The organism is Streptomyces sp. CA-142005, assembly GCF_050942335.1.
Classification (GTDB): Bacteria; Actinomycetota; Actinomycetes; order Streptomycetales; family Streptomycetaceae; genus Streptomyces.
The window spans coordinates 1,683,103-1,913,788 of the sequence record NZ_CP192078.1; the positions used below are offsets into that span (position 1 = coordinate 1,683,103).

General features: G+C 71.5%; 186 protein-coding genes and 18 pseudogenes. 93 read left to right on the forward strand and 111 right to left on the reverse strand.

The genetic code is table 11. The features are described from left to right. Positions 1–49: 49 nt before the first annotated feature. From ACQPXS_RS08240 to ACQPXS_RS08250, 3 genes are all read right to left on the reverse strand, one after another. A complete protein-coding gene (locus ACQPXS_RS08240) occupies positions 50–1,639 on the reverse strand; it encodes an oleate hydratase (RefSeq protein ID WP_433448401.1) in 1,590 nt (529 codons plus the stop codon). 485 nt (positions 1,640–2,124) lie between these two features. Beyond that, positions 2,125–4,809 (reverse strand): pyruvate, phosphate dikinase, encoded by a 2,685-nt coding sequence (ppdK, locus tag ACQPXS_RS08245; protein WP_433448403.1) that lies wholly within the window; start codon positions 4,807–4,809, stop codon positions 2,125–2,127. 16 nt (positions 4,810–4,825) lie between these two features. Continuing rightward, a complete protein-coding gene (locus ACQPXS_RS08250; RefSeq protein WP_433448405.1) occupies positions 4,826–5,728 on the reverse strand; it encodes a universal stress protein in 903 nt (300 codons plus the stop codon). A gap of 199 nt (positions 5,729–5,927) precedes the next feature. Here ACQPXS_RS08250 and ACQPXS_RS08255 point away from each other — a divergent pair, with 199 nt between their 5' ends. After that, positions 5,928–6,293 carry a universal stress protein gene (locus tag ACQPXS_RS08255; RefSeq protein ID WP_433448407.1) on the forward strand — a complete coding sequence of 122 codons (366 nt, stop codon included), beginning with the start codon at positions 5,928–5,930 and terminating at the stop codon, positions 6,291–6,293. Between the two features lie 26 nt (positions 6,294–6,319). On the opposite strand, the gene ACQPXS_RS08260 is transcribed toward ACQPXS_RS08255, so the two are convergent. From ACQPXS_RS08260 to ACQPXS_RS08270, 3 genes and pseudogenes are all read right to left on the reverse strand, one after another. Further along, entirely contained in the window at positions 6,320–6,817 is a 498-nt protein-coding gene (locus ACQPXS_RS08260) for a flavodoxin domain-containing protein (protein ID WP_433448409.1), read from the reverse strand. 15 nt (positions 6,818–6,832) lie between these two features. Next, positions 6,833–7,565, reverse strand: a pseudogene (locus ACQPXS_RS08265) (CBS domain-containing protein). Positions 7,566–7,578: 13 nt separating this feature from the next. Continuing rightward, positions 7,579–10,272 (reverse strand): GNAT family N-acetyltransferase, encoded by a 2,694-nt coding sequence (locus ACQPXS_RS08270; RefSeq protein WP_433448411.1) that lies wholly within the window; start codon positions 10,270–10,272, stop codon positions 7,579–7,581. Between the two features lie 320 nt (positions 10,273–10,592). On the opposite strand from ACQPXS_RS08270, the gene ACQPXS_RS08275 reads away from it, so the two are divergent. Then, positions 10,593–10,868, forward strand: a complete 276-nt coding sequence (locus tag ACQPXS_RS08275) for a DUF5808 domain-containing protein (protein ID WP_433448413.1) — start codon at positions 10,593–10,595, stop codon at positions 10,866–10,868. Positions 10,869–11,004: 136 nt separating this feature from the next. On the opposite strand, the pseudogene gap reads toward ACQPXS_RS08275, so the two are convergent. Then, a pseudogene (gap, locus tag ACQPXS_RS08280) lies at positions 11,005–12,018 on the reverse strand (type I glyceraldehyde-3-phosphate dehydrogenase). Positions 12,019–12,095: 77 nt separating this feature from the next. Between gap and ACQPXS_RS08285 the strand changes: the two are divergent. Beyond that, positions 12,096–12,692: pseudogene (locus tag ACQPXS_RS08285) on the forward strand (polyphosphate kinase 2). A 17-nt stretch (positions 12,693–12,709) separates the two neighbouring features. Here the strand turns inward: ACQPXS_RS08285 and ACQPXS_RS08290 are convergent. The 4 genes and pseudogenes from ACQPXS_RS08290 to ACQPXS_RS08305 form a co-directional block, all read right to left on the reverse strand. Next, positions 12,710–13,578 (reverse strand): annotated as a pseudogene (locus ACQPXS_RS08290) (universal stress protein). A gap of 5 nt (positions 13,579–13,583) precedes the next feature. Then, entirely contained in the window at positions 13,584–14,606 is a 1,023-nt protein-coding gene (locus ACQPXS_RS08295; RefSeq protein WP_433448415.1) for a zinc-dependent alcohol dehydrogenase, read from the reverse strand. Positions 14,607–14,645: 39 nt separating this feature from the next. Next, positions 14,646–15,551, reverse strand: coding sequence for a universal stress protein (locus ACQPXS_RS08300; RefSeq protein WP_433448417.1), 906 nt, complete (start codon positions 15,549–15,551; stop codon positions 14,646–14,648). 159 nt (positions 15,552–15,710) lie between these two features. After that, complete coding sequence (locus tag ACQPXS_RS08305) at positions 15,711–16,337, reverse strand: hypothetical protein (protein ID WP_433448419.1); 627 nt, start codon at positions 16,335–16,337, stop codon at positions 15,711–15,713. A gap of 232 nt (positions 16,338–16,569) precedes the next feature. On the opposite strand from ACQPXS_RS08305, the gene ACQPXS_RS08310 reads away from it, so the two are divergent. After that, complete coding sequence (locus ACQPXS_RS08310) at positions 16,570–18,282, forward strand: SulP family inorganic anion transporter (protein ID WP_433448421.1); 1,713 nt, start codon at positions 16,570–16,572, stop codon at positions 18,280–18,282. A 49-nt stretch (positions 18,283–18,331) separates the two neighbouring features. Here the strand turns inward: ACQPXS_RS08310 and ACQPXS_RS08315 are convergent, their stop codons facing one another. Further along, positions 18,332–19,255 carry a carbamate kinase gene (locus ACQPXS_RS08315; protein ID WP_433448423.1) on the reverse strand — a complete coding sequence of 308 codons (924 nt, stop codon included), beginning with the start codon at positions 19,253–19,255 and terminating at the stop codon, positions 18,332–18,334. Between the two features lie 3 nt (positions 19,256–19,258). Next, on the reverse strand, positions 19,259–20,260 hold the full coding sequence (gene argF, locus ACQPXS_RS08320; protein WP_433448425.1) for an ornithine carbamoyltransferase: 1,002 nt from the start codon (positions 20,258–20,260) through the stop codon (positions 19,259–19,261). Between the two features lie 211 nt (positions 20,261–20,471). On the opposite strand from argF, the gene ACQPXS_RS08325 reads away from it, so the two are divergent. Continuing rightward, positions 20,472–21,677, forward strand: a complete 1,206-nt coding sequence (locus tag ACQPXS_RS08325) for an IS110 family transposase (RefSeq protein WP_433445832.1) — start codon at positions 20,472–20,474, stop codon at positions 21,675–21,677. Positions 21,678–21,703: 26 nt separating this feature from the next. Here ACQPXS_RS08325 and ACQPXS_RS08330 read toward each other — a convergent pair whose 3' ends face one another. Then, on the reverse strand, positions 21,704–22,918 hold the full coding sequence (locus ACQPXS_RS08330; protein ID WP_433448427.1) for an arginine deiminase: 1,215 nt from the start codon (positions 22,916–22,918) through the stop codon (positions 21,704–21,706). Between the two features lie 28 nt (positions 22,919–22,946). Then, positions 22,947–24,437 carry an APC family permease gene (locus ACQPXS_RS08335; RefSeq protein WP_433448429.1) on the reverse strand — a complete coding sequence of 497 codons (1,491 nt, stop codon included), beginning with the start codon at positions 24,435–24,437 and terminating at the stop codon, positions 22,947–22,949. 552 nt (positions 24,438–24,989) lie between these two features. Between ACQPXS_RS08335 and ACQPXS_RS08340 the strand changes: the two genes are divergently transcribed. Both ACQPXS_RS08340 and ACQPXS_RS08345 read left to right on the forward strand, forming a co-directional pair. Beyond that, the gene (locus tag ACQPXS_RS08340) at positions 24,990–25,445 is read left to right on the forward strand and encodes a cyclic nucleotide-binding domain-containing protein (protein WP_433448431.1); all 456 of its coding nucleotides are present in this window, start codon (positions 24,990–24,992) and stop codon (positions 25,443–25,445) included. Positions 25,446–25,472: 27 nt separating this feature from the next. Beyond that, the gene (locus ACQPXS_RS08345; protein WP_433448433.1) at positions 25,473–26,177 is read left to right on the forward strand and encodes a CBS domain-containing protein; all 705 of its coding nucleotides are present in this window, start codon (positions 25,473–25,475) and stop codon (positions 26,175–26,177) included. Between the two features lie 81 nt (positions 26,178–26,258). Here ACQPXS_RS08345 and ACQPXS_RS08350 read toward each other — a convergent pair whose 3' ends face one another. Next, positions 26,259–27,053, reverse strand: a complete 795-nt coding sequence (locus tag ACQPXS_RS08350; protein ID WP_433448435.1) for a response regulator — start codon at positions 27,051–27,053, stop codon at positions 26,259–26,261. 400 nt (positions 27,054–27,453) lie between these two features. Between ACQPXS_RS08350 and ACQPXS_RS08355 the strand changes: the two genes are divergently transcribed. The 3 genes and pseudogenes from ACQPXS_RS08355 (at position 27,454) to ACQPXS_RS08365 (ending at position 31,480) form a co-directional block, all read left to right on the forward strand. Beyond that, positions 27,454–27,852 (forward strand): hypothetical protein, encoded by a 399-nt coding sequence (locus ACQPXS_RS08355; RefSeq protein ID WP_356314710.1) that lies wholly within the window; start codon positions 27,454–27,456, stop codon positions 27,850–27,852. A 268-nt stretch (positions 27,853–28,120) separates the two neighbouring features. Next, positions 28,121–30,808 (forward strand): bifunctional acetaldehyde-CoA/alcohol dehydrogenase, encoded by a 2,688-nt coding sequence (gene adhE, locus ACQPXS_RS08360; RefSeq protein ID WP_433448437.1) that lies wholly within the window; start codon positions 28,121–28,123, stop codon positions 30,806–30,808. 208 nt (positions 30,809–31,016) lie between these two features. Further along, positions 31,017–31,480: pseudogene (locus ACQPXS_RS08365) on the forward strand (pyridoxamine 5'-phosphate oxidase family protein). Positions 31,481–31,503: 23 nt separating this feature from the next. Here ACQPXS_RS08365 and ACQPXS_RS08370 read toward each other — a convergent pair. The 4 genes from ACQPXS_RS08370 to ACQPXS_RS08385 form a co-directional block, all read right to left on the reverse strand. Then, a complete protein-coding gene (locus ACQPXS_RS08370) occupies positions 31,504–32,415 on the reverse strand; it encodes a universal stress protein (protein WP_433448439.1) in 912 nt (303 codons plus the stop codon). A 127-nt stretch (positions 32,416–32,542) separates the two neighbouring features. Then, positions 32,543–33,322 carry a pyruvate formate-lyase-activating protein gene (pflA, locus tag ACQPXS_RS08375; protein ID WP_433448441.1) on the reverse strand — a complete coding sequence of 260 codons (780 nt, stop codon included), beginning with the start codon at positions 33,320–33,322 and terminating at the stop codon, positions 32,543–32,545. Beyond that, complete coding sequence (gene pflB, locus ACQPXS_RS08380) at positions 33,319–35,580, reverse strand: formate C-acetyltransferase (RefSeq protein WP_433448443.1); 2,262 nt, start codon at positions 35,578–35,580, stop codon at positions 33,319–33,321. Before pflB ends, pflA begins: the two co-directional genes overlap by 4 nt. Positions 35,581–35,755: 175 nt before the next feature. Further along, a complete protein-coding gene (locus tag ACQPXS_RS08385; RefSeq protein ID WP_433448445.1) occupies positions 35,756–36,196 on the reverse strand; it encodes a pyridoxamine 5'-phosphate oxidase family protein in 441 nt (146 codons plus the stop codon). Positions 36,197–36,372: 176 nt separating this feature from the next. Between ACQPXS_RS08385 and ACQPXS_RS08390 the strand changes: the two genes are divergently transcribed. Beyond that, positions 36,373–36,762 carry an STAS domain-containing protein gene (locus ACQPXS_RS08390; RefSeq protein WP_433448447.1) on the forward strand — a complete coding sequence of 130 codons (390 nt, stop codon included), beginning with the start codon at positions 36,373–36,375 and terminating at the stop codon, positions 36,760–36,762. Between the two features lie 318 nt (positions 36,763–37,080). Further along, complete coding sequence (locus ACQPXS_RS08395; protein WP_433448449.1) at positions 37,081–37,680, forward strand: Rv1733c family protein; 600 nt, start codon at positions 37,081–37,083, stop codon at positions 37,678–37,680. Positions 37,681–38,865: 1,185 nt separating this feature from the next. On the opposite strand, the gene ACQPXS_RS08400 is transcribed toward ACQPXS_RS08395, so the two are convergent. From ACQPXS_RS08400 to ACQPXS_RS08410, 3 genes are all read right to left on the reverse strand, one after another. Beyond that, positions 38,866–41,304: a SpoIIE family protein phosphatase gene (locus ACQPXS_RS08400; protein ID WP_433448451.1), complete on the reverse strand. Its 2,439-nt coding sequence runs from the start codon at positions 41,302–41,304 to the stop codon at positions 38,866–38,868. Positions 41,305–41,371: 67 nt separating this feature from the next. Beyond that, positions 41,372–43,834 carry a SpoIIE family protein phosphatase gene (locus ACQPXS_RS08405; protein WP_433448453.1) on the reverse strand — a complete coding sequence of 821 codons (2,463 nt, stop codon included), beginning with the start codon at positions 43,832–43,834 and terminating at the stop codon, positions 41,372–41,374. A gap of 298 nt (positions 43,835–44,132) precedes the next feature. Beyond that, positions 44,133–45,086 carry a diacylglycerol/lipid kinase family protein gene (locus ACQPXS_RS08410; protein WP_433448455.1) on the reverse strand — a complete coding sequence of 318 codons (954 nt, stop codon included), beginning with the start codon at positions 45,084–45,086 and terminating at the stop codon, positions 44,133–44,135. 535 nt (positions 45,087–45,621) lie between these two features. Between ACQPXS_RS08410 and ACQPXS_RS08415 the strand changes: the two genes are divergently transcribed. After that, positions 45,622–46,725, forward strand: a complete 1,104-nt coding sequence (locus ACQPXS_RS08415) for an AI-2E family transporter (RefSeq protein ID WP_433448457.1) — start codon at positions 45,622–45,624, stop codon at positions 46,723–46,725. A 360-nt stretch (positions 46,726–47,085) separates the two neighbouring features. Here the strand turns inward: ACQPXS_RS08415 and ACQPXS_RS08420 are convergent. The 5 genes and pseudogenes from ACQPXS_RS08420 to ACQPXS_RS08440 all read right to left on the reverse strand — a co-directional run bounded on the left by ACQPXS_RS08420 (position 47,086) and on the right by ACQPXS_RS08440 (position 51,935). Beyond that, positions 47,086–47,762: pseudogene (locus ACQPXS_RS08420) on the reverse strand (HdeD family acid-resistance protein). 149 nt (positions 47,763–47,911) lie between these two features. Continuing rightward, a complete protein-coding gene (locus ACQPXS_RS08425) occupies positions 47,912–48,955 on the reverse strand; it encodes an NAD(P)-dependent alcohol dehydrogenase (RefSeq protein WP_433448459.1) in 1,044 nt (347 codons plus the stop codon). A 24-nt stretch (positions 48,956–48,979) separates the two neighbouring features. Next, positions 48,980–50,254, reverse strand: a complete 1,275-nt coding sequence (locus ACQPXS_RS08430) for a cytochrome P450 (RefSeq protein ID WP_433448461.1) — start codon at positions 50,252–50,254, stop codon at positions 48,980–48,982. 62 nt (positions 50,255–50,316) lie between these two features. Next, positions 50,317–51,720 (reverse strand): NAD(P)/FAD-dependent oxidoreductase, encoded by a 1,404-nt coding sequence (locus ACQPXS_RS08435; protein ID WP_433448463.1) that lies wholly within the window; start codon positions 51,718–51,720, stop codon positions 50,317–50,319. Beyond that, positions 51,717–51,935, reverse strand: coding sequence for a ferredoxin (locus ACQPXS_RS08440; protein WP_433448465.1), 219 nt, complete (start codon positions 51,933–51,935; stop codon positions 51,717–51,719). Before ACQPXS_RS08440 ends, ACQPXS_RS08435 begins: the two co-directional genes overlap by 4 nt. A gap of 690 nt (positions 51,936–52,625) precedes the next feature. On the opposite strand from ACQPXS_RS08440, the gene ACQPXS_RS08445 reads away from it, so the two are divergent. The 4 genes from ACQPXS_RS08445 to ACQPXS_RS08460 all read left to right on the forward strand — a co-directional run bounded on the left by ACQPXS_RS08445 (position 52,626) and on the right by ACQPXS_RS08460 (position 55,050). Then, positions 52,626–53,030: a hypothetical protein gene (locus ACQPXS_RS08445; RefSeq protein WP_433448467.1), complete on the forward strand. Its 405-nt coding sequence runs from the start codon at positions 52,626–52,628 to the stop codon at positions 53,028–53,030. 244 nt (positions 53,031–53,274) lie between these two features. After that, complete coding sequence (locus ACQPXS_RS08450) at positions 53,275–53,697, forward strand: SsgA family sporulation/cell division regulator (protein ID WP_433448469.1); 423 nt, start codon at positions 53,275–53,277, stop codon at positions 53,695–53,697. 40 nt (positions 53,698–53,737) lie between these two features. After that, on the forward strand, positions 53,738–54,067 hold the full coding sequence (locus tag ACQPXS_RS08455) for an NIPSNAP family protein (RefSeq protein ID WP_399184396.1): 330 nt from the start codon (positions 53,738–53,740) through the stop codon (positions 54,065–54,067). 593 nt (positions 54,068–54,660) lie between these two features. Continuing rightward, the gene (locus tag ACQPXS_RS08460; RefSeq protein ID WP_433448471.1) at positions 54,661–55,050 is read left to right on the forward strand and encodes an SsgA family sporulation/cell division regulator; all 390 of its coding nucleotides are present in this window, start codon (positions 54,661–54,663) and stop codon (positions 55,048–55,050) included. Between the two features lie 557 nt (positions 55,051–55,607). On the opposite strand, the gene ACQPXS_RS08465 is transcribed toward ACQPXS_RS08460, so the two are convergent. The 5 genes from ACQPXS_RS08465 to ACQPXS_RS08485 form a co-directional block, all read right to left on the reverse strand. Further along, positions 55,608–55,898, reverse strand: a complete 291-nt coding sequence (locus ACQPXS_RS08465) for a hypothetical protein (RefSeq protein WP_351811467.1) — start codon at positions 55,896–55,898, stop codon at positions 55,608–55,610. A gap of 47 nt (positions 55,899–55,945) precedes the next feature. Then, on the reverse strand, positions 55,946–56,260 hold the full coding sequence (locus ACQPXS_RS08470) for a hypothetical protein (protein ID WP_351811470.1): 315 nt from the start codon (positions 56,258–56,260) through the stop codon (positions 55,946–55,948). Positions 56,261–56,316: 56 nt separating this feature from the next. Continuing rightward, positions 56,317–57,096 (reverse strand): D-Ala-D-Ala carboxypeptidase family metallohydrolase, encoded by a 780-nt coding sequence (locus ACQPXS_RS08475; protein ID WP_433448474.1) that lies wholly within the window; start codon positions 57,094–57,096, stop codon positions 56,317–56,319. A gap of 161 nt (positions 57,097–57,257) precedes the next feature. Then, on the reverse strand, positions 57,258–57,386 hold the full coding sequence (locus ACQPXS_RS08480) for a hypothetical protein (RefSeq protein WP_433448476.1): 129 nt from the start codon (positions 57,384–57,386) through the stop codon (positions 57,258–57,260). Positions 57,387–57,420: 34 nt separating this feature from the next. Further along, positions 57,421–58,488, reverse strand: coding sequence for a S1 family peptidase (locus ACQPXS_RS08485; RefSeq protein ID WP_433448478.1), 1,068 nt, complete (start codon positions 58,486–58,488; stop codon positions 57,421–57,423). Between the two features lie 396 nt (positions 58,489–58,884). Here ACQPXS_RS08485 and ACQPXS_RS08490 point away from each other — a divergent pair. Then, positions 58,885–59,690 (forward strand): annotated as a pseudogene (locus tag ACQPXS_RS08490) (SpoIIE family protein phosphatase); the annotation flags it as partial. Positions 59,691–59,762: 72 nt separating this feature from the next. Here ACQPXS_RS08490 and ACQPXS_RS08495 read toward each other — a convergent pair. Both ACQPXS_RS08495 and ACQPXS_RS08500 read right to left on the reverse strand, forming a co-directional pair. Continuing rightward, complete coding sequence (locus ACQPXS_RS08495; protein WP_433448480.1) at positions 59,763–59,900, reverse strand: hypothetical protein; 138 nt, start codon at positions 59,898–59,900, stop codon at positions 59,763–59,765. 31 nt (positions 59,901–59,931) lie between these two features. Beyond that, positions 59,932–60,891: an amidohydrolase family protein gene (locus ACQPXS_RS08500; protein ID WP_433448482.1), complete on the reverse strand. Its 960-nt coding sequence runs from the start codon at positions 60,889–60,891 to the stop codon at positions 59,932–59,934. A 152-nt stretch (positions 60,892–61,043) separates the two neighbouring features. Here ACQPXS_RS08500 and ACQPXS_RS08505 point away from each other — a divergent pair, with 152 nt between their 5' ends. Continuing rightward, on the forward strand, positions 61,044–61,808 hold the full coding sequence (locus tag ACQPXS_RS08505; RefSeq protein ID WP_433448484.1) for an IclR family transcriptional regulator: 765 nt from the start codon (positions 61,044–61,046) through the stop codon (positions 61,806–61,808). A 488-nt stretch (positions 61,809–62,296) separates the two neighbouring features. On the opposite strand, the gene ACQPXS_RS08510 is transcribed toward ACQPXS_RS08505, so the two are convergent. Next, positions 62,297–63,805, reverse strand: coding sequence for an MFS transporter (locus ACQPXS_RS08510; protein ID WP_433448486.1), 1,509 nt, complete (start codon positions 63,803–63,805; stop codon positions 62,297–62,299). Between the two features lie 395 nt (positions 63,806–64,200). Beyond that, positions 64,201–64,854, reverse strand: coding sequence for a TetR/AcrR family transcriptional regulator (locus ACQPXS_RS08515; protein ID WP_433448488.1), 654 nt, complete (start codon positions 64,852–64,854; stop codon positions 64,201–64,203). Positions 64,855–65,095: 241 nt separating this feature from the next. On the opposite strand from ACQPXS_RS08515, the gene ACQPXS_RS08520 reads away from it, so the two are divergent. The 3 genes from ACQPXS_RS08520 (at position 65,096) to ACQPXS_RS08530 (ending at position 70,283) form a co-directional block, all read left to right on the forward strand. After that, the gene (locus ACQPXS_RS08520; protein WP_433448490.1) at positions 65,096–68,317 is read left to right on the forward strand and encodes a bifunctional cytochrome P450/NADPH--P450 reductase; all 3,222 of its coding nucleotides are present in this window, start codon (positions 65,096–65,098) and stop codon (positions 68,315–68,317) included. 160 nt (positions 68,318–68,477) lie between these two features. Beyond that, entirely contained in the window at positions 68,478–69,524 is a 1,047-nt protein-coding gene (locus ACQPXS_RS08525) for a zinc-binding dehydrogenase (protein WP_433448492.1), read from the forward strand. Between the two features lie 108 nt (positions 69,525–69,632). Continuing rightward, positions 69,633–70,283 carry a TetR/AcrR family transcriptional regulator gene (locus tag ACQPXS_RS08530; RefSeq protein ID WP_433448494.1) on the forward strand — a complete coding sequence of 217 codons (651 nt, stop codon included), beginning with the start codon at positions 69,633–69,635 and terminating at the stop codon, positions 70,281–70,283. Here ACQPXS_RS08530 and ACQPXS_RS08535 read toward each other — a convergent pair. Beyond that, on the reverse strand, positions 70,249–70,887 hold the full coding sequence (locus tag ACQPXS_RS08535; protein ID WP_433448496.1) for a TetR/AcrR family transcriptional regulator: 639 nt from the start codon (positions 70,885–70,887) through the stop codon (positions 70,249–70,251). The genes ACQPXS_RS08530 and ACQPXS_RS08535 overlap by 35 nt on opposite strands. Before the next feature lie 137 nt (positions 70,888–71,024). Between ACQPXS_RS08535 and ACQPXS_RS08540 the strand changes: the two genes are divergently transcribed. The 6 genes from ACQPXS_RS08540 to ACQPXS_RS08565 all read left to right on the forward strand — a co-directional run bounded on the left by ACQPXS_RS08540 (position 71,025) and on the right by ACQPXS_RS08565 (position 77,874). Beyond that, positions 71,025–72,170, forward strand: coding sequence for a VOC family protein (locus tag ACQPXS_RS08540; RefSeq protein ID WP_433448498.1), 1,146 nt, complete (start codon positions 71,025–71,027; stop codon positions 72,168–72,170). Further along, positions 72,167–73,105, forward strand: a complete 939-nt coding sequence (locus ACQPXS_RS08545) for a fumarylacetoacetate hydrolase family protein (protein ID WP_433448500.1) — start codon at positions 72,167–72,169, stop codon at positions 73,103–73,105. The genes ACQPXS_RS08540 and ACQPXS_RS08545 overlap by 4 nt, the downstream gene beginning before the upstream one ends. Then, positions 73,102–74,703, forward strand: coding sequence for a bifunctional 3-(3-hydroxy-phenyl)propionate/3-hydroxycinnamic acid hydroxylase (locus tag ACQPXS_RS08550; protein WP_433448502.1), 1,602 nt, complete (start codon positions 73,102–73,104; stop codon positions 74,701–74,703). The genes ACQPXS_RS08545 and ACQPXS_RS08550 overlap by 4 nt, the downstream gene beginning before the upstream one ends. 16 nt (positions 74,704–74,719) lie before the next feature. Beyond that, positions 74,720–76,753 carry an acetoacetate--CoA ligase gene (locus tag ACQPXS_RS08555; protein ID WP_433448504.1) on the forward strand — a complete coding sequence of 678 codons (2,034 nt, stop codon included), beginning with the start codon at positions 74,720–74,722 and terminating at the stop codon, positions 76,751–76,753. After that, on the forward strand, positions 76,750–77,097 hold the full coding sequence (locus ACQPXS_RS08560) for a DoxX family protein (protein ID WP_433448506.1): 348 nt from the start codon (positions 76,750–76,752) through the stop codon (positions 77,095–77,097). The genes ACQPXS_RS08555 and ACQPXS_RS08560 overlap by 4 nt, the downstream gene beginning before the upstream one ends. Positions 77,098–77,169: 72 nt before the next feature. Next, positions 77,170–77,874 (forward strand): hypothetical protein, encoded by a 705-nt coding sequence (locus tag ACQPXS_RS08565; protein WP_433448508.1) that lies wholly within the window; start codon positions 77,170–77,172, stop codon positions 77,872–77,874. 356 nt (positions 77,875–78,230) lie between these two features. Here ACQPXS_RS08565 and ACQPXS_RS08570 read toward each other — a convergent pair whose 3' ends face one another. After that, positions 78,231–79,382 (reverse strand): VOC family protein, encoded by a 1,152-nt coding sequence (locus tag ACQPXS_RS08570; RefSeq protein WP_433448510.1) that lies wholly within the window; start codon positions 79,380–79,382, stop codon positions 78,231–78,233. A gap of 209 nt (positions 79,383–79,591) precedes the next feature. Between ACQPXS_RS08570 and ACQPXS_RS08575 the strand changes: the two genes are divergently transcribed. Next, positions 79,592–80,797, forward strand: coding sequence for an IS110 family transposase (locus ACQPXS_RS08575; RefSeq protein ID WP_433445832.1), 1,206 nt, complete (start codon positions 79,592–79,594; stop codon positions 80,795–80,797). A gap of 122 nt (positions 80,798–80,919) precedes the next feature. Here ACQPXS_RS08575 and ACQPXS_RS08580 read toward each other — a convergent pair whose 3' ends face one another. The 4 genes from ACQPXS_RS08580 to ACQPXS_RS08595 form a co-directional block, all read right to left on the reverse strand. Next, positions 80,920–82,686 carry an FAD-dependent monooxygenase gene (locus tag ACQPXS_RS08580; RefSeq protein ID WP_433448512.1) on the reverse strand — a complete coding sequence of 589 codons (1,767 nt, stop codon included), beginning with the start codon at positions 82,684–82,686 and terminating at the stop codon, positions 80,920–80,922. 443 nt (positions 82,687–83,129) lie between these two features. Continuing rightward, positions 83,130–83,480 (reverse strand): DoxX family protein, encoded by a 351-nt coding sequence (locus tag ACQPXS_RS08585; RefSeq protein ID WP_433448514.1) that lies wholly within the window; start codon positions 83,478–83,480, stop codon positions 83,130–83,132. Then, the gene (locus tag ACQPXS_RS08590) at positions 83,477–85,414 is read right to left on the reverse strand and encodes an acyl-CoA synthetase (protein ID WP_433448516.1); all 1,938 of its coding nucleotides are present in this window, start codon (positions 85,412–85,414) and stop codon (positions 83,477–83,479) included. Before ACQPXS_RS08590 ends, ACQPXS_RS08585 begins: the two co-directional genes overlap by 4 nt. A gap of 95 nt (positions 85,415–85,509) precedes the next feature. Further along, complete coding sequence (locus tag ACQPXS_RS08595; RefSeq protein WP_433448518.1) at positions 85,510–86,463, reverse strand: fumarylacetoacetate hydrolase family protein; 954 nt, start codon at positions 86,461–86,463, stop codon at positions 85,510–85,512. A gap of 153 nt (positions 86,464–86,616) precedes the next feature. Here ACQPXS_RS08595 and ACQPXS_RS08600 point away from each other — a divergent pair, with 153 nt between their 5' ends. The 3 genes from ACQPXS_RS08600 (at position 86,617) to ACQPXS_RS08610 (ending at position 90,076) form a co-directional block, all read left to right on the forward strand. After that, positions 86,617–87,282, forward strand: a complete 666-nt coding sequence (locus ACQPXS_RS08600; protein ID WP_433448520.1) for a TetR/AcrR family transcriptional regulator — start codon at positions 86,617–86,619, stop codon at positions 87,280–87,282. A 231-nt stretch (positions 87,283–87,513) separates the two neighbouring features. Continuing rightward, positions 87,514–88,455: an IS481 family transposase gene (locus ACQPXS_RS08605; protein ID WP_433448522.1), complete on the forward strand. Its 942-nt coding sequence runs from the start codon at positions 87,514–87,516 to the stop codon at positions 88,453–88,455. Between the two features lie 463 nt (positions 88,456–88,918). Then, positions 88,919–90,076 (forward strand): PP2C family protein-serine/threonine phosphatase, encoded by a 1,158-nt coding sequence (locus tag ACQPXS_RS08610; protein WP_433448524.1) that lies wholly within the window; start codon positions 88,919–88,921, stop codon positions 90,074–90,076. A 602-nt stretch (positions 90,077–90,678) separates the two neighbouring features. On the opposite strand, the gene ACQPXS_RS08615 is transcribed toward ACQPXS_RS08610, so the two are convergent. The 7 genes and pseudogenes from ACQPXS_RS08615 to ACQPXS_RS08645 form a co-directional block, all read right to left on the reverse strand. Further along, entirely contained in the window at positions 90,679–92,766 is a 2,088-nt protein-coding gene (locus tag ACQPXS_RS08615) for a SpoIIE family protein phosphatase (RefSeq protein WP_433448526.1), read from the reverse strand. 1,839 nt (positions 92,767–94,605) lie between these two features. Further along, positions 94,606–95,016, reverse strand: coding sequence for a hypothetical protein (locus tag ACQPXS_RS08620; protein ID WP_433448528.1), 411 nt, complete (start codon positions 95,014–95,016; stop codon positions 94,606–94,608). Beyond that, positions 95,013–96,172 (reverse strand): annotated as a pseudogene (locus tag ACQPXS_RS08625) (LLM class flavin-dependent oxidoreductase). The gene ACQPXS_RS08620 and the pseudogene ACQPXS_RS08625 overlap by 4 nt, the downstream one beginning before the upstream one ends. Positions 96,173–96,205: 33 nt before the next feature. Further along, the gene (locus ACQPXS_RS08630) at positions 96,206–97,402 is read right to left on the reverse strand and encodes an SfnB family sulfur acquisition oxidoreductase (protein WP_433448530.1); all 1,197 of its coding nucleotides are present in this window, start codon (positions 97,400–97,402) and stop codon (positions 96,206–96,208) included. Further along, positions 97,399–97,956, reverse strand: coding sequence for an NADPH-dependent FMN reductase (gene ssuE / locus ACQPXS_RS08635; protein ID WP_433448532.1), 558 nt, complete (start codon positions 97,954–97,956; stop codon positions 97,399–97,401). Before ssuE ends, ACQPXS_RS08630 begins: the two co-directional genes overlap by 4 nt. A 42-nt stretch (positions 97,957–97,998) precedes the next feature. Beyond that, the gene (gene sfnG, locus ACQPXS_RS08640) at positions 97,999–99,135 is read right to left on the reverse strand and encodes a dimethylsulfone monooxygenase SfnG (RefSeq protein ID WP_433448534.1); all 1,137 of its coding nucleotides are present in this window, start codon (positions 99,133–99,135) and stop codon (positions 97,999–98,001) included. Positions 99,136–99,310: 175 nt separating this feature from the next. Further along, positions 99,311–99,391, reverse strand: a complete 81-nt coding sequence (locus ACQPXS_RS08645) for a putative leader peptide (protein ID WP_351611030.1) — start codon at positions 99,389–99,391, stop codon at positions 99,311–99,313. 137 nt (positions 99,392–99,528) lie between these two features. Between ACQPXS_RS08645 and ACQPXS_RS08650 the strand changes: the two genes are divergently transcribed. Together ACQPXS_RS08650 and ACQPXS_RS08655 are read left to right on the forward strand one after the other, a co-directional pair. Next, positions 99,529–100,455: a LysR family transcriptional regulator gene (locus ACQPXS_RS08650; protein WP_433448536.1), complete on the forward strand. Its 927-nt coding sequence runs from the start codon at positions 99,529–99,531 to the stop codon at positions 100,453–100,455. A gap of 4 nt (positions 100,456–100,459) precedes the next feature. Next, positions 100,460–100,877, forward strand: a pseudogene (locus ACQPXS_RS08655) (AAA family ATPase). 273 nt (positions 100,878–101,150) lie between these two features. On the opposite strand, the pseudogene ACQPXS_RS08660 reads toward ACQPXS_RS08655, so the two are convergent. The 9 genes and pseudogenes from ACQPXS_RS08660 to ACQPXS_RS08700 form a co-directional block, all read right to left on the reverse strand. Further along, positions 101,151–101,765: pseudogene (locus tag ACQPXS_RS08660) on the reverse strand (LLM class flavin-dependent oxidoreductase); the annotation flags it as partial. A gap of 91 nt (positions 101,766–101,856) precedes the next feature. After that, positions 101,857–102,345: pseudogene (locus tag ACQPXS_RS08665) on the reverse strand (ATP-binding cassette domain-containing protein); the annotation flags it as partial. Next, complete coding sequence (locus tag ACQPXS_RS08670) at positions 102,236–103,564, reverse strand: LLM class flavin-dependent oxidoreductase (RefSeq protein WP_433448538.1); 1,329 nt, start codon at positions 103,562–103,564, stop codon at positions 102,236–102,238. The pseudogene ACQPXS_RS08665 and the gene ACQPXS_RS08670, both read right to left, overlap by 110 nt. Continuing rightward, on the reverse strand, positions 103,561–104,619 hold the full coding sequence (locus ACQPXS_RS08675; protein ID WP_433448540.1) for an aliphatic sulfonate ABC transporter substrate-binding protein: 1,059 nt from the start codon (positions 104,617–104,619) through the stop codon (positions 103,561–103,563). The genes ACQPXS_RS08670 and ACQPXS_RS08675 overlap by 4 nt, the downstream gene beginning before the upstream one ends. 43 nt (positions 104,620–104,662) lie before the next feature. Continuing rightward, positions 104,663–105,394, reverse strand: coding sequence for an ABC transporter ATP-binding protein (locus ACQPXS_RS08680; RefSeq protein WP_433448542.1), 732 nt, complete (start codon positions 105,392–105,394; stop codon positions 104,663–104,665). Beyond that, positions 105,391–106,284, reverse strand: coding sequence for an ABC transporter permease (locus ACQPXS_RS08685; RefSeq protein WP_433448544.1), 894 nt, complete (start codon positions 106,282–106,284; stop codon positions 105,391–105,393). Before ACQPXS_RS08685 ends, ACQPXS_RS08680 begins: the two co-directional genes overlap by 4 nt. Next, positions 106,281–107,177, reverse strand: a complete 897-nt coding sequence (locus tag ACQPXS_RS08690) for a TauD/TfdA dioxygenase family protein (RefSeq protein ID WP_433448546.1) — start codon at positions 107,175–107,177, stop codon at positions 106,281–106,283. The genes ACQPXS_RS08685 and ACQPXS_RS08690 overlap by 4 nt, the downstream gene beginning before the upstream one ends. A 581-nt stretch (positions 107,178–107,758) precedes the next feature. After that, positions 107,759–108,136 carry a hypothetical protein gene (locus ACQPXS_RS08695; protein ID WP_433448548.1) on the reverse strand — a complete coding sequence of 126 codons (378 nt, stop codon included), beginning with the start codon at positions 108,134–108,136 and terminating at the stop codon, positions 107,759–107,761. 733 nt (positions 108,137–108,869) lie between these two features. Continuing rightward, positions 108,870–111,653, reverse strand: a complete 2,784-nt coding sequence (locus tag ACQPXS_RS08700; protein WP_433448550.1) for an AAA family ATPase — start codon at positions 111,651–111,653, stop codon at positions 108,870–108,872. Positions 111,654–112,150: 497 nt separating this feature from the next. Here ACQPXS_RS08700 and ACQPXS_RS08705 point away from each other — a divergent pair, with 497 nt between their 5' ends. From ACQPXS_RS08705 to ACQPXS_RS08740, 8 genes and pseudogenes are all read left to right on the forward strand, one after another. Beyond that, positions 112,151–112,411, forward strand: coding sequence for a hypothetical protein (locus tag ACQPXS_RS08705; RefSeq protein ID WP_433448552.1), 261 nt, complete (start codon positions 112,151–112,153; stop codon positions 112,409–112,411). Between the two features lie 279 nt (positions 112,412–112,690). Next, on the forward strand, positions 112,691–114,949 hold the full coding sequence (locus ACQPXS_RS08710; protein WP_433448554.1) for an FUSC family protein: 2,259 nt from the start codon (positions 112,691–112,693) through the stop codon (positions 114,947–114,949). Positions 114,950–115,299: 350 nt separating this feature from the next. Continuing rightward, positions 115,300–116,214 (forward strand): MBL fold metallo-hydrolase, encoded by a 915-nt coding sequence (locus tag ACQPXS_RS08715; protein ID WP_433448556.1) that lies wholly within the window; start codon positions 115,300–115,302, stop codon positions 116,212–116,214. Between the two features lie 22 nt (positions 116,215–116,236). Next, complete coding sequence (locus tag ACQPXS_RS08720; protein WP_433448558.1) at positions 116,237–117,730, forward strand: carboxylesterase/lipase family protein; 1,494 nt, start codon at positions 116,237–116,239, stop codon at positions 117,728–117,730. Positions 117,731–117,793: 63 nt separating this feature from the next. Further along, complete coding sequence (locus tag ACQPXS_RS08725) at positions 117,794–118,177, forward strand: RidA family protein (protein ID WP_361233870.1); 384 nt, start codon at positions 117,794–117,796, stop codon at positions 118,175–118,177. Positions 118,178–118,333: 156 nt separating this feature from the next. Next, on the forward strand, positions 118,334–118,855 hold the full coding sequence (locus ACQPXS_RS08730; protein ID WP_433448561.1) for a hypothetical protein: 522 nt from the start codon (positions 118,334–118,336) through the stop codon (positions 118,853–118,855). A 120-nt stretch (positions 118,856–118,975) separates the two neighbouring features. Continuing rightward, positions 118,976–119,104, forward strand: a pseudogene (locus tag ACQPXS_RS08735) (zinc-binding dehydrogenase); the annotation flags it as partial. Between the two features lie 480 nt (positions 119,105–119,584). Beyond that, positions 119,585–120,964 carry an MFS transporter gene (locus ACQPXS_RS08740; protein WP_351804771.1) on the forward strand — a complete coding sequence of 460 codons (1,380 nt, stop codon included), beginning with the start codon at positions 119,585–119,587 and terminating at the stop codon, positions 120,962–120,964. A 395-nt stretch (positions 120,965–121,359) separates the two neighbouring features. On the opposite strand, the gene ACQPXS_RS08745 is transcribed toward ACQPXS_RS08740, so the two are convergent. The 4 genes from ACQPXS_RS08745 to lnt form a co-directional block, all read right to left on the reverse strand. Continuing rightward, on the reverse strand, positions 121,360–123,279 hold the full coding sequence (locus ACQPXS_RS08745) for a helix-turn-helix domain-containing protein (RefSeq protein WP_433448563.1): 1,920 nt from the start codon (positions 123,277–123,279) through the stop codon (positions 121,360–121,362). A 76-nt stretch (positions 123,280–123,355) separates the two neighbouring features. Further along, on the reverse strand, positions 123,356–124,171 hold the full coding sequence (locus tag ACQPXS_RS08750; RefSeq protein ID WP_433448565.1) for a 3-hydroxybutyrate dehydrogenase: 816 nt from the start codon (positions 124,169–124,171) through the stop codon (positions 123,356–123,358). 54 nt (positions 124,172–124,225) lie between these two features. Beyond that, entirely contained in the window at positions 124,226–124,705 is a 480-nt protein-coding gene (locus ACQPXS_RS08755) for an NUDIX hydrolase (protein ID WP_356314745.1), read from the reverse strand. Positions 124,706–124,794: 89 nt separating this feature from the next. After that, positions 124,795–126,405, reverse strand: a complete 1,611-nt coding sequence (gene lnt / locus ACQPXS_RS08760; RefSeq protein WP_433448567.1) for an apolipoprotein N-acyltransferase — start codon at positions 126,403–126,405, stop codon at positions 124,795–124,797. Positions 126,406–126,822: 417 nt separating this feature from the next. Here lnt and ACQPXS_RS08765 point away from each other — a divergent pair, with 417 nt between their 5' ends. Next, a complete protein-coding gene (locus tag ACQPXS_RS08765) occupies positions 126,823–127,794 on the forward strand; it encodes an O-antigen ligase family protein (protein ID WP_433448569.1) in 972 nt (323 codons plus the stop codon). 39 nt (positions 127,795–127,833) lie between these two features. Here the strand turns inward: ACQPXS_RS08765 and ACQPXS_RS08770 are convergent, their stop codons facing one another. Both ACQPXS_RS08770 and ACQPXS_RS08775 read right to left on the reverse strand, forming a co-directional pair. Further along, positions 127,834–128,379: a hypothetical protein gene (locus ACQPXS_RS08770; RefSeq protein ID WP_351804758.1), complete on the reverse strand. Its 546-nt coding sequence runs from the start codon at positions 128,377–128,379 to the stop codon at positions 127,834–127,836. Positions 128,380–128,484: 105 nt separating this feature from the next. Continuing rightward, positions 128,485–129,270, reverse strand: a complete 786-nt coding sequence (locus ACQPXS_RS08775) for a glutamate racemase (RefSeq protein ID WP_390681343.1) — start codon at positions 129,268–129,270, stop codon at positions 128,485–128,487. A 39-nt stretch (positions 129,271–129,309) separates the two neighbouring features. On the opposite strand from ACQPXS_RS08775, the gene ACQPXS_RS08780 reads away from it, so the two are divergent. Then, the gene (locus ACQPXS_RS08780; protein WP_433455764.1) at positions 129,310–130,503 is read left to right on the forward strand and encodes a glycosyltransferase; all 1,194 of its coding nucleotides are present in this window, start codon (positions 129,310–129,312) and stop codon (positions 130,501–130,503) included. Between the two features lie 6 nt (positions 130,504–130,509). Here the strand turns inward: ACQPXS_RS08780 and ACQPXS_RS08785 are convergent, their stop codons facing one another. Next, entirely contained in the window at positions 130,510–131,838 is a 1,329-nt protein-coding gene (locus ACQPXS_RS08785; protein WP_433455766.1) for a TerD family protein, read from the reverse strand. Between the two features lie 293 nt (positions 131,839–132,131). On the opposite strand from ACQPXS_RS08785, the gene ACQPXS_RS08790 reads away from it, so the two are divergent. The 4 genes from ACQPXS_RS08790 (at position 132,132) to ACQPXS_RS08805 (ending at position 136,897) form a co-directional block, all read left to right on the forward strand. Beyond that, a complete protein-coding gene (locus ACQPXS_RS08790; RefSeq protein ID WP_351804752.1) occupies positions 132,132–132,569 on the forward strand; it encodes a DUF6643 family protein in 438 nt (145 codons plus the stop codon). A 43-nt stretch (positions 132,570–132,612) separates the two neighbouring features. Further along, the gene (locus tag ACQPXS_RS08795; protein WP_433448572.1) at positions 132,613–133,437 is read left to right on the forward strand and encodes an MOSC domain-containing protein; all 825 of its coding nucleotides are present in this window, start codon (positions 132,613–132,615) and stop codon (positions 133,435–133,437) included. A 185-nt stretch (positions 133,438–133,622) separates the two neighbouring features. Next, positions 133,623–134,228, forward strand: coding sequence for an Rv1733c family protein (locus tag ACQPXS_RS08800; protein ID WP_433448574.1), 606 nt, complete (start codon positions 133,623–133,625; stop codon positions 134,226–134,228). Between the two features lie 233 nt (positions 134,229–134,461). Next, positions 134,462–136,897 (forward strand): right-handed parallel beta-helix repeat-containing protein, encoded by a 2,436-nt coding sequence (locus ACQPXS_RS08805; protein ID WP_433448576.1) that lies wholly within the window; start codon positions 134,462–134,464, stop codon positions 136,895–136,897. A 15-nt stretch (positions 136,898–136,912) separates the two neighbouring features. On the opposite strand, the pseudogene ACQPXS_RS08810 reads toward ACQPXS_RS08805, so the two are convergent. Continuing rightward, positions 136,913–138,602, reverse strand: a pseudogene (locus tag ACQPXS_RS08810) (hypothetical protein); the annotation flags it as partial. 81 nt (positions 138,603–138,683) lie between these two features. On the opposite strand from ACQPXS_RS08810, the pseudogene ACQPXS_RS08815 reads away from it, so the two are divergent. Continuing rightward, positions 138,684–139,687 (forward strand): annotated as a pseudogene (locus tag ACQPXS_RS08815) (IS5 family transposase). Positions 139,688–139,709: 22 nt separating this feature from the next. Here ACQPXS_RS08815 and ACQPXS_RS08820 read toward each other — a convergent pair. After that, positions 139,710–140,194 (reverse strand): annotated as a pseudogene (locus tag ACQPXS_RS08820) (hypothetical protein); the annotation flags it as partial. Positions 140,195–140,511: 317 nt separating this feature from the next. On the opposite strand from ACQPXS_RS08820, the gene ACQPXS_RS08825 reads away from it, so the two are divergent. Together ACQPXS_RS08825 and ACQPXS_RS08830 are read left to right on the forward strand one after the other, a co-directional pair. Next, complete coding sequence (locus ACQPXS_RS08825) at positions 140,512–141,345, forward strand: DeoR/GlpR family DNA-binding transcription regulator (RefSeq protein ID WP_351804745.1); 834 nt, start codon at positions 140,512–140,514, stop codon at positions 141,343–141,345. Positions 141,346–141,412: 67 nt separating this feature from the next. Continuing rightward, a complete protein-coding gene (locus tag ACQPXS_RS08830) occupies positions 141,413–141,886 on the forward strand; it encodes an SRPBCC family protein (protein WP_433448579.1) in 474 nt (157 codons plus the stop codon). On the opposite strand, the pseudogene ACQPXS_RS08835 reads toward ACQPXS_RS08830, so the two are convergent. Further along, positions 141,887–142,524, reverse strand: a pseudogene (locus ACQPXS_RS08835) (enoyl-CoA hydratase/isomerase family protein). It abuts the gene before it with no gap. Between the two features lie 59 nt (positions 142,525–142,583). Further along, positions 142,584–143,708: a PLP-dependent cysteine synthase family protein gene (locus ACQPXS_RS08840; protein WP_433448581.1), complete on the reverse strand. Its 1,125-nt coding sequence runs from the start codon at positions 143,706–143,708 to the stop codon at positions 142,584–142,586. Between the two features lie 350 nt (positions 143,709–144,058). On the opposite strand from ACQPXS_RS08840, the gene ACQPXS_RS08845 reads away from it, so the two are divergent. Together ACQPXS_RS08845 and ACQPXS_RS08850 are read left to right on the forward strand one after the other, a co-directional pair. Further along, positions 144,059–144,382: a hypothetical protein gene (locus tag ACQPXS_RS08845; RefSeq protein WP_433448583.1), complete on the forward strand. Its 324-nt coding sequence runs from the start codon at positions 144,059–144,061 to the stop codon at positions 144,380–144,382. A gap of 254 nt (positions 144,383–144,636) precedes the next feature. Then, on the forward strand, positions 144,637–145,239 hold the full coding sequence (locus tag ACQPXS_RS08850) for an ATP-binding protein (protein ID WP_433448585.1): 603 nt from the start codon (positions 144,637–144,639) through the stop codon (positions 145,237–145,239). A gap of 850 nt (positions 145,240–146,089) precedes the next feature. On the opposite strand, the gene ACQPXS_RS08855 is transcribed toward ACQPXS_RS08850, so the two are convergent. Genes ACQPXS_RS08855 through ACQPXS_RS08865 form a run of 3 tightly spaced genes read right to left on the reverse strand, consistent with a single transcriptional unit; the run spans position 146,090 to position 149,684 of the window. Beyond that, positions 146,090–148,651 carry an ABC transporter permease gene (locus ACQPXS_RS08855; protein WP_433448587.1) on the reverse strand — a complete coding sequence of 854 codons (2,562 nt, stop codon included), beginning with the start codon at positions 148,649–148,651 and terminating at the stop codon, positions 146,090–146,092. After that, positions 148,648–149,394 (reverse strand): ABC transporter ATP-binding protein, encoded by a 747-nt coding sequence (locus ACQPXS_RS08860; RefSeq protein WP_433448589.1) that lies wholly within the window; start codon positions 149,392–149,394, stop codon positions 148,648–148,650. Before ACQPXS_RS08860 ends, ACQPXS_RS08855 begins: the two co-directional genes overlap by 4 nt. Then, entirely contained in the window at positions 149,391–149,684 is a 294-nt protein-coding gene (locus ACQPXS_RS08865; protein WP_433448591.1) for an SHOCT domain-containing protein, read from the reverse strand. The genes ACQPXS_RS08860 and ACQPXS_RS08865 overlap by 4 nt, the downstream gene beginning before the upstream one ends. Before the next feature lie 229 nt (positions 149,685–149,913). Here ACQPXS_RS08865 and ACQPXS_RS08870 point away from each other — a divergent pair, with 229 nt between their 5' ends. From ACQPXS_RS08870 to ACQPXS_RS08890, 5 genes are all read left to right on the forward strand, one after another. Then, complete coding sequence (locus ACQPXS_RS08870; RefSeq protein ID WP_433448593.1) at positions 149,914–150,504, forward strand: TetR/AcrR family transcriptional regulator; 591 nt, start codon at positions 149,914–149,916, stop codon at positions 150,502–150,504. A gap of 4 nt (positions 150,505–150,508) precedes the next feature. Next, positions 150,509–150,898 (forward strand): (R)-mandelonitrile lyase, encoded by a 390-nt coding sequence (locus tag ACQPXS_RS08875; RefSeq protein WP_433448595.1) that lies wholly within the window; start codon positions 150,509–150,511, stop codon positions 150,896–150,898. Between the two features lie 16 nt (positions 150,899–150,914). Next, positions 150,915–151,499 (forward strand): DUF4865 family protein, encoded by a 585-nt coding sequence (locus ACQPXS_RS08880; protein WP_433448597.1) that lies wholly within the window; start codon positions 150,915–150,917, stop codon positions 151,497–151,499. After that, on the forward strand, positions 151,496–152,407 hold the full coding sequence (locus ACQPXS_RS08885; RefSeq protein ID WP_433448599.1) for a phosphotriesterase family protein: 912 nt from the start codon (positions 151,496–151,498) through the stop codon (positions 152,405–152,407). The genes ACQPXS_RS08880 and ACQPXS_RS08885 overlap by 4 nt, the downstream gene beginning before the upstream one ends. A gap of 122 nt (positions 152,408–152,529) precedes the next feature. Then, positions 152,530–152,718, forward strand: a complete 189-nt coding sequence (locus ACQPXS_RS08890; protein ID WP_365325757.1) for a DUF1272 domain-containing protein — start codon at positions 152,530–152,532, stop codon at positions 152,716–152,718. Positions 152,719–153,133: 415 nt separating this feature from the next. On the opposite strand, the gene ACQPXS_RS08895 is transcribed toward ACQPXS_RS08890, so the two are convergent. Both ACQPXS_RS08895 and ACQPXS_RS08900 read right to left on the reverse strand, forming a co-directional pair. Next, the gene (locus tag ACQPXS_RS08895; RefSeq protein ID WP_433448601.1) at positions 153,134–154,372 is read right to left on the reverse strand and encodes an ROK family protein; all 1,239 of its coding nucleotides are present in this window, start codon (positions 154,370–154,372) and stop codon (positions 153,134–153,136) included. A 36-nt stretch (positions 154,373–154,408) separates the two neighbouring features. Next, complete coding sequence (locus tag ACQPXS_RS08900) at positions 154,409–155,053, reverse strand: alpha-ketoglutarate-dependent dioxygenase AlkB family protein (RefSeq protein ID WP_433448603.1); 645 nt, start codon at positions 155,051–155,053, stop codon at positions 154,409–154,411. A gap of 80 nt (positions 155,054–155,133) precedes the next feature. Between ACQPXS_RS08900 and ACQPXS_RS08905 the strand changes: the two genes are divergently transcribed. Continuing rightward, positions 155,134–156,267, forward strand: coding sequence for a methyltransferase (locus tag ACQPXS_RS08905; RefSeq protein ID WP_433455768.1), 1,134 nt, complete (start codon positions 155,134–155,136; stop codon positions 156,265–156,267). Positions 156,268–156,457: 190 nt separating this feature from the next. Here ACQPXS_RS08905 and ACQPXS_RS08910 read toward each other — a convergent pair whose 3' ends face one another. Both ACQPXS_RS08910 and ACQPXS_RS08915 read right to left on the reverse strand, forming a co-directional pair. After that, positions 156,458–157,318, reverse strand: coding sequence for a ketose-bisphosphate aldolase (locus tag ACQPXS_RS08910; RefSeq protein WP_399179689.1), 861 nt, complete (start codon positions 157,316–157,318; stop codon positions 156,458–156,460). A gap of 31 nt (positions 157,319–157,349) precedes the next feature. Then, complete coding sequence (locus tag ACQPXS_RS08915) at positions 157,350–158,231, reverse strand: SIS domain-containing protein (RefSeq protein ID WP_433448605.1); 882 nt, start codon at positions 158,229–158,231, stop codon at positions 157,350–157,352. Positions 158,232–158,355: 124 nt separating this feature from the next. Between ACQPXS_RS08915 and ACQPXS_RS08920 the strand changes: the two genes are divergently transcribed. Next, positions 158,356–159,135: a DeoR/GlpR family DNA-binding transcription regulator gene (locus ACQPXS_RS08920; RefSeq protein WP_433448607.1), complete on the forward strand. Its 780-nt coding sequence runs from the start codon at positions 158,356–158,358 to the stop codon at positions 159,133–159,135. A gap of 172 nt (positions 159,136–159,307) precedes the next feature. On the opposite strand, the gene ACQPXS_RS08925 is transcribed toward ACQPXS_RS08920, so the two are convergent. Both ACQPXS_RS08925 and ACQPXS_RS08930 read right to left on the reverse strand, forming a co-directional pair. Continuing rightward, positions 159,308–159,703, reverse strand: a complete 396-nt coding sequence (locus tag ACQPXS_RS08925; RefSeq protein ID WP_433448609.1) for a luciferase family protein — start codon at positions 159,701–159,703, stop codon at positions 159,308–159,310. Between the two features lie 208 nt (positions 159,704–159,911). Then, positions 159,912–160,925 carry a sigma-70 family RNA polymerase sigma factor gene (locus ACQPXS_RS08930; protein ID WP_433448611.1) on the reverse strand — a complete coding sequence of 338 codons (1,014 nt, stop codon included), beginning with the start codon at positions 160,923–160,925 and terminating at the stop codon, positions 159,912–159,914. Positions 160,926–161,065: 140 nt separating this feature from the next. On the opposite strand from ACQPXS_RS08930, the gene ACQPXS_RS08935 reads away from it, so the two are divergent. The 4 genes from ACQPXS_RS08935 to ACQPXS_RS08950 all read left to right on the forward strand — a co-directional run bounded on the left by ACQPXS_RS08935 (position 161,066) and on the right by ACQPXS_RS08950 (position 165,270). After that, positions 161,066–161,794, forward strand: a complete 729-nt coding sequence (locus ACQPXS_RS08935) for an SDR family NAD(P)-dependent oxidoreductase (RefSeq protein ID WP_433448613.1) — start codon at positions 161,066–161,068, stop codon at positions 161,792–161,794. A 91-nt stretch (positions 161,795–161,885) separates the two neighbouring features. After that, positions 161,886–162,572, forward strand: coding sequence for an SDR family oxidoreductase (locus tag ACQPXS_RS08940; RefSeq protein ID WP_433448615.1), 687 nt, complete (start codon positions 161,886–161,888; stop codon positions 162,570–162,572). A gap of 294 nt (positions 162,573–162,866) precedes the next feature. Then, positions 162,867–164,057 carry an MFS transporter gene (locus tag ACQPXS_RS08945; RefSeq protein WP_433448617.1) on the forward strand — a complete coding sequence of 397 codons (1,191 nt, stop codon included), beginning with the start codon at positions 162,867–162,869 and terminating at the stop codon, positions 164,055–164,057. 472 nt (positions 164,058–164,529) lie between these two features. Next, entirely contained in the window at positions 164,530–165,270 is a 741-nt protein-coding gene (locus ACQPXS_RS08950; RefSeq protein ID WP_433448619.1) for a maleylpyruvate isomerase family mycothiol-dependent enzyme, read from the forward strand. Positions 165,271–165,277: 7 nt separating this feature from the next. On the opposite strand, the gene ACQPXS_RS08955 is transcribed toward ACQPXS_RS08950, so the two are convergent. Beyond that, entirely contained in the window at positions 165,278–165,676 is a 399-nt protein-coding gene (locus ACQPXS_RS08955; RefSeq protein WP_399179706.1) for a MarR family winged helix-turn-helix transcriptional regulator, read from the reverse strand. Positions 165,677–165,761: 85 nt separating this feature from the next. On the opposite strand from ACQPXS_RS08955, the gene ACQPXS_RS08960 reads away from it, so the two are divergent. Next, positions 165,762–167,252: an MFS transporter gene (locus ACQPXS_RS08960; RefSeq protein WP_390684722.1), complete on the forward strand. Its 1,491-nt coding sequence runs from the start codon at positions 165,762–165,764 to the stop codon at positions 167,250–167,252. A gap of 122 nt (positions 167,253–167,374) precedes the next feature. After that, positions 167,375–167,497, forward strand: a pseudogene (locus tag ACQPXS_RS08965) (DUF6332 family protein); the annotation flags it as partial. Here ACQPXS_RS08965 and ACQPXS_RS08970 read toward each other — a convergent pair. The 3 genes from ACQPXS_RS08970 to ACQPXS_RS08980 all read right to left on the reverse strand — a co-directional run bounded on the left by ACQPXS_RS08970 (position 167,458) and on the right by ACQPXS_RS08980 (position 170,138). Continuing rightward, positions 167,458–168,123 carry a response regulator gene (locus tag ACQPXS_RS08970; RefSeq protein ID WP_433448622.1) on the reverse strand — a complete coding sequence of 222 codons (666 nt, stop codon included), beginning with the start codon at positions 168,121–168,123 and terminating at the stop codon, positions 167,458–167,460. The pseudogene ACQPXS_RS08965 and the gene ACQPXS_RS08970 sit on opposite strands and share 40 nt — an antisense overlap. Continuing rightward, positions 168,120–169,334 carry a sensor histidine kinase gene (locus ACQPXS_RS08975; protein ID WP_433448623.1) on the reverse strand — a complete coding sequence of 405 codons (1,215 nt, stop codon included), beginning with the start codon at positions 169,332–169,334 and terminating at the stop codon, positions 168,120–168,122. The genes ACQPXS_RS08970 and ACQPXS_RS08975 overlap by 4 nt, the downstream gene beginning before the upstream one ends. A 117-nt stretch (positions 169,335–169,451) precedes the next feature. Beyond that, on the reverse strand, positions 169,452–170,138 hold the full coding sequence (locus tag ACQPXS_RS08980) for a TetR/AcrR family transcriptional regulator (RefSeq protein WP_433448624.1): 687 nt from the start codon (positions 170,136–170,138) through the stop codon (positions 169,452–169,454). 145 nt (positions 170,139–170,283) lie between these two features. On the opposite strand from ACQPXS_RS08980, the gene ACQPXS_RS08985 reads away from it, so the two are divergent. Then, positions 170,284–170,733 carry a nitroreductase family deazaflavin-dependent oxidoreductase gene (locus ACQPXS_RS08985; protein WP_356314357.1) on the forward strand — a complete coding sequence of 150 codons (450 nt, stop codon included), beginning with the start codon at positions 170,284–170,286 and terminating at the stop codon, positions 170,731–170,733. Between the two features lie 876 nt (positions 170,734–171,609). On the opposite strand, the gene ACQPXS_RS08990 is transcribed toward ACQPXS_RS08985, so the two are convergent. Beyond that, a complete protein-coding gene (locus ACQPXS_RS08990; RefSeq protein WP_433448626.1) occupies positions 171,610–172,851 on the reverse strand; it encodes a geranylgeranyl reductase family protein in 1,242 nt (413 codons plus the stop codon). A gap of 141 nt (positions 172,852–172,992) precedes the next feature. On the opposite strand from ACQPXS_RS08990, the gene ACQPXS_RS08995 reads away from it, so the two are divergent. Then, positions 172,993–174,348: a dipeptidase gene (locus ACQPXS_RS08995; RefSeq protein ID WP_433448628.1), complete on the forward strand. Its 1,356-nt coding sequence runs from the start codon at positions 172,993–172,995 to the stop codon at positions 174,346–174,348. Between the two features lie 62 nt (positions 174,349–174,410). After that, the gene (locus tag ACQPXS_RS09000) at positions 174,411–175,115 is read left to right on the forward strand and encodes an MBL fold metallo-hydrolase (protein WP_433448630.1); all 705 of its coding nucleotides are present in this window, start codon (positions 174,411–174,413) and stop codon (positions 175,113–175,115) included. Positions 175,116–175,238: 123 nt separating this feature from the next. Here the strand turns inward: ACQPXS_RS09000 and ACQPXS_RS09005 are convergent, their stop codons facing one another. Further along, a complete protein-coding gene (locus ACQPXS_RS09005; protein WP_433448632.1) occupies positions 175,239–176,282 on the reverse strand; it encodes an NUDIX hydrolase in 1,044 nt (347 codons plus the stop codon). Positions 176,283–176,432: 150 nt separating this feature from the next. Continuing rightward, positions 176,433–176,627 (reverse strand): hypothetical protein, encoded by a 195-nt coding sequence (locus ACQPXS_RS09010; protein WP_351804677.1) that lies wholly within the window; start codon positions 176,625–176,627, stop codon positions 176,433–176,435. Between the two features lie 110 nt (positions 176,628–176,737). Here ACQPXS_RS09010 and ACQPXS_RS09015 point away from each other — a divergent pair, with 110 nt between their 5' ends. From ACQPXS_RS09015 to ACQPXS_RS09030, 4 genes are all read left to right on the forward strand, one after another. Further along, positions 176,738–177,061: a hypothetical protein gene (locus ACQPXS_RS09015; protein ID WP_351804675.1), complete on the forward strand. Its 324-nt coding sequence runs from the start codon at positions 176,738–176,740 to the stop codon at positions 177,059–177,061. Between the two features lie 111 nt (positions 177,062–177,172). Next, a complete protein-coding gene (locus tag ACQPXS_RS09020; protein ID WP_433448634.1) occupies positions 177,173–177,526 on the forward strand; it encodes a hypothetical protein in 354 nt (117 codons plus the stop codon). After that, entirely contained in the window at positions 177,523–177,702 is a 180-nt protein-coding gene (locus tag ACQPXS_RS09025; protein ID WP_433448636.1) for a maleylpyruvate isomerase N-terminal domain-containing protein, read from the forward strand. The genes ACQPXS_RS09020 and ACQPXS_RS09025 overlap by 4 nt, the downstream gene beginning before the upstream one ends. 665 nt (positions 177,703–178,367) lie before the next feature. Continuing rightward, positions 178,368–180,389: an NPCBM/NEW2 domain-containing protein gene (locus tag ACQPXS_RS09030; protein ID WP_433448638.1), complete on the forward strand. Its 2,022-nt coding sequence runs from the start codon at positions 178,368–178,370 to the stop codon at positions 180,387–180,389. 74 nt (positions 180,390–180,463) lie between these two features. Here ACQPXS_RS09030 and ACQPXS_RS09035 read toward each other — a convergent pair whose 3' ends face one another. Next, positions 180,464–181,414, reverse strand: a complete 951-nt coding sequence (locus ACQPXS_RS09035) for an ROK family protein (RefSeq protein ID WP_433448640.1) — start codon at positions 181,412–181,414, stop codon at positions 180,464–180,466. Positions 181,415–181,674: 260 nt separating this feature from the next. On the opposite strand from ACQPXS_RS09035, the gene ACQPXS_RS09040 reads away from it, so the two are divergent. Beyond that, complete coding sequence (locus tag ACQPXS_RS09040; protein WP_433448642.1) at positions 181,675–182,724, forward strand: LacI family DNA-binding transcriptional regulator; 1,050 nt, start codon at positions 181,675–181,677, stop codon at positions 182,722–182,724. Positions 182,725–182,788: 64 nt separating this feature from the next. After that, a pseudogene (locus ACQPXS_RS09045) lies at positions 182,789–183,510 on the forward strand (hypothetical protein). On the opposite strand, the gene ACQPXS_RS09050 reads toward ACQPXS_RS09045, so the two are convergent. From ACQPXS_RS09050 to ACQPXS_RS09075, 6 genes are all read right to left on the reverse strand, one after another. Continuing rightward, complete coding sequence (locus tag ACQPXS_RS09050) at positions 183,456–185,222, reverse strand: protein kinase domain-containing protein (protein ID WP_433448644.1); 1,767 nt, start codon at positions 185,220–185,222, stop codon at positions 183,456–183,458. The pseudogene ACQPXS_RS09045 and the gene ACQPXS_RS09050 overlap by 55 nt on opposite strands. A gap of 122 nt (positions 185,223–185,344) precedes the next feature. Continuing rightward, positions 185,345–186,643, reverse strand: a complete 1,299-nt coding sequence (locus ACQPXS_RS09055; protein ID WP_433448646.1) for a DUF6986 family protein — start codon at positions 186,641–186,643, stop codon at positions 185,345–185,347. A gap of 184 nt (positions 186,644–186,827) precedes the next feature. Then, the gene (locus tag ACQPXS_RS09060) at positions 186,828–187,790 is read right to left on the reverse strand and encodes an electron transfer flavoprotein subunit alpha/FixB family protein (RefSeq protein WP_433448648.1); all 963 of its coding nucleotides are present in this window, start codon (positions 187,788–187,790) and stop codon (positions 186,828–186,830) included. Positions 187,791–187,843: 53 nt separating this feature from the next. Continuing rightward, positions 187,844–188,629 carry an electron transfer flavoprotein subunit beta/FixA family protein gene (locus tag ACQPXS_RS09065; protein ID WP_356314320.1) on the reverse strand — a complete coding sequence of 262 codons (786 nt, stop codon included), beginning with the start codon at positions 188,627–188,629 and terminating at the stop codon, positions 187,844–187,846. Between the two features lie 217 nt (positions 188,630–188,846). After that, positions 188,847–189,356: a flavin reductase family protein gene (locus ACQPXS_RS09070; protein ID WP_356314318.1), complete on the reverse strand. Its 510-nt coding sequence runs from the start codon at positions 189,354–189,356 to the stop codon at positions 188,847–188,849. Positions 189,357–189,561: 205 nt separating this feature from the next. Then, positions 189,562–189,975, reverse strand: a complete 414-nt coding sequence (locus ACQPXS_RS09075) for a thioredoxin family protein (RefSeq protein WP_356314430.1) — start codon at positions 189,973–189,975, stop codon at positions 189,562–189,564. A 75-nt stretch (positions 189,976–190,050) separates the two neighbouring features. Here ACQPXS_RS09075 and ACQPXS_RS09080 point away from each other — a divergent pair, with 75 nt between their 5' ends. Beyond that, positions 190,051–190,467: a DUF4395 domain-containing protein gene (locus tag ACQPXS_RS09080; protein WP_433448651.1), complete on the forward strand. Its 417-nt coding sequence runs from the start codon at positions 190,051–190,053 to the stop codon at positions 190,465–190,467. Between the two features lie 189 nt (positions 190,468–190,656). After that, complete coding sequence (locus ACQPXS_RS09085) at positions 190,657–191,385, forward strand: lysophospholipid acyltransferase family protein (protein WP_351804649.1); 729 nt, start codon at positions 190,657–190,659, stop codon at positions 191,383–191,385. Between the two features lie 37 nt (positions 191,386–191,422). Here ACQPXS_RS09085 and ACQPXS_RS09090 read toward each other — a convergent pair whose 3' ends face one another. The 5 genes from ACQPXS_RS09090 to ACQPXS_RS09110 form a co-directional block, all read right to left on the reverse strand. Next, entirely contained in the window at positions 191,423–191,785 is a 363-nt protein-coding gene (locus ACQPXS_RS09090; protein ID WP_433448653.1) for a hypothetical protein, read from the reverse strand. A gap of 110 nt (positions 191,786–191,895) precedes the next feature. Further along, complete coding sequence (locus ACQPXS_RS09095; RefSeq protein ID WP_356314308.1) at positions 191,896–192,486, reverse strand: transglutaminase family protein; 591 nt, start codon at positions 192,484–192,486, stop codon at positions 191,896–191,898. Between the two features lie 78 nt (positions 192,487–192,564). Then, a complete protein-coding gene (locus tag ACQPXS_RS09100; protein ID WP_433448655.1) occupies positions 192,565–193,635 on the reverse strand; it encodes a threonine aldolase family protein in 1,071 nt (356 codons plus the stop codon). Then, the gene (locus ACQPXS_RS09105; protein WP_433448657.1) at positions 193,632–194,423 is read right to left on the reverse strand and encodes an SDR family NAD(P)-dependent oxidoreductase; all 792 of its coding nucleotides are present in this window, start codon (positions 194,421–194,423) and stop codon (positions 193,632–193,634) included. The genes ACQPXS_RS09100 and ACQPXS_RS09105 overlap by 4 nt, the downstream gene beginning before the upstream one ends. After that, entirely contained in the window at positions 194,420–195,817 is a 1,398-nt protein-coding gene (locus ACQPXS_RS09110) for a DUF6421 family protein (protein ID WP_351804643.1), read from the reverse strand. Before ACQPXS_RS09110 ends, ACQPXS_RS09105 begins: the two co-directional genes overlap by 4 nt. Before the next feature lie 392 nt (positions 195,818–196,209). Here ACQPXS_RS09110 and ACQPXS_RS09115 point away from each other — a divergent pair, with 392 nt between their 5' ends. Then, positions 196,210–196,893: a glycerophosphodiester phosphodiesterase gene (locus ACQPXS_RS09115; RefSeq protein WP_433448662.1), complete on the forward strand. Its 684-nt coding sequence runs from the start codon at positions 196,210–196,212 to the stop codon at positions 196,891–196,893. A 3-nt stretch (positions 196,894–196,896) separates the two neighbouring features. On the opposite strand, the gene ACQPXS_RS09120 is transcribed toward ACQPXS_RS09115, so the two are convergent. Continuing rightward, positions 196,897–197,436 carry a GNAT family N-acetyltransferase gene (locus tag ACQPXS_RS09120; protein ID WP_433448664.1) on the reverse strand — a complete coding sequence of 180 codons (540 nt, stop codon included), beginning with the start codon at positions 197,434–197,436 and terminating at the stop codon, positions 196,897–196,899. Between the two features lie 71 nt (positions 197,437–197,507). Between ACQPXS_RS09120 and ACQPXS_RS09125 the strand changes: the two genes are divergently transcribed. Further along, the gene (locus ACQPXS_RS09125; protein WP_433448666.1) at positions 197,508–197,900 is read left to right on the forward strand and encodes a VOC family protein; all 393 of its coding nucleotides are present in this window, start codon (positions 197,508–197,510) and stop codon (positions 197,898–197,900) included. A 1,013-nt stretch (positions 197,901–198,913) separates the two neighbouring features. On the opposite strand, the gene ACQPXS_RS09130 is transcribed toward ACQPXS_RS09125, so the two are convergent. Further along, complete coding sequence (locus ACQPXS_RS09130) at positions 198,914–200,119, reverse strand: IS110 family transposase (protein ID WP_433445832.1); 1,206 nt, start codon at positions 200,117–200,119, stop codon at positions 198,914–198,916. 210 nt (positions 200,120–200,329) lie between these two features. Between ACQPXS_RS09130 and ACQPXS_RS09135 the strand changes: the two genes are divergently transcribed. Beyond that, positions 200,330–201,094 carry a VOC family protein gene (locus ACQPXS_RS09135; protein ID WP_433448668.1) on the forward strand — a complete coding sequence of 255 codons (765 nt, stop codon included), beginning with the start codon at positions 200,330–200,332 and terminating at the stop codon, positions 201,092–201,094. Positions 201,095–201,148: 54 nt separating this feature from the next. On the opposite strand, the gene ACQPXS_RS09140 is transcribed toward ACQPXS_RS09135, so the two are convergent. Then, the gene (locus ACQPXS_RS09140) at positions 201,149–201,697 is read right to left on the reverse strand and encodes a MarR family winged helix-turn-helix transcriptional regulator (RefSeq protein ID WP_433455770.1); all 549 of its coding nucleotides are present in this window, start codon (positions 201,695–201,697) and stop codon (positions 201,149–201,151) included. A 152-nt stretch (positions 201,698–201,849) separates the two neighbouring features. Then, positions 201,850–203,532, reverse strand: coding sequence for an FUSC family protein (locus ACQPXS_RS09145; protein ID WP_433448670.1), 1,683 nt, complete (start codon positions 203,530–203,532; stop codon positions 201,850–201,852). Positions 203,533–203,705: 173 nt separating this feature from the next. On the opposite strand from ACQPXS_RS09145, the gene ACQPXS_RS09150 reads away from it, so the two are divergent. The 3 genes from ACQPXS_RS09150 to ACQPXS_RS09160 all read left to right on the forward strand — a co-directional run bounded on the left by ACQPXS_RS09150 (position 203,706) and on the right by ACQPXS_RS09160 (position 206,000). Continuing rightward, the gene (locus ACQPXS_RS09150) at positions 203,706–204,263 is read left to right on the forward strand and encodes a DUF5134 domain-containing protein (protein ID WP_433448672.1); all 558 of its coding nucleotides are present in this window, start codon (positions 203,706–203,708) and stop codon (positions 204,261–204,263) included. 145 nt (positions 204,264–204,408) lie between these two features. Beyond that, entirely contained in the window at positions 204,409–205,131 is a 723-nt protein-coding gene (locus ACQPXS_RS09155; RefSeq protein ID WP_433448674.1) for a phosphatase PAP2 family protein, read from the forward strand. 179 nt (positions 205,132–205,310) lie between these two features. Beyond that, positions 205,311–206,000, forward strand: a complete 690-nt coding sequence (locus ACQPXS_RS09160; RefSeq protein WP_356314281.1) for an HAD family hydrolase — start codon at positions 205,311–205,313, stop codon at positions 205,998–206,000. Between the two features lie 48 nt (positions 206,001–206,048). On the opposite strand, the gene ACQPXS_RS09165 is transcribed toward ACQPXS_RS09160, so the two are convergent. Beyond that, positions 206,049–206,297 (reverse strand): DUF2630 family protein, encoded by a 249-nt coding sequence (locus ACQPXS_RS09165; RefSeq protein WP_390684035.1) that lies wholly within the window; start codon positions 206,295–206,297, stop codon positions 206,049–206,051. A gap of 251 nt (positions 206,298–206,548) precedes the next feature. Here ACQPXS_RS09165 and ACQPXS_RS09170 point away from each other — a divergent pair, with 251 nt between their 5' ends. Then, the gene (locus ACQPXS_RS09170; protein WP_356314275.1) at positions 206,549–207,217 is read left to right on the forward strand and encodes a TetR/AcrR family transcriptional regulator; all 669 of its coding nucleotides are present in this window, start codon (positions 206,549–206,551) and stop codon (positions 207,215–207,217) included. A 32-nt stretch (positions 207,218–207,249) separates the two neighbouring features. Here the strand turns inward: ACQPXS_RS09170 and ACQPXS_RS09175 are convergent, their stop codons facing one another. Continuing rightward, on the reverse strand, positions 207,250–207,960 hold the full coding sequence (locus ACQPXS_RS09175) for a DUF6214 family protein (protein ID WP_433448677.1): 711 nt from the start codon (positions 207,958–207,960) through the stop codon (positions 207,250–207,252). Between the two features lie 140 nt (positions 207,961–208,100). On the opposite strand from ACQPXS_RS09175, the gene ACQPXS_RS09180 reads away from it, so the two are divergent. Both ACQPXS_RS09180 and ACQPXS_RS09185 read left to right on the forward strand, forming a co-directional pair. After that, positions 208,101–209,435 (forward strand): FAD-dependent oxidoreductase, encoded by a 1,335-nt coding sequence (locus ACQPXS_RS09180; protein ID WP_433448679.1) that lies wholly within the window; start codon positions 208,101–208,103, stop codon positions 209,433–209,435. A 163-nt stretch (positions 209,436–209,598) separates the two neighbouring features. Beyond that, positions 209,599–210,966, forward strand: coding sequence for a nucleobase:cation symporter-2 family protein (locus tag ACQPXS_RS09185; RefSeq protein WP_433448681.1), 1,368 nt, complete (start codon positions 209,599–209,601; stop codon positions 210,964–210,966). Here ACQPXS_RS09185 and ACQPXS_RS09190 read toward each other — a convergent pair. Beyond that, a complete protein-coding gene (locus ACQPXS_RS09190) occupies positions 210,907–211,260 on the reverse strand; it encodes an ArsR/SmtB family transcription factor (RefSeq protein ID WP_433448683.1) in 354 nt (117 codons plus the stop codon). The two genes, ACQPXS_RS09185 and ACQPXS_RS09190, sit on opposite strands and share 60 nt — an antisense overlap. Positions 211,261–211,395: 135 nt before the next feature. Between ACQPXS_RS09190 and ACQPXS_RS09195 the strand changes: the two genes are divergently transcribed. Next, positions 211,396–212,475: an NADH:flavin oxidoreductase/NADH oxidase gene (locus ACQPXS_RS09195; protein ID WP_433448685.1), complete on the forward strand. Its 1,080-nt coding sequence runs from the start codon at positions 211,396–211,398 to the stop codon at positions 212,473–212,475. Between the two features lie 474 nt (positions 212,476–212,949). On the opposite strand, the gene ACQPXS_RS09200 is transcribed toward ACQPXS_RS09195, so the two are convergent. From ACQPXS_RS09200 to ACQPXS_RS09210, 3 genes are all read right to left on the reverse strand, one after another. Continuing rightward, positions 212,950–217,284 carry an HAD-IC family P-type ATPase gene (locus ACQPXS_RS09200; RefSeq protein ID WP_433448687.1) on the reverse strand — a complete coding sequence of 1,445 codons (4,335 nt, stop codon included), beginning with the start codon at positions 217,282–217,284 and terminating at the stop codon, positions 212,950–212,952. Between the two features lie 8 nt (positions 217,285–217,292). Next, positions 217,293–217,955, reverse strand: a complete 663-nt coding sequence (locus tag ACQPXS_RS09205) for a hypothetical protein (protein WP_433448689.1) — start codon at positions 217,953–217,955, stop codon at positions 217,293–217,295. 268 nt (positions 217,956–218,223) lie between these two features. Next, the gene (locus ACQPXS_RS09210) at positions 218,224–218,982 is read right to left on the reverse strand and encodes a PaaX family transcriptional regulator C-terminal domain-containing protein (protein ID WP_433448691.1); all 759 of its coding nucleotides are present in this window, start codon (positions 218,980–218,982) and stop codon (positions 218,224–218,226) included. 71 nt (positions 218,983–219,053) lie between these two features. On the opposite strand from ACQPXS_RS09210, the gene ACQPXS_RS09215 reads away from it, so the two are divergent. Together ACQPXS_RS09215 and ACQPXS_RS09220 are read left to right on the forward strand one after the other, a co-directional pair. After that, a complete protein-coding gene (locus ACQPXS_RS09215; protein WP_433448693.1) occupies positions 219,054–220,733 on the forward strand; it encodes a DNA alkylation response protein in 1,680 nt (559 codons plus the stop codon). A 167-nt stretch (positions 220,734–220,900) separates the two neighbouring features. Beyond that, positions 220,901–222,886, forward strand: coding sequence for a HEAT repeat domain-containing protein (locus ACQPXS_RS09220; RefSeq protein WP_433448695.1), 1,986 nt, complete (start codon positions 220,901–220,903; stop codon positions 222,884–222,886). Between the two features lie 69 nt (positions 222,887–222,955). Here the strand turns inward: ACQPXS_RS09220 and ACQPXS_RS09225 are convergent, their stop codons facing one another. Next, the gene (locus ACQPXS_RS09225; protein ID WP_433448697.1) at positions 222,956–223,546 is read right to left on the reverse strand and encodes an Rv1733c family protein; all 591 of its coding nucleotides are present in this window, start codon (positions 223,544–223,546) and stop codon (positions 222,956–222,958) included. Between the two features lie 289 nt (positions 223,547–223,835). Between ACQPXS_RS09225 and ACQPXS_RS09230 the strand changes: the two genes are divergently transcribed. The 4 genes from ACQPXS_RS09230 (at position 223,836) to ACQPXS_RS09245 (ending at position 227,777) form a co-directional block, all read left to right on the forward strand. Further along, positions 223,836–224,921, forward strand: a complete 1,086-nt coding sequence (locus tag ACQPXS_RS09230; protein WP_433448699.1) for a WD40/YVTN/BNR-like repeat-containing protein — start codon at positions 223,836–223,838, stop codon at positions 224,919–224,921. Positions 224,922–225,012: 91 nt separating this feature from the next. After that, a complete protein-coding gene (locus tag ACQPXS_RS09235; RefSeq protein ID WP_351804601.1) occupies positions 225,013–225,690 on the forward strand; it encodes a uracil-DNA glycosylase in 678 nt (225 codons plus the stop codon). Next, complete coding sequence (locus ACQPXS_RS09240; protein ID WP_433448702.1) at positions 225,687–226,661, forward strand: N-acetylglucosamine kinase; 975 nt, start codon at positions 225,687–225,689, stop codon at positions 226,659–226,661. Before ACQPXS_RS09235 ends, ACQPXS_RS09240 begins: the two co-directional genes overlap by 4 nt. 189 nt (positions 226,662–226,850) lie before the next feature. Next, complete coding sequence (locus ACQPXS_RS09245; RefSeq protein WP_433448704.1) at positions 226,851–227,777, forward strand: sirohydrochlorin chelatase; 927 nt, start codon at positions 226,851–226,853, stop codon at positions 227,775–227,777. Between the two features lie 100 nt (positions 227,778–227,877). On the opposite strand, the gene ACQPXS_RS09250 is transcribed toward ACQPXS_RS09245, so the two are convergent. Beyond that, entirely contained in the window at positions 227,878–228,915 is a 1,038-nt protein-coding gene (locus ACQPXS_RS09250; protein ID WP_433448706.1) for a lactonase family protein, read from the reverse strand. A 204-nt stretch (positions 228,916–229,119) separates the two neighbouring features. Next, on the reverse strand, positions 229,120–230,610 hold the full coding sequence (locus ACQPXS_RS09255) for an FUSC family protein (protein ID WP_433448708.1): 1,491 nt from the start codon (positions 230,608–230,610) through the stop codon (positions 229,120–229,122). Positions 230,611–230,686: the final 76 nt, after the last annotated feature.

Genomic DNA, 230,686 nt, shown 5'->3' on the forward strand with positions numbered 1-230,686 from the left:
AAACCTGGGCCCTCCACGTGTCCTCAACTGCGGTCGGACCGACTACAGCTCAGGCCAGGGCGGCTTTGAGTACGCCGACGGCCGTCTTCGGGTCGGCGAGGGCGTGGAAGATGCCAGGGATCTCGCCGTCGAGGCCGAGCAGGCCGTAGACGGCGTGCATGGCGCCACGGACGGAGTACTCGACGGTGAACACGACGTCCTCCGGAATCTCCGTGAACTGGCCGAGGAAAGCGAAGTTCGCGGCGCCACGCGGAATGACCAGCGGTCGGTCATGTGTGGTGCGCGGGGCGAACTGGGCGGTGATGTAGGGCAGCATCACCGGGATCACGGTCGCCGTCGCCGCGACCTGCTCCTCGATGTCCCACAGGCCGAGGTGGTTGAGCAGTTCGGTGAGGATCTCCCGGCCGGTGGCCTCGGCCATCGTCCGGCCGACGAAGTCGCCCTCGTTGTCGACGAAGAGGCCGTAGCCCCACAGGGTGTAGACGTCCTCGGGCTGTCCCTCGAAGTGCGGGGCGTGCGGTACGACAATGGACATCAGCCAGTTGGAGTCCTTGAACGTCATCAGCGCGCCGGTGCCGGGAAGGTTGCCGGACAGCTCCTCGATGCGGTGCAGGAGCAGAGGGCTGCGCATGGTCAAGGTGAACGACTCCCACTTCGCCTCGTCCACGTTGCCGTAGAAGGCAGCCGGGCGCCCGAAGTCGTCCGCCTTGGCCGCTATCGTCTCCCACAGCCGCCATCCGCCGTCGCGCTTGTCGCGGATCAGCTCGGGAGCGGTGTCGTCACTGCCGTACGCGGCGTCGGCGGTCATCGAGCCAAGGGTGAGGAACGCGTAATCGGTGTCCGCGAGGTCGTACGCGTCCGGCAGTCCGGCGCGGTCGAGGTGGAGGCGTCGCACCCGCCGGATGCCGTCCTCCTCGGTGACGAAGTCGACATCGGTGACCCGCACGCCGTGCTCGAAACGTACGCCGCGCTCCTCCAGCCAGGTCTGCAGCGGGCGGATGATCGAGTCGTACTGGTTGAGCCGGGTGCGGCGCACGCCCGCCAGGGTGTGCATGCGCGGGATCTCCTGCATGAAACGCAGGAAGTAGCGCCTGAGCTCAATGGCGCTGTGCCAGTTCTGGAAGGCGAACGTTGTGCGCCACATCGCCCAGAAGTTGGTCTCGAAGAAGTGCGGGGAGAAGAAGTCCTCGATCCGCCGCGCCCCGATCACCGCCTCCGGGAGCACGAGCAGCCGGGTCAGCTCCAGACGGTCCCGGGTGTCGAGGCCGTAGTCGGAGGCGTCAAGGATCTCTGGCCCCTTGCCGATCAGGCGGGCCTTGGCATCGGTGGGCCACTTGGCGCTGAACTCACGGATCTCCTCGCGCACCGACATGGTTTCGTCGGTGAGGGTGGGGATGGTCTCCAGGAGGTTCCACAGGCACGTGTAGGCCTCGTCCTCCAGCATGCGGCCGCCCCGGCTGACGTATCCGGTGGGCTCACCGCGGCCGTCCATCGAGCCGCCCGCGAGCGGGAGTTCCTCGAGGATGTGGATGTTCCCGCCGGGGAAGCCGCCGTCGCGGATCAGGAATGCGGCAGCCGCCAGAGAGGCGATTCCGCCGCCGACGAGGTAGGCCCGGGACTGCTGCGGAGCGTCGGTCATGACGTCCCTCCGTTCCGTCGCCCGCTGTCACGGGCGGCCGAATGTGGTCAAGAGCCGTGCAGCGGTCCCGCCCCTGCGGCGGCAGCGGTGCACGCACGGCGCAGCGCCGACGGGATGCCGACGCCTGTAAGCGTCAGTGAACTCCTGAGGAGGCGGCGCAGGCAGGGCCGGATGTCCCTGTTCACACGCCGACCGACCCCGGGGCTCGGCGACCGCGCCCATGGCGAAGCACTGCGGGTACGGCCGGCGAGCATCGGAGCAGAGTGCTCGTGCACCCGCTGACCAGCGCGCCGACCACCATCGCCGCGAGGCCCGCGATCAACTTCCGGCGCTTGCCGTACTGGTCGCCGAGTCGGCCCACGACCGGTGTGGGGTGCGGGCCCACGTCCCCGGTGGATGCGGTTCCGGTCACACGCCCCGCACGCGCAGCACCCGGGCTGCGCCGGGATACCTGGGGACCCCGATCGCCAAGCCGGACGTGACCGTCACCGGCTGTCGCTGGTTTCGGTTTCCGTGAGGGCTGCTCGTCCCGCCTCCAGCCGGGCGGCCGGGATGCGGAAGGGGGAGCAGGAGACGTAGTCGAGGCCCGCCCGGTGGAAGAAGTGGATGGACTCCGGGTCGCCGCCGTGTTCGCCGCACACCCCGGTCTCCAGCCCGGGGTTGACGGCACGGCCCGCCTCCACGGCCAGCTCTACGAGCTTGCCTACGCCCTCCTGGTCGATCGTCTCGAAGGGTGACACGCTGAAGATCCCCTTCCCCAGGTACAGCGGGAAGAAGGAGGCCTCGGCGTCGTCGCGGGACAATCCCCAGGTGGTCTGGGTAAGGTCGTTGGTACCGAAGGAGAAGAAGTCGGCGGCGTCGGCGATGCGTCCGGCGGTGAGGGCCGCACGCGGCAGTTCGATCATTGTGCCGATCGGGAGATGCAGGGACTCCCCTGTCTCCGCCGTGACTTCGGCTAGCACGCGCTCCGATTCCGTCCGGGCCAGGCGCAGTTCCTCGACTGTATCGACGAGCGGGATCATGATCTCGGCGTGCGGCCGGCCGCCCACGCGCAGCCGGTGGACGACGGCCTCGGCGATCGCGCGGACCTGCATGGCCATGAGGCCGGGGACGGCCAGTCCGAGCCGGACGCCGCGCAGGCCCAGCATCGGGTTCTGCTCATGCAGGCGCTCGACGGCATCGAGCAGTTGGCGGTCGTGGACGTCCGGGTGGGTGGCGCTCGCCACGCGGACGGCCAGCGCGGTGCGGTCGGGCAGGAACTCGTGCAGCGGCGGGTCGATGAGGCGAATGGTCACCGGCAGCCCGTCCATGGCTGTGAGGATGCCCATGAAGTCCTCGCGCTGCAGCGGCAGCAGCGTCGCGAGAGCCTCCTCGCGGGCCGTGTCGTCGCGGGCCAGGATCATCGCCTCGACCAGCGTCCTGCGGTCGCCCAGGAACATGTGCTCGGTGCGGCACAGGCCGATGCCCTGGGCGCCGAGCCGGCGGGCGCGTGCGGCGTCCTCGGGCGTGTCGGCGTTCGCCCGTACCTGAAGGCGGCGAACGCGGTCCGCGTGCGCGAGTGCCGTCAGGACCGGCTCGGTCAGCGAGCCCGTGCTCTCACCGGTCTCCAGCGCGCGCCCGACGTCAGAGGCGGTGAGCGGCAGGGCGCCGAGGTGCACGGTGCCGGCGGTTCCGTCGACGGAGAGGATGTCGCCCTCGCGTACGACGACTCCTGAGTCCGTGGTGAGCCGGCGGGCGATCGGGTCGACGGTCAGCGACTCGGCCCCGCACACGCACACCTTGCCCATGCCGCGCGCGACGACGGCGGCGTGGCTGGTCTTGCCGCCCCGGCTGGTGAGGACGGCCTGAGCGGCGATCATTCCGGGCAGGTCGTCGGGGGTCGTCTCACGTCGCACGAGGATCGTCTTCTCTCCGTCAGCGGCTCGGCGCTGGGCCTCGGCGGAGTCGAAGACGACGACCCCGACTGCTGCGCCCGGTGAGGCCGGTACGCCGTGTGCGAGAGGCACGTCGGCGGGGGTGGTGTCGAAGCGGGGGAACATCAACCGGGTCAGCTCGGCTCCGTCCACGCGGGCCAGTGCCTCGTCGGCCGTGATCGTCTTCTCCTCGCGCAGGTCGTGGGCGATACGGAAAGACGCCTCGGCGGTGCGCTTGCCGACCCGCGTCTGGAGAATCCACAGTCGGCCGCGCTCGACAGTGAACTCGACGTCGCACAGGTCCCGGTAGCGGTTCTCCAGCGTGCGCAGGTGGTCTCCGAGCTCGACGTACGAGCGGGGATCGAGGATCTTCAGCTCGCTCAGGGGTACGGCGTCGCGGACTCCCGAGACGACGTCCTCGCCCTGGGCGTCGGGCAGGTAGTCGCCGTACATGCCGCGGGCTCCGGTGGCCGGATCGCGGGTGAAGGCGACGCCGGTGCCGGAGTCGGGGCCGAGGTTGCCGAACACCATCGCCTGGACGTTGACGGCGGTACCCAGATCGTCGGGGATGTGCTCGCGGCGGCGGTAGAGGCGGGCGCGCTCGCCGTTCCAGGAGTCGAAGACCGCCCGAATGGCGCGCTGGAGCTGCTCGACGGGATTCTGCGGGAAGTCCTCACCCGTCTCCCGCCGGATGATCGCCTTGAACTCCTCGGTGATCAGGGCGAGTTCCCCGGCATCGAGGTCATGGTCGTCGCGTGTCCCGCGCTGCGCCTTGTGTGCGGCGATGGCCTGTTCGAACAGGTCACCGTCCACGCCCATCACGATGCGGCCGAACATCTGCACGAGCCGACGGTAGGAGTCACAGGCGAACCGCTCCCGTCCGGACGCCTTGGCGAGGCCGGTGACGGACTGGTCGTTGAGGCCGATGTCGAGAATCGTCTCCATCATGCCGGGCATCGAGAAGCGGGCGCCGGAGCGTACGGACACCAACAGCGGGTCGTCGGCCGCACCGAGGGTGCGTCCCATGGCCCCTTCCAGGGCGGCCAGGGCACGGGCCTCCTCGACGCCGAGTTCGGGCGGCTCCTCTCCCGTGGCGAGATAGACCTTGCAGGCCTCGGTGGTGACGGTGAAGCCCGGCGGCACGGGCAGTCCGAGCCGGGTCATCTCGGCCAGGCCGGCTCCCTTGCCGCCGAGCAGGCCGGCCATCTCCCGGCTGCCTTCGGCGAAGGCGTACACGTAGGTTGTCGGTGTGCTCATCGCGCTCTCCGGTCTCTCACTCGTGGGGCACGACGGCCAGCGGGCAGCCGACGTGGTGGACGGCGGCGTGGGTGACGGGGCCGATGCGCGGAACCGTCGGCCGCTCGGACAGGCGGCGGCCGACGACGAGAAGGCTCGCCGCGGAGGCGGCCCGGACCAGCGCGGTGGAGGCCTTGCCCTCCACAACGGTCTCCAGGATCTCGGTCTCGGGATACTTGTCACGCCACACCTTCAGGACAGCGGACAGGAATGCCTGCCACTCCTCGGCCCGCGCGGGATCGTTGACCAGAGCGATGTCTCCGGGGCCGAGGCTGATGGCAGAAGGCGGCTGCCAGGCGTACACGACCCGCAGCCGGGCCTGCCGCAACCTGGCTTCCTCGAACGCGAACTCGATCACCTCGTCGCAGGCGTCAGCGAGGTCGATGCCGAGCACCACATCGAGGTATCCGGTCCGGATGGACGGGCTGCCGTCGTTCGCCGGGACGTGCTCGTCCTCGGCCTCCTCCCCTGTCCGTACGAGGACCACGGGACGGGTGGCCTTCGCGACCACCCCTTGGGCGACGGAGCCGACGAGAAGTCCGGTGAAGCCGCTCAGGCCGCGCGAGCCCAGGACCAGCAGTTCGGCCTGTCCAGCGGCCTCCAGCAAGGCCGCGGTCGCCGGGCCCTCGACCTGCTCGTCGGTGAGGCGCACGCCGGGTACGGCGATGCGGATGCGCTCCTCCGCCTGGCGCAGGACGCGGCGCGCCAGATGCCGCTGCGCGGCGTTCGCCGGCTCCCCTTCCGTCTGGCGGGGATGCCAGTTCCAGGCGTGCACCAGTCGCAGCGGTCGGTCACGACGCACGGCCTCACGGGCGGCCCACTCGGCGGCTGCGAGGCTCTCGGTCGATCCGTCTACTCCGGCGATGACGGGCGACAGCATGGTGCGCACCTCCTGCGCTTGTTCTGCTTGGTACTGCCAGCGTCTTCCTGAGGGGACCCGGTCGGATATGGGCCGCAAGGGCTCTCGCAGGTCCATCCGGCCCCTGCGCCCGTCAAGTCATCATTGCCTGCGCCAACCGGACAGGCCGTAGTCATACGGCCGTGGACTGGGCGGCGCACGAGGCGTCTCCATGTGCCCCGTGGTACTCATACCGGACGCCATCGACCCCGTCGCAGGTCCGGCACGCCGGGTCACACAGGTCACCCTCGGGATCGACGCCCGTCATCCAGCGGAGCGGGCCATCGACTTCGCCTTCGACGCCGCCCAGGTCCGGGGTGTACGGCTGTACGCCGTACACGCCTGGGAACTCCCCTCCTGCGCCGCCGGGTCGCCCTTCGGTGTTCCCGAGGAGGACCGTGCCACTTGGGAAGACCATGCGTTGATCCACCATGCCGAGGGCGCCGCACTCCTGGTCGTGGGACGCGGCTCCGGCGGGGACGCGGGCTTCGTGCAAACCTTGCTGCGCGAAGCCCGGTGTCCGGTGTCCATCATGCCGGAAGCGTAGGCGGGTTAAGGCAGGTCAGTGATGGCCTAAGCAGCCGTCAGTTCCTCTGCTACCCGCTGCGCCCAGGCCTCGATCGCGGGGAAGTCGCGGAAGTCACCGCCCTTGCCGTTGCGGAGGATCATCCGTGCGACTCTGCCCCGCGCCCCCTGCTCCAGGCAGCCGCCGAAGGTGACGTGCTCCCTCACGCCGAGCCGGTCCATGGCGCGCCTCACGCCGGACACGGGCGGGATGTTCCGCTCCGAGGCTGAAGCGTCCAGCGGCCCGCTGCTGAAGAACCACAGCGGACGTTCGGCCAGTGCGCGGCGGTGGCGGCGAACGAAGCCGCGCGCGTCCTTGTGCCAGCGGCCGGCGTACAGCGCGCCCCCGACCACCACAGCGTCGTACATCTCGATGCTCGCCACCGATCGTGCAGGCTGTGCCTCGGCCGTCAGCCCCTCCCTGCACAGGACCTGGGCGACGGCTTCGGCGATCTGCGCGGTCGATCCGTTCGTCGTCGCGTACGCGATCAGGACCTCGCCGGTCATGGCGGTCCGCCCCCCTCACAGTTTGCGCAGCCAGTCATCGGCCACGCCGTGCAGGGCCTGTCCGGCAGGCTGGACGTGGCTGTCGTCCAGGCGGTAGGTGAGGTCGTCGACCACCGCGACCACGCCGTCGATCTGCTTGGTCATGGAGACGGCGATCTCCGTCTCACTCTTGCGCTCCATCTGACCGGCGAGCGTGACCACACCCTCCACCACGGAGACGTCGACGCTCTGCGGCGGCAGCCACAGCGCGCGGACAAGGACTTCCTCGACCACCTCGTCGCGGATCTCCGTGTCCGGCCGAAGGAAGACCTGAAGCAGGTCCCGACGGGTGACGATGCCGACGAGCCGGTCCTCCTCGTCCACGACCGGCAGCCGCTCCACCCCGCCGCTGGGCCATGGTCCGCGCGGCCTCGACGATGGTGTCCTCGGCGCGCACGGTGACGGGCGGTTCGGTCATCAGCTGGCCGGCGGTGCGGGCCGCCGCCTTCGCGGCCCTCCGCCTTCCGCCGCGTGTCAACGCCACGGCCCGGAAGCGGCGCTTCGGCTCGTACGGGTCGGGTGTCTCGGCCTGGCGGGCCATCAAGTCGGTCTCGGAGATGACGCCGATGACCTTCTCGTCCTCGTCCACGACCGGCAGTCCCCTGATCCTGTGGTGAGCGAGCAGCCGGGCGAGTTCCTTGAAGGGGGTGCCGTACGAGGCGCGAACGACGTCCGTGGCCATCACGGAGCCGACCTTGTCGTGCTTCATCTCTGGTTCCTCCTCAGCGGAGTCGGCGCAGATAGGGGTCCTGGGGCGTGCGCGGCACCAGCCGCACCCGCGCGTCGAGCACGGAGACGTCGGCCGTGGTCGCGAGCACGGGGTTGAAGTCGACCTCGGCGAGTTGCGGCAGGTCGGCCGCCATGCGGGACAGGCGCAGGAGCAGCTGCTCCAGGCCTTCGAGATCGACTGGCCCGTTGCCGCGGGCTCCGAACAGCAGCGGCGCGCAGCGCGGCGCGGTGATCAGGTCGTGCACGTCGTGGTCGGTGATCGGGGCAAGTCGTGCGGCGTGGTCGCCGAGGACCTCGGTCGCGGTGCCGCCGAGCCCGAACAGCACGAGCGGGCCGAAGACCTCGTCCTGGACGACGCCCGCGAACAGTTCGGTGCCGCGCGCGGCAAGCGGCTGGATGACCACACCGGTGAGCAGCCCCGCGAACCGGGTCTCGAAGTCCCGGAAGCCGGACCGGACTTGAGCATCGCCCTGGAGGTCGAGATGCACGGCATGTTGCTCACTCTTGTGCACCAGTCCCGGCCAGTGGGCCTTCATCACCACTCGCCCGTCCGGGCCGCGCAGCCGCTGGGCCGCGCGGACGGCATCGTCCTCGGTCTCCGCCCACGCCCACGGAATCTGCGGGATGCCGTAGCAGGTCAGCAGGTCGGCGCAGGTGCGCGGGTCGAGCCAGCCTCCGTCCGGATGCGCGGCCAGAAAGGTGTCAGTGATCTCGTGGGCATGGGCGGTGTCGATGCCGTCGAGTTCCGGGACCGTCCCTACGGGCCGGGCGAGCCAGGCCGCGCGGCGTGCGGCGTGGGCCAGCGCCCGTGCCGCCGCCTGGGGTTCGGCGTACGAGGGGATGGTACCCGCGTCGGCGGCGGGCAGCAGCTTGACCGGCAGGTCCTGTTCGAGGCGTACGGCGGCAACCGGCTTGGCCCGGTGCGCGGGGGCGTCGGTGAGTGCCCGGATGAGGTCGTCACCGGTCGCCGCGGCGACCGCCGTGGGTACGAGGGCCACCAGGACGGCGTCGAAGCCCGGGTGGCGCGTCAACCGGTCCAGGCAGTCCGCGAGCTGGTCCTCCGTGACGGCCGCGGTGGCGTCGACGGGGTTGCCGACCGCCGCACCCTGCGGGAGCACAGCGAGCAGGTCGTCGACGACGTCAGCAGGCAGCGGCGGCAGAGCCAGTCCCGCCTCTGTGCAGGCGTCCGCGGCGAGGACGCCCGCACCGCCCGCATTGGTGACGATCACGACGCGGGTGCCCGCGGGAAGCGGCTGGGAGTGCATCAGGGCGGCGGTTTCGAGGAGTTCGCCGACCGAGCGGGTGGCGGTGATGCCGGCCTGGCTGAACAGCGCCTGCCGGGTCATGGTGCGGGTGGCGGCGGCCGCGGTGTGGGAGGCGGCGGCCTGTCGACCCGCCTCGGTACGACCCGCGTCGACGGTCAGCACCGGCATGCGGCGGGTGACGCGGCGGGCCGTGCGGGAGAACGCGCGGGGGCTACCGAAGGACTCCAGGTGCAGCAGCGCCAGTCCGGTGCGGCCGTCGCTCTCCCACCACTGGAGCATGTCGTTGCCGCTGACGTCGTATTTGTCGCCGAGGGAGGCGAAGGACGAGACGCCGATGCCGAGCCGGGACAGCCCGTCGAGCAGGGCGATGCCGACCCCGCCGGACTGTACGGCGACGCCCGCGGTACCGGGTCGGGGGTGGTCGGCGGCGAAGGTGGCGTCCAGGCGCAGGTCTGGTTCGGTGTTGGAGATGCCGAGGCAGTTGGGTCCCACCAGGCGCATGCCGTGGGTGCGGCAGGTGGCCAGCAGCGCCTGCGCCTGGCCGGCGTCGAGGCCGGAGGTGACGACGAGCAGCGCCCGGACGCCGGCCTTGCCGCACTCCTCGGCCGCGACCGGCACCGCTGCGGCCGGGACGGCCACGACCACCAGGTCGGGGGTCTTCGGCAGCGCGCTCACGGACGGGTACGACGGCACGCCGAGAATGTGGTTGACACTCGGGTTCACGGCGAACAGACGGCGGGTGTAACCGCCCGCCTTCAGATGGTGCAGGATCGCCCGGCCGACCGAGCCGGGTTTGCGTCCGGCACCGACGACTGCGACCACGCTCGGGCACAGCAGCGGCTTGAGGCTGGCCACGTCGGCGGCCCGGCCCCGGGCCTCCACGGCCGACAGATAGGCGTCGTCCGTGTCGAGCCGGATGGTGCAGCGGACCTCGGGGCCCTCGAAGTGGCGGGCGGTGCGCAGGCCGAGGTCGGCGAAGAGCCGGAGTATCTCGCGGTTCTCGCTGAGCGCGTCGGCGGTGAAGGTGGTGATGCCGTCGGCCCGGGCGGCGGAGACCAGGTGCTCGACGAGCAGGGTGCCTGCTCCTCGGTGGTGCAGCCCATCGCAGACGGCGATGGATATCTCGGCCTCGTCCTTCTCCCCCGCGCTGTCATACTCGGCTAGACCGATCACCTGACCGTGCATCTCGGCCAGCAGGGCCCGGTAGCCGGAGCGCGCCGGGGCGCAGGCCCGGTCGGCGGCCAGGGCGGCGGACCGCGAGCTCGGCGAGAAGAACCGCAGGCGGAGAGTCTCCGGCGACATCTCCTCATAGAGTCCCTGCACCTGGTCGTGGTCGGCGGGGGTCGCAGGACGGATGCACACGGTGGTGCCGTCAGCGAGCAGGGCGTGAACCGGGGGTCGGTTGAGCACGGCGTCCGACATCAGGGATCTCCTCCAAGCTTCTCGATGGTTCGAGCATCCAGCGGACGGCAGGGCAGTCCCAGGGGCTGTCGGGGCTGGGCGCTGGGCCGGTCGGCCCTGAGTTCTCACGTTTCGCGACCGCGCGTCTGCGAGAGGTGACAGCGGTGGGGTAACAAGATCGAGGCGGCCCGCCTCGGCGCCGAGGTGCACGTCTTGTCCAGTGGCGACGTCCTGTAAGTCTGCTGCCGGCACAAACGACCAGGAACACCTGCTACGCGGCAGCCCGGTTGCGCTGCGCCATGGCCTTGGCCTCGTGCCTGGACGCCGCGTAGCGTCCGACCATGAACAGGCAACTGCGAAAGAGCGTGGTGCTCGTTGCCGTCGGCGCGGTCGTCGCTGCAGCCGTGGCGAAGGAACTGCGCAAACCCTCAATGGCGCGCACCTGGACAGGGCGCGTCTTCGGCCTCCCGTACGACTTCCGGCGGCCCACACTGGAGAGGATGTCCCGCGAGTTCTGGGATCCCGACAGCGACGCCCTCTTCACGCCGCACGCCTTCGGCGTCGGATACGGGCTGAACCTGGCCCGTGTGACCCGTGTCCTTCGCCGGTCTCGTTGACGGGGCTCCAGCGACCACCTACAGCTGCTGGCCGTTGCTCAGCGGTGCCAAGTCCCCATCTCGGTGCGCCTGCAGCGGGCCGGCGTCCCTGTGCCCCACGCTTGAGGCACAGGGGCATCGCTCGCTCCCGTGTCCATCAGCCGTCGGCGACCAGCGCAGTGAGGTCCAGCAGCCGGTTGGTGTAGCCCCATTCGTTGTCGTACCAGCCGAAGACCTTGGCGAGGGTGCCGTTGGCCTGGGTGAGCGGGGCGTCGAAGATGCAAGAGGCCGGGTCGCCGATGACGTCGCGGGAGACGATGGGCGCCGTCGAGACGCGCAGGATGCCGTTCATCGGGCCGTCGGCGGCCTCGGCGAAGGCGGCGTTGATCTCGTCGGCCGTGGCCTCTCGGTTCAGCACCACCGTGAGGTCGGTGAGCGAACCGTCTTCCACGGGTACCCGGACGGCGATCCCGTCCAGCGCGCCGGCCAGCTCCGGCAGTACGAGGCCGACAGCGCGGGCGGCGCCCGTGCTGGTGGGGATGATGCTCAATGCCGCCGAGCGGGCGCGGCGCAGGTCCTTGTGAGGGCCGTCGAGCAGGGACTGGTCGTTGGTGTAGCCGTGGACGGTGGTCAGCAGGCCGCGGTCGATGCCGAAGTTCTCGTCGAGCACCTTGACCATCGGCGCGAGGCAGTTGGTGGTGCAGGAGGCGGCCGAGATGATTCGGTCACGGTTCGGTCATAGGTGTCGTCGTTGACGCCCCATCACCAGGGTGGCGTCCACGTCCTTGCCGGGCGCCGAGAGCAGCACTGTGTGGGCGCCGGCCTTCAGGTGCAAGGCCGCGGTGTCGCGGTCGCGGAAGCGGCCGGTGGACTCGATGACGATGCCGGCTCCGTAGTCGGACCAGTGCAGGGCGGCCGGGTCGCGCTCGGCGGTGACGGCGATACGCCGGCCGTCGACGGTGATCGAGCTGTCGTCGTGCACGACCTCGCGTCCGATGTGCCCGAACGTCGAGTCGTACTCAAGGAGGTGGGCGAGGGTGGCGGGCGGGGCGATGTCGTTGATCGCGACGACGTGGACGTCCTGGGTGCCCGCCTCCGCCCGGTCGAGGGCCGCGCGGAGATAGGTGCGGCCGATGCGGCCGAAGCCGTTGATGCCGACGCGTACGGTCATGGTGAGGAACTCCTTTGCAGTCGGGGGCCTACCGTGGGTCGTGAGCGACTCGGTGAGTCGTCGGTGGTGGAGGCGGCATGGCCGGTAAGAAGGCGGCGAAGCTGCCGCGCGAGGTGTATGAGACGGAACTGCCGTGTCCGCAGACCGAGTTGGTGAAGCCGCGGGAGTGGGTGCGGGCGGAGGGCGTCCATCTGGTCGTTGATCTTCCAGGGGCGGGACGCGGCGGGCAAGGGCGGCACGATCAAGCGGGTCGCCGAGCACCTGAACCCGCGGGTGGCACGGATCGCGGCGCTGCCCAGGCCGACCGAGCGTGAGCGCACGCAGTGGTACTTCAGCAGCAGGAGCGGTTCCGGCGTCGTCTGGAGGATCCGCTGCGCCGTTGGAAGCTGTCGCCGATGGACCTGGAGTCGATCAACCGTTGAGAGGCCTGCTCGCGGGCCAAGGACGAGATGCTGGTCCACACGGACATCAGCGAGGCGCCCTGGTATGTCGTGGAGAGCGACGACAAGCGCCGGGCTCCGCTGAACAGGATGGCCCACGTGCTGAGCTCGGTCCCGTATCACGAGATGTCGCCGCCGGTGCTGTAGCTTCCGCATCGGCCGCCGTCGACCGGCTACGAGTGCCCGCCGCGTGATCTGCAGACCTACGTGCCCGATCACGCGGCGAGCCTCTGAGCAGCCGGTCGCCTCGCTCACGCCCGCTGAGGGACGACGGCGACGGGGCAGACGGCGTGGTGCAGCACCGCGTGGGCGACACGGCCGAGTTGGAGGCCATGGTGGCCCTCGCGGCGCCGGGCCCCGACCACGAGCAGGTCGGCGTCGGCCGAGGCACCGAGCAGCACCTGGCGGGCGTGCCCCTCCACGGTACGCCGATGCACCTCCACATCAGCCGGAACGTTCCGCAGCGCCACTTCCAGCACCTCCGCGGCCCGCTCCTCGTGCAGTCGGGCCGGTTCACCCGCCAGCAGAGGGTGGTCGGTCGTCTCGTGCGCGGGGCAGCGCCAGGCTCGTACGGCTTCCAGCGGCACGCCTCGGCGCCGTGCCTCCTCGACGGCGAAGCGCATCGCATCCGCGTCCGCCAGCTTCTCGCTGACGCCCACGACGATGCGGCCGTGCCTGCCGGGTACGGCCGGTCGCGGCTGCCGCGCAGCACGATCACGGGGCAGCGGGCGTGGCCGGCCACCGTCACGCTGACGGAGCCGAGGAGCGCCTCGGCCAGGCTGCTCCGGCCCCGAGAGCCCAGAACCATGGCAGCGGCGGTGTCGCTCTCCCGTACCAGCGCGTACTCGGGTTCCTCGGGCAGCACGTCGGCGGTGACCTTCACGTCTGGTCGGCGGGTGCGGACCCGGCGTGCGGCGGTCTCGACGATGTCCTCGGCCATCACTTGGTCCGAGGGCTTGCCGAGGTCGTCCGCGAGTGAGATGCCTTCGTACCGTTCCCAGAGCGAGGCGTACACCAGCCGCAACGGCAGCCCGCGCAGGGCGGCTTCGCCGGCCGCCCAGTCGACGGCGCGCAGGCTCGGCTCCGAGCCATCGACGCCGACGACCAGGGGAAGTTCCATCGTGCTCACCTTCCCGCGTCCAGGTCGAAGACGATCCGGGCCCTGATGTCACCGCGCAGCACGGCGTCGATGGACTCGTTCACGGAGGCGAGCGGGCGGGTCTCGTAGATGACCTTGGTCCGGTCGGCGGCGTGGAGCTGGAAGACCTCGGCGAGGTCCTGCCGGGTGCCGACGATGGAACCGATCACCGAGGTGCCGTTCAGCACGGTGTCGAAGATCGGGACCTGGAGCGTGCCGTGCGCGGGCAGGGCCACCATGACCAGCTTGCCGCCGCGTCGCAGACCGGAGTTGACCGCCTCGAACGCGGCCGGGTTCACCGCGAGGGCGATCGCGGCGTGGGCGCCGCCGTGCTTCTTCAGCTCCTTGCCGACGTCCTGCTTGCGGGCGTCGATGACGAGGTCGGCGCCGAGTTGCGCGGCGAGTTCGAGCTTGTCGTCGGTGACGTCGATGGCCGCGACGGTTGCCCCGGCGATCTTGGCGTACTGCAGGGCGAGGTGGCCGAGGCCGCCGACGCCGGAGATCGCGACGAGCTGGGTGGGCCGGACGTCGGCGACCTTGAGGGCCTTGTACGTGGTGACGCCGGCGCAGGTCAGTGGGGCCGCGTCGAACGGGGTGACGCCGTCGGGCACAGGCTGGGCGAAGTCGGCCGAGGCGAGCATCTTCTCGGCGTATCCGCCGTCGCCGCCGTAGCCGGTGTTGATCTGCTGCTCGCACAGGGTCTCCCAGCCGGACAGGCAGTGCTCGCAGCGCCCGCACGCCATGCCGAGCCACGGCACCGCGACGCGCTGCCCGACGGACAGGTGGGTGACGCCCTCGCCGAGCTTGTCAACGACGCCGACACCTTCGTGGCCGGGGACGAAGGGTGGGGTGGGCTTGACGGGCCAGTCGCCGTGGGCGGCATGGATGTCGGTGTGGCACAGCCCGGAGGCCTCGACGCGGATGCGGACCTGGCCGGGGCCGGGTTCGGGGTCGGGGCGCTCCTCGATGACCAGGGGCTCGCCGAAGGCTCGTACGACCGCTGCCTTCATGATCTGTTCTCTCCTCTGGAGGGGTGCGTCGGTGGTCTCTCAGTCGTGGGCGACGACGGCGACGGGGGCGGTGGAGTGGTGCAGGACGGCGTGGGTGACGGTGCCGATGTGGGCGCCGACGGAGGAGCGGCGGATGCGGCGGCCGACGACGACCAGGGAGGCTTCGTGGGAGGCGTCGATCAGGAGGAGCGAGGGGCTGCCGTAGTGCGGCTGCTCGACGACCTCGAGGTCGGGGTACTTCTGTCGCCAGGGGCGCAGCGCCTCGCTCAGGACTACGGCGTCGCCCTTCGCCATCTCCCGCTCGACCGCGGGCTCCAGGGCCATGCCATAGGCGTAGTAGGGCGGCGGGTTCCAGGCGTGCACGACCCGCAGCGGCACCGAGCGTCGCGCCGCGGCCTCGAAGGCGAACCCGATCAGCGCCTCGTCGGGGTCGGCGACGTCGAGCCCGAGGACGACGGGACGGAACCCCGTGGCCGCGGACGGGATGCCCGCGGGGTCCATCTCGTGCTCGTCCGCGGCCTGCTCGCCGGCGTGGACCAGGACCACGGGCCGCTCGGTGTGCGCCACGACCGCGAGGCCGACCGAGCCGACCAGGAAGCCGCCGATGCCGCCCGGGCGGCGTGAGCCGAGGACGAGCAGTTCGGCGTCCTGCGCCGCCCGGACCAGGGCCTCGGAAGGGAGTCCGGTGAGCTGCTCCGTGGTCACCTCGACGCCAGGGTGGCGCAGCCGCAGTCCCTCGGCGGCCTCGCGGGGAATCCGCTCGGTCCAGTGCTGGAGAGTCTCGGCGCGGCCATGTGTGGCTTCGGCCAGGTGCTCGGGGATCGGCTCCCAGGCGTGGACGAGCTTCACCGGCAGTCCGCGCAGCTGCGCCTCGCGGGCCGCCCATTCCGCGGCGGCGCGGCTCTCGGGCGAGCCGTCGAGACCCACCATGATGGTGCGGGGCATGTTCTCCACCTCCTGTATCGGGTCCCGAGGGGCCCGATTCAGCGTCGCGTTGGGGGGAATGGCGGGGCAGGGGCCGCTGGTCCTTCAGCGGGGACCATGGGCCCAGCACCGGGGTCGGCGGGACGGGCCAGTGGCGAGGTCCGTCCCGCCGCTCGCGGGTCAGCGCAGCCAGGTGTGGTCGCGGATCATCGGCAGGCGAGCCCACAGCCGACCCAGGCCCCAGGTGGCGCCCGCGCCCGCTGCCGCCACGGCGATCAGCGCGACAGCGTAGATCACGTGGTAGTCGGCGAACGGATTCGTCGACATGCTCGGCGAGCCGTCCGACAGGTGCCTGGCCGGCGGCCACTCGGCCATCCACATCAGCGCCATCATCGCCGTGCCCGCCACCGCGGCCGGCCACAGCGCCACACCGGCCATGACGGCCACACCGATGCCGAGCAGGCCTAGCATGAACAGCCAGTCCGCCCACGTGTCGCCGGCCCAGGAGTGGAACGTCGACTCCATCGGCCCGGCGGCGACGGAGCTGAGGAAGCCCTTCGTCGGCGACCCGCCGTCGATCCAGCCCTTGCCGGACGCGGTCGCGTATCCCAGGCCGAAGGCCTTGTCCAGGAACGCCCAGAGGAAGGCGAACCCCGTCAGGATGCGCAGCGACGCGAGGGCGTAAGCCTGCGCGGTGCGCGTGCCGAGACGTGCCGACACAGCGGACTTGGAGCCGGTCCGGTGCCAACGGAAGGCTGCCGACAGGTGAAAGCCCGGGCTCCGGTGAGGGTGCTCGTGCACGGCCATGATGGTGATCCCTTCGGGAACGTATGCATCGTCTACTCCTTGACGTGTCTCACTCTCGTCCGATGCCTGACGCCACGCCGGATGCCGAAGGTCTCCAGCGCTTGGGCTGAACGTCCCTGCACGCGAGGCCCGTTGGGCTGGAGGTGGCGGACCGGGCAGGTTGGACACCGGGCGAGTGTCGCGGTTGATCGCGCGGCCATGGATGCTGAGCACAGGCGGAGAGGGGCGGCATATGACTCGGTACGCGGGCAGACGGGCTTCGTGGTGGCGTCGGCTGCTACCCGGCCTCGACGCCCTGCTCTGCTACCGGCGCGCGTGGCTGAGAGGCGACCTGCTGACCGGCTTGACGGTGGCGGCGTATCTCGTACCGCAGGTGATGGCGTACGCGGGTGTGGCCGGGCTGCCACCGGTCGCCGGGCTGTGGGCGATCCTGCCCGCCCTCGCGTTGTATGCGTTGTTCGGGTCCTCCCGGCTGTTGTCGGTGGGGCCCGAGTCGACGACCGCTCTGATGACGGCCACCGTGGTGGGCCCGCTCGCCGACGGGGACGCGGGGCGCTACGCATCCCTGGCCGCGGCCCTCGCGGTGACGGTCGGTCTGCTGTGCCTGGTCGCGCGGGCGGTACGGCTGGGCTTCCTTGCGGACATGCTGTCCCGCCCGGTGTTGCTCGGCTATCTGGCCGGGGTGGCCTTGATCATGATGGTGGACCAACTACCCAGGATCACCGGCGTGCGGACAGCCGAGCCACAGTTCTTCTCCCAACTGTGGTCCTTCGTCCGTCACCTGCCGGACGTCGATGCGGCTACGGTCGTCTTCTCCGCCGTCGCGCTGGTGTTCCTGTTCGCGGTGAAGCGGTACGTGCCGGCGCTGCCGGGACCGCTGCTCGCGGTGATCCTCGGCACGGTGGCCGTCACCGTCTTCGACCTCGATCACCGGTACGGCATCCAGGTGATCGGCGGGGTGCCGTCGGGGCTGCCCTCGCTCGCGCTGCCGGACTTGGGCGAGCTGCCGCACCTCGTACTGCCCGCACTGGGCGTACTGATCGTCGCATACACCGACTTCATCCTCACCGCGCGCGCCTTCACCGGGCGCGGCGACGACGAGCCGGGCCTCGACGCCAACCAGGAGTTCCTGTCTCTGGGCGCGGCCAACCTCGGTGCGGGAGCCCTGCACGGCTTTCCGGTGAGCAGCAGCGCCAGCCGTACCGCGCTCGCCGCCTCGACGGGCGCCCGCAGCCAGGGCTATTCGCTGGTGGCCGGAGCGGTGGTCCTCACCGTCCTGCTGTTCTTGAGCCCCTTGCTGAGCCGGACGCCTTCGGCGGTGCTGGGGGCGCTCGTCGTGTACGCGGCCGTCCGCATGATCGACCTGGCCGGGTTCCGCCGACTGGCCTCCTTCCGCCGCCGCGAACTCGTGCTCGCCCTCGGCTGCCTGGCCGGCGTGCTCGCTCTGGACATCCTGTACGGGGTGATCGTGGCGGTCGGCCTGTCGGTGGCGGAACTGCTGACGCGGGTGGCGCGACCGCACGACGCGGTCGAAGGGCTGGTGCCCGGGTTGGCGGGCATGCACGACATCGATGACTATCCGCAGGCCCGCACGATCCCGGGCCTGCTGGTCTACCGCTACGACTCGCCCCTGTTCTTCGCCAACGCGGAGGACTTCCGGCGCCGGGCCCTGGCCGCCGCCGGCGAACAGACCGTGCCCGTCCGCTGGTTCGTGCTGAACACCGAGGCGAACGTCGAGGTCGACATCACGGCGCTCGACGCGGTCGACGAGCTGCGCCGCGAACTCGCCCACCGCGGCATTGTGTTCGCCCTGGCCCGGGTCAAGCAGGACCTGCTGGACGACCTGAAGGCGTACGGCCTGGCGGACTCCGTGGGCACGGACCTCATCTTCCCCACGCTGCCCACCGCGGTGGCCGCCTACCGCGAGTGGAGCGGCGAGCGATAGGAACCGGTGCCGGACGCGCGACACGGAGCGGGACCGGTCGCCCCCTCTGTCACCCGACCGTGAGGTCCGGACGGATCAGCGTGCCCGACCTGCCGTGGACGATCTCGTAGGCCGCGTCCAGTGCGCCGATCGCGGCCAGACCGCCCGTGTGCTCGACGAAGCGGGCAGCCGCCTCGGTCTTGGGGCCCATGGAGCCTGCAGGGAAACCACCGTGCCGCAGCTCCCGGGGGGTGGCGTCGGGCAACGGGTGCTGGTCGGGCGTCCCGTAGGCCTCGTAGACGCAGGGGACGTCGGTGAGGATGAGCAGGAAGTCCGCCTTGAGATCCTCGGCAAGCAGGGCTGCGGTGAGGTCCTTGTCGATGACGGCCTCCACACCGGTCAGTGCGCCGGTGTCGCGGTCGGCGGTGACGGGGACCCCGCCTCCGCCGGCGCAGATCACCAGGGTCCCGCTGTTCAGGAGCTCGTGGATGGTGTCGGTCTCCAGGATGCGTTCGGGTGCGGGTGACGCGACGACGCGCCGCCAGCCGGTGGTGTCCCGGGCGATGTGCCAGCCCCGCTTGCGGGCCAGTGCTTTGGCCGCCGGCGCGGAGTAGACCTGGCCGACGAACTTCGTGGGCCGTTCGAAGGCGGGATCGTCGGTCCGCACGAGGGTGTGGGTGACGAGGGCGGCGATCCGGTGCCCTGGCAGAGCGTCGTGCATGGCGCGGGTGAGCAGGGACCCGATCATGCCCTCGGTCTGGGCACCGAGCAGGTCCAACGGGTAGGGGGCGCTGAGCGCGGGGTCGGCCTCGCTCTCCATGGCGAGGAGGCCGATCTGCGGGCCGTTGCCGTGGGTGATGACCAGCTCGTGCTCGTGGGCGAGGGCGGCCAGTGCGGTGGCGACCCGGTCGATGTTGGCCTGCTGGACGGCGGCGTCGGGGCGTTCGCCGCGGTGCAGCAGGGCGTTGCCGCCGAGGGCGACGACGATGCGCATGGTTCAGTCCTCCAGGGTGGCGACGAGCACGGCCTTGATGGTGTGCAGCCGGTTCTCCGCCTGGTCGAAGACGATCGAGGCGCGCGAGGAGAAGACCTCGTCGGTGACTTCGAGGCCGTTCAGGCCGTAGGCCTCGAAGAGCTCCTGGCCGAGCCGGGTGCGGTGGTCGTGGAGGGACGGCAGGCAGTGCATGAACTTCACGTCCGGGTTGCCGGTGAGGGCGAGCGTCTTGTCGTTGACCTGGTACGGCAGCAGCAACTCGATCCGCTCGCGCCAGGAGTCGGCCGGTTCACCCATGGAGACCCAGACGTCCGTGTGCAGGAAGTCGGCGCCGTGTACGGCGGTCTCGACGTCCTCGGTGATGGTGATACGCGCCCCGCTCCGGTCGGCGACTTCACGGCATGCGGCGACCAGTGCGGGGTCCGGCCACAGTGCCTCGGGCGCGGCGATGCGCACGTCCATGCCGAGCAGCGCGCCCATCGACAGCAGCGAGTTGCCCATGTTGTTGCGGGCGTCGCCGAGGTAGCAGTAGCTGACGTCCGCGAGCGGCTTGGTGCTGTGCTCGCGCATGGTGAGCATGTCGCACAGGCTCTGGGTGGGATGTGCGGTGTCGGTCAGACCGTTGTATACGGGGACGCCGGCGTGGTCGGCGAGTTCGGTGGCGATCGACTGGGCGGAGCCCCGGTACTCGATGCCGTCGAACATGCGGCCGAGGACGCGGGCGGTGTCGGCGATGGACTCCTTGTGCCCGGCGTGGGTGTCGCCGGGACCGAGGTAGGTGGTGCGGGCGCCCTGGTCGGCGGCGGCCACCTCGAAGGCGCAGCGGGTGCGGGTGGAGGTCTTCTCGAAGATCAGGGCGATGTGCTTGCCGGTCAGCTGTGGCTGTTCGGTACCGGCGCGCTTGGCCGCCTTGAGGTCATGGGCGAGATCGAGGAGATGATGGATCTCGCGGGCGGTGAAGTCGAGTTCGCTCAGGTAGGAGCGGCCTCGCAGGTCGACGGTCATGGTGGGTTTCCCTAAGAATGTTGGCGGTCCGGGAGGACCGGGTGTGGCTGATGATGGGTTGCCGTTGATGGCTCGGAAGGAATGGCCGCCCGGTCCTCCGGGACGCTCCGACCACTGATTGAGAACTGCGGTCATCGCTGGTTAGGGACCTGTCGGCGGGGTGTTCCTCGGGCCACGAAGGTGCTGGTCACGGTGGAACGGAGCGACGGGCTTGAGCACGCCTCACGCGCGGATATGGGTCGGCATCGACGCCGGCAAGGGACATCACTGGGCAGTCGCGGTCGACGCCGACGGCGAGACGCTCTTCTCGACGAAGGTGATCAACGACGAGGCCCAGATCCTCACGCTCATCGAGACCGCCCGCGAACGGGCTGAAGAGGTGCGGTGGGCGGTGGACATCTCCGGCCGGGCCGCCACCCTGCTGCTGGCCCTGCTGATCGCGAACGGCCAGCAGGTCGTCTACGTGCCCGGCCGGACGGTCAACCGCATGTCCGGCGCCTACAAAGGCGAGGGCAAGACCGACGCCAAGGACGCCCGCGTCATCGCCGACCAGGCCCGCATGCGTCCCCGGGACTTCACCCCGCTGAGCACGCCTGCGGAGCTGGTCACCACGCTCCAGGTCCTCACCAACTACCGGGCCGACCTGATCGCCGACCGGGTCCGGCTGATCAATAGGCTCCGCGACCTGCTGGTGGGAATCTGCCCCGCACTGGAACGGGCCTTCGACTACTCCGCGGCCAAGGGACCGGTGGTGATGCTGACTGAGTATCAGACCCCGGCCAGCCTGCGCCGGATCGGCGTCAAGCGGCTGACGACCTGGCTCGAGCGCCGCAAGGTCCGCGGCGCCGACACCGTCGCCGCCAAAGCGGTGGAGGCGGCCCAGTCCCAGATGACTGCGCTGCCGGGCGAGAAGCGGGCCGCCAAGCTGGTCTGCGACCTCGCCCACCAGCTTCTGGCCCTGGACGAGCGGATCAAGGACAATGACCGGGAGATCCGCGAGACGTTCCGTGCCGACGACCGCGCCGAGATCATCGAGTCGATGCCCGGTATGGGTCCCATCCTGGGCGCCGAGTTCGTCGCCATCGTCGGCGACCTGTCCGGCTACCGCGACGCGGGCCGACTCGCCTCGCACGCCGGCCTGGCCCCAGTCGCCCGCGATTCCGGCCGCCGCACCGGCAACTACCACCGGCCCAAGCGTTACAACCGGCGCCTGCGGCACATCTTCTACCTGGCCGCCCAGACTGCCATGATGCGGCCCGGCCCGTCCCGGGACTACTACCTCAGAAAGCGTGCCGAGGGACTGATCCACACCCAGGCCCTGCTTGCGCTCGCCCGACGCCGCGTCGACGTGCTCTGGGCGATGCTGCGTGACAAGAGACTGTTCACCCCCACCCCACCGGACACGCAGACGGCTTGACCTCATCATTGAGATTCCTTACGGGGTCAGGCAATCGGGCCGCGTTCGACGGGGCAGCTCATGCAGCGCGGGCCGCCCCGGCCGCGGCCGAGTTCGGCACCGGCGATCGTGACGATCTCGATGCCCTGCTTACGCAGGTATGTGTTGGTGGTGACGTTGCGCTCGTAGCCGACGACCACACCGGGTGCGACGGCGAGGAAGTTGCTGCCGTCGTCCCACTGCTCGCGCTCGGCGTTGCGGATGTCCTGGGGAGCCGAGAGCATCCGGACCTTGTCCAGGTCGAGGGCCTCGGCGAGCGCCGTCGCGAGATCGGAGTTCACGGTGACGTCGAACCCGGTCTCACGCTCGGAGCTGGGCCGCAGCGTCCAGGAGCGCAGGGAGTCGGCGAGGCCGGGGTAGATGACGAAGGCGTCGCGGTCGATCATGGTCAGCACGGTGTCCAGGTGCATGTACGCGCGGGCTGCGGGCAGTTGGACGGCGATCAGCTCGCTCGCTGTGCCGGTCGCGAAGAGCCGGGCGGCCAGGTTCTCCACGGCCTGGGCCGTGGTGCGCTCGCCCATGCCGACCATGACGGTGCCGTTGCCGAGAACGTGGACGTCCCCGCCTTCGAGGGTGCCGACGGGGCCGCCGAGGAGGGGTGTGGGCGCGACGCCGGCGAACATCGGGTGGAACCGGTAGACGGCCTGCGCGTGCAGGCTCTCGCGTCGCCGGGCGGGCTTGGCCATCGGGTTGACCGACACCTGGTCGTAAACCCAGCAGGAGTTGTCGCGTGGGAAGAGGTGGTTGGGCAGTGGGGTGAGGGCGAAGTCGTCGGGGCCGAGCGTGTTCCACACCAGGCTGTGCGGGGTGGCGAGCGGCAGGTCGCTCTTGAGGAGGCCGCCGATCAGATAGCCGGCGAGGGTCTCCCCGTCGAGTTCGGCACACAGTTCGCGCACCGGGTCGATGAGGGCCGGGCCCACAGTGCCGGGAGTGATGACCCGGTCCAGGAGCCAGTCGCGGGCCTCCGCGACGTCGAGGGTCTGCGCCAGCAGGTCGGCGAAGTAGTGGACGCGGGCGCCGTGGTCGCGCAGGACCTGGGCGAAGGCGTCGTGCTCCTCGCGGGCTCGCTTGGCCCACAGGATGTCGTCGAAGAGCAGGGCGTCGACGTTGCGCGGGGTGAGGCGGGAGAGTTCGAGGCCGGGGCGGTGCAGGATCACCTGGCGCAGCGGGCCGGCCTCGGAGTCGACGTGGAAGGTGTTCATCGCGGAGGTTCCTCTGTGCTGTGGGCGGTCAGTCGTGGTGGCGGAAGTCGTTGCGCTTCCGGGCTCCGCCGATGCGGCTGGTACGGAGCCCTCGGGAGAGCCGCCGGGCCGGCGGGGGCGTCTCGGGTGCGCGCTCCGACCGGTCCACCGTCGCCGCGGTCCTCGGCGCCCTGGCCTCGCCGAAGGTGTCCTGTCCCCGCTTCAGCCAGACGTAGACGGGGACGCCGAGCAGCAGGACGAACAAGCCGTAGTAAACGGTCTGGTAGCCGCTTCCCTGGATCGACCAGTACGAGAAGACGAGGGCGAGCGCGGCGACGGTGATGTCACGGGCGAGTCTGCGGGGGCTGAGGTTCTCCCGGCCGCGCACCAGGAGCCAGTAAAGCTGCGCGGCGGCGGAGAAGAGGTACGGGATCACGGCGGTCAGCACGCTCAGCAGCACGATCTTGGTGAAGACATCGTCGAAGCGCGTATAGCTGAACACGGTGATCAGCGAGGCCAGCACCGTCGAGGCGACGATGCCGAAGGCCGGGACGCCACCCTCGCCGCGCAGCCGGGCGAAGGCCTGCGGGAACAGCCCGTCGCGAGCGGCCGCGTACGGCATCTCCGCGCACAGCATGGTCCACCCGTTGAGGGCGCCGATGCCCGAGATGATCGCGGCGACGGCCACGATGTCTCCGGCCCAGCTGCCGCCGAAGATGCTGTTCGCCGCGTCGGTGAAGGGAGCGGTGGATCCGCCGAGCCTGCCGTGCGCGACGGTGCCGAAGACGGCGAGGGTGCCCAGGATGTAGATGACGGCGCAGATGAGAGTCCCGTAGACGGTGGCGCGGGGGACGTTGCGCTCCGGCTCGCGGACCCGGCCGGCGACGACAGAGGCCGCTTCGAGGCCCAGGTAGCTGAACAGGGCGATGGCACCGGCGGCCGAGATCGCGCCCAGCGCCGACTGGCCGCCGGCGTTGAACGGGCCGAAGTTGCGGGAGTCCATGAACAGCAGGCCGACGGTGGCCATGAAGATCAGCGGAACGAACTTCAGCACGGTCGTGATCAGCTGGAACGCGCCCATGTTCCGGATGCCACTGAGGTTGATCGCGGCGGGAATCCACAGCCCGACCAGCGCGAGAAGCACCGAGACCCACTTGTCGTGCCCGGTGTTCACGAACACCTCGACGTAGCCGACCCACGCCACGACGATGGCCGCGTTGCCGGCCCAGGCCGTGATCCAGTACGACCACGCGTTGAGGAACCCGGCGAACTCCCCGAAGGCCTCGCGAGCGTAGACGTACGGCCCACCACTCGCCGGAACCCGCTTGGACAGCGCCCCGAAGGTCAGAGCCAGCGTGAGCGCGCCGAAGGTGACGGCGATGAAAGCGACGAGGGAGATGGGCCCGTACGGGGCAAGGGCGGAGGGCAGCGCGAAGACTCCGGTACCGATGATGCTGCCGATGACGAGCGCGGAGGCGGCGGGAAGGCCGAGCGCCGCCGTGGGCGCTTTCCCCTTTCCGCCTCCTGTGGTTCTGGTCATGGCTGAGGCTCCTCACGGACCAGTGTGGGTGAGTGGATCCGCGACTGATCTTTCTGCCCCTCAGCCGCGCACGGTCAGCGGCCACACGGCCCATGCGCGACCCCGATGGTCCCGCTGCCGTAGTCCTGGACAGCCCAACTCACCCGCTTCCCGGTGCTCCTGGTCACAGGACATGGGCCGTTCGGTCCACGACATGGTCCGGCCAGCCCCATCGTCGGCACCATTCCGAGCTCGACAATCGAGGTCAGGAACTACGGCCGGGCTCGTGGCGCGATGCCAACCGGCCGACGCCGCCATGTCCTTACGGCTCGTTCGAGACGGGGCCCGCACACCCCATGAGCCGCGAGGGCTTCCGCGCGAGACTCGTGTTGGGGAGGCACGATCCTCGCGTCACGGCCGCCGCCCTGCCGACATGGGGGCGGCGGCCGTCTTCACCGCCATCTGCCTCGGGGCCGGACGGTCCTGCTCCGGACCCCATGGCCCCTCCCCCGACAGGAGTCGGCGCCACACGCTGGAGGTGCCAGTTCGCACCCCCTGACCGGGAGGCCGGCCATGAACACCCCGAGCATGCTGCGCGCGCTGCCCACCCAGCACCGGCAACGGCTCATGCGTCTCGCCCGGGAGGTGACCATCCCGCAGGGGGCGCGCATCTTCAACGAAGGTGGACGTGCGGACCGGTTCTGGATCATCCGCACCGGCTCCATCGACCTCGACACCCATGTACCCGGCCGGCGCCGGGCCATCATCGAGACCCTCGGCCACAACGAACTCGTCGGACTCTCCTGGCTGTTCGCGCCGCACGTGTGGCATCTGAGCGCCACAGCGGCGACACCGGTACGGTCCTACGAGTTCGACGCCACGGCCGTCCGCTGCCTCTGCCAGGACGACCCTGCACTCGGCCATGCCGTCACCCAGTGGGTAGGCGACGTACTGGCCCACCGCCTCCGCACCACCAGGACCCGGCTGCTGGACCTCTACGCCCCCTACGGCGCCGGAAGCACCGTGTGAGCGGGCCGACCCGACGAAGGAGTCACCATGCCCAGCACCCCACACATCGTCAGCGACGTCATGTCCCACACGGTCGCCGCCGTCGGCCGACGGGCCGCCTTCAAGGAGATCGTGCAGCTCATGCAGGACTGGAAGGTCAGCGCCCTGCCCGTCCTGGAGGGAGAGGGCCGCATGGTCGGCGTCGTCTCCGAGGCCGACCTGCTGCTCAAGGAAGAGTTCCGCGACAGCGACCCCGACCGGGCCACACAGCTGCGCCGTCTCGACGATCTGGCCAAGGCCGGCGGTCTCACCGCCGAGGACCTGATGACCTCCCCCGCCCTCACCATCCGCGCGGACGCGACCCTGGCCCAGGCCGCACGGACCATGGCGCACGCCAAGGTCAAGCGCCTGCCCGTCGTGGACGGCGTGGGCATGCTGCAGGGCATCGTCAGCCGCGCGGACCTGCTGAAGGTCTTCCTGCGGACGGATGAGGAGATCGCCGAGGAGGTCCGGCGAGAGGTTGTGGCGTATCTCTTCCCTGCGCCGGTGTCAGCCGTGCGGGTGGAGGTGCGGAACGGCGTCGTGAAGCTCATCGGCCACACCCGGGACACATCCCTGGTCCCGGTGGCCGCGCGCCTGGTCCGGGCCGTCGAGGGCGTCGTCGACGTGGAGTTCGAGCTGACGCGCGCCGAAGGCCCTACGGAGTCGACCGCCGCTCCCGCGAACGGCGGCGAAACCCTGTCTCCGGCCTGACCGGCAACTCCCTGCGGAACACCAGCGGGATCCTGGCCGGGCCGGGATAACCCTCCACCACCGGCGCCCATCAGGTCGGTCTCACCGGCCAGGCGCGGAGTGCCACCTGGTGGAGGAGGCGACAACCCGGGCGTTCAGCACGTTGCCCGGCGATTCGTTCTCGTCCGCGCCGGTTCCGGGGTTTCCGTTCCCTTCCTGCCGCTGTCGGTCCTGGACTTGGGTGGCGATGACGGCGGCCTGGATACGGCGCTCGACGCCGAGCTTGGTCAGCAGACGGGAGATGTGGTTCTTGACCGTCTTCTCGGCCAGGTACAGCCGCTGGCCGATCTGGCGGTTGGTCAGGCCCTCACCGATCAGAGCCAGGATCTCCCGCTCCCGCTCGGTCAGGCCTTGCAGTCCGTCGGGCTGCTGCTCCTCCTGCTGGCCGCCGCGCAGCCGGGCCATCAGCTTGGTGGTGGCACTGGCATCGAGCAGGGACTGGCCGCCGGCCACGGTGCGCACGGCGGACACCAGGTCGGAGCCCTGGATCTGCTTCAGGACGTATCCGGAGGCACCCGCCATGATCGAGTCGAGCAGCGCTTCCTCGTCGTCGAAGGAGGTCAGCATGAGGCAGGCCAGCTCGGGCATGCGTGACCGGAGCTCCCTGCACACGGTCACGCCGTCGCCGTCGGGCAGCCGGACGTCCAGCACCGCCACCTGCGGGCGCAACGCGGGGACGCGCACCAGCGCCTGTTCCACCGTGCCGGCCTCGCCGATCACCTCGATGTCCGGCTCGTCGTTCAGCAGGTCGCGCACTCCGCGCCGTACCACCTCGTGGTCGTCCAGCAGGAAGACCCGGATCGGGTTGCCGGCGCCGGGCTGCTTGCTGTCCGCCATCAAACTGCTCCCTGGTTCCGCGTTCCGTACCGATGTCCGCTCGACGGGATCGGCCGTCCGTACCGAGACCCTTTCCCGTACGGCACCGAGATCCTTTCTCGCGTCCGGGCCGAAGAGCCAGGGCCGGTCGGCCCTGTTGTCCACCCATGGTGTCCCGCGGCCGTGAGATGCCGCTGCCGCCAGGGTACGAATCGGCCCGTCGATCCCCTCATCAGTCGGCAGTCATGGCCCTGACACTCTGATACGCCGAGCGGGGTGCCGCACCGCCCAAACCCGAATCACGCCACCCCACAGAGTGAAGGTCCAATGGCCCCGCTGCCGGGGCCCGACAGCCCTGGGCCAGGACCAGTGCTCGCAGAAGTCTGGAGCCGCTGCGAAACGATCAGAAGGAGCGGAGCACATGACTGCCAAGGACACCAGCACCCAGGTCATCAGCACCGCCACCGTGGAGGTGCGCGTGGAAGGCGATGTGGACGAGGAAGCCGTCGCATACCTCCGGGAGAAGGTCGACGCGGTCCTCGGCCGGCCCGGCATTCCAGCCGTGAGCGGCGCGGTGCGGATCGCCAGGGCGGTGGCGCACCACGCCGAGCGACCCTGGTCCGCCGGGGCCGAGCTCGTCGTGGGGAACACGCTCGTGGTCGTGCATGCCCAGGAAGCCACGGGGCACGAACTGGCGGACCGGCTGCAGGACCGGCTGCGCAGCCAGATGAACCGTGTCCTGCATCGCAAGGAGGAGGCCCGCAGGTCGGCCACCCCTCCTCCGTGGCGCGGCGGCCGTGCCGACAGCGGCCGAGAGTAGAGCCCTTCACGGTCCTCGGTTGCGAGGCGGTCACCCGCCTTCGTGCGCATGTGGTTCCTGCGCCTCGGCGAGGGACCAGCTCGCCCGAGTCGACCGGTCGAGCCGGACCGGTGCCAGTCAGCCCCCGGAAGGGACCATCGGCACCTGGGAGTCGGGATCAGGCACGACGAGAGTGGAGGCGTGAGCGGCACCGATCCCCCGCGGTGCCGCTCCCGTCCGCACACCGTCGGCCACCGCCGACGGCTCTCGTCAACGGAGGCGCTCCCCAATGACCCGTCATGAGGCCGGAATCCAGGCACCAGCAGCCGCCGACGCGCCGTCCGACATCACCATCGCCGTGGACCAGCTGGTCGCGAACGGACTCAAGGCGCTCGCCGACTACGACGCCCTCACCCAGGAGGAGGTCGACCACATCGTCAAGAAGGCGTCGGTCGCCGCGCTGGACCAGCACACCGCGCTGGCCCGCCTGGCCGTGGATGAGACCGGGCGTGGGGTCTTCGAGGACAAGGCGGCCAAGAACATGTTCGCGTGCGAGCACGTCACGCACAGCATGGGGCCGATGAAGACCGTCGGCGTCGTCGCCCGCGACGACATCGAGGACATGATCGAGGTGGCCGAGCCGGTCGGCGTGGTCTGCGCGATCACGCCGGTCACCAACCCGACCTCCACCACCGTCTTCAAGGCCCTGATGGCGCTGAAGACGCGCAACCCGATCGTGTTCGCCTTCCACCCCTCGGCCCAGCGGTGCAGTACGGCGGCGGCCCGGATCGTGCGGGACGCGGCCGTCACCGCCGGCGCGCCGGAGCACTGCGTGCAGTGGATCGAGACCCCGTCGGTCGAGGCGACCGGCATACTGATGCGCCACCCCGGCGTCTCGCTGATCCTCGCCACCGGCGGCAACGCCATGGTCAGGGCCGCCTACTCGGCGGGCAAGCCCGCCCTGGGAGTCGGTGCGGGCAACGTCCCGGCATACGTGCACAAGAGCGCGAAGCTGCGCCGGGCCGTGAACGACCTGGTGCTGTCCAAGTCGTTCGACAACGGCATGATCTGCGCCTCGGAACAGGCCGTCATCCTGGACGACGAGATCTACGACGCGGCACTGGCCGAACTCCACACCCTGCACGCTCACCTGGCGACCGCCGAGGAGAAGGCGAAGCTGGAAGCCTTCCTGTTCCCGACCGGCCGTGCCAACGCGGGCTGTGAGCCCAAGGTCAACGCTGGAGCCGTCGGTCAGAGTCCGGCATGGATCGCCGAGCAGGCAGGCTTCACCGTCCCAGGCGACACCTCACTGATCCTGGTCGAGGCCGAACGGGTGGGCCCGGACGAGCCGCTGACCCGCGAGAAGCTCTGCCCGGTGCTCGCCGTGCTGCGCGCCGGCTCCGAGCAACAGGGCTTCGACCTCGCCGCGGACATGGTCGCCTTCCACGGCCAGGGTCACACCGCGGTCATCCACACCGCGGACCAGGCGCTGGCGGAGGCGTACGGCCGGCGCGTGAAGACCGTACGGATCATCGTCAACGCCCCCTCCTCGCAAGGCGCCATCGGCGGCGTCTACAACAGCCTGCTGCCGTCGCTCACCCTGGGCTGCGGCTCGTGGGGCCACACCTCGGTGTCCAACAACGTCTCCGCGGTCCAGCTGCTGAACATCAAGCGGGTCAGCGCGCGCCGCAACAACCTGCAGTGGTTCAAGGTGCCGCCGAAGATCTACTTCGAGCCGCAGTCCCTGCGGTACCTGTCCTGTATGCCGGACGTCCACCGCGTCACGGTCGTCACCGACGCCACCATGACCCGCCTCGGCTTCGTCGACCGCGTCAGCCGCGTCCTGCAACGCCGTCACGAACCGGTCACCCTCCAGATCATCGACAACGTCGAGCCCGAGCCGAGCATCGACTCCGTGCAGCGCGGCGCCCAGCTCATGCGCGACTTCGGCCCCGACACCATCATCGCGCTCGGTGGCGGCTCCCCTATGGACGCCGCCAAGGTGATGTGGCTGCTGTACGAGCACCCGGACGTCGACTTCGCCGACATGCGGCAGAAGTTCTCCGACATCCGCAAGCGAGCCTTCCGCTTCCCGGTCCTCGGCACCCGGGCCCGCCTGGTGTGCGTACCCACCACGTCCGGCACCGGCGCGGAGGTCACCCCCTTCGCGGTGATCTCCGACCCCGCGAGCGGCAAGAAGTACCCGCTCGCCGACTACGCACTCACCCCGAGCGTGGCCATCGTCGACCCGCTGCTCACCGCGCACCTGCCCCCGGCGCTGGCGGCCGACAGCGGCTTCGACGCCCTCACCCACGCCATAGAGGCGTACGTGTCCGTCTACGCCAACGACTTCACCGACGGCCTGGCCCTGCACGCGATCCGCCTGATCTTCGACAACATCGAAGCGGCGGTGAACGACCGCAGGGGCCGACCCGACACACGGGAGAGGATGCACAACGCCGGCACGATCGCCGGCATGGCCTTCGGCAACGCCTTCCTCGGCATCGTCCACGCCATGTCGCACACCCTCGGCGCCACCTTCCACATCGCACACGGCCGCACCAACGCGGTTCTGCTGCCCCACGTCATCCGCTACAACGGGGCTGTTCCGGCGAAGCTCACGGGCTGGCCCAAGTACGAGCACTACCGCGCCCCCGAACGCTTCCAGGACATCGCCCGCACCCTCGGTCTGCCCGCCTCCACCGCGCAGGAGGGCGTGGAGTCGCTGGCCCGCGCGGTGGAGCGGCTACGCGATGCCGTGGGCATCGAGCCGTCCTTCCGGGCCCTCGGCGTCGACGAGCGCGCCTTCCTCGCCGCCCTGCCCCGACAGGCCTTGAACGCGTACGAGGACCAGTGCGCGCCCGCCAACCCACGCATGCCGATGCTCGACGACATGCAGGAGATCATGTGCATGGCCTATTACGGCGACGAAGCGGGGCGGCCGGACACGGACAAGGTCCGAACGGCCCTGGCGTGAAGAGCACCGAGGCCGTTCCAATGACCTGCCTGCCCGCGACGCCCGACCTGGTGCGCCGCGGACAGGCAGCCGCGCAGGCCTCGAAGGGTCGTCGCGCATGCCCTACCGGCGCACCGCCCGTCGCCACGGTGACAGATCACGCATCCGCCTGGCCGCGCCAGCCGGAGACACACAGCAGTGAGCAACGAAACCGCACGGAAGCCACTCCATGACCACTGACACCACGCAGACTGTCCCGACCGGGCCGCGCCCGAGCACAGAGCTGGGCAGCGACGAAGCCCTGCGGCTGCTGGGCAGCGTCTCCTTCGGCAGGACCGTCCTCACCCGCCAGGCACTGCCGACCGTCCGCCCGGTCAACCACGTTCTTGACAAGGGTGACATCGTCATCCGCACCCACGAGGGCGCGGCACTGACCGCACGCGCCGGGCAGGCCGACGGCCACGGCGTCGTGGTGGCATATGAAGCCGACTCCATAGACCCCGACACTCACCTCGGCTGGAGCGTCGTGGTCACCGGCTACGCCCAACTGGTGACCGACTCGCATGAGCTGGCCCGCTACCAGGAACTGCTCACCCCTGGGTGGACCAGACCATGGACCATGCCGTACGCATCCGACCCGACCTGATCACCGGGGTCCGGCTCCCCGCGCACGAGGAGGGCGATCCCGCCTGATCGCGGTCTCGCCAGGCAACCCGTCAATCGTGGGGGACCACCGCGACCGGTGCGGTGGCATGGTGCAGCACCGCGTGGGCGACGGGGCCGATCACCGTGCTGATCGGTGTCCGGCGCAGGCGGCGGCCGATCACGACGAGGGACGCGTCGCGCGAGGCCTCCACGAGGTGCGAGCCGGCCTTGCCGATCACGGCCTGCTCTGTCACCTCGACGCCGGGAAACTTGTCCCGCCAGGGCTCCAGCGCCTCGGACAGCGCACGGTGCATCACACCGGTGAGTTCGTCGTGCAGTTCGGCGTCGAGGTCGCCGCCATCGTCGTAGTAGGGCAGTTCCGGGCTCCGGCCATGGACGACGCGCAGTCTCGCGGCACGCTGAGAGGCGGCTTCGAAGGCGAATTCGATCACGCCGTCGTTCGGAGCCGCAGAGTTGAGGCCCAGGACGACGTCCCGGAACGCTGTGCCCCCGGACCCGACAGCGCCGGACTGGTGTTCGCCCTCGGAGCGCAGGCCACCTCGCACGAGGACGACAGGCCGCCGACTGCCCGCCATGACCGCCTGGGCGACGGACCCGACCAGGAATCCGGCCATACCGCCCAGGCCTCGAGAGCCCAGCACCAGTAGGTCGGCTGTCCGACCCGCGCCAAGCAAGGCGGTGACGGGTTCTTCGGTAAGACGGTCGGTGGTGATCCGCAGGCCCGGGTGGCGCCGCGCGATCGTCGCTCCGGCCTCGCGAAGCATGTGGTCCGCCCAGCGAATCCGCGCGTCCGGGCCCAGGGACGGCTGGGATACCCCGCCCAGGGGCGCGGAGAGCTGCCGTCCAAGGGCGTGGACCAAGTGCAGCGGGAGGTCTCGGAGCAGGGCTTCCCTGGCCGCCCATTCGGCGGTGGTCAGGCTCTCCGAGGATCCGTCCAGGCCTGCGGTGATGGTGCGGGGCATCCCGGCCTCCTTCGAAGTCTCGAATTCAGTGTCGAGGCCGTGTACTTGGGACAGGAGAGGCCTCAGGTCCCTGTGCGGAGGCCGTGTGGCCCACGCGTGGGTGAACGCGCGCAGGAGATGGGCCTACTCACAACGCCCCCAGCCCGTGCTCCCGGAACTGCTCGCGCACGCGTTCCGTCAGCTCCGGATCGGGCACGGGCGTGTCGCGTAGCGGGAAGTCGATACCCAGAGCGTCGTACTTGTGGGCGCCGAGTTTGTGGAAGGGCAGGACGTCCACCCGGTCGACGTTGCTCAGCCCGGCCAGGAAGGCGCCGAGAGCGTCCACGGCGGACGGGTCGTCCGTCCAGCCTGGGACGAGGACGTAACGGATGTACACGGGGACGGCCAGCCGGTCCAGGCGGGTGGCGAAGTTGAGCGTGGGGGCCAGCTGGCCGCCGGTGAGCTCGCGGTAAGTGGCGGCGTCGAACGACTTGATGTCCAGTAGCACCAGGTCTGTGTCGGCGAGGAGTTCGTCGGAGGCACGCGTGCCGAGGAAGCCGGAGGTGTCCAGGGCCGTGTGAAGTCCGGCCTCCTTGCAGCGGTGCAGGAGGGAGCCGGCGAATGCCGGCTGGAGCAGCGGCTCCCCCCCGGTGATGGTCACCCCTCCCCCGGCAGTGGTCAGGAAACCCCGGTACTTTTCGATCTCCCCCATGACCTTGTCGACCGAGGTCTCCCGGCCGTCGCGCATGTGCCAGGTGTCCGGATTGGCGCAGTACAGGCAGCGCAACGGGCAGCCGCTGACGAACAGGACGAACCGGGTCCCGGGACCGTCCACGCCGGTGGACAGGTCCCAGGAGTGCACCCGGCCCGTGAGCGGTCCCGTCGCCGGGGCCGCCTGCCGTGCCGCTGAGGTCGCCGCGGTGTTCACAGCGACCCGTGGAAGGTGCGGCTGATCACGTCGAGCTGCTGCTCACGCGTGAGCCGGACGAAATTGACCGCGTATCCGGAGACCCGGATCGTCAGCTCGGGGTACTTCTCGGGGTGTTCCACGGCGTCCTCGAGCGTCGCCCGGTTCAGCACGTTGACGTTCATGTGGAAACCACCGAAGGTCATGTACCCGTCGAGGATGCCGACCAGGTTTCCGGCCCGCTCCGTGGGATTGTGGCCCAGTCCCTCGGGTGTGATGGTCGTGGTCAGCGAGATGCCGTCCCGGGCCTCCTCGTACGGCAGCTTCGCCACGGACAGGGCCGAGGCGACGACACCGTGCCGGTCGCGGCCGTTCATCGGGTTGGCTCCGGGGGCGAAGGGCTGTCCGGCACGCCGCCCGTCGGGGGTGTTGCCCGTGTGCTTGCCGTAGACCACGTTCGAGGTGATCGTCAGTACCGACTGGGTGTGCTCGGCGTCCCGGTAGGTGGGGTGCCTGCGTACCTTGGCCATGAAGGATTCCACCAGGTCGACGGCGAGGCGGTCGGCGCGGTCGTCGTTGTTGCCGTACGCCGGGTAGTCGCCCTCGACCTTGTAGTCCACGGCCAGCCCGGTGTCGTCCCGGACCACCTTCACGCGGGCGTACTTGACGGCTGACAGGCTGTCGGCGGCCACGGAGAGCCCGGCGATGCCGCATGCCATGTAGCGGTGGACGGGGTGGTTGTGCAGGGCCATCTCGATGCGCTCGTAGGCGTACTTGTCGTGCATGTAGTGGATGACGTTGAGCGTGTTGACGTACGTCTTCGCCAGCCAGTCCAGCATCCGGTCGTACGCCGCCGACAGCTCCTCGTAGTCCAGGTACTCCCCTGCCAGGGCGGGCATCTCGGGTGCGACCTGCTCTCCGGTCATCTCGTCCCGGCCGCCGTTGATCGCGTACAGGAGCGCCTTGGCGAGGTTGACCCGGGCACCGAAGAACTGCATCTGCCTGCCCACCGCCATCGCCGACACGCAGCAGGCGATGGCGGTGTCGTCGCCGGTGCGCGGGCGCATCAGGTCGTCGGACTCGTACTGGATGGAGCTCGTGTCGATCGAGACCTGGGCGCAGAACCGCTTGAAGTCCTCGGGCAGCTGCGGCGACCACAGCACCGTGAGGTTCGGCTCCGGCGCGGGCCCGAGGTTGTAGAGGGTCCGCAGGAAGCGGAAGGAGCTGCGGGTGACGAGTGTGCGGCCGTCGGTGCCGATGCCGCCGATGGACTCCGTCACCCAGGTGGGGTCGCCGGAGAACAGTTGGTCGTACTCGGGTGTGCGCAGGAAGCGCACGATCCGCAGCTTGATCACGAAGTCGTCGATCAGCTCCTGGGCCCGGGTCTCGTCGATACGCCCCTCATCGAGGTCGCGCTGGAGGTAGATGTCCAGGAAGGTCGAGGTGCGGCCGAGCGACATCGCGGCGCCGTTCTGCTCCTTCACCGCGGCCAGGAAGCCGAGGTAGAGCCACTGCACGGCCTCGTGGGCGGTGGACGCGGGGCGGGTGACGTCACAGCCGTAGGAGGCTGCCATCCGCGCCAGCTCTCCCAACGCTCTTATCTGCTCCGCGAGTTCCTCGCGGTCACGGATGATGTGCGGGGCGGAGGGCCGGCCGTCCAGCAGGGCGCGCTCGGCCCGCTTGGCCTCGATCAGCCGGTCGGTGCCGTACAGAGCGACGCGCCGGTAGTCGCCGATGATCCGGCCCCGGCCGTAGGCGTCCGGGAGCCCGGTGATGATGCCGGCCTTGCGGGCGGCTCGCATCTCGGGGGTGTAGGCGTCGAAGACGCCGTCGTTGTGGGTCTTGCGGTGGGTACCGAAGACCTTGGTCACGAACGGGTCGGGCTCGTAGCCGTACGCCTTCAGGCCGTTCTCGACCATCCGGAGCCCGCCGTTCGGCATGATCGCGCGCTTCAACGGGGCTTCGGTCTGGAGTCCGACGATCAGTTCGCGTTCCCGGTCGATGTAGCCAGGGGCGTGCGAGGTGATCGTGGAAGGGGTGGCGGTGTCCACGTCGAGGATGCCCTTGCGGCGCTCCTCGGGGAACAGGGCGCTGACCTTGTGCCAGACGGCGAGCGTGCGCTCGGTCGGGCCGGTCAGGAACTCCGGACCGCCTTCGTACGGCGTGTAGTTGGCCTGGATGAAGTCGCGTACGTCGATCCGTTCGCGCCAGCGCCGGCCGGCGAATCCACGCCAGGCCTCGGCGGGTGCGTCCACGTCCGGACGGGTTGCCACGGTCATCACTGCCTCCGCATCGTTCGCGACACCGCACACGGACGGTTCCGTGAGCGGCTCCACTGACGATGCTCCTCGCGTGCCACGGCACCGGGCAGGGCCGGCGGGAGCCCGTCGCCGCGCCGTCCGGCCCCGCACCGTTGGGCCCTTCGGGCCAGGTCACGACGCGCATGACCAGCAGTCAGGCAGAGAGGTTGAGGCCGTACATCGTGCGGCCTCCGACGAGTTCGCGCCCGGTGACCAGTTCAGGCTCGATGCGCACGAAGACCTCCTCGGGCGAGGGAGCCCAGGAGCGCGGGCCGATCCGCTCCAGGCGGGCCGCCTCGGCCGCATCCGTCACGGTCTCGGCCCGGCCGGTGACGACGACGCTCCAGCCGGAGTGCGTCTCCACATCGGCCGCGTCCGCCCCGAACGCGACGACCGCGCCGTCGACTGCGCGGGCCAGCTCGGAGGCCATCGAGGTGCGCAGCAGCACCGCTCCGTCGGCGTCGAGGCCGAAGTTGACCGGCACGACCGTGGGCAGCGCCTTGCGCGTGTAGACGATGCGGCCTATGGGCGCCGTCGCGAGCAGGCGCAGGCACTCGTGACGACCGAGTTCGCGGAAACCATCGTTCGGGTACATGAGTCAGGCCGTCCTTCGCCCGGTGAGGGGATCACACTCCATGCTGAGCCCGCCGGCAGCCGCGGGTGAGGGCCACGGGTCCCGCCTTGGCCGGAGAGCGGCCCGAGGAAGCGTGGCGGCGAAGGGGGGCCGGACGGCCCTTCCGACACGCACATCGGACCGGATTTCCTCTGACCATGGTCGAAACCCTCATCTCGTTCGCACCCCGCCACACCGAGCGTGCCGTCGGCGGGACGACCGTCCTGGAGCTGCGCGGTGAGATCGACATCCTCACAGCAGCGCCTCTTGGAGCCCGCTTGGACGATCTGACGGCCGTCGTTCTCCCCGACCTCGTGGTGGACCTCCGTGCCGTGTCCTTCGTCGACTGTGCCGGACTCGGGATGCTGTGCCGGGCGCGGAACAGGGTCGTGGAACGGCACGGTCGGCTGCGGCTTGTCACTGACAGCAACCAGTTCCTTCGAATTCTTCGTGGTGCGGGGCTGGATGGCGTGTTCGAGATATACGACCACCTGCCCGAAGCCTTGGCCGCTGTGCCCGGCGGGGTCCTCACCGCCTCAGTGGGCTGATGATTCTGAGGGCGCAACCCGCAACCGCACGAGGCCCTCGGAGTGGCCGCCGCTCCAGGATCACGGCTACTCAAGCGGCCCGGTCGTTGAGCGTCACCCCACCTGATCCCGTGCACGCCGCGGAGTGGCCGAGCCTCCGGGCCGTACCCGAGGACAGCACCACGGCGGGTCAACGAGCCGTACGGGTGCTGGGCCGAACGGCCCGCCACCCGACTGGACTTGGCCCGATCGGCCCTCCGCCTCCACCTGACCGGCCCATGCCACCGCAAGGCCGCCGCTGTCACCTTCGTGTGTGTGACGACGAGGAGGTGCGGAGAGATGCGCGAGGACAGGCCCGCGAACAGGAAGCGCAAGCGAACGAGGGTACCGCTGTGGCGATGGCGGAGTAACCCGGTCCGACGTCGCGACGACGTCCTCGAGGCATGGCTCGTGCTGGCCGTATGGGTGCTCATCGCGGTGGGTGGCACGGCGGTCGGTGTGGTGACGGCCCATGCAGCCGACCAGGTCTTCGCCCACCAACGGGCCGAACGGACCCCCGTCCGCGCCGTTCTCCTCGATGACGTCCCGCGCACCGCGACCTCGGCGACGGGGAGAGACCTGGCATCGGCAAGGGTCCGCTGGACGAACTCCGACGGCTCCACGCGCAGCGGCATGACGCTGGTGACCACCGGGAAGAAGGCCGGCTCCACGGTCAGGATCTGGGTCGATACCCGGGGGAGGCTGAGCACACAGCCCCCGACGCCCGGCAAGGCCGCGGTCGAGGCGGGGCTCTTTGGAGCCTCCGCCGCCCTCGCCCTGAGCGGCGTGGTGTTCGGGATCGGGAGCGTCGGCCGTGGGTACCTCGACCGTCGGCGCATCAAGGAGTGGGACAGGGAGTGGACCCTGGTCGGGCCGCAGTGGGGCCACAAGACCAGTTGACCGCCGAACCCCATGCTCGAGCGACCTCGGTCATGCCCGTCGGAGAGGGACACCACCGCCGAGGTGGCGTCCCTCCGGGCGTTCATCACCTGCAGGCTGTTGGTGGTCTGCGACATCATGCTCGTGCGAGCGGCCTCGGTGGGTAGCCGGCTTGATCCCGCCGGACAGCGACTGCTCCGGAACCGCGGACACCCTTGCCCCCCGGGAATGTCGTGGCCCGAGCTGACGTCGGGCAGCCCGACATCTGCGACCGGTGTTACCGCGGGGCACTCGGACGTTCTGCCGCCCGCGCCGGCACGGTCGCCACGTCGAGGCCCGGGGAGGCGCCTTCCACTGCGCCCTCCTGCTCACCTGGCCGGACTCCGTAGCGACCGTTCCTGCACCTCATCTCACTGGGCCGGAACCTACACGGACTACGCAGGCTCCCCCTAGAGCCGGGCCGATGTCATTCCACGCGTCCATAGGCCCCGGCTGCCCCTTGACCAGTCGGGAACGCGAGCGAGTTCGGCAAGGCCGGCGCTTCCGGCATCGACGGCGAGCTGCGTGCTGCGTGCTGCCGAGCCGGAGAGGGTTCAGACACCGCTTGGCCGGCTCTCAGCCCAAGATCCGGACCATTGCCGGTCCAGCAACTCGCCACTCGCCTCAATCATTGCTGGTTGACGTGGGCTTTCAGTCAGCCCCAAACCAGCACGGGAGTCAGCACGGGAGTCAGCACCCGCACCATCAAGTCACCTTGCACTACGCATCTCGGACCAGGGAGAGCACGGCGGCCACATGGGCATCCCGGTGCGTGTCCACTCCCAGGACCGCCTCCCAGCCCAGCAAGCGGCATGGCGCCACGCGACTGACCGAGTACGTGAGCGCGGTACGCACACGAGTCGAGGCCATGCCACCAGGGCAGACCAGAACCGAAGCCGAAGCATGGATCAGCTGGGCAGCAGCCACCGTGGACCGCCTCGACCCACTGAACACACCGCCCCGGCTGCCCGACATTCCCAATCCACGGGCCGACGACCTGAAACCCTTCCTCGGGCACTGGTTCGGCCCGCCGAACTGCGGCGGCAGCGCGCCTGCCACCGCAATCAGCGGAGCGGGGAACCCAGCCGAATTCTCTTCAAGTTCCGGCAAACCGCTCTCGGGAGGTCACGTTCCGCCAGAAAGAGCAAAGATGGCCACAGGGCCTGATCAGTGGGCGCGCGCGATCGGCTGTTCGGACCAGATGGTCTTGTGGTTCTGGCCGTGGCGGCAGCCCCAGCGCTCGGCGAGTTGGGCAACGAGGAACAGGCCGCGTCCACCCTCGTCGGTGGTGCGAGCGCGGCGCAGACGGGGTTGGGCGCTGTTGGAGTCGGTGACCTCGCAGACCAGAACGTGGTGGCGGATCAGTCGCAGCTCCGCCGGCGGACGACCGTAGCGGATCGCGTTGGTGACCAGTTCACTGACGATGAGTTCGGTGGGGAAGAGGAGGTCGTCCAACCCCCACGCGGTGAGTTGGCGGGTCGCCCATTCCCGAGCGTCCGAGACAGCGGCCGGATCGGCCGGTATCTGCCATCGAGCGGTGTTCTGAGCCGTTACGGCGCGGGTACGTGCGAGCAGCAGGGTCACGTCGTCACGTGGTGCTTCGTCCACCAGATGGTCGAGGAGGGTCCTGCCGGTCTCCTCCAGAGCGCGGTCCGGGCGGCACGAGGTGGCGAGGGCATCGGTCAGCCGCTGGAGCCCGTCGCTGACATCGTGTGTGGCTTGCTGGACCAGGCCGTCGGTGTAGAGCGCGAGGACGCTGCCCGGTTCGAGGTCGATCGTGGTTGTCTCGTACGGCATGCCGCAGACGGCGAGGGGCGGCCCCGGGACTAGGTCGACGGCTTCGGCACTCCCGTCGGGCCGCACGAGCACGGGCGGCGGGTGCCCGGCACTGGCCATGGCGCAGCGTCGGGCGACCGGATCGTAGACCGCGTACAGACAGGTGGCGCCCATGACGTCATGGTCGCCAGGAGGTGCTTCCGCCGCGAGGCGCTGGACCACGTCGGCGAGACGGGTGAGCAACTCGTCCGGCTCCAGTTCGAGGTCGGCGAGGGTCTGGATGGCAGCGCGCAGACGGCCCATGGTGGCACTGGCGGGTATGCCGCGGCCGATCACGTCTCCGGCGACGAGGGCCAGCCGGAGAGCGGGCAGGGGTATGGCGTCGTACCAGTCGCCGCTGGTGCCGCCCCCACGGTCTGTGGGCAGGTAGACGCCGGCGGTCTCGGCTGCCGGAGTGTCGGTCGTGGCCGGGGGAAGGAGTCTTTGCTGCAGGGCCATGGCCGCTCTGTGCTCGCGCGTGTAGCGGCGGGCGTTGTCGATGGCGAGTGCTCCCCGTGAGGCGATCTGCCTCATGAGATCCACCTCGTCCGCGGTGAACGGTTCGGACGGACCGGTGCGCCAGACCACGATCGCTCCGAGGGTGACGCCGCGGGCGTGCAGCGGTGCCACCATCACCGCCTGGACGTCGTGCGGGAGGAACCGCTCGGCCGAATATGGGCCGCCGAACAGGGCGATGTAGTCGTCCCGGCCGTAGACGACCGTCTCGCCGCGCTGGAAGCGGCGCAGGAGGGGGTGGTCGGACAGGGGTGGGACGAGGTTGCCGCGCTGGATGCCGGGCGGCCAGTCCGCGGTGGCGGGCGCCAGGGCCGCGCTGCGCCGATGCGGATCTCCTCCGCCCAGCCGCTCGGCGGGTTCGTCACCGTCGAAGACGGCTTCCGCAAGGTCGACCGCTACGAGGTCACCGAAGGCGGGTACAAGGACGTCCGCGAGATCCTGGGCGGTCCGCACGACATCCAGGGAGCCCCCCACACGCTCGGCGACCGCATGGGCGAGATCCAGCTGTCGGCGGGCACGCAGTTGGTCGGTGTCGTCTACGTACAGGGCTGCGACTCCTGCGGGGCGTCCTCGCGCGTCCTCCAGTCGGAAGGCGGACAGCGACAGCTCGTGCCGCCGCGCCGGATGGTGTCGCCAGCTCACTCGCTGGTTCCTGTGGATCACCGGGACGCCCGTCTCGAGCACCTGCCGCAGTACCGCCTCGATGCTCTCGGCATCCTGGGCGCACAGCACGTCGTCCAGTCGGGCGCCGGGCTGTAGGGGACGGCCGTCGGGAGCGTCCGGCATGGCGTTCGTCTGCACGGTGGTGAGATCCGTGTCGTGCAGGGCGATCGTGATCCGGTTCTGAGCGGACAGTGCGCGCAGGAGGGCTGCGCCGTGCCGGTGGTCGGCGACATGAGGAGTGGGGGCTGCGAGCACGAGGAAGTCCGCCGAGCCGCTCACCCGTGTGGTCCGGAAGGTGACGTCGATCGTGTTGCCGCACCGGTGACGCAGTCGTACCCGGCCGGTCGCCGGCACATGTGCGGCCCTGCGCGGGTCGTGCGGAAGGTCGGCCACGAGCTCCCGCACGGGGCGGCCGTGGACCTCGTCGGCGCAGAACCCGGTCAGGTCCTGTGCTGTGCCGGTCCACCCGACCACCGTGCCCCGATCGTCGAGCACGGCCGCGGCCAGACCGTCGAAGGCGGGCGGCCGGCCGCCGGGGCCGGCGCCGAAGACGCTCGTCGCACCTCGAAAGGCGCCTGCCGGGTCGGCGTTTTCAACATCCGATGCGTCCATGTCTCTGGCTTTCCTTACGAGGTTCCGCGGCTACGGGAGATGGGGATCCTGTGGCGGCTTTCGGCGCTCAGCGGGCGCCTGTTGGGGACGGCAGGTCCTGTTCGGCCCAGACGACCTTGCCGTCTGTTAGCGAGCGGGCACCGCACCTGCGCGACAGCCGACCGACCAGGTGAAGGCCGCGGCCGTGCTCGTCGAGATTGCCGGGATGGCGCGGGCGTGGCCGACCGGTGTGGGTGTCGGAGACTTCGCAGGTAAGCACCCGGTGCTGGATGAGCCGTAGGCGGATCGGGCCGTCGCCGTGGCGGATCGCATTGGTGACCAGTTCACTGACGAGCGACTCCACGGCCGTCACCAGCGGCTCCAGGCCCCATTCACGGAGTTGACGGGCGGCCAGACGCCGGGCCATCGGGACGGTGACGAGTTCGTTCGGCAGATCCCAGGACGCGACCTGGGCAGGCGGCAGGGCGCGCGTCTGCGCAAGGAGCAGGGTGACGTCGTCGGCCGGTGCCTGCGCCGACAAGGTCTCCATCGCCCGCGAGCACAGATCCTCCAGGGCGGCACCGGGCTGTGCCAGGGCGGCGCCCAGACGCCGCAGGCCGACGTCGATGTCCTCGCCGCGGGACTCCACCAGGCCGTCGGAGTAGAGGGCGAGCACGCTTCCTTCGGGCAGTTCCAGTTCCACGGACTCGAAAGGCACCAGGCCGAGACCGAGGCCCAGCGGGGCTCCGGCCGGCAGGTCGGGGATGGTGACCCCGCCCTGTGCGTCGACGACCAGGGGCGGCGGATGCCCGGCCCGTGCCAGCGTGCACCGTCGGGAGACCGGGTCGTAGACGGCGTACAGACAGGTGGCACCGACGACCGCTGGAACCCGGTCGGTGTCGTCGGCGTCCTCGTCGTTCAGTCGCCGGACCGTGTCGTCGAGGTGCGCCAGCAGTTCGTCCGGGGGCAGGTCGAGGTCCGCGAGCGTGCGCACGGCGGTGCGCAACCTGCCCATGGTCGCCGCGGCGTTGATGCCGTGTCCCACCACATCGCCGACGACCAGGGCCACCCGTGCACCGGACAGCTCGACCACATCGAACCAGTCGCCCCCCACACCGTGGTCCATGTCGGCGGGCACATAGCGCGAGGCGACCTCGACGGCAGCACCGCCCTGCACCCGCTGAGGGAGCAGGTCGCGTTGCAGCGTGAGGGCGGCGGTGCGCTCGCGCGCGTACTGGAGCGCGTTGTCCAGGCAGAGTGCGGCCCGGGTGACCAGTTCCTCGGCGAGGAGCAGGTCGTCCTCCTGGAACGGCGTCTGTTCCGTGGAACGGCCGAACAGCGCCAGTCCCAGCACGCAGCGCCGGGCGCGGATGGGTACGACCATCAAGGAGTGGACGTCGCTGTCGCGTACCTTCTGCGCACGCGTCGGATCGTGGTCGACCCAGGGGCCGGCATGGGTGTCCAGCACCGGTTCCAGGTGAGACCTGCCCGTGCGCAGGACGGCGGCGAACGACGAGGTCGGGGGGACGTGGATCACCTCTTCACGCACCGCTGGCAACTCCAGGACACCCTGGTCGACGGAGGCCACCCCGGCACGGCGCAACACGGGGCGGCGTCCGCTCGTCGTGCCGATCCGTGCGGAGGGTTCGAGTCCGAACGGAACCGACTCCAGCAGGTCGACGACGACGTGGTCGGCCAGCAGGGGCACGCTGAGCTCTGCCAGTTCCTGGGCGGTCTGCATCACGTCGAGGGTGCTGCCGATGTGCGTGCTGGCCTCGCTCAGGATGGCAAGGCGCTCGCGCGCCCGCTTGTTTCCGGTGACGTCCACGGTCATGGAGCACACGCCCAGTGGCGTGCCATCCGCGCCCTGGAGACAGAAGAAGGAGGCGGAGAACGCGTGCTCACGGGGCCGGTCCGCAGGCGGCCACGCACGGTACTCGTGCACCGTCGTCGTGCCGCTCTCCAGCACCTGCCGCATCACCACCTCGAGCGCTTCGGCCTCGACGGCGGGCAGTGAGTCCTTCAGACCGCGCCCGAAGCGTCGGTGGCGAGGCACGCCGTCGTGCCGCTCCATGGCGTCGTTCACCCAGACACAGCGCAGCTGCGCGTCATAAACGACGATGCCGATCGGGGCTCGGGCAAGGAGCGACTCCCGCACCGGTCCCCCGGTCGCCCCCGAGGACAGAGCTCCTATGTCCGTCACGGACACCAGCCACCGGCTGCCGGCGTCCTGCCCCCGCAGCAGCGAGACCCGCAGCGTCATCCTGAGCGTGTGGCCGTCGCGGTGGCGTATCGCGACAGTGCCGGACCAGCCGCCCCGCGCACGGCACTGCTCGGAGAACGCCGCAGCCCTTCGGGCGTCCTCGGGAGGCGGCAGCACGTGTGCGGCGGACCGGCCCACCACCTCCCCGGCCGCATAGCCGACGAGCTGCTGGGCGGCGTGCGTCCACCCCACGACGATGCCCTCGGCATCGATCATCGCTATCGCGGCGTCGGGCACCTCAGGAATGCTCACCGGCTCGGCGAGGAGGGTGTGGTCAGTGTTGGTCATTCGCGGTCCAATCCCATCGGTGCGGAAGTAGGAGCGTCGGCCTGTGGCCCGGCGACCCTGTGTGCAGCGGTGGTGAACGGCGATGTCCCGGTGAGCGGCACACGGTGCGATATCTGTCATATCAGAGCAATTCGCCCCTTCCTGATGAAATCATCAGATGTAATGGCTCGGGCGTCAAGTCCCTCATAGGTGATCGAAAATTCAGATTCTGGGGCTCCAAGTCACGGCTTTACAGGTGAACGGACGGGTAGCGGGTTCCGCGGAGCATGCACAGCGGGTGGGAGCGGCTCCCCGAGGTTCAGACCACCCGCCGGATGGCGGCCCACCCTGGCGATCGCCCGGCAGGCTGGGCGCCGGGACGATGCCGGGGAACCCATACCCGGAGTGCTCGAGGGCTGATGCGGCACCGCACGGGAGTCGGCAGGCTGACGGCTTCGCCGTCCAGCCCGGCGGGGAGGACCGGGGCGTCGGCGTACACGACGACGTCGTCGGGCGTGGCGAGGCGGGTGAGGCCGTGCGGTTGTCCGCTGCGCAGCCTCGCGGCCGTCTCTGCGGGCGTCTCTGCCCTGGCGGTCAGTACTCCCAGCAGGCCGGAATCCAGGTGCGCACGCCTGCCGAGCCTGGTCGGGTCATCCGCTTGGTAAGGGTTGTTGCTCACCAGCACGGCATCCGGCCCGTCCACGGTGAGCGGCCCAGTGCGGACCACCAACTCCGGGCCCTCGTGGCGGGCCAGGAATTCCGGAAGGATGCGCACGGCCGTGCCAAGCTTGTCGTCCCGATAGGCCGGGTCCTGCACCAGGGCGGCATAAGCACCGAACGAGACGTTGTTCACGAACACCCGCTCGCCTGCGTACCCAAGATCCACGCGCAGCTCGACGCCGTCCGTGAGCGCCTCCAGCGCGGCCGAGGGGTCCTCACGGTCCAGACCGAGATCCATGGCGAAGTGGTTGCGGGTACCCGCCGGAATGACCACGAAGGGCAGGCCGCTCTCCGCGGCCACCTCGGCGACAAGCGCCTGTGTACCGTCTCCGCCCGCCACGCCCAGCAGATCCGCACCGTCGTCCACCGCACGTCGGGCGACCGTCGCCAGGTCCCGGAGCAGGGAATGATCGATCAGGAACACCTGGGCTCCGAGCGTGCGGGCGCGTTCCGCGATCCGGAACCGGCTCTCCTTCCCTCCCCCCGAACGCGGATTCACGATCAGCCAGGGCCGCCGCGCGCCGGTCGTCGGCCGCGCCGCGTTCTCGCTCACGGCGCGTACCCGAAAGCCACATGCATCAGCCGCGCGCACCTCACTGGCGACAACAGGACTGCCGCGATCACGCCCGCAGCTGACGGCTCCGTCCCCCACCGGGCCGACGGTCCGGCGATTGCGCCTGCGGCCACCGCCACGATGACACTTCCTTCGACAGTTGCGGCCTACGGCATCAGCTTGCAGCTCGGCCTGGGGATCCGCACCTGGGATACGGGCGGTGCCCCGAACGCCTTCACTACCGCCGAGCCGACGCCGTCTCCCCGGTTGAGAGTCCGACCGGGGCCCTTCTCCAGCGCCAGCCGCACCGAGGCGAGTACGCCCAGGACGTGACGGACGCGGCAGCCTCGGGGGCGATCCGTTGCGGACGGCCGAAGCATCCATTGGTTGTCTCTGACTCCGTCCCTGGTGGCCGGTGGCGACTCACCGCAGCCCGTGTCGGAAGGGGTCAAGCACGACAGTGCCGGGAAGTATCGCCCACCGGGCGAAGAGGTCTCCTCGTTTTCCCGTGACCGGGGCTGGGCACCCGATGCCCATGGCGACGCGTCCGGTTCCGGTGCGAACCATCCTCGCCACCATCGGCCTGGTGCTCGCCACCTACGTCGTACTCGAGCTGGTGGTCCAGGCTCGCCGGGTCCTGATCTGGGCGGTCATCGCGTTGTTCCTGGCCGTCTCACTTCATCCGGCGGTCGAAGCCCTGCAGCGACGGGCGCCGCGGTGCCGACGGTCGGTGGCCACCTTGCTGGTCTTCCTGGCTGCGGCCGCGGCCGTCGGCGCGGTGATCGCCCTGTTCGTCATCCCCCTGGCCCAGGAGGGAAGCCGGTTCGCCGGTCGCCTACCCGCGATGATCAGGGACGCCCAGGCCGGCCGCGGGCCAGTCGGCAACCTGCTGGAACGGACGCACGCTCTGCAGTATGTCCGGCACCATCAGGCGCAGATCCACGCGTTCGCCACCGGACTGAGCACGCCCGCCTTGAAGTTCCTCCGCGGTGCAGCGAGCACCGCGGCAGGCGCTCTCACCATTTTCGTGCTGGCCTATCTGATGGTGCTGGAGGGCCCCAAGGCCATAGACCGGTCCCTGGCCCTCGTGGACGAGGCGCCCGCGGCCCGCATACGCCGCGTCGGAGCCGCGTGCGCCCGTACCGTCAACGGCTATCTGACCGGGAACTTGCTGATCAGCGTCATCTGCGGGCTTCTGACCTACGTCGTGCTGCTGGTTTCCGGAGTGCCGTTCGCCGGCCTGCTGGCTCTCTTCGTCGCAGTGACCGACCTCATTCCCCTGGTGGGAGCCACCATAGGAGCTGTCGTCGCCTCCGCAGTGGCGTTCGTCCACTCCCTGCCGGCCGGCATCGGGGCCATCATCTTCTTCATCGTCTATCAGCAGGCCGAAAACCACCTCCTGCAACCGGTCATCCTGTCTCGGACGGTGAAACTCAACCCCCTCACCGTGCTGCTGGCCACCCTGATCGCCGCCGAAGTCGCCGGGATCCTCGGTGCCCTGCTGGCGATTCCCGTCACCGGCATCATCCAGGTCGTCCTCGGTGACATCTGGGCTCACCGCGGCGGTCGCCCACTGGGGCTGCCGACACGGGCAGACAACGGCCCCGAGAACGCCGACCGGTGCGACGTCCCCAGATGACGGCCCCGTGGAATCCGGCCGCCACAAGCGCAGCGAGGAGTTCGCCCGGGTCGACGGCGGCGCCTTTCCTCGTCAGGCGAAAGATCTTTGACAGGCCGGTCGGGGTTGCAGGGCACCGCTTGAACGGACGGACCTGGCAGACAGCGAGGACCCGGGGTGAGAGCGGGTTGGTGATCGCCCTCGCCCGGTCAGTGTTCGAGCGGGACGTGGACGTCGGACTGACCGAATACCTCGGCTGCCGCCTGCGTCGCCATCACAGCCGCGCCGAGATGCGCGTGAAGGACCGCTCGCCGGCCGACGGCCAGCGGAGGTGGCGGGATGTCGCCGCTCGCCGGCGTCCGGTCGATCCGGCTCCGCCGGTCAGTGCTGGGGGTGCGGACGTGCGTGGAACATGGGGCGCCGCTGGGGGGCCGTGCCGGCAGCCAGATGACCGATCTCGACACGTGTCCTGATGGCGCGGACCACTTCGGTCAGACCGACGACGATGGCCATGACGCCCACGACCAGCGTGAGTGTCGCGATGGAGGCGAACGGCATGACGATCATCACGATGCCGGCCATGGTGCCGATGATGCCGAAGGCCACGTGCCAGCCGCGCGCCGGCATGGTCTGATCGGAGGCCGCCGCGACCGTCTCCAAGGTGCCCCGAAGCAGCCAGCTGAAGCCGATCCACAGGGCTAGCAGGAAGACCGACTCGAGGGGGCCCCGGAAGCAGACCAGTCCCAACAGGACGGAGGCCGCGCCGGTGATGAAGTGCAGTACGCGAAGATGCCGGGGGACGTGGGTGCCGAAGGCGGCGGCGAGTTGGAAGGCACCGGTGGCCAGCAGGTAGACGCCGAAGAGCACGCCGACGACGCGGAGCGTCTCGCCCGGCCAGACCAGGGCGATGACGCCCAGGGCGATGGTGGCGAGCCCATGGTGAGCAGGATCTGCCAGCCCATGTTCGCCAGAGCGGTGTTGCCTTCGACCGCAGGACCTTCTTGTGGTTCGGTGCCACGTGGCGGAACGGAACCGGAGGAATCGGAAGGAGATGTCATGGCACCTACCTCCTTCTGTGAGCAGCGTGGTCACGTCACTACATGTCCATCGTCACCCGATCAGTCTCTTGTCGCTCGGCGGGGGCCGGACCGTCCGATGCCGGCGGCCAGGCACAGTCGTCGTGTCTCGTTCGGGTGAACGACGGCATTCACGCGTGGGGAGTGATGACGGCACGTCCTTGGATCCTGCCGTCGTGCAGGAGCCGGTAAGCCTCGTTCGCGCGTTGCAGGGGGAAGTGCTCGACCAGCACCTTGATCTTTTCCTGCTGGGCGAGCGTGATCACATCCATCAGTTCGGTGAGGGAGCCCCAGTAGGGCGAGGCGACCGAGCACTCATGCGGCGGGCTGGAGAAGTCAACGGGCAGGGCTCCTCCGCCGAGGCCGACAATGGTCAGGTGCCCGAGCACCCTGGCCACCCGGGCAGCCATCCGCAGCGTCGGGTCCATGCCGACCATGTCCAGCACGAGCTGAGCGCCCTGCTGCTCCGTCATATCCCTGATGCGCACGATCGCCTCGTCACCAGAGAGCAGAGCCTCGTCGGCCCCGATGCGCCTGGCCGTTTCGAGCTTGCCGGCGTCGGTGTCCACGGCGACGACGGTGGTCGCCGCGCTCAGCGCGCGCAGAATCTGGATGGTCATCTGGCCCAGACCGCCGACCCCGATCACGATCGCGGTCGAGCCCGGTCCCAGCAGGTGCAGCGACCGCTTCACAGCGTGATAGCTGGTCAGTCCGGCGTCGCTGAGGGGGGCGGCCTGGCGGGGATCGAGGGTGCCGAGCGGAATCAGGTAGCGCGCCGCCGGGACCAGCAGGTACTCGGCCATGCCGCCGTCGTGTCCACCGCGCAGGCCCGGTCCCTCACCCGCGCGCTTCTGGCAGTAGTTCTCCTGGCCTTGACGGCAGCTTGGGCAGATGCCACAACCCCAGGAGCCGTAGACGATCACAGGGTCCCCGGGCTGGAACCCGGAGACGCCCGGTCCGAGCCGCTCCACCCATCCCGCGTTCTCATGACCGAGCGTGAAGGGCGGATTCGTGAAGCCGGGTAGCGGTGCAGGTGCCTGCATGATGTGCAGATCGGAGTGACAGGCACCGGCACCTGCGACCTTCACCAGGACCTGGCCCGCGCCGGGCTCGGGCACCGGCACCTCGCGCAGTTCGGGCGGCTGCCGCCATCCGACGAGTTGAAAAGCCCGCATAGCGATCCTTCACGCAGACACTGGCTAGTCGCGGATGCCGTCGATGTCGACCAGGACGTGGCGCGGGCCGCGGAAGATCTGGTTGTGCCGGTACGGCGGCGGGTCCTCGACGAGCCGGGGATTCTGCACCCGGCGGACGAACTCACCGACCGCGACCTGGACCTCGAGCCGCGCGAGCGGGGCGCCGAAGCAGAAGTGGATGCCCTGGCTGAACCCGAGGTGTTCGTTGTCGCGGCGTTCGAGGTCGAGCCGGTCGGGGTCGGTGAACCGTTCCGGGTCGCGGTTCGCCGACCCGTACGCCAGGAAGATCGGAGCCCCCTTGGGGATGGTGGTGCCGGCGATGTCGATGTCTTCCAGGGCGGAGCGGGTGTGCCAGAACTGCACGGACGACTCGAAGCGCAGCAGTTCCTCCACCGCGGGCACGATCAGCTCCGGACGGCGGCGCAGCTCCTCCAGCGCTTCGGGGTGCCTCAGCAGCGTGAGCACGCTGTGGGCGATCAGGTTGACCGTGGTTTCGTGTCCCGCGAAGATCAGGAGCAGGGCGTTGCTGGCGAGCACGCCCTTGGACATCCGTCCCTCCGTGCCGTCCTCGTTCACCATGGCCGAAAGCATGCCTGGGCCGGGCTGGTCGGCGTACCGGTCGAGCAGGTCGGCTGCGAACTGCCCGAAGTCCTGCACGGCCCGCCGTCCGCCGGCCAGCCGGCTCCGGATCTCTTCGGACGCGGCCTCGGGGCCGAAGTCCAGGGCGTCCAGGGCGGTCTCGATCCAGTGGTGGAAGCGTGGCTCGTCCTCCAGCGGCACGCCCAGGACCTTGCAGATCACCGTCACCGGCAGGGGGTAGGCGAAGTCGTCGACGGCGTCGATCCGGTTCTTGCCCTTCATGCCGTCCAGGAGCCCGGCCACGATGCGATGGATCTCGGGCTCCAGGTCGGAGATCAGGTGAGGGGAACGGGGAGGCCCGACGAAATGCGGCATCATCGTCCGGCGGTCCCTATCGTGCTCGGGGGGATCCTGGGTGATGATGTTCGGCTCCAAGGAGATGACCGCCTCCGTGATCGGCTCGGCCTCCGCCTCCGCCGCTCCCTCGGCCGGAGTGGCGGCGGGAACGGGGCACTTGCGTGGATCCGAGCTGACCCGGGGGTCGTGGAGCAGCGTGACGATCTCCCGGTAGGTGCTGACGACATAGGTTCCGTCCGGCTGCCGCGCCACCGGTGTCTTGCGCAGTTCCTCGTAGAAGGGGTACGGGTTGGCGCGGTTGGCGTAGCGCAGCGCCTGCTGCCAGGGGGTTTCCTCGGCCACGAGGCTCCCCTCCTTCTTCCTGTCGGTGCTGTCCGCTTGCACGCTCGGCCCGGCGGGCCGGGTCAGTGGCGCCGGGGCCGGAACTCGGCCGTCCGCTCGCTCGGGGCATGGCCGGTCAGGACGACGTCGGGGATCGCAGTCGGGACCCTGGGGTCCGGGAACTCGGCCGGCATCGGCTTCATGTCGGGCGGCTGGTCCCAGCCCGGCGGCGGAGGCGGGAATGGACCTGATTGCTCGATCAGCTTCCCGTAGTACTCGAGCCACTTGCCGTGATCGAAGGTGACGGCCGCGACGATGCGGCCTCGGTGGCCGTAGGCGGCGGCGAAGCGGCGCTCCTCGACGGACCCCTGGGTGAAGACGATCTCGTCACCGAAAGGCGGCACCCCGACGGACTTGATGTTCACGCCGAACTGACCGGACCAGAAGCCGGGCAGCAGCAGATGCGGACGATAGTGCGGTTCGAGGTTCACCATGTTGTGCGCCGCGACCTCGGCGCCGAAAACGGCGTTGTCCCAGTGCTCCATCGCCAGGAACTGGTACTCGTACAGCACATGCGGCGCACGCGCCACGTCGCCTGCCACGTAGATGCTGTCGGTGACCACACCGTTGATGTCGAAGGCCCGGCCACCGGCGTCGCACCCCACGCCCCAGAAACCGGCCGCCAGCCCCGAGCCCTCCAGCCACTCCACGTTCCGGATCGACCCCAGCGAGGCCACCACCACATCGGCGTCGACAGTGGTTCCGTCGGACAGGTGCGCCCGCCGCACATGCCCTTCGGAGTCGCCCTCCAGCGACGACACGCCCAGCCCGCAGCGCAGGTCCACGCTGTGATCGCGCTGCATCCGCGCGGCGATCTCCCCGATCACCCCGCCCAGCGCGCCGACCAGCGGCGCCGAACCCCGCTCGACGACGGTCACCGGGATGTCGAGTTCCCGGCAGACAGAAGCCACTTCGGACCCGATGAACCCGGCGCCGATGACCAGGACCCGCGACGGCGGCTCGGCCAGCGCCTTCTGCAGCTGAGCGGCATCGTCACGCGAGCGAATCGTATGGACCCCCTGCAGGGCGGCCTCCTCCGGGTTCGGCCACTGCCGCGCGCGGGTGCCCGTAGCGATCAGCAACCGGTCGTACGGCACCTGCTCGCCGTCGGCCAGGCGCACCTGCTTGGTGACCCGGTCCAGCCCGACGGCGGCCACCCCGAGCCTCCAGTCCGCATCCACTTCTCGCATGCGGGGCAGCTTGGTGTGGTCGGCCGGCACCCAGCCCTTGAGCACCTGCTTGGACAGCGGCGGACGGTCGTAGGGCTCGTACGGCTCGTCCCCGATGATGGTCAGGGAACCGGTGAAGCCTTCCTCGCGCAGCGTCTCCGCGGCCCGCAGCCCGGCCAGGGAAGCGCCCACGATGACGATCCGGCCGCTGGCCCGGAACTCGCGCACCAGCTCTGCGACCGTTGCCCGCAGAGTCATGCCGTCTCGCCCCGCTTCGCGCCGTCCAAGCGGTCGATCACGATCGCCTGCACCGGGCACGCCGCAGCCGCTCGCTCGACCTGCAGGCGCCGCTCGTCGTCGGGGTTCGGCTCATAGGTGAGCGCCTCCTGGCCGTTCAACCTGAAGACCTCGTGCGCCAGATACACGCATTGCGCGTATCCCTGGCACCGATTCAGGTCCACGACGATCCGCATGGGCAGACTCCTTCCGCTCCGCCTCCGCCCCAGGCGACCATTGACCCGGTCATGCAGCCTCGATCATGAGACCCAGGGCCGGTTTCTCAAGCCTTCCGTCAGGCGACGGGGCCGGATGCCCCACCCGCCGCCCCGGCCAGGCCACCGAATGAGCAGGTTCGGTCCAGTTCGCTGCGCCGCTTCCTTCACCGTGACGCTTGTCGGCTGTGAGCGTGAGCGTGGGCGTAACCAGAAAGAGGCGCTGCATCGACGGTGTCGGCATCAGGGTGCGCCCCGGTCGTCACGCCCTAAAAAAATACTCATCCCGCCTTCCGGCGAGCGCAAACCCGCCTCTGCGGCGAACTGGATGCATCCGTGACCTCGAGCCCTCACTCCCCGGGCTGAGGCGATCTCCGGGCCGGTGAAGCCACCGATCACCAGGACACACCGCCGCGGCCAAGGCGAGGAAGGCCGGCGTGCCGAGGGGCCGGCAATGGGCAGCTCGCCCTGAAGAGCGACATCTGTTGGCGCTGGTGCCAGCCGGTCAACGGTTACCTTCGTCACTTCGACATTTCCATACGACGTATGGTAACAATGAAAGCGCGCTTCCATACGACGTATGGAACTGCTCGCTCGGACCACACCGGGCGTCGTACATCGCCTGGCAGAACCGCCGTTGGCGTAGATCACCCCCCTCGGGAAGGAAAGATCATGAACAAGCTCGCGAAGCGCATCGCCCTCACTGTCTCCTCCGTCGCGGTCGCCGGTGCCGCCGTTCTCGGTGCCGGTGGCACTGCTTCGGCCGCGCCGCTTGCGTCCGCGCACGCCCAGCACCCGACCGCCGGGGCCGTGACCGCTGACTACAGCTGGGACCACGGTGTCGGCTACCTGCTCGAGCGGGGCTACTCCTGCGACGAGACCCGCGGCTGGCACCAGGACCGCCACGAGACCCGGCACGACTGCGACGGTCTCTACTACCGCGACGGTCACTTCTACCGCTGGGAGGGCGAGGGACACGGCCGGCCGTCCGACAGGTCCTACCGCCACGACGGCAACCGCTGCGAGCACGACGGCCGGGGCAGGCACCACCACGACCTGAGCCGCGACGACCTGTGAGACGGGTATCGGCCATGTGCGCAAGCAGTTCCCCTCAGCCCTGTCCCTGCCGGCGGCGGGGACCCGTCCGGCGGTCGGGGGGCGGCGTCCCCGACCGCCGGCCGAGCGAGTGCAGCGCCACTCCTCATGCGGTGCGCCGGTGCCGTCCGGCGCCCGCGCCCCGCTGTACCGCCTCTGCCCGCGCTGCCTCTTCGCCACAGGCCGGTGTGAGGCACCGCCGAGCCATACCCAGGAGCGGAAGCCGATGAAGAAGTCCTTGAGAGCCGTGGAACGGCGGGTGACCGTGCGACTGGTCGTCTCGCACGTCTACTCGTTGCCCCTCTGCGTACGTCTGCGCTACGAGCCCGCTGATCCCTATGTCGTCCGTGCCGCCTTCTTCGCCGACTGCGACGAGCCGGTCGAATGGATCCTGGGGCGGGATCTTCTGGCTGACGGTCTGGAGGATTCCGCAGGCCACGCGGACGTCCGGATCTGGTCGGCCGCAGGGCGGGGTGACGAGTCGATCTACATCGCCCTCGGGTCTGCCGCAGGCACCGCCTTGCTCGAGGTCCCCGTGCAGGACATCTCGTCCTTCCTTCAGGACACCCAGGCTCTGGTGCCACGGGGCACCGAGTCCGGACTCATCGACTGGCATGCCGAACGGGCACACCTCCTCCCCCAAGGCTGACCGCCGACCATCCATGCTCACAAGTAAAGGAACCAGTCTCATGTCCCAGTACCAGCTTCGCGTCTACACCCTGCGCAGCTCCGACGCGCTCGCCGCCTACGAGAAGATCTGGGCCCAGCACATTCCCGGTATGGCCAAGCACCGGATCACCACCCACGGCGTCTGGACGGTGCCCGCGGCGCCCGGAAGCGACACTCCCCGGCTGTACGCCCTCGTTTCCTACAAGGACGCCGACGACGTGCGGGAGCGGCTGGAGGCATACCTGTCGAGTCCTGAATTCCGCGCGGACATGGAGGGCTTCGACATCAGCCAGATCGTCGGCCTCGACGAGACCCTCCTGACTCCCACCGTGGACTCACCCTTGCGCTGACGGTCGGCCTGCGACGAGTGACGCGGCCAGAAGGGCCGGTATCCGGCGGCCCTGCAATGGTGGTTCCGGTGTCTTCGATGGCGACCCACCAGTGGTGGCCCTTGCCGGCATCGACACCGACCCATAAGCAGGTCACCTGTCTGGTCATGTCCGTCTCCTCGGGCTCGGACAGCGTGCCGTTCCGGTCCAAGGACGGCTCTGCCCTGCGTGACCGGGCTCCGGCAACCACGGCCGGCGTCGAGGTGGGGACCGTGACGAGTCGGTTCACTACAACCACGACCGGTACAGCGTCGATCGCTGAAACCAAGGGCACCCTTTGTCCGGCAACCACCGTTGGCCATATCTCCGTGATGGCCCCGGCCGAAAGTAGTGGCCTCGCCTGCTCCCGTCGGCCAGGCGCCCTTGCGACGGCACGAAGAACTGCTCCTGCGGGTGTCCTCGTGCCGACCGCCACCGGTCCTCGCAGTAACCGCTTCTCTGTGCAGCCCCTTTGAATCCGACGACAGCCCTTCCGATGGCCCTCCCCGGATGACTCGAAACACCAGGAGTAAGACCCGATGAAGTCATTGAGAACTGTGATCCAGGGGCTACCTGTGAAGCTTGTCGGCGTGCATGCGACGTCCTTGCCCATGATCATGAATCTGCGGTACGAGCCGAGTGATCCGTATGTGGTCCATGCCGCATTCACCACCGATGTCGACAGCGACGAGCCGGTGGAATGGATCATAGGGCGCGATCTGCTGATCGACGGCCTGGAGGGCCCCGCCGGCGAGGGAGACGTTCGCATATGGCCCACCGGCGAGGAGGGCTGCCGCGACTTGTACATCCTTCTCAACCCGCCGTCCGGTACGGCCCTGCTCAAGGCACCAGCGCACGAGTTCAAGGCGTTCCTGCAGGAAACGGAGGCAGTGGTGCCCCGGGGGGCCGAGCTCGACCACAGCGACTTCGACCGCTTGCTGGCGCACTTCCTCGCCAAAGGGTGAGTCCTGGCATGGTGCGACCTGAGGCAGGCGCACGGACGTCTCGATCCTCGCCTGCTGCCCAGCACTCGACCACACCGCCGAATACGTCCGCGCCTTTGCTGAGTTGATGAACAACCGGCCCTGTAGCGCAGGCTCAGCCCGGCAACCACGGCGTCGAGGTTCGGCCGGGCCGACTTCGACCTGCTCCGCAAGCGGGTCCTCCTGGCGGCGCGAGGCCGTTCATGATCGCGGTTGTGGTGACCCTCCGGGGCCCTGGCACGGAAAGTGATCCGAGAACCCCTCTGAAGGGCCGGGCCGGGTCACGCTCAACCGAGGGGAGTACTTCAAGACCAACCGGTGCCAGGAGTGGAAGAGGGTCGGCTGACCGGCCACTGGTATCGCCTTCGACCCCGAGCGCCAGGAGGCCGTCCAGTCCCGGCCAGGACGACCGGGGGCGTGGGTGCGGGGCCCCGCGCCCCCGGTCGGTGCTTCCCTGGACACGTTCGGGAAACCCCGACCGTTCCCGTGACGGCGCCGCGCACAGCAGCGCGGCCGTCAGCGGCGCTGCGGCGAAGACGTCAGCAGAACCAGCCGTCCTGGACCCAGCCGTGGCGGTTGATGTCGCCGTAGGCGAAGCCGTACGCCCAGCCGCTCTGCTTGCTCTCCACCAGGAAGGTCTGGCCCTTGTAGAGCGTGCCCATCCAGGCTCCGCCCGGGTCGGTGCGGACGTACAGGTCACTGGCGCACACGGTCTCCCGGACACCCACGGTGCCGTTCGAGTACGCGATGGCGGGCCCGGCGCCGATCAATACCGCGGCGCTCACCGCGGCGACGACGGCGGCCGCACGGCCGGCACGGAGTGCGGACATCGGCTTTCCTTTCCCTGTCGTTGCGGGGGACACGGGGCTGTCACGGCTCACCAGGAGTCGTAGCCGCCGATGCACTCGATGCGCACGTAGCCCCAGTCGTTGGGGCCGTAGTCGAAGGTGGCGGCCCAGCCGTTGTAGACAGGGTGCACGCCCTGGGTGTGGCCGACCTTGTTGCCGTAGGTGAGGGTGCGCAGATAGCCGGTGGGGCCCGAGGCGCTGTCGTAGTTGGCGTAGAAGCTGGCGGTCTGGCACACGATGACCGCGTGCTGCGGCGGGACGTCGGCCCTGGCAGCGGACTGCTGCAGGGCGACCGCGGTGACCACGGTGGCCGCCATGGTGAGGGCCTTGGCACGGAACTTCAAGATTCGTCAACTCCTCTGAAGAGCGGGGCGGGTCGACGCGTGCGGGCGGAGGGAGGTCACACGACGCCGCTCTCCCACCACCAGGAACCGGAGCCGTAGGAGGGGTACTGGACGCGGCTGTCCACGTGCTGCCAGGAGTGGGTGTAGGCCTCGAGCCCGGAGAATCCGCAGGTCTCAGCGATCCTGTACACTTGGAGGGTGGTGTGTCCGGAGACGACGATGTCCGCGGCGACGCCGTAGACGTGCATGCTGTTGGACGCGCCGCCCACCGAGGCGTTGTAGGAGACGCTGCGGAAACCGGAGTTGACCGTGATCGCGCTGTTGCCGGCCTTCTTGCGTACGGCCTCGAGCTTGTACATCAGCCGACGCACGTTCTCCTTGACCTCGGCGGCGCCCACCTGCCCGCCGCTGAAGCCGGACCCGTCATGGGAGTAGAACTCGCTCCAGTCGAAGTGCGCGGTGGAACCGTCGCTGCTTTCGAGACTGTTGAGCACGCTCTGGGTCTGCGGGCCGACGACGCCGTCCGCCGTGAGACCGTACGCGGACTGGAACCGCCTGACCGCGTTGTAGGTGGCCGCACCGAAGGCACCGTCCCAGGCGACGTAGGTCTGCTGCGCGCTGGATGCGGCCCAGCCGCCGACGCGGATCTGCAATTCCTTCACATCGGAGCCGCTGTCGCCCTGCTGAAGAGTGCGGGTCCATCCGTAGGCCGAGGCGCGGGAGGCCGACCCGAGGCTTAGGGTCGCCGCCGTACCGAGCGCGGCCGTCAGGCCCAGCGCGCCGCGGAGCATGGTACGCCGGTCCAGGCCTCGGCCGGAGTCTGCTGCAGTGTTCATGAGCCCTCTCTTCGGTGTGCCCGTCAGGACCGGTAGGCGTTGCGGGTGTAGGTGAGGCTGAGCGGAGCGGTGTCGGCGAAGAACTGCGAGATCAGGTACGCGGGGTCAGGCGCGATCGAGCCGTCCTGCAGATCGCTGCCGTCGCCCCCGTCGTCCCAGGCTCAGGGCGTGTGCGCGGCGTTGTCCTCACCGTTGCCGCCCGCGAACGTCCCCCAGGAGGCGTAGGGCGGGTTGGCGGAACGGCGCACCCACAGGCCGCGTGTGACCGCCGCCTTCCGGGCGGCGGTCACGTGCGTCGTCAACGCTCGGGCGAGGGAGGAGGACCTAGTACACGCTGACGCCGTACGCGCTCAGCGCCTCGGTCACCGGCTGGAAGAAGGTCGTACCGCCGGAGGTGCAGTCGCCGCTGCCTCCGGAAGTCAGACCGATCGCCTTGGTGCCGTCGAACAGCGAACCGCCGGAGTCGCCGGGCTCGGCGCAGACGTTGGTCTGGATGAGGCCGTAGACGACGTCGCCGCCGCCGTAGTTGACCGTGGCGTTGAGGGCTTGGACAGTCCCGCCGTGCACGCCGGTGGTGGAACCGCTGCGCTTGACCGACTCGCCGACGTAGGCGTTGGCGGCGGACGTGATGTCCTGGCTGGTGCCGTTGTAGAGGTTGACGGTGCCGGGGTGGCTGACGCCGGTGTTGTCGTAGCGGACGATGCCGTAGTCGTTGGTGGGGAAGCTGGAGTCGATGGTCGGGCCGACGTAGGTGCTCAGGCCGGAGTTGGTGTACCAGTTCGGGTAACCGTCGGTGCAGTGACCGGCGGTCAGGAAGTAGTAGGCACCGCTGCTGCTCCGGACGTTGAAACCGACGGAGCAGCGCCAGCCGGCGTCGGCGTAGATGGCGGTGCCGCCGTTGAGCAGCTTCCTGAAGGTGCCGTTGACTCGTTTGACGGTGACCGCGTCGCCGTAGGAGGCGGTGGCGGACTTGAGCTCGGCGAGGTCGGCGCGCGAGACGTTGCTGTCGGCGCTCACCACGAGTTTGTTGCTCCTGGGGTCGACGGCCCAGGCGGTGCCGGGGATGTCGGCAGCCTTGGTGGCGGCGCCGGCCTTGGCCAGCTGCGCTGAGCTGTGGGTGACGAGCCTCGGCACGGCACCGGCCTCGCGGACGGCCTCCGCGGCCTTCCGCGTGGTGACGTTGACCACCACGGACTTGGTCTCGGCGTCGTAGTACGAGCCGGCCGTCGAGGTGGTGCCGAGGGTCTTGGTGAGCTTGGCCGCGGCCTCGGGCGAGGCCTTGGCCGAGGGGGCGGCCTGGGCGGTGGGCGTGGTGAGCGACACCGCGAGGAGCCCGGACGCCAAGGCGATCAGCCCACAGCGTCTGGCGGTGCGGAGGGTCTTGACCTTCACTCGTTCCTCCTGGGTGGGGTCAGGGGAGACCCGTCAGGGCGGCACACGAGCCATCGCGGGCTGCGTGTCCCTGACAAGTTTCGGACGGGAGTATTCCGTGCCCCGCGGTCGGCAGACAAGAAGCCGGAGGCAGAATTTACGCGCGTAACACGTTGGTACGTACCTGCCGGTCGAAGCGGCAAATCAACTGCTACCACTAGTAATTGAGGCACAGTCAGGAAACCGTCGGAGAGCTGCGCCGCGTACACGGCGAGTCCGAGGAACTGGCTCTCGGTGGCCTGTGGCGGCGACGACCGGGGTCAGGGGCGGGCCACGGTACCGTGTGCTCGTTTTCGGTCGTTGGCGTCGACTGTCGAATGCGCAGCCGGCCCCCGCAGGCCATCGCGGCGCTCTGACGGCGCCACCTGCCTGTACGCCGTCTACGCCCCCCCCTCTCCCGCCAGTGCGTCCTCGCCTGCGCGGGGCATGTGCTGCCCGCCGTGGTGGGCCTTGACGGAACCGCCGACCTCCTCGAACTGCCACCCGGACCACCGCTGGGCCTGGGTGGCCTTCCGTTCGAAGCGGCGGAGTTCGACCTCCCCGAAGGCAGCGCCCTTGCCCTCTACACCGATGGCCTGATCGAAGGCCGCGACCACGACGTCGAAGCGGGTATCGCCCTGCTCCGCCAAGCCCTCGCACAGCCCGCTTCCTCCCTGTAAGCAACCTGCGACACCGTGCTCGAAGCCCTGCTGCCGGCTGACCGACCACACGACGATGTCGCGCTGCCGCTGCTCCTCGCACGCACCCACGTCCTGGGCGCTCGCCAAGTCGCCGGCTGGCACTTGGACGGTGACCCCGTCTGCGTGTCCCGGGCCCGGTCGAACGTCGCTCAACAGCTGAGCACCTGGGGCCTGGAGGAGGTCGAGTTCTCCACCGGGCTCATCGTCAGCGAACTGGTCACCAACGCCATCCGCTACGGTCGTCCTCCCATACGGCTGCGCCTGATCCATGACCGTGCCCTCGTGTGCGAGGTCTCCGACACGAGTAGCACGACCCCTCACCTGCGCCGGGCCCGCACCTACGACGTGGGGGGACGCGGCCTGCTCCTGGTCGCTCAGTTCGCCGAGCACTGGGGAACGCGGCACGCCCGACACGGCAAGACAGTCTGGGCCGAGCTGAGCGAGAAGGAGTCCGCTGGATTCCCGGCATGGGATTCCCTGTAGGCGCGACGACGGACGGAGCTCTGCGGTGAGCGGATGCGTCGACCACGAGCTCGGGGGCTCAAAGTGGTGAGGCTAGGTGCTGCTGGAGTCGGTGACCTCGCAGACCAGAACGCCGTGGCGGATCAGCCGCAGCTCCGCCGGCTGACGGCAGAGCCGCCCCAGCAACCCGGACCGCGGTGCTGCTGTAACGACCGCGGTCGTCAGACCCACTTGCTCACGACCGTTCCTTCAGGCCGGGCGGTCACCATGCGTCCGTGTCGAACAAGCGGCGGGCATTGCGCGTGGTGAGGTCCCGCCAGTTGACGGTGGCGGACGGCTGCACCGCGGAGTCGATGGAGGTGACCTGAGCGAGCACCGCGTCAATGGGCGTCCAGCAGTAGTCGCTGCCGTAGAGGAGACGCTCGGTGCCGAAGGCCGCGTCGAAGGCCGGGACCTGGCGCGGGAATGGCGTGCCGGCCATGTCGTACCAGAGTCGGCCGAGCTGCTCGACGGCGCTCGGCCCGTCGACGGCGCCACCGCCGACGTGGCTGCGGAAGAGTTCCATCCGGTCGGCGAGCAGCGGCAGCACACCTCCGCCGTGTGTCAAGATCCAGCGGATCCGCGGGCGGCGGGCGAGGACACCGCGCAAGAGCAGGTCGCTCGCAGTGCGGGCAGCGTCGAAGAGGAACTCCAGCATCGGCCGTGGCCGGCCCAGAGCAAGCTCGTCGGCGTGGGGCGCTGCCGTGGGGTGAACGAAGACGACGGCGCTGCGGCGGTCGAGCTCCTCCCAGAGCGGCTCGAACCGGGGGTCACCGAGGTAGAGGCCATGGTGGTTGGTTTCCACCACCACTCCGTCCGCACCGAGGACGTCGAGCGCGTGGGCGGCCTCGGCGAGCGAGCCCTCGACGTCCGGCAGGGGCAGGGAGGCGAAGAGACCGAACCGCTGCGGGTCCTCCGTGCGGACCCGGGCGCCGAACTCATTGACCTCACGTGCGAGGGCGCGGGCCTCGATGTCGTCCCCGAAGTGCACTCCGGGCGAGGAGATCGACAGGTAGGACTTGTCGATCCCTGAGCGTTTCATCATGTCGAGGTGCTCTTCGACGCCCCACGCGGGCCAGCCCGGCATCCCGTCGGGATGTTCGACACCTGCGGCTCGAGCCGCCGCCACATAGCTGTCGGTGACGAAGTGGGCGTGCACATCGATGAATCCGGTCGCGGCCATACAATTCTCCCTTTCTGCGGGGTCCCTGTCAGTGCCAGCCACCGTAGGAAGCGTGCCGTACATGGGCAGCGGTGATTCCGATGAATGAAATGGTGACCGCCGACGGTGGTCCCCCCAGGAGACGCGGGGGCAGGCCGGCTGAGGGACAACCGGTGATCGACCGGGCTTTCGCTCTGCTCGGCAGCTTCGACGGTGACCATCGTGCGCAGACGCTTGCCGAACTCGCACAGCGAAGCGGCATCCCCCGCAGCAGTGCTCTCCGGCTCGCCCGGTCTCTGATGAACGTGGGCGCTCTGGAACGCCTCGGCGACGGTCGATTCGTCGTGGGTCTTCGGCTGCTGGAGACCGCTTCCCTGGCCCCGCGCGGTCACGGACTGCGATCGGTGGCCATGCCGTTCATGGAGGATCTCTTCCACGTCACGCGTCAGCATGTCCTGCTCGCCGTGCGGGACCAGGGGGAGGCGCTGCTCGTCGAGCGGCTGTCAGCGCGAGATGCCAGCCCCGTGCGCTACCGCGTGGGGGGCCGCCTTCCTCTGGCATCCACCGGCGTAGGACTGGTGCTTCTCGCCTTCGCACCGCCGGCCGTCCAGGAGCAGGCCATCGCCGCCTATGCGCCGGAGCACGGCGACGACGACATCCGCACCCCCGCCGACCTGCGTCGCGTGCTGGCGGAGGTACGACGCGGCGATCACGCTGTCGGCCACCAGAACCGTCCATGGCAGGTGAGCACCGTGGCCGCGCCGGTACGTGACGGCGGCGAGGTGGTCGCGGCGTTGTCGGTCGTGGCGCCCGGCACCGGTTCGCCGAACCCGGGGTACGGACCGGCCGTGCGCGCGACGGCGCGTGCGATTTCCCGCCGCCTCGTCGAGGACGGTGGTCGGACCGTGCAAGTCGAAGCTGCAGACGGGCACCGGTAGCGCCGGGCCGCCCGCGCCGGCTGCCGTTGTGCGTCCCGCAGCTCTCCGGCTGGGAGGATCAGTCGGTGCGTCTCAACAGTTCCCATGCGACCGGTGCCTGGGCCATGAGGGTCAGCATCCAACAGCTCTTGTCACAGGGGAGATCCCCCGGCATGGGACATGATCGGGGACGACCTGTTGGCGGTCGCCCGTGCCGATGCTGCCCCCTGCACCCGGGCTCTCATCGGCGATGTCCGTAGCCATGGGCTGCCCATGTAGCGCGATCACCAGCAGCCCGCGCCCCGCGCGCTGCTCCAAGAGGCGGTCTTCCGGCAGACCTCGCGCAGCCATACGCCTTTTTACGCCTTCTTCAGCCGCACATGCCTCCGCGTCAGTTCCTGTCGGGTCGGTACGGCTCTCGGCATTTCATGTGCGCGCAGAGGCGAGTACTGTCCATTTGTCCGGCCCCGGGGGTGAGGGGTGAACCCCTCAGGTAGCCACCTGTCCTGCTACATGTGCACGACAGGTGTCGCGTTCTCGTTCTGCTGGGGCACGCCCCGGCGGTAGAGCAGGGCGGTGACGACCAGGCCGGTGACGAAGACGGCCGCCGACCACCAGTAGGCCGTGGAGTAGCCCGCGAGGCCGGCCTGGGCCAGGACGCCGGGGTTCTTGGGATTGCGGCCGGAGAGGTAGCCGGTGGCTGCGTCGGATGCCATCGTGCTGAGCAGGGCGATGCCGATGGAGCCGCCGATCTGCTGCAGGGTGTTGACAGCGGCCGACGCAACGCCGGCATCGGTTGTCTCCACGCCGGAGGTCGCCAGGCTCATGGCGGGCGCGATGACCGTGCCCAGCCCGATGCCGACGAGCACCAGTTGGGGCAGTACCTGCGTCACGTATCCGCTGTTCAGGTCCAGCTTGGTCATCCATATCAGCCCGGCGGCCGCAATGGTCATGCCCAGCGGGACCACCGGCTTCGGTCCTATTCGCGCCATCAGGACATTGTTGGCCACGGCGGAGGCGGACGACGAGGCCACGATCAGGGGCAGGAAGGCGAAGCCGGTGTTCAGGGCGCTGTAGCCGAGGCTCTGCTGCAGGTAGTAGGTCAGGAACAGGAACACGCCGAACATGCCCGCGCCGGTGACGAAGAGGGCGGCGAAGGAGGCGCCGCGGTTGCGGTCCAGCAGGACTCGCAGGGGCAGCAGCGGATACGTCGCCCTGTTCTGCCACCACACGAAGACGGCCACCAGTACGGCACCGGTCGCCAGCATGCCCCACGTTGCCGGCGAACCCCAGCCGTGCGTCTCGGCGTTCGAGAATCCGTAGACCAGGCAGAACAGGCCGATGGAGGCCAGCAGGGTGCCGGGTACGTCGAGCCTGGAGGACGTGTCGCGCGGGGTGCGGTGCAGCAGGGCTGCCCCACCGACGAACGCCACCACCGCGAAGATCACGTTGACGTACATGGTCCAGCGCCAGTCCAGGTACTGGGTCAGCACGCCGCCGAGGATCAGGCCGATGGCTCCGCCGGCGCCGGCGACCGAGCCTGCGACGGTGAAGGCCCTGGCCCGTTCGCGCGGATCGGTGAAGGTGGTCATCAGGACCGAGAGGGCGGACGGGGCCAGCAGCGCGGCGAACAGCCCCTGCACGGCGCGCGCGATGACGAGCTGGGCGAAACCGCTCGCCGCGCCTGCCACCATGGAAGCGGCCGCGAAGCCGGCCAGTCCCACCAGGAAGGTCACCTTCTGACCGGCCAGGTCCGCGATGCGGCCGCCGAGCAGCAGCAGGCTGCCGAAGGCCAGCGCGTAGGCGGTGACCACCCACTGCCGGTCGGCGTCGGAGAAGCCGAGGTCGTGCTGGGCGGACGGCAGGGCGATGTTCACGATGGTGCCGTCGAGGACACCCATCAGCATGGACAGCGAAATGACCAGCAGAATCCACCAGCGCCGCTGGTGCGACAGCTCGGGCACAATCTCAGGTGCGGTCTCGGCGCCGCGAGCAGCGGCGGCGGCGTTCTGGGACATGGGGGTAGTCCTCCGGACAGCAGGTGGGGGGATGGCGGAAGAGAGACAGGAACCGATCGAGATCAGGTACGGCTCGTCCGGCACGGGGCGCCACCTCGCGCTCACGGCAGTGGTACTCGGCGGCATGGCCGCCCGGGTGAACGGATGGGTGATACAGCCCGACGAGGCCGGCGATCTCCCGCTCGGGGAGGGAGATCGGAAACAAGCCGACGACCATGGTCATTTCACGGGTCGGCGTCATACGGCTGCCGTGCAGAGGCTGTGGAACCACCCCGCCGGGCGGTGTTCCCCGATGTGACGAGGGGTGGCTCCCACATGTCGCAGCCTGAGATCGCCCGACCGAGGGCGCGACTCAGGGGCCGGTGCCTGGGGCGCAGTGCCTCAGAAGGTGTGGCTCAAAGGCCGGCGTCCCGGCCGCCACGATCGCCGGTGAGCCGGCTTTCCAGACCCGTGATCAGCGTGTCCATCACGAGGCGGAACATGTGGTCCTGGTCAGGACCTTCAGGGGCTACGTCCGCAGAGTCAGGGTCCGCGTCCCCGTCACCGTCGCCACCATCGTCAAAGCCGGGGGGCTTGAGGGTCGACCACTTGTGGAGCGAGCCGTTGAGTTCGGCGGCGAGGACACCGATGACGACGGCGACCATCACCGCCGCGATCTCCGAGACCTCTGACTGCGGAACCCCGGCAGCCTCCACGATCGCGATGAGCGCGGTCCAGAACGGGTCCTCGGGCTGGATGAAGTCGGGCTGATGGCTGAACGAGTAGGCCATCAGTTCGGGGTGACGGTGCGCCAGGGTCCGGAAGTCCGTTGCAAGCAGGCGGATGCGCTCCTGCCAGGGAGCGTCCTCCAGCGTCACGGTGCGGAACTGGGCGCCGACCATTCTTGTCACGCCACGCAGCACCGCTTCCTTGTTCGGCACGTGGTGGTACAGCGACATCGGGTTCGCGTCGAGCTCGGTGGCGAGTTTGCGCATGGTGAGCGCCTCGACACCGTCCGCGTCGATCAGCCGCAGGGCGGCGGCATAGATTCCGGCCTCGGTCAGAGGCACGTCTCTCTTCCTTGTCCCCCGCGGGGGACGCCTCGGTTTTTCCATACCACGTATGGTACCAGTTCCGTACGCCGTATGGAAATGACCTGAATCACAGCACCCACCGGGGCAGCCAGGCTTGCTTCACATTTCCATACGTCGTACGGTACCAATTCCATACGGCGTATGTTTCCGTACGGCGCCACGGCATCGCCTGAGCAGCGCGCCCTTGCCCATCCCCCTCCACGCAGAGGAGCAAGTCATGACCACGCACTCCGCGAACGACCTTCGCCCCATCCGGTCCCCGCGTGGGATCCCCCTCCTCGGCAACACGCCGCAGATCCCCGACACCAACCCGGTGGAGTACTTCGCCGAGCTGTCCAAGCAGTTCCCCGAGGGCATCTACGGCTTGGACATCGCCGGTGTCGAGCAGATCTTCGTCTACGACCCGGACCTGGTGGCCGAGGTCTCCGACGAGACGCGGTTCTTCAAGCAGATCGAGAAGACGCCGCTGCAGCATGTCCGGGACTTCGCGGGCGCGGGCCTGTTCACGGCCCACCAGCACGAGGAGGAATGGGGCATGGCGCACCGGATCCTCCTGCCGGCGTTCAGTCAGCGGGCCATGAGGAACTACTTCGGGCAGATGCTGGAGATCGCCCAGAACCTGGCGGGCAAGTGGGAGCGCAAGGAGGGTCAGTCGGTCAACATCACCGACGACTACACCCGGCTGACGCTGGACACGATCGCCCTGTCGGGGTTCGGCTACCGGTTCGACTCCTTCGAGAAGGAGGAGCTGCACCCCTTCCTCAACGCGCTGTTGGGCGCGCTGGTGGAGTCGCTGCGGCGCTCGCAGGAGCTGCCGATGATGACCAAGCTGCGCAAGGCCGATGCCAAGAAGTACGGCGAGAACGTCCGGCTGATGCAGGAGCTGGTCGAGAGCGTGATCAAGGAGCGCCGCGAGGGGAAGGGCGGTGGTGAGGAGGACCTGCTGGGCCTGATGCTGGAGGCCACCGACCCGGAGACCGGCAAGCGGCTGTACGACGACAACGTGCGCGACCAGGTGCTGACGTTCCTGATCGCCGGTCACGAGACCACCAGCGGTCTGCTGTCGTTCGCCACGTACTCGCTGATGCGCAACCCGCACGTGCTGGCCCAGGCCTACGCCGAGGTGGACCGGCTGATGCCCGGTGACACGGTCCCGGACTATGACACGATCATGCAGCTGGACGTCATCCCGCGGATCCTGGACGAGACCCTGCGCCTGTGGGCTCCCATCCCGTCGTTCGGCAAGACGGCGCGGGAGGACACCGTCATCGGCGGCCACTACGAGCTGAAGAAGGGTGCGAAGGTCCTCATCCTGGAGGGCCCGCTGCACACCCACCCCAAGGCGTGGGAGCGGCCGGACGAGTTCGACATCGATCGCTGGCTGCCGGAGAACCGCGTCCAGCAGCACCCGCACGCCTACAAGCCGTTCGGCAACGGCATACGCGCCTGCATCGGCCGCCAGTTCGCGCTCGTCGAGGCCCGCCTGGCCCTGGCGCTGGTGCTGCAGAAGTTCAAGTTCTCCGACACCAGCGACTACAAGATGGACCCCCGGGAGGCGCTGACGCGCAAGCCCGGCAACTTCGAGCTGATCGTCCGCCGTCGTCAGGAGCACGAGCGGACCGTCTTCGGCGCCGCGGACGTGCAGACCGGCGACACGCAGGCGCAGGCAGCGGTCAGCGGTGTCGGGGTGAACCTGACCGTCGCCTACGGCTCCAGCCTCGGCTCGTGCGAGGACCTGGCGCGCACCATCGCCGACCGCAGTGAGCGCTCCGGCTTCGGCACCACGCTGGTGAGCCTGGACGAGCTGGGTGACAACCTGCCCACCGAGGGCCTGCTGGTGGTCGTCGCCGCCAGCTACAACGGCAAGGCCCCCGACAACGCCCAGCGCTTCGACGACCTGCTCGCCGCCGGACTGCCCGAAGGCTCCCTGAGCAACGTGCGCTACGCCCTGCTCGGCGCGGGCAACACGCAGTGGGTGGCCACCTACCAGGCGTTCCCCAAGCGGATCGAGGAAGGTCTGCTGGCCGCCGGCGCAACCCCCATCGTCGAGCGCGGCATCGCGGACGCCGCCGGTGACTTCGACGGCATGGCCACGCGGTGGATGGACAACCTGTGGGCGACCCTGGCCGAGGAGTACGCCGCCGACACTTCCCAGGCGAGCGGCCCGCGCTACCAGGTCCAGCTGCTCACCGAGTCCGACGTGCGCCCCGCCATCGTCTCCGAGCAGGCCTACCCGCTCACCGTGGTCGCCAACGACGAGCTCGTGGCCGACGCGACCGGCCTGTGGGACTTCGCCATCGAGCCGCCGCGCCCGTCCGCGAAGTCCATCACCTTCGAGCTGCCCGAGGGCGTCACCTACGACACCGGCAACCACCTGGCCGTCTTCGCCAAGAACGAACTCGCCCTGGTGGAGCGCGCACTGAGGCGGCTCGGCGTCGACTACGACCAGGTGCTCCGGCTCGACCAGCCGGCCGGTGGCCGCACCCACCTGCCGGTCGGCACCCCGGTCACCGCCGGCATCCTGCTCACCGAGTTCCTGGAGCTGCAGGACGTGGCCACCCGGTCCCAGATCCAGACGCTCGCCGAGTACACCGAGTGCCCGTGGACCCGGCCGCAGCTCCAGGCGTACATCGCCGAAACGGAGGAGGCCGAGGAGCGCTACAGCAAGGAGATCCTCGGCAAGCGCATCTCGGTGCTGGGCCTGCTGGAGCGCTTCCCGGCCGTCGAGCTGCCGCTGGCGGTCTTCCTGGAGATGATGGGCCCCATCCGCCCGCGCTTCTACTCCATCTCCTCCGCCCCGTCGGCCAACCCGCGCCATGTGCGCCTGACCGTCGGCCTGCTGGAGGGCCCGGCCCTGTCCGGCGACGGCCAGTACCGCGGCACCTGCTCCTCCTACATCGCGGGCCTCGAGCCCGGTGACGTCGTCTACGGCTACGTGCGCGTGCCCTCCCCCACCTTCGCCCCGCCCGCCGACCCCGCCACGCCACTGATCCTCATCGGCCCCGGCACCGGCATCGCACCGCTGCGCGGCTTCCTGGAGGAGCGGGCGACACAGCACGCGAACGGCACCCAGGTCGGCCTGTCCCAGGTGTTCGTCGGCTGCCGCCACCCGGAGCACGACTACTTCTACCGCCAGGAGATGCAGGACTGGGAGCAGGCCGGCATCGCCCAGATCCACACCGCCTACTCCGCGGTCACCGGCCACCCGGCCCGGTTCGTGCAGAACGCCATCGCCCATGCCGCCGACGCGGTGTGGCAGACCATCGAGCACGGCGCGTACATCTACGTCTGCGGTGACGGCCGCCGCATGGCCCCCGCCGTCCGCGAGGCCCTCGCCGCCATCCACCGCCAGAAGACCGGCAGCGACGACGAGACCGCCCAGCAGTGGCTCGCCCAGCTCGAAGCGGACGAGCGCTACCAGCAGGACGTCTTCGCCTGACCGTCGCACGCCGTCAAGGCGCGCTGACCCCCAGCCGCCGGAAGGCGTGCGGACGTCCTGCCTCCCCCGCACGCCTCCCGGCCCCACCAGCCATTCAGACACCCCATGGCACCCATGGCCCGAACCACCGGGCCGTGCCGCTCACAGAAAGCAAATCACCATGGACACCATGCTCGCCGGACGCTTCCACCTGGACAGCAAGAAGTTCGCCGTGGAAGAGGTCCCGATCCCCGTGCCGGGCCCGGGCGAGGTCCTCATCGAGGTCAAGGCCGCCGGCGTCTGCCTCTCCGACGTCCACCTCCTCGACGGCTCCCTCGTCCCGCTGTTCGCCACCTCCGACACCATCACCGTCGGCCACGAGGTCTCCGGCGTCATCCACACGCACGGCCCCGACCTCAAGCGCGGCCTGCCCGTCGGCACCCGCGTCACCCTGGAGGCCGGCAAGACCTGCGGCACGTGCGCCGGATGCGTGCGCCACCGCCCCTGCACCCAGATGCTCACCGCCGGCATCGACTACGACGGCGGCTGGGCCGAGTACGTGATCGCCCGCGAGGACACCCTCATCCCCATCCCCGACAGCCTCCCCTTCGACCAGGCCGCGATCATCCCCGACGCGGTCTCCACCCCCTACGCCGCCGTCGTCGCCACCGCGGGCGTCCGTGCCGCCCAGTCCGTCGGCGTCTGGGGCGTGGGCGGAGTCGGCGCGCACAACGTACGCCTCGCCCGCCTGGTCGGCGCCGCCCCGATCATCGCCGTCGACCCCCTGCCCAGCGCCCGCGAGCGCGCCCTCGCCTTCGGCGCCGACCTCGCGCTCGACCCGGCAGCCCCCGACTTCGCCGACCAGGTCCACGCAGCCACCGGCGGACGCGGCCTCGACTTCGCCTTCGACTGCGCCGGCGTCCCCGCCGTCCGCGACCAGGCCGCCTCCGTACTCGGCCTCGGCGGCTCCCTCATCCTGGTCGGCATCACACCCCGGCCGCTCACCATCACCGAGGGCCTGACCTTCAACTACCTGCAGAAGCAGGTCCGCGGCCACTACGGCGGCTTCCCCGAGTCCGTCACCGAGCTGGTACAGCTGACCGCGACCGGCCGCCTCGACCTGGCCCCCTCCATCACCGACCACATCCCGCTCATCGAAGCCGCCGACGCCGTCCACCGACTGGAGAACAAGATCGGCGACCCCATCCGCCTCATCCTCGTCCCCTGACGCCCGTCAGCAGGACCACAGACCACCCTGGGCAGGGGTGAGTGGGCGCCGGTGCGTGAGGGAACACCGGCGCCCACGGCTTTCCGGCAACCGTGAAGAGACAAAACCATGCAGACGACCGACACCCCGGGCCGTACTGTGCAGCGCAGGGATGCTCACTCCAACCGCCGACGCATCCTCGCGACCGCCCGGCGGAAACTGCGGGAGGACCCGGACGCGAGTCTCGACAGCATCTCTCAGGCGGCCGGCGTCGCCCGGCGCACCCTCTACGGACACTTCCCCAGCCGGCATGCGCTGATCGCCGACCTGACACAGGAAGCAGGCCGTGAACTCCGGCAGGCGTTCGCCAGAGCCCGTACCGCGGATGCCGACCCGGTCGAGGCGATGACACGGATGGTGCTGGCGGCATGGACGGTGGGCGACCACTACCGCATGCTCATCACCTTGGGACGGCGCCATCTGGGAGAGGACGAGATCCGCACCACCCTGGCACCGGCCCGCGCAGAAGCCGTCGCAACCCTACGGCGCGGTCAGCGCGAAGGCGTCTTCGCGGACCACCTTCCAGCACCCGTGCTCGCCCAAGCACTGGAGGCACTCATGCTGGCCCTCGCCGAGGAGAACGCCGCATGCCCGTGGGCGGACCCCACTGGTGAGGCCGCGGCAACCGCGTTCCTCGTCGCCGCCGGCGTAGCACCACAGAGGGCCGCGCTTCAGGTGCAGGAGGTCATCGGGCGAGTTCGGGCAGCGGGCGACGGGTGACCTCGTGGGCGTCGTCCGCAGCGAGGCCGAGCATGCGCAGGACCATCTCGGCCAGGTCGGAGGCGGCCTCGTCGCCGTCCAGGTCCGGGCGGTCCAGCCGCAGAGCCACCAGGGACAGCAGGGTGCCGCCCAGGGCGGACAGGGCGGTGGTGGCGTTGCCGCAGGAGAAACGGCCCGAGGCGATGCCGATCTCCAGGTCGCGCAGGGCACGTGGGGCGAGGCCGCGGTCGGAGTGGATGTGGGCCAAGCCGCGGTCGCGCAGGATCCGCATGAGTTCCGGATGGGAGTCGGCCATCCGGGCGGTGAGCCGGAAGCCGGCCGCGACCAGCTCGGCGGGGTCGTCGATGCCTTCCACGCGCGCGTCGATGACCTGCCCGAACTCCTCCAGGGCGTCCGTCACCGCCGCGTCGAACAGCTCCGTCTTCGACTCGAAGTGGTTGTAGAAGGACCCGAAGCCGACATCGGCGCGCTCGGCGATGGCCTGGATGCTCACGCTCGTGTCCCCGGTTTCCGCGAGGATCTGCCGGGCCGCGCGGACGAGCGCCTGGCGGGTCTCGGCACGGCGTCGCTCGAAGCGGTTCTTGGGCGGGGCTGACGTCGGCATGCGGCCAGTGTAACCGTCGCAACGATGACGCTGCCATTACTGATGAGATCCTCAATTATTTGGGCTGTGCCTATTGACGACGAGAAACAGCAGAGTTGATGATTTCCTCATTACGGCAGTGTTGCTTGGAGGACACCATGTCCCACATCCCCGTTAACAAGGGCGGTCCTCTGACGCCCCACCAAGACCTCCACAGTGAGCAGGGCGCCCTACGCGGTGAACACCCCGGACGAGCCCGGAATCCCCTGATCAAAGTGGCGGACCTGGCCTGGCTGGAGTTCGAGAAGCCGGACCTGGACCGGGCCGAGGTGTTCGCCCGTGACTTCGGCTTCGCGATCGCCGCCCGCACCGATCACGAGCTGTGGCTGCGCGGCACGTTCGCGGGCTCGCCCTGCATGGTCATCCGGCGTGGGCGGGCGTCCCGCTTCCTCGGGCCGGCGTTCCGCGCGGCCGAGCGGGCCGATGTGGACCGGCTGGCCGCCGCCGTCGGACACACCGTCCGGGACATCGACGTCCCCGGCGGCGGCCGGTCGGTCGCCCTGTTCGATCCCTCGGGACTCCCGGTCCGGGTGGTGCACTGCGCCGAACCGCTGCCCGCGCTGCCCGGGCAGCAGCCGCTGATCCTCAACACCGGCATCGAAGGCCGTCGTACGAACACCACCCAGCGCCCGCCCCGTGAGCCGTCCCGCATCCAGCGCCTCGGCCACGTGGTGCTGGAGACACGGACGTTCACCCGCACCCTGGACTGGTACCTGGACACCCTTGGCATGATCGTGTCCGACTTCCTGTTCCTGGACGGGCAGCGCCAGCGCGGGCCGACCATGGCGTTCATCCGCTGCGACCAGGGCAGCCTGCCCGTGGACCACCACACCCTCGCCCTGCACCTCGGGCCGGGCACCGGCTACGTCCACTCCGCCTACCAGGTCACCGACCTCGACGCGATCGCCGCCGGCGGCGAGTACCTGGCCGAGCGCGGCTACAAGCGCAGCTGGGGCATCGGCCGGCACATCCAGGGCAGCCAGCTCTTCGACTACTGGCGCGACCCCGACCACTTCATGCTGGAGCACTTCGCCGACGGCGACCTGTTCTCCTGCGACCTCGAACCCGGCTGGGCGCCTATGTCGGCGAGCGGCCTCGCGCAGTGGGGACCGCCGGTCACCCGCGACTTCCTGGGCGCCAGCCCCTCACCCGCCAAGCTCCGCGAGGTCATGACGGCCCTGCGTGGCGACAACGAACTCGACCCCGCACGCCTGCTGGGCCTGATGAAAGCGATGAGCTCATGAGCACCAACGTGCTGCGCACCCCCGACGGCTGGTGGGCCGTCCGAAACGAGCGCGCCGTCCGCATCGAGACCAAGGCGGTCACCACCGCCGAACTGCTCGCCGACCGGGCCGCCGTCCGGGAGGCCGCCGCCTCCGGCGAGAGCGGCACGCCGGTCGCCGACCTGGTGGCGCTGCCCCCGGTCACCACCCCCTGCCGGGTGGTCGCCCAGATGGTCAACTACCGCAGCCACGCCAAGGATTCGGGCTTCACGGGCGACATACCGCCCACCTTCTTCCGCAAGGCGTCCGGCTCGGTCAGCGGCCCGCACGACACGATCGTCCGCCCGGCACACGTGAACTTCCTCGACTACGAAGTCGAACTCGGCCTCGTCATGGGCGCGACGCTTCCGGTGGGCACAGTCGTGAAGGAGCAGGACCTTCCTTCGTACGTCGCCGGGCTCGTCCTCACCAACGACGTCAGCGCCCGCGACGTCCAGCTGACCAAGACCCAGTTCTACGAGAGCAAGTCCTACCCCACCTTCACACCGACGGGCCCGTACCTGGCCCTGCTGGAGCCGGAGGACTTCGACCGTCTGATCGACCTGCGACTGCGGCTGTCGGTCAACGGTGTAACGCGTCAGGACCGCACCCTGGCCGACATGATCGTGCGGCCCGCGCAGGCGCTCACCCTGCTCGCCCGTTTCCAGACCCTCGACCCGGGCGACCTGCTGCTGACCGGTACGCCCGGCGGTACCGCCCTGAAGGCCCCGCCCAAGCCGGTCGAGAAGATCGCCGCGCTGCTGCCGCCCGCGCTGAAGTGGAAGGCGTTCTTCAACGGCCAGGCCAGGAACCCCCTGTACCTGCGCGACGGCGACCTCGTCACCGCCACGATCGCCACCCCCGACGGGCGGATCGACCTGGGCGAGCAGCGGACCGCTGTGGCGGACGCGAGGTGAGCGCCGCAGCGAGGAGGCCGGTGGTCATCATCGGTGCCGGACCCGTGGGCGTCACGGCCGCGCTCCTGCTCGCCCGGTACGGGGTGCGCAGCCTGCTTCTCGAACGTCACCGGGACGTCTACCCGCTGCCGCGTGCCGTCGTCGTGGACGACGAGGTTCGCCGGATCCTGCAGAGCGTCGGCGTCCACGAGGAGTTCGCCGCCCTCGCCCGACCGGCGCCCGGGTTGCGGCTGCTGGACGCCCGGCGTCGCGTGATCGCCGAGTTCCCGCGGTCCCTGCACGGACACCACGGCTTCCCCCAGACCAGCATGTTCGACCAGCCGGAGCTGGAACGGCTGCTGCGCGACGCCCTGGCCCGTCGCCCCGAGTGTGAGCTGCAGGGCGGGGTGGAGGTCGTGTCCGTCAGCCAGGACACCGACGGAACGGCTCCGGTCCGGGTCACCTTCCGCCGCGACGGCAGCGACGAGGACGAGCACGTGTGGGCCGATGCGGTGCTCGGCTGCGACGGCGCCGGCAGCCTCACCCGCGACGCCATCGGCGCCGTGTGGGAGGACCTGCACTTCGAGGAGAGCTGGCGGGTCATCGACGTACGCACCAGCCTCCCGGTGCGCACCTGGGAAGGCGCCGAGCAGATCTGCTGCCCCACCCGGCCGGCCACCTTCATGCGAGTCGGCGAGGACCGCTACCGCTGGGAGTTCCGGCTGGCCGAGGGTGAGCCCTTGGACGGCCCGGAAGGGCTGGAGCAGCTGCACGAGCTGGTCGCCCCCTGGGTCGACCTGCCGTCCGCCGCCCACGAGGGCGACGACTTCGAGGTGATCCGGCAGGCGCGGTACACCTTCCGGGCCCGTCTCGCCGACCGGTGGCGCCGGGGACGCGTCTTCCTGCTGGGCGACGCGGCCCACCTCACCCCGCCCTTCATCGGGCAGGGCCTGTGCGCGGGCCTGCGCGACGCCCGCAACCTCACCTGGAAACTCGCCCGCGTCCTCCAGCAGGGCGCGGACGACCGGTTGCTGGACACCTACGAGCAGGAGCGCAAGCCGCACGCCCGCCATGTGATCCGCCTCGCGGTCGCCGTCGGCTGGGCCATGACCGGCGGACAGGACCGCGGAGCGGCCATCCGCCGGGCCGTCGTGGGCGCGGTATGCCGCATCCCCGGCGTGACCGCGGCGGTGAGCCGCGACCTCAGTCCCGCGCTGACCGCCAATCCGCTGGTACGACGCCGCCCCCGGCTGACCGGCCGTTCCCTGGCCGGCACCTTCTGCCCACAACCCTGGGTGCTGTACGACGGCAGGCGAGAGCGCCTCGACGACATCCTCGGGGACTCCTTCGCCCTCCTGACCGCTGTGCCTCCCACCCCGCGCATGACGGGCGTGGCCACGGCCCTGGACGCCTCCGTGATCCATGTCGGCGACCTGGACGACGACGGCACCCTGGCCGCCTGGCTGGCACGCGGCCGGGCCGACGCCGCCCTGCTGCGCCCCGACCGCGTCGTACTGGACACCGTCCCCACCGGCACCGGCCACTTCACCGACGCCGCCGCCTGGGCTCCCCTGCTGCACACGGCCCGCCGCCCCGCCGAAGCCCCGCCCGCACCCTGACGAGGAACACCAGACCATGACCACCCCGCACGCCACGCCTTGTCCGGAGCCCTTCCTTCCGCCCGACCCCCAAGCGGCCGCCGGCAGCCGCATCGCGGACTTCGCCCGCTGGGCCGCCCGGCACCAGGGCGCCGACGGCATCCAGGACCCCACCGACTACCAGGCCCTGCACCACTGGTCCGTCACCGACCTGGAAGGCTTCTGGGCCGCGGTCTGGGAATACTTCGACATCGAGGCGACCACACCGTACGAGCGGGTGCTGGCCGAGGAGACCATGCCCGGCGCCCGCTGGTTCCCCGGCGCCACCCTCAACTACGCCCACCACGCGCTGCGCACCCTGCACCCGGACGCACCCGCGATCACCGCGCTGGACGAGACCGGAGCCGCCTACGAGATCACGGGCCGACAGCTGCGCGCCCAGGTCGCCTCCGTCGCCGCCACCCTGCGCGACCTGGGCGTCGGACAGGGCGACAGGGTGGTCGGCTACCTGCCCAACACCCCCCACGCCGTCATCGCCTTCCTCGCCACGGCCAGCCTGGGCGCGGTGTGGTCGGTGTGCGGCCAGGACTACGCGCCCAAGGCCGCCGCCGACCGCTTCGCCCAGCTCGAACCCACGGTGCTCATCACGGCGGACGGCTACCTCTTCAACGGCACCCGCCACGACCGCCGCGCCGCTTCCCTCGAACTGGCCGACGCCCTTCCCACGCTCAAGGCCACCGTTGTCGTGGATCACCTGGGCCTTGCGTGGTCCGAGACCCGGGCCGCGGGCCTGACGGTTCCCTGGGAGGACGCGGCCGGCCGCACCGAGTACCTCGGGATCACTCCGGTGCCGTTCGACCACCCGCTGTGGATCGTCTTCTCCTCCGGCACCACCGGCCTGCCCAAGGGCATTGTCCACGGCCACGGCGGCGTCCTGCTGGAGCACCTCAAGACCCTGGGCCTGCACAGCGACCTGGGCGTCGGCGACCGCCTGCTGTGGTACACCACCACCCACTGGATGATGTGGAACCTCGTCGTCTCCACCCTGCTGACCGGCGCCACCACCTGCACCTACGACGGCAGCCCCGCGCCGGTGACGCGCCCGGACGTCCTGTGGGAGCTGGCTGCCCGCCACAAGGTCACCGTCTTCGGCACCAGCCCCCAGTACCTGCTGGCCATGGCCAAGCTGGGCATCGAACCCTCCGTGCACGACCTGGCGGCCGTCCGCGCCATCGGCAGCACCGGCTCCACCCTGCCCGCATCCGCCTACCACTGGGTCCGCGACCACGTCGGCGCAGGCATCCAGTTGGCCTCCACCAGCGGCGGTACCGACGTCGTCTCCGCCTTCGCCGGCAGCGCCCCCACCACCCCGGTGTGGGCGGGTGAGCTGTCGGCTCCCAACCTCGGCGTGGCGCTCGCGGCGTACGACGGCGCGGGACGGCCGGTCGTCGACCAGGTCGGCGAACTGGTCGTCACCCGCCCGATGCCCTCCATGCCGCTGTACTTCTGGAACGACCCCGACGGCAGCCGCTACCGCGACGCCTACTTCAGCGCCTACCCGGGCGTGTGGCGGCACGGCGACTGGATCACGCTCACCGGTCACGGCTCGGTGATCATCCACGGCCGCTCCGACGCCACCCTCAACCGCAACGGCGTGCGCCTGGGCAGCGCCGACATCCACGACATCGTCGAACGCCTCCCCGAGATCACCGAGGCTCTCGTCATCGGCGCGGAGGAACCCGACGGCGGCTACTGGATGCCGCTCTTCCTCGTCCTCGCGGACGGGAACGTCCTGGACGATGCCCTGCGCGAGAAGATCCGCGACGCGATCCGCACCGGCGCCTCACCCCGCCACGTCCCCGACGAGATCCTCGCCGTACCGGCCATCCCGCACACCAGAACCGGCAAGAAACTCGAGGTCCCGGTCAAGCGCCTGCTGCAGGGCGCCCCTGCCGAGGAGGTCCTCAACCCTTCGGCGGTCGACAACCCGGACCTCGTCGCCTACTTCGCCGGCCTGGGAGCCGAACGCCGCCAGGCCCGTCGTCCGCACACCCCCGAGGGCGTCTCGTGATCCTCTCCGCCTCGCTGACCTGTCTCATCGCGTTGATCTTCACCCTGCTGGGCGTGGCCAAGATCCTGGCCCTGGGTCCGATGCCCGATCTCGCCGCCCACGCCGGCTTCACCACCGCGGCCTACCGGGTCATCGGCGGCCTGGAGCTGGCGGGCGCCATCGGCGTGGCCCTCGGCCCGGTCGTACCGCTGTGCGGCGGGCTGGCCGGCATTGGACTGCTGATGCTGCTCGCCGGTGCCGTGACCACGCACGTACGCAAGGGCGACGGGCTGACCAAACTCCTCCCCGCGGTGACATGCGCGGCCCTGGTCGCCTGGTATCTCGTACTCCTCGCCGGCCTCTGACCCGTTCCGGGAGACTGTCGGCGGCCACTCGTCCTGTTAGCGAGCCCACGGCGGGGCTGGCAGACTGACTCTGTGGTTCCGCTGACGGTCGCGGCGGATCAGATCGCGTCCTCATCGCTTACCGGCGCCAGTGTGGTATCAGTCTGCGCACTGCTCTTCACCGTCGCGTCGTTCTGGTGGCTCAACGCCCGACAGGGACGCCTGCAGGCGTGGGAACCTCATTCCTTCGCGGCGATCGTCCACGGTTCCACGGCACGCCTACGACTGCCTCTCGTCCTGCACAACACCGGTCCCAAGCCGATCGTCGTGCAGGACCTCATCCTGACCTTCCCTGATGAGCCCGCCTCTCATCTACCCCTCCTGTGGGTGTCCTCGCCTTCCCGGCTCCAACCGGGGCCTGACGAGGAGGCGAAGCTGCCCGCCGGATTCGTCGTGCCCGGCAGAGAAGCGCAACAGCTCTTCCTCGAGTTCGAGGCACCGTTTTCCGGATTCCTCCCGGAGGCCCGTGACTACAAGGCCCAGATACAGGTGCGGGTCGGCCACCGCAAGGGTTGGCGGCCCCTGCTGACGTTCAGCTTGAGGGCCGCCAACATCATCGATCCAGATCGCTACACCGTTTACAACAACGCACCGGTCGAGCTGACGAAGGAAGACCAGAAAAGAGCGGATGCCGCACTCCTTGAGTTGTTGCAAGAGCAAGAGGACGACTCGGCGCCGGGCGGCAGGAGACCGCGGCGTTCTTCCCATGACGACGGCGACGCCGACACGAGCCGCTGACGCAGCACCTGCCGGCCGAGCAACGCTCCTGCTGCGATCAGGAGATCGCGGTTCCTGCGGTCACGCCGACAGGTCGGCCCGCGGGAGGAGCGCCCGGAACAACGCCCGACAGCCCTGCGACAGCTGGGACGGTTGGCGCAGCAGATTGAATGCCTCCGCTCAGTTCGGCGACAGCGTCCCTTCTTTGGGTGCTGCAGAGCATGCGCCAGCCACTGCTGGGAAGTGGCGAGGTCCTGCATCCGGGAGCCGATGGATGCACGGACCAGGTGGCACGGGTGAGGAGGGTCGCGGCGGTCAGCCCGGTGGGCGCGGCACCGATGAACACGACGGGTACATCTCAGGGGTGGTGGCGGCGGTCACTTGCTCAGGGCTTTCATCAGGCCCAGCAGCCGGGCGCGGTCGATCTCGTTGTCCTCGCGCAATGCGGAGATCGCCTGCATGAACGCCCCCGGCGAGGGGGTGGTGCCGAGGAAGTCCCGGGTGGCGGGCGGGCCCCACTGGGCCAGGCCGGAAGCGGACATGGCGGCCCAGCCGGGTTCCAGTGTGTTGTCGAAGACATCGCCGTCGGCGTAGTGCTCCAGCATGAAGCGGTCGGGGTCTCGCCAGTAGTCGAAGATCTGGCTGCCCTGGATGTGCCGGCCGATGCCCCAGGAGTGGTGGTAGCCGCGTTCGCGCAGGTACTCGCCTCCGGCGGCCAGCGTGTCGAGGTCGGCGACCTGGTAGGCGGAGTGGACGTAGCCCGTGTCGGGGCCGAGGTGCATGGCCAGGGTGTGGTGGTCGGCGGGTTCGCTGCCGCGGTCGCAGCGGATGAAGGCCATGGTGGGGCCGCGGTCGCGCTGCCCGTCCAGGTAGAGGAAGTCGCTGACGATCAGGCCGAGGTGCTGCAGGTACCAGTCCAGGGCACGCCGGAAAACCCGGGTGGAGAGGACGACGTGGCCCAGGCGCTGCACCTGGGAGGGTTTGCGAGGCGGGCGCTGGGTGGCGTTGATGCGGCCGGCCGCGGTGGTGGTGCCTGTGTTGAGGACCAGGGGCTGTTGCAGCGGCTGTGCGGGCTGCTCGGTGACGCCGTGGACGACGCGGACCGGGATGCCAGAGGGATCGAGCAGGTCGACCGCGCTGCCACCGCCGTGCTCGGTGAGGGGGCGGACCTTGTGGCCGGTGGCGCTCGCCAGCCGGTCGAGGTCGGCGGCGTCGGCGGCCTGGAAGGCGGGGCCGATGAACCGGGAGGAGGGGCCGCGGCGGATGATCAGGCAGTGGGTGCCGGCCAGGGCGCCGCGGAGATAGAGGGCGTCGTCGGTGCGGGCGGCGGTGGTCAGGCCGAAGTCGTGGGCGAAGGTCTCGGCGCGGTCCAGGTCGGGCTTGGGGAACTCGAGCCAGGCCAGGTCGACCACCTTGATGACGGGCTGGACCGCGCGGCCGGGGTGCTCCCCGCGCAGGGCGCCCTGTTCGCTGTGCAGGCCCTGGTGGGCGTCCGCCGTGGGGGCGGGTGTGGGTGTCGGGTCGTTCATGACGGGTCCCTAAGAATGTTGGCGGTCCGGGAGGACCGGGTGTGGCTGATGATGGGTTGCCGTTGATGGCTCGGAAGGAATGGCCGCCCGGTCCTCCGGGACGCTCCGACCACTGATTGAGAACTGCGGTCATCGCTGGTTAGGGACCTGTCGGCGGGGTGTTCCTCGGGCCACGAAGGTGCTGGTCACGGTGGAACGGAGCGACGGGCTTGAGCACGCCTCACGCGCGGATATGGGTCGGCATCGACGCCGGCAAGGGACATCACTGGGCAGTCGCGGTCGACGCCGACGGCGAGACGCTCTTCTCGACGAAGGTGATCAACGACGAGGCCCAGATCCTCACGCTCATCGAGACCGCCCGCGAACGGGCTGAAGAGGTGCGGTGGGCGGTGGACATCTCCGGCCGGGCCGCCACCCTGCTGCTGGCCCTGCTGATCGCGAACGGCCAGCAGGTCGTCTACGTGCCCGGCCGGACGGTCAACCGCATGTCCGGCGCCTACAAAGGCGAGGGCAAGACCGACGCCAAGGACGCCCGCGTCATCGCCGACCAGGCCCGCATGCGTCCCCGGGACTTCACCCCGCTGAGCACGCCTGCGGAGCTGGTCACCACGCTCCAGGTCCTCACCAACTACCGGGCCGACCTGATCGCCGACCGGGTCCGGCTGATCAATAGGCTCCGCGACCTGCTGGTGGGAATCTGCCCCGCACTGGAACGGGCCTTCGACTACTCCGCGGCCAAGGGACCGGTGGTGATGCTGACTGAGTATCAGACCCCGGCCAGCCTGCGCCGGATCGGCGTCAAGCGGCTGACGACCTGGCTCGAGCGCCGCAAGGTCCGCGGCGCCGACACCGTCGCCGCCAAAGCGGTGGAGGCGGCCCAGTCCCAGATGACTGCGCTGCCGGGCGAGAAGCGGGCCGCCAAGCTGGTCTGCGACCTCGCCCACCAGCTTCTGGCCCTGGACGAGCGGATCAAGGACAATGACCGGGAGATCCGCGAGACGTTCCGTGCCGACGACCGCGCCGAGATCATCGAGTCGATGCCCGGTATGGGTCCCATCCTGGGCGCCGAGTTCGTCGCCATCGTCGGCGACCTGTCCGGCTACCGCGACGCGGGCCGACTCGCCTCGCACGCCGGCCTGGCCCCAGTCGCCCGCGATTCCGGCCGCCGCACCGGCAACTACCACCGGCCCAAGCGTTACAACCGGCGCCTGCGGCACATCTTCTACCTGGCCGCCCAGACTGCCATGATGCGGCCCGGCCCGTCCCGGGACTACTACCTCAGAAAGCGTGCCGAGGGACTGATCCACACCCAGGCCCTGCTTGCGCTCGCCCGACGCCGCGTCGACGTGCTCTGGGCGATGCTGCGTGACAAGAGACTGTTCACCCCCACCCCACCGGACACGCAGACGGCTTGACCTCATCATTGAGATTCCCTTCGGGCGGCTCTCCCACGACGGCGGTGTGCGGCACTGTCGCGAGACACAAGTAAGGGGTGGAAGGGGGGCGGAGCGGGTGGCACCAGTGGTGGCGGATTCACCTACCGGGCCAGCAGGGTGTCCAGCGCGGTGGTCAGTTCGGCGACCGCGTCGGTGGCCGCACCGTGGGTGCGCCAGCCGATGAAGCGGTCCGGGCGTACCAGGACGGCGCCTTGCGGGGTGTGCCCGCGGACGGTGGTCCAGGTGGAGCGCAGGTCGCGGTAGTCCCCGTCGAGGTGGCCGACACGGATGGCGTCGAGCGGCAGCCCGCTGGTGGTGGCGATCTTCTCGGCGGCCTCGCACCAAGCCTGGCCGTCCTCCCCGGCGATCAGCAGCAAGCGGCCGGGGCGCACCAGGCGGGCCAGGGCCACGCGATGGCCGTCCAGGTCCTCAAGCCAGGCGTGGGGCAGCGGGTGCCCGGGCCGGGCGGCGGGCTGGTAGATGCGGACCGGGTCGGGGTTCTCGGGTGCGGGAGTGCCGTCGGGGACGACGGCCGCGGACTCGTACGTGTAGCCGAACTCGACGCCCAGTTCGTTGAACTCCATGGACTGGGCGGCCACGGCCGCCAGGAACGTGCGGCGGAAGTCGGTGTCGGCGGGGTCCTCGCTCCACAGGCGGCGGGCCTGCCGCCAGTTCTCCTCCTCGCCGGCCTCGGGCCCGCCGCCGAAGAGGGCGTTGATGGCGATGTGGTTCATGGCGTTCTCCAGCGAGCGCTGGACGTTGGTGGCGTCCGCCGGTCGCCGCTCGGCCTCGTAGGTGTCCAGCAGGGCGTCGCCGGCATGGCCCTTCAGCACGGCGGCGAGCTTCCAGGTGAGGTTCTGGACATCGTGCATGGCGGAGGTGAGGCCGAGGCCGCCGGTTGGCGGATGCCGGTGGGCGGCGTCGCCGGCGATCAGGACGCGGCCGGCGCGGTAGCGGTCGGCGACCACGCCCTCCAGGGTCCAGCGGGAGATCATGTGGACCGTCACGTCCTCCTCGCTCAGGCCCAGCCCCGTGCGCAGGTCGGCCAGTACGGACTCGTCGTCCAGCGCGCGACCGTCATCGGGCCCGTAGTTGAGGTGGAAGACCCACTCCTCGGACTCGGGACCCCAGTGCTTGGGGCCCATGGGCACGAGAACACCGGGGATACCGAGGTCGGGCAGCCACAGCCAGCGGATCAGCACGTCAGGGTCGCGCGCCCAGCGGGACAGGTCGGCGGAGAGGTGGAAGGAGACTACGCGGGCGAGGTTGCGCACGCCCTCCTGGACGATGCCCACGGCGGGGCCGACGGTGCGGCCGCCGTCGCAGCCCAACAGGTAGCGGGCCCGCACCCGGTAGGTCTCGCCCGTCTCGCGGTCGGTGACGGCGGCGGTGACGCCCTCGGCGTCCTGGGCGAGTGCCGTCAGCTCGTGGTGGAAGCGGACCCGGCCCGTGGCGAGTTCCTCGGCGCGGGTGCGCAGGACCGGCTCCAGTCGGATCTGGGGCAGGTTGGCCTGTCGCTCGGGGCTGGCCGCGAGCCACTCCGGAGAGTGCCCGCCGGCTCCCCAAGCCTCCATCCTGGCGACCCTGCGGCCGTGGTCTTCGTGGTCGCCTGCCAGACCGACGTACCAGGCGGTGTGGGACATCTGCTCGGCCGGGGTGGAGGCGGCGTAGATGGTGGCGGCCACGCCGGCGTCGCGCATGATCTCCATGGCGCGCTGGTTGAGGACGTGGGCCTTGGGCAGGACGGAGGTGCTGGGCCAGGCGGTGACCAGCAGGGACTCGATGCCCATGCGGCTGAGCAGCATGGAGGCGGTGAGCCCCGCACCGCCTCCGCCGACGATGAGGACGGGGACGTCGATGTCGTTCATGGGTACTCCATGGGGTGTCACGGCTCGGGGCCATGGGGTGGGGACGGCTCAGGAGCGGCGGGGGAAGAGCGCCAAGGGCGTTTTCCCGGTCGATTGATCGAGGCGGGGTGTCCGCGGATTGAGCTGGCGGCGGCGCACGGATGCGAAAGGCTGGTCGTTCCGAGAGGCGCCCGCTCGCTGCGGGCGCGCGTCGGCAGCCCGGACGGCACGGAGGGGACGCCGGAAACAGTGGTGTCGATTCAGAGGCCGCACCCGGCCTCGGCGGCCAAGGCGGTGAGATGCGGTGGGTGCCGTCCGAGCCGTGCGAAAGGCGGCCTGCGGAGGCGGGCTGGGTATGAACGCTGTGCTAGGCCGGCCACCGCGTGGAGGCGCAGGGCGGCAGATGCCGGCGGACGTCGATGCGGCTCATCGTGATGCTCCTCGGAGCCCAGGCGGCGGTGATGCTAGCCGCCGACCAGCGCGACGAGATGGGCTCCGGCCAAGGCACCCGCGATGACGGCCGGCAGGCAGCGGGCCGCCGGATCGCCGCTGCGCAGGTGGACGACGACGGCGCCGGCCATGAGCAGGAGCAGGCCGATAGATGCGGCAGCACCGAGCGCAGTGATCCGCAGGCCGAGCAGCAGACCGGCCGCTGCCGCCACCTCCAGAGCACCCAGCAGACGGTAGTGGGTGGTGGTCATGCCGACGTGGGCCGCGGCCTGGCGCATCGCGGGTACTGCCGCGAGCTTGGCCGACCCGAGCAGGAGGAAGATCCCGGCGAGGAGGACGGCGAGAACGATGGCGGTGGTGCTCATGGGGTTTCTCTCTCAAGTGGCTTGCTGGGGGCGTACTGCCAGTGCAGGAGGTACCGGTCGAGGGCTGCGGTGACCCTGCGTCGTACCGCCTCGTCGGCAAGGGCGGGCACCGTGACACGGACGCCGCCGTCGTGCGGCTGGCACAGGATGCGTTCCCGGTCGCAGTCCGCGCCCTGGGCGGCCAGTTCGGCGTGGACAGCGCGGCGGGTGGCGTCCAGGCGAAGGCCGAGCTTGTAGGGCTTGCCGACGGCGGTGAGTGGGATGGCGTCGATCACGCGCACCTCGCGCGGGGCGGCGGCGCGCTCGGGGACCCGTTCGGTGGTCCAGGTGAGCAGTTCTTCGGGCCCCACACGGGCGCCGGGGGCGAGGGTGACGTAGGCGACGGGCACTTCGCCGGCGTGGGGGTCGGGACGGCCGACCGCCGCGGCGGCGGTGACCTCGGGGTGGGCGAGGAGTACGTCCTCGATGCCGGCGGGGTCGATGTTGTGGCCCCCGCGGATGATCACGTCCTTGGCGCGGCCGGCGAGATGGATGAAGCCGTCGGCGTCGATGCGGGCCAGGTCGCCCGTGTCCAGCCAGCCGTCGCGGATCTTCCCGGCGCTCTCCAGGCGAGGCCCGTGGGCGGTGTGCTCGGCGACGTACCCGGCGAAGAGGACCGGGCCGCTGACGGCGAGCATTCCGGTGGCGCCCGGCGGCAGGTCGTGCCACTCGCCGGTGTCCGGGTCGATCCGCACGGTCTTGACCTGCTGGTAGGGCAGGCGCCGGCCGACACTGCCGGGGCGGGTGTGACTGGGCAGGCCGAGGGCTGAGGCGCAGGTCGCCTCGGTGAGCCCGTAGCCCTCGCACAGCGGGATGCCGGTGTGCTTCTCGAAGGACTCCCGTACGGCGGGCGGCAGCGGGGAGGCGCCGACGGCGGCGAACCGCATGCTGGAGATGTCCGCGTCGACGGGGACATGGGCGAGGACGGAGTACACGGTGGGCACGCCGGACATGGCGGCGATGCGGTAGTGCTCCACCAGCCTCCAGAACACTGGATACAGCTCGGGGTCGCGGTAGCCCAGCGGCCCGGCCCACACCACTCCCCGGCCGCGCAGCAGCGGGCCGAGCAGGGTGACGATCAGAGCGTTGACGTGGAACAACGGCAGCGCCGCGAACATCACCGAGTCCTCGTCGAGAGGAATGCTCGCGGCCACCATCCAGGCGTCGACGACCTCGTTGGCGTGCGTGTGCGCGGCAAGCTTGGGAGCGCCGGTGGTGCCGCCGGTGTGGAAGTAGGCGGCCAGGTCGTCGGCGGTCGGGGGCTCGATGTCCACCAGCCGGTCGGCGGGATGGGACGCGGCAAGCTCCGTGAGGTAGCCGACGCGTACGCCCTCGATGGGGTCCAGAACGGGCGCGGGGCCGTCAGACAGGGTGGGGGCCAGCGCCAGCAGCGCGTCCAGCCGCAAGGCCTCGGCGACCTGCCGGGCCGTGGCCCACACCTGTGCATCCAGTTGCGGACCGGCGGCGATGAGCACCCGCGCACCGCCGCGCCGCAGCAACTGCTCGACGTGCTCGGACGCCAGGCCCGGGTTCACCGGGGCGGCGACGCCCGCTGCCTGCGCGGCCAGCAACGCGCCGGGAAGCTCCGCGGTGTTCGGCGCGAGCAGGCCCACGGCGGCCCGGCGGGTGACGCCGAGAGAGCCCAACAGATTGGCGGTGCGATGCACCTGGTCACGCAGTTGCGCGAAGGTGGCTGTGGCGGGGCGCAGGAAGCGCGCGGCATCGGGCAGCACCGTCAGGGCCGGGCGGTCGGGCCACAGGCGGGCGGCGCGCAGCAGGGTCTCGTAGGTCGTGGCGGGCAGGCCGCGCTCATGTAGCGGAACAGTCTCGATCGCGGACAGGTCCGCGCTGCTGTCGGGGGCGGGCCACAGCAGGTCGGTGGGTGTGCGTGTCACCGGTGCGCCTTTGCAGGGTGAGGGATGGGTTCAGGTGGCCGGCCCGGTACGGGGATGCCGGGCCGGCCGGTCCCGGGCGGGGGTCCCGGGAGCCGTCAGCGGGCGCGCACCACCGTGCGCTGCTCGCCGAGATCGAGTGCGCCGTCGTCGGTCGCGATACGGGCCGTGACGACGTCGCCGTCCTTGAGGTAGTCGGGGTTCGCCTGCTGGCGGGCGAAGAACTTCTGCCAGCGCTTGTGCGGGGGCAGCAGGGCGGCAAGCGTGGTCAGGAGCTTGCCCGGAGACTTCAGGGCGGTGCCGCCTGGGGTTCCGGTGAGCAGGACGTCACCGGGCTGCAGGTTCTGGAAGCGGGCGAGCAGACTGAGGGCGTGGGCGGGCCGGACGATCATGTCCGTGGTGGTGCGGTCCTGCCGGGTGGCCCCGTTGACCTTCAGCGTGAGCCGCAGGTCCGGCAGGCGGGCCAGGTCGTCGGCGTCCACGAGGAGCAGCCGGGGGCCCAGCGGAGTGAAGGAGGGGTACGACTTGGACTCGTAGAACTGCGTCTTGGGCAGCTGCAGGTCACGCGCGCTGACGTCGTCCGCAACGACCAGCGCGGCGACATACTCGGCCAGCGTGGCATCGGTAACCTCGGTGCCGACCGGCAAATCGGCGCCCATCACCAGCCCGAGCTCCACCTCGTAGTCCAGGAAACGCACGTACTGTGGACGTTCGATGTCCTGGTAGGGCCCGCTGACGGACCCGGACGCCTTGCGGAAGAACGCGGGCGGAACGGTGTCCGGGTCGAACCCGGAGTCCACCGCGTGGGAACGGTAGTTGACCATCTGCGCCACCACCCGGCAGGGCGTGGTGACAGGCGACAGCAGCTCGGTTTCTCCAACCGAAACCCCGGCGGTGGGGTCAACCGCGGCGTGGGAAGCCGCCTGCTGCACGGCGGAACGGTCGGCGAGCAGGCCGGCGGTGGTGTCCGCGTCGGTGTCGACGCGGTGCAGCCGTCCTGTGCCGCTCTCCACCCACCAGCCGTCTGTGGTGCGGACGACCTGGATACTCATCGGCTCTCCTGAGTCCTGGACAGGCACCGACCGGAACGCTCCCGCGAGCAGCTCCAGTCAGCAGTGATGAGAGAATCAGTCCAGATGACGACCCCGTCAACAGCAGTCAGTCATGATGAAACAATCAGAGCTGCGCCTGATCATGGTGGAGAGATGAGTATCGATCGACAGGGCAGGGCCAACACACCCAGCCACACGCCCAACCGCGTGGACCGACGCAAGGCGCGCACCCGTGCCGCGCTGATCACCGCCGCGCAGCGGTTCCTCGCGGATCAGGGCCGGACCGACGTGAGCATCCAGGAGATCACCGAGGCGGCGGATGTCGGCTTCGGCTCCTTCTACAACCACTTCACCAGCAAGGACGAACTGTTCGACGCGGCCGTCGCTCTCACCCTGGAGGAACACGGCGCACTCCTGGAATCCGTCGTGGGAGACCTGAAGGACCCCGCGGAGATCTTCGCCGCCAGCGTCCGCCTGACCGGCCGGCTGCAGCGCACCCACACACAGATAGCCAGGATCCTCGTCCGTACGGGCATGTCCTATCTGACTTCCGACAGCGGATTGGCTCCGCAGGCGATGCGGGATCTGCGGGCCGCCGCCGACACCGGACGGCTGGACATCGACGACCCGCGCACTTCCGTGGCCATGGTCGGCGGCGCCCTGCTCGGAGTGCTCCACCTACTGGAGACCCGCCCGGACCTCGATGCCGCGCATGTTTCCGACCAGCTGGCCTTCCGCCTGCTGCGCATGTTCGGCATGACGCGCGCCGAGGCACAGGAGATCGCCACTCGGCCCCTGCCATCGCTGCCCCGGACCTGACAATGGTGAGCAAGATCGGCGACGCATGAGACACGTCGCCCATGTTCGCGAATGTGACGCTCAGGGGGCGCGGCGGATCCCCGACGGATCTCGGCGTAGAGGACGGTTTTACCTGCCCGGGAGGCGCTGCCCCGGGCGACGACTTTTCCGTCCACCAGCACCTCGATCGAGCCGGTCTAAAACTGACGATCATCATTGACACCTGGGTCTCCGATCACTACGGAGATCCACATGCCGAAGTCCATCCCTGCCACCTCGCGGCTTGACCGTGAGGCCAAGCGGCGCCTGGCCGTCATCCGTCACGTCGAAGAGGTCACCAGGAACGTCGTGATGTCCTGCCGGTACTTCGGGATCAGCCGGCAGGCGTACTACACCTGGTACCGCCGCTACCAGGCCGAGGGCGCTGAGGGCCTGCGGACCCGCTCCAAGGCCCCGAAAACGTCCCCGAACGCGACGCACGTCGAGGTGGCCGGGAAGATCATCCAGCTGCGGCAGAACTACCACTTCGGCCCCGAGAAGATCGCCATGTACCTCAAGCGGTACCACGACGTCACCATCAGCAAGTCCGGCGTATGGCGGATCCTCAACCGCCTGGACATGGGCCGCCTGCCGGCCTCCCAGCGCTACAAGCGCCACGACCGCCGATGGAGGCGCTACGAGAAGCAACTACCCGGCCACCGCGTCCAGATCGACGTCAAGTTCATCGAGCCGCTCGCCTCGATGCCCCAAGGCGGACGCGGCGGTGGCAACAAGTACTTCCAGTTCACCGCGAGCGACGACTGCTCCCGCCTGCGCGTCCTGCGGATCTACCCGACGCTGAACCAGAACACCGCCATCCAGTTCCTCGACTACGTACTGCAGCGCCTGCCGTTTCAGGTCGAGGTCATCCAGACCGACAACGGCGCCGAGTTCCAGTCCGCCTTCCACTGGCACGCGCTCGACAAGGGCATCGCCCACACCTACATCAAGCCCCGCACACCGCGGCTGAACGGCAAGGTCGACGCAGAAGAGTTCTACCGGCTCCTGGACGGCGTCATCATCGACGACGCCCAGGTCTTCAACAACAAACTGCGCGAGTGGGAGGACTACTACAACTACCGTCGCCCCCACAGCGGCCTCGGCGGCCAAACACCCTACGAACGCTTCAAGCAGAAGACCACGGCCCAGGCGTAATCGGTGATCGTCAGTGGCACAAGCAACTGAACCCCGCTGCTGAACCCCGCAGCCCGTTACAGGTTTCTCTACCCCATCAAGCACCCGTTGTCGCTTCGCTCCTCCGGGCGGGCACACAGTGCATGAGGTCAGAACCATCGTGGCCGGGGCGGTCGGCTCCGTGCACCACGAGGGACGGCGGGTCAGTCGTCACCCCAGCGGCGGAGACTCGCCCTGATCAAGCCCGGCCGACATCCCCAATGCTTGTGACCTGCCGCACATGACCTTGCATGCCCATATATGTCCGTTTTAATTGATGGAACCATCAGAACCGAGGATATGATCCTAGAGGAAGCAGCACATGGCATTCACGTTCCGCGACCCTGCGTGTACGGCTCCAGGTTGCGTGCAGGAGCCACACCTGATGCATCACCGAGCGAGGTCGTCACTCGTTCTCTCGCGCACCTTGCCGCAATCACGATCCGTGCTGACAGTCGCCTTGCTGTTCATTCTGGCGATCACGCTCATCGATCTTCAGGTGCCTGGCGCAGTTCATCTCGGCGACTTGCTGATCATGGTGCCTGTACTCACTTCCTGGTACGCGAGCTCCCGGGTGACCTCACTTGTCGCCATCATGGCCGTGTCGGCTTTGACGGCCATCTTCCTGGTCCGCCAATCGGTGAACCCGCCACAGGCGGCTGCCCTCCTTGCGACCTCGGTGGCCGTCGCGATCGCCCGGTACCTGACGGAACACGGACAGCGAAAGCTGGTCAAGCTGCGCGCAGTCGCCGAGGCCGCGCAACGCGCCATACTGCCTCCCCTCCCCCACCGACTCGGCCCCCTTCGCCTGGCCTCGACGTACCTGGCGGCAGAGGACGAAGCACGCATCGGCGGAGATCTCTACGCCGCCGTGCGCACGCCCACGGGGACACGGTTGATCATCGGCGATGTTCGAGGCAAGGGCCTGGCGGCGGTCGGCATCGCTGCCCACACCATCAGCACGTTCCGCGACGCCGCCCGCCGGCTGACCACGCTGCCGGAACTCGCCGCCTACCTGGATTCAAGTGTCCGCAGCAACGCATCCGAAGCAGTGAGCCCCGAACAGACCGAAGAGGCGTTCGTCACCGCCACTCTCCTCGAAATCCCCGACGCCGAGCCCCTCGTGCGGAGCGTCACCTGCGGACACCCCCCACCGCTACTGCTACGAGCGCACGACGTCGTGCCCCTGGAAGCCGGCCAACCCGCGCCCCCGCTGGGCCTGGGCGCACTGACGCAAACCACCTACCACCTCGATACCTTCGCCCTACGCGCCGAAGACACCCTCCTCCTCTACACCGACGGTGCCATCGAAGCCCGCAATACCGACGGCGAGTTCTACCCGCTCGCCAAACGACTCACCCACCAGCACCACCGCCATCCCACGGCACTCCTCAATCACCTCCGCGGCGACCTTCTCAACCACGTCGGCGGCCGACTCGACGACGACGCCGCCTTGATCTCAATCAAGCGTCAACCCGCTGACGGCACAGCGCCATCGGTTGACCAATCGACCTGTGATGAGTGCGGCGTCTCGAAGTCCTTCGATATGCGGTCACGCAGCACTTCTGGCCTGGGGGAACGACCCAGTGCAGTACAGCAGTGAAGTACAGCAACCACCACGACCGCCACCGACCGCCAACGGTCCTTGACGACCAGTTGACCAGCCCACCTGACCTCGATGACCATCCTGCCCATAGTTCGCATCGAGGGCACTCGCGACACCCCCGCTCGGGCCGTCTCTGGGCAGTGCGGGGGTGCTCAACGACGACCAACGCTGACAACCGCCGACAGCTAAGTCGCAGGTCGCAGCGTTGCTCGTTTACATGGCCGCAGGTCAGAGACCCGGCCCTTCGCTTCTATGGTTGCGATGGAGGCGAACGGCATGGCCACGTTCCTCGGCCTGGTCGCACTGCCCGAAAGCCGTGACGCCCGGACTACCTCGCGAACCGGGGCCTCCAGACGCCTGGTGACCTCGAGCGCGACCGAATGCCGTGGCGGAGTTCCCCGGCTGACAGCGCCAGCGGCTCCCCCGTTGCTGAATCCGGGCGATTGCCCTGGCCAAGAGCGGAGCCGTGATGCTCGTGCTTCGCGGCGTCTGCGGCGTCTTCGGCGAAACCCGGCCGAGCAGCTGCAGTTGCAGCTGTACCGGCGCGCTCTCGTCGGCACGGTCGGCCGACGACGATCCGGGCGCCCTCGGTATCGCTATCACCGCTGTTGGGGGCGGGGCGAGTTTGCGGGCGGGAGAGTCTGCTCGGCCCAGACGGTCTTGCCGTCGAGGGAGTAACGGACGCCCCAGTTCTGTGCGAGTTGGGCGATGATGAACAGGCCGCGCCCGCCTTCGTCGATGGTCTTCGCGTGGCGCAGCCGTGGCGCGAGGGCATTGCTGTCGTGGACTTCGCAGGTGAGCGTGCGGTCCTTGATGAGCCGCAACTGCACAGGCGGTGTGCCGTAGCGGATGGCGTTGGTGATCAGTTCGCTGACGATCGTTTCGGTGGTGTAGGCGATTTCCTCGTCCACTCCCCAATGGGTGAGTTGGTGTTGGGTGTGGGTGCGCGCCGTGGCGACGGCTTTGGGGTGGGGGTCGAGATGCCATGCGGCGACCCGGTCCGCGGGGAGTGTGTGGGTGCGGGCGAGGAGGAGGATGACGTCGCCGTGGCGGGTGTCGTTCCGTAGCCGGTAGAGCACGTCGTCGCACAGATCCTGCAGTGGCCGGTCAGTGTGGGCCAGCACCCGTTGGAGGGTCTCCGGGGACTGGGAGGTGTGCAGGAGGGATGGCGTGTAGAAGGCGAGGACGCTGCCGTCGGGGAGAGAGACCGTGGTGGCAGCGAAGGGGGGTCCTTCGGTTCTGCCCAGGGGAGGTCCGCTCGGTAGGTGAGGGATCTGGGTGCTCCCGTCGGGATGGGCGATGACGGGTGGGGGGTGGCCGGCCAGGGCGATGGTGCAGGTCCCGGCGAGCGGGTCGTAGACCGCGTACGCGCAGCTTCCCGTGAGCGGCATGGGGTCGCCGGGCGGCAGAGCGGCGCGTTCCTGAGCCAGGCGTACTGCGGTGTCGTTGAGGCGGGCGAGGAGCTCGTCGGGCTCCAGGTCGAGCGCGGCCAGGGAGTGTGCGGCGGTTCCTATCTGTCCCATGGTGGTGGCCGCGTGGATGCCTCGGCCGGCTACTTCGCCGACCACCACTGCGGTGCGGGCACCGGACAGGGCGAATGTTTCGAACCCGCCGCCTCCGCCGGTTTCGGAGGGTACCAGTATGTGCGCGGTTTCAACGGTCGTCTGCGTCGCAACCTCGGGAAGCAGCAGATGGCGCTGGATCGTCAGGGCGATGGTGTGTTCGCGGGTGTAACGGCGGGCGTTGTCGATGCACAGCGCGGCGTGAGCGGCCACTGCGTCGCCGAGGGCGACGTCGCCCTGGTCGTAGACGTCACCCTGGTTAGTGCGGTACAGGCTCATCAGTCCCAGCACCTTTCCCCGCAGGGTCAGAGGTGCTGTGATGAGGCTGTGGGCACCGGAGGCGCGGATCGCTTCGGCGCGCTGCGGGACGGCCGCCAGCCAAGGTGTTTCGGGCCCCAGGGCGACGAGGCGTGGCTTGAGGTCGGTCAGCGTCTGGGCGTAGGGCGTCGGGAACGGCAGAGCGCGCACGTCACCCACCGGATGTGCCTGGACCTGGTCCTCGCCGCCGCTGCGGGCGAAGGCGGCACGGCGCAGCGGCACCTCCCGTCCGAGAGGGCTCGGCGGAGGTTCCTCGCCACGCACCACTGCCTCCACCACTTCCACCACGGCGATGTCGGCGAGGTCCGGCACCACCGCCTGCACCAGATCCTCGCAGGTGGCCACCACGTCGAGGGTCTGTCCCACGCGCTCGCGCACCGAGCCGAGGACGCGCAGACGGGCGCGTACTTTCTCGCATTCGGTGACACCAAGTATCTCCGTCAGCACTCCCAAGATCCTCCCCTGCGCGTCCTCAAGACGAGATGCCGAGACGGAGAACCGGTACTCCGACCCCGGCGCGCCCTTCGGACGCACCCCCACTCGTCGCCCCCGGGCGGGCGCGCCGCTCTCCAGCACGCCGTGCAGCATCGCCTCGACCTCACCGGGCGCGGAAAGGTCATATACGTCGGTGAAGTGCCGGCCTATGATCTCTTCAGAGGGGCCCGATTTCAGGACCGGCCTGTTGACATTGCTCCATAGGATCCGCAGTTCCGTGTCCAGGACCATCAGGCCAGTCGGGGATTGGTGGAACAGAGCTTCCAGTACTGCCGCACCCTCGACGGGCGAAATGGCTTCGTTGTGCGCCACGGCAACCCACCTCCACTATCCAGACTGCGCCTGACTCCTGCGCGCCGCTCCCACGCATCGCGCGACGTGCCCGGACAGGCCGCCAGATCTCCGCCGCGATCGGCGTCACCGTCCTGGTCGCGATGGTCGGCTCCCACGTCGGTGCCACCTCACGTCACGACTTCCGGATCGCCCGGTGCGCAGCCGCCGTACTGAGCCTGGCGACGTCGGCGATCGGTGTGCACCTCAGCCGTGGCGGCGGCTCGGACCAGACGGCGCCCGCCGCATGGCAGAAGCCGGATGCGGTGCGCAGGCTCTGGCGGACGCGTCCTGCCCCGGCAGTCCCGTCAGGCACTCCCACCGTCCGTGTCTGACCACTACGTGTGACTGGTGCGGCTGGTGTCGGAGCCGGGACTCTCCGGGGCCGAGAGGCCGGCTGATCTACCACCGCGACCGGCGGTGTCGCGACCCCCGTGTTCCATGGCGCAGCAGGCCGTCGTAGTCCGCGAGTGAGCCTGTCAGCTGCCCTCACCCGGCTGACGTAGTCGCTGCGGCTGCGGTGCGGATGTGCGGGATGGCGTCCCACGTGATGGTGTAACCGATCAATCGGCCGTCGTGTTGGTGGTGTTGGGGAGCGCGGGGGCGCTGTCGGGGCGCTTGCCGGAGTCCCGCTCGCCGGCTTCTTCGCGGTGGACGTCGTCCTCGGCCGGGTCTCACGCCGTCGTACCGGGCATGCACACGCCTGAGCACTACGCTTCCCCGGTGCGGTTCGGGAGCGCTCCCGCCCATCCGTGGGCGGGGCTTCCTCAGGGGAACGGATCCCTTGTACGCAGGGGTATGCGGATGCGGTCGCAAATCCCCGCACACCCGAAAGCGTCACAGAACACGGATCGCATGAAGCGCCGACCGCAACATCGTCCGCGCCAGCGCACCCGATCTCACGGCGACGACACGCGCTGAAGTCCCGTCAGGATGCTTTCCGGAGGGGCTTCGCCGTATCACCCGCTATCACACAGCGATCACGAACTGGGCGGACCCTCCCGGACGGGAGGCCCTGACCTGCGGTTTCGTGCCCGCACTGGAGTGGCTGGACGCCCATGGACGGCCATTACAACCTGTGCCATGTGGTACCGCACACGCAGGCGACTCCCATGAGGCGTCGCCCCTCCTGCCCTCAGTCCCTCCCACTCACACGAAGCCGAGGGACAGGAAAGATCCAGACCATACGCGGACCAACCGAGACGCAAAGGCCACCGCTTACACCCTGCAGTTCAGGGGCTCGCAAGCGCTGAACCACCAACAGACGAAGAATCTGCTGGGCCGAACGCGTACCACGCGCAGGCGCAACGCCTTGCCCTTGCCCGCAGAGCCGAGCGGCAAAGCCGGGTCGACCTCTCGTTCAGGTCGCCTACCACGCAACGGCCCTGCGCCGATCGGCCCCAAGATGTCCGAGTTCAACGGAGCGTAGTCAGCACCAAGTCAGCACGGGAGTCAGCACCGCATCGTCAAATCACCCTGAACTACGCATCCGGGACGGAACCCGTTTCGGTCACCTTCGAGCCCCTGAACCGCTCTTCCGTGAGCCGGCATGGTGGCCGCACGCATAGCCACGCCCCGAACTATGGTGCCCCACCACATGGGCCCCTGACCTGCATCTTCCTACCGTGTGCCGACACGTACCCGTCCCCACCGCACACGAGGAAGTGGCGCACATGGCCTCCGAAACCACCGCTCCCCCACCCCCCGCCAGCCTCCCCAGAATCGTCGCCGCCAGCCTCATCGGCACCACCATCGAGTGGTACGACAACTCATTCGATCCGCGCTAGGACCTGCGGCTTTCTGCAATTCTGGCCACGGACGTCAGCACGGAACCAGCACCGGAAGTCGACGGTGATGACTAACGCCCCTCAAGGCGAGTCCAGCAGCTGCCTGCAAAGCATGCCCGGCACCTGGCTGGACAGCCACGCGAACGAGATGGCGAAGCTGGTGTGTTCCGGCTGATTCACGCTCTCGGATGGCGAGTTCACGATGGCGGGCGGCCGGGTGATCGTCCCTGATCCGGGAGCTGCTGGCCGCGCCGTGGAGGCGTTCGCGAAGCGTGGCGCCGCCGGACAGGGCCGCGATCCTGCCGCGGCTGCCCAGTTCCGGGACGACGAGGTCGACGAAGTCGGCGAAGGAGCCAGGGGTGGTGACGTAGGCGAGGTCGAAGCCGTCGAACCTCGGCGCCTCCGTGGGAGCGGGGCCGGTGTCGTCGGCGATCACATGGGTCATCGCACGCCCCCGGTGCCGGCGAAGGGGACTTGGGCGGCGGGGGCCACCTGCTGCCCGTATGGGTGCCGCCACAGACCCTGGCCCTGAAGCTTCGGCAGCACGCCCCGCCGAACCAGTACGCCTCTTCCAGATGCGGATAGCCGGAGAAGATGAACTCCTCGATCCCCAGCGCGGCGTACTCCTTGATCCGCTCGGCAACCTCGGTGTGGCTGCCGACCAGGGCGGTCCCCGCCCCACCCCGCACCAGACCGATGCCCGCCCACAGGTTGGGATGGATCTCCAGCCCGTCCCGGCTCCCGCCCCCGTGCAGGGCCAGCATCCGCTGCTGTCCCTCCGACTCGCTGCGGGCAAGCCCGGCCTGAACCTGCCGCACAGTCTCCGCATCGAAGCCCGCCAGCAGCCGCTCCGCCTCGGCCCAGGCCTGCTCGGAGGTGTCGCGGGTGATGACGTGCAACCGGATTCCGAAGCGGACGCTGCGCCCCTCCTTCGCGGCCAGCGCCCTGATCCAGGCGATCTTCTGCGCGACGGCGGCGGGCGGCTCACCCCAGGTGAGGTAGACGTCGACATGCCTGGCGGCAACTTCTCCGGCGATCGGCGAGGAGCCCCCGAAGTACACCTCGGGCACCGGGTCGGGCACCCGGGCCAGCCTGGCGTCCTCGACCTGGAGGTGCTCGCCGGCGAGGTCGACGGTCTTGCCCTCCCACAGCCCCCGGACGATTTCCAGGAATTCGCCGGTACGGCGGTACCGCGCGTCCTTGTCGAGGAAGTCCCCGTAGGCCCGCTGCTCGTGGCTTTCGCCGCCGGTGACGACGTTGAGCAGGAGCCGTCCGCCGGTCTGCCTCTGGAAGGTGGAGGCCATCTGCGCCGCGAGCGTCGGCGAGACGAAGCCGGGGCGGAAGGCGACGAGGAACTTCAGGCGCTCGGTGTTCTGGCTGACCATGGCGGTGGTCAGCCACGCGTCTTCGCACCATGCGCCGGTCGGGGTGAGCGCCCCGGTGAAGCCGAGGTCCTCGGCGGCGCGGGCGATCTGGCTCAGGTAGGCGACCGTCGGTGGCCGGTCGCGCCCGGACTCTGTGGCGGGGGTGCCGTGGCCGCCGCCGACGACGTGGCGGCTGTCGCCGTTGGTGGGCAGGAACCAGTGGAAGGTGAGGGACACGTGGGGGCTCCGATCGGTGTTCGTCAGCGTTCGTCAGAGGAGGCCGTGCCGTGGCGGCTTGGTGCCGTTGAGCACGTAACGGCCGATGTGCTGGACCTTCCAGCGGGCCGGGTCGTGCAGGGTGTGGGTGCGCGCGTCGCGCCAATGGCGGTGCAGGCCCAGGGAGTCGAGGGCCGAGCGGGTGCCGGAGATCTCGAAGAGGGCGCTTGCGACCTCCACTGCGGCCTCGGCCGCCGTCACTTTTGCGGTGGCCACCGCGATCGAGGCCTCGGCGGCAGAGTCGTCGGTCAGGTCGGCGCGGGCGTCGTCGACCGCGCGGGCGGCCTCGCGAAGCAACGCTTCGGCAGCCCTTTCTCTGATCGCCAGTTCGCCGAACCGCTGGATCAGCAGCGGATCCTCCGCGGCGGTCGCGTGCCCCTCGGCTGCACTCTCGAACCAGGGGCGGCTCTTCGTACGGACGAACTCCACCGCCTCGGCCAGCGCCCCGGAGGCGATCCCGGCGTCGATGGCGGCGTGCAGCAACTGAGCCACCGCGCCGTGGAGTTGGGGGCCCTGGAAGGTGAGGTGGTGCGGCACGACGCGGTTGGCGGGCACGGGCACCGACTCCAGGCGGACGGTTCCGCTGGCGGTGGTGCGCTGTCCCATGCCGTCCCAGTCGTCCACGACCGTGACGCCGGGCGCGTCGCGCGGGACGTACGCCACGTGCAGGGTGTCGTCCTCGGTGCGGGCGAGGACGGGGATCCAGTGGGCGAACAGCGCGCCGGTGGAGTAGTGCTTGACGCCGTCGAGGACGTACGACCCGTCCGGGAGCCGGGCGAGGCGGGTGCGGATGTCCTGGACGTGCTGGGTGCCCGCCTCGGACTGGGCGTTGCCGAACCGCTTGCCGGCCAGTACCTCGCCGAAGAAGAACTCCTGCTGCTCGTCGGTCCCCTGCCGGCGCAGCACGTTGACGTACACGAAGTGGCTCTGCGGGATCTGGGCCAGGCTGGCATCGGCGGCGGCCAGCAGTCGGAAGATCTCGGCGAGCGTGTCCGCACGGACGTCCGCGCCGCCGAACCGGGCGGGCACGGTCACGGCGAGCAGCCCGGAGGCGGACAGCCGCTCCAGCTCCGTGTGCGGGAGCCTGCGCCGCGCGTCCCGCTCGGCGGCGCCCTTGCGGAAGTCCGCGGCCAGCTCCGCGGCCACGGCAAGGGCCTCGGCGTCGTCCGCGATGACGTGCGCGGCGCTCATCCGGCGGCCGCCAGCAGCGTCGTACGGCCGCCCAGCGCGGCCGAGAACTGGTCCGTGACCTGCGCCAGAGCCTCGGCCGATCCCGGCGCGACGGTCAGCGTGCCGTCCTCGCCCACCGTGATGTCCTTGTCGAGCGTGAACCAGCCCGGCGTGATGTGCGCAGGGCCCATGGAGGCCAGCACCGGGCGCAGGGCGTAGTCGATGGCCAGGACGTGGGCGGTGGTGCCGCCGGTGGCCAGCGGGAGGACCGTCTTGCCCGCCAGGGCGTACTGCGGGAGCAGGTCGAGCAGGGACTTCAGCAGTCCGGAGTAGGCGGCCTTGTAGACGGGGGTACCGATCACCACCCCGTCCGCCTGCTCGAACAGGGCGGTGGCCCGGACGATCGCCGGGTGAGCGAACTCGGCCCCGAGCAGCGCCTCGGCAGGCAGGGTACGAACGTCCAGCGCAATCACCTCGTGCCCCTGCGCGATGAGCCGCTCGTCCAGGTGGCGCAGCAGCCGAGCCGTGCGGGAGGTGGCGGAGGGGCTTCCGGAGACGGACAGGACAGTGGCCATGGGAGGACCTTTCGGTTCGTCGTTTCGTGTGCGGGCCCGCGGTCAGGCGTGGGCGGCGGCGGGCTCGGACGCGGCGTCCTGTGCCTCCAGTTCGCGCACCAGGGGCAGCACCCGCTTGCCGAAGTACTCGACCTCCTCCAGGTAGTGCAGGAAGCCGAGGAGGAAGAGGTCGACGCCGAGACGCTTGTAGGCGACGATCCGCTCGGCGATCTGCTCAGGGGTGCCGATCAGACCCGTGCGGAAGCCGTCGTTGTACTGAACGAGGTCCTCGAACGTCGAGTCCTGCCACATGCCCTTGCCGTCGCCGGTGGACGGACCGGCCTGCTGGACGGCGTCGCGGAAGCCGTGCACGGCCTGCGTGTCGGCCTTGGCGACGATCTCGCGGAGCGTGTCGCGGGCTTCGGCCTCGGTGTCGCGGGCGATGAGGAAGCCGTTGAGGCCGAACTTCGGTGCTGTACGGCCCGCTTGGACGGCGGAGGCGCGGACGTCATTGATCTGCTCGGTGACGCCGTCGAAGTCCTTGCCGTTGGAGAAGTACCAGTCGGAGACGCGGCCGGCCATGGCGCGCGCGGCGGTGGAGTTGCCGCCCTGGAAGATCTCCGGGTGCGGACGCTCGGGGGTGTTCAGCGGCTTGGGCTTGAGGGAGAAGTCGCGCAACCGGTAGAAGTCACCGGCGAGCTCGGCGTGGTCCTCGGTCCAGATCTTCCGCAGGGCGCGGATGAACTCCTCGGAGCGCCGGTAGCGTTCGTCGTGCTCCAGCCAGGGCTCGCCCAGCGCGGTGAACTCGCCCTTGAACCAGCCGCTGACGACGTTGACGGCGAAGCGGCCGTTCGACAGGTGGTCGGCGGTGGCGCCGAGTTTGGCGAGGACGCCCGGGTGCCACAGGCCGGGGTGGACGGCGGCGATGACCTTCAGCCGCTGGGTGGCGAGCAGCAGGGCGAGGCTGAAGCTGGTGGACTCGTGCTGGTACTCGGCGCCGTAGCTGGCCATATAGCGGACCTGGCTGAGCGCGTAGTCGAAACCGTTGTTCTCGGCGAGGACGGCGAGTTCGCGGTTGTAGTCGTAGCCCCAGTCGGTGCGCTGCTCGACGGTGCTGGTGACCAGACCGCCACTGACGTTCGGCACCCAGTAGGCGAAGCGGACGGAATCGGATCCGGGGTATGCGGAGGATGCGGGCATGGGAACTCCTGGCAGGAGAATGCTGCGCGGGCAGGACGAATGAGCTCCGCGGAATTCAGGCACGCTGGAGCGGGGTTTCCGGGAAAGCCGTCGTCACGACGGAAATGAGCCGGGACCGGAATTCACGGAAGGAAGTCACAGAGGGAGCGGGTGGGAGGGTTTCCCTCGGGTGCGCTCAGACCCGACAGCGACAGAAGGCGCTGGAAACACGCGCAAGGTCGACGTGGAGTCGCCGCGTGAGGTCCTGTCGCTTCATGCCACCGATCGAACCAGGAGGGAGTTCGGCCGGTCAAGAATGCCCGGATGTGATTCCACATGGTGAGAGTCGGTATTCACGAGGTTGTGACAGGGATTCCCTTGAACCCGGTCCCGGGAGGGCGCAGTCTCCTGTTCGTGCGTATCGAACAGCTCGAATACATCGCTGCCGTCACACGGCTCGGTTCGCTGCGGCGCGCCGCCGAGGAACTCCACCTGTCCCAGCCGGCGCTCAGCGAGACCGTACGCAATCTGGAGCGCGAGCTCGGCGTGGACCTGCTGGAGCGCAAGCGGTCCGGGGCGAAGATCAGCGACGAGGGACGCGAGCTGCTGCCGCACATCATGAGCGTGCTGGACGCGGTCGACCGGCTGCGGGGCGCGGCCGGCGACCAGCACCGCATCAGCCGCATGGTCCGGCTCGGCACGGTGAACACGGCTACCGTGCCGCTGGTCATCCCGACCGTGCGCGAGTTCCGGGCCTCGCATCCCGTCACCCAGGTGGAGTTGGTCGGCGCGCAGCAGGCCGACATCCACCGCGCCCTGTTGGAGGGCGCCTTCGACCTGGGACTGGTGAACTACCTCCGGGGTGACGACATTCCGCCCGGCTTCGAGACGACGGAGTTGCTCTGCGGCCGGCCGGTGGTGTGCGTGCGTCCGGACAGTCCGCTGGCGGCCCTGGAGGCGGTGGACGCGGACAGTCTTCTGGCCGAGCCGCTGGTCGTGATGCGGTCCGGTTATGTGATGCACCGTTTCGTGCACCGGCTGCTCCGCGGCCGGACTCCGTCCTTCTCATACTCCACCGACGGCGCGGAGATGGGCAAGCTGATGGTGGCCGAGGGGCTGGGGGCCACGGTGCTGCCGGACTTCAGCGTCGTCGGCGACCCGCTGGAGCGACGGGGCGCGATCACTGTGCGGCCGCTCGCGGGGGATACCACCGACGTGCTGCTGGTACTGCAGCGCCGCCACTCCGGCTCCGTTCCGCGGGCGGTCCGCGACCTGCACGAGCTCTTCGTGCGCAACGCCCAGGCGTGCGGCACTTCTTCGCGACGGCTGACGGAGGGATGATCCTGTGCTCATCGTCATGGGCGGCCTGCCCGGCACCGGCAAGACCACGCTCGCCCGTCTCCTGGCAGCCCGGATCGGTGCGGTCCATCTGCGGGTCGACACCATCGAGCAGGCGATCGTCCGTTCCGGGGTGGCCGGGCACCCGGTTGGTCCCGTGGGCTACACCGTCGGATATGCCCTGGCCGAGGAACATCTGCGGCAGGGGCTGACCGTGATCGCGGAATCAATCGGATCCGGCGGAGCACCGGCGCCGCTTGTCCTCGCGCTCGGCCGACATTCCAGATCTGCCGCTGCCCGACTGGCAGCAGGTCGTCGACCGGGAGTACGAGCCGTGGGACCGCGAGCGCGTCGTCGTCGACACCGCGGGACAGAGCCCGCAACAGTCACTGGCTCTGCTCCTCCGCGGCCTGGCATCGGGCTGACCGGTACCGTGCGGCTGTGCAAGCACCATGCTCGGCCAAGTCGTCGCGTAGGTCCGGCGGTTCAAGCACCTCGCTGCCGGGACCCGGAGTCCTAGAGGCGGCGTCGGGCCGCGAGCGGAGAGCCACGGCGAAGGACGAACACGAGGTCGTCTCAGCATGGTTGTCTTCACGTGGTCGTCTTCACGCAAAAAGGTCTTCCGCTGTCGGCGCGGTGACGAGGCGGGCCGCGCCGAAGCGGTCGCGTGCAGCCGGTCGGTGGGGTACTCCCGAACGTCAGCTCGACTGGAAGGAGTGACCCCGTCGGCGCCATTCCTCCGCGAGCAGTTCGTACGAGTGGACCCGGTCCGTGTGGTCGTGGGTGATGGTCGTGATGAGCAGCTCGTCGGCGCCCGTGGCCTCCTGGAGTTGTTCCAACTGGTCTGCCACCCGGCCCGGCGAGCCGACGAACTGGGTGTCGAGGCGGTCCTGGACGAGGGCCCGGTCCTCGTCGGTCCATGGGTGGGCGCGCGCTTCCTCCGGCGTCGGGTACTCGATGACGCCCTCGGCGGTGCGGATGCTGCGGACCCACGGGCCGTAGCCGGTGGCGAGTGCGCGGGAGGTGGCGTCGTCCTCGGCGATGACGACGTCCGCCGAGACGCTGACGTACGGCGTGTCGAGGAACTCGGAAGGCTGGAAGAAGGAGCGGTAACCCTCCACCGCCTCCAGGACCGTGGCCGGGCTGACGTGGTAGTTCGCCGCGAACCGCGGACCGTTGCGGCCCGCGACAGCGGCGCTTTGACCACCGCTGCTGCCCAGGATCCACACCTCCACGTCGGCGCCCTCCCCCGGCACGACGTGCGCCTCGACGCCCTCCGGGGAGCGGTAGGTGCCGGCGAGCAGGGCGAGGACGTTCGCCAGGTCCTTGATGACGGCGAGGCGCGTGGGTCTCGTCGAGGACGCGCGCCATCCAGTCCCGCTCACAGGCGAGCAGTTCGTCGGCGCGCCGGGCGGCCGCCTTCCGGCCGATGCCGTGGTATCCGGCGTGGTAGATCAGGATCTGCCGGATGGACAGGAACCCGTCGACGTTGATCTCCTGCGCGGCCAGGCCGAGGAGCCTACGGGCCTGACGGCTGCGATGGTCGTGGCCGAAGACGGAGAGGGCGCCGGCGGTGGTTCGGACGATGTTGCACACCGAGCCGATCAGCGTGGTCTTCCCGGCGCCGTTCGGGCCGAGCAGGCCGAAGAAGGCGCCGTCCGGTATCTCCAGGTCGAGCCCGGCCACCGCGGTGAAGCCATCTTCGTAGGTCTTGCGAAGGCCCTCGACCCGCAGCGCGGGCGGACTCCCGCCGCTCCGGGAAGCGGCGGGAGTCGCGAGCTGGTCAGCCATGGAACTGGTTCGCCGGGGCCGGGAGCCCGTAGTGCTCACGCAGGGTCGTGCCCTCGTACTCCTCGCGGAACAGGCCCTTGCCGCGCAGGATCGGCAGCACATGCTCGGCGAAGGCCGCGAGGCCCGACGGCAGGGCGGGCGCCATGATGTTGAACCCGTCCGCGGCACCGTCCTCGAACCAGGCGATGATCGTGTCAGCGACCTGCTCGGGCGTCCCGATGAACTCGAAGTGACCACGCCCGCCGCCCAGCCGGGAGATGATCTGCCGGACCGTCAGCTGCTCGCGCACCGCAAGATCGATGATCAGGTCGGAGCGGCTCTGCGAGCCTTCCAGTTTCGGCCTGGCGAGGATGAAGTCCGGCAGATGCTCGTCGAGTTCGAAGACCGACGGCTCGGTCTCGAACACGGCGGCCAGCTGGCGCAGCCCGTACTCCGGAACGCGCAGCTCGTCGAACTGCCGGGCAAGCGCCCGGGCCTCCTCCTCGGTCGACCCGATGTACGGGACGATGCCGGGTAGGACGATCACACCGTCCGGGTCGCGGCCCGCGGCCCTGGTCCGCGCCTTGATGTCGGCGTAGAAGGCGGCCGCGCGCTCGTACGTCGTGTGCGCGGTGAAGATCGCCTCGGCGTGGCGGGCCGCGAAGTCCTTGCCGTCCTCGGAGGAGCCGGCCTGGACGAGCAGCGGGTAGCCCTGCGGGGGACGCTCGACGTTGAGCGGGCCGGCCACCTTGAAGTACCGGCCCCGGTGGTCGAGGCGGTGCAGACGCGCGGGGTCGGCGTAGCGTCCGGTGGTCCTGTCCGCGAGGACGGCATCGGCCTCCCAGCTGTCCCACAGCGCCTTGGCGACCTTCAGGAACTCGTCGGCACGGGCGTAGCGTTCGGCGTGGCCGGGACGGTCGTCGAGGCCGAAGTTGGCGGCCTCGTCGGCTCCGGCGGAGGTGACGATGTTCCAGCCGGCGCGGCCGCCGCTGACGTGGTCGACGGACGCGAGCCGACGGGCGAGGGTGTAGGGCTCGTTGTAGGTCGACGACACGGTCGCGATGAGGCCGATCCTGCTGGTCGCCTGGGACAGCGCGGTCAGCAGGGTCAACGGCTCGAGCTGGCCCGGCGGCCGGAACTCGCCGGTACCGATGAGTGCCGGGCCGTCCGCGAGGAACAGCGAGTCGAACTTGGCGCTCTCGGCCAGCTGCGCCAGCTCGATCCAGTGCCGCAGGTCGAAGTCCGCCCGGGGATTGCTGTGCGGGAGCCGCCACGCTGCCTCGTGGTGACCCGCCTCCATGAGGAAGGCGTTGAGATGCAGCCGGCGCCGTCTCGCGCTCATGAGGTGACCTTCAGCTTGGAGCTGTCGTAACCGGCTGGCAAGAGGTTGTCGGTGATCGACTTGACGTCGACCTTCTTGGTGATCTGCCCCGCCTCCAGGAAGGCGTCGGCGAGCTTCTGTTCCAGCTCGATGTCCGACTGCTCCACCGGGGTCACCCGGTTCGAGTAGGCGGCCAGGGACGCCTTGGCGTCGGCCAGCGGGATGCCCTGCTCCTTCGAGAGCGCCTGCGCGTACTGCTCAGGGTTCTTGACGGCCCAGGCGAACTCTCGCGAGAGCCTCTTCAGGACGTCCGTGAGAGCCGCGCGCTTGGTCTTGTCCTTCAGCGACGTGTCACTGGCGACGTAGTAGCTGCTCGTCTGGTCGATCGGTGGGAGCCCCTTCACCAGGATCCGCGCGCCGTTCTTGACCGCGATCGCGGACTGGGGGTTCCAGATCGACCAGGCGTCCACCTTGCCGGTGTTGAACGCCGTCGCGCCGGCCGCCGGGTCGAGGAAGGTCAGCTTCACGTCCTTGGGGGTGAGGCCGACGCTCTTCAGCGCGTTCAGGGCCAGGCCGTGGGCCGAACTGCCCTGCGGAACAGCGATCTTCTTGCCCTTGAGGTCGGCGGCCGTCTTCAGCTTCGAGCCCTTCGGCACGATGATGTTCTCCACCGCCTGGTCGGGCGTGAGCGAGCGGTTGACGGCGACGACCTTGAAGCCGTACTCCTTCGCGGCACCGGTGATCGGTGGCACGTCGCCGACGCTGCCGAGGTCGATGTCGCCCGAGGCCGCGGCCTGCACGAGCGGCGGGCCGTAGGTGAACCGGGCGAACTTCACCTTGTACGGCGCGTTGTCGAACACGCCGGTGATCTTCGCCAGCTCCTGGCTGCCGTCACCGCCGTTGTCGCCGATGGTGAAGGTGTACTTGCTCCACTCGGGGTGCTTGGCGTCGCTCGCCTCGGCGGCGTTGCTCAGCGGCGCGGCGCTGTTCGAAGACGACGATCCGCAGGCGACGAGGGTGCCCGCGAGGGCGAGTGAGCCGATGGCGCCGATGAGTCTGGTGGTTCTCTTTCGCATGGTTGTCGTGCTTTCTGTGCTGGGGTGAGGGTGTTCGGGGAGGTCAGTGCTGGCCGGCGAGGCCGAGGTCTTCCAGGAGCCGTGCGCGGAGTTCCTCGCGGGCGACGCTCGCTTCGCGGTCCGCGGCGGAGAGGTGCACCTCGTGCGAGGTGCCGATGCGACCGTTGCTCATGACGACGACGCGGTCCGCCAGGGCGATCGCCTCGTCGACGTCGTGGGTGACGAGCAGCATCGCGGCGTGGTGCTTGGTCCGCAGCGCCCGTACGAGGTCGTGCATGCGCAGCCGGGTGATGGCGTCGAGGGCGGCGAACGGCTCGTCGAGCAGTACGAGTTCGGGCTCGGACACCAGGGCCCGCGCGAGCGACACCCGCTGGGCCTCGCCGCCGGAAAGCTCCTTGGGCCATGCCCTCTCCCGGCCCGCGAGTCCGACCTCGGCGAGCACATCGAGGGCCCGCTGTTCCGCGTCGGGTCCGTGCAGGCCGAGGGTGACATTGCGCAACACCCGTTGCCACGGCAGCAGCCGGTCGGCCTGGAAGACGATGGCACGCCGCGCCGGGACCTCCACCCGCCCTCCGTCGGGCCGGTCCAGTCCGGCGAGCAGCCGCAGCAGGGTGCTCTTGCCGCAGCCCGAGGGGCCGAGCAGGATCACCAACTCCCCGTCGGCGACGGTGAGGTCGAGGTGGTCGAGCACGACCCGGTCACCGAACCGACGGACCACCTGCTCGACGACGACCCCGGTCTGCCGGCGAAGCTCGGTCGCTGCTGCGCTGCTCATGACGCCTCATAACTGGGTCGCCACCGCAGCAGCACCCGCTCGAGAACCCGGACGAACTGGTCGGCGAGCAGGCCGAGCAGCGAGTAGATCACCAGCCCCACGAAGACCTGGTTGGTCTGCAGATAGGTCTGCCCTTGAGTGATGAGGAAGCCAAGTCCCTTGTCGGCGTTGACCGTTTCGGCTGCGACCAGGCCCAGGACGCTGTACGCGAGGGAGAACCGGAGTCCGACCAGGAACCCCGGCAGGGCTCCGGGCACCAGCACCCGCGCCACCAGGCGCCAGATGCCCGCGCCCGTCGTGCGCGCCATCTCGATCAGGCGCTGGTCGACGCCCCTGATCGCGGCGAACAGGTTGAGATACATCGGGACGCCGGCGCCGAAGGAGATCAGCAGCACCTTCGTGAGTTCGTCGATGCCGAACCACACGATCATCAGCGGCAGTACGGCGAGGAGCGGGATCGTGTTGAGCACCTGCACGAGGCCGTTGAACAGGTACTCGCCGCTGCGCAGCACTCCGCCGAGCACGCCGGTGACGATCCCCACCGTCAGACCGATCGCCAGACCGATGCCGGCCCGCTGCAGCGAAATGGCCAAGTCGGGCCCGAGGACGCCCTGTTGCCACAGATCGGCGGCTGACTTCACGATCGAGGTCGGCGCCGGGGCGTAGGTCTTCGACACCACTCCGGCCCGGGCGAGCGCCTCCCAGGCGATGAGGAGCACGACCGGAGTCGTGTAGATACCCAGCGGCCAGCGCAGGCGCTCGCGGAGTCTGCTGAGTGATGTGCTTCGGCGGGCGTCGCGCGGCAGGAACACCTCGCGTTCCCGCGCGCTCGCCGTCTCGGCGTCCGGGCCCTCGGTGACGGCCGCCGCCTTGAGGCTGAGCCCGGTCACGCCGCCACCGCCAACACACTGCTGTAGTGCGACGAATCGCCGACGAGCTGCTCGCTGCGGCGGCCGTCGACACCGACCGGCACCTCTCCGGCGACCGTCACCCGGTTGAGGCGGCGCGGGTGGTCGTCGTAGTTGTCCACCCCGTAGTGCTGGGTGATCCGGTTGTCGAAGATCAGCAGCTGATTCGGGGACCAGGTCCAGCGCACGATGTTCTCCGGACGCGTCACATACGACTGGAGGAGGCGCAGCACATCGGCCGACTCGCTGCCCGACAGGCCGACGATCCGCTTGGCGAACCCGCCGATGAACAGCCCGCGTTCGCCCGTCAGCGGATGCACCCGCACGACCGGGTGCTCCGCCTCGTAGGGCGTCGACACGAAGGCTCGGTCGTACTCCTGCCGTTGTGTGGTCGTGGCCGCGGAGCGGGCGTAGTCGTACTGGTTGGTGTGCACGACGCGCAGCGAGTCCGCGAGGGCGCGCAGCGGTTGGGGCAAGTCACGGTAGGCCGCGGCGGCGTTGGCGATGAGCGTCTCGCCGCCGTACGGCGTGGTCACGATCGACCGGAGCGTGGTGAGCTGCGGCGGGTTGACCACGAAGGTGACGTCCGTGTGCCATTCGTTGGCCTTGGACGTCTCGCTGTCGACGGCGAGCACGTTCGTCGTCCCGTCGGTGGCCGGCACGTTCGGGTGGGCGGTGGTGAGTTCGCCGAACCACCGGGCCACGCGCTCCTGGCCGGCGTTGTCGAGGTTCACGTCGTCGAAGACGATCGCCTTGTGCTCGTTGAGGGCGTCACGGAGCGCCGTGATCGTCGAGAGATCGGGAGTCGCCGTGAGGTCGACGCCCTCGACGAGCGCGCCGATGCGGCCGGTGAGCTTACGGATGGACACAGGCATGAGGGGGTCCCTCCCGGACAGACGGGCACACCAAGGGGTGTTGAGGATCGGGGAGTCGGGCGAAGAAGCTGGTACTGCGCAAGGCTGATCGACCACATGCGAAACGCCGGTGGGCGGGCCGGAGGGAGAGCGCGTGGTCGCAGGACCGCTGCAGCCGCGTTCTCAGCGACCACGTCGGCGTGCGCGCACAGGCTTCCGGCTCATACGAATGCGAGAAGAAGAAGAGGGGGTGGTAGCCCTCAGCAGGTGGATACGACGATCAAGCGGGGAGGCATCGCGGTGCGGGCGGCCTCGCATCGCCGCTGCCAGGCGCCCGCCATGGGCGCGCGCCGGCCGCTGCCGGGGACCACTTGCCGGATCAGCGACAACAAAACGCGCTGGAGACGTGCGCCAGATCGATGTGGCGCCGCCGGGTCAGGTCCACGCGCGGGTTCATGGGTCGGGAGTTCAGCAGATGTCCACCAGGTCGGTCAAGAACTTCCCGGACAGGTCTTGCATTGCGGACACGGAGAGCTTCTCCGCTTCTTTGGACACGCCCACGTGAGGGTGCCGACGGGGTGCGGCACCCTCGCCACGGGTGGTCAGGTCGTCTCCTTGGGGCAGGGGACCACGCCGGCGCGGTTCGCCGGCGCGAATGCCGACGGGCGGGGCGGCGTGGCGGTCCGGCGAAGCAGGGACAGCAGCAGGGCGGCGGCGAGCAGGCCGGCGCAGACGCAGGAGGCCAACGCGTACCCGGCCCGGGGGTGGCTGCCTCCCGGCGGACCGGAAGCGGCGTGCAGATACACCGCGGGGACGGCGCTGAGGCAGACGGCCGCCGCGATGCGCTGGGCCATCTGCAGGATCCCGCCGCCCACTCCCGCGGCCTGCGCCGGAGCGTGCTGAAGTACCTGGGTCTGGTTGGGCGAGACGGTGAGCCCGCCGGCGACGCCGGACATCAGCTGCGTTGCGGCCAGCGCCATCGGCAGCACCGCTGTTGGGCGGCTGACGGGCCTTCCATGTCACCGGGATCGGCGGCTGACGCCGGAGGGATGATCCTGCGTCAGCGGCACGCTCCCAGTTGAGCTGGGCGCCTGGCTCCCACGCCTGGTTGAGGCCGGTTCTCCATTTCAATGAGCAGCGACCTCTGCCCGGTACACCAATCGGTGAACCAGGCTGGAACGCTCCGGCCCCTTGCAGGGTGCGCAGTTCTTTCAGGGTGAAGGGATCTGCCGCCGCGTCCCGAAAACCCCAGCCGAGGTCAGTGGTGGCGGCCAAACTTGGTCCATGACCCTTGATCCTGCCGTTCCGGCACCGCTGCCGCAGGTCCCGTCGGGATCAGCGATCAATCCGATGGTGCTGGACCGGCCGATGCTCCTGCCCGTCCTGGACGCCAACGCCCTCCTGGTCGAAGCCTGTTCACTGGGCGCTGGTGGCCCGGAGTTCTCGGCGCGGTCGCGGCCGCAGGTCTGGGGGCGTGAAAGGCAGGCCAGGGCTCGGACAGCTTTCACGCCCCCCAAGGGCACGGGCGCAGGGGTAGGGCGCCCGGGTGAATCCCCTGTGCGGTTCGACGAGTTCATGCGGTGTCTCGTCGTCGCGCTCTATGAATCTGTCATGCGGAATCCGGTCGCGGTATCTGTCGGCCGACTGCACGGCGACGGCCGTCGGCCGACAGGCGGCATGCTCGTCAGCGTGCCTCCAAGGCAGATTCGGCTTTCAGCTCTGGACGCCAGTACCTGACAGGGTGCCTTCGAGCACGTCGCGGAGTTGTGAACGGGCGGTGATGCCCAGCTTGGGGAAGACCCGGTAGAGGTGGGAGCCGACCGTGCGCGGTGAGAGGAACAGTTTCTCACCGATCTCGCGGTTCGTCAGACCGCGGGCCGCCAGTTGGACGATCTGCTGCTGCTGGGGGCTGAGTTCGGTGAAGGCGCTGGGCACGACGTCGGTCGCCTCGATTCCGGCGGCGCGCAGTTCTGCCTGTGCCCGCTCGATCCACGGCCGTGCGCCGAGGCGCTGGAAGGTTTCCAGGGCGGCGCTCAGCAGGGGACGTGCCTCGGCGATACGGCGCTGGCGGCGGAGCCATTCCCCGTAGTCGAGCCGGGTCTGTGCCCGTTCGAACGGCCACTGCTCACCCGCGGGCTGTGCGAGCGCCGCCTGGAAGAACGGCTCCGCGTGCTCGGGATCCGCGAGGAGGGCGCGGCCTCGGTCGATCAAAGCGGCCACCCGTGCCGACATGCCCGTACCGAGGCGTCGCGCCGACTGTTCCAGCAGTTCGGCGGCGTGCTCCTGCTGTCCTCGGCGGACGGCCGCGGCCGCGAGGTCGGCCAGGACGGTGTAGGAGACGTGGTAGTGGACCGGATCGCCGTCGTCGGTGAACGCGGAGCGGAACTGTGTGTACGCGGTGTCGTAGTCACCCTCGGCCACGGCCGCCATCCCCAGGGCACGATGGGCGAAGACCGCGACGGAGCGGCTCTCCAGAGGATCGACGAGAGACAGGGCTCGCTCGGCGAGCCGGCGTGCGGCGATCGCGTCGCCTAGCAGGGCGACCACCGTGGCGTCGAGTGCCTGGGCACAGGCCTCGGCATGGTCCAGTCCGGCCGCCGATGCCATGGCCGCGATGTCGGCCGCCACCGAGCGGGCCTCGGGCCATCGGCCCTGCTCCAGGCGGGTCCAGCCGGCCGCGCATCCCAGTCCGTCCGGGAGCGGGCCGTGGGCCTGCCACTGGTCGAACGCCTCGTCGAAGGTCCTGGCGGCGAGGGCGGTCTGGTCGAGCAGCCAGGCGACGATGGCCAGCGCGGTCAGGCGCCGGGCGTCGCCCTTGGCCTCGGCGATGAGCCCGGGCAGCACCGGTGCGAGGGACGCCCCTGCGCCGCTGGGGTCGGAGACAGCCAGTACCCAGGCGTGCAGCGCGGCTGCGGCGGCATCGTCGGGCGTGCAGGAGAGCAGGCTCTGGATCTGTCGCTGCTGGGATTCCTCGCCCGAGTAGTAGCGGACCACCGCCGCCGCGGCCAGCGCGTCGAGTACGAGGGGTGACCGGGCGTTCGCCGCCTCATCGGCAACACGCATGAGCAGGGCGAAGGCCGCTGTGTGGTGGGGGCTCAGGGACATGAGCTGGCCGGTGGCCAGCGCGGCTTTGCCCAGCAGTGCCGGGTCGTCGGTGCTCTCGCGGACTGCGGCGGCCAGGTGTTCCACCCAGCCGAGTTGGCCGGTGAAGACGGCGGTGGTAGCGGCTTCGGTCAGCAGGCGCGCCCGGTCCTCGCGACGCGGGCTGAGCTCTGCGGCGCGCTCCTGGGCGGCGGCAGCGGCCGCGAAGCCGCCTCGGCGCCGGGCCCGGTCGGCCGTCTGCTGCAAGGCGGTCGAAACTTCCTGGTCGGGGCGCACCGTCGCGGCGGCGAGGTGCCAGGCGCGACGGTCGGGCTCCTCGCGCAGCAACTCCGCGAGAGCGAGGTGCGCCCTGCGGCGTTCCTCGAACGACGCGGCATGGTAGACGGCGGAGCGGACGAGCGGGTGGCGGAGGGAGATCCTGGCTCCGTCCTGGCGTACGAGGCCGGCCCGATCAGCGGGCTCCCATGCTTTGTCGTCCGCCTCGGGGAGTCCCATGGCGGCTGCCTGCGCGTCCGCCGCGTCGGCGGTCGCAAGGAGCAGCAGGATGCGGCGGGTCGGTTCCGGCAGGTCCGCCGCATGGCCCGCGAAGATCCGCTCCAGCCGGTCGGTGACCGGGAGCGGGCCCTCCACGCTACTGCCCTCGGGGTGCCGGATCGCGGTGGCGTGGGCGAGTTCCACCAGGGCCAGTGGGTTGCCGGCCGCCTCCTCAAGGATCCGCACGCGGGTTCGGCCGGTGGGCGGCATGGGCTGCCGGTCGAGCAGCCGGTTGGCCGCCTCACCGTCCAGCGGGCCGAGCTCCAGGCGCTCGTACTCCTTGTCGAAGCCGGGAAGCGCGGTCGCGGTGCGGACTCCGACCAGCAGCGTCACGGGCTCGCTGTCCATGCGTCGCGCCACGAAGGAGAGAACGTCCAGTGATCCGCGATCGATCCACTGGGCGTCGTCGACCACCACCAGCAGCGGTGTCGTTTCCGCCAGGTCCGACAACAAGGTCAGAACCGCCAGGCCGACGACCATCGCGTCGGGGGCCTCGGCACACTCGTCGAGCCCCAGGACGGCACGGAGCGCGGCGCGCTGCCGCGACGGCAGGCCCTCCACCTCACCGAGCACCGGGCGCAGCATCTGATGAAGACCCGCGAATCCAAGGTGCGCCTCGGATTCGCTCCCCACCGCTCGCAGCACTCGGCCGCCTGCCCTCTGCGCGTGATCGGCCGCGATGTCGAGCAGGGTGCTCTTTCCGGCACCGGGGTCACCCGTGACGACCAGCACGTCACTGCGGGACCGATCAGCGCCGACACGTCGGATGATTTCCGATGTCTCGGTTTCTCGGCCCACCAGCGTCAGACCAGAATTCGGCGTCGAGCGCTGGTCCCCACGAGCCCTTCCATCGTTTTCCACGGATGCTCCAGGGAATTTGAGATACCCCCGATACTAGCGTGGGAGAACCGCGGCAGCGCCCGCGGGAGTGGCATCGAACCTGCTCAAAGCGCACCCGAGCGCAGTCGTCGTCCGTGATATTCCGGCCCTGGCATCTATGGAGTTCTCCCGGAGGGCGGGTTTCGCCCGCGGAGTCGCGCGCCGCACGGCCATCGTGGCGGGGAGACCGCCGGCCTCCGTATGCGTCGACCCGTACGTCTCCGCACCGTCACGGCATCGGGATCGCCACGACGGGACAACCGGTCGGCAGGCGCAAACGCCCCATCCCGCGGCCGACCGGCACCGATGCAGTCACGTGACGCATACCCCCGGCTGTTCGTCCGGCCACAGAATCGTGAAGCGGGCACGGCCGCGCCTTTCCGGGTCGGCGGGCAGGCACGGTCGTGCGTCGCCGGTGGCGTCCTGCCATCACAGACGGGGATCGCGTAAGCCGTACATCTCGACCGGAAGGCGCTGTCATGGCCACTGAATGCTCGTGGCTGGTCGGACTCGGGTTCCGTACACCGTGCGGTCGGCTCGTACGCCACTTCTACGTCGTCGACGGCATGACCGATCTGGAGCAGGCCCACGGGGCTGCTCTTGAGCGGGCGAACGACCCGGGCGAACGCGCGGTGCGCGGAAACCTGCGGCTCGACGACGGCTGTGTCGAGATGCGTCGAATGTCGCGTGACCTTCTGGGTTCCTGGCGGCTGTCCGTCCCAAGTCCGTGCCCTGCGTAGCCCCTTGGAACCGAAAGCCATCGTCAACGGGTGCAGGCCTGTCAGGCGCTGCGCGGCCGCCGACGCCGGCAACGGACCCTGTGTCTCGCTTCTCAGTCCAGGCCACCGTGAGCTACTTCAGGGCTCCCACCTGTGTGCTGCAGAACCTCCGGGAGCAGTCACCTGACGCATACCGGCCGGAACCCCGGGTGCCGAGACTGGTGACGCGGGCCGTGGCCGGTCGGAACCTCAAGGCTCTCCCACGGCCGTGCACACGCGAAAGGACCTACGGAGATCCCCATGGTGGCAAGGACAACGACATCGCTGTGGGACCGCTTCGCCGCCTTTGACCCCGGACTGATCCGTCTGACCTCCGCGATGCGTGCCGTGTGCGGCACCGCCGCGACCCTTGGCGTGCTGACAGCGCTGCGAGCGCCCGAGACGGCGCTGGTGGTCGGCGGCTTCACCACGATGACGACTTCACTGGCCATCAGCGACCTGCACCCGCGCAACCAGCGCATCACGCTCGGACTCGCCGCTCCGCTCGCCCTCGCGTCCCTGGCCGCCGGAGCCGTGCTGACGCCGTACCCGACGGCAGCCAAGCTGATCTTCCTGGTGGTGATCTACTTCGCCGTCCAGGCCCGCCGGTTCGGGCCGCGAGGGCTGGGCCTGGGGATCTTCGGTTTCATGGCCTTCCTGCTGTCTCAGTTCACCCGTGCCCGAGCAGACCAGCTTCCGCAGCTCGGAGCATCGGTACTGGTGGCATTCGGGGCCGCCACAGCCATGTGGTACTGCGTCGGCCCCGTCACGGCGTCCGGAACTCTGCGGCGGCTGCGGCACGCATTCGACGTGCGACTGCAAGACATCCTCCGGGACACGGCCTCGATGATCGTCACCGGGCAGGACGTCGACACCCGGAGCCACGCTTTGCAGGACCGCCTCGACAGACTGCACGCATCCGTGCTGCTGATCGAGGACTTTCTCGACGAGCGCGCCGTCGACGAGGACACCGAGGTCCTGCTGCTGCACCTCAGCCGGGTGGAGATGGCCGCGCAGCGCCTGGCCGTACTCACGGTCCGTGCGATGCGCACCCCGGCCGCCCGCAACGATCTGGCGGGACGGACGGCCCGACATCGGCTCACGCAGCGGATCAGGGCTCTCGGGCACCAGCTCACCGTGGGAACGGCCTGTGCCTCCAAGCGGTGCGAGGAGGAGTACGAAGGCGGCCCCGCGAACCGGCCGACAGGCTCCGCACTCGTGCTGGACTGCTTCCCTGCGGTCGACGAACTCGCCGAAGCCCTGCGGGTTCTCGGCCCACGGAGCCGCCCGGCAGGACTCGGGACGCCTCCACGCAAGCCCGCCTCACTCACCTTCCGGGCGCTGCCGCACAGGGGCAGCGACACCTCAAGCCTGAAGCGGGGAGCCACCCGTCAGGCGTTTCAGGTGACGGCTGCCTCGGCCCTCGCCATCGCGGGCGGTCATCTCCTGTCGCCGCACCTGTGGTACTGGGCTGTCGCGGCCGCATGGGTCGTCTTCATCAAGAACGAGAGCACCGGCGAGGTGCTGCTGCAGAGTGTCCGGCGGCTGGCGGGCACCGTCCTCGGCGTGGTGTTCGGCTACGGCCTCGCCGCTCTGGTCGGCGGAGACGGCCCTGTCCTCCTGATCCTGCTCCTGCTGTGCATGTTCGGGATGTTCTACACCCCGTCGCAGGCCTACTGGGCCGTGACGTTCTTCATCACCGGCACGCTCAGCACGCTGCTCGCGCTGATGGACACCTTCTCGACACATGTGCTGCTCGTGCGCGTCCAGGAGACCGCACTGGGAGTGTCCTGCGGGATCCTTGCCGCCGTCCTCATCCTTCCCACCACGGTCCGCCGGGCCAGTGACGAGGGACTGGTCGGCTTCCTGCACGTCCTCGACCGCCTCCTTCGGGCCGTCGCGGCAGGAAGCACGGACACACAGATCCCGACGAGCTGGGTCCGCGCGGCACACGACCTCGACCAGGCACTGGAATCCTTCCGCAAGGCCTGTCTGCCTCTCACTCATCCGTTCAATCCGCAGCGCCGCCGCCGTCACCACGCCCGCCACCTGCTGGAACTTCTTGAGGCAGGCGCGTACCACGCACGGAGCCTGGCCGCCACGGCCGAACGTCTCCCGGCGGGCCACGTCCGGGAGTGCGCCGCCCGTCTCACAGCTGCTGCCGACCGCGCGCACGAGACCGTGACCCACCTGATCCGCGTCACCGGCCACCGACCGGAAAGCGCCTCACAAACGGCACGCCCCACGGTCATCAGGGCGCTGTCCCTGCTCTCGGAGGAGCAACGCGTGAGCCCTGACCGGCCGTCGCCGGAGCATCGCCTGCTGCTGCACACCAATCGCCTCGACGCGACCCTGACCGCGCTCGTACGAGCCTTGGACCCACTCGCCTCGGACCCCGACCGCACCACCATGGTCCCTGCCGAGAGCGTGGACATCCCGTCGTCGCACGTCCCGGCACCGGCTGCCGCAGGGAGCTGCGCCGATACCGCCGACCGGTGCGAACGCGTCCAAGCCGGCTAGCACCCCGCGGAACGCATTACCGGGCGGCCGGCCACCCTTGCTTTTCGCTGATCGGCAGGTCGTCGAAGCCGCCGACACGAGACCCGGGACGGCCACCGCACACCACACGACCGGCAAGCGGCCCGACGGATCGGCTCCGGCCTCGTGACCGCAGCGAGGTCGCCATGCGCTCGCCCGCGAGGTATCCAGGAATGCAACTCGGAACGGGGGCCGCCTCGCCTTTCACCTGGCCTACAAGCGGAAACGCCACGCTCAGGGCTGCACGCACAGGTGCAGTCACGTGACGGATACCGCGCCCGCCGGGGCCGCTCGTACGGTTGAGTAAATCCTCCGAATTCCAAGGAAACCCCATGGAACAGATCACCCTCGGCAATATCTCCATCACCCGGGTATGGGAATACTTCGGTTCTGTCGAAATGCCGCCCGAGACCTTCTTCCCGGAAAGCTCGAAGGAAGTCTGGGCAGCCGGTACCGACTGGCTGACCCCGCATTTCCTGGATTCCGAGACCAACATCGTGAATTCCGCGATCCAGACCTGGCTGCTGCGCAGCGAGGGCAGAACGATCCTCGTCGACACCGGCGTGGGCAACCACAAGGAGCGTCCCTACGCCCCGGTCTGGAGCCACCTCGAAACGGACTTCCTGGCCAACCTCGCCCGGGCCGGCGTCCAGCCCGAGGACGTGGACATCGTGATCAACACACATCTCCACATCGACCACGTCGGCTGGAACACCTACCTGGACGGGCGGCAGTGGGTGCCCACCTTCCCGAACGCCACCTACCTGATGCCGAAGGCCGACTTCGACTTCTGGAACCCGGAGAACGGCCACAAGCCGCTGCTCGGCCGCGGCAACCAGAACGTCTTCGAGGACAGCGTGGCCCCGGTGCACCAGGCCGGCCAGACGCAGCTGTGGGAGCACAGCCACCAGATCGACGCGAACCTGCGCCTGGACACCGCTCCCGGGCACACGCCCGGCTCCTCCGTGCTGACCCTCACCTCCGGCACGGACCGTGCGGTGTTCGTCGGCGACATGCTGCACAGCCCGGTGCAGATCCTCGAACCGGACGCCAACAGCTGCTTCTGCGAGAACCCCGCCGAAGCCCGCGCCACCCGCCGCAAGGTGCTGGGCTGGGCCGCCGACAACAACGCCCTCGTGATTCCCGCCCACCTCGGCGGCCACGGCGCCACCGAAGTCGTACGCGAGGGAAGCACCTTCGCCATCAAGGGCTGGGCGCCCTTCACCCCGTACACCGAGCAGGGCTGAAGCCCGCGGAAAGGCACCAGAGATGAGCCACCACCCCGAACCGGTCGTGACCACCGCGCAGGGAGCCGTCCGCGGTCTGCGCCAGGACGACGGAACCGCCGCCTTCCTGAACATCCCCTACGCCGCCCCGCCCCGCGGAGCCGACCGGTTCGCCCCGCCTCAGCCGCACGAGCCCTGGGACGGCGTACGGGACGCCACTGTCCCCGGACCCAACGCGCCGCAGTCCGAGCGCAAGCTCGGCAGCATCGACATGGCCCCCTACTTCGGCACCGGCTGGAGCCGTGGCGAGGACTACCTCACCGTCAATGTGTGGACGCCCGCCGCCGCGCAGAGCGACCTGCCCGTGATGGTGTTCGTCCACGGCGGCGGATTCGTCGCCGGATCGACTCGGTCCGCGATGTACGACGGTTCCGCCTTCGCCCGGGACGGCGTCGTCCTCGTCACGCTCAACTACCGGCTCGGCATCGCCGGTTTCCTCGACCTCCCCGGAGCCCCCGCCAACCGCGGCCTGCTCGACGTCGTCGCCGCGCTGCGCTGGGTGCGGGAGAACATCGCCGCGTTCGGCGGTGACCCGGACAACGTCACGCTCTTCGGCCAGTCGGCCGGGGCCACCGTCGTCGGCGGCGTCCTCGCCACCGCGGAGGCCGCGGGACTGTTCCGCAGGGCGATCGTGCAGAGCGGCAGCGGCCTGGGCGCGTTCACCACCGAGCAGGCAGCCCGTGTCACAGCCGCAGCCGCCGAGGTCCTGGGCGTCGAGCCGCACGTGGACGCCTTCGCGGAGATCTCCGACGAGCGTCTTGTGGAGGCCGCCTCCAAGCTCGCGGGCATCGACCTGCAGACCGCCACCCACCACGACCCGCTGATCGGCCTCAGCCCCTTCAGCCTGGTCCTGGACACCCAGCCCGCCGTTTCCGTGGCCGCCGGGCACAGCTCCGACGTCGACCTGCTCGTCGGCACCAACACCGAAGAGGGCCTCCTGTACCTGGTCCCCGTGGACAAGTACGCTTCCTCGACCGCAGAGGACGTGGACGACACAGCGGCCCGCTCGCACCCGAACCCGGCGCAGCTCGTCGAGACCTACCGCAGGACACGTCCCGAGGCGTCCTACGGCGAGCTGCGCTCCGCCATCATGGGCGACGCGCTGTTCGGCGCGGGCACCCGGGCCCTGGCCGGCGCCCACGCCGCCCACCCCGAGTCCGCAACCTTCGCCTACGAGTTCGCCTGGCGCTCGCACGCCCTGGACGGCGAACTCGGCGCCACGCACGCGGTCGAGCTGCCCTTCGTCTTCGATCTCACACATCTGCCGCAGCTTGTCGGCCCCGCCGCCCTGCTCGGCCCCGACAAGCCCCCCGTGGATCTCGCCGCCCGCATGCACGAGACCTGGATCCGGTTCGCCACCACCGGCGACCCCGGCTGGGACCGCTACGACACCGAGCGCCGGGCCACGATGCACATCGACGCCCAGTGGACCCAGGTCGACGACCCCCGCAGCCAGGAACGACAGGTCTGGAGCTGACACCCCTTCATGCGCTTCGCCTGCCCACCCCTGCCACCGGACACCGCCACCACGAGGAACACCATGACCAGAACCGTCATCACCACGGAGAACGCCCCCTCCCTGCCGGCCCCGCTCTCCCAGGGCATCCGCAAGGGCCCCGTCCTGCAGGTCTCCGGACAGCTCCCCTTCGACCCGGACACCGGCGAGGTTGTCGGAACCACCGTCGCCGAGCAGACCGCACAGGTCCTGCGCAACGTCACCGCCGTCCTCAAGGCCGCCGGCGCGGGCCTGGAGGACGTCGTCATGCTCCGCGTCTACCTCACCGACCCCGCCCACCTGCCCGAGCTGAACGAGGCGTACGCGGCGGCCGTCGGCGAGCCCTTCCCCGCCCGCACCACCGTCTACATGCAGCTCCCGCCGGGACTCCTCGTGGAGATCGACGCCCTGGCGGTGCTGGACGACTGACAGCGCCACAGCGCAAGGCTGGTCCGGCGCGCCCCGGGACCGCGCCGGACCAGCCAGCCATACCAGAGAGCAGAAAGGGGAGGACACGATGGACGGCCGTCTGCCGAGGACGTGCATCAACCTGAGAGTTGTGCCGGCGGATCTGCTGGACGCCCTGTGCTCCCTGTCAGGACGCCCCTCGCCGCCCGCAGGACCCCTCATCCGGCACGGCACGTCCACGAGCATGTGCTCCACGCAGCGGCCACGCTGCCGCCGGGCGCGCTGCAACCGGGCGACGTGAGCGCGGCCACCGAGCTACGCGCCGGCCTCCTGAACGCCGACGTGACGCCCGCGGCCGACGCGGCCGCCCGCTGCATCCAGCACACGGTCGACGACCTGGGCCCCGCCGACCTCTGGACGCTGGCTCGCGACACCGCCATGACCCGCGACGACCTCGCATGGGGCGCTACCGCAACCCTGGCGCGGGAACGCCTCCCACAGCCCGACCTTCTCGACGAACTCGCCGCGCAGGCCATCGTGGACGAAATCGCCGAACGGACCCCCTGCCGGTGGGCCGTCACCACACCGACGCCGTTCGTGCCGCGCTGTACCGCATTCTGGCCGACCTCGCCGACGTCCTCCTGGAAGTGTCGGAGTCCACCCCGACCCCACTCCACCGGACCACCGACGACGACGTGAGGCGCGCCTCGGCCGTGATCGGCGACGAGGCCCTTCTCCGGTAGGCCTGGGCCCAGTTGTGCCAGGTCTTCGGTGAGCAGGCGTAGGGCGATGCCATTGAGGGCTTAACTCGACCGCCTCCGGCAGCTGACCGGGGACGGCAGGCTCACCCCGCGGGTCGCACGCACCCTGCCGGTCGAACACGCCGCCGAAGCACGCAGACTGCTGGAAGCGGGCGGCCTACGGGGACGGGTGGTACTCACCTTCTGAGAGGCGACCTGGGTTTCAGCGACATCACAAGCCGGGACGAGCGCGCACCACGCGCGGGCGCAGCGCCTTGTCCGTGCCCGCAGAGCCGAGCGGCAAAGCCAGGTCCCCTCAGTCACGTCGCATACCACGCAACGACCCTGAGCCGATCAGCCCCAAGTTGTCCGAGTTCAACGGAGCGTAGTCAGCGCCAAGTCAGCACGGGAGGGGTGAACACGGGTGATGACGTGGGCTTTTCGTCAGCACGAAACCAGCACGGGAGTCAGCACCGCACCCTCAAATCACCCTGAACTACGCGTCCCGGACGGCACTCGTTTCGACTATCTTCGAGCCCCGGAACCGCCCTTCCGTGAGCGGGCATGGTGGCCGCACGCATAGCCAACCCCTGAACTATGGTGCCCCACCACATGTGCGCCTCACCTGCATGTTTCTACGGTGTGCCGACACGTACCCGTCCCCACCGCACACGAGGAAGTGGCGCACATGGCATCCGAAGCAACATCCGCTCCCCCAACCCCTGCCAGTCTCCCCCGTATCGTCGCCGCCAGCCTCATCGGCACCACCATCGAGTGGTACGACTTCTTCCTCTACGGCTCCGCCGCCGCGCTGGTGTTCAACAAGCTGTTCTTCCCGGACTCCGATCCCCTCGTCGGGACACTGCTGTCGTTCCTGACGTATGCCGTCGGTTTCGCCGCCCGCCCGCTCGGGGCCCTCGTGTTCGGGCACTACGGTGACCGGCTGGGGCGCAAGAAGCTGCTGGTGCTGAGCCTGGTGATGATGGGCGGGGCGACGTTCGCCATCGGACTGCTGCCCACGCACGCCACGGTCGGGGCCGCCGCACCCGTGCTGCTGACCGCGCTGCGGCTCGTCCAGGGCTTCGCGCTCGGCGGTGAGTGGGGCGGTGCCGTCCTGCTGGTGTCGGAGCACGGGGACGCTCGGCGGCGCGGCTTTTGGGCCTCGTGGCCGCAGACCGGCGCGCCGGCGGGGCAGTTGCTCGCGACCGGTGTGCTCTCGCTGCTGACCGCCGTGCTCTCCGACGACGCCTTCGGTACGTGGGGCTGGCGGATTCCGTTCCTGCTGTCCGGGGTGCTCGTGATCGTCGGTCTGTGGATCCGGCTGTCCGTCGACGAATCGCCCGTGTTCAAGGAGGCGCTGGCGCGGGCGGAGTCCCGGCGGACGCAGGAGGCGGAGAAGCTGCCGCTCGTCTCCGTGCTGCGCAACCACTGGCGGGACGTGCTGGTGGCGATGGGCGCCCGCATGGCGGAGAACATCAGCTACTACGTCATCACCGCCTTCATCCTCGTCTACGCCACCACCTCGGCCGGAGTGTCCAAGCAGACCGCGCTCAACGCCGTACTCATCGGCTCCGCCGTGCACTTCGCCGTCATCCCGGCCTGGGGCGCGCTGTCCGACCGGGTCGGGCGGCGGCCCGTGTACCTGCTCGGCGCGGCCGGTGTGGGCCTGTGGATGTTCCCGTTCTTCTCGCTCGTGGACACCGGGTCGTTCGGCTACCTGATCCTCGCCGTGACCGTGGGGCTCGTGCTGCACGGCGCGATGTACGCGCCCCAGGCCGCCTTCTTCGCCGAGATGTTCGCAACGAGGATGCGGTATTCGGGCGCGTCCATCGGCGCCCAGTTCGCCTCCGTGGCGGCCGGCGCGCCGGCCCCGCTCATTGCCACCGCGCTGCTCGACGACTACGGAAGCTCCACTCCGATCGCCCTGTATGTGATCGCCGCAGCGGTACTGACCCTGATCGCCGTGGGCGTGGCCCGCGAGACGCGGCACCGGGATCTCGCCCACGTCGAGGCCGAGGGCGGCGAGTCGGCCGCCGCCGGCCAGGCCGCGCAGGCACGCACGGTCTGACCCGAAGCAACCCCACCCGGCCGGGCGCGGCTCCGCCCCACCAGCGCGGCTGCGCCCGGCCGACAACCCCGCCGGAACGGTAGGGCTCCGCCCGACCGGCACGGCTCCATCCGACCGGAGCGCAATCCCCCGGCCGGCGCGCGGCTCCATCCAACTAGCACGGCTCCACCCGACCGGCGCAGCTCCACGAGACCAGCACGGCTGCACCCGACCAGCAGAGCTCCAGCCGACCGGAGCGGCAACTCCCCCGGCCGGCGCGCGGCTTCATCGGGCCAGCCCCGCTCCGCCCGACCGGTGCGGGGCTGAGCGCCGCCGGCGCAGGGCTCCGCCCGATCGCCGTGCGTCGCCGCACACACATCCGCTCCCCGCCCCCGCACAGCGCGCCCGTGCGGGGGTCAGCGTCTGTCCGGGGCCGCCAACCGGTGTAGTCGCAGGGCGAGTTGGATCTCCAGGGCGCGGGCCGGGGTCTGCCAGTCCTCGCCCAGCAGCCGGCCCACCCGCTCCAGCCGTTGGGCGACCGTGTTCACGTGGACGTGCAGCGCGTCCTTGGTCCGGGCCGGACTCATCCCGCAGTCGAAGTACGCATCGAGGGTGCGCAGCAGTTCCGTACCGCGTCGCTCGTCGTAGGACACGACCGGGCCGATGGTGCGGTCGACGAAACCCGCGACGTCCCGATCGCCGGCGAGGAGGAGGCCGAGGAAGCCGAAGTCCTCGGCCGCCGCGCCGTCCCCGGCCCGGCCCAGCAGGTGCAGCGCGTCCAGGCAGCGGCGGCCCTCGGCGTAGGCGGTGGCGATGGTCTCGGGGTGGGTGGTGAGCTCGGTGACGGGGGCGGAGGCGCCGACCGTGACCGGCTGGTGGACGGCCGTGCCCAGCTGGCGGGCGGTGCGCCGGGCCAGCTCCGTGGCGGTGTGGCCGGCTGCCAGCGGCAGCAACAGCACGGTGCCGCCGTCACGCGCGGCGGCCAGGCCGTGCCGGGTCGCGGCGAGGTGGGAGGCGGCCGACCACAGGCGACGGCGGGCCGCGGCCTCCTCGTCGGCGTCGGCCGCCGGGCCGTCGAGGCGTGCGGCGAGGACGACATGGGTGGCGTCCAGGTCGGCGTGCAGCCGGGCGGCGCGCTCGCGCAGCAGGCGCGGATCCCGGTCGCGCGCGTCCAGCAGGTCGTCCAGCAGTTCGCCCCGCACCCGCTGTTCGGCCTCGGCCGCCGAGCGACGGGCGAGCAGCAGCAGCGAGGTGACCATGGCCGCGCGCTCCAGGGTGCGCTGGTCGACGGGGTCGAGACCGGGATGCCCGCGCAGGACCAGCGCGCCGAGGAGTTCACCGCCCGCGGCGACCGCGGCGATCCAGTCGGCGCCGTGCCGTACGGCGTGTCCCTCGGCGCGGGACGCCTCCAGCGCCTCGGCCGGTGCCGCGTCGGCCTCGCAGAACTCCACGGTGCCGTCGAGGACTTCGGAGACGGCTGCGGCCACGTCGTGCACCCCGCCGCCGCGCAGCACGAGTTCGGCGAGCCGGTCGTGGACGTCGGAGGCGCGCTCGATGACGGCGCTGCGGTCCCGGATGATCTCGTTGGCGCGCTCCAGGCCGGCCAGGGCGGCGCGGGTCTCGGTGAGCAGGTTGGCGGTGTCGATCGCGGCCGCGGCGAGCGCGGCGAAGGAGCCGACCAGGGCGATCTGCTCGCGTTCGAAGACGCGTGCCCTGCGGTCGGCGGCGAAGAGGACGCCGATCACGTGCGGGCCGAGCATGAGGGGGACGCCGAGGATGGCGACCAGGCCCTCGTCACGGACGCCGGCGTCGATGGTGCGGGTGTGCTGGAAGCGGGCGTCCTTGAAGTAGTCGTCCGTGACGTACGGCCGGGTCGTCTGGGCGACCAGTCCACCGAGGCCCTCGCCCATGCCGAGGCGCAGCTGCTGGAAGCGGGCGGAGACCGAACCCTCCGTCACACGCATGTAGGTGTCGCCACGCGCCGGGTCGTTCAGGGTGAGGTAGGCGACGTCCGTGCCGAGCAGGGAGCGAGCGCGCTGCACGATGGCCTGCAGGACGGCGTCGAGGTCGCGCAGGCCCGCCAGGTCGTGAGCGGTCTCGAACAGTGCGGACAGCTCCGCCTCGCGGCGCCGGCGCCCCTCCAGCTCGGCCCGGACCCGCAGGGCGAGCAGCTTGGCCCGCTCCAGCGCGGCGATCCGGTCGGAGGGTCCGCCCTCGGCGCGGGCGAGCAGCACCGGCTGCTCGTACGCCTCCGCGGAGGCGTCGCGGGCCAGCAGCTCGAGGTAGGCGGCCTCGGCGCTGCCGCTGGGTGCCGACTGAACGTGATCGCGAGACATGGTCACAGGATTCCGCATCGGCCGGGCGGCCCGTCAGGCCTGTGGAAAACTCCCGGGCCCGGCGCCGCCGGGCGCTTCAGTGGGCCGTCCACCCGCCGTCGAGCACCAGCGAGGTGCCGGTGACGAAGGACGCCTGCGGGCTGCACAGGTAGGCCACGGCCTCGGCGACCTCCTCCGGTTCGATGAGCCGCCGCAGCGCGCTGTCCTTCAGCAGGACCTCGGACAGCACGCGCTCCTCGGGGATGCCGTGCGCCTGCGCCTGGTCGGCGATCTGCTTCTCCACCAGGGGCGTGCGCACATAGGCCGGGTTCACACAGTTCGAGGTCACCCCGTGGGCGGCGCCTTCCAGCGCGGCCGTCTTCGACAGTCCCTCCAGACCATGTTTGGCGGCCACATACGCCGACTTGAAGGCAGAGGCGCGCAGACCGTGGACGGAGGACACATTGACGATGCGGCCCCAGCCCTGCGCGTACATGTGCGGCAGGGCGCCGCGGATGAGGCGGAACGGCGCCTCCAGCATCACGGTCAGCACGGTGTGGAAGACCTCGGGCGGGAACTCCTCGATGGGGCGCACCAGTTGCAGACCGGCGTTGTTGACGAGCACATCGGCGTCGGCGGCGGCGCGTTCGGCGGCGTCGAGGTCGGTGAGGTCCACGACGTGCGGTTCGACGGTTCCCGGCAGGTCGCCGGCCCGTTCCGCGTGCTGGGCCAGTTCGGCCAGGCCGACGGCGTCCCGGTCGACGGCCCGCACCTTCGCTCCGGCGGCCGCGAGCCGCAGCGCGCAGGCGCGGCCGATGCCGCTTGCGGCGCCGGTGACGAGGGCGGTACGGCCGCCGAGGTCGAGGGCGAGGGGCTGGGGGCCAAGGCCGGGCGGGAGGCTGGACGAGGTCATGTGCCGACCCTAAGCGGAGCCCACCCGTCACTACATGTGGCGACCACCCATACTTCAGCCGACAGTCGTAGGGTCAAACCATGTGGGTGCCTCGGACATCGCCTGCTTGATCCGGAAGCGGCCGAACTCGTGGAGCTCGGGCAGCGCGTCCACCGTGAACCAGCCCACTTCCAGGGACTCGTCGTCGTTGACCCGGGCCTCGCCGCCGACGGCCCGGCAGCGGATGGTGATGTCCATGTACTGGCACTGGTCACCGTTGGGGTAGGTGACCGGCTGCAGGGCCTGGACGAGGACGACCCGCTCGGCCACGCAGTGCACCGCCGTCTCCTCGAAGACCTCCCGCACGGCACAGGCCGCGGGCTGCTCACCGGGCTCCGGGATGCCCCCGATCACCGACCACTTGCGGGTGTCGGCCCGCCGGCCCAGGAGCACTCTGCCCTCGTCGTCGAAGACGATCGCGGTGACCCCGGGAAGCCAGAGCAGTTGCCGGCCGGCGGAGGCCCGGAGCGTGCGGATGAAGTCAGGAGTAGCCATGGGCCCGACCCTAACGGGCCGGACCCATGTCCTCCTGGAGGTGCAGCGGGCGTACGCACCATTTCAGGGGACGTATGCCGGTCGTACGGCTACGCGCCACCGGGGCGCCGACGGCGCAGTCCGGACCCGATCGCCCAGCCGACGCCGCCCGCGGCGACCAGCACCAGAGCGATCTCAGGGAGGATGCCCAGCTCGGTGGCGGGGGTCTTGGACGTGCGCAGCGGCACCTTCTGGACGAGGTAGGCGGGCACGAACATGCCGGTCCGCTGGGTGATCCTCCCGTCGGGCATGATGACCGCGCTGACGCCGCTGGTCACCGGCACGGTGACGGTGCGGCTGTGCTCGACGGCGCGGATCCGGGACATGGCGAGCTGCTGGTAGGTCATCTCGCTGCGGTCGAAGGTCGCGTTGTTGCTCGGCACGGAGATCATCTCCGCGCCATGGGTGACCGTGTCCCGCACGGCCCAGTCGAAGGCGGCCTCGTAGCAGGTGGCGAGGCCCACCTTGGCGCCGTCGATGTCGAACACACCCGGGCTGCTGCCGCGGCTGAAGTCCTGCCGGACCATGCCGGTCCAGTTCTTGTTGACCGCGCCGACGAGCCCGCGCAGCGGGAGGTACTCGCCGAACGGCTGGATCTGCCGCTTGTCGTAGGTCTGCGTGGGTCCCTTGACCGGGTCCCACAGGACCTGCTCGTTGAGCAGTTTGCCGTCCTTCTCGACGACTGCGCCCACCGAGATGGGCACGCCGACCGCCTTGGCGGCGCCGTTGACGACCGTGGCGGCGTCGGGGTTGCTGAAGGGGTCGATGTCGGAGGAGTTCTCCGGCCACAGCACGTAGTCGGGCTTCGGGGCCTTGCCCGCCTTGATGTCGGCGGCGAGTCTGAGCGTCTCGCGCACGTGGTAGTCGAGCACGGCTCGCCGCTGGGCGCTGAACTCGAGCCCCGAGCGCGGCACGTTGCCCTGGATGACCGCGACGGTCCGGGTGCCGTCCTCGGCCTTGTCGCTGACCAGCGGCCGGGCCGCGACCGCGCCCGCCACCGGGACGGCCACGCTCAGCAGCGCGGCAGCGGCCGCACCGCGCCGTACGGCATGCGTCCGGCGCCGTTCGGCGATCAGTCGGCCGGCCTCGTACAGCCCGAATCCGCACAGCACGACCGCGAAGCCCAGGACGGGCGTGCCGCCCACCGCGGCGAGCGGCAGGAAGACGCCGTCGGCCTGCCCGAAGGCGATCTTGCCCCACGGGAAGCCCCGAAAGGGCACACGCGCGCGTACCGCCTCGCCCGCGATCCAGACGGCGGCCGCCCACACCGGCCAGGCCGGCAGCCTGGACACGGCCGCGACACCGACGCCCACCAGCGCGATGAAGATCGCCTCGATGGCGACGAGGGCCAGCCACGGACCGGGACCGACCTCCACACCGGTCCACACCAGCAGCGGCAGCAGGAAGCCCAGCCCGAAGAGGTAGCCGAGGCCGAGGGCCGACTTCCAGCCACGGCCGCGCAGCACCCAGCCGAATCCGGCGAAGGCGGGCACCGCCAGCCACCACAGGATGCGCGGCGGGAAGCTGACGTAGAGCAGCACTCCGCAGAGCGCGGAGGCGACGGCCGGGACCAGACGGAGCAGGCGGCCGCGGAACGCGCTGGGCGCGGGGGACGGCTGGAGCCGGTCCGGCTGGTCAACGGAAGTTGCGGTGACGGTCACCCGGGTGAGTGTACGGCGGCTTCCCCGGCCGCCGACAGCGCGGTTCGAGGGCCGGAACCGGCGCCGCGGGCCATGGTCGTCCCTGGTCGCCGCCCTCTCTGCCCACCGGCGCGCCGCTGCTGTGCCGGGCGTCCCGTCCGACCGGCAGGCACCGCCCCACCACCCCCACCCTCTCCACGACCTCCCCCACCCCACCGCGACTTTCGCCGCATCTCGTGCTCAAGCCGGTCATCAGCCGCTACGGTGAGCCCAGCCTCGGCAGTGCGGCCGGATCCGGCGTCGTGCCCGGCCGTGGCCTGGAGCAGGGGTGGGGACCGGGGGCGAGGGGCAGCGGTGGGGTCGACGGGGACGAGGTCCGCGGCTGGTGTGGCTGCGGGCGCGGTCGACATCAGACGAAACGTTTCCGACGGGGCGGGCATGATCCTGCTGGGCGCCTGCGCCGGCTGGTCGCTGATCACCGCGGCGGCGCATGACGGACGGCCCGAGGGCGTGCTGCTCGCGGTTCTCGCCGTGGCCGCCGGCCACGCCGTCGGCCGGGTGTCCGGGGCACTGCTGCCGGTGGCCGCTCCGTGCGCCGGCGCCGCCGCAGGACTGACCCTCGCCGTGGCCCTGCCCGGCCTCTCCGCCGGTCCCCGGTACGCCGCCCCGCTCGGTCACGCCGGTGGCACGGCCGCCCTGCTGACGCTGGCCACGGGTGCCGCGTGCTGCGCCGCCTGGGCGACGTCCGTACCGGAGCTGCGGCTCGTGCTGAGGCTGCTGGCCGTCGGGATCGTGCTGGCCGGGGGCGTGCTGGGATCGGTGGCCGGGTGCGTGTCGAGTACGGCCGTACTGCTATGTTCGCTCGCCGCGCGCTCGGTGACCCGCCGGGGTCTCTGTCTGCTGGGCCTGGCGGTCGCGGCGGCGCTGGCGGCCGGGACGGCCTGGGCTGTCGCCGCCGACGCGCTGCCCGGCGGACTCGCCCGGGTGCTCGAGGGCCGGCTGACCGCGCACCGGGTCGCGCTGTGGCACAACGCCCTGCGTCTGGCGGGCCGGAACCGGGGGCTCGGCGTCGGTCCGGGACGGTTCGGCGAGCTGGGCGGCACGGCCCCGCAGCCGCTCTCCTCCGACGTCAAGCCGCACTCGGCCCTGCTGCAACTGGCGGCGGAGCAGGGCGTCGTCGGAGCGCTGCTGTTCGTCGCCGCGTTCTGCTGGGTGCTGCACGCGCTGTGGCGCTCTCCTCGCTCCACCCCGGTCGCCCTGACCGCCGGCGCGGCCCTGACGGCGCTGGCCGTGTTCGCCACGGTGAGCAACGCGCTCAGCTTCACCACGGTGACCGTGGGCGCCGGACTGCTGGCCGGCTGGGCGACGGCGCGGCCGTGGGCGCGCGACGGTATGGAGTCCCGGCTCTGAGCGGTGTCGCGGCCCACGCGGCCCGCGCGGCGCGTGGCCTCAGCGGGCCGAACCCGGAGTGATGGTCCGCAGCCGGTCCCTGATGACCCGTACCGCCGACTCGGCGTTGTCCACGGTGATCGTGAAGGTGTGGCCGTCCCACAGGCGCAGCACGACGCCCTCGCCACGGCGTACGACCACGGCCGTGCCCTTCTCCGGGCGCCACCGGTAGCCCCAGCCGCCCCAGTGCCGCGGGGTGACGAGGGCGGTGAAGTCGGCTCCGGCCACGTGGGAGAGCGGGATGCGGCGGCGCGGCAGCCCCATGTGGCCGCAGCGCACCTCGACACACTCCTTGTCGAGCTTGAGGTCGACGTGCACGAAGGCGAGCGTGCCGAAGAGGACCAGCAGACCGGCGGCGATGCAGCCCACGACGGACATCGCCAGCGGGGCGATGCCGGAGGTCCATGCCGAGTCCACGGCCAGCTCGATGCCGAGGGCCATGCAGGCCGCGCCGACCAGCGCCAGCAGCCACTGAACCCGGTTCGTGGCGCGTCCGGTCCAGACCTCGGGGTTCGGGCCGTCGTCGGTGTGGCGGTGGTCCCTCATGTTTATGAGGTTACTCAGGTTTCCCTGCGCGGGTAGGGCGTGGCAGACGGTGGGTGCCCCGGGTGGGCCCGAGCGGGCCGGGCGCGGTCGTCGGTGCCCGGCCGGTCAGCGGACGGGGCTGACCGCCTGCAGGAAGCGGCCTTCCGCATAGGACAGCGCCGTGTCCGGGAGCGTGGCCTCGCGGCCGCTGAGCAGCACCGTGAGGGTGGTGTCGGCGACGGCGGCGGGGGCCGGCTCCGCGCCGATCCTGCGCAGGGCCTGCGCGGCCACCGCCCCGGCGGAGCCGTGCAGGGCGAGCGGCGGACGGCCGGGCCGCTGGACGGCAGCCCGGATGCGCTCGCCGACCAGCTCGTAGTTGGTGCAGCCCAGGACGACGGTGGTCACGTCCTCGGGGGTGCGGGCGGCGGCCGAGGCGATCGCGGCGTCGATCGCGCTCTCGTCCGCGTGGTGCACCGCGTCCGCGAGACCGGGGCAGGCCACCTCGGTGACGGCGACACCGTCGGCGAACTGCTCGATCAGATTCCGCTGGTAGGCGCTTCCGGTGGTGGCGGGGGTCGCCCAGATCGCGACGTGCCCGCCGCCGGCCGCGGCCGGCTTGATCGCCGGGACGGTGCCGATGATCGGCAGGTCCGGTTCGAAGCGGCCCCGCAGCACCGGCAGGGAGTGCACGGAGGCGGTGTTGCAGGCGACGATCAGGACATCGGGCTCATGGGCGGCGGCGGCCTCGCACACGGCGAGGGCCCGCTGGGTGATGTCCTCCGGGGTGCGCGGCCCCCAGGGCATCCCGTCCGGGTCCCAGGAGAGGACGAGATCAGCGTCGGGCCGCAGCCGCCGTACCGCCGCGGCGGCGGGGAGCAGGCCGATTCCGGAGTCCATGAGCGCGATCTTCACCCGGCCACGATAGACGATCGGGCCTTGCGGCCCCCTCCGGTGGGGCAGACTGCGGGCGTGAGCGCCCTGTTGTGGATCACCGTCGTGTCGCTGGCCGCCTGGTGCTGGCTGCTGCTGTGCCAGGGCTTCTTCTGGCGCACGGACGTCCGGCTGCCGCCACGCCGGGAACCGGACGCTTGGCCGTCGGTCTGTGTGGTCGTACCGGCCCGCGACGAGGCCGCGGTGCTGCCCGCGAGCCTGCCGTCGCTGCTGGCCCAGGACTATCCGGGGCGGGCGGAGGTCTTCCTCGTGGACGACGGGAGCACCGACGGCACCGGGGAGCTGGCCCGCGAGCTGTCCCGGCGGCACGGCGGGCTGCCGTTGACCGTGGGCTCTCCGGGTGAGCCGCCGGCGGGCTGGACGGGCAAGCTGTGGGCGGTCCGGCACGGCATCGGCCAGGCACGCGCGCGTGACCCGGAGTATCTGCTGCTGACGGACGCGGACATCGCGCACGCGCCGGACAGCCTGCGCGCGCTGGTGGCGGCGGCCCACGCCGGGGGCTTCGACGTCGTGTCGCAGATGGCGCGGCTGCGGGTGGAGAGCGCGTGGGAACGGCTGGTGGTCCCGGCGTTCGTCTACTTCTTCGCGCAGCTGTATCCCTTCCGGTGGATCGGCCGGAAGGAATCGCGTACGGCCGCGGCGGCGGGCGGCTGCGTCCTGCTGCGCACGGCGATGGCGCAGAAGGCACGCATCCCGGACGGCATCCGGCACGCCGTCATCGACGACGTGGCGCTCGCGCGCGCCGTGAAGGGGGCCGGCGGGCACGTCTGGCTGGGGCTGGCCGACCGGGTGGACAGCGTGCGGCCGTATCCGCGGCTGCACGACCTGTGGCGGATGGTCTCGCGCAGTGCCTACGCCCAGTTGCGGCACAACCCGCTGCTGCTCCTCGGGACGGTCGCCGGGCTGGCGCTGGTGTATCTGGTGCCGCCCGCCGCGGTGGTCGCCGGAGCGGCGGGCGGCACCGCGGCGACGGCGGTCGCCGGCGCTCTGGCGTGGGCGGTGATGGCGGGGACGTACGTACCGATGCTGCGCTACTACCGGCAGCCGCTGTGGCTCGCCCCGCTGCTGCCGTTCACCGCGCTGCTGTACCTCCTGATGACGGTCGACTCGGCTGCGCAGCACTACCGGGGGCGCGGGGCCGCCTGGAAGGGCCGCACGTACGCGCGTCCCGATGCCGTGCCCGACGAGGGCTGAGCCCGGTCACTTGCGGCCGGGCGTCCAGTTCATCCCCCATCCGTAGGCGCGGTCCACGGTGCGCTGCGGGCTCACTCCGCGCTCCGGCACCAGATACCGCGCCTCGCGCTGCACGAGGAGGTCGCCGCCCGTGTTGGTGATCAGGGCGAGCGCGCACACCGTGGACGGCACGGTGCACTCGTCGAGGGAGAAGTCGATCGGGGCGCCGTGCTGCGGCTGGAGGGTGACGGTGGCGTGCAGGTCGGCGAAGGAGTTCGCGCCTTCGTAGATGGTGACGAAGACGAGGATCCGCCGGAAGTCCTGCCTGCGGTCGAGATTGACCGTGAGGTTCTCGCCGCTCGCCACGGCACCGGTGCGGTCGTCGCCGTCGAGATGGATGTACGGCGGCCGGTGCAGCGAGCCGAAGGCGTTGCCGAGGGCCTGTACGACCCCTTTGCGGCCGTCGGTGAGCTCGTACAGGGCGCACAGGTCGAGGTCGATCTCTCCTCGGCCGCCGCCCCAGCGGCTGCCCCAGCCGGAAAGCTGTTTGCGCATCTGCCAGTTGAGGTTCACCCGCATCGCTCCCGAGGTGCCGCCCTGCTTGGCGAGCGAGACCGAGGGTGCCGCCTTGGTGAGGGTGACCTTGGACAGGCGGACGGGCTGGGGTGCCGGAGGGGGCGCGGTCGGCGCGGACGGGGGCGGCATGGTCGAGGACAGCATGGGCGGGAGTGACGGTGCCGGGGTCGGTGCGGGAGGCGGGGGTGGTGGCACCGGGGCCGGTGCGGTGGGCGGGGGCGGTGTCGCCGGGCGCGGTGCGGCGGGTGGTGCGGCGTGCTGGGGTTCGTCCACGGTGATGCCGAAGTCCGTCGCCAGGCCCTCCAGTCCGCTGCTGTAGCCCTGGCCGACGGCGCGGAACTTCCAGCCGCCCTGACGGCGGTAGAACTCACCGAGCACGAAGGCCGTCTCCATGGTCGCGCCGGGGCTGTCGAAGCGGGCGACCGCCTGGCCGCTCACGGCGTCGGTCACCTCGATGTAGAGGCCCGGGACCTGTCCGAAGGTCCCGCCGTCGGCGGAGGCGGCGAGGACGATCCGCTCGATCGCGCCCTCCACGCGCGCGAGGTCGACGGAAAGGGTGTCGGTGACGCCCGCGGCGGCCGTCCTCTTGCCCTCGTGGCGCACCGCGCCGGAGGGATGGGCGGGCTGGTTGTAGAAGACGAAGTCCTCGTCGGAGCGGACCTTGCCGGTGGCGAGCAGCAGCGCCGAGGCGTCCGCGTCGGGCACGCCGGGTCCGGCGCGCCAGCCCATGACGACGCGCAGCGCCGTGGTCGGCACCGGCGTGTTCGCCCCTTTAAGCATGGACATGCCTGCCCCCCTCCGTGTCGGCTTCCCGACACCCTCGGTCGTCCAGGTCATCCCTACCCGCACAACCTATTCGCCGGTACCGCGAACTCCCACGACGAGCGCGGGAAGATCGCCGGTCAACTGCCGGTAACCCCGCAGGAACTCGCCCTTTACACGATTAAAGCGCGGAGCGACGTCCCTTTTTGCCAAGTTCGCTCGGATTGTGGATCCCGAGTCACTGCGGACACGGAAAACAACCCTCTTATCGGTCTCCCCAACGAGCACATCGTGGGCTTAACTTATGTGCCATGACCTCCCCCCGCTCCACTTATGGTGGCGGCTACTACTCCGCCTCCTTCCCGGACACCCCGATCTACGACTCGCTCGTCGCCGAGCGCGGTACCCCGCAGATCGCCCCGATCCGGGTCCCCGCCGCCTACGACACGGGCAGCAGCCTCCCCGCCCTGCCGTCGGCCCTGCCCGCGCTCCCGGCGGCACCCTCCCCGCAGGCTCCGGCCTACGGCTACCCGCAGGCGCAGCAGCCCGCTCCGCTGCAGCAGGCGCCCACGGCGTACATCCCGCAGCAGGCCGCCGCCCCTCGGGGCTACCCCGGCCCGCAGGCCCCGCAGCCGCAGCGCCCGATGGGCATGGGCACGGGTTACGAGGCCATGCGCCCGGCCGCGCCGCGGCCCGCGCCGGCTCCCTACCAGGACCCGTACAACAACCAGCAGTACCGCGGCTACTGATCGGCGACCGGTCGCCGTCGGCGCCTGATGGCACGATGGCGGCATGGGAAACGCCGTGCTGCAGTCGATCCACGTTCATCCGGTCAAGGCGTTCCGGGGCCACGCGCCGCGGGAGGCCGTGGTGGAGCCCTGGGGCCTGGCCGGAGACCGGCGCTGGACGCTGATCGACGACGGGGGAAAGGTCGTCACACAGCGCGAACAGCCGCGCCTCGCGCTGGCCGCCGCCGAGCCTCGGGCCGGCGGCGGCGTTCGTCTGTCCGCGCCCGGCCAGGCGCCCCTGACGGTGTCCGTGCCCGAGCCGGCCGGGACCGTGCCCGTGAACGTCTTCGGCACCAAGGTCGAGGCCGTGCCGGCCGCCGCTGCCGCGCACGACTGGTGCAGCGCCTATCTGCGGGCGGACGTCCGCCTGGTCCACATGGACGATCCGGCCGCCCGCCGCCCCGTCGATCCCGAGTACGCCCTGCCCGGCGAGACGGTGAGCTTCGCCGACGGCTACCCCTTGCTGGTCACCACGACCGCCTCCCTCGACGCCCTGAACTCGCTGATCGCCGAGGGCGCGCACGCCGCCGAGGGCCCGCTGCCGATGAACCGCTTCCGGCCGAACGTCGTCGTCGCCGGCACCGAGGCCTGGGCCGAGGACCACTGGTCACGGATCTCCATGGGCGAGGTCGTCTTCCGCGTCGCGAAGGCGAGCGGACGCTGCGTCGTCACCACCGTCGACCAGGACACCGCCGTACGCGGCCGGGAGCCGCTGCGCACGCTGGCGCGTCATCGCAAGGTCGGATCCAGGCTGCTCTTCGGCCAGAACCTCGTGCCGCTCTCGCGCGGCACGATCAGGGTCGGGGACCCGGTGCGGGTGGTGCGGTAGCGCGCGACGGCGGTTCGCCGGCCGGGGAACCGGGGGCGGGTCCCGCTCGTTGGGAGGGCATGAGAGATTCGTGAGAAGCCGCGTGCGTGACCGTCCGCGGTGGACGTGATGTCGCTCTCTCTTGCTCCGGGTCGCGGACGCGCTCCCGCGCCGGGGGTTATGACGGAGCGTAAGGGGGTGGGGACATGCGGGCGATCCGTGGCCTGTGGCGCTGGCGGCGCAATCCGCTGCGCCGTGCGACCGACCTGGCCGAGGCATGGGTGGCGCTCGCGGCGCTGGTGCTGGTCGCCGTGGCCGCGCCCGTCGTCGGCTGCCTGGTGGGCGCCGCCGCCCAGGACTCGCTGCAGCGGTCGGTGCGCGAGCAGCGGCACACACGCCACCTCGTCACGGCCACGGTGGTGCGTGACCTGGGCGGCGCCCCGCTGGAGACCGATCCCGACACCACGCCTTCGCGCGAGTCCCGCAGCCGTGTCCTCGCGGACTGGACCGCGCCCGACGGCACCCACCGGCACGGCCCGGCCCTGGCCGACCTCAAGTCACCGCACACAGGTGACCACTTCGGGCTCTGGACGGACCCGCACGGCCGAATAACGACCCGCCCGCTGGACTCCCCCACCGCCACGACACACGCGGTGCTCGCCGGGATCGGCGCGGCCCTGCTGGTCGCGGGCCTGGTCGAAGGCGGCCGGCGGCTGGCGGTGTGGCGTATGGTCCGCAGCCGGTACGCACGCTGGGACCAGGCCTGGGACCGGGCGGGCCCGGACTGGGGCAAGGCGGGCACCGGCTGCTGACGGCCTTCCGGCTCTGGTCAACCCACCGTGCACGCACACGCTACGGTGGTCCGGCCGAAGTGCTTTCGGCGACAACCCGCGGGTGAGCGAACCGCAGGGGCGCGCGCAGGTTTTCGGGAGCGCGAACGCGCACCAGCCCCACGGGCTGAGCACGGTCGCGGTCCCGGCACCGGCGCCAAGGCCCCCTGAGGGAGCGAGCCATCAGTACGACGATGTGGGGGCACAGCAACGCCATGGCACAGGGCACGGTCCAGGTGACGCACACCGGTACGTCGCGGTGGCGGCGCCGCACAGGCGAGTACGCGTCGCTCGCCGCCGCCCTGGAGGCCGCCGCCGACGGCGACGTCCTCACCATCGCCCCGGGCACGTACCGGGAAAACCTCGTCGTCCAGCGGGCGGTGACGCTCCGTGGCCCGGAGGGCTCCCCCGGTTCGGTGCGGATCGCGCCCGTGGACGGTGTGCCGCTCACCGTGCGCGCCTCGGCCGTGGTGCAGGACCTGCATGTGGAGGGCCAGGACGCGGCGGCGCCCGCGCTGCTGGTCGAGGACGGCACGCCCGAGCTGATGGACGTGCGGATCGTGACCCGGTCCGCCGCGGGCATCGAGGTGCGCGGGGGGGCGCGGCCGACCGTGCGCCGCTGCACCGTCGACAACCCGGCCGGCATCGGCATCGCCGTAATCGACGGCGGCAGCGGGGTGTTCGAGGAGTGCGAGGTCGTCGCGGCCGGGCAGGCGGGCGTGGCCGTCCGCGGCGGTGCGCATCCGCGGCTGGAGCGCTGCCGTGTGCACCACGCGTCGGGCACCGGGCTGACCGCGACGGGCGAGAACTCCTCGCTGGAGGCGGTGGGTTGTGAGATCTACGAGGTCCGCGGCTCCGGCGTGCAGGTCACCCAGCGGGCGACGGCGCATCTGACCGACTGCGATGTGCACCGCACCACAGCCGACGGCGTGACCCTGGACACGGACGCGGTGCTCACGCTCGCCGACTGCCACCTCCACGACATCCCGGAGAACGCGGTCGACCTGCGCTCCCGTTCGGTGCTCACGCTGACCCGGACGACGGTCCGTCAGTTCGGGCGCAACGGCCTGTCGGTGTGGGATCCGGGGACCCGGGTGGACGCCCATCAGTGCGAGATCTTCGACAGCACCGGCGACTATCCGGCGGTGTGGGTCAGCGACGGTGCCACCGCCGTCCTCGACTCCTGCCGGGTGCACGACGTGCCGGACGCCCTGTTCGTACTGGACCGGGGTTCGCGCGCGGACGTCGTGGACAGCGACCTGTCGCAGGTGCGCAACACGGCGGTGTCGGTGAGCGACGGGGCGACCGCGCAGCTCGACGACTGCCGGATCCGGGAGGCGGCGACCGGAGCGTGGTTCCGCGACCACGGCAGCGGCGGCACGCTGAACAACTGCACTCTGGACGGCACCCAGACCGGCGTGATCGTCACCAAGGGAGCCGACCCGACCATCGAGCGGTGCACGGTCGACTCCCCCGCCGAGGCGGGCTTCTATGTCTCGGCGGGCGGCCGCGGCAGCTTCCTGAACTGCCGGGTCAGCGGCAGCGGCGGTTACGGCTTCCATGTGATCGACGGTTGCCGGGCGACCCTGCGCAAGTGCCGTACGGAGCGCTGCGCGCGCGGTGGTTACGAGTTCGCCGACGGGGGCCCGGACGCCGGGTCCGGGTCGGGCCCGGTCGTGGAGGACTGCACCAGCGACGAGAGCGGCGGCATGCGGCCGCCCACGATCCGCGAGACCGCCGTACAGACGGCGTCGCACGCCCCCGGGCTGCTCGGCTCGATCCCCGGGCAGCGCAGCACGGAGCAGGAGCCGCTGGTCGCCGCCGGGCCGGCGAAGCCGGTGCGGACGTCGAAGGACGTCCTCGGGGAACTCGACGCCCTGGTGGGCCTGGAGAGCGTCAAACGCGAGGTGCGGGCGCTGACCGACATGATCGAGGTCGGGCGGCGCCGGCAGCAGGCGGGCCTGAAGGCGGCCTCGGTGAAGCGGCATCTGGTCTTCACCGGCTCCCCCGGCACCGGCAAGACGACGGTCGCCCGCCTCTACGGCGAGATCCTCGCCTCGCTCGGCGTGCTGGAGAAGGGGCACCTGGTGGAGGTGTCCCGGGTCGACCTGGTCGGAGAGCACATCGGATCCACGGCGATCCGCACCCAGGAGGCGTTCGAGAGGGCGCGCGGCGGTGTGCTGTTCATCGACGAGGCGTACGCGCTGTCCCCGGAGGACGCCGGGCGTGACTTCGGCAAGGAGGCCATCGACACGCTGGTGAAGCTGATGGAGGACCACCGGGACGCGGTGGTGGTGATCGTCGCCGGCTACACGGCGGAGATGGAGCGCTTCCTGTCCGTCAACCCCGGTGTCGCCTCCCGCTTCTCCCGCACCATCACCTTCGGCGACTACGGCCCCGACGAGCTGCTCAGGATCGTGGAGCAGCAGGCCGACGAGCACGAGTACCGGCTGACGCCGGGCGCCTGCGAGGCACTGCTGAAGTACTTCACGGCCATCCCGAAGGGCCCGGCGTTCGGCAACGGCCGCACCGCCCGGCAGACCTTCGAGGCCATGGTGGAGCGGCACGCGAGCCGCGTCGCCCAGCTGGCGGACCCCAGCACCGACGATCTGACCCTGCTGTTCGCGGAGGATCTTCCCGAGCTGCCCTGAACACCCCGGCCCGCCTCACACGCGGCGGGCCGCACGGGCCTGGCCGGCGTCGGCCCAGTACTGGGTGGGTTGCGGCCGTGGCCCCGGCAGCTCCGGGCTCAGGCGGTCCAGCAGACGTGCGCGCTCCCGGGCGGAAACGGGGTCCGCCTGGTAGTCGGAGTGGCCGAGGATGGGCGCCAGGAGGGGATGCGCGGGCGTGCGGCCGTAGGCGAGCGGGTCCTGCAGCCGGCCGTGGTCGACCTCGGGTGTGGAGTCGTCGGGGACGCGGACGGGGCCGCCGATGGGGTCGGTGCTGCGGTAGAGGTTGCCCCAGCAGGCGACGTCGCGGTGCAGGGCGGCGAGGGCGGGCGGTCCGAAGTGGGCCGGGAACCAGCGGCCGTACAGGCGTTCCAGTGGGGAGCCGTAGGTCAGCAGCGCGATCCGGCCGCGCACGGACGGGGGCAGCTGCCAGGCGGCGGCCGCGGCCAGGACGCTGCCCTGGGAGTGGCCGGACAGGACCAGACGGCCCCCGGTGCGCTCGGTCCAGGTGGCCATGCGCCACGTCAGGTCCGGCACCGCGCGCTCGGCGTGGCACGGTGGGGCGAAGGGGTGCGCGGCGCGCGGCCAGAAGGTGCCGACGTCCCAGAGGATGCCGATCGTGCGCCGTGCCGAGGCGTCCTTGTAGGCGCGCCTGCCCCAGGTCACGAAGAGCACGAAGCCGAGCCCGACCAGCCAGGAACCCAGCGCCTGCGAGGTCCCGGCGACGGCCTGTACGGCGTCGTGGCTGCGGCGGGCGGCTCCGCCGGGCGTCTTGCCGGTGGCCGGCGCGCCGGCCGGCGCCACGGCGCCGAGCAGCAGGGTGGTCACGGCGAGCACGGCGACCACGAGGGGTGCCCGGTCGGTGAGCGTGGCCATGGCGCGGACGTGGGCGATGGCGCGGGTACGGCCCGGGTCCTCGGGTTCGCCGGGATGCTCATGGCGGACCCGTTCGCGTTCGGCGCGGGCCAGCCGTGCGGTGCCGAGACCGAGCCGGACGGCGAGGAGCAGCAGGACCGCGAGGACCGGCGGGATCGTGGACGCCTGCCAGGTCAGCGGCACCGGTGGCCCGGGGAGCGCGGCGTGGCTGCCGTCGAGCCAGTCGGCGACGCGCTGCGCGACCCCGCCGGACATCACGCCGCCCAGCGCGCAGGCGAGCAGCGCGACGGCCGGTCCGCCCAGGCCCGCATGCAGGCGCGCGGGTCGGGGCCGCGGCGGTGGAGGCTCCCGGCCACGACGGCGAGCGCGACGACCAGCAGCCCCTGGGCCAGCATGAGGGCGCCGAAGGCCGGGTCCCCCGGAAGCCGCCCGGTGGACCGCCAGCCGGGCCGGGCCCAGCCGGCGTAGCCGACGCTGAGCAGCAGCAGGGCGAGCGCGCCGAGCGGCAGGAGGCGTACGAGGTGCCGGTCGAGTCGCTGGTGGACGCGGTTCTCGCTGCGGCCCCGGCGGCAGGCGACGCCCAGGCCGGCAGGGCCGCGGTGAGCAGCCGGCCGAGGATGTCCAGGGTGACGGATCCGCCGGGCCGGTGGTCGAAGCGGACCGCCGGGGTCGCGACGGCGGCGGCGGTCAGCAGGGCCGCCGCGGTGTGCGCCGGCGCGGAGCCGGGTCACGAGCCGGCGCCCGTACCAGAAGCGGGCCTGGTCAGCGCGCTGCCGTCGGAGTCCGGCTCGGGGTCGTGGGACATCGGCCGTGGGACTAGGGCCTGTGTGAGGTCGTGATCAATCTCGGGTTCTCGTCCCGTGTGGGGACGGGACCTGGTAGGACGCTGGGTGTGACACGTAGGCAACTCACCGACGAGCAGTGGGAGTTCATCGAGCCGTACCTGCCGATAGGCGAGTACGGTCCGTACCCCGAGCGGCTGCGGGAGCAGTTCGAGGGGGTGATCTGGCGGTTCCGGTCCAGCGCTCAGTGGCGCGAGATGCCCTCCGAGTTCGGACCGTGGGCGACCGTTTACGGGCGCTTTCGCGTGTGGCGGGACGCCGGGGTCTTCTCCGCTCTTCTGGAAGGCATGATCGCCGAGGCCGCCCGCCGGGGAGAGACGGACTTATCCCTGGTCAGCGTGGACTCCACCACTGCCCGCGCTCACCACGACGCGGCCGGGATGCGCATCGGCAAGGACGTCATGGACGCCCTTGAGGAAGCCGCCGCCGAGCAGGAGCGGGCCCGGCAAAAAGGGGCGGCCCGCCAGAACAGAACGGACAGGACGGCAGGGACGACCCCGAGCAGGAAGAGCGACGGCGGATCAGGCGGCGGCGCAAGCTCCGCTTGACCCAGGCCCTGCTCGGCAGATCCCGTGGTGGACTGACGAGCAAGATCCATCTCGCCGCCGACCGCAAGTGCCGTCCGCTGTCCCTCGTACTGACCGCAGGACAGGCCGCCGATAGCCCGCAGTTCGTCCCCGTGCTGCAGAAGGTGCGCATCCGTCTTCCCGTTGGTCGGCCCCGGAGCCGGCCCGACGCTGTCGCCGCCGACAAGGCCTACTCGTCCCGCGCTAACCGCTCTTACCTGCGGAAACGCAACATCAAGGCAGTCATCCCGGAGAAGAAGGACCAGACCGCCAACCGGAAGAAGAAAGGCCGCCGGGGCGGCCGCCCCACATGCCACGACGGCGATCTTTACAAGGAGCGGAACACCGTAGAGCGGCTCATCAACAAGTTGAAGGCCTGGCGGGGTATCGCCACTCGGTACGACAAGACGCCCGAGAGCTACCTCGCCGGCCTCCACCTCCGCGCGTCGATGATCTGGATCAACGACCTCCTGAAGACAACTGGATGATCACAACATCACACAGGCCCTAGTACGTGCTCCAGGCCCGGCGGGAGAGGTACCACAGCAGGACCGTCAGCGCGGCCGGCACCAGTATCAGGTGCCGTGCCCGCCGGGGCCCGCGGACGCCGGGGGCGCGAGGAAGGCCAGCCAGGAGTTGCGGTGGGCGCAGGACCGGACGCCGGCGCACTGCCAGGACACCAGATCCAGGGCCACCTCGCAGGCGGCGGCCACCAGCGGCACGGTCAGGGTGAGGGCGGCCAGCCGGACGAGGAGGCCGTACAGGCGGACCGTGCGGTGCCGGCCGGGCGCGGCAGGGCGCATCCAGTGGGCGAGGTTGACCACCATGAACGGCAGCAGCAACAGCCACAGGGCGCGGCTGCTGTCGCCGGAGGTGAGGTTGCACCAGACATACGCCTCCTGGACCGGCCCGTCCCGGGCGTCTTCCCTGCCCTCGGGGTCCTCGGAGTCCTCAGCGTCCTCGGCGCGCCGGAAGACGACGGCCGTGTCGTCGCCCGCTGCGGCGTTCCTCTGCGCCGTCCACCGTTGTGGCACCCCCGTGACGCGCCGAAGGACCGTGTCGATGCGGGCTCAGGATCTCCGGTCCGGGGTGTCGTACACCTCTCGTCACGGAATCTCCCCGATCCGGGTGACGATGGCCGGGGCGGCCTGGGCGCACGTGGCATGTGCACATCGTGACAGGTGGTGGCGCAACCGGTGCCGACCCGTGAAAAGATGGGACGCCCGCGCTACCCGAGTCGGCCGGAATGTCCTGGTCGGGGCCGGTGCGCCGGGTGTCGGACGGAGATGGCGGCGAAAGGACCGGAGCGTACGTGAGTGAGAATCAGAACCTCCTCGCGGAGCAGCGCCGCGCACTGATCCTGGACGAGGTCCGGCGCCGGGGCGGTGTGCGGGTCAACGAACTGACCCGCAAGCTCGGCGTGTCGGACATGACCGTGCGCCGTGACCTGGACGCCCTCGCCCGCCAGGGGGTGCTGGAGAAGGTGCACGGCGGCGCGGTGCCGGTGGTCGAGGCCAGCACGCACGAGCCCGGCTTCGAGGCGAAGTCGGGTCTGGAGCTGACCGCCAAGGAGGACATCGCCCGCGCCGCCGCCAAGCTGGTCACCCCGGGCACGGCGATCGCCCTGTCCGGCGGTACGACGACGTACGCGCTCGCCCAGCAGCTGCTGGAGGTGCCCGACCTGACCGTGGTGACGAACTCGGTGCGGGTCGCGGACGTCTTCCACGCGGCACAGCGCACCTCGGGCAGCCAGCGGCAGGGCGCGGCCACGGTGGTGCTGACCGGCGGTGTGCGCACCCCGTCCGACTCGCTGGTGGGACCGGTGGCCGACCAGGCGATCGCCGCCCTCCACTTCGATCTGCTGTTCCTCGGTGTGCACGGCATATCGGTGGAGGCGGGTCTGTCCACGCCCAACCTCGCCGAGGCGGAGACGAACCGCCGGCTGGTGCACTCCGCGCGCCGGGTCGTGGTGGTCGCCGACCACACCAAGTGGGGCACGGTGGGCCTGAGTTCCTTCGCCGCGCTGGATCAGGTGGACACGCTGGTGACCGATGCCGGCCTGCCCGCCGAGGCACGCGCGGAGATCTCCGAGCACCTGCGGGTGGTGGTGGCGGGCGAGCCCGGGGAAGACGACGCAGACATCTGACGGCCTGTCAGCTATGGTGACCGCCCGGTCGCCCGCCCTGCGGGAGTGGCACAAGGGGGTTACGTCCATGGCTCGTCGTCTGCGCCCGGTTGATCTCGACTTCGTCGGGGCCGCGCCCGTGCGTCTGGTCTTCGCGCGGGAGGTCTCCGCGTCCCCCGAGCAGGTCTTCCGCGCACTCGCGGAGGATGTGCCCGGCTGGACGCAGTGGTTCTCGGCGGTACGGCTCGCCCGGCCCACCGACGACGGCGCCGGGCGTGAGATCCGGCTCAGGGGCGGGACGCGGTTCGAGGAGACGGTCCTGGTGGCGAAGGCGCCCGAGGTGTACGCCTACCGCGTCGACACCACCAACGCACCGGGTGTCCGCGCCCTGGTCGAGGAGTGGCGCCTGACTCCTCGGGGCACGGGCACCCGGGTGCAGTGGACCTTCGCCGCCGACGGGCCGGCGCCGTTGCGGTTCGTCCTCGGGCTGGCCCGGCCGGGCCTGGGGCGCGCCTTCCGCGACGCGGTGACGTCCCTGGACCGGCGCCTGGCGGGCCGCTGATCAGCCGGCGCCGCGGGAGAGCTGCGATGCGGCCACGACCGCGGCCATCAGTTCCGCGTCCAGTGCGGAGACGTCGGCCAGGCGCGAGGCCGCGGACGGCGAGTTGAGCAGGGTCTTGGTGACGCGCAGTGCCGCCTGGGGGCGGCGGACGATGGGCCGTGCCCAGTCGGCGACGGCCTTGTCCAGCTCGTGAGCGGGGACGACCTTCTGCAGGATGGACAGCGACTGGGCTTCCGCCGCGGTGACGGCCCGGCCGGTGAGGACGATCTCGCGGACGCGGGCGGCGCCGACCTCGTTGATGAGACGGGGCAGGAGGCCGCCCCACGCGGTGGGCAGTCCGAGTGCGAGTTCGGGCAGCCGGAAGGTCGCGTCCTCGGATCCGACCCGCAGATCGCAGGCCGGCGCGAGGGCGAAGCCGACCCCGATGGCCTTGCCGTGGACGCGCGCGATGGTGACGGCCGGGTTCGAGGTCAGGGCCTCGCAGACGCGCCGTGCCTTGGTCCCCGACATGCGGATGCGCCGCCCGTGGGGTCGTGGGCGAGATGCCGGGCGGACTCACCGCGGTCCCCGCCGAGGCAGAAGTCGTCGCCGCTCCCGGTGAGCACGAACACCCCGAACCCCAATTGAGACGTCACCAAACCCTCACAACCCCGTCACCCGCCCGTTGGGCACCGGCCCCCGAAAGGGCCGGGCCGGCTCAGTCCGGCCACACGCCCGTGGTCAGCAGGGTCTCGATCGCCGCGGTGTACGGCGCGATGTCCAGGCCCTGCCCGGCGAGCCAGGCGTCGGAGTAGTACTTGTCGAGGTAGCGGTCGCCCGGATCGCACAGCAGGGTGACGACACTGCCCCGGCGGCCCTCGGCCACCATCTCGGAGACGATCTTCAGCGCGCTCCACAGCCCGGTGCCCGTGGAGCCGCCCGCCTTGCGGCCGATGGCCCGCTCCAGGGCCCGTACGGCGGCGACGCTGGCCGCGTCGGGGACCTTCATCATCCGGTCGATCGCGCCGGGCACGAAGCTCGGCTCCATGCGCGGCCGGCCGATGCCCTCGATCCGGGAGCCGCAGTCGCAGGTGACGTCCGGATCGCCGGTGGTCCAGCCCTCGAAGAAGCAGGAGTTGTCCGGGTCGGCGACGCAGATACGGGTGTCGTACTGCATGTAGTGGACATAGCGCGCGAGGGTCGCGGAGGTGCCGCCGGTGCCGGCGGTGGCGACGATCCAGGCCGGCTCCGGGAAGCGCTCCAACTCCAGCTGGCGGAAGATCGATTCGGCGATGTTGTTGTTGCCGCGCCAGTCGGTGGCCCGCTCGGCGTAGGTGAACTGGTCCATGTAGTGGCCGCCGGTCTCCACCGCGAGGCGGGCCGACTCCTCGTACATCCTGCGCGAGTCGTCCACGAAGTGGCACCGGCCGCCGTGGAACTCGATCAGACGGCACTTCTCGGCACTGGTCGTGCGCGGCATGACCGCGATGAAGGGCACGCCGATCAGCTTGGCGAAGTAGGCCTCGGAGACGGCGGTGGAGCCGCTGGAGGCCTCGATGACCGGGCGGCCGGGGCGGATCCAGCCATTGCAGAGGCCGTAGAGGAAGAGGGAGCGGGCGAGGCGGTGCTTGAGGCTTCCGGTCGGGTGGGTCGACTCGTCCTTCAGGTAGAGGTCGATGCCCCACCGCTCGGGGAGGGGGAAGCGCAGCAGGTGCGTGTCCGCCGAGCGGTTGGCGTCGGCCTGGACCTTGCGGACGGCCTCTTTCAGCCAGTCGCGGTAGGCGGCGTCGCTGCGGTCGACGTCGAGGGTGGCGCCGGTCCGGGTCTGGTCGGTGGTGCTCACGGCGGTGCTCCTTAGGCTGGGCGCCGACGACGCCTAGGACAGTCGGCACCTTGAGCATAGGCATCTTTCACACCGCTTCCCACCTGCATAAACGCATCTTTGAGCCACCCAAAGCCACCCTGGGGCACAGGCGTGCAAGGCATGCGGGCGCGCAGTGGCGGGAGTGCTCCGGGCGGCTTCCGCGGGCGCCTCGCGCGTACTGGTGTTCCCGGCCGCATCGGGGCAGACTGCACGCGACGGGACGATCGTCCCGAACGCAGGCGCACGCCGTCGTCGGACGCGGGCGCACACTGGATGGGACGCGAGCGCACAGGGGATCGCGGGAGCACACGGCAAGGGGGCGGCGAAGGATGGCGGAGCCGGAGTTCACAGCCACGGGCGTGCGGATCGGCAAGCGGCTGCGTTCGCTCACCCGGGCCGGTCAGGTCCGGATCAACGACGGCAGGCTGGAGTTGCTGACCAGCTACGGCAGCGAGATCGACAGCGCCCCGGTGCAGGCGGTGCGCGCGTCCAAGCCGTGGTTCCGGCCGGACGACAAGGCGTTGGCCGACCTCAACGGCAAGCGGTACCTGCTGACGCTGGGCGAGCACGACCCCGCCCCCGGTGAGCCGGGTCCGCCCGCGGCGCGGCGGTTCATCGAGGCGGTGCGCCGGGCCGCCGGACGCGGCGGCTGAACGCCGTACGGCCGCCGGCCCGGGGACGGGCCGGTCGTGTTACTCCGAGCAGCGGTCCGTCGCGGCGAGTTGCGGGACCGCATCCGCTGGGTCACGCTGGTCTCACGTCACTCTGGGTTTACCGGCGATAACGCTGCGAACCAGCCCGCCGGCCACGACAGCAGGCGGACGTTTGGACGCAAGCACCCTGCTGGATCCGTTGTTCTCCGTGTTCTTCCGGTCCGTTCGGACCTCTACATCGGGGAGTCGCAGCCGTGATCAGTCACCCAAGCAGGCACTGCACGGTGGAGCTCCAAGCCCTGCCGTCGCGGATCGGCCAGGTCCGCAGAATCGTATCTGCACAGTTGCGGTACTGGCACATGGACGCGTTGATAGACCGGGCCGCGCTCGGTGTGACGGAGCTGCTGAGCAACGTCCACCGGCATGCCAGGCCCGACAAGTCGTGCACGGTCGAGCTGGAGCTGGCGCCGGACCGGCTCACTGTCTCGGTGCGCGACAACGACCCACGGCTTCCGGTACCGGCCGACGTCGCGGATCTGCCGGACGGTGGTCCGCTGGCCACCTGCGGGCGGGGGCTGGCGATGGTGGCGGCGGTGAGCGAGAGCTGGGGTGCCCGGCCGGACGGCGAGAACGGCAAGGTCGTCTGGTTCACGCTGACCGCCCCGGCGGTGGTACGGCCGCAGCCGGCGCATGCCTCGCGCCGTGCCGCCGGCGTGCCTCCCGCGCCGGAGCCCGTACGCGTCGGCACGGCGGCCAGGGCACCGGCGGGGACGCCTGTGGGTGCCGGGGTCGCACTGAGTGCGGAAGCTCCCGTGGCGGCGGCTCCCGTGGCAGGCGCGGCTCGCTCTCCCGCCTGAGCGAGCGCAGGCTCCCGCCCGGTCGACCGTTCCCGGTCGACCGGGCGGTGACGGGGGCTCGGCCTCGTGGCGGCGCCCAACCGTCGGGGCGGTCCGGGCCGTACGCGAGTGCGGGTACGTCGTGGCCGGTCGCGTAGTTCCCCGCACCCCTGGGGAGTTGCGGCCGACGGAGCCATGGCAGCCGACGGCGCTGCAGTTCCCCGAGGGGCGCGGGGAACTGCGCGACCAGCCCCTCACGCACCCGCGGTCGCCCACGATCCGGCCCGACCCGATGCGTGGGCGCCCGCCCCGCGCGAAGCAGTCACTCCGTCGCGATCGCCCCCAGGACGTCCAGCCGGCCCACCCGCCGGACCGGGTCGGTCCGGACCGAGCGCGGCTGCGGGCAGGTGGCGGACCGGCCGCGCGACTCGCCACGACAACCCCAGCCGCCCAACAGACGCAGGGAACCGCGCCACCAACCCACCACGCACCCGCGGTCGCACGGCCCCGCGCGCCCCCCACGCGTACGCGCGAACACCCCACCACGCACCCGCAGTCGCCCACGGCCCGAACCCGCCCGGCGGACAAGCGCCCCAGCCCCCGCGACGCAGTCACTCCATCGCAACCGCCCCCAGGACGTCCAGCCGGCCCACCCGCCGGACCGGGTCGGTCCGGACCGAGCGCGGCTGCGGGCAGGTGGCAGACCGGCCGCGCGACTCGCCACGACAACCCCAGCCGCCAAACAGCACGCACCCGCGGTCGCACGGCCCCGCGCCCCCCACGCGTACGCGCGAACACCCCACCACGCACCCGCAGTCGCCCACGGCCCGAACCCGCCCGGCGGACAAGCGCCCCAGCCCGCGCGACGCAGTCACTCCGTCGCGATCGCCCCCAGGACGTCCAGCCGGGCCGCCCGTCGGGCCGGGCGCAGGCCTGCCAGTGCGCCGGCGAGGAGGCCGACCAGGGCCACCACCGCCAGTCGCGCGGGCGGGAGGGCGAAGGCGAACGCGCTGTCGCTCGCGCCGTCGGAGGCCTTCACCAGTACCCAGCCCAGGAAGGCGCCGAGGCCGAGGCCCCCGACCGTGCCGAACGCGGCGACCAGGACCGACTCCCAGCGGACCATGGCGCGCAACTGGGCGCGGGTCTGGCCGACGGCCCGCAGCAGGCCGAGTTCCCGGGTGCGTTCGTGCAGCGCGAGGGTCAGCGTGTTGGCGATGCCGAGCAGGGCGATGACCACCGCGAGGGCGAGCAGCGCGTAGACGAGGGTCAGCATCATGTCGATGCCGCCCGCCGAGGACTGCGCGTACTCGTCGCGGGTCTGCACGGAGGGGTTGCCGTACTGCGCGGCGACCTTCTTCACCGCCGCCTTGCCCGCGTCCGCGCTCACCCCGTGCCTGAAGGTGACGGCGATCAAGGTGTCGGCGTCCTGGGTGTGGTGCGGAGCCCAGGCCGCGCGGGTGATGACATAGTCGCCGGCGAGTTCCGACTGGCCGTACAGGGCCCGGACGGTGAAGTTCTGCGTCGTGCCGTCGGTGAAGGTCAGCCTGGCCGTGAAGCCGGTGCGCAGGTGCTGCCGGTCGGCCTCCTTCCGGGTGAGGGCGATGCCGTCGGAACCCAGGTCCCGCAGGGAGCCGGTGACCGTGCCGAGGTCGAAGGTGCGAGCGAGCGCGGCCGGATCGGTGACGGTCAAGGCCCTGCCTTTCCCGTCGACTTCGGCGACCCCGCGGCCGAGTCCCACGGCCGTGTCCACCTGGGGCAACCGCTGGAGTGCGGGCGCGAGCCGGGGGCTGAGTCCGCTGCCGCCCGCGCCGAAGGACGGGCTGCTGACGGCGAGGTCGCCGGCGAACGACCGGGCCACCGTCTGGTCCATCGTTGCCTTCAGCGAGGCGCCGAAGACGGTGAACAGCGACACGACGGCCACCCCGATCATCAGCGCGCTCGCGGTGGCCGCCGTCCGCTTCGGGCTGCGCAGGGCGTTGCGCCGGGCCAGGGAGCCGGTGACCCCGCGCAGCCGGTCCAGGGGGCCGCCGAGCAGCCGCACGGCCGTGGTGGCGGCGACCGGGCCGAGGACCACGAAGGCCGCCAGGGCGAGCAGCGCGCCGAGTCCCGCCAGCCACACGGACGGGGAGACGAGGACGCCGGTCAGGGTCGTGGCGAGCGCCAGCACGCCGAGCGCACCACCGGTGACCGCGCGGACGCGGGAGGCGCCGGAGGTGTCGACGGCCGTCTCGCGCAGGGCGGCGAGCGGCGCCGTCCGTCCGGCGCGCCGGGCCGGCAGGAGCGCCGATCCCAGGCAGACCACGATCCCCACGACGAGCGGCAGCACCATCGACAGAGTCTTGATCACCAGGTCGCCGTCGGGGAACGGGAATCCGATCGCCGGGAAGAGCGCCTGGAGGCCCGCGGCGATGCCGATGCCGCCGGCGAGTCCGGTGAGGGACGCGGTGAGCGCGACGACGCAGGCCTCGGCGAGGGCGGCGGCGGTCACCTGGCGGCGGGCCGCGCCGAGGGCACGCAACAGGGCGTTCTCGCGGGTGCGTTGGGCGACCACGATCGCGAACGTGTTGTGGATGGAGAAGGTGGCGACGAGCAGGGCGACGCCGGAGAACACGAGCAGGAAGGTGGTGAAGATGGTCAGGAACTGGCTGGAGATCATGTCGGTGTTCTCCTGCGCCGACTGCTGACCGGTGATGGCCTCAACCCCCTTCGGCAGCACCGGAGTCAGCCGGCTCACCAGGTCCTTCTGGCTCACTCCGGGTGCGGCCCGCACCGCGATGGACGCCGCCTGGCCGGGCCGCGCGGTGAGGTACTTCTCGGCGTCGGCCCGGGTCATGCCGGTGAACGTCACCTGGGCCATGCCGTCCTGGCCGCCGAAGGTGGCGAGCCCGACGATGGTGACCTTCACCGGATCCGGGGTGCGCAGGGTCGTGGTGTCACCGATCTCCAGGCCGCCCTTCTTCGCGGCGCCCCGGTTCACCACGACCTCGCCCGGCCTGGCGGGAGCCCGGCCTTCGGCGAGCCGGTACGGGTTGAGGCGGGGGTCCGTGATCCAGTTCCCGGCGAGCGTGGGCGGGCCCTGGCCACCGACCGGTGTGCCGTCGGAGCCGACGAGCTGGCCGGCGCCCTGGATGTCCGGGACCGCGGCGGCCACGCCGGGCACCCGCTCGACGGTCTTCACCAGCGAGGTGTCCACCGGCCGTCGTACGCCCTGGGCCTCGCCGGGCGTGGTGATGGCGTCGGCGCCGCGTACGACGGCGTCCGTGCCGCTGGTGGCCTCGCCGAACATGCTGTCGAAGCTGGCGCGCAGCGTGTCGCCCATGACGAGGGTGCCAGCCAGGAAGGCGACGCCGAGGAACACGGCGAGGAAGGTGCCGGCGAACCGGCGCCGGTGCGCGCGCAAGGACGTGAGGCTGAGCCGGAGCGACGCGTTCATGACCGCACCTCGAAGGCCTTCATGCGGTCCAGGACCCGGTCCGCGGTCGGCGCCTCCATCCGGTCGACCAGCCGTCCGTCGGCGAGGAAGAGCACCTCGTCGGCGTGCGCGGCGGCCACCGGGTCGTGCGTGACCATGACGACCGTGCGGTCCATCTCCCGCACGGCGGAGCCGAGGAGGCCGAGCACCTCGGCTCCGGAGCGGGAGTCGAGGTTTCCGGTCGGTTCGTCGGCGAAGACCACGTCGGGCTTCCCGGCGAACGCCCGTGCCACGGCGACGCGTTGCTGCTGGCCGCCGGAGAGCTCCGAGGGACGGTGGTGCAGCCGGTCGCGCAGGCCGACGACGTCGACGAGCGCCTCGATCCACTCCCGGTCGCCGCGCCGGCCCGCCAGGTCCAGGGGCAGGGTGATGTTCTCCGCGACGGTCAGGGTCGGCACCAGGTTGAACGCCTGGAAGACGAAGCCGACCCGGTCCCGGCGCAGCAGGGTCAGGCGCCGGTCGTCCAGCGTGCCGAGTTCTGTGTCGCCGATGTAGGCGGCGCCGGAGGTGAGCGTGTCGAGGCCGGCCGCGCAGTGCATGAGGGTGGACTTGCCGGAGCCCGAGGGGCCCATGATCGCCGTGAAGCGTCCGGCGGGAAAGGAGACGTCGACGCCGTCCAGGGCGCGCACGGCGGTGTCGCCACCGCCGTACACCTTCACCGCGTCCACCACGCGGGCCGCGGCCCGCAGTGCGGTCGTGGTCATGCCGCGCCTCCCTTGCTCGCACGGCCGAACTGCTCCTCCAGCACGGACAGGCGGCGCCAGTACTCGTCCTCGTCGATCTCGCCGGAGGCGAAGCGGCGGCCGAGGACCGCGAGCGGCGAGTCGCCCGCCGGGCGTGAGCCGTCCATGGGCCGCCAGGGGCCGCCGCGTCCGCGCCATCCGGTGCGGCGCAGGAAGGTGACGGCGCCGATCACGACGGCCGCCCAGATCAGCGGGAAGAACAGGATCCAGGGGCCGGGTCCGCCGCCGCCCCAGTCGGCCAGGGTCTGCATCTCGGGTCATCTCCCTCGTCGGTTCCGTGGTCCCCGGTCTTCGGGGATGCCCCGAGACTCCCTCTCGGAGGGGGTCCGGGTCGTCGTGCGGCCGGCGGCAGTGCGGGTACCTCGCGGGGAGTACGGCGTGGGCGGCGAACTGCTCCCTCGGGACTCCCCGGGGGAGCCCTGACGACCCGGTGGCGACCGGCTCGGACTCGCTGGGGGCTAGCGTACTGTAACTACTAGTATGTACAGTTCTTGTATGAGCACCTCGGAACGACTGATCGAGTCCACCCGTGAGCTGCTGTGGGAGCGCGGGTACGTGGGCACGAGCCCCAAGGCGATCCTGGAGCGCGCGGGTGCCGGCCAGGGCAGCATGTACCACCACTTCAAGGGCAAGCCGGATCTCGCCCTGGCGGCGATCCGGCGGACGGCGGAGGAGCTGCGCGCCACCGCCGAGGGGGTCCTGAGCGGTCCGGGCACGCCGTACGAGCGCATCGAGGCATATCTGCTGCGCGAGCGTGACGTCCTGCGCGGCTGCCCGGTCGGCCGGCTGACCATGGACCCGGACGTGATCGCCAGAGAGGAACTGCGCGCGCCGGTCGACGAGACGATCGCCGCCATCCGCGAGCGGATCGCCGAGCTCGTCGAAGAGGGCAAGCGGCAGGGACAGTTCGCGCCGGAGCTGGACGGCGAGGAGATCGGGGCGGCCGTCCTCGCCACCGTGCAGGGCGGCTACGTCCTCGCCCGCGCCTCCGGCTCCCCCGCCGCCTTCGACGCCAGTGTCCGCGGGCTGCTCTCCCTGCTCGCGCCCCGAACCACCGGACAGGAGAACTGAGTCGGTGCACATCACCAGACGGCGTCCCGACACACAGCAGGGTCCGGCGGAGAACTTCACCGGCACGGTCTGGCTGGACGAGGTGGCCGCCCCGGCCGCTTCCTCGCGCCTGCGCATGGTCAACGTCCACTTCGCTCCGGGCGCCCACACGGCCTGGCACCGGCACCCGCACGGGCAGGTGCTGCACGTGCTGGAGGGCGAGGGGCTGGTCCAGCGCAAGGGCGGCGAGGTGGAGGCGATCCGCGCGGGCGACACGGTGTGGATCGAGCCGGGCGAGTGGCACTGGCACGGCGCCGCGCCCCGCACCTTCATGACCCATCTCGCGGTCGTGGAGGCCGCCGAGGACGGCACGACGGCCGAGTGGCACGCGCACGTGACCGACTACCCCGCCTGAGAAAGGGATGCGCGAGATGCATGCCATGCAGTACGCGTTCACCCTGCCCGCCGACTACGACATGGGCATCGTCCGCTCCCGTGTCGCCCGGGTCGGGCACCTGCTGGACGACTGGGACGGCCTCGGCATCAAGACGTACGTGCTGCGCGAGCGCGGGGTGCACGGCTCCCCGGTGAACGAGTACGGGCCGTTCTACCTCTGGAACACCATGGAGGGCATGAACAGCTTCCTGTGGGGAGGAGCCTTCCAGGGGCCCGTCGACGACTTCGGGCGGCCGGCGGTCCGTCAGTGGACGGGCCTGGCCTTCGAGGAGGGCACCGCGACGGGAGCAGCGCCCGCGTTCGCCGTGCGGCGGCGTCAGCCGGTGCCGGAGGGCGTGGAGCTGGCCGCGTTCATGGCGGACGCGGCGGCCGAGACCGGGCGGCTGGCGGCGGCGGACGGCGCGGTCCTCGCGGCGGCGGCCGTCGACACGCGCGCGTGGGAGCTGGTCCACTTCTCGCTCTGGGAGCACGACACGCCCAAGGCCGACGGCGACCTCTACCAGGTGCTGCACCTGTCCGCGCCGGGCCGCGACCGGCTCCCGCGCGGGCGGCAGTGGTGAGCCGCGTCCGTACGGTCCTCGGTGACATCCGGCCCGAGGAGCTGGGCGTGTGCGACGCGCACGGCCATCTCTTCCTGCGCAGCCCGCAGTTGCCGGGCCGGGAGCTGAACGACCCGGCGGCGGCGCGGGCCGAGCTGGCCGCGTTCCGGGCCGCGGGTGGAGCGGCCGTCGTGCAGTGGACGCCGTACGGCATGGGGCGGCGGGCGGCGGACCTGCCGGAGCTGTCCCGGGCCACGGGGGTGCGGCTGGTCTGCGCCACGGGTCTGCACCAAGCCGCGCACTACGACTCCGAGTCGCTCGACCGGCTGCGCGGCTGCCGCCTCGCCGAGCTGTTCGTGTCCGAACTGACCGAAGGGATCGGCACGACGGGGGTGCGAGCGGGGCTGATCAAGGTCGCGGGCGGTTTCCACGCACTCGACGCGCACGCCCGCTGGACGATGACGGCGGCGGCCGAGGCACACCACGCCACCGAAGCGCCCATCGCCGTGCACCTGGAGCTGGGCACCGGAGCGCTCGACGTACTCGACCTGCTGTGCGGCGAGTTGGGCGTGCCGGGGGATCGGGTGATCCTGGGCCACCTCAACCGCTTCCCCGACCCGGTGGTGCACCGCCAGGCCGCCGCATCAGGCTGCTGGCTGGCCTTCGACGGGCCCTCCCGCGCCCATCACGCCACCGACTGGCGGATGCCGGACGCGCTGCGGGCCCTGGCGGACGCCGGTTTCGGCGACCGGCTGCTGCTCGGCGGCGACACGGTGGTCGCCGGGGCCCGCTCGGTCGACGGCGGACCCGGCATGCCGTACCTGCTGCGCCGGGTACGGCCCCGGCTGGACGCCGCGCTGGACGCGGACCTGGTGGATCGCATCCTCACCGAGCATCCGGGGCGGGCGTTCGCGGTCGACTGGACGTGAGCGGAGCGGATCCGGCCCGATCACATCGACGCCTGTCCCACCGGACGGTTCCCGCTCCGGCCGCCGTCCACAGAATGGGGGGCGGACCACCACCGGCCCCGCCCCGAGGAGACGACACGGCCATGGCCCTGGAGATGCGCGAACGCTGCGAGCGCTGTACCACCACCCCGCTCCCCGCGGACGGCCCGGCCCGCATCTGCTCCTACGAGTGCACGTTCTGCGAAGCGTGCGGCGAGGCGCTGGGTCAGATCTGCCCCAACTGCGGCGGCGAACTGGTCGCGAGACCCCGCAGACCGGCCGCTGCCGCATGAGACGGCACCGGCGGTGAACGGCCCGGCAGACAGGGCTCGTTCGGCTCGGCGAGCCCACATCCGCTCGCTGGTCGGCGAGGATCACACTGCCGCGTAGCCTTCTTGCCGCAGATCAGGGACGGCACTCGGGTGTCTTCCCCCACGACCGCGGCCTGTCCGGTGTCGCGGCAGCGCGGGGCCTCCTGGCGCCGGCCGTGAACGGCCCGGCAGACAGGGCTTGTTAGGCTCGGCGAGCCCACATCCGCTCGCTGGTCAGGGTGTCTTCCTCCTCGCCCGCGGCCTGTCCGGTGCCGCGGCGGCGCGGGGCCTCCTGGCGCCGTCGGCGGTTCGCCGGGCGCAGGGGGCACGGCCGCACGAGGTGCCGAGCGCTGCTGCCGGGTGACCGTGAAGTGGTGCCGAGGGGGCCGGACCGCCGTCAGCTCAGCGCCCCCAGTGGGTCGTCCAGTACCGGCTGCCAGGCCAGTTCGGCCGCGCCGACCAGGCTGTTGTGGTCCAGGGTGCAGGGGAGGATCGGCACTCCGCCGCTCTGGCCCCACAGGCTGCGGTCGGCGACGACCGCGCGGAGCCGGCCGGGGTCGGCGTCCAGCAGGGTGCGGTGGAGGCCGCCGAGGATGATGCGGTCGGGGTTGAGGATGTTGACCAGCCCGGCCAGGCCCAGGCCCAGGCGGTCGATCAGGGCCTCGGCGGCTCTGCGCACGGCCGGGTCGTCGTACTGGGTGCGCAGCAGGTCGTTGGCCTGCTGGAGCAGGGACACCTCGGGGCCCGGCTCGCGGCCGGCCTCGACCAGCAGGGCCAGCGGGTCCGCCTCGACGTCCAGACAGCCGCGGCTGCCGCAGTGGCAGGGCCGGCCCTCCGGGTTGACGGTGAGGTGCCCGACCTCCAGGGCGAGTCCCGAACTGCCGGTGTGCAGGCGGCCGTCCAGCACCAGGGCGCCGCCGACACCGCGGTGCCCGGTGGCCACGCACAGCAGGTCCCGGGCGCCCCGGCCCGCGCCGTGCCGGTGTTCGGCGAGCGCGGCGAGGTTGACGTCGTTGCCGGCGAAGGCGGGCCCGGTGATGCCCGCCGCGCGCACGCACTCCGCGAAGATCCGCCGGACCGGGGCACCGACGGGCCAGGCCAGGTGCAGCGGGTTGAGGGCGAGACCGTCGGGCTCGGCCACGGCGGACGGTACGGCGAGTCCGGCGCCGACGCAGCGGCGGCCGGTCGTGCGCAGCAGTTCCGCGCCCACCTCGACGACCGAGCCGAGCACCTTCGCCGGGTCCGCGTCGACGGTCTCGCAACCGGGCGCGGTCGCCACGATCCGCCCGCCGAGGCCGACCAGAGCGGCCCGGAAGCCGTCGGCGTGGACCTGCGCGGCGAGCGCCACCGGGCCGTCCCCGGCGACCTCCAGCCGGTGCGAGGGGCGGCCCTGCGAACCGGCCGCGGCGCCAGGCCGGGCGTCCACCCGGATCAGCCCGAGCGCCTCCAGCTCGGCGGCCACCGCCCCCGCAGTCGCCCGGGTGACCCCGAGTTCCGCGGTGAGCACGGCCCGGGTCGGTGCCCGCCCGGTGTGCACCAGCTCCAGCGCGGGTCCGAGCGCTCCGCGCCCTCGGTCCAGCCGCGCCCTCGAGGTGGTCCGCTCCCCCGCCGTCCGGGGATCCGCCTTGCCGCTCATGAGGGGGAGTCTCCCATGATCCGCAGGTGCGGCGGCCTACAGGCCGCTGACCCGAAGCGTGATGTTCAGACGTCCGGACAGGCCCAGCCCGGTCGGTGCGGTGCCGCCGTACACCCGCGGAACCCCGTGGTAGGCGAGCCTGGAGGGCCCGGCGAAGACGAACAGGTCGCCGCTGCGCAGCTCGACGTCCGTGTAGGGCTTGGCGCGCGTCTCGGTGTTCCCGAACCGGAAGACGCATGCGTCGCCCAGGCTCAGCGACACCACCGGCGCGTCCGCCCGCTCGTCGCTGTCGCGGTGCATGCCCATGCGGGCCTCGGCGTCGTAGAAGTTGATCAGCGCGATGTCGTACGCGTACGGCTCCTGCGGGCCCAGCGCGGTGACGGCGGCGCGGCGGCCCAGCTCGCCGAGCCAGGCCGGGAACGGCTTGACGGGGGCGCCGTCGCCGTCGACGGCCGTGCGGGCGTAGGCGTACGGGTACCAGTGCAGGCCGAGGCAGACCTGCCGGGCGGTCATCGTCCCGCCGCCCGGGGTGCGCACGGTGCGCAGTCCGGCCGGCGGCCGCGCCCACCGGCGGCAGGCGGCGAGCAGGTCGCGCTGCGCGTCGGCGTCCAGCCAGTCCGGGACGTGCACGGCGCCCGGCGCGACCTGGGCGCGCTCCCGGGGAAACAGCTCCGCGTCCACACGCTCCATCTTGCCGCAGGCCCGCCCCACCCGCCCTGAGCTGCGGCTCCGCTAGCCTGGAGGGCACGATGAGCGACCGAATGACGACACCGTGGGGCGAGGTCGACCTGTCCCGCTTCCCCGAGGATCCCCGCGACCGGCTGCGCGCCTGGGACGCCTCCGACGCGTACCTGCTGCGCCACCTGGCCGAGGAGGAGGTGCCGCTCACCGGTTCGGTCGTGGTGCTCGGGGACCGCTGGGGCGCGCTGGCCACGGCGCTCGCGCCGCACCGGCCGACCCAGATCACCGACTCCTTCCTGAGTCAGGAGGCGACCCGGGCGAATCTGGCGCGGGCTGGTGTCGAGCCCGGTGCCGTCCGTTTGCTGACCACCCAGGACCCGCCGCCGCAGCGGGTGGACGTGCTGCTGGTGCGGGTGCCGAAGAGCCTGGCGCTGCTGGAGGACCAGCTGCTGCGGCTGGCGCCCGCCGTGCGCGCCGGCACGGTGGTCGTCGGCACCGGGATGGTGAAGGAGATCCACACCTCCACACTGCAGCTGTTCGAGCGGATCCTCGGCCCGACCCGGACCTCGCTCGCACAGCAGAAGGCCCGGCTGATCTTCTGCACCCCGGACCCGGCACTGGAGCGGCCGGTGAACCCGTGGCCGTACAGCTATGCCCTCCCGGACGGCATCGGCGCGGTCTCCGGGCGACCCGTCGTCAACCACGCCGGCGTCTTCTGCGCCGACCGCCTCGACATCGGCACCCGCTTCTTCCTCGAGCACCTGCCCGGACCGGGCGCGCGCCGCGTGGTGGACCTGGGGTGCGGCAACGGCGTGGTCGGTACGGCGGTGGCGCTCGCCGATCCGTCGGCCGAGGTGCTCTTCGTGGACGAGTCCTTCCAGGCGGTGGCCTCGGCGGAGGCGACGTACAAGGCCAACGGGGTGCCGGGACACGCGGAGTTCCGGGTCGGCGACGGGCTGGCCGGGGTGGCGCCCGGCAGTGTGGACCTGGTCCTGAACAACCCGCCCTTCCACTCCCACCAGGCCACGACCGACGCGACGGCGTGGCGGATGTTCACGGGGGCGCGGCGCGCACTGCGGCCGGGGGGTGAGCTGTGGGTGATCGGGAACCGGCACCTGGGGTATCACGTGAAGCTGAGGCGGTTGTTCGGCAACAGTGAACTGGTCGCGTCCGACCCGAAGTTCGTGGTGCTGAAGGCGGTCAAGACGGGCTAGTGGCCCAGGCCCGAGGCCAGTTGGGCGGTGCCGTGGCCGGCGGCGAAGCCCCGCCGGCCTCGGCCCGCTGAGTTCGTCTGACGCCCCGTCCGCTCCGCCCGGCCGGCCGGTCGGGTTGGGCTCCGGGCAGCGCACCGCCGAAAGCGCCCTCGCCCCGGCGGGGCGGGCGCGCCGCCCCGGAGCCGGCCGGTCAGGTGCCGGCGCGGCCCAGGACGCCGATGATGCGCGCGACCTCCCGGGCCATAGCCTCCCTGCCCACGGCGAGGTACTTGCGGGAGTCGACGGCCTCCGGGTGGGCGGCGAGGAAGTCCCGGATGGCTGCCGTCATGGCCGCGTTGAGGGCGGTGCCGACGTTGACCTTGGCGATACCGCCCGCGACCGCCGCGACCAGTCCGTCGTCGGGCACGCCGGAGGAGCCGTGCAGGACCAGGGGCGTGGCCAGCGCGGCGGACAGGCGCTTCAGCAGGCCGTGGTCGAGGGTGGCGGTACGGGTCGTCATGGCGTGCACGCTGCCGATGGCCACGGCGAGGGCGTCGACCCCGGTGCGGGCGACGAAGTCGCGGGCCTGGTCGGGGTCGGTGCGGGCGCCGGGCGCGTGGGCGTCCAGCGGGAGCCTGCCGTCCTTGCCGCCGATCTGGCCCAACTCCGCCTCGATCCACAGCCCTTGGGCGTGCGCCCAGTCGGCGGCGGCCCGGGTGGCGGAGAGATTGTCGGCGTACGGCAGCCGGGCCGCGTCGTACATCACCGAGCTGAACCCGGCGTCGAGCGCCTGGCGCAGCAGGTGGTCGCTCTGGACGTGGTCCAGGTGCAACGCGACGGCGACGGCGGCGCGTTCGGCGGCGGCGACGGCGGCCCGGGCCAGCGGCAGCAGCCGCCCGTAGCGGAACTTGACGGCGTTCTCGCTGACCTGCAGCACGACGGGTGCGCCGGCCGACTCGGCGCCGGCGATGACGGCCTCGACGTGTTCCAGGGTGATGACGTTGAACGCGGCGACGGCGGATCTGGTTGCGGCGGCTGCGGTGACCAGCTCGCCGGTGGACGCGAGGGGCACGTGAGGTGTCCTTCCGGGCGCGGGCCGGGGCTCAGGGGGCGAGGATCACCGAGCGGGTGAGATGGCGCGGCTGGTCGGGGTCGAGGCCGCGGGTGGCGGCGACGGCGACCGCGAGCCGCTGGACGCGGACGAGTTCGGCGAGCGGATCGAGCCCGCCGGCGATCCACCGGCCGCCGGTGGCGCGGACCTGTTCGGCGAGCCCTTCGGGTGCCTCGCCGAGCATCCAGGTGGCCGTGCCCTCGGTGGTGACGCTGATCGGGCCGTGCCGGTACTCCATCGCCGGATAGGCCTCGGTCCAGGACAGCGAGGCCTCGCGCATCTTCAGCCCGGCCTCGCTCGCGAGCCCGACGGTCCAGCCGCGCCCGAGGAAGGTGAACTGGGTGCAGTCGACCAGCCCTTCGGGAAGAGGAGTGGACAGGGCCGTGCGCGCGTCGGCGACGACGGAGTCGGTGTGCAGGCCGAGGTGGGCGCGCAGGAGGGTGAGCGCGGTGGTGGCGAACCGGGTCTGGACGACGGAGCGTTCGTCGGCGAAGTCCAGCGCCACGAGGTCGTCGGCGACCGAGGTCACCGGGGTGTCCGGATCGCCGGTGACGGCCGTGGTCCGGGTCCTGCCCCGCAACTCGCCCAGTAGTGCCAGCACTTCGGTGGTGGTGCCGGAGCGGGTGAGGGCCACCACCCGGTCGTAGGCGCGTCCGTACGGGAACTCGGACGCCGCGAACGCGTCGGTCTCGCCCTGGCCGGAGCCCTCCCGCAGGGCGGCCACCGCCTGCGCCATGAAGTACGAGGTCCCGCACCCCACGATCGCGACCCGCTCCCCCGTCCCCGGCAGCGCGTCCCGGTACCGCTCCGCCTCCTCGGCCGCCCGTATCCAGCACTCCGGCTGGCTGTTCAGCTCGTCCTCGACATGGGTCATGACCCACACCCTCCCCTGGCTGATTGTTCCTGCAAGATATAGCGAGCTTTCGAGCACAATCAAGCATTCGAGCGTGGAGTCAGGTGCGTTAGGGTCACGGGACCACGGAGAACGGAGGCTGCGGATGTCCCGGGACGCCCGCTGGAAGGCGCTGCTGGAACTGCTGGTCGAGCGCGGCCGGCTGGAGGTGGAGGAGGCGGCGGCCGAGCTGGAGGTGTCGGCGGCGACGATCCGCCGGGACTTCGACCAGCTCGCCGAGCAGCAGATGCTGGTGCGCACCCGGGGCGGCGCGGTGGTGCACGGGGTGTCGTACGAACTCCCCCTGCGCTACAAGACGGCCCGCCGCGCCTCGGAGAAGCAGCGCATCGCCAAGGCCGTCGCCGAACTCGTCGCGCCGGGCGAGGCGGTGGGGCTGACCGGGGGCACGACCACCACGGAGGTGGCGCGTGCCCTGGCCGTACGCGGTGATCTGTCCAGCGGATCGCCCGCGCTGACCATCGTCACCAACGCGCTCAACATCGCCAACGAACTCGCGGTACGACCCCAGTTCAAGATCGTGGTGACGGGCGGGGTGGCGCGCCCGCAGTCCTACGAGCTCATCGGCCCGCTCGCGGACGGGGTGCTCGGTCAGATCACGCTCGACATCGCGGTGCTCGGTGTCGTCGCCTTCGACGTCACGCACGGCGCGGCGGCTCATGACGAGGCGGAGGCCGCGATCAACCGGCTGCTGTGCGAGCGCGCCGAGCGGGTGGTGGTCGCCGCGGACTCCAGCAAGCTGGGTCAGCGGGCGTTCGCCCGGATCTGCGGGGCGGAGCTGGTGGACACGCTCGTCACGGACACGGCGGTGGGGCAGGAGACGGTACACCGCTTCGAGGAGGCGGGCGTCCGGGTCGTCACGGTGTGACGACGACGGAGGCGGCTCGGGCGGGGAGCGGTCCGCCGGCACCGGCTGCCCGCCGCGCTGCGGGGCGCCGTTCGAGGCATGCGGCGGGCGCGGGTTCTGCGGTGTGGTCGGCCTTCACGGCCGCCGCGGCACGCCGCTCGGCCCATATGCCACCGCGCCACGCCGGCCCGTCTCAGATGCCGCCGAGGTCGGCCTTCACAAACCCCGCTCCGCGCTGGTCGTTGCAGCCCACCGCCGGCCGGTCGAGCGGGTCGGGCCCCGCCTGCTGGGCCTGGAGCGCCACGCTCACCAGGGTCAGCAGCAGGTCGACGTCGCTCGCCGCGTCCAGGCGCAGGGTCACCCACTGCGAACCTGGCACGATCCTGATCGCGCCCGAGTCCCTGAGGTCCTTGGCGAACCGACGGATCGCCCGGTCGGTCAGCCGCAGATCCACATCGCGGTCCGAGTGGAAGTGGGCGATCTCGCCCTGGGCCGAACTCACCGCCTGTCCCAGGCCGCAGCTCGGGACCGCCTGACTCAGGTCGGGCCAGGTCGCCAGTTGCGCGAGCGCGCGCGAGGCCAACGTCATGGGCCCATCATGGCCCGCTCACCCCTCGGCAACCAGCTCGTGAGCAAGCATTAACCGACCTGTATCCGGCTGCGGGACACGCCGGGGACGCCCTCGGAGCACACCGAACGAGGCGTCCGTCGCGCCGCGTTGACGCCGCCGTCGGCCCGGACGAGCACAAGTCGGTGCAGGTCAAGGCCACATCGGTCGATTCCTGGACACTCGGGATCTAGTCCCGGAGCGTCCGGGGCAGGCCGAAGCGCGGCAGAAGTCCGTTGTCGCCGAAGCGGGTGATGGCGCAGATCCGGTCGTCTCGCAGTGTGAGAACCACGAGCCCGTAGGCGTGTGCGACCGCACTGCCGGGCTCGCGCAGATAGCTGCCGAACGCGGGTTGGCCGTTCGCACGCGTGGGTACGAGGCGCAGCGCCCGGCCGCCCCACCAGGGCAGGGCGCGGTAGAACCGGGCGATCGGCGTGTGTCCCTGGTACTCCAGCGGCTCGGGCGGCATCGTCAGCCAGGCGTCCTCGGTGAGCAGCGCGACGAGCCCGTCGATGTCGGAGTTCTCCAGCGCGTTCACGAACCGTCCGACGAGCGCGCGTTCCCGTGCCGAGCGCGGCAGCGGCGCACGGTCCCGGTCCGGTGCGGGACGCCGGCCGTCCAGCGCCGCACGCGCGCGCTGCAGGGCGCTGTTCACCGACACACCACTGCTGTCGAGGAGTTCGGCCACCTCCGCGGCGCGGAAGCCGAGCACATCGCGCAGCACCAGGACCGCGCGCTGCCGTGGCGGCAGATGCCGCAGCCCCGCCGTGAACGACAGCCCCAGCGCCTCCCGCGTCTCGTAACGGGCCTCGGGGCCCGGCGCGGTGTCGGGCAGGTCCGCGAGCAGGGCGTCCGGGTAGGGCTCGTACCAGACGGCCTCCGAGCGGCGGGTGGGCTCGGGCACGTCCACCGGCGGGCCGGCCGGCTCGCGCGGCTGCGGCCGACGGCCCGCGTCGCGCAGGGCGTTCAGACAGCGGTTGGTAGCGATGCGGTACAGCCAGGCGCGTACGGAGGCCCGGCCCTGGAATCCGTCCAGCCCGCGCCAGGCGGCCAGCAGGGTCTCCTGCACCATGTCCTCCGCGTCCTGTACGGAGCCGAGGATCCGGTAGCAGTGCAGCTGGAGCTCGCGCCGGTGCGGCTCGGTGAGCGCCCGGAACGCCTCCGCGTCACCGGCCCGGGCACGCTCCAGGGTCGTCTCGGTCACCACGGCATCCCTCGCCTCGCCTCTTCCGCCGGTCCTCTCGGTAAGGACACCGTCCAGGCCGGAAAGTCATCGGTGACCTGACGTGAGTGCCCGTGTCTCAACAAGCGACCGACTTACGCAACGCACCGAGGGAGATCACCGTGACGAACATCGCGGGCAGCGCCGTTCTGATCACCGGCGGCAATCGCGGCATCGGCCGGGCACTGGTGGCGGAGGCCCTGGCCAGGGGCGCGGCACGGGTCTACGCCGGTACCCGCGGGCCACTGGACCACCCCGACGGACGGGTCACGCCGCTGCACCTGGAAATGACGGTCGCGGACCGGCTGCGCCGGGCCGCCGAGGAGGTCGGATCCCTCGACGTCGTGGTCAACAACGCCGGCATCGCCGTACCCGACGAGCTGGACGACCGTACCGCGCTCGAACGGCATCTCGCCGTCAACCTCTTCGGCACCTACGACGTGATCCGGGCCTTCCTGCCGCTGCTGCTCCGCTCCGAGGGGGCGATCGTCAACAACCTGTCACTGAACAGCCTCGCCGCGCTTCCGCTGCTCCCGGCCTACTCGGTGTCGAAGGCGGCCGCGTTCTCCCTGACGCAGTCGCTGCGCACCCTGCTGGCGGGTCGGGGCGTGCGGGTGCACGCGGTGCTGACCGGGCCCGTGGACACCGACATGACCCGCTCCCTCGACATCCCGAAGGCCTCCGCGGAGTCCGTGGCGCGGGCCGTCCTCGACGGTGTGGAGAAGGACGAGGAGGACATCTTCCCCGACCCGCTGTCGGCGTCCCTGGCCGAGGGCTGGCACGGCGGCGTGGTGAAGGCCCTGGAACGGCAGCTGGCCGGCCTGCCTGCGGCACGCCCCACCGGCTCCTGAGCCGTGGGGCCCGCGCCGGAGGGCGCCTGACGACGCCGCCCGGACACCGCACATCCGCATCCCCCTTCCATCGAGCATCAGGAGCATTCCCATGAACATCCACAAGGCCCTGGTCATCGGCGCCGCCGGCAGCGTCGGCCGCGCCACCGTCGACGCCCTCACCGCCGCCGGTGTCCGTGTCCTGGCCGCCGGTCACGAGCGGGACGCCACGGATCCCGCGCAGGTCACGGCACTCCTTGCAGAGGCCGACCCGGACCTCGTCATCGTCGCCGCGGGCACCCGGCCGCGCATGGCGCCGGTCGGGGAGCAGAGCTGGGAGTCGTTCTCGGCCCCGTGGCACGTCGACGTCAGGATCGCCTTCGAGGTAGGCCGCGCCGCCCTCGCACGGCCGTTGCGGCCGGGCTCGACCGTGGTGATCCTCTCCAGCGGCGCCGGGCTCGGCGGCTCACCGCTCTCGGGCGGCTACGCCGGTGCCAAGCGGACGCAGATGTTCCTGGCCGGCTACCTCCAGCGCGAAGCCGACGCCCGCGGACTCGGTGTCCGGTTCGTCGCCCTGGCCCCGGGCCAGTTGCTGACCGGAACCGCGATCGGCGAGGCCGCGGCCGCCGCGTACGGCGCGGAGACCGGCCAGTCGGCCGACGCCTATCTGAAGGAGCACTTCCCGGTGCCGCTCGATGCGGCCGGGGTCGCACGGGCCGTCGTCGCGATCGCCTCCGGCGAGGACCACGGCGGGCGGACGGTGCTGAAGGTCACGGGGAAGGGGATCGAGCCGGTGTGATCCGCGGGGTGCGGGGCGCATCCCCTACAGGTCGCGGGCGCCGAGCCGGATGGGCCGGCGCCCGCACCTGCGGCACGTCACGCAGCACACGAAGGGCGGTGTGCCAAGGCGGGCGGGGCACGGCACACCGCCGTCTCCTGCCCGCCACGCCCCACCGCCGGTGCGAGCGCGCTCCGGTCACGCCCCCTCGCACCCATCGATCCGCCGTAACCGCCCCGCCCCTCGGCATTTCGCTTGCCCCACTCCGGTGCCCCCACCTAGCCTGACTTTGTGCCGCAAATAAACAAACCCCGAATGCACAGCGTCGTGCCGGGTGGCAGCCGCGATCTCTCCCGGCTCCGCGTCGCGCTCACCGCCTTCTTCGCCCTCGACGGCTTCGTCTTCGCGGGCTGGGTGGTCCGTATCCCCGCGATCAAGCAGCAGACCGATTCCTCCGCCAGCGCCCTGGGGCTCGCCCTGCTCTGCGTCTCCGCCGGTGCCGTCGTCACCATGACCCTGACCGGGCGGCTGTGCCGCCGCTACGGCAGCCATCCGGTCACCGTGGTCTGCGCCGTCCTGCTCTGCCTCAGCGTCAGCCTGCCCCCGCTGACCCACTCCGCGCCCGCCCTCGGCGCCGTCCTCCTCGTCTTCGGTGCCGCCTACGGCGGTATCAACGTCGCCTTCAACAGCGCCGCCGTCGACCTGGTGGCCGCGCTGCGGCGGCCGATCATGCCGTCGTTCCACGCGGCGTTCAGCCTCGGCGGCATGATCGGCGCCGGGCTCGGCGGACTGGTCGCCGGTGCGCTCTCCCCCACGCGGCATCTGTTCGGCCTGACCCTGATCGGGCTGCTCGTCACGGCCGTCGCCGGGCGCACCCTGCTGCGGCAGGAACCGCCCGCCCCGGCGGACCGCACCCTCTCCTCGCCTCCGGAACCGCACCGGTCCGCCCCGCGGCGGACCGGTGGCCGCGGGCTGGTCGTCGTCTTCGGGTTGATCGCGCTGTGCACCGCCTACGGCGAGGGCGCCATGGCCGACTGGGGCGCGCTCCACCTCCAGCAGGACCTGGCGGCGTCGTCCGGCGTGGCGGCGGCCGGGTACTCGTGTTTCGCGCTGGCCATGACCGTGGGCCGGGCGACCGGCACGACCCTGCTGGAGCGCCTCGGCCGGGCCCGCACGGTGATCGCCGGCGGCACCGTCGCGGCGGTGGGCATGCTGCTCGGCTCCCTCGCGCCGTCCGTGTGGGCCGCCCTGATCGGCTTCGCCGTCACCGGACTCGGCCTCGCCAACCTCTTCCCGGTCGCCGTGGAGCGGGCCGGCGCGCTGACCGGTCCGTCCGGCGTGGCCGTCGCCTCGACCTTCGGCTACGGCGGCATGCTGCTCGGGCCGCCCGCCATCGGGTTCATGGCCGACTGGTTCTCCCTGCCGGCCGCGCTCACCAGCGTCGCGGCACTGGCCACCGTCGCCACGGCCATCGGCGTGTCCACGCGGCGGACGCTGGGCGCGTGAACCGACAGCACCTGGCCGGCCCCTGGGCACATCGAGCACACTCGGCCGGCCGGCTCACCGCAAGCGGCCCGGTCGGCGCCGCGTCAACACGCGCACGGCCGCCTTCCCGCCGGACCACTGGACCGGCACACCAGGAAAGCCGGCGGCAACGCCCTCACCAGCCGGGCGACGCCGCGCCGCACCTCCCCCTCAGCTCCGCCCGGCGACCCCGCTCAGCACGGCACCGGCCGCACACGCCTCCACCGGACGAACTCCCCGGACCGGCGTACGAGCCCGGTCAGCCCCGCGTCACGACCACCTGGTCGGCCTCGCGCCGCCCGCTTCCGGTCGGAATCCGTACCGGTCGGAATCCGTACCGGCCCGATCAACTCCACACGCCGAACGCCCGGTCGGCCACCGCGCCGAAGGCCCAGCGGGTCCCCCACCGACCGTTACCGACCCGGCAAGCACCCCCATCCGGCACACTCACCCCATGGACACTGCCGACTTCCTTCAGACCCTGGACCGGGAGGGCCGGTTGCTCGCGGCGGCCGCCGCCGCGGCGGGTACCGATGCCAAGGTGCCGACCTGCCCGCAGTGGCAGGTGCGCGACCTGCTGCGGCACATCGGCGCGGTGCACGAGTGGGCCGCGGCCGTCGTCGCCGACGGACAGCCGGATCCGCGGCCCTTCGGTGACCTGCCGGACCTGGACGGCGACGAACTGGTGGACTGGTACCGGGACAGTCACCGCCTGCTGGTCGACACCCTGACCGCCGCGCCCGCCGACCTGGAGTGCTGGACCTTCCATCCGGCGCCCAACCCCTCGGCGCTGGCCTTCTGGACCCGCCGGCAGGCGCACGAGACGGCCGTCCACCGGTACGACGCGGAGGCCGCGCGCGGCGGTACGGCATCGCCGATCGCGGCGGACTTCGCGGTGGACGGCATCGACGAACTGCTGCGCGGTTTCCACGCCCGCCCCAGGAGCCGCGTGCGCACACCGGAGCCGCGCGTGCTGCGGGTACGCGCGCTGGACGCGGAGCCGGAGGCGGTGTGGACCGTACGGCTCACAGCCGAACCGCCGGTGACCGTCCGGGACGCGGCGGGCGAGGCCGATGCCGAACTGTCGGGTCCCGCCGACAAGTTGTATCTCGCCCTGTGGAATCGGGAGCCCGTGCCGAGCGTGTCCGGTGATCGCTCCCTCGCCGTCCTCTGGCGGGAGAAGAGCGGAATCTGACGCCCGGTCAGTCCCCCTCGCCGAGCATCCGGGTCAGCACCGCGCGCTGCACCGGCCGCACCTCGCCGTGCAGCGCGCGCCCCTTCGCCGTGAGCACCACGCGCACCCCGCGCCGGTCCTCGGCGCACATCGCGCGCTCGACCAGGCCGTCCTTCTCCAGACGCCCGATCAGCCGGGACAGCGCACTCTGGCTGAGATGGACGCGCTCGGAGATCTCCTGCACGCGGTAGGCGCAGCCGCCGTCCGCCGCCGCGCCCTCGGCCAGCAGGTCGAGGACCTCGAAGTCGCTCGCGCACAGGCCATGTCCGTGCAGGGCCCGGTCCAGCTCGCACTGGGTGCGGGCATGCAGCCCCAGAATGCCCCGCCACTGCTCCACGAGCGCCTGCTCGGCCCTGTTCGACGCCATGGGCGCACCGTAGCAGAGGACCGAGATTATTGCATCGGAATTAAATGCATTTGCATTCGATGCATGCGCATGTAGTGTCTTCGGTATGACCTCACCGCTCACCCCCTCCGCGGCCCCGTCGCCGGCGGTTCGCTGGACTCCCCGACTGTGGGGCACCCTGCTGGTGCTCTGCGCGGCGATGTTCCTGGACGCGCTGGACGTGTCGATGGTCGGCGTCGCGCTGCCGTCCATCGGCTCCGACCTCCACCTGTCCACGTCGACGCTGCAATGGATCGTCAGCGGCTACATCCTGGGCTACGGCGGCCTGCTCCTGCTCGGCGGCCGCACGGCCGACCTGCTCGGCCGGCGTCAGGTGTTCCTCGTCGCCCTCGGCGTCTTCGCGCTCGCCTCGCTGCTCGGCGGGCTCGTGGACTCGGGTCCGCTGCTGATCGCCAGCCGTTTCATCAAGGGCCTGAGCGCGGCCTTCACGGCTCCGGCCGGCCTGTCGATCATCACCACGACGTTCCCGGAGGGCCCGCTGCGCAACCGCGCCCTCTCCATCTACACCACCTGCGCCGCCACCGGCTTCTCCATGGGCCTGGTCCTCTCGGGCCTGCTCACCGAGGCCAGCTGGCGCTTCACCATGCTGCTGCCCGCACCGATCGCCCTCCTCGCGCTCCTCGCCGGCCTGCGGCTGCTGCCGCGCAGCGCCCGCGAGGAGAACCACGACGGCTACGACATCCCCGGCGCCGTCCTCGGCACCGCGGCGATGCTGCTGCTGGTCTTCACCGTCGTCCAGGCGCCCGAGGCCGGCTGGGCCTCGGCCCGGACGCTGCTGTCCTTCCTCGCGGTCGCCGTGCTGCTGACCGTCTTCGTCCTGGTCGAGCGGCGTTCGCCGAGCCCGCTGATCCGGCTGGGCGTGCTGCGCTCGGGCAGCCAGGTCCGCGCCCAGCTCGGCGCGATCGCCTTCTTCGGCAGTTACGTCGGCTTCCAGTTCCTGACCACGCTGTACATGCAGTCCCTGCTCGGCTGGTCCGCGCTGCACACGGCGCTCGCGTTCCTGCCGGCGGGCGCCCTGGTGGCGGTGTCCTCCACGAAGGTCGGCGCGATCGTCGACCGGTTCGGCACCCCGCGCCTGATCGCGACCGGCTTCGCCTTCATGGTCCTCGGCTACGCGCTGTTCCTGCGCGTCGACCTCGACCCGGTGTACGCGGCCGTGATCCTGCCGTCCATGCTGCTGATCGGCGCGGCCTGCGCGCTGGTCTTCCCGTCGCTCAACATCCAGGCCACCAACGGGGTCGAGGACCACGAGCAGGGCATGGTCTCCGGCCTGCTGAACACCTCGGTGCAGGTGGGCGGCGCGATCTTCCTGGCGGTGGTCACCGCAGTGGTGACCGCGGGCGCCCCCGCGCACGCCACCCCGCAGGCCGTCCTCGACAGCTACCGGCCCGGCTTCACGGTCGTCACGGGGATCGCGGCGGCCGGCCTGCTGATCACCCTCACCGGTCTGCGCAGCCGTCGTACGCAGCCGTCCCTCGTGGTCGCCAGGTCCACCGTGGAGGAGGCGGAAGCGGAGCGCGTGCCGGTCCGCGACTAGGGGGAAGCCTCCAACCGGGCGCCCGGCAGGGCCGATTGCCCTGCCGGGCGCCCGTCTGTGAAGCTGGGGGAACGTACGTACACGGGGGACGCCGCAAGGCCCAACAGGATTCGGCGAGGTCCCTGCTGCGGCTCGGCACGGCGGTCGCACCGGTGGTGTTCGTCGCCCGCGTGGTGAGCGTGCTGGTGCGCTTCCGGCGGGCGGTTCAGCCCAGCCAGCCGGGCCGTACCAGACCCGACTCGTAGGCCAGCACCACCAGTTGCGCTCGGTCCCGGGCGCCCAGCTTCACCATCGTGCGGCTCACATGGGTCTTGGCGGTGAGCGGGCTGACCACCAGCCGGCGGGCGATCTCCTCGTTGGACAGGCCGATCCCGACCAGCGCCATCACCTCCCGTTCCCGCTCGGTGAGCCGGGCGAGGGCGTCCGCCGCCGCGGGTTCCTTGGAGCGGGCCGCGAACTCCGCGATCAACCGGCGGGTGACGCCCGGCGACAGCAGCGCGTCACCCTGCACCACCGCCCGTACCGCGCGCAGGAGTTCCTCCGGTTCGGTGTCCTTCACCAGGAAGCCCGAGGCGCCGGAGCGGATGGCCTCGAAGACGTACTCGTCCAGCTCGAAGGTGGTGAGCATGACCACCTTCACGTCCCTCAGTTCCGCGTCGGCGGTGATCCGCCGGGTCGCGGCGAGACCGTCGAGCAGGGGCATGCGGATGTCCATCAGGACGACGTCCGGCCGCAGTTCGCGCACCAGCCGCAGCACCTCCTCGCCGTCGGCCGCCTCGCCGGCCACCGCGATGTCCGGCTGGGCGTCGAGCAACGCCCTGAAACCGGCCCGCACGAGCGACTGGTCGTCGGCGAGCAGTACCCGGATCACTGGTCCTCCCTGGGGTGCGACGGCAGTACGGCGAGCACCCGGAAGCCGCCGTCGGGGCGCGGGCCCGCATCGATGGTGCCACCGAGCGCGGCGGCCCGTTCCCGCATACCGGCCAGCCCGTTGCCGCTGCCCCCGGCGTCGGCGCCGGTGGCCGGCCCGTCGTCGTCGATGCGCAGCCGCAGCGCCTCGCCGTCATGGGCGAACCGCACGCGCGCGTGCCGCGATCCGGAGTGCCGTACGACGTTGGTCAGGGCCTCCTGCACGATACGGAAGGCGGCGAGGTCGGCGCCGGGCGGCAGCCGCGGCGGCTCGCCCTCGATCTCCACGGTGAGTCCGGCCGAGGCCGCCTGTTCCACCAGCTCCGGCAGCCGGTCCAGGCCGGGGGCGGGGGCGCGCGGCGCGGCGCCGGGCGCGCGCAGGGTGTCGAGGACCTGACGCACCTCGCCGAGCGCCTCCTTGCTGGCGGCCTTGATGGTGGTGAGCGCGGCCCGCGCCTGCTCGGGGTCGCTGTCGAGCAGCGCGAGCCCCATCCCGGCCTGGACGTTGATGACGGAGATGCTGTGCGCGAGGACGTCGTGCAACTCGCGGGCGATCCGCAGCCGTTCCTCGTCGGCGCGGCGCCGTGCGGCCGCCGCCCGGTCGGCGCGCTCCCGCGCCCACTGCTCGCGCCGCACCCGGACCAGCTCGGCCAGGGCGACGACGGCCAGCACCCAGGCGCCGATACCGATCTCCTGATAAACACTCCCGGCCTGGTCGCCCGCGGGCGGGAGCCACCGGTAGAGCCACAGGGCGATCAGGGCGTGCCCGGCCCACAGCAGGCCCACGGCTCCCCAGGCCGCCCGCCGGTGCCCGGCGACGACCGCGCTGAAGCAGCCGACGGCGACGATCAGGAAGACCGGTCCGTAGGGATAGCCCGCGGCCAGGTAGACGAGGGTCGCCACCGCGGTGCCGTAGGCCACGGCCACCGGGTGCCGGTGCCGCCACAGCAGCAGGACCGAGGCGACGAACAGCAGCAGGCGCGCGGAGGCGTTCAGGGGCACACGGTGGGCCTGGCCGTGGGCCGCGAAGTGGGTGCCGATGAGGACGAACGCGGTGAGCAGCGCGGTGCTGCGCCAGGGCCAGTGCGCCCGGTTCGGCTCCGACTCGTCCGGGGCGCTCCGCCACGGCGGCCCGTGCCGCCACCACTGCCCCGGCGCGCGCTGGTCTTCCATGCAGGCCACGGTAGACGCCGCCGGGCGGCAGGGACGTCAGCCGGACGGGGTGATCACGCGTACTCCCGGGGAAGTACGACGACCACCGCGGGCTCGGCATCGGGGGCCGCTGTGCGCCTACCGCAGCCCGACTCCGTGCGCCAGCCCCGTGACCGCGTGCCGGAAGAAGGCCTCCCGGTCCTCGACCACCTTGTTGAACTGGCCGAACAACTCGAAGCTGACCAGCCCGAACAGCTGGGCCCAGGCCGCCACCAGTGCCGTGATCGCCTCGGGCGGCAGATCCGGTGCGAGGTCGGCGGCCATGCGCTCGGCCTCGGGGCGCAGCCCGGTGGGCAGGGGGAGGTCGGCGAGGCCGGAGTCCTCGTGGGTGTCGCGGACGATGCCGATGAAGACCAGGCCGACCCGGGCGGCGGCCGGGACGGTTGTCTGAGGGGCGGCATAACCCGGCACGGGCGAGCCGTAGATCAGCGCGTACTCGTGGGGATGGGCGAGCGCCCAGCCGCGCACCGCCTCGCACACCGCCGTCCAGCGGGCCACCGCAGCGGTGCCGGCCGCGGCGTCCCTCGCCTGCTCGGCCGCGGCGCCGAGGGAGTCGTAGGCATCGATGATCAGGGCGGTGAGCAGGTCGTCACGGCTGGGGAAGTAGCGGTAGAGCGCGGAGGAGACCATGCCCAGTTCGCGGGCTACGGCCCGCAGCGAGAGCTTGGCCGCGCCTTCTTCCGCCAGCTGTCTGCGGGCCGCTTCCTTGATGGCGGCGGTGACTTCGGTCCTGGCCCGTGCCCGGGCGCCCTGTGTGGTGCTCATGCTTGCAGTCTGCCACGCGGGAGAGCGGTGCACACAGAAGAGAGCGGCGAACAAAAACGAGAGCAGCGCTCTTGCTCTGGAGCACCTGTCTGCGCCACAATCGAGTCACGCGAGAGCACCGCTCTCCCAAATCGTGGGGGTCACCATGTCGACACACGTCAAGAAGCCGGGCTGGTTCACCGTCAACGTCTTCAACCGGGCCGTGGCCTGGCTCACCCGGCGCGGGCTCAGCATCTGGGGCTCCCGGGTTCTGGCGGTGCGCGGACGCAAGAGCGGAGAGTGGCGCACCACTCCGGTGAACCTGCTGACGGTGGACGGGCAGCACTATCTGCTGGCCCCGCGCGGCCATGTCCAGTGGACCCACAACATGCGGGCGGCCGGCGGCGGCGAGCTGCGGCTCGGCAAGAACGTGGACGTCTTCACCGCCACCGAGGTCGCCGACGACGACAAGGTCCCGCTGCTGCGGGCCTACCTCAAGCGCTGGAAGGCGGAGGTCGGGGTCTTCTTCAACGGCGTCGGCCCCGACTCCCCGGACGAGGACCTGCGACGCATCGCCCCCGACCACCCGGTCTTCCACATCACGGTCACGAACTGACCGAAACCCGTTCCCCCCATGGCGCGGACCGGCGCCGCCCCCACCGGCCCGGTCCACGCGGGCTCCGTACGGCCCGGTTCTCCTTGCTTCTCCCGCACCGGACCGGCGTTCGCACACCCACGCGGGCCTAGCTCTCGCACCCCGCACCGGACCGCTCACGTGCTTCCCCGCACCGATCCAGCTCACGCGCCCACCGGCGCGGGCCCGCACGGCCCGGTCCTCACGCTTCCCGCGCACTGGACAGGCTCGCGTCCCCCACTGGCCTGGTCTACACGGGCCCCCGTCCGTCCCGGTTCTCGTGCCTCTCCCCCACCGGACCGGGTCTCGCACCCCAAACCGGCCCAGCTCGCGCACCCCACGCAGAACCGCAGACGTGCTCCCCCGCACCCAACCGGCTCGCGCGCCCCACCAGCCCGGTCCACACGGACCCCCGTCCGGCCCGGTGCTCGTACTTCTCCCGCACCGGACCGGTCCTCGCACCCCCAAACCGGCCCAGCTCGCGCACCCCACGCAGAACCGCAGACGTGCTCCCCCGCACCCAACCGGCTCGCGCGCCCCACCAGCCCGGTCCACACGGACCCCCGTCCGGCCCGGTGCTCGTACTTCTCCCGCACCGGACCGGTCCTCGCACCCCAAACCGGCCCAGCTCGCGCACCCCACCGCCCGGTCCACACGAGCCCCGTACAGCCCTGGTCACGTGCTTCCCCACACCGAACTAGCCCGCGCACCCCACCGGCCGGTCCACGCAGGCTCCGTACAGCCCGGTCCACGTGCTTCCCCCGCACCCAACCGGCTCGCGCACCCCACCGGCCCGATCCCCCGGGCCCCGTCCGGCCCGGTCCACGCAGGCCCCGTCGCCGGTCCCGTCCGGCGTGGTCAGGGGGTCGCCGGGTCCTCGGATGGAACCGTCGGTCCGCGGTCCAGGGCGGTCAGGGCGCGTTGGGCGATCGGGTGGGTGCGGACGATGTCGCCCAGGGATGTCGAGCCCTGGGTGATGTCGCGGAAGGCCTTCCACGCCGGGCGGAAGCCGGTGAGGGCGGCGTGGAACAGGCCGGGACGCCGCTCGAACACGGTCAGCAGGCGCTTGCCGACGCTCATCTCGACGCCGAGCCCGGCCTTGATCGCGAACGCGTAGTTCAGGGCCTGGCGGCGGGTGTCGACCGCGTCGTGCGCCTCGGCGATGCGCACCGCCCACTCCCCCGCCAGCCGGCCCGAGCGCAGCGCGAAGGAGATGCCCTCGCGGGTCCACGGCTCCAGCAGCCCGGCCGCGTCACCGCAGACCAGCACCCGGCCCCGGGACAGCGGCGAGTCGTCGGCGCGGCAGCGGGTCAGATGCCCGGAGGAGACGGCCGGCTCGAAGCCGGACAGGCCCAGCCGGGCGATGAAGTCCTCCAAGTACCGCTTGGTGGCGGCGCCTTCGCCGCGCGCGGAGATCACGCCGACCGTCAGGGTGTCGCCCTTGGGGAACACCCAGCCGTAACTGCCCGGCAGCGGGCCCCAGTCGATGAGCACCCGGCCCTTCCAGTCCTCGGCGACCGGCTCCGGAACGGGGATCTCCACTTCCAGGCCGAGGTCCACCTGGTCCAGCTTCACCCCGACGTGCGCCCCTATCCGGCTGGCGCTGCCGTCGGCACCGACGACCGCGCGGGCCAGCACCGTCTCGCCGCCCTGCAGGACCACGGCGACCGTGCGCCGGTCGGGGACCGCCGAGCCGTGCTGCTCGACCCGCTGCACCGTGACGCCCGTACGCAGCTCGGCGCCCGCCTTCTGGGCGTGCTCGACCAGCTGCTGGTCGAACTCGGGCCGGTTGATCAGACCGAACAGCATCTGCTTGGAGCGGCGGGTGCGGGTGAAGCGGCCGTTGTTCGAGAAGGTGACCGCGTGCACCCGGTCGCGGAGGGGCAGCTCGAAGCCGGGCGGCAGCGCGTCGCGCGAGGGGCCGATGATGCCGCCGCCGCAGGTCTTGTAGCGCGGCAACTCGGCCTTCTCCAGCAACAGCACGCGCCGTCCCGCGACCGCGGCCGCGTAGGCGGCCGAGGCCCCCGCGGGTCCCGCGCCCACCACGACGACGTCCCACACCCGCTGCACGTCGTCCGCCGAAGAGTTCTCGCCGCTCACGATGGTCTACCGCTCCGATCAAGCCGCTGCCGTAGTGTCCCCCGCATCCTACGGCGGACATCGTCGCAGGCCGCTGTGGGAGTATCGGGGGCACATACCCTGTTCAAGCTGTTCAACGTCGCACCCACGAGGAGCGTGCCCATGTCGTCGAATCCGGTCGCCGAGACCGTCGCCTCGCTGATGCCCCGGGCGAAGGCGGAGCTGGCCGAGCTGGTCGCCTTCAAGTCGGTGGCGGACTTCACGCAGTTCCCGAAGAGCGAGAGCGAGGCCGCCGCGAACTGGGTCGCCGACGCGCTGCGCGCCGAGGGTTTCGTCGACGTGGCCCTGCTCGACACCCCTGACGGCACGCAGTCCGTCTACGGCTACCTGCCGGGGCCGGAGGGCGCCAAAACGGTTCTCCTCTACGCGCACTACGACGTGCAGCCGCCACTGGACGAGGCCGGCTGGACCACCCCGCCGTTCGAGCTGTCCGAGCGCGACGGCCGCTGGTACGGCCGCGGGGCCGCCGACTGCAAGGGCGGCGTGATCATGCACCTGCTCGCGCTGCGCGCCCTGAAGGCGAACGGTGGCGTCCCGGTGAACATCAAGGTGATCGCCGAGGGCTCGGAGGAGCAGGGCACGGGCGGCCTGGAGCGGTACGCCGAGGAGCACCCGGAGCTGCTGGAGGCCGACACCATCGTGATCGGCGACGCGGGCAACTTCCGCGTCGGCCTGCCGACGGTGACCACCACGCTGCGCGGCATGACCCTGGTCCGCGTGCGCATCGACACCCTCGCGGGCAACCTGCACTCCGGCCAGTTCGGCGGCGCCGCCCCGGACGCGCTCGCCGCGCTGATCCGCGTGCTGGACTCGCTGCGCGCCGAGGACGGCTCGACCACGGTCGACGGGCTGGACGCCACGGGGACGTGGGACGGCCTGGAGTACACCGAGGAGCAGTTCCGCGCGGACGCCAAGGTGCTCGACGGCGTCGGGCTGATCGGCGACGGCACGGTCGCCGACCGCCTCTGGGCCCGCCCGGCCGTCACCGTTCTCGGCATCGACTGCCCGCCGGTCGTCGGCGCCACCCCGTCGGTGCACTCCAGCGCCCGTGCGCTGATCAGCCTGCGGGTGCCGCCGGGCGTGGACGCGGCGGAGGCGACCAAGCTGCTCCAGGCGCACCTGCAGGCCCACACCCCCTGGGACGCCCGGGTCACCACCGAGCAGATCGGCCAGGGCCAGGCCTTCCGCGCCGACGCCACCAGCCCGGCCTACCAGGCGATGGCCGACGCGATGGCGGTCGCCTACCCCGGTGAGACCATGCAGTACGCCGGTGAGGGCGGCTCCATCCCGCTGTGCAACACGCTGGCCGGCCTGTACCCGCAGGCGGAGATCCTGCTCATCGGCCTGAGCGAGCCGGAGGCGCAGATCCACGCGGTCAACGAGAGCGTCTCCCCCGAGGAACTGGAGCGCCTGTCGGTCGCCGAGGCGCTGTTCCTGCGGAACTACGCGGCGGGCTGAGCCCTTCTGCCCACGGCAGAGCGCCCTCGCCCACGGGCGGGGGCGCCGCCTACCGTCGGCGCATGGACGTCATCGGACTGCTCCCCCGGCTCCACCTCCTGCGCTTCCCCGTCGGCCAGGCGTACCTGTGGCGCGATGACGACGCGCTGACGCTGATCGACGCGGGCACGATCGGTGCCGGCCCTGCGATCGCCGACGCGGTCAGGGCGCTGGGGCACGCGCCCGGGGACGTACGGCGGATCGTGCTGACCCACTTCCACGAGGACCACGTGGGCGGGGCGGGCGAGTTCGCCGCGCTGAGCGGCGCACAGGTGCTGGCCCACCCTCTTGACGCGCCCTTCGTACGAGGCGAACTCCAGGGCCCGCCACCACGTTTCGAGGAGTGGGAGCTGCCGATCCATGCGGAGGCCGCCCGGCAGCTGCCCGAGGGCACACCGGTGCCTCCGGCCGAGGTCACCGGGGTGGGCGACGGCGATGTGCTGGGCTTCGGGGGCGGCGCCCGGGTGATCCACGTACCGGGGCACACGGACGGCAGCATCGCCCTGTTCCTGCCGGACGAGAGGGTGCTGTTCACCGGGGACACGGTGGCTCGCTCGCCGGTCGACGCCACGGTGATCCCGGGCGTCTTCAACCTCGACCGGCCCCGACTCCTCGCCTCCGTCGCCCGGTTGGCGGCCCTGGACGCGGAGGTGGCGTGCTTCGGGCACGGGGACGCGGTCGTGGGCGACGCCGCCACGGCTCTGCGCAAGGCGGCGGGCCTGGCCTGACCCCGCGTCCGCGCGGGCCATCGTCATCCTCAGTGACCTCGCGCGGCCCCGGAGCGCAGCAGCCGGCTCATGGCCGGACCCGGACGGGTGGCTGAACCCCGTCGGCTCGTGCCGTAGTGGCGGTCAGCCGACGGGCACTCCCGCCTCCAGATACAGCGCGGTCCCCCGCTCGCGGGCCCGCAGGGCCCAGCGCAGCCGCTCGTAGCGGACCGGCGGCAGCATCTCGGCGGCCTCCTGCTCGCTGGCGAAGCGCCAGCCGCGCAGCTCCGGGCCCGGCAGCAGCACCCGGGACGCCTCGCCGGACTCCAGCCGGCCGCCGTCGAACAGCAGCCGCAGCCCGCCGAAGCCGGGCGGCACCGGCCGTTCCCAGTCCACGACGAGCAGCCGGGGCACCTCCCGCAGCCGTATCCCGGTCTCCTCGGCGACCTCGCGCATCCCGGCGCGGGCCGGTGCCTCGCCGCGCTCGACCACGCCCCCGGGGAACTCCCAGCCGGGCTTGTAGGTGGGGTCGACGAGCAGCACCCGGTCGTGCTCGTCGAAGAGCAGCACCCCGGCGGCGAGGGTCTCGGCGGTCGGCTCGGGGGTCTGCACGATGTCGCAGGGCGGTACGGCACCGCTGCCGATGGCGTCGGCGATGCGCACGGCGGTGGCGTACGGGGTGAGGGCGCTGGTGTCCACGAGGTGGGCGTCGGCGGTGAGCCAGGAGGCGAGGGCGGCGCGGTAGGGCTCGATGTGGTCGTACGACCACTGCCGTACCCGTATCTCGCCGTCGGGCAGCTCGGGCGGGACCTCCCGGCCGGCTATCCGCTCGCGCAGGATCGTTTCCGCCGGGGCGAGCAGCAGGTGGTGCACGGGGATCCTGCGGGCGGCGAGGCCGCCGAAGATCTCGTCGCGGTAGTCCTGGCGGAGCAGCGTCATCGGCACCACGAGGGTGCCACCGAGCTCGGCGAGCATCGCGGCAGCCGTGTCGACCACGAGCCGGCGCCAGATCGGCAGGTCCTGGAAGTCACCGACCTCGGCGAGGCGCTTGGCCGGCAGAAGGTGCGTGAGCCCCGCGCCGATGACCTCGGGGTCGAAGAGCGTGCTGTGCGGGATCAGCTCGATCAGCTCCCGTGCGGTGGTCGTCTTCCCCGCACCGAACGCGCCGTTGATCCAGACGACGGTCACGGACTCCCCCTCTTGTGTTGGCCCCCTGAGGCTTGCCCGCTCCACCCTGCCACGGAAACCCCGCCCCGGTGAGGGCGCCGGAACGGGAGTGCCGGTGCCCCCTGCGGCGGGAACACCGGCACGCGCGCCGTGGGCCGTGGGCCGTGGGAGCTACTCCTCGCCGCCGAGGGCGCTGCCGTCGACGGCGAAGCTGTCCTGGCTGACGAGGTGACCCGCCCCGTCGAGGGTGTCCGAGACGTTGAGGTCCTTCAGGGGTCCCGCGTCCGCCGCGTGGGAAGGGGTGACGGCGGCCACGACGAATCCGGTGGCCAGGGTCGCGATGGCGAGCATGCTGCGCTTCTTCATGCGCTGATCAACTGCGGATCCGGCCAGGAGTCACGCGGATACCCGCGAGCGGACGAGAGGGGTTACCGTCCCGGTGGGAGGGCCGGGTTACCGTCCGGCTGGGAGGGCGTATGGAGAATTCCGACGGTCACATCCACGTCGAGGCGCAGGGCGACGCGGCGGCGGTGCGCAACGTCATCGCCGCCACGTTCGGTCTGGTCGGCACGCTGTCCGCCGAGACCACCACGGGGTGCGGGCTGCGGGTGCCGCGCGCCCGCGTCTCACGGCACCCCGAGCGCGTCACGTGCCTGCCGTGCCGCGAGCACGCCCGGGACCGGCACCGGCGGCTCGCCGACCGGCTCGAGGTGCTCGCCGGACCGACCGCGGATCGAACGCAGGTCGAGCGGGCAGCCGCCCATCACCGCGACCTGGCACGGCGGTTCGCGGCCCCGTGAGGGTGCCGGACCCCGCCGAAATCCGCTGGTCCGCCGACGCGCGCGGCCGCTATCGTCCGACCTCCCGACCTGCCCGGCGACAGGGCAGGCCCCTACCGGAGACACGCGATCATGACCAGCCCGCCCCTGACGACGACCCTCTGGCGCCCGACAGGCCCCAAGGAGCTGGAGCTGGTCCGCGCGCTCGACTGGCGGGCCTGGCCGCCCCGGCTCCCGGAGCAGCCGATCTTCTACCCGGTCCTCAACGAGGACTACGCGATCCGCATCGCCCGGGACTGGAACGTCAAGCACGACGGCGCCGGTTTCGTGACCCGGTTCGAGGTCGACGCCGAGTTCCTCGCCCGGTATCCGGTCCGGCGGGCCGGTGGCGAGACGATCCTCGAACTATGGGTGCCCGCAGAGGAGTTGGACGAGTTCAACGCCCATATCGTCGGACGGATCGAGGTCGTGCGGGAGTTCCGGTGAACGGGCTCCCGGTCTTCGGCGGCGGCCGCATCGAGAACGTCGTGCGCTCGGGCCGGCTCGTGCGGGCCGCGGCCGGCCTGTCCGGCACGGGACTCCGTGCCCGGTCGGGGCTCCCGGGGTGGACGCGGGGCCACGTGCTCGCCCCCGTCGCCCACAGCGTGGACACGTATGTCTGACTGCTGCGGCTCGCGCACACGGGCCGCGCACCGGACCCCCGCACGGACGCGGCGCCCCTGGCCGCGGCGGTCGAGCGCGACGCGGCGCTGTCCGCCGAGCGGCTCACGGGCCCGGCTGCGCGAGAGCCTGGACCGGTTCGCGGCGCAGGCGCGTGCGCTGCCCGCCCCCGCCTGGGACCGTCTGGTCCCCGCGCTGGACGACACCCTCACCACGCTGAGCGCCCAGTCCTTTCCGCTCGCCTCGATGGCGGCCGTGGATCTCGCCGGCGCTGGTCCATGGCGCCGGAGGGACCCTCGGTCGCCGGGGCCGGACACCAGGTGCTCGGCCGGCTCAGCGGGCGGACTCCGGCCGGCGTACTGACGACCGACGGCCCGGCCCGGCTCCTGTCGGCCCCGCCCGCCTGGCCGCGGTCTCCGCTGCCGGGCTGGGGCCGCGTCGACGAGACATGAACCGCAGAAGCGAACAGATCCGAACGCCTGACAGTAGTCATTGCCCCAAACAGGCCTGCCGTCAAGCCTTCTGACGGCATATCGATCAGTCTGCGCACGCCTCTTCCAACACAGTCCGACACGTCCTACCGTAAACGCGCACAGCTGACACACGCATGTCACCCAGGCACCGCCCAGTCGTCAGCCATCTTTCGCGAGTCGGAGGAACGTCAACGATGCGTCACCCTCACACCCGCACCACCCGCCGAAGAATGCTCGGAGCGCTCACCGCAGGCCTGCTGTGCGCGGCGAGCCTCGCCGGCCCCGCTCTGGCGGCACCCGACGAGGACCCGGCCGCCCCCGCCCTGGCCGACGGTCTCGCCCTCACCCCGCCCATGGGCTTCAACAACTGGAACTCCACGCACTGCCGCGCGGACTTCAACGAGAGCATGGTCAAGGGCATAGCCGACCTCTTCGTGGCCAAGGGCCTGAAGGACGCCGGCTACCAGTACGTCAACCTCGACGACTGCTGGGCGCTGCCGCAGCGCGACGCCGACGGCAAGCTGGTGCCCGACCCGGCCCGCTTCCCGAACGGCATCAAGGCCGTCGCCGACTACGTCCACTCCAAGGGACTCAAACTCGGCATCTACACCAGCGCAGGCACCAAGACCTGCGACGGCGCCGGCTTCCCGGGCGCGCTCGGCCACGAGTACAGCGACGCGCAGCAGTTCGCCGACTGGGGCGTGGACTATCTGAAGTACGACAACTGCAACAACCAGGGCGTCGACGCCAAGAAGCGGTACACCACCATGCGGGACGCCCTCAAGGCGACCGGCCGGCCCATCGTCTACAGCATCTGCGAATGGGGCCAGAACAAGCCCTGGGAGTGGGCGTCGGACGTGGGTCACCTGTGGCGGACCACCGGTGACATCAGTGACAACTGGTCCTCGATGCTGTCCATCCTGAAGCAGAACCTGCCGCTCGCGCCGTACGCCGGACCCGGCCACTGGAACGACCCCGACATGCTGGAGGTCGGCAACGGCGGCATGACGGACACCGAGTACCGCTCGCACTTCTCCCTCTGGTCGGTCATGGCCGCGCCGCTGCTCATCGGCACCGACCTGCGCAAGGCCACCCAGGCGACCTTCGACATCCTGGACAACAAGGAGGTCATCGCCGTCGACCAGGACCCGCTGGGCAAGCAGGGCACGGTCGTCTCCTCGGCCGGCGGACGCTGGGTGATCGCCAAGGAGATGAAGGACGGCAGCCGCGCGGTGGCCCTGTTCAACGAGTCGGGCACGGCTCAGCGGATCGCCACCACCGCATCCGCCGTCGGCCTGCCCGACGCCTCCGCGTACACCCAGCGGGACCTGTGGCAGCACAAGAGTTACAACACCGCCGGCACCGTCGCGGCCACCGTCCCCGCTCACGGCACGGTCCTGCTGCGCGTCTCGGCCGACCCCCGCTGGGCCGCGCACCCGCCCGCCGCCGAAGTGGGCCTGGACGGCAGCCCGTTGCTGGAGGCGGGTACGCCGGCCACGCTGACCAGCACCGTCACCGACCTCGGCCGCACCCCGGCACGCCGGGTGGCCGTGACCCTGACCGGCCCTGACGGGTGGACCGTACGGCCCGCGTCACCGACCACGGCCGACGTCCTCGCCACCGGTGAAACCCTGCGCACCGGCTGGACCGTCACCGCGCCGGCCGGAACACCGACCGGCTCCTACGGCCTCACCCTCCAGGCGCGTTACCTCTCGCCGGCCGGGCAACAGGTCACCGGCACCGTTGCGCTCACCGCGTCCGTCGTGGTCCGGCCGCCCGCCGGGACGTCGTACCTGAGCGACCTGGACTGGCTGTCGGCGACCAGTGGTTGGGGCCCGGTGGAGCGCGACACCAGCAACGGGGAGAGCGCGGCGGGCGACGGCCGCCCCATCACCATAGGCGGCACCGTGTACGCCAAGGGCCTCGGCGTGCACGCCCCGAGCGAGGTCTCCTTCTACACCGGCAAGGCCTGCGGCAAGGTCACCGCGGACGTCGGCGTCGACGACGAGAAGGGCACCAAGGGCACCGTCACCTTCGAGATCTGGGCCGACGGGACGAAGGTCGCCTCGACCGGGGTCCTGACCAACGCGATGCCCGCCCAGCCCCTCACCGCCGACGTCACCGGCGCCCAGGTGGTCCGCCTGGTCGTCACCGACGCGGGCGACGGCATCGACTCCGACCATGCGGACTGGGCGGACGCGCAAGTGAGTTGCTGACGGTGCCCACCCGTCGGGGTGGTTGAGCCCGGACCCGCTTGCGGGTGGGTCCGGGCTGCTCAGCGAGTCTCGGCTCAGACCCCCGCGGTCGCGTCCGGCATCCGCGCCAGCGCGGCGGCAGCCGCGCCGACCAGCCCCGCGTCGGTACCCATCTGCGCGGGCACGGCCCGGAGGCGCTGGACGAAGGACAGCGTGGCGTAGTCGCCGAGGGCCTTGCGCAGGGGGGTGAACAGGATCTCGCCCGCCTTGCCGACACCGCCGCCGATCACGGCGATGTCGATCTCGACCAGGGTCGCGGTGGCCGCGATGCCGGCGGCCAGCGCCTGTGCCGCACGCTCGAAGGAGGCCACCGCGACCGGGTCGCCCTCGCGGGCGGCGGCGGCCACGGCGGCGGCCGAGGTGTCGCCGTCGGGGCCCGGACGCCAGCCCTGTTCCAGGGCACGGCGGGCGATGTTCGGGCCGCTCGCGATCCGCTCCACACAACCGCGCGAGCCGCACGGGCACGGATCGCCGTCGAGGTCGACGCTGATGTGTCCGATGTGCCCGGCGTTGCCGGTCGGCCCGGGGTGCAGCCGGCCGTTCAGGACCAGGCCGCCTCCCACCCCGGTCGACACCACCATGCACAGCGCGTTGTCGTGGCCGCGGGCGGCGCCCTGCCAGTGCTCGGCCGCCGTGATCGCGACGCCGTCGCCGATCAGCTCGACCGGGAGCCCGCCGGTGGCCGCGCGCACCCGGTCGACCAGCGGGAAGTCCCGCCAGCCCGGCACGTTCACCGGACTGACCGTGCCCGCCGAGGCGTCCACCGGGCCGGCGCTGCCGATGCCGACGGCACCCGCCCGTTCCCACAGCGGCGAACCGGCGAGGTCGCCGAGGACCTCCTCGACGGCCCGCATGACCGTTTCACCGTCCTGCTGGGCGGGCGTGCCGCGCTGGGCCCGGGTCAGGATCCGTCCGCCGCCGTCCACCAGAGCGCCGGCGATCTTGGTGCCGCCGATGTCCAGGGCCGCCACGAGGTCGGTGTGCATCAGAGTCAGATCTCCCCGTTGAAGCTCGAGAACCAAAGACACGCAGGCCGGTCACACGGTGGGGCGCAGGCCGACAGACAGCTGTGGACAGTCTCTCGCGCATCTGACAACGTTGTCCAGGCTCTATGCTCGACGCCACATCCTCATACAAACCACGGATCGGCGCATTACCCGGGGTACAGCAGCCCGCGCGCACTGCGCACCAGCCCGGAAGCACCGGCTCCGTGGCCGAGACGGACGACAGGACAGGACGCCGCATCGTGCCCGAGACCACCCGCCGCACAGACAGCCTTTCCGGCACCCGTTACGGCAACCGCCCGACCATGAAGGACGTGGCGGCGCGGGCCGGGGTCGGCCTGAAGACGGTCTCCCGGGTGGTCAACGGCGAGCCCGGTGTCACCCCCGACACCGAGCGCCGGGTGCAGGAGGCGATCGACGCGCTGGGCTTCCGCCGCAACGACAGCGCCCGGGTGCTGCGCAAGGGCCGTACGGCGAGCATCGGCCTGGTCCTGGAGGACCTCGCCGACCCCTTCTACGGCCCGCTCAGCCGCGCCGTGGAGGAGGTGGCCCGGGCCCACGGCGCCCTGCTGATCAACGGCTCCAGCGCCGAGGACCCGGAGCGCGAGCAGGAGCTGGCGCTGGCCCTGTGCGCACGGCGGGTGGACGGGCTGGTGGTGATCCCGGCCGGAGACGACCACCGCTATCTCGAACCGGAGATCAGGGCGGGCGTGGCGACCGTGTTCGTGGACCGTCCGGCCGGGCGCATCGACGCCGACGTGGTCCTCTCCGACAACTTCGGCGGCGCCCGGGACGGCGTCGCCCATCTCATCGCCCACGGCCACCGCCGGATCGGCTTCATCGGCGACATGCCGCGCATCCACACCGCGGCCGAGCGGCTGCGCGGCTACCGGGCGGCCATGGAGGACGCCGGCATACCGGTCGAGGACGCCTGGATGTCCCTCGGGCAGACGAACCCGGAGCGGGTGCGCCGGGCGGCGGAGGAGATGCTCTCCGGGCCCGACGCCGTCACCGCGATCTTCGCGGGCAACAACCGGGTGACGGTCACCGTGATCCGGGTGCTGGCCGAGCAGTCCCGCCGGGTCGCCCTCGTCGGCTTCGACGACATCGAGCTGGCCGATCTGCTCCAGCCGGGCGTCACGGTCGTCGCCCAGGACGCGGCCGCCCTCGGCCGTACCGCCGCCGAGCGCCTGTTCCGTCAGCTGGACGGCAGCCTCGTCGCACCGGAGCGCATCGAGCTGCCCACCCGGCTGATCACGCGCGGCTCGGGCGAGCTGCCGCCGGCCGACTGAGCCGCGCGTGACCGGCCGCACCCTGGAGGAACTCGGCCTCGCCGGCGCTCCCCGCGACCATCCGCTGACCTGTCCCGGCGCCTGGCCCGCCGACTCCGGGCTGCTGCACGGCGACCGGATGTTCCCGCTGGAGCGCCTGGTGTACGACGACCGGGTGCCGCTGCTCGCCGTCGGCTCCAACGCCTGCCCCGGCCAACTTCGGCACAAGATGGCCGAGTTCGGGATCGACTCCCCCGTACCGATGGTGCGGTCGCGGGTGTCCGGGCTCGACGTGGGCATCTCGGCGCACGTCAGCCGACTCGGCTATGTCTCCGCCTCGCCCGTCAGGTCACCGCAGGCGTTACGGGAGTTGTTCGTCATCTGGCTGGACCGGCGCCAGCTGGACGCGGTCGACACCGGCGAGCCCCACTTCCGGCGGGCCTGGCTGCCCGCGCCTGGGGTGCGGATCGAGCTGCCGGACGGTCGCGCGCTCACCGGGGCGTACGCCTACGTCAACCGGCACGGCGTGCTGCACGACGGCGCCGGTGCGCCCCGCCGCCATCCCCACGACCAGCGCACCCTGCTCACCGAACTCCTCGTGGGATCGGCTGCGTTACGCGAGCTCTTCGGGTCACGCCGCAGGAGTTCTGCGCGCGGGCCCGCCGCGACCCCGGACTGTGCGCGCGGGGAACCCGGCTGTTCGCCGAGCAGAAGTGGGTGACGGAGTCGGGTTTCGAGCCGTACGCCGACGGTCAGCAGACCGGGAGCCCGGGCACCGGCTCGTCGTTGTTCCCGCCCCTGAGGTAGACGTCGCTGACGTAGACGCCGGTGTTGCCGCTGTCGTCGTCGGTCTTCGCCCACCACACGTTCGTCCACCGGCCGTAGGTCTCCCGGCGGCCCAGATTCGCCTGGCAGTAGAAGTAGTCGGTGCCCGCGTTCAGGGTCCCGGCCTCGGCGCCGGAGGCGGTGTAGGACTTGGCGGTGCGCCAGACCTGGCAGTCGTACTTACCGCCGCCGATGGGCCGGCAGGCGGCCGCCGGACTGGAGGCGCGTCCCGAACCTCCGGGCGGTGCGGGTGTGTCGGTGGGTTTGCCCGGCGCCGTGGCGGAGGCCGAGGCGGCGGCGGAGGTGTGCGAGGACGGCCTGCCGTCACCCGCGCCGCTCGCCGTCGTCCCGGTGGGCTCGGCGCCCTTCTTCCCGTCGCCACGCGACGGCTGCGTGGACCACTCGGTGCCGGCCCGTTTCATGGCCCCGGTCCCGGAGGGGGACGCGGCCGACGCCGAGTCGGTCTTCGGCGCTCCCTGGCCGCGCACGAGGGCGACGGTGATCCCGCCCCCGGCGAGGACGACGGCGACGGCAGCGGCGGCGAGCAGAGCGCGGCCCTTGCGGCGCGGCGAGCCGGTCGCCGGGTTCATGGGCCCGGTGGCACCGGGCCCATGAGCGGCGGCCGTGCCTTCGGCGTACGACGGCAGCGGATGCGTGGGCGCTCCCGCGCGGGGAGCCGGGCCGTGGGCGGACGTCCGCACGGCCGGGTCCGGCGGTACCGGGCCGAACCCCGGCGGCACGGACGGCGCGCAGTGCCGGGCCGGTTCGGACGCCGGGGGCGGCGTCACGCGCAGGGTGGTCGTCGGAACGTCCGGGGTCCGCGTCCGACCCACCTCGCGCAGCGCCTCGCGGGCCTCCTCGGCGTCCGGCCGGGCGTCCGGGCGCTTGTCCATCAGGCGCCGCAGGACCGGCGCCAGCGGCCCGGCCCGTTGGGGCTCGGGCAGGGGCTCGGAGACGATCGCGGTGAGCGTCGAGTAGGTGGACGTACGGCGGAAGGGCGAGGCGCCCTCGACGACCGCGTAGAGGGTGGCGCCCACGGCCCACACATCGGCGGGCGCGCCCGGCTCGGCGCCCTGGGCGCGCTCGGGGGCCAGGTAGTCGAGGGAGCCGACGAGTTCGCCGCTGCGGGTCAGGCGGGTCGCCGAGCCGTCGCCGGGGTCGTCCATGGTGGCGATGCCGAAGTCGGTCAGGACGACGCGGCCGGAGCGGTCGAGGAGGATGTTGCCGGGCTTGACGTCGCGATGCAGGACGCCGGCGCGGTGGGCGGCGGCCAGCGCGTCCGTCACCGCCGCGCCGATGCGCGCCGCCTCGTACGGGTCGAGGGTGCCGCGCTCGCGCAGGACGTCGTCCAGGGAGGGCCCGTCGATCAGTTCCATGACGATCAGCGGGCGCCCGTCGACCTCGGCGACGTCGTGCACGGCGACGACACCGGGGTGGCGGACCCGGGCGGCGGCCCGTGCCTCGCGTTGCATGCGCAAGCGCAGCTCGGACAGTTCCGGTCCGGCCGTGTCGGTGTAGGTGCGCAGTTCCTTGACGGCGACCTCGCGGCCGAGGACCTCGTCCACCGCCCGCCAGACCACGCCCATGCCGCCGCGGCCGAGCCGCGCGGTGACGCGGTAGCGGCCGGCCAGCAGCCGGCCGGCCCCGTCGTCCGCGCGCCCGTACTCCTCCGGTCCCTGCTCCCCCGAAGACACCGCCGCCCCGTTCCTCTGTCGTCCTTGGTCGCGTCCGTCTGGTCGATGCGTGGCGACCCAGCGTACGGGGCGGCGGTGCCGGGCCTCACCCCCGGCCGGGGACCGTGACCGGTCCGCGACCTCTACTTCGCAAAGGCCGTCAGGTCACCGCGCCGGGGGGCGGCGAAGCCCTCCAGGTCGGCGCGGGTCAGCCCGGTGAGGCGGGCGACCTCGGCGATGTCGAGGGCGCCGCAGTCCAGGCCGCGCAGCAGATAGCCGCTGAGGGCCTTGGCGGTGGCGGGCTCGTCCATGACGTCGCCGCCCGCGCGGTTCGCGTACCGGGCGAGGCGGGCCGCGGCCTGCTCGAAGCCCTCGCGGTAGAAGGCGAAGACGGCGGCGTACCGGGTCGGGATGTGGCCGGGGTGCATGTCCCAGCCCTGGTAGTAGGCGCGGGCCAGGGCGCGGCGGGTGAGGCCGTAGTGCAGGCGCCAGGCGTCGTGGACCTTCGCGGTCGGGCCGACGGGCAGGACGTTGGTCGAGCCGTCGGAGACGCGCACCCCGGTGCCCGCCGCCGCGACCTGCATGATCGCCTTGGCGTGGTCGGCGGCCGGGTGGTCGCTGGCCTGGTAGGCGGCGGAGACGCCGAGGCAGGCGCTGTAGTCGAAGGTGCCGTAGTGCAGTCCGGTGGCGCGGCCCCCGGCGGCCTGGATCATCCGGGCGACGGTGGCGGTGCCGTCGGTGGCGAGGATGGACTGGCTGGTCTCGATCTGGATCTCGAAGCCGAGCCGGCCGGCGTCCAGGCCGTGCGCCTTCTCGAAGGCCTCCAGCAGGCGCACGAACGCGGTGACCTGCTCCGGGTACGTCACCTTGGGCAGGGTGAGGACCAGGCCCTCGGGCAGGCCGCCCGACTCGACCAGGCCGGTGAGGAAGACGTCGAGGGTGCGGATGCCCCGGTCGCGTACCGCCGCCTCCATGCACTTCATGCGGATGCCCATGTACGGCGCCGCCGTGCCGTTCGCGTACGCCTGCGCGATCAGCCGGGCAGCGCGGGCCGCCGCCTGGTCCTCCTCGGCGTCGGGGCGGGGGCCGTAGCCGTCCTCGAAGTCGACGCGCAGGTCTTCGATCGGCTCGCGTTCCAGCTTGGCGCGGACGCGGGAGTAGACCGGCTCGGCCAACTCGTCCGCGAGGCCCAGGACGGCCGCGAAGGAGGCGGCGTCGGGGGCGTGTTCGTCGAGGGCGGCGAGGGCCTGGTCGCCCCAGGAGCGGATGGTGTCGGCGGCGAAGGCGTCGCCGGGGACGTAGACGGTGTGGACGGGCTGCCGGGTGCCGGGGTCCCCGGGGTAGCGGCGCTCCAGCTCCGCGTCGACCGGTGCGAGGGAGGCGCTGATCTCCTCGCTGACGGCGCCCGCGAGGCTTGTCGCCACCTTCTCCTGCTGACCCATCCCACACCCTCCAATTTTCCGCTGTACGGAATCAACAATCCGTAGAATGAAGTTATCCGTGCGGTTCTCACTGGTCAACACCCCGTCCGGACCGTGGGCGGCGCCCGGCGGATCGTCACCAGGATGCACCGAGGCCCCGGTGACCGCGTCGGTCACCGGGGCCTCGGGTGTGCCTGGGTGGGGCTCAGCCCTTGCGGGCCTTGATCTCCTCGGTCAGCTGCGGGACGACGTCGAACAGGTCGCCGACGACGCCGTAGTCGACCAGCTCGAAGATCGGGGCCTCGGCGTCCTTGTTGACGGCCACGATCGTCTTCGAGGTCTGCATACCGGCACGGTGCTGGATCGCGCCGGAGATGCCGTTGGCGATGTACAGCTGCGGCGAGACCGACTTACCGGTCTGGCCGACCTGGTTGGTGTGCGGGTACCAGCCGGCGTCGACCGCGGCACGCGAGGCGCCCACGGCCGCGCCGAGCGAGTCGGCCAGCGCCTCGATGATCGCGAAGTTCTCGGCGCCGTTGACACCACGGCCACCGGAGACCACGATCGCGGCCTCGGTCAGCTCCGGACGGCCCGTCGACTCGCGCGGCGTACGCGCGGTGATCTTCGTGCCGGTCGCCTTGTCCGAGAAGGAGACGGACAGGGCCTCGACCGCGCCCGCGGCCGGGGCGGCCTCGACGGCGGCCGAGTTCGGCTTGACCGTGATGACCGGGGTGCCCTTGATGACGCGGGACTTGGTGGTGAAGGACGCGGCGAACACCGACTGGGTGGCCACCGGGCCCTCGTCGCCGGCCTCCAGGTCGACGGCGTCGGTGATGATGCCGGAGCCGATGCGCAGCGCCAGGCGGGCGGCGATCTCCTTGCCCTCGGCGGAGGACGGGACCAGCACGGCGGCCGGGGAGACGGCCTCGACGGCGGCCTGCAGGGCGTCCACCTTCGGCACGACCAGGTACTCGGCGTACTCGGACGCGTCGTGGGTGAGGACCTTCACCGCGCCGTGCTCGGCGAGCGCGGCGGCGGTGTCGGCGGCGCCGTTGCCGAGGGCGACGGCGACGGGCTCGCCGAGGCGGCGGGCCAGGGTCAGCAGCTCGAGGGTGGGCTTGCGGACGGCACCGTCCACGTGGTCGACGTAGACGAGGACTTCAGCCATGGGATTGCTCTCCTGCGTAACGAAGTTGAGGGGCGGTCAGCGGGGGCGAGCCCTTAGATGAACTTCTGGCTCGCGAGGAACTCAGCCAGCTGCTTGCCGCCCTCGCCCTCGTCCTTGACGATGGTGCCGGCCGTGCGCGCCGGGCGCTCGTTCGCGGCCTCGACCTTGGTGAACGCGCCGTCCAGACCGACCTCTTCGGCGTCGATGTCCAGGTCGGACAGGTCCCAGGACTCCACCGGCTTCTTCTTGGCCGCCATGATGCCCTTGAAGGAGGGGTAACGCGCCTCGCCCGACTGGTCGGTGACCGACACGAGCGCCGGGAGGGAGGCCTCCAGCTGCTCGGAGGCGGCGTCGCCGTCACGACGGCCCTTGACCACGCCGTCCTCGACGGAGACCTCGGACAGCAGGGTGACCTGCGGGACACCGAGACGCTCGGCGACCAGCGCCGGGACGACACCCATGGTGCCGTCGGTGGAGGCCATGCCCGAGACGACCAGGTCGAAGCCGGCCTTCTCGATCGCCTTGGCGAGGACGAGGGAGGTGCCGATGGCGTCGGTGCCGTGCAGGTCGTCGTCCTCGACGTGGATGGCCTTGTCGGCACCCATGGACAGCGCCTTGCGCAGCGCGTCCTTGGCGTCCTCGGGGCCGATGGTCAGGACGGTGACCTCGGCGTCGTCCGCGTTCTCGGCGATCTGGAGGGCCTGCTCGACCGCGTACTCGTCCAGCTCGGAGAGCAGACCGTCCACGTCGTCGCGGTCGACGGTCAGGTCATCGGCGAAGTGCCGGTCGCCAGTGGCGTCGGGCACGTACTTCACAGTGACAACGATCCTCAAGCTCACGCCGGCTCTCCTACTGCATCGTCATTTCCGGGCTGCCTCTTGCACGCAGCATAGGCGCCTCAAGCGGCCGATTCCGGTCGGGGCGTCCGCGCGCTCCGACCGAAATATTACTCGTCAGTACACCCAGTTCGTGCCCGCTAAGCAAGCGCTTTGAACTGTGACCTTCGCAACGCAGCGTAACCGGAATTCGACGGCTTCGCAGGCGAGGCGGACGTGATCAATCCCGCAGGCCGTTGAAGCGGCCCTGGTGGTAGAGGAGGGGGCGGCCGGCGCCCGTGGGGTCGCCCAGGACGACCTCGGCGAGCACGATCCGGTGATCACCGGCCGGGACCCGGCCGACGACCCGGCAGACCAGCCAGGCGAGCACGTCGTCGAGTACCGGTACGCCTTCCGGGCCCTCGCGCCAGGCGGTCGGCGCGCCGAAACGGTCGGCGCCGCTGCGGGCGAAGGTGGCGGCCAGCTCGCTCTGGTGCTCGCCGAGTATGTGGACGCCGATGTGGTCGGTCTCGGCTATCGCGGGCCAGCTGGAGGCGCCCGTGCCGATGCCGAAGGAGACGAGCGGGGGCTCGGCGGAGACCGAGGTGAGGGAGGTGGCGGTGAAGCCGACCGGGCCGGAGGCGCCACGCGCGGTGATCACCGCCACACCGGCGGCGTGCCGGCGGAAGGTGGAGCGCAACAGGTCGGGAGAGGCGAGCTGAACAGTGCCGAGTTCGGGCGAGGCCGTCATGGAGTTGTCCTTCTGCTGGAGGTCGCGAGCTGGGCCGTTGGGTCTCAACAGCCCGGACAGATGGCGCTCGCGGTGCGGGAGAGGTCGACGTGGACCCGCCGGAGAAGGAGTTCGGTCGGCATACGGTCAGGCTGACGATAGTTGGTGCGCCCAGTCAAGCACGGTCCGGGATGCGGAAGGCAGCGCCCGGTGTCCTGAGGCCCCCTCACACAGCCTCGCCGAGTGCCGCGATGACGTCGGCCTTGCGGGGCTGTCCCGTGGCACGCCGCACGACCCGTCCGTCGGCGTCGAGCACCAGCACGGTGGGCGTCTTCAGAATCTCCAGTTCGCGTACGAGGTCCAGATGGGCCTCGGCGTCGATCTCGATGTGGGTCACCCCGGGGACGATTCCGGCGACCTCGCCGAGGACTCGCCGGGTCGCCCTGCAGGGCGCGCAGAAGGCGCTGGAGAACTGGACCAGCGTGGCGCGTTCGCCGAGGTCGCCGCCCAGCTCGGCGGCTCCCAGCCGCTTGCCCTCGTCCCGCCCGCGCACCCGTACTCTCCCGCTCCGCCGCTTGTGCAGCACTCCGGCGGCGCTCGCCACGACGAGCACCGCCACGCACACCACCACTCCGGTCATCATCTGCACAAGCATTCACGAGACTGCAAAGATTCCCGCCTCCCGCGGGAGTTTCCGTTGCGGAATGCTGGATTCATGGACATCGACGTGAGGGGGCCGCGCTTCGGGGCGGCCGTGACGACGGCCGTTCTGGCCGTGGCACTGAGCCTGGAGAGCAGCTGGCTACTGGGCTGGCAGACGCTGGCGTTCGCGGTGGGAGCGGCCGCGGGTGTGCAGCACTCGCCGTACGGCTGGGCGTTCCGTACGGCCGTACGGCCGCGGCTCGGGCCGCCGAAGGAGTTCGAGGCGCCTGAACCGCCGCGGTTCGCACAGGCCGTGGGGCTGGTGTTCGCCGGGCTCGGGCTCGTCGGGTTCACCGTGGGACCGCAGTGGCTGGGCCTGGCCGCGACGGGCGCCGCCCTCGCCGCCGCGTTCCTGAACGCGGCGTTCGGCTACTGCCTGGGCTGCGAGATGTTCCTGCTTCTGAAAAGGGCCACCTTACGGGCGGAGTAACACGGGCTCAAGGTTCCGAGGCGGGATGTAGGCCGACGTGACGAGAATCTCGCCGCCACCGGGCACCAGGGCTGGCTACCCGTCCGTTCTTCGGGCACGATCTGCGAGACGCCGTAAACCTACGGCTGCGTAACTTTCCCGCCGGGAGCCCCCCTTTCCCGAGCAGAGCAGAAAGGGCCCGTCCCACCCATGGCAGAGCTGGTCTACCGTCCCGTCATCGGATTCGCCAAGACGATGTTCAAGGTCTGGGACCTGAAGATCGACTGCCAGGGGTCGGAGAACATCCCGCGCTCGGGCGGCGCCGTGCTGGTGAGCAATCACATCAGCTATCTGGACTTCATCTTCAACGGCCTGGCGGCCCTGCCGCAGAAGCGCCTGGTGCGCTTCATGGCGAAGGATTCCGTCTTCCGCCACAAGATCTCCGGTCCGCTGATGCGCGGCATGAAGCACATCCCGGTGGACCGCAAGCAGGGCGAGGCGGCCTACGCGCACGCACTGGACTCGCTGCGCTCCGGTGAGGTCATCGGGGTCTTCCCGGAGGCCACCATCTCGCAGTCGTTCACGCTGAAGAGCTTCAAGTCCGGTGCGGCCCGGCTCGCCCAGGACGCCGGCGTCCCGTTGATCCCGATGGCGGTGTGGGGCACGCAGCGGCTGTGGACCAAGGGCCACCCCCGCAACTTCAAGCGCAACCACCTGCCCGTCACCATCCGCGTCGGCGAGGCGGTCGAGGCACCCCGCGACCAGTACGCGGGCGCCATCACCCGCCGGCTGCGCGAGGGCGTCCAGGAGCTGCTGGAGGCCGCGCAGCGCGCCTACCCGGGCCGCCCCAAGGACTCCACGGACTCCTGGTGGCTCCCCGCCCATCTGGGGGGTACGGCACCGACGATGGAGCAGCTGCGGGCGGCAGAGGCCATGTGACCCGCGGCGCGACGACCTGCGGTGCCCTGGCCGGGGCTCACCCTGACAAGTTGCAGTGCCGTCGCGGCTTCACGGCGCACGCACCGGCACCCGGCGGCACGTGGTGGCGAGGCGAGCAGGACGGCCGGTTCTTCTCCGACTTCCCGGAACAGGGGTTCTCGCGCACATACCCCTGCCGCAGGATCTGCCGGGCTACGTAGGCCAGTTCGGCGACCTCCAGGAGGACGCGGCGGGCAGACCACGCAGGATGCCGACCACCTGCGGCCGGGTGACCAGTCACGCTGATCGGGGCGGCTCGGCGCCGGAAGCCGGAGGCGCCGGTGGCGTCCACGACCTGCCCGAGCACGCGGCCGCCGTCGCGGCACAGCGTGCCGCCGGTCGCCGCCGCCGGGTACTGCACCAACGCGTGTGTGGCGGCGGGCAGTTCTTTGCGGCCCTTGTCTCCAGCGGACCGGCGGATGCCTGTTCCTCCGCGCGATCGCGACGGCGTCCGACGGGGTTCCACCGCCCTCAGAGTGCGTCGGGCAGCGTCTTCCACAGGTACGGCCGGTCCGGAGCCGCCTTCAGGGCGTCGAGGACGACCGGGTGCGGTTCGGCGTACAGCACCGGATAGTCCAGTTCGCCGGCCGCGGGGTCGGGGATCCAGGCCAGCCGCTCGCCGTCCAGGGAGAACCGGGCGTCCACGCCCGGCTTGTTGCCGCGCGGGTCCTGCCGGTGCCAGGCGCCGTGGAAGCGGACCGCGACCAGTCCGTGCACGGCGTGGCCGCCCTCGTCGTCGGTCAGCCGCTGGTAGCAGAGGGCCGTCGGGATGTCCTCGGCGCGCAGCAGGGCCGCCAGTGCGTGGGCCTTGGCGTAGCAGATACCGGTGCCCAGAGCGAGCACGTCGGAGGCGCGCCAGGTGACGCGCAGGTCGCCGGAGTCCTGGGAGTGCGGGATGGTGTCGCGGACGAATTCGTAAGCGGCCCGTGCATAGGCATACGAGTCGGCCGCTCCGGCGGCCAGCTGCCCGGCCGTCTCCCGGACCACGGGATGGTGATGGTCGATGACCTCGTCCGCGGCCAGATAAGCGGACAGATCGGCGGTGTTCTGGATCAGCTCCATGCCCGCAGAGCATAGGAAAGCGATCACTCGACAGTCAATGACTTTTCGAGTGACCGCATACCTATGCACAGCTGGGGACTAGCGCCCCATCTCCTCCTTCAGCGCGGCCACGAAGGTGTCGACGTCCTCCTCGGTGGTGTCGAAGGAGCACATCCAGCGCACCACCCCGGCGGCCTCGTCCCAGAAGTAGAAGCGGAAGCGCTTCTGCAGGCGCTCGGACACGTCGTGCGGCAGCCGCGCGAAGACGCCGTTGGCCTGCACCGGGTAGAGGATCTCCACGCCGTGCACCGCGCGCACGCCCTCGGCGAGCCGCTGGGCCATCTCGTTGGCGTGCCGGGCGTTGCGCAGCCACAGGTCCTTCGCCAGCAGCGCCTCCAGCTGCACCGAGACGAAGCGCATCTTGGAGGCCAGCTGCATCGACAGCTTCCGCAGGTGCTTCATCTGCCGCACCGCGTCCTGGTTGAGGACCACGACCGCCTCGCCGAAGACGGCGCCGTTCTTGGTCCCGCCCAGCGAGAGGATGTCGACGCCGACCGCGTTGGTGAACGTGCGCAGGGGCACGTTCAGCGAGGCGGCCGCGTTGGCGATCCGGGAGCCGTCCAGGTGCACCTTCATGCCGTGCGCATGGGCGTGCTCACAGATCGCGCGGATCTCGTCCGGCGTGTAGAGGGTGCCCAGCTCGGTGCTCTGGGTGATCGACACGACCTGCGGCATGGCGCGGTGCTCGTCCTCGAAACCCCAGGCCTGCCGGTCGATCAGCTCGGGCGTGAGCTTGCCGTCCAACGTGGGCACGGTGAGCAGCTTCAGGCCGCCCATGCGCTCGGGCGCCCCGCCCTCGTCCACGTTGATGTGGGCGCTCTCGGCGCAGATCACCGCGCCCCAGCGGTCGGTGACCGCCTGGAGCGCGACCACGTTCGCGCCGGTGCCGTTGAACACCGGGAAGGCCTCCGCGGTGGCCCCGAAGTGGCTGCGGATGATCCGCTGGAGGTTCTCGGTGTACTCGTCCTCGCCGTACGCCACCTGGTGGCCGCCGTTGGCGAGGGCCAGGGCGGCCAGCACCTCCGGGTGGGCCCCGGCGTAGTTGTCACTGGCGAAACCGCGGACCTCGGGGTCGTGATGACGACGCGCGTCGGTCATGGGAGGGTTCACGGCTTCTCGGTCAGCCACAGACGGTTTCCGTTCACTTCCGCGGCGGGCTTGCTCCAGACGCCCTCGATGGCCTCGGCGAGGTCCTTGACGTCCGTGAAGCCCGCGAACTTCGCGTTGGGGCGTTCGGCGCGCATCGCGTCGTGCACCAGCGCCTTCACCACCAGGATGGCAGCAGCCGCACGCGGACCGGCCTCGCCCCCCGCCTTGCGGAAGCCGTCGGCCATGGCCAGCGTCCACGCCTCGGCGGCGGCCTTGGACGCGGAGTACGCCGCGTTGCCCGCGGTGGGCTTCGACGCACCGGCGGCGCTGATCAGCAGGTACCGGCCACGGTCGCTGCGCCGCAGGCCGTCGTAGAAGGCCAGGGAGGTGTGCTGCACCGTGCGGATCAGCAGCTTCTCCAGCAGGTCCCAGTCCGCGAGGCTCGTCTCCTCGAAGCTCGCGCTGCCGCGCCAGCCGCCGACCAGGTGGACCAGACCGTCGATCCGGCCGTGCTCCTTCTCGATGCGGTCGGCCCAGGCCCGGGTCGAGTCCAGGTCGAGCAGGTCGACCGTCTCGCCGGTGACCGTGGCGCCACCGCGCGCGTAGCGGGCCGCGTCCACGGACTCGGCCAGGCGCTCGGGGTTGTTGTCGGCGCCGACGACCACCGCTCCGGCCTCGGCGAGCCGGACCAGGGCCGCGTGTCCGGCGGGACCGCCCGCGCCGGCCACCGCGATCACCGCACCGCTGAGAGACCCGTTGTTCGCCACGTTCTTCCCCTCTGAAGCAGTGTTCTGGACGCGGTCGCTCACGCGGCGACCGGCTCGGCGCTGTCCGCCGTGATGCCCTTGGTGGAGGCGATCACATTCTTCAGCTTCTTGGACAGGGCCTCGTAGAACATGCTCAGCGGAAACTCGTCCGGAAGCACGTCGTCCACGAGCTTGCGCGGCGGCTGGGTCAGGTCCAGGGCGTCCGGGCCCTTGGCCCACTTGGAGCCGGGGTGCGGGGCGAGGTAGGTGGCGACCAGCTCGTAACCGGCGAACCAGTGCACGAGCTTGGGGCGGTCGATGCCGTCCTTGTAGAGCTTCTCGATCTCGGCGCACAGCTGGTTGGTGACCTGCGGGGCACGCTCCCAGTCGATGGAGAGCTTGTTGTCGGTCCAGCGCACCACGTCGTGCTTGTGCAGGTAGGCGAAGAGCAGCTGGCCGCCGAGGCCGTCGTAGTTGCGCACGCGGTCGCCGGTGACCGGGAAGCGGAACATCCGGTCGAAGAGCACCGCGTACTGCACGTCACGGGCCTGCGGTACGCCGTCCGCCTGCAGCTTCACGGCCTCCTTGAAGGCGGTGAGGTCGCAGCGCAGCTCCTCCAGGCCGTACATCCAGAACGGCTGGCGCTGCTTGATCATGAACGGGTCGAACGGCAGGTCGCCGTGGCTGTGGGTGCGGTCGTGGACCATGTCCCAGAGCACGAAGGCCTCTTCGCAGCGCTTCTGGTCGTGGACCATCGCGGCGATGTCCTCGGGCAGCTCCAAGCCGAGGATGCCGACGGCGGCGTCGGTCACCCGGCGGAAGCGGGCGGCCTCACGGTCGCAGAAGATGCCACCCCAGGAGAAACGTTCCGGCGCCTCGCGCACGGCGATGGTCTCCGGGAAGAGGACGGCCGAGTTGGTGTCGTAGCCGGACGTGAAGTCCTCGAAGGTGATGCCGCAGAACAGCGGGTTGTCGTAGCGGGTGCGCTCCAGCTCGGCCAGCCAGTCCGGCCAGACCATGCGCAGCACGACCGCCTCCAGGTTGCGGTCCAGGTTGCCGTTCTGCGTGTACATCGGGAAGACGACCAGGTGCTGCAGTCCGTCCGCGCGGTTCGCGGCGGGCTGGAAGGCCAGCAGGGAGTCCAGGAAGTCCGGCACCTGGAAGCCGCCCTCGGCCCAGCGGCGCACATCCTTCACCAGGGCGTGGTGGTAGGCCTCGTCGTGTGGGAGCAGCGGGGACAGCTGTTCGACGGCGTCGACGACACGCCGTACGGCCGCCTCGGCGTCCGCCCTGGCCGGGGCGCCTTCGGCCTCGAAGTCGATCGATCCGTCCTTGGACTGCCATGGCCGGATCTGCTCCACGGCATCCTTGAGCACGGGCCAGGCCGGGTGCTCAACCACCCTGGTCGACGAAGGAATCTGTTCCTCCGCACCCGCCTGCACAAGAATTTCCGTCATGTCCCATCCTCCACGGGAGAAGCTCGCGTAAGGACACCGTATGCATACCCCGTTTCAGCCAGCAAGAGGCAGATCGGGAAATCTTTCAGCCCAACCCCTTGGTCACCGACATTTTTCCTGCCGTAAACCGTGACGGCGCTCACTTCCGCCGAGTTTCCCCGGCTGCCGATGCCGCGGCGATCCGGTCGGCCGAGGCGCGGGGACTCGCCCACGGCAGGGTGCCGGCGAGGGCGTGTACCGGCCGGCCGACGGACGCCACGCACCCGGATGCCTTGTGCACGTGCGGGTTCATCGCGGGGTCCGGCCGTTAGGCTGCGACTCTGCCCGCGCGGACGACGGAGTCCGCCCGTTCCGCGCGTGCCGAGCCGCCGTCGACGGAACGGAGTCGAACCTTGAACTTCCTTACCATCGGTCACCGCGGGGTCATGGGTGTCGAGCCCGAGAACACCCTTCGTTCCTTCGTCGCCGCGCAGGACGCCGGCCTCGATCTGATCGAACTCGATCTGCACCTGAGCAAGGACGGCGCCCTGGTCGTCATGCACGATGCGGAAGTGGACCGCACGACCGACGGCACCGGGCCCATCGCCGACAAGACCCTGGCCGAGCTGCGCTCCCTCGACGCGGGCCTCGGGGAGCGGGTACCCGTGTTCGAGGAGGTCCTGGACGCGGTGCGCACGCCGCTCCAGGCCGAGATCAAGGATGTGGCGGCCGCCCGCGCCCTCGCGGCGGTGATCCACGAGCGAGACCTGGTCGGGCGGGTGGAGGTGTCCTCGTTCCACGACGACGCGGTCGCCGAGATCACCCGCCTGGTGCCGGGCGTGCGCACGGCGCTGATCGGGGGCCGCTACGGCACGGACATCGTGGAGCGCGCGGTCGCCGTGGGCGCGGCGACCGTCTGTCTCAACATCCGCCGGCTCACCCTGGAGATCGTCGAGCACGCGCGCAAGTCCGGGCTGCGGGTCATCGGCTGGGTCGTCAACACCCAGGATCATCTCCGGCTGGTCCGCGCCCTGGAGCTGGACGGCGCGACGACCGACTTCCCGGAGATCAAGCGCACCGGGCGCTTCACTGCCTGACGGTCACACGAGCTTCTTGACCAGCAGCTCGAACTGCAGGTCGTCGCGCTGCGGGATGCCGAAGCGCTCCTCGCCGTACGGGAAGGGCGACATCTTTCCCGTACGGCGGTAGCCCCGGCGCTCGTACCAGGCGATCAGGTCGTCCCGTACGGAGATCACCGTCATGTGCATCTCGGTGACGCCCCAGGCCTCGCGGACCTGGCGTTCGGCCTCCGCCATGACCGTCTTGCCGAGACCCGCGCCCTGCAGGGTGGGGCTGACCGCGAACATGCCGAAGTAGGCGTGGTCGCCTCGGTGTTCCAGCTGGCAGCAGGCGATGATCCGGCCGTCCTGCTCGACGGTCAGCAGCCTGCTCTCGGGCGACTTGATGACCTCCAGCACGCCGTCGGGATCCGTCCGCTGCCCCTGGAGGATGTCCGCCTCGGTGGTCCACCCGGCCCGGCTGGAGTCCCCGCGGTAGGCCGACTCGATCAGCGCGACCAGCGCGTCGACGTCGGCGTCGGTGGCGTCGCGGAAGGTGGGGCCGGCGGAGGGGCTTTCCATGGAACTGTCTCCGATTCTCGGGCGTGGCTGAGCCAGGGTCGAGGGTAACCCTGCCACTAGGCTGCGCCTGCATGGTGCACGTACTCAGCAGCCGGATCCTGCTCACCCCGACCGACCCCGAACGCTCCCGGACCTTCTACGGCGAGCAGCTGGGGCTGTCCGTCTACCGCGAGTTCGGTACGGGGCCCGAGCGCGGGACGGTCTACTTCCTCGGCGGCGGCTTCCTGGAGGTCTCCGGGAGGTCCGAGGCGCAGCCGTCGCCCGCGGTCCGGCTGTGGCTGCAGGTCGACGACGTGACGGCCGCGCACGAGGAGCTGAAGTCCAAGGGCGTCGACATCGTCCGGCCCCCGGTGAAGGAGCCGTGGGGCCTGGTCGAGATGTGGATCACCGACCCGGACGGCATCCGCATCGCGGTGGTGGAGGTACCGGAGGACCATCCGATGCGGTACCGGCCGGGCGTTTAGGGCGGGGGTTCTGGCGGCTGGGCGCCTGGCGCCGGGCATCCAGCGCCGGGCTCCTCCCCGCCGGGCATCCAGCGCCGGGTTTCCCGGCCACAGGCGGCCGGGCCTCCGGGCGCCGACGGCCGAGCTTCTGGCTTGCGGCTCCGGGCCACTGGCAGCCGAGCCAGCGGCGACGGAGCCTCTAGCTGTATTGACCTGAAGCGTTGTTCACACGGCTGATCGTTGGGCTGCCGCCGAGTGCGGTGTGGCAGCGGTGGTGGTTGTAGGTGTGGAGGAAGTCTGCCAGGGCTTCGGACCACGGGCAGCCCAGCCAGTGGCGGCGGAACCAGCGGCGACGGAGCCTCTAGCTGGGCCTCCAGGGCCACTGGCATCCGAGCCTCAGACCTGTGGGAGCCGAGCCAGTGGCGGCGGAGCCTCTACCTCCGGGCCGCTTGCCTCCCGCCCCCTGGACTCCGGGCCCTGACGCCGACCCTCCAGCGTCTGAGCCACTTTTCCTCGGGCCCCCGGACTCCCCTGGCGTCGCGCCCAGCCTCTGGCGCCGGGCTCCTGACGCTGCGGCCTCAAGCGTCCGAGCCACTCGCCTCCGGACCCTTGGACTCCCCTGGCGCGAGGCATCTGCGCCAGGCCCCCCGGCCGACTGGCGGCCGGCCTCTGGCCTGTGTACTCCGGTCCACTACAGCCCAGCCGCTCGCCTCCGGTCCGCTGGCAGCCGTGCCCGTGGCGGCGGAGGTTCCAGCCTCCGGGCCACTTGCGTCCCGCTCTCCGGGCCCTGGGCTCCCCTGGCGACCGGCCTCCGGCGCAGAACTCCAGCCGCCCGGCGCCGGTGCGCAGCCGGGCGTCCTACTGGTGTCCATGGCCGGAACCCTCCCGCACGCCGCTCCGGCCGGGCAAGGGATTTCCCCGCCCGCCGGGACCGTCCCGGTTGGCCGGGGCGAAGAGCCGGGGTTAGCGTGCCGGGAGAGCGCTCTGTGCGCGCGGCAGGCCCGCCCCGGCCGGAAGGAATCTCAATGATGAGGTCAAGCCGTCTGCGTGTCCGGTGGGGTGGGGGTGAACAGTCTCTTGTCACGCAGCATCGCCCAGAGCACGTCGACGCGGCGTCGGGCGAGCGCAAGCAGGGCCTGGGTGTGGATCAGTCCCTCGGCACGCTTTCTGAGGTAGTAGTCCCGGGACGGGCCGGGCCGCATCATGGCAGTCTGGGCGGCCAGGTAGAAGATGTGCCGCAGGCGCCGGTTGTAACGCTTGGGCCGGTGGTAGTTGCCGGTGCGGCGGCCGGAATCGCGGGCGACTGGGGCCAGGCCGGCGTGCGAGGCGAGTCGGCCCGCGTCGCGGTAGCCGGACAGGTCGCCGACGATGGCGACGAACTCGGCGCCCAGGATGGGACCCATACCGGGCATCGACTCGATGATCTCGGCGCGGTCGTCGGCACGGAACGTCTCGCGGATCTCCCGGTCATTGTCCTTGATCCGCTCGTCCAGGGCCAGAAGCTGGTGGGCGAGGTCGCAGACCAGCTTGGCGGCCCGCTTCTCGCCCGGCAGCGCAGTCATCTGGGACTGGGCCGCCTCCACCGCTTTGGCGGCGACGGTGTCGGCGCCGCGGACCTTGCGGCGCTCGAGCCAGGTCGTCAGCCGCTTGACGCCGATCCGGCGCAGGCTGGCCGGGGTCTGATACTCAGTCAGCATCACCACCGGTCCCTTGGCCGCGGAGTAGTCGAAGGCCCGTTCCAGTGCGGGGCAGATTCCCACCAGCAGGTCGCGGAGCCTATTGATCAGCCGGACCCGGTCGGCGATCAGGTCGGCCCGGTAGTTGGTGAGGACCTGGAGCGTGGTGACCAGCTCCGCAGGCGTGCTCAGCGGGGTGAAGTCCCGGGGACGCATGCGGGCCTGGTCGGCGATGACGCGGGCGTCCTTGGCGTCGGTCTTGCCCTCGCCTTTGTAGGCGCCGGACATGCGGTTGACCGTCCGGCCGGGCACGTAGACGACCTGCTGGCCGTTCGCGATCAGCAGGGCCAGCAGCAGGGTGGCGGCCCGGCCGGAGATGTCCACCGCCCACCGCACCTCTTCAGCCCGTTCGCGGGCGGTCTCGATGAGCGTGAGGATCTGGGCCTCGTCGTTGATCACCTTCGTCGAGAAGAGCGTCTCGCCGTCGGCGTCGACCGCGACTGCCCAGTGATGTCCCTTGCCGGCGTCGATGCCGACCCATATCCGCGCGTGAGGCGTGCTCAAGCCCGTCGCTCCGTTCCACCGTGACCAGCACCTTCGTGGCCCGAGGAACACCCCGCCGACAGGTCCCTAACCAGCGATGACCGCAGTTCTCAATCAGTGGTCGGAGCGTCCCGGAGGACCGGGCGGCCATTCCTTCCGAGCCATCAACGGCAACCCATCATCAGCCACACCCGGTCCTCCCGGACCGCCAACATTCTTAGGGAACCCCTCATGAAGTTCGACAAGCCGGTGACCGGCGGACCGTGCTGGACCGAGCTCGGGACCAGCGATCTGGAGGGGGCCAAGCGGTTCTACACCGAGTTGTTCGGCTGGCGGCCGGAGACCGACCCGCGGCAGGAGGCGGGCGGATACACCGTGGCACACCTGGGAGACGCGGCGGTCGCCGCGCTCACCCCGCTCTACCAGGAGTCCCAGCCGGTGGCGTGGAACGTCTCCTTCGCGGTGACCGACGCGGACGCGGCGGTACGGCGGGTGGAAGAGGCCGGTGGGACGGTGGTCCTCGGCCCGATGGACGTGTTCGACGTGGGCCGGTTCGCGGTGGCCCTCGACCCGACCGGCGCGGCGTTCCAGCTGTGGCAGGCGCGGGCCTTCCCCGGCGCCGGCCTGTTCAACGCGCCCGGCACCCTCGGCTGGGTCGAGCTGGCGACCCGGGACACCGAGCGGGCCCGGGACTTCTACACCACGGTGTTCGGCTGGAGCGTCAACGCCTCGGACTGGTACACGCAATGGGGCATCGACGGCGACGACTTCGGCGGCATGTCCGACATGGGCGACCGGTTCCCGCCCGAGGTGCCGCCGCACTGGCTGCCGTACTTCGCGGTGGACGACGTGGACGCGACGGCCGAGGTCGCGCAGCGGGCGGGCGGGGCCGTCGTCCTCGCCCCCGTGTCGGTGCCCGACGGTCCGCGCATCGCGCTCCTGCGGGATCCGCAGGGCGCGGCATTCGGAGTGCACCAGGCCGGCGAGGAGGGCTGAGTCCCTGCGCTTGCCTGCACGACGCCTGTGCCGAGCCGGGCGGCGACCCACCCTTTACGCGCGCAACGCCCCCATCCGGCCCTCCAGGCGGCCGAGCAACTCGGCCAGCAAAGCGGCGAGCTCGCCTTGCCCCTCGGGAGCCAGCACGCTCAATACGGCTGTCTCATAGGCGAGTTGCTCCGGGAGGATGCCGTCGACCACATCGCGTCCCGTGTCGGTGAGGCGGACGTGGGCGACGCGGCGGTCGCGGGTGTCGCCGCGTCGCTCGACCAGTCCGCGTTCGGTGAGCTGCTTGAGCCGCTTGGTGACGGCGGCCCCGGAGGAGAAGGTCTCGCGGGCCAGCTCCCCAGGGGTCAGCTCGTGGCCGGTGCGGCGCAGTGCGCCCAGCAGGTCGAACTCGGGACGGCTGAGCCCGGCCCGGCGCAGCGGCGCGTCCTCGGCCTGCTGGAGGAGCGCGGCACACCGGTTGATGCGGCCGATGACCTCCATGGGCCCGGTGTCCAGCTCCGGGTGAACGGCCCGCCACTGCCGCACGACGGCCGCGACGGTGTCATGGCGAGCGGCAGGGTCGGCGCCTGGGGTGTTCCCGTCCCGGGTCGTCACCGGTCCGCCGGGGTGGACGGCTCGGCCGGCGTCGGTGTCGGTGTCGGCGCGACCGCGGCCGTCCGCCGGTTCCGCACCGGCAGGCCGGTGGCCGCCCGTCCGGCCCGTGTCGGCCGTGTCGTCCGCCGGCGCCTGTCCGCCGTTCCTCGCCGTCATGGCCGTATGTCCTCCGTCGTCCTGCCCGGGTCGTGGACCGGATCCTGGTCCCGGTGCCGCGGCGCGAACCCCTGCCGTCGTACCGTCGCCGCGAGCGTACGGTGTCCGGCCTGCTCGGCGAGCACGACCCGTTCCTCGGGCAGGGCGCGCTGCCACCACTCGCCGGACGCGGCATCGGCCGTGGCACGCAGGTCCGCGAGGGCGGCGGCGAGGCTGCGGCGGGCCGACTCCAGGGCGCGGGGTGCCGGGTGCGGCTCGGCCAGCAGCCGGGCGGCGTTCTCGCGGGCGCGTTCGGCCGCGGTCAGCGCGTGTTCGAGGCGGTCGCCCGCGCGCCGGTTGGTGACGGCGACGGCCGCGACGAAGCCGACCAGCGCGCCGACCAGAGTGTCCGCCACCCGCTCGGTGATCAGCTCGGCCGGGTTCTGGGCGCGGGCGAACTCGGTGATGAGCAGGGCCATCGGGGTCACGCAGACAGTGCCGAGCCAGTAGTTGCGGGCGATCAGCGCCTCGGCGCCGAAGTTGAAGGCGAGGCAGCACAGCACCAGCGCCACCGGGTGGAGATGGGCGAGCGGGGCGACGACGGCGAACACGAGGACGCCGACCACGTTGCCCACGACGCGCTGGATGCCCCGCCTCCAGGTGAGGGCGACGTTGACCTGGTAGAGGGAGGCCGCGGTGACCAGCGCCCAGTAGGGACGGCCCACCCCGAGCGCGAGGGAGGCATAGCCGGCGAGCGCGCAGCCGATCGCGGTGCGCGCGGCGATCGGGGCGAGCGGAGCCAGGCGATGCCGCAACGGCCGTCGTGTGAGGGAGCGTTCGGTGTCGACGCCCAGGAGTTCGTCGGCGGACTCGCGCGGGGACGCGACGCGCGGTATCCGCCCGGTGCCGCGCAGCTCGCGGGCCCAGGCGCGCAGCCGTGCGGGGTCGGTGTCGGCGGGGGCGGCGAGGGCGACCTCGGCGCGGACGAGGAGCCGTTCGAGGGCGCGTCGGGTGCGGTCGGGGCGGGTGCCGGGGGCGAGCAGCGACTGCCAGGCGGCGTGGATCGCGGCGGCGCTCGCGGCACGGGCCCGGGTGTGCCCGTCGGCGGTGCCGCGCGTGTCGGCGTAGGCGGCGGCCGCGTTCAGGGCCTGGGCGGTGGCGCGGCGCTCGGGTCCGTGCGGGCGGAGCAGCCCGGGTGCCATGCCGACCAGCCAGGCCCAGGCGCCGGCCGCCAGGGCCAGCCCGACGTGTCCGGGCACCTGACCGAGGGTCTGCGGCGCGAACAGCGAGGCGGAGCTGATGAAGGTCAGAACCACGTTCCCGGGCGGTCCGAGCCGGGTCGCGTCGCTCACGGTCTTCTGTACGGCGGCCATGACGGCTCCGACGGTGACGAGGACGACGGCGTTGCTCGTGAGCGACGCGGCCAGCAGCGAGACCGCGAGGCCGCCGACCATGCCGAGCACCACCCACGCCAGGACCCGGGCGCGGGCGGCGTAGGGCCGGCTGTGGCCGTAGAGCGCGCACAGGGACCCGGCCATCGTGTACATCGCGAGGTCGAGGCGGCCGAGCGCCAGCAGGATGAGGTTGGCCGGCGCGACGGCGGCGACCACGCTCAGCGCGGGCTTGAACCAGATGTCGGAGGGCCGCCCGAGGCGGAGCACTCCGGCAAGGGGAAGTCGATGGAGGGTCGCACTGCTCATACCACTAAATTAACATGTGTTTTACTCGTAAAATTCCTCGTCGCCTCGATCCCCAGGGTCCGCTCACCTGCCGTGCTCCGACGAATGCTCCCCGTGTACACCCTTGCGCTCGCGTGCGCTCCGCACGGCGTGGGCATCGCATCCTCGACCGACCGTCGAACGGGGAGGTGCGCGTGCACGGACCGGTACCGGCAGCGTGGCTGCTGGTCGCCCTGTGCGCGGCGACCGGCGCCTACTGCCTGCTGCGGATGCGCAGCCGTGTCGAGGAGCAGCGCAGATCCGCGGGCGGCGAGGCGCTGATGGGCTTCGGCATGGCCGTGATGGCCGTACCGGCGGCCGCGTTCTCGCCGCCGAGGTGGGCGTGGCCGGTGTACGCGGCCGTGTTCGGCGCGGCGGCACTGCGCGCGCTGTGGGCCGCGCGCGCCGCCCCGCATCACCTGCACCACCTGGTGGGCACCTGCGCGATGGTCTACATGTCGCTGGCCATGGCCGTGGCCCCGCCCGGCGCCCACCACGGACACGGCGGCTCGGGAATGCCCCTGCTGACCAGCGTGCTGCTGCTGTACTTCGCGGGTTACGTGCTGCTCGCCGGCGCCCGTCTGGTGCCGGCCGCAGCCGCGGTGGCCGGGGCCGGCGGCGGCCCGGTCGGCTGGGGCGACCGGCCGGAACTGGCGCGGGCCTGCCGGCTGTCGATGGGGATCGGCATGGTGGCAATGTTGCTGGCCATGTGAGCGGGGTCTTTGCGGGTGCGTTGTCCGGCTCCCGGCGCTGGTCGAACTCGACGAAGAGCGGGACAACCCTTGGCTGTCGGCACCGCACGCCGCGCGGGCCGGCCCGCTGGTGGCCGACGGCCTCCCGATCCACAAGGATCACGACATGCCCCGCAGCCCCAGCCCCAGTCAGAGCCCCGGCCCCAGCGCTATCGCACCGCGCCGGCCCCGCCCACCGAGCCTGCGTGCCGCGGCCCTCCTCGCCGCCACAGTCGGCATGGGCTGCGCGCTGCTGACGGCCCTCGTCGTGGTCCGCTGGCACCCTCTGCTCACCGTGGACGGCGACGTCTCCCGCGCGACCCACCACTGGGCGGTGCACGACCACGCTCTCACGCACATCTTCCGGGTGCTGACCGACTGGGTCTGGGATCCGCTGACGATGCGTCTGGTGAGCGCGGTCGCCGTGGTGTGGCTGGTGTGGCGGCACGCCGCCTGGTGGACGGCGCTGTGGCTGGCGGTCACCGTGGGCCTGGCGGCGGTCGTGCAGCAGTCGTTGAAGAGCGCCGTCGACCGGCCCCGCCCGGTGTGGCCGGACCCCGTCGACTCCGCAGGCTACGCGGCCTTCCCGTCCGGACACGCCATGACGGCCACGGTGGTGTGCGGCCTGCTCCTGTGGCTGCTGCACCGCTTCGGCGCCGGTCGCGTCCGCCGGCGTACGGCCGTGGCGGCCGCCGTGGTCTCGGTGGTGGGCGTGGGCCTTACCCGGGTGTGGCTGGGCGTCCACTGGCCCTCCGACGTCCTCGGCGGCTGGCTGTTCGGCACGATGGTGGTGGCCCTGGCCGTGGTCGCCTACGAGTGGCCACGAGCCCGCCAACACCCGTACGCATAGGCCCGGATAGGTCAGCGCCCTGCCGCCGTGGCTGCCGCACCGCTTCGGCACCGATCGCGTCCGCCGGCGTACAGCCGTGGTCGCCACGATGGTGGAAGCCCTGGCCGTGGTCGCCTACGAGTGGCCACGAGCGCGTCACGCCAACACCGCCGTGGATCGACCCGGATAGGGTCAGGCGCATGACTGCAGTGCTGTTCGACTTCTCCGGAACGCTGTTCCGCATCGAGTCCACCGAATCCTGGCTGCGTGCGGTGCTGGCCGAGACGGGGCACACCCTGCCCGAACCCGAACTCAAGGCGACCGCACGGGCCTTGGAGACGGCCGGCGCGTTGCCGGGCGGGGCGGATCCCGTGGAGCTGCCGGCGGACCTGGCCGGCGTCTGGGCGGTGCGGGACGAGAGCGCGGAGCTGCACCGGGCCGCCTACACGGGCCTGTCCCGGCGGGTGCCGCTGCCCGACCCCGGGCTGCACGACGCGCTGTACGAACGGCACAAGACCCCGGCCGCCTGGGCCCCGTACCCGGACGCCCCCGAGGTGCTGCGCACGCTGCGCGAGCGCGGGATCGGCGTGGGCGTGGTCAGCAACATCGGCTGGGACCTGCGCCCGGTGTTCCGCGAGCACGGGCTCGACCGGTACGTGGACGCGTACGTCCTGTCGTACGAGCACGGCGTGCAGAAGCCGGACCCGCGGCTGTTCTCGGTCGCCTGTGCGGCGCTGGACGCCGATCCGCGGCAGGTGGTGATGGTGGGCGACAGCAAGGAGGCGGACGGTGGCGCGGCCGCGCTCGGCTGCCGGGTGCACTTCGTCGACCACCTGCCAGTGACGGACCGGCCCGACGCGCTGCTGCCCGTGCTGGACCTGGTGAGCTGAGGCCCGCGGCGCTGCTCCCCGTGTTCGCCCCGCCGGCCGCGCGGCCGGTCAGCCCTGGTAGTCCTCGACCTGGCCGACGGGGCGCACATGCGCTTCGTCCGGGTTCTCGCCGAACTCGGCCTTGGCGCGGCGCTGCCGCAACAGGTCCCAGCACTGGTCGAGTTCACGCTCCAGCTGTCCCAGCCGCTGTTGCTCGACAGAGCTGTCGATCCGGCCCGAGGCCAGCTCCGCGCGGAGCCTGCGCTCGTCCTCGACCATCTCCGAGATCCTGCTCAGGATCCGCTGGTCCTGATCCATGACGACCCGCCTCCTCGCCTCGGCACCGCTGCCACTCTAGGGAGCCGACGGCCGCCCTGCGACACCGCTCGGCGCATGGGTCGGGCACGGCCGAGCGCGACGCGGAAAAGTGCTCGCTGCCACGCCGTCCGCCTGAGACGATCCCCCGCGTCGCCCCAGACGGACGGCAGCCCTGGACAGGGCACGCGCATGGCGGTGCCCACTGCGGTGAGTATAGTTGGCTGGCAGCCAGTCAACGCAGGAGTTACAGGATGTCCCCGCGCAGCGCCTCGGTCAATGAAGAGTTGCGGCGGCGTTCCCGGGAGCGGCTGTTGCAGGCCGCCGTAGAGCTGGTCGACGAGCACGGCTTCGAGGCCACCACGCTCGGCGACATCGCGGACCGCGCCGGTTCGGCGCGCGGACTGGTGTCGTACTACTTCCCCGGCAAGCGCCAGCTGGTGCAGTCCGCCGTGCACCGGCTGATGCACCGCACGCTGGAGGAGGCGCTGGAACGGGAGCCGCGCACCGAGGACGGCCGGGAGCGCCTCGCCCGGGCCATCGACGCGATCCTGGGCCTGGCCCGCGACCGGCCCGTGCTGATGCGGCAGCACATGGCGGGGCTGCTGCAGGCGGAGGGCTTCGTGCAGTGCCCGGAGCAGCGCCGGCTGTCGGAACTGCTCGGTGACACCGTCGCCCGGTACGGCTCCCAGGATGTCGGCGCCGACTATCCGATGCTGCGCGCCCTGCTGATGGGCGCGGTGTACGCGGCGCTGGTGCCGGGGGTGCCGATGCCCGTTCCCGCGCTGCGGGCCGAACTGTTCCAGCGCTACGGGCTCGACTGGGAGTCCGGGGTGCCGCCGGAGAGCGAGCAGGGCAGGGAGGCGCGGGAGCAGGACCTGTCCCGGTTCTTCGCGACGGAGGAGCGGCCGAGCAGCCCCTGAGGGCCGCGTGGGCCGCCGCGGCGGCAGCCCCCTCAGTCGCGGCGCGCGTGGCGGGGCGTCAGGAACCCCGCGTCCCGTGCCTGGGCGATCAGCCTGAGCGAGCGGCGGCGGCTGTGTCCGGTCGCGCTCATCACGGCGAGGACCGGGTCACACCCCTCCTCCTGTGCGGCACGGTATTCCTGGGCCACCAGCCGACGGCCCTCGATGCCGCGCGGCCAGACCGGCCGGGCGCGCCGCGGAGCGGCACAGAGCGCGTCCTCCTCCTCGCCGTGCTCCTCCCCGCCGACCTCGGCCCCTGCCTCTGCCTCTGCCTCTGCCTCTGCCTCTGCCTCTGCCTCTGCCTCTGCCTCTGCCTCGACATCGCCGTCGGCTTCCGGCTCGTACCGCTCCCCCGGGGCCTCGTCGTCGGCTTCCGGCTCGTACCGCTCCCCGGGGGCCTCGCCGTCGCCCTCGTGCGACCGCTCCACGCCGCACGACTCGAACAGCGGCCCCTCGATCCAGTCGGCGAGCACCGCCAGGTCGGCTAGGGACAGGGCCGGCTGCGCCCTGACGTCCTCGATGGACACGCGGCCCTCGCGCACGACGGCCAGGGCGTCGACCTGAGCACCGTCGAGGAAGACCAGTCGCACATGGAACCACGACGTGGCCTCGCCGTTCTCCCGCACCTTCCACGCGGGCCGCACGGACACCACGCCGTCCTTCGCGTCCCGCTCGGAGAGATCAAGAAAGGATGCTTCCAGCACGCACGCAACGTAGCCGCATGATTACATTCGATACGAAGGACACGCTTCGCAGTCACCCCGCCGGCCCCTGCCGTCATGGGCCGGCGGGTGCCATGCTGGAGCCGTCCGCACACCACCTCCTTCGGCCGAGGAGCATCGCTGTGCTGCGTGTCGCCGTCGTCGGTTCGGGTCCGAGCGGGTGTTACACCGCCCAGACCCTGGTTCAGCAGGATCCCGAGGTGTCCGTGGACGTCCTGGACCGGCTGCCGTGCCCGTACGGCCTGGTCCGGTACGGCGTCGCCCCGGACCACGAGAAGATCAAGTCCCTCCAGGGCAGCCTGAGGACGGTGCTGGAGCACGACCGGGTGCGGTTCCTCGGCGGGGTCCGGGTGGGCGGTCCCGGCGGACTGCCCGTCGAGCGGCTGCGGGAGCTCTACCACGCAGTGGTGTACTGCGTCGGCGCCGCCGCCGACCGCCGGCTCGGGATTCCGGGCGAGGAACTGCCGGGCAGCTGGTCGGCGACCGACTTCGTGGCCTGGTACAGCGCGCATCCGGACGCGGCCGACGCGGGCTTTCTGCGCGGAGTGCGGTCGGCCGTCGTCATCGGCGTGGGCAATGTGGCGGTGGACGTCACGCGGATGCTGGTCCGGGGTGCCGCGGAGCTGCGCCCGACGGACATGCCGCAGGCGGCACTGGACACGCTGACGGCGAGCGGGATCACCGAGGTGCACATGGTGGGCCGGCGCGGCCCCTCGCAGGCCCGCTTCACGACCAAGGAGCTGCGCGAGCTGGGCGCGCTGCCCGGCACCGCCGTCGGCGTCGATCCGGCCGACCTGGCGCTGGATCCGGCGGACCCCGCCGCCCTGTCCGCCGTGCAGCGCCGCAATCTGGAGGTGCTGCGCGACTGGGCCGCCCGGTCCTCCACCGACGCCGCCCGGCGCATCCGCCTGCGGTTCTTCCTGCGCCCCACGGAATTCCTCGCGGACGCCGGCCGGGTAGGTGCGGTGCGCTTCGAGCGGACGGCACCGGACGGGCAGGGCGGGGTGACGGGCACCGGCCGGTTCGTGGACGTGCCCGCCCAGTTGGTGCTGCGCTCGGTGGGCTACCGCGGGGTGCCGCCGGAGGGGCTGCCGTTCGACGCGCCGAGCGGCACGGTGCCTAACGCGGCAGGGCGTGTCGTACGCGAGGGTGTCGCCTCCCCCGGCGAGTACGTCGCCGGGTGGATCAAGCGCGGTCCGACGGGTGTCATCGGCACCAACCGGCCCTGTGCCAAGGAGACGGTCACCTCCTTGCTCGCGGACGCTCCGGCGCTGTCGCTCCGGCAGGTGCCCGATGATCCGGTGCCCGTGCTGCGGGCGGCCGGGATCGATCCCGTGCCGTGGGCGGGGTGGCTGGCGATCGAGCAGGCAGAGGCCGAGCTGGGCGCGCGGCTCGGGCGGGGCGTGGTCAAGCTGGCCGAGTGGGACGCGCTGCTCACGGCGGCCCGGAGGGCTTAAGGCTCCGGTAGCCGGGCATCCCGGTGGAGCCAGGGATTCCGCACGGGCCGGGCGGGCATGACACACAGCGGCAACAGACCGGAAATCAACAAACTGTTCAAGAAGCTTACGGTCTCCTCCTGTTCGGATGTCGCCCCCCCGCCCGCTCACCGCTGGAGTCCCCATGGCCACCACCGCAGCCGTCCACCCCGTCGACGAGATACCACCGGCACGACAGTTGGCGGCCTTCGGGCTGCAGCACGTGCTCGCCATGTACGCGGGCGCCGTCGCCGTACCGCTCATCGTGGGCGGCGCCATGAAGCTGTCGCCCGCCGACCTGGCGTATCTGATCACCGCCGACCTGCTGGTGTGCGGTATCGCCACGCTGATCCAGTGTGTCGGCTTCTGGCGGTTCGGCGTGCGGCTGCCGATCATGCAGGGCTGTACGTTCGCGGCGGTGTCGCCGATGGTGCTCATCGGGACGACGGGCGGCGGGCTGCCCGCGATCTACGGCTCGGTGATCGTCGCGGGTCTGGCCATCATGCTGCTCGCGCCGGTCTTCGGCCGTCTGTTGCGCTTCTTCCCGCCGCTGGTGACCGGCACGGTGATCCTGATCATCGGCGTCTCGCTGCTGCCGGTCGCGGGCAACTGGGCGGCGGGCGGCGCCGGCGCGAAGAACTTCGGGGAGCCGAGGAACCTGGCGCTGGCGGCCTTCGTGCTGGCGGTGGTGCTGGCCGTGCAGCGGTTCGCGCCGCCCGCCCTCGGCCGGATCGCCGTCCTGATCGGGATCGCGGTGGGCCTGGCGGTCGCGGTGCCGTTCGGGTTCACCGACTTCAGCGGGGTCTCCGGCGCCGACTGGGTGGGCATCAGCACGCCGTTCCACTTCGGGGCGCCGCAGTTCAAGGCCTCCGCGATCGTGTCCATGCTGGTGGTCGCCCTGGTGACCATGACCGAGACGACCGGCGACCTGATCGCCGTGGGCGAGCTGACCGGACGGAGGGTCGAGCCGCGCCCGCTCGCGGACGGGCTGCGCGCGGACGGTCTGTCGACGGTGCTGGGCGGCGTGTTCAACACCTTCCCGTACACGGCGTACGCGCAGAACGTGGGCCTCGTCGGGATGACCCGGGTGCGCAGCCGCTGGGTGGTGGCTGCGGCCGGCGGGATCCTGGTGCTGCTCGGACTGCTGCCCAAGCTGGGCGCGGTGGTCGCGGCCATCCCGGCACCGGTGCTGGGAGGCGCCGGACTGGTCATGTTCGGCACGGTCGCGGCGAGCGGGCTGCGGACGCTGGCCCGGGTCGACTTCCACGGCAACCACAATCTGACCGTGGTGGCCGTGTCGCTGGCGATCGGCATGCTGCCGGTGGGTGTGCCGACGGTCTACGAGAAGTTCCCGGACTGGTTCCAGACGGTGATGAACAGCGGGATCAGCGCGGGCTGTCTGTCCGCGATCGCGCTCAACCTGCTGTTCAACCACTTTCCGGTGAAGGCCGGTTCAGGCACCGCCGAGGCGGGCGGACTGCCGGTCGGCGGCGGCGAGGAGGCTGTCCAGTAGCCCCGGGAAGAGACCGTCCAGGTCGTCCCGGCGCAGCGCGTTCATCTTCGCCGTGCCGCGGTAGATCTGCCGGATGACCCCGCTCTCGCGCAGCACCCGGAAGTGGTGCGTGGTGGTGGACTTGGTCACCGGCAGTTCGAACTGCGAGCAGGTCAACTCCACCTCCTGGGCGGCGAGTTCGCGCACGATCTGCAGCCGCATCGGGTCGGAGAGCGCGTGCAGCACGGCCTCCAGGCGGATCTGCTGCCGCTCCGGGTGTGGCAGCGCGCGGCCGGCGGTGGCGGTGTCGGTCACGGCGGCTGCCCTTCGACGCGGAACTCCTCGGCTCCCGGCATTGTACGAGAGACGTCGTAGTTTGACACCTGTCGTAGTACGAGAGATATCGTACGAGCCGACCAACCAGCGGTCCGGTGACGAACGGAGTCTGTCGTGAGCGCGCTCTTCGAACCCATCACCCTGCGCGAAGTGACCATCCCGAACCGGGTGTGGATGCCCCCGATGTGCCAGTACTCGGCCGAGCCCGAGGGCCCGCTCGCCGGCGCCCCGCACGACTGGCACCTCGCGCACTACGCGGCGCGCGCCACGGGCGGCACCGGCCTGATCATCGTGGAGGCCACCGCGGTCTCACCGGAGGGCCGGATCTCCCCCTACGACCTCGGCCTGTGGAACGACACGCAGGTGGAGGCCTTCCGCCGGATCACCCGCTTTCTCACCGCCCACGGCACGGTGCCGGGGGTCCAGCTCGCGCACGGTGGCCGCAAGGCGTCCACCGACCAGCCGTGGAAGGGCGGCGCTCCGCTCGGACCGGAGGCGCGCGGCTGGCAGCCGGTCGCGCCGAGCGCGGTGCCCTTCGACGAGCACCACCCCGTGCCCACCGCGTTGACGGTGGACCGGATCCAGGAAGTCGTCGGCCAGTTCGCCGCCGCGGCCCGCCGGGCGCTCGCCGCCGGCTTCGAGATCGCCGAGATCCACGGCGCCCACGGCTACCTGATCAACGAGTTCCTGTCCCCGCACTCCAACCACCGCACCGACGCCTACGGCGGCTCGTACGAGAACCGCACCCGGTTCGCCCTTGAGGTCGTGGACGCCGTACGGGAGGTGTGGCCCGAGGACAAGCCGGTGTTCTTCCGCGTCTCGGCCACCGACTGGCTCCAGGACGGCGGCTGGACCGCGGAGGACACGGTCCGCTTCGCCCGGGACCTGCACACCCACGGCGTCGACCTGCTCGACGTCTCCACCGGCGGCAACGCCTCCGGCGTGACCATTCCGACCGGGCCCGGCTACCAGGTCCCGTTCGCCGCCCGGGTGAAGGCCGAGACGCCGCTCCGCGTCGCCGCCGTGGGCCTGATCACCGAGGCCGGGCAGGCCGAGAAGATCGTGACGAACGACGAGGCCGACGCGGTTCTGCTGGGCCGGGAGCTGCTGCGCAACCCGTCCTGGGCCCGGCACGCCGCCCGCGAGCTGGGCGGCGAGATCCGGGTACCGGACCAGTACCACCGGTCCGTCTGACCCCGTCCACCCGCAAACACCGGCCGGTCCGAGGACGACTGTCCACGACCACCGGCCGGTCCGAGGACGACTGTCCACGACCACCGGCCGGTCCGAGGACGACTGTCCACGACCACGGGCCGATCCGAGCTCCGGCGTCCCCGCCACCACGGGCCGGCCCAACCGCGGCCAGCCGGCACCACCGACCAATCCAGCACGGCAACCGTCACCACCGGCCGATGTAACGACCACCGCCCACCACCGCCCGGTCCCACACCACCACGGCCGGCCCGAGCGCCGCCACTCGCAACCACCGGCGGATCCGGCACGGCAACCGCCACCACCGGTGGTCTGACCATGACCGCCCCACCACCGGCTGATCCGACCATGGCCTCCACCACCGGTGATGGACCACGGCCACCCCACACCAGACACCAGCCGATCCGACCACGGCCACCCCCACCACCAGCCGACCCATGCGCCGCCACCCGGTGTTCAGTCGGGCAGCAGGCGGCCGATCGTTTCCTCCAGGCGGGGTAGTACCCGCTGGCCCGCGAGGGCCAGGGTGATCGCCGCCAGGACGCCGGTCCAGGCGACCGGGCCGAGCGGGGTGCACCCGACGGCGTGGCTGACGACCGGGATCTGCACCGCCGCGACCAGCGCCGCGGCGGAGCCCAGGCAGGTGATCTGCACCAGGCGGCTCTCGCGCCGGTCCAGCCACGTCTGCGCGAGCTGGGTGCCGACCACCCCGCACAGCGCCATCGTGCTGGAGCGGCGCGCGGTGCCGGGCGTGAAGCGGCCGATCAGCCAGGCCGTCACCGCGCCCAGGCAGGTGGTGAGCGCCCGGTGCCGGATCTGCTGCAGCAGGGGCCCGCCCAGGACGGCGGAGGCGTCCTCCGGCGATCCGCTGCGGGCGCGCACGGTGCCGGGCTCGGCGTCCTCCGGCGCTCTGCCGCGGCCCGGTCCCGGCGCGTCCTCCTTCTCGGTCACCGCCACCGCCATCGACGGGAACAGGTCGGTGAAGAGGTTCACCATGAGCATCTGCCGGGTGGACAGCGGCGCCCGGCCGGACAGCAGCGTGCCGAGGATGCCGAACGAGACCTCGCCCGCGTTGCCGCCGATCAGGATGGCGATGGCGTCGGCCACGCTGTGCCACAGCGCCCGGCCCTCGCCGACGGCGTCGATCAGGACCGTCAGGTCGTCGTCGGTGAGCACGATGTCGGCGGCGTTGCGCGCGGCGGCCGAACCGCGCGCGCTGATCCCGACGCCGATGTCGGCGGCGCGGATGGCCGCGGCGTCGTTGGCGCCGTCGCCGACCATGCCGACGACCCGGCCCGCGTCCCGCAGCGCCTCCACGACCTGGAGCTTCTGCTCGGGCGCCACCCGGGCCACCACGCCCGCGTCCCGCAGCATCCGGGCCCTGGCCGCCCGGTCCGCCGCCGCCAGTTCGTCGCCGGTGACCACCACGGTGTCCTCGGGCCAGCCCAGCTCGGCCGCGATGGCCCGCGCGGTCTGCGGATGGTCCCCGGTGAGCATGACCGGTCGTACGCCCGCCCTCAGCAGCTCCGCCACGAGCGCCGTGGAGGTCTCGCGCGGTACGTCGGACAGGGCCAGCAGCCCGATGAACTCCAGCTCGCCCAGCGGCTGTTCGACGACGTCGTCCTCCTGCTCGTCCGCGCCGAGCCGCCGTTCGGCCACCGCCAGCACCCGCAGGCCGTCCCGCGCCAGCGCCTGGGCCGCCTCGGAGGCGTGCTCCGGTAGCCCGGAGCAGGCGGGCAGCACGGTCTCCGGGGCGCCCTTGACCGCCAACACCAGCGGGCCGTCCCCGCTGCGGCCGACGGCGGCCGCGTATCCGCGTGCCGCCTCGAAGGGCAGGTCCGCGAGCTGTGTCCACTCCGGGTCGGGACCGGCGGCCGCCAGCACGGCCTCGTCGGTGGCGTGCACCGGCCGCTCGGAATCGCCGTCGACGCGCGGACAGGCGCGGACGGCGGCCTGGACGACGTCCGCCGACCCGGCGTCGTTCACCGGGCGCACCGTGCCCTCGGCGTCAGAGGTGCGCACCAGGCGCAGCCGGTTCTCGGTGAGCGTGCCGGTCTTGTCGAAGCAGAACGTGTCCATACGCCCCAGCGCCTCCAGGGTGCGCGGGGTACGGACCAGGACACCGTCGCGGCTCAGCCGCCGGGCGGCCGCGAGCTGCGCGACCGTGGCCACCAGCGGCAGGCCCTCCGGTACGGCCGCCACGGCCACCGCCACCCCACCGCTGACCGCCTCCCGGATGGCGGTGCCGCGCACCAGCGCCAGGCCCGTGACCGCGGCGCCGCCCGCCAGGGTCAACGGCAGTGCCTTGCGGGTGAGTTCCTGCAGCCGGGCCTGTACGCCGCCGGCCGGGGGTGTACGCGCGGCCAGGTGGACGGCGCGGGCGGCCTCCGTCTGGTCACCGATGTCGACCACCATGGCCCGGGCCTGGCCCGCCACCACGGTCGTACCCTCGAAGACCATGCAGCGCCGGTCGGCGACCGGGGCGTGCGGGGTGCGGTCCGTCTGTTTCTCCACCGGCAGGGACTCGCCGGTCAGGGCCGACTCGTCCACCTCCAGTCCGTCCTGCCACAGCAGACGGGCGTCGGCGGGCACCACGTCGTCCCCCTTGAGCTGGATCACATCGCCCGGACGCAGCTTGCCCGCCTCCACGGTGCGCGTGCCGCCGGCCGGCGCCTCGGTGTCCGGCGGGACGAGGCGCGCCTTCTGCCTCTGCTCCGCGAGCAGTCCGGACAGCGCCCGTTCGGCGCGCAGCCGCTGGATGCCGCCGACCAGGGCGTTCAGGTCCAGGGCGCCGACGACGAGCAGGGCGTCCACGACCGAGCCGAGGAGCGCCGACGCCGCCGAGCCGACGGCGAGGACCGGGGTGAGCGGGTCGTGGAGTTCGCGCCGTACGGCCCGGCCGAGCCGGTAGGACCAGCGCACGGGCGCGACCACCGGGTGCTCGAGGAGACCGGCGGCGGCCTTGCGCGCGCGGGCGGTCAGCGGCTCGAACGCGCCGCCCTCGGCGGCCGGTTCGTGCTCCAGCCGCTCCCTGGCCTCCTCGGGGTCCAGCTCGTGCCAGTGCACGCGCGCGTGCGGATGCGGGGGCCGGGCCGCTGCCACGCCGAGCGCGGCCCGGCCCCCGGAGAGCAGTGCGGACACGGCGGCGGCGTCGACGGGGGCGTGCCGCAGCCCCGGCAGCGCGGCGAGGCGTCCGCGGCCGCCGCCCGACTCGCCGATGGCCACGAGCAGCCCGGAGAGCGCGGCGCCGGAACGGGCCAGGATCTGGGCATGCCCGCCGACCGTGCGGGCGGCCGGGATCGCGGTCAGCACCCGCCACACGTCGGACAGCCCGTGCAGCGCGAGGAGGTCCGCGCCCCAGACCACGGCGCCGTCGTGGTCGGTGAGGGCGAGGGCGATGTCGGCGCAGCGCAGCCCGGCCAGCACGTCGTGGTCGTCGGCCGTGCGCACCCGGGCGACGACGAGCACCGCGCCGGCGTCGCCGCGCGCCTGGTACACGACGTCGTCCAGCGGCCGGCGTGCGTCGACGACCTGGTCGGCGAGTCCGGTGAAGTCCTCCAGGGCGGGGTCGTCCACGAGCACCACGCGCAGGCGGGCCCGGCGGGCCGCGTCCAGGACCGGTTCGGCCCACGGGTCGGCCTCGCCCTCGTCGGTGCACAGTGCGCTGGAGTGCAGGACGACCGTGCCGACCATCTCCAGCCGCCGCAGCCGGTCCGGGTCGCGGACCAGGACGCCCGTGCGGGCGAGGGCGGCGCTCAGCAGCGCGTGGAAGGCGGCGGGGCCGTAGCGGGCGGCCTTCGGCGAGCCGGCGAGGACCGCCTCCGCCGCCTCGGCGCCGTCGTGCTTGACCAGCAGGGTGGCCGCGGCGCCCAGCACGCTGCCCGCGGAGGCGTGCTCGGCGTACTCCTGGGCCGGGGACTCCCGCAGCGGCGGGCGGGGGGCGCCGTCCGCCGGGAGACTGACCCGCCCGGGCGCGCACAGCTGGTCGTGCACCGCGTCGAAGGCGGCGGCACGCGCCACCGTCTCGGCCACCTGGCAGGCCCGCAGGGCGCCGTCGAGGACGAGGGAGGTGGGGGTCTGTCCGGCTCCGTGGACGGTGGCGTTCGCGCAGGCCAGCAGGAGATCCATGCGGGTGTTCCCGAGCCGGGCGCGCAGCCAGGCTCGAAAGCGGGGGTTCTCCCGCAGCAGCGTCACCACCGCGGTCGCCAGGCGCGGCGAGGGCGGCAGCCGGAGCATGTACGCCGTGACCGCGACGCCGATGCCCACCGTGTCGGCGGTGAGTGCGGCCACGGCCGCGCGCACCCCGGTCGGGTCGGCCGGATGCGTGGTCTCGTCCACGTCCGCGGCGGCCAGGAGCAGTCCGTGCCCCTCGGCCAGTTCGGCGGCGTGGTCCACGATCCGGTCGGTGGCCTCTTCCTCGGTCGCGGTCACCACCAGCCGCGCGAGTCCCTCGTCCCAGTAGGCGACCAGCACGTCGGGCCGTTCGGCCAGCCTCTCGGCCACCCGGCACGCCAGTTGCGCCGTGCCGCCCGCGCGCCGCACGTGCTCGTGCTCCACCGGCCGCAGGGCGAGGTGGGCACGGGCGCCGGCCCGCCAGTGGCCGCCGGTGCCGGGCAGCGCGTTGCGCGCGACCCGCGCCACCCGTACGGCGGCGTCCGCGCTGCGCACACCGGCGCGGGCCGTTCCCGCGGCGGCACCGGCGGCCGCCCCGACCGCCGGCGCCAGCAGTCGCGGTGCCGAGGGCAGCAGCCGTACGGCCGCCGAGGGCACCGCCAGGAGTCGGAGCGCCATGGCCCTCCTCAGAGCGTGGTGCGGTCGGGCCGCGTGGTGGGACCGAGCGGCCCGGTGGACGGCTTGCCCGCCGCGTCCTCGGCGCTGCGGGTACTGCGGGCGCTGCCGGATGTCCGGGTGCTTCCGGGTGTCCCCGTGCCGCCGGCCGTCCGGCTGCTTCCGGGTGTCCGGGTGGCGCCGGCTGTCCGGCTCTCTCCGGAAGCCTCGGCGGCCCCGGCGGCCTCGACCCCGGCCTCGGCGGCGCCGGCGTCCCAGGCCCCGCCGGAAGTACCGGCGTCCGTGGCGGCCTTCGCCGCACCCGCGTGGTGGGTGTCCCGGGACCTGCCGCCGTGGCCGGACCCGAAGGTCGCGCTGCCGAGGTCATGGGCGGGCTCGGGACTCTCCGCGGTCCCGTTCCCGCCGCTCACCGGATGTTTGGGCCGGGGCTGGGTCAGCCAGGCCACGGCCGCGCCGGTGAGGGCCACGGGCCACTCGACCACACCCGCGGCGCCGAGCACGCCGGCCCCTGCGTACACCGCGATGCGGCGTCCGCGGGGCGAGACCGCGCCGACCTTGTCCAGGGTTTCCTCCGCCGCCCTGCCCACCATCCCGGCGCCGGGCACCCTGCGCAGTGCCGAGGCCGCGCCGCGCAGCGGCGCCGTGAGGGCCGACGACGACTTCCGCTCAGCCATGACTCTCCTCCGGTGAGATCCCCTTGCGTGCCCACCGAGTGCCCGCTTCCGCGCTGGTCATCCCGTTCCCCCTCTGCCGGGGTGCCCACTTCCCAGGGAACGCCCCGCACCGCTCCCGCGCCACCGCACCCCGCGAGCGCCCCGCCCGGGACGCCTCAGCGGCGTCCTGGAAGAGATCAGTGAGGCGGCCCCGCTGCGGGAGCGGACGGCGCGGTGAGCCCGATGGCCTGGAACCGCTCGCGCAGGATCAGTTCGAGGACCGAGGCGGTCATGCGGCCCGCTCCCTTCGCCCGACCGACGCGGCCAACTCCCGCTGGTACCCGGCGTAGGCCGCGCGGAGGGCCTCCCCGGGCCAGTCGGCGGGAAGGAGTCCGGGCGGCAGGACGGGGTCGGTGAGCAGGTGGCGTACGGCCGCGGCGTAGGCGGTGAGGCGGTCCGCCGGGGTCCGTGCGGCCGCCGCGTGGTCCATCAGTGTCCGCGCGGTGGCCGCCCAGGCGTCCAGCGGCCAGAGCCGGGCGACCAGGTCGTGCGCGGGCTCGTCGGGTCGCGCGGTGTAGGTCTGGGCGACGGAGCCCAGCATGTCCGGCAGGGCGCGGTCGAGGTTGGCCGGGCGCAGCCATACGCCCTCGCGCAGTTCCGCCAGGCGCAGCGCGGCCAAACTGGCGCGCAGATCGGCGCGTTCGGCGGGGCCGCGGCCGGTCGCCGTGATGACCACCATCTCCCAGTCGCCGTCCCACGCGCGCGTGCCGGGCATCAGCGCCTCGTCCTGGCGCCGTTGGCGCGCCAGCAGCCGGTCGCTGAGCCGGTAGACGGCGTCGGTGCGGCGCAGGTCCCCCGCGGTCACCATCCGGCTCAGCGCGGCCCGCAGCGTGGAGCCGCCGACGCCGAAGGGCTCCACCAGCCGGACCAGGTCCCGCACCGGCAGTTCGGCCGGGTGCGCGCCGAGGAGCAGGCTCAGCACGACCGACCTCGCGGACAGCGGCCGCAGCCCCGACTCCGCCGGCTCGGGCGAGACGTTCATGCGCATGGGCACGTACTGTACGTCCACCTCCTTGTTGCAGTATTGCTACGGTCGCAGGGAGAGTGCAACATGCTCCTATGGTCTCGATTCCCGCGCAGTCGCCCGCACAGCCGCAGTCCCAGCCGCAGTACGCCACGCACGAGGTCACCAACCAGGCCCCGCCCTTGGCCCCGTACGACGCCTCCGACGACGCCGCTCTGCTGGAGGGGCTGCGCCGGGAGGATGCCGGGTGGGCGGAGGACGACATCCGGCGCCTGGGGGCGCGGGCCGGCAGCGCCGAGGCGCAGGAGTGGGGTGAGCTGGCGAACCGGCACGAGCCGGTCCTGCGCACCCACGACCGCTACGGCCACCGGGTGGACGAGGTGGAGTTCCATCCCAGCTGGCACCACCTGATGCGCACCGCGGTCGCCGAGGGCCTGGCCGGCGCACCCTGGGCGGACGAGCGGCCCGGCGCCCATGTGGTCCGTACCGCGGGCGGGCTGGTGTGGGGGCACACGGAGGCCGGCCACGGCTGCCCGACGTCGATGACGTACGCCGCCGTGCCCGCGCTGCGCGCACAGCCGGATCTGGCCAAGGTCTACGAACCGCTGCTCACCAGCCGCGAGTACGACCCGCAGCTGCGCGTGCCGACCGAGAAGCCGGGCCTGCTGGCGGGCATGGGCATGACGGAGAAGCAGGGCGGCTCGGACGTCCGGACGAACACCACGGTGGCCACGCCCACCGGGGAGCCCGGCGTGTACACGCTGCGCGGGCACAAGTGGTTCACCTCGGCGCCGATGTGCGACGTGTTCCTGGTGCTGGCGCAGGCCCCGGGCGGGCTGTCGTGCTTCCTGGTGCCGCGCGTGCTGCCGGACGGCAGCCGCAACACCTTCCGCATCCAGCGGCTGAAGGACAAGCTGGGCAACCGCTCCAACGCGTCCTCGGAGCCGGAGTTCGACCGGACGGTGGCCTGGCTGGTCGGGCCGGAGGGGCGCGGGGTGAAGACCATCATCGAGATGGTCAACTGCACCCGGCTGGACTGTGTGATGTCCTCGGCGACCCTGATGCGCAAGACGCTGGTCGAGGCGGGGCACCATGCCGGGCACCGCAGCGCGTTCGGCGCCCGGCTGATCGAGCAGCCGCTGATGCGCAACGTCCTGGCCGACCTGGCGCTGGAGTCGGAGGCGGCGACGACGCTCACGCTGCGGCTGGCCGGCGCGGCCGACCGAGCGGTGCGCGGGGACGCCGGGGAGCGGGACTTCCGGCGGATCGCCACCGCCGTCGGCAAGTACTGGGTCACCAAGCGGGGCCCGGCGTTCACGGCAGAGGCGCTGGAGTGCCTGGGCGGCAACGGCTACGTCGAGGACTCCGGCATGCCGCGGCACTACCGGGAGGCTCCGCTGCTGTCGATCTGGGAGGGCTCGGGCAACGTCAACGCGCTCGACGTGCTGCGCGCCCTGGGCCGCGAACCGGACACCGTCGAGGCACTGTTCGCCGAACTCGCCCTGGCGCGCGGGGCGGATGCCCGCCTGGACACGACGGTGGCCGCGCTGAAGGACCAGTTGGCCGAAACGGACCAGGTGGGCGCCCGCCGTCTGGTCGAGCGGATGGCGCTCGCCCTCCAGGCGTCCCTGCTGGTACGGCACGCCCCGCACCCGGTGGCGGACGCCTTCTGCGCGAGCCGGCTGGGCGGCGACTGGGGGCACGCGTTCGGCACGCTGCCCTCCGGGACCGACCTCGACACGATCCTGGAGCGGGCCCTGCCCGGCCTGAACTGACCGTTCCCACCGGGTTCCGGTGCCCTTCTCGGCGGGCGGGCCCGGGCGGTTCGCGGCCTGGCCGGTGACGGCCGACGGATCGCACACAGTCAGCGCGCAACTCCGGACCGTTGTCAGTGCCGTGGTGCACACTCGCGATCAGGTGGCACTCGTCTCGGGAGGACAACGTGTTCACGGGGATCGACGAGGTCGACTGGGCCTCGCTGCGGCACGCGCACGGCAGCGCGGAGGACATGCCCGGCTGGTTACGGGCGCTGGCGTCAGCGGACACCGCCGAGCGGGCGACCGCGCTCGACGGGATGTACGGCGCGCTGCACCAACAGGGGTGTGTGTACGACTCGACGCTGGCCTGCGTCCCGTTCCTGCTCTCGCTCGTGGCCCGCGAGGAGGTGCCGGACCGGGGCGGCATCGTGGAACTGCTGGTCGGCATCGGCGCGGAGAGCGCGGACGGGGACCCGCGCGCCCGCGAGGCCGTGTGCGCGGGCGCCGAGGTGTTCGTCCGGCTCGCCGGGGACCCGGACCCCGCGGTGCGCCGGGCGACCGCCTCGGCCCTCGTGCACTTCCTGCCGGCGCCGGACCGGGTCCTGGAGCTGTTACGGCAGCGGCTGCGGGCCGAGCGGGACGACCGGGTCCTGTTCGCCCTTCCGGAGGCGCTCGCCCTGTTCGTCCGCCGGTACCCCGCGCACGCCGACGCCGCGGTGGACCTCCTGGCCGAGCAGAGCGCGCCGCCGTACGCGCCGGGGCTGCGGCTCGCCGCACTCGGTCAGCTGGCGCTGGTCGCGCCCGCCCGGCTGCCCGCCGACCTGGTGCCGACGGCGGTCCGGTTGCTGCGGCAGCGCTCCGCGCACCGCGCCCGGAGCACCGAGCCCTGCGCCGCCGACTCCCTCGTCGGGCGCATACGGCGGCTGCGTCCGTCCGACGGGGAGGGCTCCCGGCTGCTGCGCACCCTGCACATCGCGCTGGGCGACCGCGTGGCCGACCGGATCGCGCTCCTCGGCGGGCAGTTGACCGGTCCGAACCCGGTGGACCGGTGCCATGGCGTCTGGATGGCGGCGGCGCTGCTGCGCGGCTGGCGCGCCGACCACGGCGGCACGGTCCGGCTGCTCGGCGCCCAACTGGGCGCGGAACAGGACTGGTTGCGGGATGCGGCGGTCGCCGTGCTGGCGGAGCTGTTCGAGCTGGCCGCGCCCGCCGCGGACGACCTGCACGCCCTCGTGTATGCCAGGCCCGACCTGTGGACGTACCGCGGGGAGCGCGGCTCCTGCACGCTGGGCGGCCCGCTCAAGGCACTGGCCAGGAGCGGCGATCCGCGCGCGGTCCCGGCCCTGGCCCACCTGCTGGCCGGCCCTGCCGCACCGGTGGACCTGGGGTTCGCACTGACCCACCTGGGCGCCGCCGCGGTCCCGCTCGCTCCCGCGGTGCGGCACCGGCTCGGCCTGATGCCGCCGGCCTCCCCCACCACCGCCCCGCTCGCCGCCCCGCTGCTGGCGGCGGTCGGCGCCCTCGGGGACGAGGAGGCCGTTCCGCAGGTGCTGCGGCTGCTGTCGGGCGCTCGCGGCGGACCGGGGGCGCGGGAGGACAGGGTCACGGGCCGGGTCATCGAAACGCTGGAGGCGCTGGGCGCCACCGCGCGGGCGGTACCGGCCCTCCGCGCGCTTCTGGGCACCCCACATGCCGCCGCCGCGGCCGGTGCGCTCTGGTCGGCGCAGCAGGACGCCTCCGTCGTACTCCCGGTGCTGCTGCGGGAGTTGACCCAGGGTGATCCGGCCGGGCGGCGCCTGGCCGCCGTTCAGCTCGGCCGTCTGGGTCCGGCCGGGCGCACCGCGCTGCCCGCGCTGCGCCGCATGGCCCGGTCGCATCTCGCGCGGGAGCGGGTGCCGGCCGCGTGCGCGCTGTGGCGCATCGACGCCGATCCGGAGCCGGTTCTGCCGGTGTTCCGGGAGGCCTGGGCGCAGGACCCGCGCACCCGCCGTCCGATCGCCCGGTGCCTGACCGCGATGGGCCCGGCAGCCGCACCGTTACGGCACCTGGCGGCCGAGGAACTGGCCGCCCCGCGCCGCCACCTGGCCCATGTGCCCGGAAGCCGCGGGCGGGGCATACCGGAGGACGAGGGTCTGCTCGAGGACTGCCGGGAGGTGCTGGCGACGGTGTAGGGGTGTCACCGCAGGCGCTCGCCCGAGCCGATGAATTCGGGACGGGGAGCCGAGGCCGCGGGCCACGGGTCAGACCATCCGTCCCCACTGCGGTCCGAGCCGTGCCCACTCCGTGTCCCAGGCGCGCATGCGGCGGCGTTCCAGACGGCTGCGCAGGGCGAGGCCGCCGACGAAGGGGACGGCCGCCGCGCTCACGCCCACCAGGCAGCCGAGCAGGGTGCCCCGGAAGGCGGCCTCGGCGGCGGAGGCGGGGCGGCTGACGAGCCGGCCCTGCGGATCGGTCCAGACCGTGACCGGCGTGCCGGCCTTGCTGCCGGGCTCCACCCGGACCTGACCGGTGTGGGCGGAGCCGTCGGCCACGGTCCAGCCCACCTTGGTCCAGACGCGTTCCGCGGAGGAGGCCTGGCGGTGCGCGGGGGAGGATCCCGGGGCCCGTGTCACCACGTGGGCCACGACGGGTCGCCAGTCCGCCCGTTCCTTCGCGAGTCCCTGCTCCACCGACCCGGCCGCCACGACACCGGCCGAGACCCCCGCCAGGACCGTCAGCAGCCAGGCGCCGAGCACCACCCAGGCCTCCACCACGTCGGCCCGGCGCTTGAGCGGGTTGCGCCGCCAGCGCCACAGCCACACCTTCGGACCACGGAACGCCTTCAAAGGCATCCTCCTCACGAGCGCACCGACCGGCCGGACCGTCCTCCCATACGCAGGAGACCGCTCTGTTGCTCACGACGAGCCGTCTCCCCGACGGTCGCACGAGACGCCCCTCTTGCGCAGGCGCATGGCGCAACGACTCCGGGGCCGATCTTCGTGTCTGGTCGACGACACCGCCGTGACCTGCGAGAACATGCACATCGGGGGTGACTGTCAGTGGTGGGGTGCAGACTGACCGATAACCGACGACTACCTGTCTCATGACTACCTGGACGAAGACGTCCCGGAGGTGATCGGCATGACCGAGGTACTGCTGGCGGTGGGCACCCGCAAAGGCCTGTTCATCGGGCGGCGCAGGGGCGGCACCTGGGAGTTCGACGACAGTCCGTATTTCAACGCGCAGGCGGTCTACTCGGTCGCGATCGACACCCGGGAGAGCCGACCGCGGCTGCTCGCGGGCGGCGACAGCGCGCACTGGGGCCCGTCGGTCTTCCACTCCGACGACCTCGGCCGCACCTGGACCGAACCGCCGCAGCCGGCCGTCAAGTTCCCCAAGGACACCGGCGCTTCCCTGGAGCGCGTCTGGCAGCTGCACCCGGCCGCCGCCGAGCCCGGCGTGGTGTACGCGGGCACGGAACCGGCGGCGCTGTACCGCTCGGAGGACCGCGGCGAGAGCTTCGAGCTGGTCCGGCCGCTGTGGGAGCACCCGACGCGCTCGCGGTGGGTGCCGGGCGGCGGCGGTGAGGGCCTGCACACGGTGGTCACTGACGCCCGCGACCCCAAGGCGGTGACCGTCGCCGTCTCCACGGCCGGGGTGTTCCGCTCCACCGACGGCGGCGCGAGCTGGGCACCGTCCAACTCCGGTGTGTCCGCGGTGTTCCTGCCGGATCCGAACCCGGAGTTCGGCCAGTGCGTGCACAAGATCGCCAAGGACGCGGGCGACCCGGACCGGCTGTATCTGCAGAACCACTGGGGGGTGTACAGAAGCGACGACGCGGGCGCGCACTGGACGGACATCGGCGCGGATCTGCCGTCGACGTTCGGCTTCGCGGTGGCCACCCATCCGCGCCGATCCGACACGGCGTACGTCTTCCCGATCAACGCCGACGCGGACCGGGTGCCCGCCGAGCACCGCTGCCGGGTCTTCCGCACCGAAAACGCGGGCCGGACCTGGGAGCCGCTGTCCAAGGGCCTGCCGGAGCAGGATCACTACGGCACGGTGCTGCGGGACGCGCTGTGCACCGACGACGCCGACCCGGCGGGTGTCTACTTCGGCAACCGCAACGGCGAGGTGTTCGCCTCGGCCGACGACGGCGACAGCTGGCAGCAGCTGGCGGCGCATCTGCCGGACGTGCTGTGCGTGCGGGCGGCGGTGATCGGCTGAGACAGGCGGGCGGGCGGCAGGGGGCGTGCGTCACCGCCGGCTTCGGCCATCGGTTGATCACCGGGCCGTGTACGGCAGTAGGGTGACGCCCGTGGCACCACGACCCTTGCATGAAATCGTCGAACCGGGCTGGGCGAAGGCCCTGGAACCCGTCGCCGGACGGATCGCCGAGATGGGCGACTTCCTGCGCGCGGAGATCGCCGCGGGACGCACCTACCTCCCGGCCGGACCCAACGTCCTGCGGGCCTTCCAACAGCCCTTCGACGACGTACGGGTCCTGATCGTCGGTCAGGACCCGTATCCGACCCCGGGGCACGCGGTGGGCCTGTCGTTCTCGGTCGCACCCGAGGTACGCCCGCTGCCGCCGAGCCTGATCAACATCTTCCGCGAGCTGAACACCGACCTGGGCCTGCCCCAGCCGTCCAGCGGCGACCTCACGCCGTGGACCCAGCAGGGCGTTCTGCTGCTCAACAGGGCGCTGACCACGGCTCCGCGCAATCCGGGAGCCCACCGCGGCAAGGGCTGGGAGGAGGTCACCGAGCAGGCGATCCGGGCCCTGGCGGCGCGCGGCAAGCCGCTGGTGTCCATCCTGTGGGGCCGGGACGCCCGGAATCTGCGTCCGCTGCTGGGCAGTCTGCCGGCGGTGGAGTCCGCGCATCCGTCGCCGATGTCGGCCGACCGCGGGTTCTTCGGCTCGCGTCCGTTCAGCCGGGCCAACGACCTGCTGCTCCAGCAGGGCGGACAGCCGGTGGACTGGCGACTGCCGTGACCGTCCCCGGTTACCTGGCGGTGGACTCCGGGGGCTCCGGTCTCCGGATCGCCGTCGGTGTGCCGGGCCGGGCGCCCACCGCGCGGCGGGAGTCGCGGGAGCCGGTGCGCACGGGCACCCGGGGCATCGATCCCACCCACCTGATGGGCCAACTCGTGCCGCTGGCCCGTGCGTCCGCCGCCGAGGCCGCCGTGGACGAGCTGGACACGGCCGTTGTCGGCGCCGCCGGGTTCGCCACCCTAGGTGACGCCCTGCGCGCCGAACTGCCGGGCGCCCTCGCCCGCGAGCTGGGCGTACGGCGGGTGGCGCTCGCCACCGACGCCGTCACCGCCTACGTCGGCGCCCTGGGGCCGCGTCCGGGCGCGGTGCTCGCCGCGGGCACCGGGCTGATCGCGGTCGGCACCGATCTGAAGACCTGGCGCCGGGCGGACGGCTGGGGCCATCTGCTCGGGGACTGCGGCAGCGGCGCGTGGATCGGGCGGGCCGGCCTGGAGGCGGCGCTGCGCGCCCACGACGGCCGGGACGGCGGTTCCGCACCGCTGCTGGCCTGCGCGGAGGAACAGTTCGGGCCGGTGCGCGGGCTGCCGGGGCAGCTGTACCCGCGCTCCGACCGGCCCGCCGTACTGGCCTCCTTCGCGCCCCGGGTGGCCGCGTGCGCCCCGCACGACCCGGTCGCCGCGGACATCCTGCGCGCGGCGGCCCGGCACATGGCCGAGTCGGTCGAGGCCGTGTGCCCCGCGGACGGCACGCCTCAAATGGCGCTCACCGGCGGCCTGTTCCGGCTGGGCGAGCCCCTGCTCGCACCCCTGCGGGAAGAGTTGGCGAGCAGACTGCCGTACGCCCGGCAGGTGCCGGCCGAGGGCGATCCCCTGCACGGCTCGGTACGGATCGCGAGCGACCTGGCGGCCGGCCGGCTCACTCTGCCGGGTGAACCGACCACGCTCTACGTGGTCCCCGCGGAAGGCGATTGAGGTCTCCGAGCGAGGTCCGCGCAAAAGCGGATTGTTCCCTCTTGTCACCGCTTTGTCGGCGCATGTTCCTGGCACGTGCCCGCAACACGTGTCCCCGGCGCGTAACTCATCAGACAAAACCGGACGGATACCGCTCACCTGCACCCTCCCCGAACGGAGTAACCCGGGAAGCCAGTAACATGCGGCGCCATGAGCACCCCCACTGGGCCCGAGTCCGGCCTGCCAGTACGAATGCCGCGACCCCGCCAGCCCGGACGGCACCGCCGACCGGAACCGCTGGTGGCTCCCGAGGGTGCGCCCGCGCTCGCCCTCGCGGTGCCCGGTGCGCCCAGTGCCGCCACGCGCGCCCTCGCCGAGGAGGTCGTGAGCATCGCCCGCTCCGAGCTGCCCGGCCTGGACGCCCGGATCGGATACCTGGACGGGGACGACGACGAGTTCCCCACGCTCCGCGCCGTGCTCGTGCGCGCGGCCGAGGAGCGCACGGCCCGTTACGAGCAGGCCGTCGCCGCCGGGGTCGAGGGCGTCAAGGAGCCCGACGGCCCGGTCGCCGTCGTCGTCCCGCTGCTGGCCGGTCCGGACAGCTCCCTGCTGCGGCAGATCCGCCAGTCCGTGATGGACAGCCGGGTCGCCGCCGAGCTCACCGACGTGCTCGGCCCGCACCCGCTGCTCGCCGAGGCGCTGCACGTGCGGCTGTCCGAGGCGGGGCTGGCCCGTGCCGACCGCGCGCGCCTGTTCACCGTGGCCACCGCCGCCGACGGCATCATCCTGGCGTCGGTGGGCGGCGAGGAGGCCGTACAGGCGGCCGGGATCACCGGCATGCTGCTCGCCGCGCGCCTCGCCGTGCCGGTGATGGCGGCGGCCCTGGACCAGGAGGGCTCGATCTCCTCCGTCGCCGAGCAGCTGCGGTCCTCGGGCTCGCAGCAGCTGGCCCTGGCGCCGTACCTGATCGGCCCGGAGATCGACCCCGCGCTGCTGGCGGCGGCCGCCGAGGAGGCGGGCTGCGCCACGGCCGAGGCGCTCGGCGCGTACCCGGCGATCGGCAAGCTGGCCCTCGCCAAGTACACGACGGCGCTGGGCATCGCCCCGCAGCAGCCGCAGGGCATGCCGGTCCGCTGACCCACGCCGGCGCCGCAGGGCACCCGTACGACACAGGGCCCGCTCCCCACCCCGGGAGCGGGCCCTTCCCCTTGCGTGGACGCCCCGTCCCCCGCGGGGCTCAGCCGAAGACGACGCAGGAGGCCGCGGGGACCGGCACGGAGCCCTCGTAGCGGAGCAGCCCCGTCGCCTCGTCCACCGCGAACCACGTCACGTCGCCGGAACGCTCGTTGGCCGCGTAGAGGAAGCCGCCGTGCTCGGCGAGGGCGCGCGGCCAGTGCCCGCCGCACGGCACCGTGCCGATCAGCCGGAGAGACTCGCCTTCGACGGCGAGGATCGACAGCACGTCCTCGCCGCGGGTCGCGGTCCACACGAAACGGCCGTCGGGCGAGACCACGATCCCGGACGGATAGGCGTCGCCGGCCGGGACGCCGGTCAGCACGGGGACCTCGGTCAGCGGCCTGAGCGAGCCCGCCGCGGCGTCCCAGCGGCACACGGTGACGGTGGGGGTGAGTTCGTTGACGACGTAGGCGTGCGCGCCGTCCGGGTGGAAGGCCAGATGGCGGGGGCCGGAACCCGGGCGCAGGGCGAACTCGCCGTGCAGGGCGGGCACGCCGTCCTCAAGGGTGCAGATCCGTACCGAGTCCGTGCCGAGGTCGACGCTGACCGCCCACCGGCCGCTCGGGTCGGGCTGCACCTGGTGGGCGTGCGGACCGCGCTGGCGCCGGTCGTGCGGGCCGGAGCCGGTGTGCTGGAGCCGTCCGGAGGGCTTGGCGGCGAGAGAGCCGTCCGGGTGCACCGGTACGGCGGTGACGCTGCCGCAGCCGTAGTTGGCGGTCAGTACATGCCCGGAGTACAGGCCGAGGTGGGTCGGTCCGCTGCCGTCGACCCGCACGGGCGGCCCGGCGGGCTCCGGACGGCCGCCGTTCACGCGGTAGGCGGCGACGGCGCCCTCGGCCGTCTCGCTGACGGTGTACAGCATGGCTCCGTCCGGCGAAAGGAGCAGGTAGGACGGGTCGGGTAAGTCGTTGACCGCGGTACCGAGGAGGAGGCGGCCGCCCTCCGGCGCGACCTCGGCGGTGACGAGACCAGGGCCGCCCGCCGCCGTGAACGAGCCGATGAAGGCCCGGCGCCTGCCCGACCTGCCGTCCTGTGCCACCGCTGTCCCCTCTCGGTCGACCCCGTCCGGGCCCGACGGTAGCAGCCGATCAGGGGCGGTCTAGACCAAGAGGCGGGGGTTGTCGGCGGTTCTTTTCCTCACGGGGCCGTGTCCTTGCCGTTGCGCACCCCAGCGGTGCCCGGCTCAGGGAAGAGCCCTCCGGGCTCAGTCCGCATAGCCGGCCGCACCCCGGCCGTGACCGACTCAGGCCCCCACCAACCGCGATCCCGTCGGAGCCCGCAGGGGCTCGGCGAGGTCGGCGAGGGCGCGTTCCAGGCCGTGCAGGTGGGCCAGGGCGGGCTCGGCGGGCGGCTCGGCGGGGCCGCGGACGTGCTCCAGCCGGCCCGCGGTGAGCGCCTCGACGGCCGCCTCGACGCGCCAGCAGGCGGCGGCCAGACGGGCGTCGTGCGAGGCCTCGGGGTCGGCGGCGACCGCCACCAGGCCACGGACCTCGCGGGCGCAGTCGTCGAGGAGCGCGACGACCCGGCGGGCGCGCCGTTTGCGGGCCGGCATCGGGTTCAGCGGGTGCACCAGCGGGGCCACGGCCAGCCGGACCCGGCCGAGCAGCTGCTCCAGTTCGGCGACGCGGGGCGCCGGGTCGGCCGTGGCGGAGCCCGCGAGCCGGGCCGCCGCCTCCGCCGTGCAGGCGTGGACGCAGCGCAGGGCACGCTGGATCCAGGCGTCCGTGATGGCGTGGGTGGTGACCGGCAGGACGAACAGCACGGCGAGCGCGGCGCCGAGCGCGCCCACACCGGTCTCGGCGAGACGCAGCGCGAGCAGGCCGGGGTTCAGGACGCCGAGGAGGCCGTAGAGCAGTTCGGCGAGCAGCGTCACCCAGAGCATCATCCAGGTGTACGAGACGGCGGCCGTGTAGAAGATGCCGAAGACGGCGACGGCGACCAGGACCGCCGTCGGGACCGGCGCGCCGCCCACGGGGACGGCGACGAGGAAGCCCAGGCAGATGCCGATCACGGTGCCGAGGACCCGGCGGAAGCCGCGTACCAGCGTCTCGCCGCGCGAGGCGGTGTTGACGAAGATCCACCAGGTGGCGCCGACGGCCCAGTACCAGCGCTGTCCGGACACCAGTTGCCCGACGACGAGCGCGAAGCCCGCGCCTGCGGTCGCCTGGACGGCCTGCCGCGTGGTCACCCGGGCGAGGCCGCGGCCGGCGGGCGGGGAGGGCACGACGGCCGGGGGCAGCCGGCGCTCGTAGCACCACACGCCGAACCGCACCGCGGCCGCGCTGAGCACGGACAGCAGGACGGCGGCGTACAGCTCGGGCAGCTGGGCCGGGGTGGCGTGCAGGAACTGGGCCACGAAGAAGGTCATGAAGGCGAACACACCGAGGCTGTGCCCGCGCGGCCCCCAGCGGCGCGCGTACACGCCGGCGCCGACGACGGCCAGGAAGACGAGGTCGCGCGCGACGGGTACGGCGTGCAGTTCGGCCGCGGCGGCGAGCACCGGCACGCCCACGGCGGGCAGCAGCGCGGTGGTGACGGCCTGCCCGCGCACGGTCGCGTCGGCGACGGTGAACAGGGCGAGCAGCGCGGCGAGGCCACCGGTGACCGCGCCGACCAGGGAGTGCCCGGCGAGAAAGCAGACGACGACCGCGAGGCCGATGCCGAGGACGGCCCGCGCGGCGAAGCGCAACCGCGCCCGCCCCGGGTCCGGAGCCACGAACATCCTCTTCAGCACTGCTGCCCTCCCCAGGGGAACCGGACGGAACACGGCACAGAAAAGGCGCCGCGGGGGTCCGCAGCGCCATCGACGA

Coding starts and splice junctions, on each gene's coding strand:
- ACQPXS_RS08240 (WP_433448401.1), bottom strand. CDS start 1,639: ATGACCGACGCTCCGCAGCAGTCCCGGGCCTACCTCGTCGGCGGCGGA.
- ppdK (WP_433448403.1), bottom strand. CDS start 4,809: ATGAGCACACCGACAACCTACGTGTACGCCTTCGCCGAAGGCAGCCGG.
- ACQPXS_RS08250 (WP_433448405.1), bottom strand. CDS start 5,728: ATGCTGTCGCCCGTCATCGCCGGAGTAGACGGATCGACCGAGAGCCTC.
- ACQPXS_RS08260 (WP_433448409.1), bottom strand. CDS start 6,817: ATGACCGGCGAGGTCCTGATCGCGTACGCGACGACGAACGGATCGACC.
- ACQPXS_RS08270 (WP_433448411.1), bottom strand. CDS start 10,272: ATGTCGGACGCCGTGCTCAACCGACCCCCGGTTCACGCCCTGCTCGCT.
- ACQPXS_RS08275 (WP_433448413.1), top strand. CDS start 10,593: ATGAACAGGCAACTGCGAAAGAGCGTGGTGCTCGTTGCCGTCGGCGCG.
- ACQPXS_RS08295 (WP_433448415.1), bottom strand. CDS start 14,606: ATGAAGGCAGCGGTCGTACGAGCCTTCGGCGAGCCCCTGGTCATCGAG.
- ACQPXS_RS08300 (WP_433448417.1), bottom strand. CDS start 15,551: ATGCCCCGCACCATCATGGTGGGTCTCGACGGCTCGCCCGAGAGCCGC.
- ACQPXS_RS08305 (WP_433448419.1), bottom strand. CDS start 16,337: ATGGCCGTGCACGAGCACCCTCACCGGAGCCCGGGCTTTCACCTGTCG.
- ACQPXS_RS08310 (WP_433448421.1), top strand. CDS start 16,570: ATGACTCGGTACGCGGGCAGACGGGCTTCGTGGTGGCGTCGGCTGCTA.
- ACQPXS_RS08315 (WP_433448423.1), bottom strand. CDS start 19,255: ATGCGCATCGTCGTCGCCCTCGGCGGCAACGCCCTGCTGCACCGCGGC.
- argF (WP_433448425.1), bottom strand. CDS start 20,260: ATGACCGTCGACCTGCGAGGCCGCTCCTACCTGAGCGAACTCGACTTC.
- ACQPXS_RS08330 (WP_433448427.1), bottom strand. CDS start 22,918: ATGAACACCTTCCACGTCGACTCCGAGGCCGGCCCGCTGCGCCAGGTG.
- ACQPXS_RS08335 (WP_433448429.1), bottom strand. CDS start 24,437: ATGACCAGAACCACAGGAGGCGGAAAGGGGAAAGCGCCCACGGCGGCG.
- ACQPXS_RS08340 (WP_433448431.1), top strand. CDS start 24,990: ATGAACACCCCGAGCATGCTGCGCGCGCTGCCCACCCAGCACCGGCAA.
- ACQPXS_RS08345 (WP_433448433.1), top strand. CDS start 25,473: ATGCCCAGCACCCCACACATCGTCAGCGACGTCATGTCCCACACGGTC.
- ACQPXS_RS08350 (WP_433448435.1), bottom strand. CDS start 27,053: ATGGCGGACAGCAAGCAGCCCGGCGCCGGCAACCCGATCCGGGTCTTC.
- ACQPXS_RS08355 (WP_356314710.1), top strand. CDS start 27,454: ATGACTGCCAAGGACACCAGCACCCAGGTCATCAGCACCGCCACCGTG.
- adhE (WP_433448437.1), top strand. CDS start 28,121: ATGACCCGTCATGAGGCCGGAATCCAGGCACCAGCAGCCGCCGACGCG.
- ACQPXS_RS08370 (WP_433448439.1), bottom strand. CDS start 32,415: ATGCCCCGCACCATCACCGCAGGCCTGGACGGATCCTCGGAGAGCCTG.
- pflB (WP_433448443.1), bottom strand. CDS start 35,580: ATGACCGTGGCAACCCGTCCGGACGTGGACGCACCCGCCGAGGCCTGG.
- ACQPXS_RS08385 (WP_433448445.1), bottom strand. CDS start 36,196: ATGTACCCGAACGATGGTTTCCGCGAACTCGGTCGTCACGAGTGCCTG.
- ACQPXS_RS08390 (WP_433448447.1), top strand. CDS start 36,373: ATGGTCGAAACCCTCATCTCGTTCGCACCCCGCCACACCGAGCGTGCC.
- ACQPXS_RS08395 (WP_433448449.1), top strand. CDS start 37,081: ATGCGCGAGGACAGGCCCGCGAACAGGAAGCGCAAGCGAACGAGGGTA.
- ACQPXS_RS08400 (WP_433448451.1), bottom strand. CDS start 41,304: ATGGACGCATCGGATGTTGAAAACGCCGACCCGGCAGGCGCCTTTCGA.
- ACQPXS_RS08405 (WP_433448453.1), bottom strand. CDS start 43,834: ATGACCAACACTGACCACACCCTCCTCGCCGAGCCGGTGAGCATTCCT.
- ACQPXS_RS08415 (WP_433448457.1), top strand. CDS start 45,622: ATGGCGACGCGTCCGGTTCCGGTGCGAACCATCCTCGCCACCATCGGC.
- ACQPXS_RS08425 (WP_433448459.1), bottom strand. CDS start 48,955: ATGCGGGCTTTTCAACTCGTCGGATGGCGGCAGCCGCCCGAACTGCGC.
- ACQPXS_RS08435 (WP_433448463.1), bottom strand. CDS start 51,720: ATGACTCTGCGGGCAACGGTCGCAGAGCTGGTGCGCGAGTTCCGGGCC.
- ACQPXS_RS08440 (WP_433448465.1), bottom strand. CDS start 51,935: ATGCGGATCGTCGTGGACCTGAATCGGTGCCAGGGATACGCGCAATGC.
- ACQPXS_RS08445 (WP_433448467.1), top strand. CDS start 52,626: ATGAACAAGCTCGCGAAGCGCATCGCCCTCACTGTCTCCTCCGTCGCG.
- ACQPXS_RS08450 (WP_433448469.1), top strand. CDS start 53,275: ATGAAGAAGTCCTTGAGAGCCGTGGAACGGCGGGTGACCGTGCGACTG.
- ACQPXS_RS08455 (WP_399184396.1), top strand. CDS start 53,738: ATGTCCCAGTACCAGCTTCGCGTCTACACCCTGCGCAGCTCCGACGCG.
- ACQPXS_RS08465 (WP_351811467.1), bottom strand. CDS start 55,898: ATGTCCGCACTCCGTGCCGGCCGTGCGGCCGCCGTCGTCGCCGCGGTG.
- ACQPXS_RS08475 (WP_433448474.1), bottom strand. CDS start 57,096: ATGAACACTGCAGCAGACTCCGGCCGAGGCCTGGACCGGCGTACCATG.
- ACQPXS_RS08500 (WP_433448482.1), bottom strand. CDS start 60,891: ATGGCCGCGACCGGATTCATCGATGTGCACGCCCACTTCGTCACCGAC.
- ACQPXS_RS08510 (WP_433448486.1), bottom strand. CDS start 63,805: ATGTCCCAGAACGCCGCCGCCGCTGCTCGCGGCGCCGAGACCGCACCT.
- ACQPXS_RS08520 (WP_433448490.1), top strand. CDS start 65,096: ATGACCACGCACTCCGCGAACGACCTTCGCCCCATCCGGTCCCCGCGT.
- ACQPXS_RS08525 (WP_433448492.1), top strand. CDS start 68,478: ATGGACACCATGCTCGCCGGACGCTTCCACCTGGACAGCAAGAAGTTC.
- ACQPXS_RS08530 (WP_433448494.1), top strand. CDS start 69,633: ATGCAGACGACCGACACCCCGGGCCGTACTGTGCAGCGCAGGGATGCT.
- ACQPXS_RS08535 (WP_433448496.1), bottom strand. CDS start 70,887: ATGCCGACGTCAGCCCCGCCCAAGAACCGCTTCGAGCGACGCCGTGCC.
- ACQPXS_RS08540 (WP_433448498.1), top strand. CDS start 71,025: ATGTCCCACATCCCCGTTAACAAGGGCGGTCCTCTGACGCCCCACCAA.
- ACQPXS_RS08545 (WP_433448500.1), top strand. CDS start 72,167: ATGAGCACCAACGTGCTGCGCACCCCCGACGGCTGGTGGGCCGTCCGA.
- ACQPXS_RS08555 (WP_433448504.1), top strand. CDS start 74,720: ATGACCACCCCGCACGCCACGCCTTGTCCGGAGCCCTTCCTTCCGCCC.
- ACQPXS_RS08570 (WP_433448510.1), bottom strand. CDS start 79,382: ATGAACGACCCGACACCCACACCCGCCCCCACGGCGGACGCCCACCAG.
- ACQPXS_RS08580 (WP_433448512.1), bottom strand. CDS start 82,686: ATGAACGACATCGACGTCCCCGTCCTCATCGTCGGCGGAGGCGGTGCG.
- ACQPXS_RS08585 (WP_433448514.1), bottom strand. CDS start 83,480: ATGAGCACCACCGCCATCGTTCTCGCCGTCCTCCTCGCCGGGATCTTC.
- ACQPXS_RS08595 (WP_433448518.1), bottom strand. CDS start 86,463: ATGAGTATCCAGGTCGTCCGCACCACAGACGGCTGGTGGGTGGAGAGC.
- ACQPXS_RS08600 (WP_433448520.1), top strand. CDS start 86,617: ATGAGTATCGATCGACAGGGCAGGGCCAACACACCCAGCCACACGCCC.
- ACQPXS_RS08605 (WP_433448522.1), top strand. CDS start 87,514: ATGCCGAAGTCCATCCCTGCCACCTCGCGGCTTGACCGTGAGGCCAAG.
- ACQPXS_RS08620 (WP_433448528.1), bottom strand. CDS start 95,016: ATGACCCATGTGATCGCCGACGACACCGGCCCCGCTCCCACGGAGGCG.
- ACQPXS_RS08630 (WP_433448530.1), bottom strand. CDS start 97,402: ATGAGCGCCGCGCACGTCATCGCGGACGACGCCGAGGCCCTTGCCGTG.
- ssuE (WP_433448532.1), bottom strand. CDS start 97,956: ATGGCCACTGTCCTGTCCGTCTCCGGAAGCCCCTCCGCCACCTCCCGC.
- sfnG (WP_433448534.1), bottom strand. CDS start 99,135: ATGCCCGCATCCTCCGCATACCCCGGATCCGATTCCGTCCGCTTCGCC.
- ACQPXS_RS08645 (WP_351611030.1), bottom strand. CDS start 99,391: ATGAAGCGACAGGACCTCACGCGGCGACTCCACGTCGACCTTGCGCGT.
- ACQPXS_RS08670 (WP_433448538.1), bottom strand. CDS start 103,564: ATGAGCGCGAGACGGCGCCGGCTGCATCTCAACGCCTTCCTCATGGAG.
- ACQPXS_RS08675 (WP_433448540.1), bottom strand. CDS start 104,619: ATGCGAAAGAGAACCACCAGACTCATCGGCGCCATCGGCTCACTCGCC.
- ACQPXS_RS08680 (WP_433448542.1), bottom strand. CDS start 105,394: ATGAGCAGCGCAGCAGCGACCGAGCTTCGCCGGCAGACCGGGGTCGTC.
- ACQPXS_RS08690 (WP_433448546.1), bottom strand. CDS start 107,177: ATGCCTGTGTCCATCCGTAAGCTCACCGGCCGCATCGGCGCGCTCGTC.
- ACQPXS_RS08695 (WP_433448548.1), bottom strand. CDS start 108,136: ATGGCGCTGGCCGCAACGCAGCTGATGTCCGGCGTCGCCGGCGGGCTC.
- ACQPXS_RS08705 (WP_433448552.1), top strand. CDS start 112,151: ATGGCCACTGAATGCTCGTGGCTGGTCGGACTCGGGTTCCGTACACCG.
- ACQPXS_RS08710 (WP_433448554.1), top strand. CDS start 112,691: ATGGTGGCAAGGACAACGACATCGCTGTGGGACCGCTTCGCCGCCTTT.
- ACQPXS_RS08715 (WP_433448556.1), top strand. CDS start 115,300: ATGGAACAGATCACCCTCGGCAATATCTCCATCACCCGGGTATGGGAA.
- ACQPXS_RS08720 (WP_433448558.1), top strand. CDS start 116,237: ATGAGCCACCACCCCGAACCGGTCGTGACCACCGCGCAGGGAGCCGTC.
- ACQPXS_RS08725 (WP_361233870.1), top strand. CDS start 117,794: ATGACCAGAACCGTCATCACCACGGAGAACGCCCCCTCCCTGCCGGCC.
- ACQPXS_RS08740 (WP_351804771.1), top strand. CDS start 119,585: ATGGCATCCGAAGCAACATCCGCTCCCCCAACCCCTGCCAGTCTCCCC.
- ACQPXS_RS08745 (WP_433448563.1), bottom strand. CDS start 123,279: ATGTCTCGCGATCACGTTCAGTCGGCACCCAGCGGCAGCGCCGAGGCC.
- ACQPXS_RS08750 (WP_433448565.1), bottom strand. CDS start 124,171: ATGACCTCGTCCAGCCTCCCGCCCGGCCTTGGCCCCCAGCCCCTCGCC.
- ACQPXS_RS08755 (WP_356314745.1), bottom strand. CDS start 124,705: ATGGCTACTCCTGACTTCATCCGCACGCTCCGGGCCTCCGCCGGCCGG.
- ACQPXS_RS08765 (WP_433448569.1), top strand. CDS start 126,823: ATGATCCTGCTGGGCGCCTGCGCCGGCTGGTCGCTGATCACCGCGGCG.
- ACQPXS_RS08770 (WP_351804758.1), bottom strand. CDS start 128,379: ATGAGGGACCACCGCCACACCGACGACGGCCCGAACCCCGAGGTCTGG.
- ACQPXS_RS08785 (WP_433455766.1), bottom strand. CDS start 131,838: ATGCTTAAAGGGGCGAACACGCCGGTGCCGACCACGGCGCTGCGCGTC.
- ACQPXS_RS08790 (WP_351804752.1), top strand. CDS start 132,132: ATGACCTCCCCCCGCTCCACTTATGGTGGCGGCTACTACTCCGCCTCC.
- ACQPXS_RS08795 (WP_433448572.1), top strand. CDS start 132,613: ATGGGAAACGCCGTGCTGCAGTCGATCCACGTTCATCCGGTCAAGGCG.
- ACQPXS_RS08800 (WP_433448574.1), top strand. CDS start 133,623: ATGCGGGCGATCCGTGGCCTGTGGCGCTGGCGGCGCAATCCGCTGCGC.
- ACQPXS_RS08805 (WP_433448576.1), top strand. CDS start 134,462: ATGGCACAGGGCACGGTCCAGGTGACGCACACCGGTACGTCGCGGTGG.
- ACQPXS_RS08830 (WP_433448579.1), top strand. CDS start 141,413: ATGGCTCGTCGTCTGCGCCCGGTTGATCTCGACTTCGTCGGGGCCGCG.
- ACQPXS_RS08845 (WP_433448583.1), top strand. CDS start 144,059: ATGGCGGAGCCGGAGTTCACAGCCACGGGCGTGCGGATCGGCAAGCGG.
- ACQPXS_RS08855 (WP_433448587.1), bottom strand. CDS start 148,651: ATGAACGCGTCGCTCCGGCTCAGCCTCACGTCCTTGCGCGCGCACCGG.
- ACQPXS_RS08860 (WP_433448589.1), bottom strand. CDS start 149,394: ATGACCACGACCGCACTGCGGGCCGCGGCCCGCGTGGTGGACGCGGTG.
- ACQPXS_RS08865 (WP_433448591.1), bottom strand. CDS start 149,684: ATGCAGACCCTGGCCGACTGGGGCGGCGGCGGACCCGGCCCCTGGATC.
- ACQPXS_RS08870 (WP_433448593.1), top strand. CDS start 149,914: ATGTACAGTTCTTGTATGAGCACCTCGGAACGACTGATCGAGTCCACC.
- ACQPXS_RS08880 (WP_433448597.1), top strand. CDS start 150,915: ATGCATGCCATGCAGTACGCGTTCACCCTGCCCGCCGACTACGACATG.
- ACQPXS_RS08890 (WP_365325757.1), top strand. CDS start 152,530: ATGGCCCTGGAGATGCGCGAACGCTGCGAGCGCTGTACCACCACCCCG.
- ACQPXS_RS08895 (WP_433448601.1), bottom strand. CDS start 154,372: ATGAGCGGCAAGGCGGATCCCCGGACGGCGGGGGAGCGGACCACCTCG.
- ACQPXS_RS08905 (WP_433455768.1), top strand. CDS start 155,134: ATGACGACACCGTGGGGCGAGGTCGACCTGTCCCGCTTCCCCGAGGAT.
- ACQPXS_RS08915 (WP_433448605.1), bottom strand. CDS start 158,231: ATGACCCATGTCGAGGACGAGCTGAACAGCCAGCCGGAGTGCTGGATA.
- ACQPXS_RS08920 (WP_433448607.1), top strand. CDS start 158,356: ATGTCCCGGGACGCCCGCTGGAAGGCGCTGCTGGAACTGCTGGTCGAG.
- ACQPXS_RS08925 (WP_433448609.1), bottom strand. CDS start 159,703: ATGACGTTGGCCTCGCGCGCGCTCGCGCAACTGGCGACCTGGCCCGAC.
- ACQPXS_RS08940 (WP_433448615.1), top strand. CDS start 161,886: ATGAACATCCACAAGGCCCTGGTCATCGGCGCCGCCGGCAGCGTCGGC.
- ACQPXS_RS08945 (WP_433448617.1), top strand. CDS start 162,867: ATGCACAGCGTCGTGCCGGGTGGCAGCCGCGATCTCTCCCGGCTCCGC.
- ACQPXS_RS08950 (WP_433448619.1), top strand. CDS start 164,530: ATGGACACTGCCGACTTCCTTCAGACCCTGGACCGGGAGGGCCGGTTG.
- ACQPXS_RS08955 (WP_399179706.1), bottom strand. CDS start 165,676: ATGGCGTCGAACAGGGCCGAGCAGGCGCTCGTGGAGCAGTGGCGGGGC.
- ACQPXS_RS08960 (WP_390684722.1), top strand. CDS start 165,762: ATGACCTCACCGCTCACCCCCTCCGCGGCCCCGTCGCCGGCGGTTCGC.
- ACQPXS_RS08975 (WP_433448623.1), bottom strand. CDS start 169,334: ATGGAAGACCAGCGCGCGCCGGGGCAGTGGTGGCGGCACGGGCCGCCG.
- ACQPXS_RS08980 (WP_433448624.1), bottom strand. CDS start 170,138: ATGAGCACCACACAGGGCGCCCGGGCACGGGCCAGGACCGAAGTCACC.
- ACQPXS_RS08985 (WP_356314357.1), top strand. CDS start 170,284: ATGTCGACACACGTCAAGAAGCCGGGCTGGTTCACCGTCAACGTCTTC.
- ACQPXS_RS08995 (WP_433448628.1), top strand. CDS start 172,993: ATGTCGTCGAATCCGGTCGCCGAGACCGTCGCCTCGCTGATGCCCCGG.
- ACQPXS_RS09000 (WP_433448630.1), top strand. CDS start 174,411: ATGGACGTCATCGGACTGCTCCCCCGGCTCCACCTCCTGCGCTTCCCC.
- ACQPXS_RS09010 (WP_351804677.1), bottom strand. CDS start 176,627: ATGAAGAAGCGCAGCATGCTCGCCATCGCGACCCTGGCCACCGGATTC.
- ACQPXS_RS09015 (WP_351804675.1), top strand. CDS start 176,738: ATGGAGAATTCCGACGGTCACATCCACGTCGAGGCGCAGGGCGACGCG.
- ACQPXS_RS09020 (WP_433448634.1), top strand. CDS start 177,173: ATGACCAGCCCGCCCCTGACGACGACCCTCTGGCGCCCGACAGGCCCC.
- ACQPXS_RS09030 (WP_433448638.1), top strand. CDS start 178,368: ATGCGTCACCCTCACACCCGCACCACCCGCCGAAGAATGCTCGGAGCG.
- ACQPXS_RS09035 (WP_433448640.1), bottom strand. CDS start 181,414: ATGCACACCGACCTCGTGGCGGCCCTGGACATCGGCGGCACCAAGATC.
- ACQPXS_RS09055 (WP_433448646.1), bottom strand. CDS start 186,643: ATGGGTCAGCAGGAGAAGGTGGCGACAAGCCTCGCGGGCGCCGTCAGC.
- ACQPXS_RS09060 (WP_433448648.1), bottom strand. CDS start 187,790: ATGGCTGAAGTCCTCGTCTACGTCGACCACGTGGACGGTGCCGTCCGC.
- ACQPXS_RS09070 (WP_356314318.1), bottom strand. CDS start 189,356: ATGACGGCCTCGCCCGAACTCGGCACTGTTCAGCTCGCCTCTCCCGAC.
- ACQPXS_RS09075 (WP_356314430.1), bottom strand. CDS start 189,975: ATGACCGGAGTGGTGGTGTGCGTGGCGGTGCTCGTCGTGGCGAGCGCC.
- ACQPXS_RS09080 (WP_433448651.1), top strand. CDS start 190,051: ATGGACATCGACGTGAGGGGGCCGCGCTTCGGGGCGGCCGTGACGACG.
- ACQPXS_RS09085 (WP_351804649.1), top strand. CDS start 190,657: ATGGCAGAGCTGGTCTACCGTCCCGTCATCGGATTCGCCAAGACGATG.
- ACQPXS_RS09095 (WP_356314308.1), bottom strand. CDS start 192,486: ATGGAGCTGATCCAGAACACCGCCGATCTGTCCGCTTATCTGGCCGCG.
- ACQPXS_RS09110 (WP_351804643.1), bottom strand. CDS start 195,817: ATGACGGAAATTCTTGTGCAGGCGGGTGCGGAGGAACAGATTCCTTCG.
- ACQPXS_RS09120 (WP_433448664.1), bottom strand. CDS start 197,436: ATGGAAAGCCCCTCCGCCGGCCCCACCTTCCGCGACGCCACCGACGCC.
- ACQPXS_RS09125 (WP_433448666.1), top strand. CDS start 197,508: ATGGTGCACGTACTCAGCAGCCGGATCCTGCTCACCCCGACCGACCCC.
- ACQPXS_RS09135 (WP_433448668.1), top strand. CDS start 200,330: ATGAAGTTCGACAAGCCGGTGACCGGCGGACCGTGCTGGACCGAGCTC.
- ACQPXS_RS09145 (WP_433448670.1), bottom strand. CDS start 203,532: ATGAGCAGTGCGACCCTCCATCGACTTCCCCTTGCCGGAGTGCTCCGC.
- ACQPXS_RS09155 (WP_433448674.1), top strand. CDS start 204,409: ATGCCCCGCAGCCCCAGCCCCAGTCAGAGCCCCGGCCCCAGCGCTATC.
- ACQPXS_RS09160 (WP_356314281.1), top strand. CDS start 205,311: ATGACTGCAGTGCTGTTCGACTTCTCCGGAACGCTGTTCCGCATCGAG.
- ACQPXS_RS09165 (WP_390684035.1), bottom strand. CDS start 206,297: ATGGATCAGGACCAGCGGATCCTGAGCAGGATCTCGGAGATGGTCGAG.
- ACQPXS_RS09170 (WP_356314275.1), top strand. CDS start 206,549: ATGTCCCCGCGCAGCGCCTCGGTCAATGAAGAGTTGCGGCGGCGTTCC.
- ACQPXS_RS09185 (WP_433448681.1), top strand. CDS start 209,599: ATGGCCACCACCGCAGCCGTCCACCCCGTCGACGAGATACCACCGGCA.
- ACQPXS_RS09200 (WP_433448687.1), bottom strand. CDS start 217,284: ATGGCGCTCCGACTCCTGGCGGTGCCCTCGGCGGCCGTACGGCTGCTG.
- ACQPXS_RS09205 (WP_433448689.1), bottom strand. CDS start 217,955: ATGGCTGAGCGGAAGTCGTCGTCGGCCCTCACGGCGCCGCTGCGCGGC.
- ACQPXS_RS09210 (WP_433448691.1), bottom strand. CDS start 218,982: ATGCGCATGAACGTCTCGCCCGAGCCGGCGGAGTCGGGGCTGCGGCCG.
- ACQPXS_RS09215 (WP_433448693.1), top strand. CDS start 219,054: ATGGTCTCGATTCCCGCGCAGTCGCCCGCACAGCCGCAGTCCCAGCCG.
- ACQPXS_RS09225 (WP_433448697.1), bottom strand. CDS start 223,546: ATGCCTTTGAAGGCGTTCCGTGGTCCGAAGGTGTGGCTGTGGCGCTGG.
- ACQPXS_RS09230 (WP_433448699.1), top strand. CDS start 223,836: ATGACCGAGGTACTGCTGGCGGTGGGCACCCGCAAAGGCCTGTTCATC.
- ACQPXS_RS09245 (WP_433448704.1), top strand. CDS start 226,851: ATGAGCACCCCCACTGGGCCCGAGTCCGGCCTGCCAGTACGAATGCCG.